This is a genomic window from Rhizobium sp. NZLR8 (assembly GCF_019685025.1).
Taxonomy (GTDB): Bacteria; Pseudomonadota; Alphaproteobacteria; order Rhizobiales; family Rhizobiaceae; genus Rhizobium.
The window spans coordinates 114084-343258 of record NZ_JABDVY010000005.1; the positions used below are offsets into that span (position 1 = coordinate 114084).

Sequence of the window (229175 nt, forward strand, 5' to 3'; positions counted from 1 at the left end):
GGCGCCCCGGAGATGCATTCTGCCGCCGCTGGCGTTTGGGGTGGAATGTCTTGATGAGGCGCTGGAAGGCGGTCTGCCGCTCGATGCAATCACCGAATTCCGCTCGATTTTGTCTCGCGATGCAGGTGCTGCCAGCGGGCTGGCAATGGCTGTCGCAGCGCGGCTGCAGAAGCAGGAAGCGGATGCCGGCAGGCTTTCGCCGTTCCTCTGGATCGGCGATGCTGTCGGCACGCTGGAGGCCGGCCGTCCCTATGCCCCCGGGCTTCTGGATTTCGGGCTGAGCCCGGAGCGGTTTCTCCATGCGGCGCCGCGCAAGCTGGACGAGGCGCTCTGGCTGGTGGAGACGGCGGTGGAAAGCGCTGCTTTTTCGGCCGTCATCTTCGAAGTGCGCGGCAATCCCGCCCATTTCGGTCTGACCGAAAGCCGCAGGCTCAGCCTTCGGGCGCGTGCTGCCCGCCGTCCGCTCTTTATTGTCCGTCAAGCCGGGGCGGAGGAGGCGAGCAGCGCGGCCTTCCGTCTGCATGTCGAGCCGGCCCCGTCCGGTCTGCGGCCATTGCCGGATGGATCGAAGCTTTCCGGCAGCATCGGCAATCCGATTTTCCGTCTGACGCTGGAGAAGAGCCGTAACCCGGCCCCGCTCTCCTTTTTTCTGGAGTGGAACCCCCATGAACGCGAATTTCTCCCTGTCGCCGAACCAAACCTCGTTCGTCCTCCAAGCGAACAGTCAACGGATTCTAGCGCTCAGCTTCCCGCATCTGCCAACGGACCGAATCGCCCGCAGGCGGTGGGGGCTCTCCTGGCGTTCGAAAGGGCGTCCTGAGACGCCGCCTATCGTCTGTTCCGGCAAGCTCAACAATGCGATGCGGCTGACGGCTCTGGACGAGTTGGCCGAGAGGCTGGGCCTGAAGAAGGAGCAGGGCGTTGCCGAAGCGCGCGCCATGTACCCATTGCTCGAGGTCGCGGAAGAGGATCCGGAGGCCGACCGCCGGTTGCTGGAGGCCATTGCCGACTGGTGCGACCGCTATACGCCGCTGGTGGCGTTCGACGGCAAGGACGGCCTGTTTCTGGATATTAGCGGCTGCGCCCATCTCTTCGGCGGGGAAAAGACGCTTCTCAAAGATGTGCTGTCGCGGCTTTTTCATATGGGGTTCGATGCGCGCGGGGCGATCTCGTCGTCGCCAGGCCTTTCCTGGGCCGCGTCGCGCTTCGGGCAAGGCGGCGTGATCGAGGACGAGGAAACGGAGCATGTGCTGCTGCCCTTGCCGGTCGCGGCCTTGCGGCTGGAAGGACGAACCGTCGATGCCCTGAAGAAGCTCGGTCTGAAATATGTCGGCGACGTCATCGATGCACCGCGGGCGCCGCTGACCCGCCGGTTCGGCCCGGGGCTGCTTCTGCGTCTCGATCAGGCGCTCGGACGTGAAGAGGAGCCGGTCTCGCCCCGGCGTCCGGTTGCCAGTCTCTCGGCCGAAAGCCGCCTGATCGAGCCGATCGGGACGGAAGAACAGATCCTTGCCGTCACCAGGCAGGTCGCCATGTCGCTGCAGCCGTCGCTGGAGGCGCGAGGCGCCGGCGGGCGGGTGTTCGAACTGGTGCTGTTCCGGGTCGACGGCAGGGTCTTTCGTATCTCCGTCGGCGCTTCGCAGCCGCTTCGCGAACCAAAGTTCATTGCCGGGCTTTTTTCCGAGCGATTGCAGGCGGTCTATGACGATCTCGATGCCGGCTATGGTTTCGAAATCCTGCGGTTGAATGTGTTGCGGCATGATCCCTTCAACGAGGCACAGGCTGATTTCGAGGGCGACCGCCAGGGAGAAATCTCGCTTTCGGCCTTCGTCGATCGGGTCTCGGCCCGGCTTGGCGCGGATTGCCTGCAAAGCTTCCAGCTCCGCGAGAGCCATGTGCCGGAACGCGCCGTCATCACGGTTCCTGTGATGGATAGTCTTCCCAGGCGGAAAGCGGCGCAGGACATCCAACTTCCTTTCCGCCAAGAGCGTCCGCTACGGCTCTTTGCCACGCCGGAGCCGGTCGAAATCATGCTTGCCGAAGTGCCCGATGGCCCGCCGCAGGTTTTCCGCTGGCGGCGCATGCAGCATCAGGTGGCAAGAAGCGAAGGGCCGGAACGGATCGCCATGGAGTGGTGGATCGACGGGGATGACGCCGAGGCGCGTGACTATTTCCGTATCGAGGACGAGACCGGACATCGCTTCTGGATCTATCGTCGCGGTTTCTACGGCCGGGAACTTGATCCCCGCTGGTTCATGCACGGTGTGTTTGCATGAAGAGCGGGTTCGCATTTTTCGAGATCGGCGTGAGAACGAATTTTTCGTTTCTCGAAGGCGCCGCCAGTCCGGAAGAGATGGTCGTGCAGGCCGCTCATCTCCGGCTCGGCGGTCTCGGGATTGCGGACCGGAATTCGGTTGCCGGCGTAGTCAGGGCGCATGCGCAGGCGGAGCAGCTCGAGGAGAGATACAAGAACCGCGATGCGATTATGGCCCAGGCGGAGAAGCAAGGGAAAAAAGAAACGATTCTCCATCCGATCCGGGTTCAGCCGGGCGCCCGCCTCGTCTTTTCCGATGACACGCCTGATATCCTCGCCTACCCACGCAATCGGCGGGGCTGGGCAAATCTCTGCCGTCTTCTCAGCGCCGGCAATCTGAAGGAAGAAGCGGTCAAGGGAAGCTGCATTCTCACGGAAGCGGAGCTGATGGAATGGGGGGACGAGATGATGCTTGCGCTCGTTCCCGATCGCACCCTTATCGATCATCAGGCGGGTCAGTCGACGCTGGAAGATTATCTGGAACGATTTCGCAGACGGTTCCGCAAGGCTTTTTTTATGGCGCTGGCGCCAGCCTATGACGGCCGCGACAGGCAGGTCTTTGCGGTGCTTGCCATGCTTGCGGCACAAAATCGCGTGCCGCTGATTGCGACCAACCAGCCGCTTTATCATCATCCTGAACGCCGGCCGCTTTCGGATGTGGTGATCGCGATCCGGGAGCATATACAGATAGCGCAAGCCGGATTCCTGCTGGCGCCGAATGCCGAGCGCTACCTCAAGGATTCACGTGAAATGGTCCGGATCTTCCGGGACTATCCTGGTGCGATCGAAAATAGCCAGGCCTTCTTCGGCAAGCTGAGCTTTTCGCTGAAGGAATTGGAGCATAATTATCCACCTGAAAACGATCCCGGCGAAACACCGCAGCAGACGCTCGAGAGGCTGACGAGGGCAGGAGCCGCAAGGCGCTATCCCGAGGGTGTTCCGCTCAAGGTGGCGACGCAGATCGATTACGAGTTAAAACTCATCGGCGACAAGAACTACGCTTCCTACTTCCTGACGGTTCACAGGATCATCCAGCACGCCCGTTATGACCTCAAGGTCTTGTGCCAAGGACGCGGATCGGCGGCAAATTCGGTCATCTGCTATTGTCTCGAAATTACGGAAGTCGATCCTCAAAAGAGCACGCTGCTGTTCGACCGTTTCATTTCGATGGATCGCGACGAACCGCCGGATATCGATGTCGATTTCGAGCATGATCGGCGCGAAGAGGTCATCCAGTTCATCTACAGAACCTACAAAAGAGAACATGCCGGGCTGACGGCGGGGGTGACCACCTACCGTACCCGTTCGGCCGGCCGCGAGGTCGCCAAGGCCTTCGGGCTGTCGGAGGATGTCCAGTCGGCGATCAGCAGCCTCATCTGGGGCTGGTCGGAGGATAATCTTTCCGAGAGGGATGCAAAGGCGGCTGGTCTCGATATCAAGGATCCGGTCACCAGGAACGTGCTGAAATATGCCTCCGAGCTTCTCGGCTTTCCGCGCCACCTCACCCAGCATGTCGGCGGCTTCGTCATCACGCGGGACCGGCTCGATGAAGTGGTGCCGATCATGAAGACGGCAATGCCGGATCGCTACATGATCGAATGGGACAAGGACGATCTCGACAATGTCAAGATCCTCAAGGTGGATGTGCTGGCGCTCGGCATGCTGACCTGCTTGCGGAAGGGTTTTTCGCTGCTTGAACTGCATTACGACGTGAAGAAGACGCTCGCAGATCTCGGCAACAGGGAGCATGGAGACGAAGGCAGGCCGGTTTACGAGATGATGGGCCGGGCCGATACGCTTGGCGTCTTCCAGATCGAGAGCCGGGCGCAGATGAGCATGCTGCCGCGTCTTAAGCCGAAGGTATTCTACGACCTCGTCATCGAGGTGGCGATCGTCCGGCCAGGACCGATCCAGGGCGATATGGTACATCCCTATCTGAAGCGCCGGGAGCAGCGGGCCAAGAATATCCCGATCGAATATCCGAGTAAGGAGCTGGAAGCGGTTCTGGAAAGAACCCTCGGCGTGCCGTTGTTCCAGGAACAGGCGATGCAGATCGCCATCACAGCTGCAGGCTTTGCGCCTGGAGAAGCCGACAAGCTTCGCAGAGCGATGGCGACATTCAAGCGAACCGGCACGATCGGCAATTTCGAGAAGCGGTTCCTCGAGGGAATGGTCTCAAAGGATTATGCCCCGGAATTTGCACAGCAGTGTTTCAACCAGATCAAAGGCTTCGGTGAATATGGTTTCCCTGAAAGCCATGCCGCCTCCTTTGCACTGCTGGTCTATGCCTCCTCATGGCTCAAGGCCTATTATCCCGACGTCTTCTGCGCGGCGATGCTGAATTCCCAGCCCATGGGGTTTTATGCGCCGGCGCAGCTGGTGCGGGATGCACGCGAGCACGGGGTAAAAATCCTGCCGGTCGACATCAACGAATCCGACTGGGACTGCGGTCTGGAAGCGGCCGCTTTCGATCCGAATGCCATCGATTTTCGCCACCATGAGATGCGCGGGGTCATCAAGGCACGGCACGCGGTGCGGCTCGGCTTTCGGCAGATCAAGGGCGTTTCGGATAAAGAGATGGAGCTGCTCATCAGAAATCGAGGCAAAGGCTACAGCTCCGTTCGGGATCTCTGGCTGCGGTCTGGCCTGCAGAAATCCGTCATCGAGCGACTGGCGGATGCGGATGCGTTCCAATCCCTCAAACTATCACGACGCGACGCGCTCTGGGCTGTGCGGGCGCTGGATGTGAAGAGCGCCGCCGAGGAGCTGCCGCTTTTCGAGCAGGCCCGTCATCTCGACCTCCAGATCGAGCCTGCAACGAAGCTGCCTGAAATGCTGCCGGGAGAGCAGGTCATCGAGGATTATCGTTATCTCTCGCTGTCGCTGAAGGCGCATCCGGTCTCCTTCCTGCGCGAGGAATTGCGCAAGGTGGGCGTGACGCGCAATGTCGATCTTTTAAAGGTCGCAAACGGGCATCGGGTGACGATCGCAGGCCTCGTGCTGGTGCGCCAGCGGCCGGGTTCGGCCAAGGGCGTGATCTTCATGACGCTTGAGGACGAGACCGGGGTGGCCAATGCAATCGTCTGGAACAAGATATTCGACACATACCGTTCGGTTGTGATGGGCGCCCGGCTGGTGAAAATCCGCGGCAGGCTGCAAAGCCAGAGCGGTGTGATCCATACCGTCGTCGAGCATATCGAAGACATGACGCCGACGCTCGGTATCCTGCAACGCGAGGCCCGGCGTTTCGGGGTCTGCGAGCGAGCAGACGAAGTGCTGAGACCGGGAGTCGATCAGCGGCAGAAAAAGCTTGCACAAGAGAGGGCGGAGCTGGAAAAACGGATGGCTGCCACAGACAGCAATTCCGGCGCAGCGGAAACCGCTGTGGTGATGCCGCGCGGCCGCAACTTCCATTAATAAATATCGCACCGATCAGGGCCATGCGGTGCGCCTTCATCTGCTTTCTGGCTGCATCCCCCTGGAACCGCTACATAATCACCAGCGATATGCCTGTGGCCCGATTCGGACGCCGCTGTTCTCTGATGCGGGGCTCGAATTTTTTCTTGACAGCCACCATCTTCTTTAGCAGAAAACACGATAGTCAGTGTCATGTTTGGAATGAAGACGTGCTTGTCTGCAGCTGCAATTATATAACCGACAAGGAAATCCGGGAGGTTATCACCAACCTTCTCGACGAAGACTGTTGGCAGCTTATCGTGCCGGCGAAGGTCTATCACGCCATGGAAAAACGCGGTCGTTGCTGTGGCTGCTTTCCAAACGTCGTCGACATCATTGTGCAGACAACCGAGGAGTATCATGCCCGTCGCCACTCGACGGAGGCCGAGATATTTGATTTCATGTCCCGCTTGAAGCAATTCCATGAGGAAAACAGGAGAGCGGACATTGAAAGGCGACAAAAAGGTCATCGAGCGGCTTAACGAGGCGTTGTTCCTCGAGCTCGGGGCGGTCAATCAATATTGGGTTCACTATCGTCTGCTTGAGGACTGGGGCTACACCAAGCTCGCCAAAAAGGAGCGCGCCGAATCCATCGAAGAGATGCATCATGCCGACCGGCTTGTTGCCCGCATCATTTTCCTCGAAGGCCATCCCAATCTGCAGACCCTTGCGCCTCTGCGCATCGGCCAGAACGTCAAGGAAGTGCTGGAAGCCGATCTCGCCGGCGAATACGACGCCCGCGCGGCCTACAAGAAATCGCGCGATATCTGTCACGAGGCCGGTGATTACGTTTCGATGAAGCTCTTCGAAGAGCTGCTGATGGATGAGGAAGGCCATATCGACTTCCTCGAAACGCAGCTCGATCTGCTCGGGAAAATCGGCGAGAGCAAATACGGCCAGCTCAACGCCGATTCCGCCAACGAAGCCGAATAGTATTCGATGACAAGCCGGCCGCCTGGGCGGCCGGTTCCGCATCTGACGGTATCAGCTGCCGACCCGTCCGATCATCCGGTATCGATCAGTCTTCCGACTGCAATGCTGCCAGATGCTGGAATTCGGCCACCACCTGGTCGTAGACGCTGCGCTTGAAGGAAACGATCAGCCCCGGCAATTCCTGCATCGGCTTCCATTCCCAGGAATCGAATTCCGGCTCGTGGCCGCCTGGCGGCGGGTTGATGGCGATCTCGCTGTCGTCGCCGTCGAAGCGGAAGGCGAACCAGCGCTGCGTCTGGCCGCGGAACTTTCCCCTTAGCCCGATACCGATCAGTGCCGGCGGCAGATCATAGTTGATCCAGTCTCTCGCTTCGGCAAGCAAGGTCACCGTCTTGATGCCGGTCTCCTCGTAGAGTTCGCGGTAGGCGGCGTCCAATGGATCCTCGCCCTCGTCGATGCCCCCTTGAGGCATCTGCCAGAGCTGCGGCGAGCCGTCATACTCCGAATTGCCGTCGGGAATGCGTCGTCCAGCCCAGACAAGGCCAGCGCGGTTCAGGATCATTACGCCGACGCAAGGGCGGTAGGGCAGATCCTCGGCTTTCACGGTCGCCTGGCTCATCTTCTTCTCCGTTCAAGGATTTTCTCGGGGATTTCAGGGGTTACGAGGATCGGTGGAAAGGGCGGCGACGCCGACGATCTCGATGCCGCGCATCGCAGCCTCCTCGCTCCATTTGGCGATGGCGTCAACACTCTCATCGAAAGCCGAAGCGACGCCGATTGCCTGGCCGTTCTTGCGGGCAATGCGCTCGAGCTCGTCGAGCTTCTTCAGGACGGCGTTTATATCGAGCTGGCCATCGAGCTGCAGATCGGCGAAGGCATAGGGCAGTTCGGTTCCCTTGGCGACCGCCGCCGTCTTCGACTGCGCCGACGTGCCGTCGTCGAGGAACAGCAGGCCGCGCTTGCCGATATCGCGCATGACAGGTTCCATGGCGGTGGAATCGGACAGGAAACGTCCGCCGAGATAATTCATGACGCCGGTATAATTGGTGATCTCGCCCATCGCCTTGTGCAGGTTCTCGATATTGCGGGCGGGCGGTTTCGTGGTCAGCAGCGTTTCCGGACCGGGATCATTCGTCGGGTAATCAAACGGCTCGAGCGGCACTTGCAGAAGAATTTCGTGGCCGCCGCGGCGGGCTTCCTGCATCCAGCGCTGCAGGCTGTTGCCGCTTGCGGCAAAGGCAAAGGTGATTTCCTCCGGCAATTCAGCGATGGCGCGCTGCGTTCCGGTCTGGCTGAGCCCGAGGCCGCTGACGACGATGGCGATGCGGACACCGCGCGCGCCGGACGCGGGACGGGCATATTGATCCATCGGCCGCCGGCCATCGGGACCGACGATCGGAAGCCTGCCAAACGGGGTTTGTTCGAGCAGTGCTTCATTCGGCTGGGCCGCCATGCGCGGATCCTGGCCGATCTGCATGGCATCCACCAGCACCGGCCCGCTGCCATCGCGCGGGCGGGGGCTGTATTTGGTGACGACGGAGCCGTCGCCGGTGACCATCTGTTCGACAGTGGCGCCTGAGCGCGGTTCGGCGCGCGGCATGCCGTCCGGCGTCTTTGTGGCGGTTGTCGTCGGTGGCGGAGGCGTATTGGGGGGCGTTGCGGCTCGTTCTGCCGCTGGTGGTTTGGTGCGTTCGAGCCCATCGCCGCGAAACGCCGTATAGAGGGAAAAGCCGCCTATCGCGAAAAGACAAAGACTGGCGGCGATGCGGCCCAGGCGCAAAACACCCGGCCGCCGGCTGCCGGTTTTGCGGTTGCCGCCCAAAGGCGCATGCAGGTCCGTTCCCAATTTTTCGCCCGCTCCAAAACCGGGAAACAGCAGAAAGGGTCAAGGCCGGGCAACTCGCCCGGCCTTGAGGTGATCATTACTTGGCGACGACGGCTTTGTCAGGGTTCGGCGGGAAGGCCGGATCGGTCTTCTTGCCGCGCAGCAGATCGAGCGCGTAGTTCAGCTGAACGTCGTCCTTCGGGTCCGGCGGCACATAGGCAACCGAGCCCGAACCTTCGTCCGTCTCGCTCTGGCCCTTGATATGGCCGCGCAGACTGGATTCGCCTTCGGTCACCATCTTGCCCTGCAGTTCCTGCGGCAGCGGCTCCTCGACCTTGATGTCGGGGGTGATGCCGGTGCCTTGGATCGAGCGGCCCGACGGCGTGTAATAGAGCGCCGTGGTCAGGCGCAGCGCGCCGTTTTCGCCGAGCGGGATGATCGTCTGGACGGAGCCCTTGCCGAAAGAGCGTGTGCCGAGAACGGTGGCGCGGCGCAGATCCTGAAGAGCGCCGGCGACGATTTCCGATGCGGAAGCCGAACCGCCGTTGATCAGCACGATAACCGGCTTGCCATCCGTCAGGTCGCCCGGACCGGCATTGAAGCGGCGGGTTTCATCGGGATTGCGGCCGCGCGTCGAAACGACTTCGCCACGCTCCAGCAGGGCATCGGAGACATTGATCGCCTGGTCGAGCAGGCCGCCCGGATTGAGCCGCAGGTCGAGGACATAACCTTTCAGCTTGTCGGCCGGAACGGTGTCCTTGATCTTCTTGATCGCCTTTTCCATATCAGGATAGGTCTTCTCGGTGAAGGAGATGATGCGGAGATAACCGACATCGTCCTCGACACGCGACTTGACGGCCTGGACGGCGACGACGTCACGGACGATCGTCAGCTCGATCGGCTTGTCGGCGCCCTTGCGGATCAGCGTCAGCTTGATCGGTGTGTTGACGGCGCCGCGCATCTTCTCAACGGCGTCTTCCAGCTTCAGGCCGCGCACGGACTGGCCGTCGATCTCGGAGATATAATCGCCGGCGAGAACACCGGCCTTGGCGGCGGGCGTATCGTCGATCGGGGTGATGACCTTGACGAGGTCGTCTTCCATGGTGACTTCGATGCCGAGGCCGCCGAACTCACCCTTCGTCTGGGTGCGCATGTCCTCGGCGTCCTTCGCATTCATATAGCTCGAATGCGGATCCAGCGAGGAGAGCATGCCGTTGATGGCGTTCTCGATCAGCTTGTCTTCGGCCGGCGGCGTCACGTATTGGGCGCGCACTCGCTCGAAGACATCGCCGAACACCGAGAGTTCCTTGTACGTCGAGGATCCGGCCGCTTCTGCCGGCGCACCCGCCGAGTAAATGACGCTCATTGCGGTCGCACCCATCAATGCGCCGACCAGAACAAAAGAAGCCCTACGAATCATTGCGTGCCTTTCCAGTGTCTTTGGCGGTCCACCATGGTCGGGAATCGACCGGTTTACCGTCCTTTCGAAATTCAATGTAAAGCGTTGGCCGGTCCGTTGCCAGCGCCAATGCAGTTGCGCTTGCCACTCTTTTCGCACCCATCACGGCGAGCGGCTCGCCGGAGAAAACGAACTTTCCCTGACGGGTATTGATCGTATCCATTCCCGAGAGAACCAAGTGGTACCCATCGCCGGTGTCGAGGATGATCATCTGGCCGTAACTGCGGAAAGCGCCGGCGAAAACCACCAGCCCATCCGCAGGCGCCGTCACCACCGTCTCCGGATTGGTGGCGACCGTCATTCCCATGGCCTCGTGCCCGGTGCCGTCGGCATCGCCGAACTGGCGCAGGATATCGCCCGCGACGGGCACCTCCAATTTCGCCTTCAATTCTCCGAAGGGATATGCGGGCGCAATGCGGTTTTTATCGGGCACGCCGCTGTCGGCCAAGGCCTTGGCCTGGGCGCGCTGCTCGTCCGTCATCAGCTTGCGGTTCTCCTCCGCCTGGCGGGCAGCGGCAGCAGCGTCGCGCACCGAAGCGATCTCGGATTCCATAGAGGCGACAAGGCCTTCAAGGCTGGTCGCCTTGCCCGCCAGCTCCTCGGAGCGTTTTCTCTCGGCGGTGAGTTCGGTGGCATTGCTGCGGCTGAGCTTGTCGTTTTCGGCAAGCAGCAGGTCCATGCGCCGCTCTTCCTCGATACCGTTCGTCATCGTCGCGGTCAGGCCGGCCTTCTCGGCGGTACTTGCGGTCTGCAATGCGGCGAGGCTTGCAAGGTCTCCGGCAAGCTTGTCAGTCTCCTTGCGGATACCGGGCACGACGGCGCCGAGCAGGATGGCGCTGCGCACCGAGGCGAGCGCGTCATCAGGGGTGACGAGCAAAGCGGGCGGTGGGTTGCGGCCCATGCGCTGGAGGGCTGCCAGCACCTCGGCCAGGAGGCCGCGGCGCTCGTGCAGGGAGCGGCGGATGCCATCCTCCTTGACGCCGAGATCGGCAAGCTTCTTCTCGCTTGCCAGGATCTGCTTGTCGAGCGCCTTGCGGCGGGCCGCGGACTCGATCAGTGCCTGGCGGATGCTTTGCGTGCTCTTTTCCAGATCGGCGATGCTCTGTTTAAGCGCACTCACCTTGTCGGAGGAGAGGCTGATCGTTTTCGACAGGGTTTCGAGTTCGGTACGGGTCTGATCCCGTTTGGCGGCCAGTTCGGCGGCCGGATCGGGAGGCGCCGGCTCACCTGCCGGCTGCGGTGCCGATTGTGCTGCCTCGGGGGCGGCATCTTGCGCCAGGACGATGAAGGGATTTGCCGACACGGCAATCACCGCCACGCCGACCCCGGCTGCGATAGCCGGCAGGATCATGCGGTATCGCCTGGTTGCTTCTCTCGTCATGCGTGTTGGGGCACTTTCTCAAAACGCGTGCAGACTAAGCTGATTTGGCACGCTTTGCCAGAAAGTTTGAAGCATAACAGCCGGCTGACAGAACACGGCTGCGTGACAATGCGAATTGCCGAGCGGCGGGGAATCAGACGCGGTGATAGGGGTGGCCGGACAGGATGGTCACGGCGCGATAAAGCTGTTCGGCGATCAGCGTGCGCACGAGTTGATGCGGCCAGGTCATCTTGCCCAGGCAAAGCGTGGTGTCGGCACGGTCGTAGAGGGATGGATCGAGGCCGTCGGCGCCGCCGATGGCAATGGTCAGCTCGCGTTTGCCCTGGTCGCGATAGGAGCCGAGCAGGTTTGCGAAGGCTTCGCTGTCAAGCGCCTTGCCGCGTTCGTCGAGAAGGATGAGGATGCTGCCATCGGCAAGCGATTTCAACAGCAGCGCCGCTTCCTCGCGCTTGCGGGTTTCCCCGTTGGAAGCACGGCTTTCGGCAACTTCGGCAATACGGGACAGTTCGAGGCCGACGGCAGGGCCGGCCTTGGCGAAACGGTCGAAATAACGGGCCGCAAGATCCTTTTCGGGGCCGGATTTCAGCCGTCCCACCGCAAAAAGACCAACTCGCATTCATCCGCTCCTGCTGATGCGGCACATCTTGCGCACAAGGCGTCACCGGCCGGCTTCTGATGTTTTCCGGCCAGTCAATGCCACGTTTCAGGCGTCGGGCAGAATGCCGGACCGCCTGTCAGTGCCGTGTTTCTTCATCCATATCCGGAGCCGCCCACATCTTTTCGATGTTGTAGAATTCGCGGATTTCGGGACGGAACACGTGCACGATAATGTCACCGGTGTCGATCAGGACCCAATCGCCGCCTTCCTGACCTTCGACGCGGGCCGTACCGAGGCCGTCGTCCTTCAGGTCGGTGAGCAGATGATCCGAGATCGCCATGACATGCCTGCTCGAGCGGCCGGAGACGACGATCATGTAGTCTCCCAGCGCCGATTTTCCGGCAATGTCGATGGTGACGATATCTTCAGCTTTGGAGTCCTCGAGGCTGGCGAGGACGGTTTCTAGGGCGCGGGCGGCGGCATCGGCGCCACGTTCCGCACTCTTCGGGATAACGGCGAACGTTTTTCCCTTGGCGTGTACTGTTGTCAGTGCTTTCCCTTTCCTGGAATGACAAACCATGCACAACACAGATCCGATCGAGACCGGACCATGGTTAAGATAGGCATCAAACCACTAATGTTTCAAGACGCGCTAAGATACAGAACGGTCGAAAATCCGATCTGGCGTCCGAATTGAAGAATATTGCCGCTCGGGCTGCTTGTGCGGCCGGTGTACAGTTTCCGTACCACGGCGTAAAGTGCGGCAAATTTCACGATTTCACGATTCGATGACCGATCCAGCCGCAAAAACCCTCGTGCCCGTCCTGCGAATCAGCTTCCCGGATGAGGATCGGCTCGGCCATGGGAAGATGGAGCTGCTGGAGCATATCCGCCAGACCGGATCGATCTCGGCGGCGGGGCGGGCGATGGACATGTCCTATCGCCGCGCATGGCTGCTGGTCAGCGAGATGAACCGGATGTTCTGCGAGCAGGTGGTGGAGCCGCAGCGCGGCGGGCAGAAGGGCGGTGGCGCAGCGCTGACGCCGTTCGGCGAGGAATTGCTCGAGCGTTTCCGCCGGATGGAAAAAACGATGCGCACGAGCCTTGCCGGCGATCTCGCCTGGCTCGAGGCCAAGCGCAACCTGCAGCAGCGACACGGCTGATCAGGCCTCCAGGGCCACGGTCTTGACGACGGCGAAGACGACACTTCCCGGTTGGAGATCGAGACGCTCGCAGGAGAGTGTGGTGATGCGGGAAAGAATGATATCGCCGCCGCAATCAAGCCGGATTTCCACCGTTCCGTCCTCGTCCGACGATATCGCCGCGATCCTGCCTTCGAGAATGTTCAGCGCGCTGAGGCCCTCGGGTCTGGTGGTCGCCAGCATGACGTCGCGGGACGGAATGCGGATGCGCACCGGTCTGCCTGAAGTAAGGGCCCCACTGGGGATATGCAGCCGGCAGGATTTCAGGGCGACCACCGACAGGCGGTGCAGCGCATCGAAGCTTTCGACCGTGCCTTCCAGCAGCGCACCCGCCTCGCGCCGGTCGGAGGCGGTGGAAAAGCGGCTCAATATGTCGACGGCCGGGCCGGTCGCTTCCACCTTGCCGTCGCGCATGACGACGACCTGGTTTGCCAGCCGCGCCACCTCGGCGATCGAATGGCTGACATAGACGATCGGGATTTCCGTCTCGTCGCGCAGCCGCTCCAGATAGGGCAGGATCTCGGCCTTGCGCGCCTCGTCGAGGGCGGCGAGCGGCTCATCCATGAGAAGCAGGCGGGGCGCGGAGAGAAGGGCGCGGCCGATGGCGACACGCTGCTTCTCACCGCCGGAAAGTTTTGCGGGGCTGCGTTCCAGCAGCGGCTCGATACCGAGCAGGTCGACGATGTGATCGAAGCTTTCACCGCGTGCCGTTCGGGCCGCGAACCAGTGGCCATAGGCGAGATTGGCCCGAACGCTGAGATGCGGGAAAAGCCGGGCCTCCTGGAAGACATAACCGAAGCGGCGGCGATGTTTCGGGACGAAGATGCCGGTTGCTGTTTCGGTCAGGGGCTCGCCGTCGAGGACGACGCGGCCTTCGTCCGGGCGGGCGAGGCCGGCGATGATGCGGATCATCGAGGTCTTGCCGGAGCCGGAGCGGCCGAACAGCGCGGTGACGCCGCGTTCGGAGGTGAAGGCGGCGTCGAGCGAAAAGGTGCCGAGCCTCTGTTTTGCCTCGACGATCAGCGTCATTCCGGGTCGATCCTTTGGCCGGCGAGACGGGCGAGGAATTCGGAGGCGAGCAGCGCGGCCATGGAAATGACGATGGCGACGATTGTCAGGCGCAGTGCGCCGGCATCGCCGCCCGGCACCTGGGTGAAGGTGTATATCGCTGCCGACAGCGTCTGGGTTTCGCCCGGGATGTTGGAAACGAAAGTGATCGTCGCGCCGAATTCACCCATTGCCTTGGCGAAGGAAAGGATCATGCCGGTGATGATGCCGGGCAAGGTCAGCGGCAGGGTGATCGTTAAAAACACCCAGGCGGGACCGGCGCCGAGCGTTCCGGCCGCTTCTTCGAGCTTGCGGTCGACCGCCTCGATCGACAGGCGGATGCTGCGCACCATCAGCGGAAAGGCCATGATGGCGCAGGCGAGCGCCGCACCCGTCCAGCGGAAAGAAAAGACGATGCCGAAATACTGGTCGAGCAGGCTGCCGATCGGACCACGGCGGCCGAACAGGATGAGGAGAAGGAAACCGGTGACGACAGGGGGCAGGATCAGCGGCAGGTGAACGATGCCGTTCAACACCGACTTGCCCCAGAAGCGACCGCGAGCAAGCAGCAGGGCGACGAGGATGCCGAAGGGCAGGCTCGCCAGCATGGCGACAATAGAGACACGCAGGCTGAGCAGGATCGCCGTCCATTCCTCATTGCTCAGGCCCAATATATTCAAATGCAGCTATCTCCAAGATCGAAGGCTCGCTCAGGCGAGCCTCAGTTTGACGACAAATCTCGCTCCTTCTCCGACGTCATCCTCGGCCTTGTGCCGGGCAGATGCTCGGGACAAGCCCGAGCATGACGAAAGAGGAGTTGCCGACTTTGAACCTATGTGAGCCTTCACGCTAAGCTGTCACTGTTGATTCCGCAATCAATTCAGCCCATCATTTCAGGACAGTAAAACCCTGCGCCGTGAAGAAGGCGGCTGTCTTGTCGGATTTCAGGAAGTCGAGATAGGCTGTTGCGTCCGGATTCTTGCTCTCGGCAAGTATGGCGATCGGGTAGATGATCGGCGGATGCGAATCGGCCGGGAAGGTGCCGACGATGGCCACACCCTTATCGGCCGCGGCGTCCGTCTGGTAGACGATGCCGTAAGGCGCTTCGCCGCGGGAGACGAGGGCGAGAGCAGCACGGACGCTTTCGGCGCCGGCGACCTTGGTTTCCACCGATTTCCAGACGCCGAGTTTTTCCAGCGCGGCCATGGCGTATTTGCCGGCCGGAACCGATTTCGGCTCACCCATGGCAAGCTTGTCGTCGCCCAGGAGCCCGGCAAGATCGAAGCCCTGCTTGATCTCGACCGGTTTTGCCTTGTCCTTTTCGGCAACGAGCACGATGCTGTTGCCGAGCAGGTTGGAACGGGTGTCGACCTTGATGAGGTTTTTCTTGGCGACGTAGTCCATCCAGTCGAGGTCGGCCGAGATGAAGATATCGGCGGGAGCGGCGTTTTCGATCTGCTTGGCGAGCGCCCCGCTTGCCGCATAGGAGGCAACGGCCTCCTTGCCGCTCTCCTTGGTCCAGGCGGCATTGACGGCGTCGAGCGCATCCTTGAGGCTCGCCGCCGCAAAGACGGTGAGCTTTTCGGCCGCGCCGGCGGGCGCTGGAAGCGCTGCTGCGCCAAACCAAAGCGCGGCGAGCGCGACGGTTGCAAGTTTCATCCATCGGCGGCGGTCTTGCATAAATCATTCTCCAAGGTTCGAAATATTGCGACGAATATAACGGGTAGCGCGCCTTGGCTAGGGATATATCCGGAAAAATATAGCGCACCGGCCGTCTCGTTCGTAGGAACCCAATGCTTCAAACATTCGGCGAGTGCATGGCTTGGACGCAAAATGGGATCTATAGAGCCGGAATATCCAGGCTGCACTTTTGTAAACTTCAAGAATTCTCCGGCGGCAGAACCATGCTCCGTTGATTCCGCCGATAAAAACGGCAGCGCCAAAGCGGCCTATTCGGACAGGATTGCAGTTGGTGCATTGCTGCAATGCACCAATCGATATTCACCTTCGTGCGGAATATGATAAAACACGAGCATCGAAGCGGCGACCTCCTCCTCCCATAGCCGCTCGATAGGGTCGACAACACTCCTCCTCCCAGTTGTCGATCGAGTTTATAAGCCCGACGGATCCTCCCCCGTCGGGCTTTCTCGTTTTCGAACCTTCCTTGAAATTTATTCGGCTTGGCCGTGCGACGAGCCGTTGCGGATTGCCGTCGAGCTCAGGCCGGAGCGCGGCCCGTGGATGAAGGTCCAGGCCGGGGCCTGCTTCTTCCAGAGAATACGGGCATCATCTTCGTCGACACGGGCGAAATCGAAGGTCCGCGTCATTTTCGAGGAGAGGTAGGAGAGCGTCGCGCCCGGCCGGTCGATCACGGCGATCGGGAAGGTGCGGACAATTTCCTGCCATTTCTGCCATTTGTGAAAGGTCTGCAGGCCGTCGGCGCCCATGACCCAGATGAAATGCACATGCGGATTGCGGGCCTTGACGCGGGCGAGCGTATTGGCGGTGTAGCTGACGCCGAGTGTCTGTTCGAAGGCGGTGACCTTGACGCGCGGATCGGCGGCAACACGTTCACTTTCGGCAATACGCTCGGTAAGCGGTGCCAGCTGGTTGCGGCTCTTCAGCGGATTTCCGGGGGTAACCATCCACCAGAGCTGGTCGAGGCCGAGCCGCTTGATGGCGATCTCGGCAACGAGCGCGTGGCCCTGGTGCGGCGGATTGAACGAACCGCCGAACAGACCGACGACCATGCCGCGCTCGCTGTGCGGCATGCGGAGATAATGCCGGTCCAAACTCTCCGCCGTCACGTCAGGGCCGCGTCTGTCCGGCGCCGTGCACCCGATATTTGAAGGAGGTGAGCTGTTCGACACCGACGGGGCCGCGAGCGTGCATCTTGCCGGTGGCAATGCCGATCTCCGCACCCATGCCGAACTCGCCGCCATCGGCAAACTGGGTCGAGGCATTGTGCAGCAGGATCGCCGAATCGACTTCGGTGAAGAAACGCGCGACGACGTGGGGATCCTCGGCGATCACCGCCTCGGTGTGGTTCGAGGAATAGGTCTGGATATGGGCGATCGCGCCCGATATGCCGTCGACGACGGCAACCGAAATGATCGCGTCGAGATATTCGGTCGACCAGTCCTCTTCCGTTGCGGGCTTCAGGCCGGGGGCGACCTTCAGCACGGTTGGCGAAGCGCGGACCTCGCAGCCGGCATCGATGAGAACCTCGAGCAGCGGCGTCAGATGCGTGCCGATCGCCGCACCGTCGACGAGCAGGGTTTCGGCCGCGCCGCAGATACCGGTGCGGCGCATCTTGGCATTGACGACGATCTTCTTCGCCATCTCGATATCGGCCGAGCCATCGACATAGATATGGCAGAGGCCTTCGAGATGGGCAAAAACCGGCACCCGGGCCTCGTTCTGCACGCGGGCGACCAGGCTCTTGCCGCCGCGCGGCACGATGACGTCGATTGCCCCGTCCAAACCGCGCAACATGGCGCCGACGGCGGCGCGGTCGGTGACCGGGACGAGTTGGATAGCATGCTCTGGAAGTCCTGCCGCCTTCAGACCTTCGACAAGGCAGGCATGGATCGCCTGCGATGAACGGCGCGAATCCGAGCCACAGCGCAGGATGACTGAATTGCCCGCCTTGAGGCAGAGGGCGCCGGCATCAGCCGTGACGTTCGGCCGGCTTTCGAAGATGACGCCGATGACGCCGAGCGGCGTGCGGACGCGCTCGATCTGCAGGCCGTTCGGCCGGTCCCAGGCGGCGATGACTTCGCCGACCGGGTCGGCAAGGGCGGCGATGGCGCGGAGCCCCTCGGCCATCTCGGCGACGCGTTTGTTGTTCAGCGTCAGCCGGTCGACGAAGGAGGCAAGCGTCTCGGTGCCTTCGATGTCCTGCAAATCCTTGACGTTCTCGGCAAGAATCTCAGCCTTGTTGGCCAGGATTGCATCGGCCATGGCGTTCAGCGCCCTGTTCTTCGCCTCGGCGGACGCAAAGCTCAGCGGTCGTGCGGCAGCCTTTGCCTTGCGGCCGATGTCATTCATCAGCGCGTCAATGTCAGGGCTTGGCGCAACGGTATCAAGCATAGCTCGCGTCCTTCTTCTGCCTTTCCGATTTCGAACCGACCTGTGCGGTCATCACCATGTCGTCACGATGGACCATGGCCGCGCGGCCGGGATAACCGAGAATGGCCTCGATCTCCGCCGACTTGCGGCCGGCAATCCGGCGGGCGTCCTCGGCATCGTAGCTGACCAGGCCGCGGGCGATCTCGCGGCCGGCGGGGCCGATGATCGCCACCGGATCGCCGCGGCTGAACAGGCCGGTAACGCTGCGCACGCCGGCGGGAAGCAGGCTCTTGCCGGCCCCGAGTGCGGTGACGGCGCCGTCATCGACATGCAGTTCGCCGGCCGGCTGCAGCTGTCCGGCGATCCAGGTCTTGCGGGCGGTCACCGGTGTGCCGGACGGCGCGAACCAGGAGGAACGCGCGCCGTTTTCGATCGCCGACAGCGGGCTGTCGGTCTTGCCGGAGGCGATGATCATGGCGCAGCCCGATGTCGTCGCTATCTTGCCGGCATCGATCTTGGTGCGCATGCCGCCACGCGAGAGCTCGGAGGCTGCGCCGCCGGCCATCGCCTCGATCTCCGGGGTGATTTCGGAAATCGTCTCCAGGAAGGTGGCGTTCGGGTCGAGATGCGGCGGCGCGGTATAGAGGCCGTCAATATCGGAAAGAAGGATGAGCAGGTCGGCGCCGGTCATCGTCGCGACGCGGGCGGCCAGGCGGTCGTTGTCGCCATAGCGGATTTCGCTGGTGGCGACCGTGTCGTTTTCGTTGATGATCGGCACGGCGCCGATTTTCAGAAGCTGATTGATGGTAGCCCGCGCATTGAGATAGCGGCGGCGCTCCTCGGTATCGCCAAGCGTCAGCAGGATCTGGCCGGCGACGATCTCGCCGCGCGACAGGCTCTCCGACCAGGCGCGCGCCAAGGCGATCTGGCCGACGGCGGCAGCGGCCTGGCTTTCCTCCAGTTTCAGCGCACCCGAGGGCAGGTCGAGCACCGAGCGGCCGAGCGCGATTGCGCCTGATGACACGACGAGCACATCGATGCCTTTGGCCTTCAGGCCTGAGATATCGGCGCACATGGCGTCGAGCCAGGCCTTCTTCAGCCCGGCCTTTCGGTCGACGAGCAGGGCCGAGCCGATCTTGATGACGACGCGGCGATAGCGGCCAAGCGGCTTACGGCTGGTCATCGGCTCCATCCTCGCCAACGTCCTCAGCCTCATCGGTGACAACAATGTCGCGATGGCGCTGCTTCAGCACCTTGGCCGGCTTTTCCTCGGCATTTTCCTCGACGATGATGTCGCGCAGCGCGCGCAGCACCTCGGTCATGCCCTTGCCGGTGACGGCCGAAATCTGGAACGGCGTCTTGCCGCAGGCCTTGGCCAATTCCTTGGTCTTCTTCTTCAGTTCGGCCTCGTCGAGCACGTCGATCTGCGACAGCGCCACGATCTCCGGCTTGTCCGTCAACTCGTTGCCATAGGCTTCGAGCTCGTGCTTCACCGTCTTATACGCCTTGCCGACCTTTTCCTCCTGGGCGGAGACGAGGTGCAGCAGCACGCGGGTGCGCTCGACATGGCCGAGGAACCGGTCGCCGATGCCGACACCCTCATGGGCGCCTTCGATCAGGCCCGGAATGTCGGCCAGAATGAATTCCCGTTCGTCGATGGTGGCGACGCCGAGATTGGGATGCAGCGTGGTGAAGGGGTAGTTGGCGATCTTCGGCCTGGCGCGAGTGACGGATGCAAGGAAGGTCGACTTGCCGGCATTTGGCATGCCGACGAGGCCGGCATCGGCAATCAGCTTCAGCCGCAGCCAGAGGGTCTTTTCCTCGCCGGGCAGGCCGGGATTGGCCCAATCCGGCGCCTGGTTGGTCGAGGTCTTGAAATGAGCGTTTCCGAAGCCGCCATTGCCGCCATGGGCGAGGCAATAACGCTGGCCTTCGACGGTGAGATCGCAGATCAGCGTTTCCCGGTCTTCCTCGAAGATCTGGGTTCCCACGGGAACCTTCAGCGTCACGTCGCTGCCATTGGCGCCGGTGCGGTTTCTGCCCATGCCATGGGTACCGATCGTCGCCTTGAAATGCTGCTGAAAGCGGAAATCGATCAGCGTGTTGAGGCCGTTGACGGTCTCGACCCAGACATCGCCGCCACGTCCGCCATCGCCGCCATCCGGGCCGCCGAACTCGATGAATTTCTCGCGCCGGAAGGAAACACTGCCCCCGCCGCCGTCTCCGGATCGAATATAGACCTTTGCTTCGTCGAGAAATTTCATTTTACTTCCAGTATCCGGTGGCAGTTGGACGGCCCGTCTTGGCCCATTCGATATAGGCGGTTCCGACGGAGGTCAAAGATTATCGTGAATTTTGCGAGCTATAACATACAGTACGGCTTTGGTCTCGACGGCAGGTACGATCTCACGCGCATTGCCCGGAGCCTTGAGGGCGCCGATGTCATTGCGCTGCAGGAGGTGACCCGCGGCTTCTCGCGCAACGGTTTTGCCGACACGGTGGCCGACATTGCAGCCGTGTTTCCCGACCATTTCTGGGTGTATGGACCGGCCTGCGACATGTTTGTCGAGGTTGATGAAGGCAGGCGCCAGCGGGTGCCGGGCACGCGCTTCCAGTTCGGCAACATGGTTTTGTCGCGCTGGCCGATCGTCTCGACCCGAACGCTGCTTCTGCCGCGCAGCCGGACGGTCGGCAAGATCAACCTGCAGCGCGGCGCAACCGAGGCGCTGATCGCGGCAGCCGGCGGGGCGATCCGCGTCTATTCCGTGCATCTCGACCATGTCTCTCCAGACGAGCGCATCCGCCAGCTGCAATTCTTGAATGCGCGTATCAACGCTTTCGTTCAGGAGGGTGGATCGCTGACCGGGGGCGGTGAATTCGATCTGCCGGAGCCGCCGCTGCCGGAGGATTACGTCATCATGGGCGATTTCAACATGGAGCCGGAATCGCCGGAATATTGCGCCTTTGCCGGTGCCGGCGGCGGATATTACGGCCGTATCGCCAGGATCGGCACGCCGGTCGACGCCTTTGCGGCGCTCAAGGCCTACCGCCCGGAGAGCTACAGCTGGATGAATCCCGAGGATCACGGCGAACGTATGCATCTCGATTATTGCTTCGTCAGTTGCGGCCTCGAGGGCCGGTTGAAATCCGCCCGGATCGATACGCAATCCGTCGGCTCCGATCATTTCCCGCTATGGGTCGAGATCGGCAGTTGACGGAGACGCCGCCGCGGGGCGGCGACATCTCCCCTTTCGGTATGAGCATGATGTTGTCCGAAAACCGCTCACACTTTTCGGCATCATGCTCCGTTAAGCCACCTTGCGCGGCGGCAGCATGCCCGGCTGCAGCACGGTCTCGATGTGCGAGACCATGGTGTTGCGGGCGAAACAATAGATTTCGCCGCAGCCCGTCATGCGGAAACCGAGCTTCTCCTGCAAGCGCAGCGAGGCCGTGTTGTCGGCGAAGACGCCGGAATGGATCGGCGTCTCCGGCATGCGGCGCGAAAAGCGCTCGATGATCGCCGCCACCGCCTCGCTCATATAACCGCGCCGCCAGTAGTAGCGGTTCAGCCAGTAGCCGAGGTGCCAGCGGCCGTGGCGCAGTTCGATGGCGACGTTACCGATATGGACATCGTCCTTGCCGGTGATCGCCAGCGGCCAGTCCGGCAAGGCGCCTGACGTCACCGGGACCAGCCAATCCAGCGCATCCTGCCGGTCGAACGGCGCGGGTACGCGGGACAGCATGCGCGTGACGGCGAAATCGGAAAGCGATTCCGCAATCGATGGCGCATCGCTCAGCCTGTGAGGGCGGAGCGTCAGCCGGGCGGTCGAGATGACAGGCGCGGGGCCTGGCATCATCGGCTTGGTCTCCGGCCTTTGCAGCGCGGTCGTGCTCATGCGATGTTCCCCCAGCTTCTGAGGGACATCCAGGTCTTGCGGTCGAGCCTGTACCATTCCACAGGCACGTTGCTGCCGAGCGCCAGCGAGGCGGCGAGCCCCGAACCCTGGAACTGGAAGCCGCACTTCTGAATGACGCGGCGCGAGGCGACGTTCATCACCCGGCAACGGGCGTCGATCTGATCGACGTCCTGACGGGTCCTGAACACCATATCGACCAGGGCATGGCAGGCCTCGGTGGTATAACCCTTGTTCCAATAGGGCTCGCCCAGCCAGTAGCCGATCTCGACGGTCCTGCCATCGGCATGCGGCTCGACGCCGCAGCAGCCGACAAAGGCGCCGTTTTCGGCTTTGGTGATCGCATAGACGCACTTGCCAATTTCGCCATTTTTCGTGCGACGCACGAAGTCAGCAGCATCATCGGCGGTATAAGGGTGCGGCATACGCGATACCATGGTGGCGACTTTGGCGTTATTGGCGAGATGGGCAAGGGCGTCGATGTCTTCTTCGTGGGGCGCGCGCATGACGAGCCTTTCCGATAACAAGACAGGGCAATCGGTCCTTAACCGTTCCGGCCTCAGCCGTTCTTCGGAAGACACCTGGTCTTCCCGGGGCGACCGTGATTGGTCTGCCCTTAACAATTCGCCTTGCATGGTTCAGTCCTCCTGTTTGGACAAAGAAAAAGGGGAGATGGCGCCCCATCTCCCCTGTTTTCTAGACTGAACCTGATACGGACAGCCGGGTCGATGAGACGCCGGCTGTTTTTGAGCGCTACCGGCTTATTCCGCTGCTTCCGCTTTCGGCATGACAGACACGTAGACGCGACCGTTGGCCTTGGTTCGGTAGTTCACATTGCCGGCGGTAAGCGCAAAAATCGTGTGATCCTTGCCGAGGCCGACGTTGGAACCCGGATGCCACTCAGTACCGCGCTGACGCACGATGATGTTGCCTGCGATGACGGCTTCGCCGCCGAACTTCTTCACGCCAAGGCGCTTGGACTGAGAATCGCGACCGTTGCGCGATGAACCGCCAGCTTTTTTGTGTGCCATTGGAGTTCTCCTTTAAACCCTGTCCCGTTGATCTTACTTGGCAGCCACGATGTCCGTGATACGGACGACCGTGTGATGCTGACGATGGCCGCGCGAACGCTTCGAATTCTGACGGCGGCGCTTCTTGAAGGCGATGACCTTCTTGCCGCGGTTCTGTTCGACGACTTCTGCCTTGACAGAGGCGCCGGTTACGAAGGGCGCACCGATCGCAGCGTCGGCGCCTTCGCCGATCACGAGCACTTCGGTGAATTCAATGGAATCGCCAGCGGTGGCTTCCAGCTTTTCGATGGTCAGCACGTCGTTGGCTGCCACACGGTACTGTTTACCGCCGGTCTTGATGACTGCGAACATTTTTTATCCTTTCATGTTCGTTCCAGCTCTCCCCGCTGCTTCAGCAGGGTGGCCGTCTTTTTATCAGTCGAAGTTAAGCAGGGATTTCAGAGGCTAATCCTCGAATTCGTCCTGCCGGTGAAGCCCCGCGCGAGCGCGGGACGGCCGAGGCACGGATTACTCCACACCTAGTGCGCAGCCGAGATACGCGAGTGACAAAAAGGTGTCAAGGCAAAAGGATGGAATGCTTCGACTTTTCGGCTTGCCAACCTGTCATAGGCCCGTTATGAGAACGCCCGCGCCGAACAAGCGCCGACCAGACCGCGGAGAGGTGGCAGAGTGGTCGAATGCACCGCACTCGAAATGCGGCATACCTGCAAGGGTATCGTGGGTTCAAATCCCACCCTCTCCGCCATAAGCTCCCGGGCGTCAACGTCAGCAATTTTTGAACGTCGGCATAGCTGGTGTCACTGGCCCAGCACCTTCTTCACCCAGGTGTCGACTTCATCGCCGCTGCTCATGTCCGCCTGCACCAACCCATCGATCATGAAGGTCGGCGAGACGTGGATGCCGTTTTGCCGGGCGTATTTGCAGTGCCATTTGATCTCCCGGTCGAGATTCGGGGTTGCGAAGGCGTCCTTCAGCCTGACGCCGCTGTAGCCTTCCAGGCGCTCGATGATCTGGTTCGGCGTCACGTCCATGTTCGCGCCGCCGGCGTGATGGTCGAACTCGAATTCCTCGCGATGCGCGGCGATGGCGGCCATCACCTTCCTGGCGGTGTCCTTGCCGCCTTCCAGCGTCGAGGCGGCGATGATGCAGCGGACGAGGACGCCGGAATACATGTGCCAGGGCTGTGACTGCAGGCGGATTTTGACGGTGACCTTGTCTTCGCCAGCCTGGCTGAGCAGCGCATCGAGCTTGTTGAAGGCTCTGACCGAATAGGGGCAGGTCGGCTCCAGGAAGATTTCGAAGATATGCGGTCCGGTTCCCCAGGTGAGCGGGTCGGCCTGCCATTGGGCGCCTGTCATGGAATTCCTCTCCGAAAGATAAGCTATCCCGAGCGACTTAGGTCAGCAGGCTCCAGAAGCCATGTTTCTTGCCGTGCCGACGCTTCAGGTCTGTGACATAGGCGTCATGGGATTTGGCGTTGCCGAAATTGTCGATATGAGGGGCAAAGGATGCGCAGTCGGCAAGATGCCTCGCCGCGTATTTATAGCGGCTGGACCGGCCGCTATCGAGAGTGAAATCGATCATGGAGCGCAAGACGAAGGTTGCCGCGAGCGGATGTTTCTCCGCCAGAACCTCGGCAGCCGGCGGCATCAGCTCATAGAGATCGCCGTCCAGTTCCGCCTTTCGCCTGATCACCAGTTTCGCTGCCTCGGCAGGTGCCGGCCAATTCAGGAAAAACGCCAGCGCCCGGTGGATATCCGGGAAAGCCTGGGCATGGGCGAATGCCTTTTCCTCGGCCTCGAGATCGTCGAAATCCGGCAGTCGCTTGAGGAAGGCCTTGAGATGCTGGTGATGCAGCGATTGCTCGAAACACGTCCATCGATAGGCCTGCGCCTCCTCTGCGCGCCCCAGGGCCTCAAGCGTCGCGACGTGAGCAAGCTGCCATTCGAGCGGGATATCGGCCAAGCTTCTCGTATCGACCTCACCCAACACCGCAAGCGCTTCTTTCGCCCGCCCGGCGGTGAGCAGACGATCGGCGATTTCGGCCGCTACAATCGGCGTGCTGCGTGTTTCCGCGGGTTGCTGAGCGATGTAGGCATCGACATCCCCCTGGGCATCGGCAATCTCCTGCAGGGCAATGCGCACCGTCAATTCCCGGCTCGTGGCGTAGATCTCATCCTCGTAAACCGAGCCTGCGCTGCCCCAGCCGATGACCTCGCGCTTGTCCTCCGCCGGTTTGTCTTCCGGTTCCTTGGCCCATTGGACAAGAAGATCTTTCAAGCGATCGAGGCCATCATGACCGAGGGCTGGCGTCATCGCTGCAATCAGGTTTTCGTACAGACCGTAGCCATCGTCCTGCACGGCTCTGAACACCTTGTCGGCCAGGACGTCGATCTCGATCTTTGCGGATGCCGCGATGGCGCCGGCATCCTCGCAAGCCTGCCGAAAGCTTTGGATGAGCGACTCGCTGCCGGCGTTGGATCTCTCGAAAATCGAATCCGCCAGGGCGAGGAACTGCCAGATCAGCTCGAAGGCCTCCTCGGGATTATCGGCGGCAACGCTCTCCGTGATCGTCTTGCGCTGGGTTTCCAGGTCGCTCTTCAGCGCCTTCACTTTGTGCCAGTTGATGAAGGTGCGAGCCCGGGCAATGCTGGCAAGCCGCTTTCGCACCTCCCGTGCGATCTCGACGCTGCCGTGATTGCCGGCAAGCTCCATTCGAAGCCGTCGCTTGTGGGCGGCGCTGCCCGTACTGATTTCGATCAGCAGTTCGGCAAGGCGCTGCGCGCCGAGAGGTTCGAGATTCTTCGCATTGAGTGTTGTCTTGGCTGCCATCGGTCATCGCTGTCGTTTCTGCGATGACCCTATCCCGGAGGCGATGCGAGGCCAAGGTCTGGAAGTGTGTGCAAGGGGATAATCCCTTGGTACCTAGGTATTATCTAAAAACTAACGCTGCCTCGTAACGACTCCTAAAGCCGGTTTTGGCACCTTGTTGGCTGTCGAATATTGCTTCCAAATTTTCCGCTGGGGTTAATCATGAGTCATAATAGAGACGCCTGGGTCAGCCAGCGCGCTTATTCATTGTGGGAAGCAGAAGGCAGGCCGGATGGGCGTGGGGAAAGTCATTGGGCGCAGGCGCTGAGGGAGTTCGAGCAGCTGGAGCTGACGAAGGCCTCGCCGGATGGAAACGATCTCATCGAGAAGCTGAAGGCAGCTGGGCGGCTGATGCGGATCTTTGACGAGGCGGATCCCGCCGTCGACAACGATCGGCAGCTGAAAGCGGTCCGTTAGGCCGTATTACAATTTCCCGGGTTGCCGAAATATTCAGCGGCATTCCAGGCGGACGATCGGTCAGACGTCTTGCCACTTCAATGAAGCCGGCATCGAGGAATACCGAAAGCGTTGCCGAGATCGGCCACCCTCAAGGCGTGGACTTGGTTGACATCGCCCGTCACCATCCGTGACGCGCGACCCTTCCCAAATCTACTGGCGGGCGGCCCAGCCGAGGCCGCGGCGCAGGATGAGGGGCATATAGGGATGGTCGAATTCGGCGGCGACATGGCCGAGAGCGGAATAGAAGATGCGGCCGGCGCCGAAATGGCGCTTGAAGACGACGGGCATCACGACATTGCGGGCTGCCGGATCGTATGCGCCGGTGAAGGTGGTGGTCGCCAGGATTTCGACTGTCGGATCATAGTGCAGATAATATTGCTCCGAACGGTAGTCGAAATCGGGAATGCCCTCCATGACCGGATCGTCCTGGCGGGTGACCGCAACGCGGAAGTCGATGATATTGCCGGGATGGGCGACCCAAGTGACGCCGGAGACATAGCGGAAAGGGGCGCTTTCCTTGAAGGATGTGGCGAGCGCGCCGTGATGGCCGGCAAGCCCGAGCCCGCCGCGCACCGCCTCGACCAAGGCGCTCGCATGGGTTTTTTCGAGCGTTTCGCCGGTGATGATCGGCACCAGCAGATCGAGCTTCGCCAGCGTCGGAGACCCGAATATGCCGAGATCGCCGGTGACCTCGATCGCAAAATCGTCCTCGCGCAGCAGGTCGGCGACGATATGAGCGCATTGCTCCGGCTCATGGCCCTGCCAGCCGCCCCAAACGACCAATGCCTTCCTCATTCGCGCTCTCCCTGGCTGATGGCCCCGGACGTTGATCATCACATGGCGGTGCAAGCCCCTTAGATCGGGCACTTATGCAAATCACGCGAATAATTCTGAATGCCGCCGGTCTGGCGCAAATCGCACGGGTCGCGCCGGCTTCGGCATTTGACGTATTGTTCGTTCACGCTTATCGCAATTCCTTCTTTTTATTGACGTCTATCTCGTCTAGGCTTCTTTCGTCTTTTTCTAATAATAAGGGTGGTGCATGGCAGGGGAAACGGTTCTTGTCGTCGGCGGCGCCGGCTATATCGGCTCGCATACGTGCCTCGATCTGGCGAACAAGGGCTATAAGCCTGTCGTCTTCGATAATTTTTCGAACGGCCACCGCGAGTTCGTCAAATGGGGGCCGGCCGAGGAAGGCGATATTCGCGATCGCGCCCGGCTGGATGAGGTGCTGGCCAAGCACAAGCCGGCGGCGATCCTGCATTTTGCGGCGCTGATCGAGGTCGGCGAATCGGTGAAAGATCCGGTCTCCTTCTACGAAAACAATGTGGTCGGCACTTTGACGCTGTTGTCGGCGGCGCAGGCGGCCGGCATCAACGCCTTCGTCTTCTCCTCCACCTGCGCGACCTACGGTCTGCCACAGAGCGTGCCGCTCGACGAAACCCACCGGCAGGTGCCGATCAATCCCTACGGGCGGACGAAATATATCGTCGAGCAGGCGCTTGCCGACTACGATCAATACAGAAGCCTGCGCTCGGTGGTGCTGCGCTATTTCAATGCGGCCGGTGCCGATTTCGAAGGCCGGATCGGCGAGTGGCACCAGCCTGAGACGCATGCGATACCGCTGGCGATCGACGCGGCACTTGGCCGCCGCCAGGGCTTCAAGGTGTTCGGCAGCGATTACGAGACCCGCGACGGCACCTGCGTGCGCGACTATATCCACGTGCTGGATCTTGCCGATGCGCATGTGCGCGCCGTCGAATATTTGCTGAAGGGCGGCCAATCCGTTGCGCTCAACCTCGGCACCGGCACCGGAACGACGGTCAGGGAATTGCTCGGCGCGATCGAGGACGTGTCGAACAGGCCTTTCCCTGTCGAGTATATCGGCCGGCGCGAAGGCGATTCGCATACGCTGGTCGCCAACAACGACAAGGCGCGCGACGTGCTCGGCTGGGTGCCGCAGTATGATCTCAGTCAGATCATCCGCTCCGCCTGGAACTGGCATGCAAAAACCAACCAGCATTGAGCCCAGAATTGAGAAGGTTCGCCGGCCGAACATCCTGCTGATCACCGCGGACCAGTGGCGCGGCGATTGCCTGTCGGCCGTCGGTCACCCTTGCGTGAAAACGCCCAATGTCGATGCGCTGGCACGCGAAGGCACGCTCTTCCGGCGGCACTATGCCGGGGCAGCGCCCTGCTCGCCGGCCCGGGCCACGCTCTATACCGGCCTCTACCAGATGAACCATCGCGTCTGCCGCAATGGTTCGCCGCTCGATGCCCGCTTCGACAATCTGGCGCTGGCCGCCCGGCGGGCGGGATACGATCCGACGCTGTTCGGCTATACCGACACGGCGCCGGATCCGCGCGGCATGGATGCTCATGATCCGCATCTGACGAGTTATGAAGGCGTGCTGCCGGGCTTTACCTCACGCCAGCTTCTGCCCGAGCATGAAAGACAATGGCTCTCCTGGCTCAGGTCCCGCGCCCATGCGAATGCCGTCAGCCGCGACATCCATATTCCCGTCGGTGCGCGAGCCGGCGACATTTCCGATGCGGCGCCAGCCTATTCCAGCGGAGAGACTCAGACCGCCTTCCTGGCCGGCGAGTTCGTTCGCTGGCTGGGTGAACAGGATCGGCCATGGTTTGCGCATATCTCGTTCCTCCGTCCGCACCCACCCTTTTCCGTGCCGGAGCCGTTCAACCGAATGTTCAAGCCGGGCGAGGGGCCGGCTTTTGCGCGCGCCGTCAATCGCGAAGCGGAAGAGACAAGTCATCCCTACCTCGCCTATGCCATGCCGCGCACCGGCAAGGGCAATTTCATCCACGGCGCAACGGGGCCGCTCAGCGGCTGGAGCGGCGAGGATTTTGCCGCAATCCGGGCGATCTATTACGGCATGATAGCTGAGGTCGATGCTCAGCTCGGCCGGATCTGGCAGGCCCTGACGGATGCGGGCGCCTGGGACGATACGCTTATTGTCTTCACCTCGGATCATGCCGAGATGGCGGGCGATCACTGGACGCTGGGGAAGGGCGGTTTCTTCGACGGCAGCTACCATATTCCGCTTGTGATCCGCGATCCCGCAAGCAGTGCCGCGGGCGGGGTCGTCGACAATTTCACCACTGCTGCGGATATTTTTCCGACACTTTGCCAAAGGCTTGGCATCGACGCAAAGAACGGGCTCGACGGTCGGTCGCTGATGCCGTTCGTCAACGGCGGGAGCGGGTCGGGTTGGCGGGACGCGGCATTCTGGGAATTCGATTTCCGCGATATCGCCGAGGGCGAGGCGGAGCGGCATTTCGGGCTCAAGCCGAACGAATGCAATCTCGCGGTGATCCGCGATGCGCAGTTCAAATATGTGCATTTTGCCGCCTTGCCGCCGCTACTCTTCAATCTTCGCGACGATCCGATGGAGCTCGACAATATCGCCGGCGATCCCGCCTATGCGGCGATCCGGCTTGAGTACGCCGAAAAGCTGTTGTCGCTGAGGGCGCGGCATCTGGATCAGACACTTGCCTATACCGAGCTGACGGAAAAAGGGCCGGTGACGCGCCGGCCCTGGCTCTAACGCTTTGAAGTGGCACATAATCCTTTCCGAAAATCGATTCCGATTTCGGGGTTATGTGCTTTACCCGAGATAATCGCGCTTGCCGATCGGCGCACCCTGGTTGCGCAGGATGGCGTGGGCGGTGGTGACGTGGAAATAGAAATTCGGGAGGGCGAAGGCGGTGACATATTCATCGCCCGGAAGCACGATGCCGCTCTTGCCCGGCAGGGTGATTTCACGCGTTTCCGTGCCCTCCAGCGCCTCCTGGGAGAAGCTGGCGAGATAGGCTTCGGTCTTTGCCAGCCGTTCGCGCAGCTCATCGAACGTCTTCTCATTGTCCTCGAACTTCGGGGCGTCTGTGGCGGTCAGCCGGGCGAGGGTGAATTTGGCGCTGTCGCTGGCGCGCTGATACTGGCCGGAGAGCGGCAGCATATCGGGCGCAAGGCGCGCGGCGACCAAGATGGCGGGATCGATTTTCTTTTCCTCTGCGTAGGCTTCGGCCTTGTCGAGATAGGTTTTCAGGCTGGCGAGGCCGCGCTGGAACATCGGAACGGTGAGGCGATAGATCGAAATGGACATTTGTCCTGTCTCCAAAATCTTTAAATGACCGGCCGCGTCGAGGATATCGAAGACGCCTGCGGCCGCGGTCTTGTCTTCGAGCCTTCCATAGATGGAGGCGGCGTTGGTCTTTCACAACAGAGGCAATGCGGGCGCTGATGGTGACGTCCGCGGCATTGCGCCTTCATCTATATCTCGTCGCCGCGAAAGAGGCTTGACGTCGTTCCCAGAAAATGGAATGAATATTCCGAAGAGCAAATTTTACGGTTTGTTTGTTCCGTTTTACACGGGACACCGCGGGAGAGGCGGCGAGAAAATTGCGGCTCCAGGGCAATGCCCGGAGCTCCGGCGTGAGGAGGGTGCAGCCGGGCACCGCTTTGTGGAGGAAGTGAAAATGAAAAAGTTTATCCTGGGCACTGCGATGGCGCTCGTCATGTCGACGGCGGTCCACGCAGAAACCGTCGGCGTTTCGATGGCGAAATTCGACGACAACTTTCTGACCGTTCTGCGCAACGGCATGACCGATTATGCAAAGACGCTGAGCGGTGTGACGCTGCAGGTCGAAGACGCGCAGAACGACGTTTCCAAGCAGCAGAGCCAGATCCAGAATTTCATCGCCTCCAAGGTCGATGCAATCATCGTCAACCCTGTCGATACCGATGCGACCACGGCGATGTCGAAGCTCGCCGCCGATGCCGGCATCCCGCTGGTTTACGTCAACCGCCAGCCGGTCAATGTCGATACGCTGCCGGAAAAGCAGGCCTTCGTCGCCTCGAACGAGCAGGAATCCGGCACGCTGGAAACCAAGGAAGTCTGCCGCATTCTCGGCGGCAAGGGCAAGGCCATCGTCATGATGGGCGAGCTTTCCAACCAGGCTGCGCGCATGCGCACCCAGGACGTCCATGACGTCATCAAGACCGATGAATGCAAGGGTCTGGTGATCGTCGAAGAGCAGACCGCGAACTGGGATCGCACCCAGGGCGCCGACCTGATGGCCAACTGGCTCTCCAGCGGCATCGAATTCGACGCCGTCATCTCCAACAACGATGAAATGGCGATCGGCGCCATCCAGGCGCTGAAGGCGGCCGGCAAGGACATGACCAAGGTCGTCGTCGGCGGCGTTGACGCCACGCAGGACGCGCTTGCCGCCATGCAGGCAGGTGATCTCGACGTCACCGTGTTCCAGGATGCCGCCGGCCAGGGCAAGGGCTCGCTCGATGCGGCGCTGAAGCTCGCCAAGGGCGAAAAGATCGACAAGAAGGTCTATATTCCCTTCCAGCTCGTCACGCCTGCCAACGTCAAGGACTTCGTCACCAAGAACTGAGACGAGTGCCAACAGGATGCGGGCAAAGCCCGCATCCTTTCCGCCTGTCCGTATCCGGAGGAGATGATATGGCCGTCAGCCCGACAACCATGGCCGCCGTGCGTGCGAGCGGTGCAGTTCCCAATGCGGAATATCTCTTGAGCGCCGAGGGCGTTCGCAAGGAATTTCCGGGTGTCGTCGCCCTCGACGACGTGCAGTTCCGGCTGAAGCGCGCTTCCGTGCATGCGCTGATGGGCGAAAACGGCGCCGGAAAATCGACGCTGATGAAGATCCTCGCCGGCATCTACATACCCGACAAAGGCGATATCCGGCTGAAAGGGATCGAGATCCAGCTGAAATCTCCGCTCGACGCGCTGGAGAATGGCATTGCCATGATCCATCAGGAACTGAACCTGATGCCGTTCATGACGGTCGCAGAAAATATCTGGATCCGCCGCGAACCGAAGAACCGCTTCGGCTTCATCGATCACGGCGTGATGCATCGCATGACCGAAGAGCTGTTTACCCGGCTCAATATCGCGATCGATCCCGATATCGAGGTCCGGCACCTCTCGGTCGCCAACCGGCAGATGGTCGAGATCGCCAAGGCGGTTTCCTATAATTCCGACGTGCTGATCATGGACGAGCCGACCTCGGCGCTGACCGAGCGCGAGGTCGAGCATCTTTTCCGCATCATCCGCGACCTCAGGGCCCAGGGCATCGGCATCGTCTACATCACCCACAAGATGAACGAGCTTTTCGAGATCGCCGACGAGTTCTCCGTTTTCCGTGACGGCCGATATATCGGCACGCATGCCTCGACCGATGTTACCCGCGACGACATCATCCGCATGATGGTCGGGCGCGAGATCACCCAGATGTTTCCCAAGGAAGAGGTGCCGATCGGCGAGGTCATGCTCTCCGTCAAGGATCTCTGTCTCAAGGGGGTGTTTCGCGACGTCTCCTTCGATGTGAGAGCGGGCGAGATTCTCGGTGTGGCCGGCCTTGTCGGCTCCGGGCGGTCGAATGTCGCCGAAACGCTGTTCGGGGTAACGCCGGCAAGCTCCGGCTCGATTGAACTTTACGGCAAGCCGGTGACGATTTCTTCGCCGACCGAGGCCATCCGTCACCAGATGGCGTTCCTGACCGAGGATCGCAAGGATACCGGCTGTCTGCTGATCCTCGATATTCTCGAAAACATGCAGATCGCCGTTCTTCAGGACAGATACGTCAAGGGCGGTTTCGTACAGCAGGGGGCGCTCGAGGCAACCTGCGAAGACATGGCAAAAAAGCTGCGGGTGAAAACGCCCAATCTTTACGAGCGGGTGGAAAATCTTTCGGGCGGCAATCAGCAGAAAGTGCTGATCGGGCGCTGGTTGCTCACCAATCCGCGGATCTTGATCCTCGATGAGCCGACCCGCGGCATCGATGTCGGCGCCAAGGCGGAGATCCACCGGCTGGTCACGGAAATGGCGCGAAACGGCGTGGCAGTCATCATGATTTCGTCCGAGATGCCCGAGGTTCTCGGGATGAGCGACCGCATCATGGTCATGCATGAGGGGCGCGTGACCGGTTTCCTCAATCGCGATGAAGCAACGCAGATCAAGGTGATGGAGCTGGCCGCGCAGTGATGCGTGGCCTGCGATCGCCCAAGGGAGGTTTGACATGACTACCAAGGCAGCAGAGGGAGCGGCTCCGCTCGCAACCCGGCAAAGGCGGCGGCGTTTACCGACCGAGCTGAGCATTTTCCTCGTGCTCGTCGGCATCGCGCTCATCTATGAAGCGCTCGGCTGGATGTTCATCGGCCAAAGCTTCCTGATGAATTCGCAGCGCCTGACGATCATGATCCTGCAGGTCTCCGTCATCGGCATCATCGCCGTCGGCGTCACGCAGGTCATCATCACCGGCGGCATCGATCTTTCCTCGGGCTCGGTCGTCGGCATGACGGCGATGATCGCGACAAGTTTCGCCCAGTCGTCGACCTGGGGGCGGGCCGTCTTCCCCTCGCTGACTGACCTTCCTGCTGTCGTGCCCATCCTCGTCGGCCTGCTGATCGGGGCGACCGCCGGTCTGGCGAACGGTGCGCTCATTGCCTACACGAAAATTCCGCCGTTCATCGCAACGCTCGGCATGTTCGTTTCGGCCAGAGGTGTCGCGAAGTGGTATACGAAGGGACAGCCGGTTTCCGGGATCACCGAGCAGTTTCACTTCATCGGCACCAAAGCCTGGCCGGTCGTCGTCTTCCTGGTCGTTGCGCTGATCTTCCACATTGCGCTGCGCTACACCCGTTATGGCAAGTTCACCTATGCCATCGGCGCCAACCCGCAGGCTGCACGCGTTTCCGGCATCAACATCGAGGCGCATCTCGTCAAGGTCTATGTGATTGCCGGATTGCTTGCCGGCCTTGCCGGTATCGTCACGGCGGCACGCGCGGAAACCGCGCAGGCAAGCATGGGCGTCGGATATGAACTCGATGCGATCGCCGCGACCGTCATCGGCGGCACCTCGCTCACCGGCGGCGTCGGGCGCATCACCGGCACGGTCATCGGCACCATCATCCTCGGCGTCATGACCTCCGGCTTCACCTTCCTCAGGATCGACGCCTATTACCAGGAGATCGTCAAGGGTCTGATCATCGTCGCGGCTGTGGTCATCGACGTCTACAGACAGAAGAAGCGCCGCAAGCACTGATCTCAGATGATGCGATCCGATGGTTTTTGCGGGGGCTTCGGCCCCCGTTCCGTTTTTGGCGCGTGAAGACGGAATTTATAAAAAAGAGGTGGCGAATTCCGTCAGCTTTTCTATTCTGGTCTTCATTCTCGCCCGATCGGGCAGCGCAGGAAGATAGATGCAATTCGTATTTGACGGTCACAACGACGTTCTCCTTCGACTTTGGACACATTCAAAAGACGGTAGCGACCCGATTGCGGAATTCGCAGACGGCACGACCGTCGGCCATATCGATGCGCACCGGGCCAAAAAGGGCGGACTTTCGGGCGGTCTCTGCGCCATCTATATTCCCTCGGGCGATCTCGTCTTCGCCGATCCTGATGCCGATGGCCGTTACATCACGCCGATGGCGGCCCCTCTTGATCCGCTGCCTTCCCTTGCCATTGCCAATGAAATGGCGGCGATCGCGCTGCGGCTCGACCAGGCGGGTGCTTGGCGGCTCTGCCGGACGGTGAAGGATATCCGCGGCGCCATGGTCGACGATATTTTCGCCGCCGTCCTACACATGGAAGGCTGCGAGGCGATCGGCGCCGATCTTTCGGCGCTTGAAGTGTTTTATGCGGCGGGGCTGCGGTCGCTCGGGCCAGTCTGGAGCCGGCACAATGTCTTCGGCTACGGCGTGCCCTTCGCCTTTCCGATGTCGCCGGACACGGCACCCGGCCTGACCGACGCCGGTTTCGCTTTGGTGAGGGAATGCAATCGCCTCGGTATCCTGATTGATCTTGCCCATATCACGGAGAAGGGGTTCTGGGACATAGCGAAGACGACGGACCAGCCGCTGGTCGCCAGCCATTCCAACGCCCATGCGCTGACGCCGGTCGCGCGCAATCTGACGGACAGGCAGCTCGATGCAATCCGCGAAAGCCGCGGGCTCGTCGGCATCAACTATGCCACCGCCATGCTGCGTCCCGATGGGCGTTCGGACGGCGATACGCCGCTTGCCGACATGATCCGCCACATCGACTATCTGGTGAACCGCATCGGCATCGACTGCGTGGGCCTCGGATCGGACTTCGACGGCGCCACTATTCCTGAGGAAATCGGCGATGCAGCGGGCAATCAGAAGCTGATTGCCGCTCTCAGGGAGGTTGGTTATGCTGAGGCTGACCTGACCAAACTCGCCCGTGAAAACTGGCTTCGCATTCTGGCAAAGGCTTGGCGGGAAGACCGTGCCTAAGCCTTTCGTATCCAATCAAAAAACAAGGGGAACGGACCATGATGATCACCAAGCTCAGCCGCAATTTCCGACTGCTTTCCGCGGGAGCGGCACTTTCGCTGCTGATGATGGCAGCACCCGCCGCCTTCGCCGAGACGCCCAAGGATACGCTGGTCGAGGGTTTCGCCATCGATGACATCATCACGATGGATCCGGGCGAGGCGTTCGAGCTCTCGACCGCCGAAGTTACCACCAACAGCTACAGCCTGCTCGTCCGTCTCGATATGGACGACACGTCCAAGGTGAAGGGCGATCTGGCCGACAGCTGGAATGTTTCCGATGACGGTCTGACCTATACGTTCAAGCTGAAATCGGGGCTGAAATTTGCCTCTGGCAATCCGATCACCGCCGAAGACGTCGCCTGGTCGTTCGAGCGCGCCGTCAAGCTCGACAAAAGCCCGGCCTTCATCCTCACGCAATTCGGCTTGACCGGCGACAATGTCACGGAAAAAGCCAAGGCGGCCGATGCCGGCACCTTCGTCTTCACCGTCGACAAGGCCTATGCGCCGAGCTTCGTGCTCAACTGCCTGACGGCAACGGTCGCTTCCGTCGTCGACAAGAAGCTGGTGATGGAGCATGTGAAGGCGGTGACGCCCGATGCCGAGCACAAATACGACAGCGATTTCGGCAATGAGTGGCTGAAGACCGGCTATGCCGGCTCCGGCGCCTATAAGCTGCGCGAATGGCGCGCCAATGAAGTGGTCGTTCTGGAACGCAACGACAATTATTACGGCGACAAGGCAAAGCTCAACCGCGTCATCTACCGCTATATGAAGGAAAGCGCTGCGCAGCGGCTGGCGCTCGAAGCCGGCGACATCGATATCGCCCGCAACCTCGAGCCTGGCGACATCGACGCCGTTTCGAAGAATGCCGACCTCGCAACGACGAGTGCGCCGAAGGGCACGATCTATTATGTCAGCCTGAACAACAAGAACGAGAATCTGAAGAAGCCGGAAGTCCAGGAAGCCTTCAAGTATCTGGTCGACTATGATGCGATCGGCGCAACCTTGATCAAGGGAATCGGCGAAATCCATCAGACCTTCCTGCCGAAGGGCCAGCTCGGCGCGCTCGACGAAAATCCCTACAAGCTCGATGTCGCCAAGGCCAAGGAACTGCTCGCCAAGGCAGGCGTACCGGACGGTTTCTCGATCACCATGGACGTGCGCAACACTCAGCCGGTGACCGGTATCGCCGAATCCATGCAGCAGACGCTGGCGCAGGCCGGCGTGAAGATGGAAATCATTCCGGGCGACGGCAAGCAGACGCTGACCAAATACCGCGCCCGCACTCACGACATGTATATCGGCCAATGGGGGTCGGACTATTTCGACCCGAATTCCAATGCCGATACCTTTACCGGCAATCCCGACAATTCCGATGCCGGCACGGTGAAGACGCTCGCATGGCGCAATACCTGGGAAGCGCCGGAACTCGACAAGCAAGCCAAGGCAGCGCTTCTGGAACGCGACGCTGCAAAGCGCGCCGCCATATATCAGGATATCCAGAAGAAATATCTTGAAAACAGCCCCTTTGTCTTCATCTTCCAGCAGACCGAGGTGGCCGGCTACCGCAAAAGCGTGAAGGACTTCAAGCTGGGTCCGAGCTTCGACACCAATTTCGTCGGTCCGATCGCCAAGGAATAGTCCGGCAGGATTGGCCGCTTGAGCACCGTCGAAACGACACAGGCGGCGCGGCCCCGAAAGGGCCGTGCCGGCGCCTTCGCAAAGGCGCTGGGGCGGTTCCTGTTTGCCGCCGTCACCACCTATTTCGGCCTTCTGGCCGTCACCTTCTTCATCGGCCGCGTTGTGCCGATCGATCCCGTGCTCGCCATTCTCGGCGATCGCGCCCCCGCCCATGTCGTCGAGCGCGTGCGCGAGGAGATGGGCTTCAACCTGCCGCTCTATCAGCAGTTTTTCATCTATATCAAAGGCATACTGTCCGGCGATTTCGGTAATTCGGTGCTGACGACCAATCCGGTCATGGTCGATATCCGCCGTGTCCTGCCGGCAACCATCGAGCTCGCGACACTCGGAACGCTCATCGGTGCTTTCGTCGGCGTGCCGCTCGGCGTTCTCGCCGCCGTGCGGCGCGGCAGCATCGCCGACCAGGTCGTGCGCGTCGTCGGCCTGATCGGTTATTCGGTGCCGATCTTCTGGCTGGCGCTGATTTCGCTCGTCATCTTCTATGCGCGGCTGCGCTGGGTGGCGTTTCCCGGCCGCATCGACATCGTCTTCGAATACACGTTCACGCCGATCACAGGCTTGTATCTGCTGGACAGTGCCTGGCAGGGGCAATGGGATGTGTTTTACGATGTCTTCCGCCACATCATCCTGCCTGCATCGCTGCTCGGCTATTTCTCGCTCGCCTATATCAGCCGCATGACGCGCAGCTTCATGCTGAACGAGCTTTCCCAGGAATATATCGTTGCCGCGCGTGCCAAGGGGCTTTCGGAAACGCGGGTGATCTGGGGCCATGCGCTGCGTAATGCCGCCGTGCCGTTGGTCACCGTCATCGCGCTTTCCTATGCCGGCCTGCTCGAAGGATCGGTGCTGACCGAGACCGTCTTTTCCTGGCCGGGCATCGGGCTCTACATCACCAATTCGCTGCAGAACGCCGACATGAATGCCGTGCTCGGCGGGACGATCGTCATCGGCACGGTCTTCATCGGCATCAACCTTCTGTCCGATCTTCTCTACCGGACACTCGACCCGAGGACGCGAAACCGATGACGGTTCCCGCCAGCCCATCCCAGCCGATGAGCCGCCGCGAATGGCTGCTTTCCGACCGGCCGCAATCGCGCATGCAGGCACGGCTCGGCCGCGCCTACATCACCTGGCGGCAGTTCACGGCCAACCGGCTCGCCGTCGTCGGCCTGCTGATCATCATCGCGCTGCTTTTCATCGCCGCTTTTGCCGATTTGCTCGCCACGCACAATCCCGTCGTTGGCGATCTGCGCAACGCCCGTCTGCTGCCGCCCGGAACGGGGGAATTCCTGCTCGGCACTGATGACCAGGGCCGCGACATCTATTCGCGGCTGATTTATGGATCGCGATTGACGCTGTTCGTCATCGTGCTCGTCGCGGTCATCTCGGCGCCGATCGGTCTGATCGTCGGCACGGTATCGGGTTATGCCGGAGGCTGGGTCGATGCGACGCTGATGCGCATCACCGATATTTTCCTTGCCTTTCCGAAGCTGGTGCTGGCGCTCGCCTTCGTTGCCGCGCTCGGTCCCGGCATCCAGAACGCGATCATCGCCATCGCCATCACATCCTGGCCGCCCTATGCCCGCATCGCCCGCGCCGAGACGCTGACGGTCCGGCGGTCCGATTATATCTCGGCGGTGAAGCTGATGGGCGCCTCGCCGTTCCGCATCATCCTGCGCCATGTCATGCCGCTCTGCATTTCCTCGCTGATCGTGCGCGTGACGCTCGACATGGCGGGCATCATCCTGACCGCCGCCGGTCTCGGTTTTCTCGGCCTCGGGGCGCAGCCGCCGCTGCCGGAATGGGGGGCGATGATTGCCTCGGGACGGCGCTTCATCCTCGATCAATGGTGGGTCGCGGCGATGCCCGGCATCGCCATCCTCATCGTCAGCCTCGGCTTCAATCTGCTTGGCGACGGCCTGCGCGACGCGCTCGATCCGAAGGAAAGCGGCCAATGACGACACTTCTGACGGTTGATAAGCTCAAGGTCAGCTACCCCACGCGCACCGGCGTGATCGAGGCCGTGCGCGGCGTCTCCTTCACGCTCGGCAAGGAAAGACTCGGCATCGTCGGCGAATCCGGTTCCGGCAAATCGCAGACCGGCAGGGCGATCATGGGGCTGACGCCGAAACATGCTATCGTCACGGCCGACCGGCTGGATTTCAACGGCATCGACCTGATCGAGGCTTCCGCCGGCGAAAGACGCAGGCTGCGCGGCAAGCGCATCGCCATGATCCTGCAGGATCCGAAATATTCGCTCGATCCGGTCATGACCATCGGGCGGCAGATCTGCGAAACGCTGCGTACTCATGAGAGGGTCGGCAAGGCGGAGGCGCGCGAGCGCGCGCTCGCCATGCTGGAAGCGGTGCAGATCCGCGATCCGAAACGTGTCTTCGACCTGCATCCGCACGAGGTTTCGGGCGGCATGGGGCAGCGGGCGATGATCGCCATGATGCTGATTGCCGGGCCTGAATTGCTGATTGCCGATGAGCCGACCTCGGCGCTCGACGTGACGGTGCAGCTCGACGTGCTGAGAATCATGGATAGGCTGGTATCGGAGCGGGGCATGGGGCTGATCTTCGTTTCCCACGATCTGAGGCTGGTCTCCTCCTTCTGCGACCGGATCATCGTCATGTATGCCGGAAAGGTCGTCGACGAGCTCGCGGCCGCCGATCTCAAGCATGCGCAGCATCCCTATACGAAAGGATTGCTGAATTGCATGCCCGAGATCGGCCAGAACCGTCATCCGCTGCCGGTGCTCGATCGCAGGCCGGAGTGGGCGGCATGAGCGCCGCTCTTGAGGCCGATAATCTCAGCGTCGTCTACGATCAATTTCACGCGCTGAAGGATGTCAGCATCACGGTCGAGCGTGGCGAATCCTTTGGCCTTGTCGGCGAGTCCGGCTCGGGGAAATCGACTTTGCTGCGGGCAGTCGCCGGGCTGGCGCCGATCAGCGGCGGCGCGATCAACATCGATGGCGAAGCGCTGAAAGGTTCAAAACGCAGCAAAATCTTCTATCGGCGCGTGCAGATGGTCTTCCAGGACCCGTATGGTTCGCTGCATCCGCGCCAGACGATCGACCGGCTCCTGCTCGAACCACTGGCGATTCACGGCATCGACGACGGCGAGAAGCGCATCGCTCGCGCGCTCGACGAGGTCGGCCTCGGCAACGGCTTCCGTTTCCGTTATCCGCACCAGCTCTCCGGCGGCCAGCGGCAGCGCGTGGCGATCGCCCGGGCATTGATCGTCGAACCGTCGATTCTGCTGCTCGACGAGCCGACTTCGGCGCTCGACGCCTCGGTGCAGGCCGAGGTTCTGAACCTCTTGGAGCAGATCCGGCGCGACCGCAAGTTGACGTTCGTGATGGTGAGCCACGATCTCGGCGTCATCACCCATATGTGCGAAAGGTTGGCCGTGATGCGCAACGGCGCTGTCGTCGAGCGGTTGAGTTCGGAAGAACTGGCAAGCGGCGCGGTTCGGGAGGACTACACGAAAAATTTGATGATCGCCAGCAAGGGGTTTGTCAAAGCCTGAAAGGCAATCTTTTCAACCCGTTGAAAAGAAGGGGTCAGGGTCGGCGTTAAGGATAAGACTTCCCTAAAAGACGACCATTCAACTAGACTATTGACAGCTGCCTTGCTTCTGTCATGATCCTGTTAACGATTGTTAGCTTTCGTGATCGATGGAGGTTGAGGCATGTTCTTTCTCGGCGGGATGACCATGGGCTATCTAGATCCTCCGGTCAAAGCCGATCGCAGGGAACAGATTTCGGTATCCCTTCCCGCGGAAAAGGACCGCCGGCTGATCGACACGTCTTCCAATTCGCCGCAAAGCGAGAACGCCGTCGAGCGCTCGTTGATCTGGGCATGGCGCGTACTCTGCTAAAATGGCGGGCTGCTAAAAGGACTGGTTGAATTTTCTCCTCCGTTCGCTCTGGACGGAATTTTATCTCTACCTACTTGATAGAGAAAATACGAATATCAACGCGAGCCGCACAACCGGCCGCAGGAAACAACGGAGGCGACATATGGCAGATCTGGGTATTTCGCATGCTCACGTGAACCAGTATGGTTCCATCCCGGCCAAGAAGGTGCTCACCACGCGCCATAGGCTTCAGACGCTGCTTCATGGAGCGATCTTCACCGCGGCATTCCTGTTCGTCGTCGCCATGGTTTGCGGGGTCGTCGGGTAATCGGCAAATGGCAGGCGCCGGTGATGCCGGCAGCTGCGGGCGGTTTTTGCCCTTATTGAATTCCGGAACATCTCATTCGGCGTTCTCCCGACACTCGAATGTCAAAGGCGAGTTGCCATAAGGGGGCATCTTGCTCTGGTTGATCGAAGCCGATCCCATCATCATTCTTCCGTCCTTCTTTCATTCATCGAAAACGGCCGCATCGACCTTGTTGGTGCGACCGGAATCGATGAGTTCCTGCCTGCCGGCACCTTAGTGCCGGCATTTTTGTGCCTACCGCCCAGATCAGCTCGCTGAGGGTGGCCCGTGCTTTTTGACTTGAATTATTTCGATACTGTCCAAATTTTCGACATGGCTTTCGCGGAGAGGTATCGATGGTCCCAATACCCGTCGGGCCGCGTCCTTTGCCAGAGCTCAGCCCGTTGCATAGCTTGGCCCAAGTGTCGTTCACCCCGGCTTCATCGATCTTTGAAGAATGGGGCTCCGTTCATGTAGCAGTCATGATAAGCAGTGCAAAAGGCTGCGCAAAACAGCCATAACTTCGTTTGGATCCAGAACCGAACCCATGTCTATTTCCAATCTTTCTCCGAGCCTTCCGCGCGAACCCGAGATTAAGCAGATCGATCATAACGATTCGATCCGCTCGACCTATCTTGCCATCGAGGACATCAAGGCGATGGGCGATGCGGTCGCCCGCAACGGCGTCGACCAGCTGCCGGCTTTCGCCCCATTCGATTTCTTCGCGCGCCATAAGGAAAACGAGAAGGAAATTCTGCGCGTCTACCGGACCACGGCGACCGACGTCGAAGCAGGCGAGACGATCACGCCGGCGGCAGAATGGTTGCTGGACAATCATTATATCGTCGAAGAGGCGATCCAGGAGGTGCGGCGCGACTTCCCCCGCCGCTTCTATCGCGAATTGCCGACCATGGTCGTCGGCGGTGTCGAGGTGCCGCGCACCCTCGTGCTTGCCTGGCTCTACGTCGCCCATACCCATAGCACGATCTCGCAGGAAAGCCTGACGGCGCTGGTCGACGGTTTTCAGGCCAGCGAGACGCTGAGGATCGGCGAACTCTGGGCATTGCCTTCGCTCGTGCGCTACGTGCTCGTGGAAAACCTTCGCCGCATTTCCAGCCGCGTCGAAGCCAGCCGCCGCCTGCGCCGCCGCGCCAACGAGGCGGCCGACGAATTGGTGCGGCTGACCGATCCGGCCGGGGCGGCGGCCTACCTGAAGACGCTGGAACCGCTTGCCGAGGACAATACTTTCTCGACACAGTTCCTCTATCGCCTTCGTGACGGCTCGCAGACGTCGAGTCTCGCCATCACCTGGCTCGACGAGCGGCTGGAAGAACTCGGCCGCAACAGCGAAGAGACGACGACGGCCGAACACAGCCGCCTTTCTTCCGGCAACGTGACGATGGGCAACATCATCCGCAGCCTTCGCGAGATCGACGATGCCGAATGGTCGGTCTGGGTCGAGCAGGTAAGCCATGTCGACAAACTGCTCTGGGAGCATTCCGATTACGGCATCCTCGATTCCGGCTCGCGCAACAAATATCGCAAACAGATCGAAAAGCTGGCCAAACGCTCGCCGCTGACGGAAATGGAAATCGCTCAGCTGGCGCTCGACATGACGGCTGCTGCCAAGGCCTCCGACGAGCCGCAGCCGCATGAACCGAATGTCGGCGGTTTCCTGTCCGGCGCGCAGCGGCCGAAGCTGGAGGCGCGGGCGAATTATCGCCCGACGATCATCCAGCATTTCGTGCGCGCCGTGCGTCGGTTCAACTGGCTGGCAATTGCCGTGCCCGTCATGCTGCTGACGATCATCGCCATGGCGATCGTCGGCCGGTTCATGGCGAATGCCGGCATGGGGGCGATCGAAATCGCCCTGCTGCTGATCATGTTCTCAGTGCCGGCGTCGGAAGGGGCGACGGGTCTCTTCAACACCGTGCTGTCCTTCTTCGTGACGCCGGCGCGCCTTGTCGGATACGAGTTCAAGGAAGGCATTCCGGAGGATGCGCGCACATTGCTCGTCGTGCCCTGCCTGATCTCGAACCGTGACAGCGTCGATGACCACGTGCGCAATCTCGAGGTTCATTATCTTGCCAATCCGCGCGGTGAGCTCTATTTCGCGCTGCTCAGCGATTGGCCGGACAGCGAGGCCGAGGAAACGCCCGCCGATCTCGAGGTTCTCGACTATGCCCGGCGCGAGATCGCCAATCTTTCCGCCCGCTATGCCTATGACGGCAAGACGCGTTTCTATCTGTTGCATCGCCGCCGTCTCTACAATCCCTCCGAAGGCGTCTGGATGGGTTGGGAGCGCAAACGCGGCAAGCTGCACGAGCTGAACATGCTGCTGCGCGGCGACCGCGACACGACCTATCTGCCGGGCGCCAACACCGTGCCGGCCAAGGTGCAATATGTGATGACGCTCGATGCCGATACGCGCCTGATGCGCGATGCCGTCACCAAGCTCGTCGGCAAGCTCTATCATCCGATCAACCGGCCGGTCATCAATCCGAAAACCGGCCGTGTCGAAAGCGGCTATGGCGTGCTGCAGCCGCGCGTCACCCCGTCGCTGACGACGGGCAAGGACGCATCGGTTTTCCAGCGCGTCTTTTCGATCAACCGCGGCCTCGATCCTTACGTTTTCACCGTTTCCGACGTCTATCAGGATCTGGCCGGCGAGGGCACCTTCACCGGCAAGGGCCTTTATCATGTCGATGCCTTCGAAGCGTCGCTGAAGGGTCGGATCGACGAGAACTCCGTGCTCAGCCACGATCTTCTCGAAGGCTCGATGGCGCGTTGCGCGCTCGTCACCGATCTCGAACTGGTTGAGGATTTCCCGATCCGTTACGAGGTCGAGACCTCGCGTCAGCATCGCTGGGCGCGTGGCGACTGGCAGCTGCTGCCCTATATGTTCAATCCGAAATACGGCGTCACGGCACTCGGCCGCTGGAAGATGTTCGACAATCTGCGCCGCTCGCTGACGCCGATCGCCTGGTTTTTCGCCTCCGTGCTCGGCTGGTATTTCATGAGCCCGCTCGGCGCACTGATCTGGCAGATTCTGCTGATCTTCTGCCTCTTCGTCGCGCCGACGCTGTCGCTGATCAACGGCATCATTCCGCGCACCAGCGATATCATCGCCCGCGCCCATCTCTATACGGTCTGGTCCGATATCACGGCCGCCAATGCGCAGGTTGCACTGCGGATCGTCTTCATCGCCGATTCGGCCGCCATGATGGCCGATGCGATCGGCCGCTCGCTCTACCGCCTCTTGGTCAGCCGCAAGCTGATGCTGCAGTGGCGGACCGCCGCCAGCGTTCACGCCAGCGGCCAGGGAACGCTGATCTCCTATTACAAAGGGATGTGGCACGCACCGGCGCTGGCGCTGCTGGCGCTTGGGTTTGCAGCCCTCCCCGGCGGCAGCGCCTTCGTCGTCGGCATTCCCTTCGCTCTGTTGTGGATCCTGTCGCCTGTCGTCGCCTGGTATGTCAGCCAGTCGGCAGAGACCGAGGACCGGCTCGAGGTCGCCGATTCGGTGTCGAGCGAACTGCGCAAGATCGCCCGACGCACCTGGCGTTATTTCGAGACCTTCACCACGGCCGAGCAGAACTATCTGCCGCCGGACAATATCCAGGAAACGCCGCATGTGATTGTTGCGGCGCGCACCTCGCCGACCAATATCGGCGTCTATCTGCTCTCGGTCGTTTCCGGCCGGCAATTCGGCTGGTTCTCCTTCGAGGAGACGCTCGAGCGGCTAGAGCAGACGATTTCGACGATCGACAGAATGGAGAAATTCCGCGGCCATCTGTTCAACTGGTATCACACCGATACGCTGCAGACGCTTGGGCCGCGTTATGTCTCGGCCGTCGACAGCGGCAATCTCGCCGGCCATCTGATCGCCATTTCGTCGGCCTGCCGCAACTGGGCCGAGGCGCCGTCCGCTCATATGCAGGGCAACCTCGACGGCGTCGGCGACACAGCCGGCATTCTCGGTGAAGTGCTGGCCGACCTGCCCGACGACCGCAAGACCGTGCGGCCGCTGCGCCGGCGCCTGGAGGAACGCATCGTCGGCTTCCAGAATGCGCTTGCCGCCGTCAAGCGCGAGCATGAATTCGCCTCGATCCGCATCATCAATCTCGCCGTTCTCGCCCGCGACATCGAGAAGCTCGCCGCCAATCTCGACCATGAGGTCAAGTCGAAGCAGAGCGAAGAGGTCACCCAATGGGCGGCCTCCCTGGTGAAGGTCTGTGAGGCGCATATTTCCGACAGCACCTTCGACCTTTCCAAAGTCGATGCGCTGAGGCCGCGCCTGGTGGCACTGCGCGACAAAGCCCGAGATCTGGCGTTCTCGATGGATTTCGGCTTCCTGTTCCGGCCCGAGCGGCGCCTGCTGTCGATCGGCTACCGCGTCGAAAGCGGTGAACTCGACCAGGCCTGCTACGATCTTCTCGCCTCGGAATGTCGCCTGACCAGCCTGTTCGGCATTGCCAAGGGCGATCTGCCAACGGAGCACTGGTATCGCCTCGGCCGCCAGGTCGTTCCTGTGGGGTCGCGCGGCGCGCTGGTCTCCTGGTCCGGCTCGATGTTCGAGTATCTGATGCCGCCGCTGGTCATGCAGGAGCGCGGCGGAGGGATTCTCAACCAGACCAACAATCTGGTCGTCGTCGAACAGATGAATTACGCCCGCAAGCTCGGAATTCCGTGGGGCATCTCGGAAGCGGCCTTCAATGCCCGCGACCATAATCTCAATTATCAGTACACGAATTTCGGCGTGCCGACGCTCGGCCTGAAGCGCGGCCTCGGCCACAATGCCGTCATTGCGCCTTATGCATCGCTGCTCGCCAGCCAGTACGACCCGCCGGCCGCGCTCGAAAATCTGCAGAGGCTGCGCAAGGTCGGTGCGCTCGGCAAGTTCGGCTTCCACGATGCCGTCGACTTCACGCCGACGCGCGTGCCGGAAGGCAAAAAATGCGCTGTGGTCTATAATTATTATGCCCACCATCACGGCATGTCGATCGCCGCCGTCGCCAACGTCGCCTTCAATGGTCATCTGCGCGAGCTCTTCCACGCCGATCCGGTCATCGAGGCAGCGGAGCTTTTGCTGCAGGAAAAGGCGCCGCGCGACATTCCGGTGATGAGCGGCAAGCATGAATCCGACACGCCGGCCAGCATCCAGGACGACCTGCTGCGGCCGGAGATCAGGAAGATCAGCGATCCGGCTTCGCGTGATCGCGAACTCGTGTTCTTGTCGAACGGCCATTATTCGCTGATGCTGACGGCTACGGGCGCCGGTTATTCCCGCTGGAACGGCCTCTCCGTTTCCCGCTGGAAAGCCGATCCGACCGAAGACCGCTGGGGCAGCTTCATCTTCCTGCGCGATACGGCCACGAATGAATGGTGGTCGACGACCTCGGAGCCGAAGGGCGTCGAAGGCGAAAAGATCAAGGTCGAATTCGCCGACGAGAAGGCGCAGTTCACCAAGACGGTCGGCGACCTCACAAGCGAGGTAGAGTGCATTATTGCGACCGAGCATGATGCCGAGGCCCGCCGCGTCACCCTGCTCAACATGGGTGGGGAAGACCGTTTCATCGAAGTCACCTCCTATCTCGAACCGGTGATCACCTCCGACGATACCGACAATGCGCATCCGGCATTTGCCCGGATGTTCGTCAAGACCGAGATCGGCAAGCGCGGCGACGTCATCCGCGCCGAACGCAACAAGCGCGATCCGAACGAACCGAACATCAGCATCGCCCACTTGATCGTCGACAATGCCGGCGACACCCGCCACACGGAATTCGAGACCGACCGGCGCAAATTCATCGGCCGTGGCCGCAGCCTTGCCGATGCGGCAGCCTTCGATCCGGGCGCTACGCTTTCCGGCAGCGACGGCTTCATGCTCGATGCGGTGATGTCGCTGCGTCGCACCGTCCGCGTGCCGGCCGGCAAGAAAGTCAGCGTGATCTTCTGGACGATCGCTGCGCCAAACCGCGACGAAGTCGACAAGGCGGTCAATCGCTACCGTCATCCCGACGCTTTCAACCACGAGTTGGTGCAAGCCTGGACGCGCACGCAGGTGCAGATGCGCCATGTCGGCGTTACCTCGCAGCAGGCAGCGGCCTTCCAGCATCTCGGACGCTACCTCGTCTATCCCGACATGCAGCTGCGCAAGGACGAGGCGACCGTCGAGGCCGGCCTGCAGTCGCAATCGGCGCTTTGGCCGCTGGCGATCTCCGGCGACTTCCCGATCTTCACGCTGCGCATCAACGACGACATGGATCTCGAGATCGCCCGCGAGGCGCTGCTGGCGCAGGAATATCTGCGTTCGCGCGGCGTCACCGCCGATCTCGTCATCATGAACGAACGCGCCTCTTCCTACGCGCAGGATATGCAGCACGCGCTCGACGCAATGTGCGAAAACGTGCGCCGCATGGGCCAGGCCGACGGCTTGCGCCAGCATATCTTTGCTGTTCGCAAGGACCTGATGGAGGAGAGCACCTATCACGCGCTGATTGCGGCTTCCCGCGTCACGCTGCATACGAAGAACGGCAAGGTGGTCGACCAGATCGGCCGCGCCGTGGCGCTGTTTGCGCCCTCCAAGGAGGAGCTGCAGGAGATGGAACGGGCCGAGCGCAACAAGGCCCCGGTCAAGCGTGTTGCGCCGGTGCCGCCGCCTGTCGTGCCCGCCGTCGTCATCGAGGAGGAAGGCGATCTCGACTTCTGGAACGGTATTGGCGGTTTTGCCCGCGATGGACGCGAATATGTCGTTCGGCTGCCCGGAGGTCACGCGACGCCGCAGCCGTGGATCAATGTCATCTCCAATGACAGGTTCGGCTTCCACGTGTCGGCTGAGGGCTCCGGCTTCACCTGGAGCGCCAATTCGCGCGACTATCAGCTGACCTCCTGGTCGAACGATGCGGTGGTCAACCGTTCCGGCGAGGCGTTCTATTTGACCGATCTCGAGAGCGGTGCCGTCATGACGCCGTTCGCAGCGCTTTCCGGCCGGCCGGACATCCGCTTCGAAACCCGTCACGGGCTCGGCTATTCGGTCTTTTCCAGCATTCAGAACGATATCGCTCTCGAGCTGACGCAGACGATCGACCGCGAAAGGCCGGTTAAACTGCAGCGCCTGCGCTTGCGCAACACCGGTTCGACCAGCCGCAAGCTGCGTCTCTACGGTTATGTCGAATGGATCCTCGGCAGCAATGCGGCACGCACGGCACCGTTCATCCTGTCTAGATATGACGAGGAGACTGGGGCGCTGTTTGCCACCAATCCCTACAGCATCGATTATTCCAGCCGCACCGCCTTCTTCGCGGCGAGCGAGGCCCTTTCGAGCTTCTCGGCAAGCCGGCGCGAATTTGTCGGCAAGGCGGGAACGATCCACGCGCCGCAGGCCGTTACCTCCGCCGCCGCCCTTTCCAGCACGGCCGACCTCGACGGTGATCCGGCCGCAGCGCTTGCCATCGACATCGAGCTCGGCGCCGGTGAGGAGCGCGACTTCACCTTCTTCCTCGGCGATACGCCGACGGAGGAAGAAGCGCGCAGAGTCATCGCCGAGATCCGCAAGGCCTCGTTCGACGATGCCGTCGAGGCGAACCGAACCTTCTGGCGGGATTTTACCGGCAGGCTGCAGATATCGACGCCAGATCGTGGAATGAATAATCTCGTCAACACCTGGTTGCCCTATCAGAGCCTCGGCTGCCGCATCATGGCCCGCACGGCCTTCTACCAGGCAAGCGGCGCCTTCGGCTTCCGCGATCAGCTGCAGGACACGCTGGCCTTCGTGCTGCACGAACCCTCCCTCGCCCGCGGGCAGATCCTCAATGCCGCGTCACGCCAATTCCGCGAAGGCGACGTGCAGCATTGGTGGCTGCCCGGAACGGGTGCGGGCGTGCGCACGTTGATCTCGGACGACGTCGTCTGGCTCGCTTACGCGATCCATCATTATTGCAGCGTCACCGGCGATAGGAGCGTGCTCGACGAGCAGATCGCCTTCCTGGAAGGGCCGGCTCTGCTCGAAGGCCAGCACGACTCCTTCTACAGGCCGGAGATTTCCGAGGACAAGGCGAGCGTCTACGAGCACGCGGCGCTGGCGCTCGATCTCGCCATCGCCCGCAAGGGGGCAAACGGCCTGCCGCTGTTCCTTGGCGGCGACTGGAACGACGGGATGAACCGCGTCGGCGTCGGCGGGCGCGGCACCAGCGTCTGGCTCGGCTGGTTCCTGGCGGGCGCATTGCGCTCCTTTATTCCCTATGCCGAAGAGCGCGGCGACACGGCCCGCATAGAGCGCTGGTCGGCGCATCTGATCGAGCTGAAGAAGGGGCTCGAAACTGCGGCCTGGGATGGCGGCTACTATCGCCGCGGCACATTCGACGACGGTGCGCTGCTCGGCTCCAGGGAAAGCCCGGAATGCCGGATCGATTCGATTGCGCAGTCATGGAGCGTGCTGTCGGGCGAGGGTGATCCGGCCCGCGCCGTCACAGCGATGGACGCTGTGCTCGACCAGCTGGTCGACGAGGATGCCCGGATCATCCGGCTGTTCACGCCGCCTTTTGTCAATTCTGCCAGGGATCCCGGCTATATCAAAGCCTATCCGCCGGGGGTGCGCGAAAACGGCGGACAATATACCCACGCCGCAACCTGGGTGGTGATGGCGTTGGCGGAGCTGAAGCGGGGCGATGATGCGTTCCGTTGCTTCCAGATCCTCAACCCGATCACCCATGCGCTCGACAAGGCTTCGGCGGAGCAATACCGCGTCGAACCCTATGTCGTGGCTGCCGACGTCTACGGCCATGAGCCCTATACGTCGCGCGGCGGCTGGACCTGGTATACCGGCTCCGCCGGCTGGCTCTACCGCGCCGCCGTCGAAGGCATCCTCGGCATCCGGCTGAAGGGCGGCCGGCTCTATGTGCGACCGTCGCTCCCGTCGGAATGGGACGGTTTTGCGGCAGAGGTGGAGCAGGGCGGCGGCAAATACCGCATTTCGGTCTCAAAAGCGTCCAATGACAGCGGCTACACTCTGACGATCAACGGCTGCGAAGTCACCGATCCCGAAGAGGGATATCCGCTCGGATAACAGCGTTCTCCACGCTGAAAAACACGGCGATTCGCGGCGGCCAAAAGGGAACCCTTTTGGCCGCCGTCGCGTTTGCAAATCGGATGACAAGGAGACACCCATGGCTAGCACGCCGACCCAAGCCATCGTCACTGGGCGCAGTTCCCTATCCGCCGCCGCGCCAATACGTGATACAAGGCTCGACGTCTTGCGCGGCGTGGCGCTGATCATGATCTTCATCAACCATGTTCCCGGACAGATCTTCGAATATCTGACGACGAAGAATTTCGGTTTTTCCGATGCTGCAGAAGCCTTCGTGCTGATCTCGGGCATTGCCGTCGGCCTTGCCTACGGTTCCGGGTTCCGGCCGGGCAACCGGCTGACGATGGCGATCAAGGCGGTGAAGCGCGCCTTCACGCTCTATCTCGCCCACATGATCACCACCTTCATGACGCTGGCGCTGTTTATCTGCGGCGCGTGGCTGTTTCACCGGCCGGGCTTGCTGGTCGAAATCAACATCCTGGCGGTGCTGATGAACCTGAAGGAAGGCCTTCCGGCGCTGCTGCTGCTCGGCCACCAGATCGGCTATAACAATATCCTGCCGATGTACGGCGCGTTGATGTTGATGGTGCCGATCATCCTGCTTTTGAATGCCCGGAGCCCGTTGCTGGCGCTCGGCGTTTCCGGCACGGTTTGGCTGCTTGCGGGCATCTACCAAGTGGCGCCGCACAACATGCTGATCGAAAGCTACTGGTTCCTCAATCCGCTTTCATGGCAGTTCCTGTTTTCGATCGGCATCGTTTCGATGCTGCATATCAAGCGCGGCGGCACCATCCCCCGGCATCGGCTGCTGCTTGCGGCCGCTGCCGGTTACGTTGCGCTGTCCTTTGTCTGGGTGACCGGCCAGCTCTGGGTCTTCGGCAATTCGCTGGCCGCACTTGGCCTGCCGACGGTCATCACCGGTTTCGACAAGACCTTCCTGTCGCTGCCGCGTCTGTTGCACGTGCTGGCACTGACCTATCTGGTCATCAGCATTCCGGCGCTCTCGCGCATTCTGCGCCGTCCTGCGGACCATCCGCTGGCGATCCTCGGCCGCCATTCGCTGAACATTTTCGTCGCCGGCACGATCCTCGCCATGATTGGCCAGGTAGTGCTCTATATTACCAATAAGGATCCGCTGGTCGGTCCGCTCTTCGTGATCGTTGGTATCGCGACGCAATTCGCCTATGCCTATTATCTCGAACGCAAGCGCCAGCAGGGCAAGGTCAAGGCGAAACTGGTCACGGAGCTCGCCAGCGTCCCGGTGCCCGTCCGCATTGGCGGAACGGCCAACGTCTATCGCCGCAACGATCGGAAATAGGCTTTGGATATGCCTGTGAGATGAAGGGAGCCGGCGGCCGATGGCCGCCGGCTTAGTTTTTGTGAACAAGGATGTTCACCAGCTTGCCCAGAGGATCGCGCACATAGAAGCGCCTGACGCCCCAGGGCTCATCGGCCGGGCCGTATTCGATGGGAAAGCCAGCTGCCGACACTGCCTTAAACACGGCGTCGAGGTCGTCGACCTCGATCGAGAGATCCGGTACCGGCGTTCCGGAGCCACCTTCGCTGGCCACGCTGAGTTGAACGGTCATCGAGCGCGGGGCGCCGAACGTCGCGATCCATCCGTGATCCATGATGACGTCAAGACCGAGGATATCCTGATAGAACCGCCGGGCCATGGTGATGTCAGGTGCCTGGACATTGGCAACGATGCGCAGGACCTTCATGGTTTTTCCCTTCGGTAGTCGGTAACAAACCGGAAATTAGGAAGATCGGTAGGGTGGTCAATCGGTTTGGCTTGGAATCGAGACGTTGCTGCGTGTGAGCCCCTTCTGCCCTGCCGGGCATCTCCCCCACAGATGGGGAGATCGGCCAGTGGTTGGCCCTGAATTCCTCTCTACTGCCGTGCGGGACATCAGTTGGTCATTGTTTGGGGAAACCATCGCGCCCAGCCGATCTCCCTCCTTGTGGGGGAGATGCCCGCCAGGGCAGAGGGGATATCCACACGGCACAGTGCCAATGCATATCGTCCATAGCGGTATTCGGATAAAGCAAAGTCTGAAAGCGTGTCGTAGGAATGCCGTTCGATGCAGCCTCTTAACCCAGCCCAACAAAAAAGGCCGAAGGGGGTTACCCCTCCGGCCTTTGTTTGAAACCCAAGCCGATCAGGCGGCTTCGGTGGTATGGGCCTTGCGGACCTCTTCGTCCGTCAGGATACCGCTGGCGCGCAGCAGGGCGGCGAAGCGGCCGTTGCTGTGGCTGAGTTCGTCGAAGCTACCCTGTTCGACCACGCGGCCGTCGTCGAGGAAGAGCACCATATCGGCTTCGCGGACCGTCGACAGGCGGTGGGCGATGATGAAGGTGGTGCGGTTCTGGCGCAGGTTGTCGATTGCGGCCTTGACGCGGTTTTCAGTCTCGACGTCGAGCGCCGAGGTCGCCTCGTCGAGCACCAGGATCGGCGCGTCCTTGAGGATAGCGCGGGCGATGGCGATGCGCTGACGCTCGCCGCCAGAGAGCTTGTTGCCGCGTTCGCCGACATGCGTATCGTAGCGATCCTCACGGGTCTCGATAAAGTCGGCGGCAGCGGCGGCTTCGGCCGCACGGCGCATGTCCTCTTCGCTGGCGCCTTCACGGCCGAGGCGGATATTGTCGCTGATCGAACGGTTCAGCAGGCCCGCATCCTGGAAGACGGTGGCGATGTGACGACGCAGCGACTTGCGGGTCACCTTCGTGATATCGGTGCCGTCGACAAGGATCTGGCCGCCCTGGGCGTCGTAAACACGCTGCAGCAGGTTGACCAGCGTCGTCTTGCCGGCACCGGTCGGGCCGACGATCGCGACCGTCTGGCCTGCCTTCACCGAGAAGGAGACATTGTGCAGGCCCTGCGAGCTGTTGCCGAAGCCGAAGGAGACGTCGCGGAATTCGATCGCACCCTTGACGTCCTTGATCTCGCCATTGCCGGCCGGTTCTTCGCGTTCACGCACCGAGTCTTCGAGCGCATAGAATTCCTCGAGCTTGGAACGGGCTTCGAAAATCTGCGTGGCGAACTGGCGCATCAGGTCGAGGCGGCCGATCAGCAGGTTGGCAAAGCCGATGAAGGCGATGACGTCGCCGACGCGCAGCTGGCCGGCCTGAACAAGCATGGTGCCGATGATCAGGACCACCATCATTGCAATGGTCGACGCCATGCGGTTCAACGCGCTGGCGATCGCCCACCAGTCGAGCACCGGATACTGGGCTTCGAGCAGGCGGTCGGCAAAGGATTTCAGCGCCTTGGTTTCAGCCTCGATGCGGTTGTAGCTGTGCAGGACAGACACGTTGCTGATCGAGTCGCTGACATGCGAAAAGACGGTGTGATAATGGTTTTCGACCGAAGCCTGGCCGTCTTTGGTGCGGCTCATGACGACGCGACCGATCATCCAGTAGGCGACGGCGAGCACCATGAGCACGGCGGAAAGGCGCAGGTCCATCGCCATTGCCGTCGGTATCAGAAGGGCAAGCGCGATAACCGTCGACAGGTGGTTGCGCATGAATTCCAGCCAGAGACCGAACAGCGTCTCGCAGGCGCGCAGCAATGTATGCAGCGCGTTTGAGGTGCCGCGCTGATGGTGCCAGCCAAGCGGCATGGAGATGATCCGGCCGAAGGCTTCCGTCAACAGCGTCGCGCGCCGGCCATGGGCCAGCCTGTCGGCCTCGCGGGCGACCAGGACGAAGGCAACCGTGTTGAAAACGGCGAAGGTCGCCCACATGAAAAGGATGGGCTTGACCTCACCCTTGCCCGAAATCGCATCGATAATGCGACCGAACAGGATCGGCTCCGCGATGGTAATTGTCGCCAGAACGATGTTTGCGACCACGACCAGGGATACGCGCAGCTTGTAGGCGCTGAGATAGCGCAGAGCTCTTGCATAGACCTTGAATAGCGTCACGTCGAACCTCTTATGCATCTGCGAAACTGGATGATGCGATGCTACAAAAGGTTACCTGAACCGGCGATTAACGGAGTATTCAGGGTCCATCGAGGCGACGAGTAACCCGATCGCATTATCGTGGGATTCGACGAGATGACTATGGCGCTGAATTTTCTGCTCGGTTATATCCCTGCAACAATTTGCGCTTGCATTTTAATAAATATTTAGCGCAGCATTAAATTAGAGACTGCATTTTTTGAAGAAGACCGTTTCGCGACCAATTTGAAAAGCCGCCGACGGCCTCGATGCGGGCATCCGTCCGGGCAAGGGGCATTTTGTGAATATTAATTTGTTAATTCAATTGCTTATCATTCTGGAAGAAACGTCAAATCCTCAGGCCGTGGTTACCGAGCTGGAGCAGGTCATCCAAGATTGCGGCTTCGAATATTACGGCCTACGGCGCCATTTGCCGCAGAATCCGGCGCAGCAGAATCTGGAACCTTGGGCTGCGGCGCTTGCCGGCCGCTGGCCGCAACAATGGCCGCAAATCTATACCGCGAAAAAATATGTGCTGATCGATCCGATGGTGCGCTACCTCGCTCATGCGCAGCGGCCTTTCCGCTGGCGGGAAAGCCTGGCAGCATTCCGCAAGGATGCGCAGAAGCGTCGGATGGAGCAGATGATGGTCGATGCTTTCGGTCACGGACTGGAAGACGGTTATATCTTTCCGATCCACGGACGGAACGGCATTCTCGGCAACCTCAGTCTCGCCGGCAAGCCGATCGAGCTGTCGCCGGTGGAGATCGCCCTTTTCGAGGCCGTGGCACGCAAAAGCTTCTGGCGATTGCTCGAGCTGAAGGATGAGGCTGAGGCGCTGGAAACCGTGCTACCGGCCGACACGCCGCTGACGCGACGCGAAATGGAGATCCTGCATTATCTCGCCGAAGGCATGACCTCGATGGAAATCAGCAAGATGCTGAAGATCTCAAACCACACCGTCGACTGGTATATGAACGGCTTGCAAAACAAGCTAAAGGCGAAAAACCGGCAGCAGGCGGTGGCGCTTGCCTTCCGTCACCGCCTGATAAGCTAGAGCATGATGCCGAAAGGATGAGCGGTTTTCATGCTATGCCTTTGATTTTGATGAGAAATATGATTTAGGCCGATCCGGCCTGACATCATCAGCATTCAGAATGGCGAGAAATTACATTTCGCAGTCGCAAGAGAAATTGAACTTCCTGTAACAAGAAGTTAAGAATTTCCTTCGCGGGTGCAGCATGCCCGCGTCTGAACGCCTGAGGAGACCGTTTTGCCCATTTCCAAGATACTCGTTGCCAATCGCTCCGAAATTGCCATTCGCGTGTTTCGCGCGGCCAACGAGCTTGGAATAAAAACCGTGGCGATCTGGGCGGAGGAAGACAAACTGGCGCTGCACCGTTTCAAAGCGGACGAAAGCTATCAGGTCGGCCGCGGCCCGCATCTTGCCAAGGACATGGGCCCGATCGAAAGTTATTTGTCGATCGAGGAAGTGATCCGCGTCGCCAAGCTCTCAGGCGCCGATGCCATTCATCCAGGTTATGGCCTGTTGTCGGAAAGTCCCGAATTCGTCGATGCCTGCAACAAGGCCGGCATCATCTTCATCGGCCCGAAGGCCGATACGATGCGCCAGCTCGGCAACAAGGTCGCGGCGCGCAACCTGGCGATCTCGGTCGGCGTGCCTGTGGTGCCGGCAACGGGGCCGTTGCCGGAGGATATGGCCGAAGTGGCGAAGATGGCCGAGGAGATCGGCTATCCCGTCATGCTGAAGGCCTCCTGGGGCGGCGGCGGTCGCGGCATGCGCGCCATCCGCGATCCGAAGGATCTGGCCCGTGAAGTGACCGAGGCCAAACGTGAGGCGATGGCCGCCTTCGGCAAGGACGAGGTCTATCTGGAAAAGCTCGTCGAACGCGCCCGCCACGTCGAAAGCCAGGTTCTCGGCGATACACACGGCAATGTCGTTCATTTGTTTGAACGTGACTGCTCGATCCAGCGCCGTAACCAGAAGGTCGTCGAGCGCGCGCCTGCGCCCTACCTCTCGGAAGCGCAACGCCAGGAGCTTGCCGCTTATTCGATGAAGATCGCCTCGGCGACCAATTATGTCGGCGCCGGCACCGTCGAATATCTGATGGATAGCGATACCGGCAAATTCTACTTCATCGAGGTCAATCCGCGTATCCAGGTCGAGCATACGGTGACCGAAGTCGTCACCGGCATCGACATCGTCAAGGCGCAGATCCACATTCTCGACGGCTTTGCGATCGGCACGCCGGAATCGGGCGTTCCCGCTCAAGCTGACATCCGCCTGAACGGTCATGCGCTGCAGTGCCGCATCACCACCGAGGATCCGGAGCACAATTTCATTCCGGATTACGGCCGCATCACCGCCTATCGCTCGGCGTCGGGTTTCGGCATCCGTCTCGACGGCGGCACCTCCTATTCGGGCGCTATCATCACCCGCTATTATGATCCGCTGCTCGTCAAGGTCACGGCCTGGGCGCCGAACCCGTCCGAAGCGATCAGCCGCATGGACCGGGCGCTGCGCGAGTTCCGTATTCGCGGCGTCGCTACCAACCTGACCTTCCTCGAAGCGATCATCGGCCATCCGAAGTTCCGCGACAACAGCTACACGACACGTTTCATCGACACGACGCCGGAACTCTTCCAGCAGGTCAAGCGCCAGGACCGCGCGACGAAGCTCTTGACCTATCTGGCCGACGTCACCGTCAACGGTCATCCCGAGGCCAAGGACAGGCCAAGGCCGCTTGATAACGCTGCCCAGCCGGTGGTTCCCTACGCCAATGGCAACACGGTCAAGGATGGAACGAAGCAACTGCTCGACACGCTCGGTCCGAAGAAATTCGGCGAATGGATGCGCAATGAAAAACGCGTGCTTCTGACCGACACGACGATGCGCGACGGCCACCAGTCATTGCTCGCCACCCGCATGCGCACCTATGACATCGCCCGCATCGCCGGCACCTATGCGCATGCACTGCCGAACCTTTTGTCGCTCGAATGCTGGGGTGGCGCCACCTTCGACGTCTCGATGCGCTTTCTGACGGAGGATCCGTGGGAACGCCTGGCGCTGATCCGCGAGGGCGCGCCGAACCTTCTGTTGCAGATGCTTTTGCGCGGCGCCAACGGCGTCGGCTACACCAACTATCCCGACAATGTCGTCAAATACTTCGTCCGCCAGGCAGCCAAGGGCGGCATCGATCTCTTCCGCGTCTTCGATTGCCTGAACTGGGTCGAGAACATGCGGGTGTCGATGGATGCCATTGCCGAGGAGAACAAGCTCTGCGAGGCGGCGATCTGCTATACCGGCGATATCCTGAACTCGGCCCGTCCGAAATACGATCTGAAATACTATACCGACCTTGCGGTCGAGCTTGAAAAGGCCGGCGCGCATATCATCGCGCTCAAGGATATGGCCGGCCTCCTCAAGCCTGCGGCTGCGAAGGTTCTGTTCAAGGCACTGCGTGAAGCGACCAGCCTGCCGATCCATTTCCATACGCATGATACATCAGGTATTGCGGCCGCGACCGTGCTTGCCGCCGTCGATGCCGGCGTCGATGCGGTCGATGCGGCGATGGATGCGCTATCCGGCAACACCTCGCAGCCCTGTCTCGGCTCGATCGTCGAGGCGCTGCGCGGTACGGAGCGCGATCCGGGCCTCGATCCGGAGTGGATCCGCCGCGTCTCCTTCTATTGGGAAGCGGCGCGTAACCAGTATGCCGCCTTCGAAAGCGACCTCAAAGGCCCGGCCTCGGAAGTCTATCTACATGAAATGCCGGGCGGCCAGTTCACCAACCTCAAGGAACAGGCCCGCTCACTCGGCCTCGAGACCCGCTGGCATCTGGTGGCGCAGGCCTATGCCGATGCCAACCAGATGTTCGGCGATATCGTCAAGGTGACGCCGTCCTCCAAGGTGGTCGGCGACATGGCGCTGATGATGGTCTCCCAGGACCTGACAGTTGCCGATGTCGTCAGCGCCGACAAGGAAGTCTCCTTCCCGGAATCGGTGGTGTCGATGCTGAAGGGTGATCTCGGTCAGCCACCCTCAGGCTGGCCGAAAACGCTGCAGAAGAAGGCCCTGAAGGGCGACAAGCCCTATACCGTGCGGCCCGGCTCCTTGCTCAAGGAGGCCGACCTCGATGCTGAGCGCAAGGTCATCGAGACGAAGCTGGAACGTGAGGTCAGCGATTTCGAATTCGTCTCCTACCTGATGTACCCGAAAGTGTTCACCGACTTCGCGCTTGCCTCCGATACCTACGGCCCGGTTTCGGTGCTGCCGACGCCGGCCTATTTCTACGGGCTCGGAGATGGCGAGGAACTGTTTGCCGATATCGAACGCGGCAAGACGCTGGTCATCGTCAACCAGGCGATGAGCGCGACTGACAGCCAGGGCATGGTGACCATCTTCTTCGAACTCAACGGCCAGCCGCGCCGCATCAAGGTGCCGGACCGGGCCCATGGGGCAACAGGTGCAGCCGTCCGCCGCAAGGCGGAACCGGGCAATGCCGTCCATGTCGGTGCGCCGATGCCGGGCGTCATCAGCCGTGTCTTCGTCTCTCCAGGTCAGGCGGTCAGTGCCGGCGACGTGCTCGTCTCCATCGAGGCGATGAAGATGGAAACGGCGCTGCATGCGGAAAAGGACGGGACGATCTCGGAGGTGCTGGTGCGGGCCGGCGATCAGATCGACGCCAAGGACCTGCTCGTCGTCTATGGCGCTTGAGCAACGGGCGGGCGATCGTCGCCGAGAGGCTTCGTTCTGCTGTCCAACGACTGCGGCCAATCACCCGATTGTGTATGATCGGGCGGTGAAAAGCTGATTTTTCGGAAAGTTGGCAGTCTCCTTGCCTTGCCCGGCGAGGAGACTTTCTCATAGACTTGCGCTCCCACCATCCGCCCCCAAGACCCATCAGGAAATCATCTCCATGAGCAAGTTGAAGATTGCCGTCATTGTCGGCAGCACGCGTATTGGCCGTTTCGCCGAACATCCGGCCAAGTGGATTGCCGAGCTGGTCGGCCAGCGCTCCGATCTGGAAGTCGAAGTTCTCGATCTTATCGACTATCCCATGCATTTCTTCGGCGATGCGCGCGCCACCACAGCGGAAAGCGACTCCGCTGAGCGCTGGAAGAAGAAGCTGCGCGAATTCGACGGCTTCATCTTCACCGCCGCCGAATACAATCATGCTCCGACGGCCGTTCTGAAAAACGCGATCGATCTCGGCGAATTCATCCAGAAGCCGGTCGGTTTTGTCGGTTACGGCGGCGTCGGCGGCGCACGTGCGGTCGAGCAACTGCGTTTGATCTTCGTGGAAATGGGCGCCGCTTCCGTCAAGACCGGTGTCCACATCGCATTCAGCGAATATCTTGCCGTTCTCAAGGAAGGCAAGAGCCTTGGCGATTACGCCCATCTCAACGAGGCTGCCAAGAACCTGCTCGATCAGATCACATGGTGGGGCAATGCGCTGAAGGCTGCGCGCGCCGTCGTCACGGCCTCCTGATTGGAGTTCCAGCAATGCCGGGATGGCCGCATCCCGGCATTGCTTCAAATGTCGTAGGTATGCGCCGCGTTGATCGTCGAGATGAAGCGCTTGGTGCGTTCGCGCTCCGGCGCAGTGAAGATCGCCCTGGCGCTACCCGTTTCCACCACGCTTCCGGCTTCCAGAAAGACGACGTCATTGGCGATCTTCGAGGCAAGCCTGAGATCATGAGTCGCCATCACCATGGTCGTGCCTTCGCGGGCAAGCTGACCCAGCACATCGACCACTTCTGCCGAGAGTTCCGGATCGAGCGCCGAGGTCGGTTCGTCACAGAGAAGCACGCGCGGCGACGGCGCCAAGGCGCGAGCGATCGCCACACGCTGCTGCTGACCGCCCGAGAGCGTCGAAGGCCATGCATCGGCCTTGTGGGTCATGCCGACCTTGGTCAGCAACTCCATCGCCCGCTCGCGCGCCCTTTCCCTCGGCCATTTCAGGACTGTCACCAGGCCCTCCATAACATTCTCAATCGCGGTCTGATGCGGGAAGAGCTGGAAGTTCTGGAAGACCATGCCGGTCTGGCGGCGGATCTTCTGGATCGCCTGCCAGCTCGTTCGTTTGCCCGGCGCAAAGGCCAGCGTTTCCTCTCCGAGGCGGATGGAACCGGCGGTCGGAATTTCGAGCAGGTTGATGCAGCGCAGCAGCGTGCTCTTGCCGCCGCCCGAAGGCCCGACCAGGGCGGTGACGCTGCCTTCGGGAATGCGGATGCTGATATCCTTGAGGATGACGGCGTCGCCGAAGCGCTTTTCGATGTTGGAAAGCTCGATCATGCATTTGCCTCCAGCATGCCGCCATAACGCGCGAAGCGGCGTTCCAGCCGCACCTGCAGCTGCGAGAGGACGGAGCTTAGGGCAAGATAGATCAGCGCCGCCTCGATATAGAGGATCAGCGGCTCATAGGTGGTGGCCACGATGCGCTGCGCCGCCTGGAAGAGCTCCGGCACGGTGATTGCGGCGGCAAGCGAGGTGTCCTTGACCAGCGAAATGAAGGTGTTCGACAGAGGCGGCACGGCGACGCGGGCGGCCTGCGGCAGGATGGTGCGGCTCATCGCCTGGCGCCAGCTCATGCCGATCGAATAGGCGGCTTCCCACTGGCCCTTCGGCACCGAGGAAATGACGGCGCGGATGATCTCGGAACTATAGGCGCCGATATTCAGCGTGAAGCCGATCAGGGCGGCTGGAAAGGCGTCAAGCAGGATGCCGAGGCTCGGCAAGCCGTAGAAGATGACGAAGAGCTGAACGAGCAGCGGCGTGCCGCGGATGACCCATACATAGAAACGAGCGACGGCGGAAAGCGGCGCCGGCCCGAAGAGTCGGGCGATTGCGGTGGCGAGCCCGAGGGCCAGGCCGAAGACGAAGGACAGCAGCGTCAGCGGAATGGTGAAGATCAGCCCCGCCCAGAGGAGCGAGGGCAGCGAATCCGCCATGAGTTGGAGCCAGTGCGGCAAGGGGCGTTCCCTCTCGTCAGTTGGGTGGTGATATCTCGAATACCCCTCCCCAACCCCTCCCCACAAGGGGGAGGGGCCATTCTTGAGTGGGACTTACTTCGAAACGTCCTGGCCGAAATACTTGTCGGCGATTTTCTTGTAAGTGCCGTCGGCCTTGATGTCGGCAAGCGCCTTGTTGATTTCGGCAAGAAGCTCCGGCTCGTTCTTGCGGATGATGATGCCGGAGTAATCGGCATTTTCCTGCTCTGCGGCGATCTTCACCGGCGCGTCCGGCTTGTGCTTCTTGAAATCGAGGAAGGAGAGGCTGTCGTTGATCGTGGCGTCGGCGCGCTTGGTCAGCACGAGCTGGATCGATTGATCGAAACCGTCGGTGCCGACGAGTTCGGCACCGGCTTCGGTTGCGATCTTGCCGAAATTGCTGGTCAGCGATTGGGCGGATTTCTTGCCCTTCAGATCGGTGAAGGTCTTGATGCTGTCGTCGCCGTCGCGGATGATCAGCACGGCCTTGGAAGCGATATAGGGTTCGGAGAAATCATATTTCTGTTTGCGGGCTTCGGTGATGCCGACCTGGTTGATGACGGTGTCGTAGCGCTTGGCGTCGAGGCCGGCGATCAGGCCATCCCACTTGCCCTCGACGAACTCGGCCTTGACGCCGAGTTTGGCAGCGATCGCTTCGCCGATCTCGACGTCGAAGCCGACGAGCTTGCCGCTTTCGTCATGAAAGGTGAAGGGCGCGTAAGTGCCTTCGGTGCCGATCTTGAAAACGCCGGCCGATTTGATGGCGGCGAGGTTCTCGCCGGCATGGGCAGGCAGGAGGGCAGCAGCATGAATGAGGGCAGCGGCGGCGACGGTTTTCAACCAGTTCATTGTTTTATCCATCCTTGGGAGGTTGTCATCGGATGAGCGATAGTTCGCAGAAAATTAGGGCGTCGGAAGCGTAAAAAACTGCGAATAAAAGCAGCAACTGCAAATATTTTTCTCAAGCGGCCGGTTAAACCGTGAATCCTGTAGAAACCGGCTCCATCCGCCAACCAGGCTGTCCGGATTCCACTCTGGTCGTAGAGCTTTGTTTCAGACCGTCAGGAAACGTGTGTTTATGCATGTTGTGCGCATGATCATAAGTGTTTATGCACGTTTCTGGTTCCAATGATTTCGACCCGGTAAAAACATGCAGGATTTCCTATTGCGCGAGCGCCAAGGCGTGATTTCCGACAGGCTGCGGATCAACGGCCGCGTGCTGGCGACGGAACTTGCCCTCGAATTCGGCGTCTCCGAGGATACGGTGCGCCGCGATCTGCGGGAGATGGCCGCTGCAGGGCTCTGCGAGCGGGTCTATGGCGGCGCACTGCCGGTCTCGCCGGCGCACGGGAACCTGACGCAGCGGATGGGTTTTGCGGCTGACCGGAAACAGGCATTGGCGCGCGCTGCGGCACAGCAGATTGCCGCCGGTTCGACTGTGTTTTTCGATGCCGGCAGCACCAATCTGGCGATTGCCAACGCATTGCCGGCCGAACTGGCGCTGACGGCTGCGACGAATGCGCCGGCGATTGCCGCCGCGCTGATCGATAAGCCTGCCGTCAACGTCATCCTTATCGGCGGAATGGTGGACCGGCAGACGGGCGGTTCGCTCGGCGCCAAAGCCTTGCGGGATATGGAACAGCTTGCGCCCGATCTCTGTATTCTTGGTGCCTGCGGCGTCGATCTTGAGGCCGGCATCACGGTGTTCGGTTTCGAAGATGCCGAGTTCAAGCGGTATGCGGCGTCGAGAAGCAGAAAAGTGCTGGTGGCGGCAACTTCGGAGAAGTTCGGCACGGCTGCCCCGCACAGCATCCTGCCGGTTGCTCATTGTGACTGCCTGGTCGTCGAGCACGATGCCGATCCGGCCATACTCGCCGGTTATCGCGAGCGCGGATGCAGAACTGTTATCGCCGAGAAAACGAACTAGGCGGTTGTCATAGAGTTTAGGGAAACCGGGCGCGTATAAGCCCGGCAATGAGGAAGACCGAGAAATGGATAGTCATGTGAATGCGTCGCCGGGAGCGCGGAGCGGCTTCGTTACCAAAAGCAGGGCGGCGGTTTCCCTGCTTTTTCTGATGAACGGCTTCGTCGTCGGCTGCTGGGCGCCGAAGATCCCGGATTTTGCCGAGCGCCTGGCGCTCTCCAAGTTCGAACTTGGGCTGATGATCCTGGTCTTCGGCGTCGGCTCGCTGGTGATGATGCCGATCGCCGGGGCGCAGATTGCCAAACACGGCTCGCGTGTCGTCGTTCAGGTCCTGGCTGTCTGCGTGCTGCCATTGCTGCTGGCATTGACGCTGGCGCCAAATGTCGTCACCGCGGCAATTTCGCTCTTCCTGTTCGGCGGCTTCATCGGTGCCATGGATGTGGCGATGAACGCCAATGCGGTGTCGGTGGAGAAATCCATGCGCCGCTCCATCATGTCGTCCTGCCACGCTTTCTGGAGCCTTGGCGGGCTGATCGGCTCAGGCCTCGGCGGCATCGCGATCTCCAAGCTCGGCATTCTCGGTCATGCCGAACTGGCGACGGTGCTGGCGGCGATCTTCCTGGCTATCTCCTGGCCTATGATCCTTGCTGATCCGCCGCATCCCGACACAAGGAAGGAAAAGACAAGACTGCCGATGGTGCCGCTGCCGTGGCTGCTCGGTTTGATGGCCTTGTTCAGCATGGTGCCGGAAGGCGCGGTACTGGACTGGGGTGCGCTCTATCTCCGGCAGGAAATGGATGCATCCGTGGCGCTTTCCGGCCTTGGTTTCGCAGCCTTTTCGGCGACGATGGCGATTATGCGCTTTGCCGGCGACCTGGTGCGCGACCGCCTGGGCGGCGTCAAGACGCTGCGGATCTGCACCTTGTTTGCCATCGTCGGCATGCTGTTTGCAGGCCTGGCACCCAACGCCGAGATCGCCATTCTGGGCTTTGCCTTTTGCGGCATCGGCATTTCCAACATGGTGCCGATCGCTTTCTCGGCGGCGGGCAACATTCCCGGCCTCAAGCCCGGCATCGGCATCTCTGTCGTGACCACCATGGGCTATTCCGGCATGCTGGTTGCGCCGTCCTTGATCGGCTTCGTCGCCGAGCATATCGGTTTCGCCATCGTTTTCATGGCGCTGCCGGTGCTGCTCCTTGTTGTTCTCCTGCTTTCTAACCTGGCCCATTATGCCGATGGAGTCTCCGGAAGCGGCCACTAGACCAGAATGATTTTAGGTCGGGACGGCCTAAAATCTGAATCCTGTTCTGAGCCGCCTCCCAACAAAAGTGATATCAGGGGCGGTTGACAAGAAAGCGGTCATGATCCACCTGAAAGACACTGTTTCTAAAGCGCGTCGCAATCTCTCGGATTCGCTTCTTGCGCTTTAGGTTCTTATTTTTACGCATGTCGTTATCGCAAAACCGCTGCACACTTTTGCGCGACATGCTTTAGGGGTGCAAAAACTCTTCATGTCCTCAGCCGCCGATTTTGATCCGAAACCGCGCCGCGCTTCTATTGCCGTCGATGTCGGCGGCATCATCGTCGGCGGCGGGGCGCCGGTCGTCGTGCAATCGATGACGAACACCGATACGGCCGATATCGATTCGACCGTTGCCCAGGTCGCTGCCCTCCACCGGGCGGGCTCGGAACTGGTGCGCATCACCGTCGACCGTGACGAGAGTGCGGCCGCCGTGCCGAAGATCCGCGAGCGGCTGTTGCGGCTTGGCATGGACGTGCCGTTGATCGGCGACTTCCATTATATCGGCCACAAACTGCTTGCCGATCATCCTGATTGTGCCGAGGCGCTGGCGAAATACCGCATCAACCCCGGCAATGTCGGCTTCAAGGACAAGAAGGACAAGCAATTCGCCGAGATCATCGAGATGGCGATCCGCTACGACAAGCCGGTGCGCATCGGCGTCAACTGGGGCTCGCTCGATCAGGATCTCTTGACGGCGCTGATGGACAGGAATGCCGAAGCCGGTTCGCCGCTTTCGGCCCGGCAGGTGACGCGCGAGGCGATCGTACAATCGGCGCTGCTTTCGGCAGCCCTTGCCGAAGAGATCGGCCTGCCCCGCAACCGCATCATCCTGTCGGCCAAGGTCAGCCAGGTCCAGGACCTGATTGCCGTCAATTCCATGCTCGCCGAACGCTCCAATCATGCTTTGCATCTCGGTCTGACCGAGGCCGGCATGGGCACCAAGGGTATCGTCGCCTCGTCGGCGGCGATGGGCTTCGTACTGCAGCACGGCATCGGCGATACGATCCGCGTGTCGCTGACGCCGGAGCCGAACGGCGACCGCACGCGGGAAGTCCAGGTGGCGCAGGAGATCCTGCAGGTCATGGGCTTCCGCCAGTTCATTCCTGTCGTTGCCGCCTGTCCCGGCTGTGGACGCACGACGTCGACGGTGTTCCAGGAGCTTGCCCAGAACATCCAGAACGACATCCGCAAGAACATGCCGATCTGGCGCGAGAAATATCCTGGCGTCGAGGCGCTGAACGTCGCCGTCATGGGCTGCATCGTCAACGGTCCCGGCGAAAGCAAACATGCCGATATCGGCATTTCGCTTCCGGGCACCGGCGAGACGCCAGCGGCGCCCGTCTTCATCGACGGCCGGAAGGCTCTGACGCTGCGTGGCCCCCATATCGCTGCCGATTTCGAGGCGCTTGTCGTCGACTATATCGAGAAGCGTTTCGGTCAGCGGACGGCGGCGGAATGAGCGACCGCAAGTTCGGATGAGCCGGTACTGGTCGCCAATCGTCAGCAAGCTGCAGCCCTACGTCGCGGGGGAGCAGCCCCGTATTCCCGGACTGGTCAAGCTCAACACCAATGAAAATCCCTATGGGCCGTCTCCAACGGCGCTCGAGGCGATCCGGCAAGCTGCGGACGATCGTCTGCGGCTCTATCCGGACCCCGCCGCCACGGAATTGCGCCAGACGATCGCCGCCCGTCACGGTTTGACGGCGGAAGAAGTCTTCGTCGGCAACGGTTCCGACGAGGTTCTCGCCCACGCGTTTCAGGCGCTGTTGAAACACGAGCGGCCGCTTCTCTATCCAGATGTGACCTACAGCTTCTATCCGACCTATAGCCTGCTATACGGCGTCGAGACGGTCGAAGTGTCTGTCGATGACAGGTTTCAGATCCGGCTGGCAGATTACGACAGGCCGTGCGGTGCGATCATCATCGCCAATCCGAACGCGCCGACCGGCATCGGCCTGCCGCTTGCCGACATAGAGGCGCTTATCGCCGCCCATCCGGATGCGGTCGTCGTGATAGACGAGGCCTATATCGATTTCGGCGGTGACAGCGCTATCCCGCTCATTTGCAAATATCCCAATCTGCTTGTCGTTCAGACCTTGTCCAAATCGCGCTCGCTTGCGGGTCTGCGCGTCGGCTTTGCGCTGGGGCAGCGGGAACTGATCGAGGCGCTGGAGCGCGTCAAGGACAGCTTCAATTCCTATCCGCTCGATCGCCTGGCGCAGGTTGCCGCGACGGCGGCAATCAAGGACGAGGCGTGGTTCGAGACATGCCGAAAGATGCTCATTGCCAGCCGGGACGGTCTCGTCCGGGAACTCGAAGCGCTGGATTTCGAAGTGCTGCCGTCTCAAGCAAATTTCGTTTTTGCAAAGCATGAGAGCCAGTCGGGTGCAGCGCTTCAAGCGGCTCTGCGGGAGCGTGGTGTTCTCGTCCGGCATTTCGCCAAACCGCGTATTTCGGAGTTTCTGCGCATCAGCATCGGCACGGACGAGGAATGCGCGCGCCTGGTTTCGGCTTTCAAGGAAATATTGTCGGCGTGATCCGACGATTCAGCTCTTCCGGTCGGCGATGAAATGCGCGGTGGCGATGAGGGTCGAGGCGCGGGCACCGTAGGGGGCAAGCAGTGTCTCGGCATCGCGGACATGCTGATGGAGTTGGGCTTCGGCCCATTCCATGCCGCGTAGCGCTACAAGCGTTCCCTTGCCGCGGGCTGCATCTTTGCCGGTCGCCTTGCCCATGGTTGCAGTGTCCGAGGTCAGGTCGAGGATGTCGTCAGCCAGTTGGAATGCAAGTCCGATCTTTTCGCCGAAGGCGCGCAGGCGGCGGCGATCTTCCGGCGGGCTGGCCGAGATGAGGGCGCCGGCTTCGCAGGCAAAGCGGATCAGCGCGCCTGTTTTCATCGCCTGCAGGCGGATGATGCCGGCCTCGTCAGGCGCTTGTCTTTCTGCCGCGAGATCGAGCGCCTGGCCACCGGCCATGCCGCCGAGACCGGCGGCGCGAGCAAGAGCCAGTACCAGCGATGCCTTGCTCGTTTCGGGAAGGGCTGTTTCCGGCGTGGCGATAATGTCGAAGGCGTAGGTCAGCAGGCTGTCACCTGCGAGGATCGCGGTGGCTTCGTCGAATTTTTTGTGTACCGTCGGTTTGCCGCGGCGGAGATCATCATCGTCCATGGCCGGCAGGTCGTCATGCACGAGCGAATAGCAGTGAACGCATTCGAGTGCAGCGCCGACGCGAAGCGCCGCCGCGGCGTCACCGCCGAGAAGGGCGGCACTTTCGACGACGAGAAATGGGCGCAGTCGCTTGCCACCGTTCAACACGGCATAATGCATGGCGTCGCGCAGCGTCTCAGGTCTGACGATTTCATCGGAGAGAGGGCTCGGTGACAGCAATGCGTCGAGCAACGCCTCGATCTCGCGGGCGTTGTTCCTCAGCCTCGTTTCGAAAGTGTCCCGGTTCGCGTCCATGGGCGCTGTTTGGCATGAGCGCCCCGGGGCTTGCAACGGAATTGTCGATGGCGCAGCAAGATTTGCCACGCACTCTGGCATAAGCTCCGTACAGGCGCTATGACAACGACAGGGGCGAAATCGGACTGGGGAACATTGGATATAGCGCCGGAGAGAGAGGACAGCGTCGACATGCCGGCTCGTCGGCAATGGTTCGGAGACCGGCGTCTATTGAAACGCATTGTTCTTTCCGTGCTGATCGTGCTGATCCTTCCCTATGCCCTGATCTTTTTCTATCTGCTGCCGTTCATTCACCCGGTCTCGACGTTGATGCTGCGCGATCTCGTGCTGCTGCGCGGTTACGATAGGCAATGGGTGTCGCTTGATGACGTCGCCCCGGCTCTGGTGCAGTCGGTGATGATGTCAGAGGACGGGCAATATTGCTTTCACGGCGGCGTCGACTGGGCGGAAATGCGGATGCTGGTCGGGGATACGCTGAAAGGTCAGGCGACGCGCGGCGGCAGCACCATCCCGATGCAGACGGCTAAGAACCTCTTTCTCTGGAACGGCCGCTCCTTCGTGCGCAAGGCGATGGAGCTTCCGCTCGCTGTCTCCACGGATTTCGTCCTGTCGAAACGGCGGCTGATGGAAATCTATCTGAACATCGCCGAATGGGGTCCCGGCATTTACGGCATCGAGGCTGCGGCCCAGCATCATTTCAAGGTGCCGGCGTCGAAACTGACGCGACGCCAGGCATCGCTGCTTGCCGTTTCATTGCCGAACCCGATCGACCGCAATGCCGGCAAACCAGGACGAGGCCTTCGTCGGCTTGCCGGCGTGATCGAGAGGCGCGCACAGGGCTCGGCCGATTACATCAAGTGCATCTATAGGTGAGATCGGAGCTTATGGTTACAGCGCCGCGCGTCCTTCAGACGCGTACAAGGGCGCTTTAAAGCCTTGAATTGCTGCATAAGATTGTCCTTGAATCGATCACGCTTTAAGGAATTATGCAGGAGAAGGACCAAACGTCATCTGACATTCTTGGTTCTGCCATATGGGCGAATGCAGTCCAACTGGAGCCCCTGAGTCGCCCATGACCATTACGACGCTTTCGCAAGAGCTTCTCTGTTACTCGAAGACACGCAATCCGAACCCGCCTGCGCACCTCGGCAGCCGCTATCGCAAGGTCGGCGGTTTTCTGCCGGAAGCCGGCAATACCATCGTCTGCCATCTCGACACGGGCTCGCAGACGCAGGCGGCGTTGATCGAGGCGCGTGAGAGATATCTGGCGATGCCCGAAGCGTCACAGTTCCTGTTCACGCCGATCTCCAGCCTTCACATGACGCTGTTCGAAGGCATCATCGAGACCAGGCGCCGGCAGGATTGCTGGCCGGGCGATCTCCCTCTCGAGACGCCGATAGACGACATGACGGAACTGCTGGCTGCCAGGCTTGAGGGTTTTTCGATGGCCGAGCCCTTCAAGGTGGAGATCGTCGAAGCTCGCCCGTCGGGCCTGCTCGTCGACGGGGTGACGGAGAACGACCGCAAGGTCATGCGCGCCTGGCGCAACGCGTTTGCTGATCTTCTGGGCTACCGCCAGCCGAACCAGGAGGACTACAAGTTCCACGTGACCTTCGCCTATGCGATCGAACGGCTGGAGGATGAAGCCTTGCCGCGCTGGCAGGCAATGCTCGACGAGGTCGCCGACGATATCCGCCGCAAGGCCCCTGTTTTAGAACTGGCACCGCCGGCATTCTGCGTGTTCGAAGACATGAACCATTTCCACGAATTGCTGATTTTCGATTTCGACGCCTGAACGGGAGAGGCCCATGGCTAGACCGACGCTCTACATCGCCAACAAGAATTATTCCTCCTGGTCGTTCCGACCCTGGATGGCGCTGACGGGCGTCGGCATCGATTTCGAGGAGGTGCTGATCCCTTTCGACGACGCGGGCGGCAATCCGAATATCAAGGCGGTCTCTCCGACCGGGCGCGTGCCGCTTCTGCAGCATGGCGCATTGAAGGTCTGGGAATCGCTGGCGATCATCGAATATGCCGCCGAGCTTTATCCGGACGCCGGTCTTCTGCCCGCGGATCGTGCCCAGCGGGCGCTCGCCCGTTCGGTTTCGATGGAAATGCTCTCAAGCTTCCGGGCTCTGCGCGGCGCCTGCCCGATGAATATCCGCCGGCCGAAGGCCAGGATCGCGCTGCCGGATGGGGTCGAGGCCGACATCAGCCGCATCGAGACGATCTGGCGGGATCTGTTGCAGCAATCCGGCGGGCCGTTTCTCTTCGGCGCGTTCGGGGCCGCGGATGCGATGTTTGCGCCTGTCGTCAACCGGTTCGAGATCTATGACCTGGTCAGCGGGGACGACACGCTGGCCTATATGGCGACCATGAAGGCGCATCCGGCCTGGCGCAAATGGGAAGAGGCAGCCCGCGCCGAGGCTTGGATCGTGCCGGAAGACGAAGTCTGATACGGAATCATCGGCTTCGCAAAAAATACGCATGGGGACTGGTCAAGGCCACCCCTTGCATGTATAAGCGCGCGAAATTCCGAAATCGCGACATGTCCGTTTCGGCCGCCGGTGTGGCCGTGGGAATGTTTTGCCCGCAAGTGGAGTAAGAGAAATGGCTGTACCGAAGAGAAAAACAAGCCCGTCCAAGCGCGGTATGCGCCGTTCGGCAGACGCCCTTAAGGCTCCGACCTACGTCGAAGACAAGAACTCCGGCGAACTGCGCCGCCCGCACCATATCGACCTGAAGACCGGCATGTATCGCGGCCGCCAGGTTCTGACGCCGAAGGAAAGCGCATAATTTCCGATCCGGCTTGTCCGATCGAAGTTGCAAGGCCGGCCTCAAGCCGGCCTTTTGCTTTTCGGCGATATGATATTTGCAATGACTTGCAGTGTGGCAGCGGTTTGCGGCAGTATTCTTCCAGCCCGCTACAGCGCCGTGCGTCTTTTCAGGCGCGCAAAGGACGCTGTAGCACTTTGAATCGACGCAATATGCTTTGCGAAAATCGAATCTGATTTGCGCAAAGCATATTGCGCTGGGAGATTGCCGATGATCGCCGCCATGCCTCTGATGATTATCCCGTTTATTCTCTACAATCTGGCGATGCTGGGCCTGATGGGCGATGGCGGCATTCCGGCCCTGCAGCATGATATCATCGTGCTGTCGATGATCTCGGGCGCGATATGGAGCATGGCGCTCGGCGATCTCATTATCGTCATAGCGCTTGTCGTGCTGTTCTTCGAAATCCTGAAGGCAACCAGAACCGGGCCTGGCAACCTTATCAACCACATGCTGTCGATGCTGGTTTTCATCGCCTTCCTGGTCGAGTTTCTACTCGTCCGGGACGCTGCGACGCAGGTATTCTTCATTTTGATGACGATCGCTTTGATCGATGTGATCGGCGGCTTTGCCGTCTCGATCCGGAGCGCCGGGCGAGATGTTTCTATCGGCTTATAGGTTGTCGAGCTTGTTCTGAAGGGCGCGGAGCTGTTCCTTCAGCTCATCGATATCCTTAGCCTCGGCCTTGCGGCTTTCCTTGGCGGGTGGCGTCATGAAGGGCGAGAACATCTGCATGGCCTGCTGAAACAGCTCGGTGTTGCGGCGAACCTGGTCCTCGACCATCTGCATCGGCAGTTGCAGGTTCTTGCCGAGAGGTGTTTCGCCCAAGGCGCGGTTCACCTGCTCGCGCATCTGAGACTGCTGTTCGGCGAAGGCGCGCATCGAATGTTCGAGAAAGCTCGGCACGACCATCTGCATCTGGTCGCCGTAATAGGTGATGAGCTGGCGCAGGAAGGAGATCGGGAGCAAGGTGTTGCCGGTCTTCGATTCCTGTTCGAAGATGATCTGGGTCAGCACCGAATGGGTGATGTCATCTCCGCTTTTTGCATCCTGGACGGTAAAATCTTCGCCCTTCTTCACCATCTCCGCCAGGTCTTCCAGCGTGACGTAAGTGCTGGTGCCCGTATTGTATAGCCGGCGATTGGCGTATTTCTTGATTACGATCTGACCCTCATGCTTCGCCATATCAGTCTCCTGGACCCCCGTCTGAATTATGGATATTCCTCCACTTCAGACTGTAAACGCAAAAGAAGGCCGGTGACAATCTCTTTGTGCGATGCGGCAAACCTTTAACAGAGCAGATGAATCGGGCTTTCGCAGGCTCTGCCGAAAAATGACCGCAGCCGGTCTTCGCGTTTGACTTGCGCTCCAAGCTTTGCCAGTTTCCTCTTATGTAAGTGAGACGAAAACGAGGAGCGTCCCCATGAGCAATTCATCCATCGTCATCGCCAGCGCAGGTCGAACAGCAGTCGGCTCGTTCAACGGCGCTTTCGCAACGGTTCCCGCGCATGAGCTCGGGGCGGCCGTCATCAAGGGTGCGCTCGCGCGCGCCGGCGTCGATGCCGGCGAAGTGGATGAGGTGATCCTCGGCCAGGTTCTCGCTGCCGGGGAGGGCCAGAACCCGGCTCGCCAGGCGGCGATTAAGGCCGGAATTCCGAATGAAGCGACGGCCTGGGGCGTCAATCAGCTCTGCGGTTCGGGTCTGCGCGCCGTCGCGCTCGGCATGCAACAGATCGCCAACGGCGACGCCAAGATCATCGTTGCCGGCGGCCAGGAATCCATGTCGATGGCGCCGCATGCCATGCATTTGCGCGGCGGCGTCAAGATGGGCGACGCGAAGATGATCGACACGATGATCAAGGACGGCCTGACCGATGCCTTCCATGGCTACCACATGGGGATCACCGCCGAAAATGTCGCGCGTCAGTGGCAGCTTTCGCGCGACGAGCAGGATCGGTTCGCCGTCGCCTCGCAGAACAAGGCGGAGGCGGCGCAGAAGGCCGGCCGCTTTGCCGACGAGATCATCCCCTACATCATCCAGACGCGTAAGGGCGACGTTACGGTCGATGCCGACGAATATATCCGCCACGGCGCTACGCTGGAGGCGATGGGCAAGCTGCGCCCGGCCTTCGATAAGGAGGGCACCGTTACGGCCGCGAATGCGTCCGGCCTCAATGACGGTGCGGCCGCAGCGGTGCTGATGAGCGAAGCGGAGGCGGTCCGGCGCGGCATCCAGCCGCTCGCCCGCATCGTTTCCTGGGCAACGGCGGGCGTCGATCCGCAGATCATGGGCACTGGCCCGATCCCGGCTTCCCGCAAGGCGCTCGAAAAGGCCGGCTGGTCGGTCGGCGATCTCGATCTCGTCGAGGCCAATGAGGCTTTTGCAGCGCAAGCCTGCGCCGTCACCAAGGATCTCGGATGGGATCCTGCGATCGTCAACGTCAACGGCGGGGCGATCGCCATCGGCCATCCGATCGGCGCTTCCGGCGCGCGCGTTCTCAATACGCTGTTGTTCGAAATGAAGCGCCGCGGCGCCAAGAAGGGCCTTGCAACTCTTTGCATCGGCGGCGGCATGGGCGTCGCCATGTGCTTCGAAGCGCTTTAAAGTAGCATACGATCCGTCATTGATTGAAAATCTCGCCACAAGGCGGGGCAAAAACAAAAAGGGAGCGGAACATGAGCAGAGTGGCTGTGGTCACCGGGGGTACGCGTGGAATCGGCGCGGCCATATCCATGGCGTTGAAAAATGCCGGATACAGGGTTGCTGCCAATTATGCCGGCAACGACGAGAAGGCCAAAGCCTTCCATGACGTTACCGGCGTCCCGGTGTTCAAATGGGATGTTTCGGATTACCTCGCTTGCGGCGAGGGGATTGCCAGGATCGAAAGCGAGATCGGGCCGGTCGAAATCCTCGTCAACAATGCCGGCATTACCCGTGACGCGATGTTCCACAAGATGACGCCGCAGCAATGGCACGAGGTGATCAATACCAACCTCACCGGTCTGTTCAACATGACGCATCAGGTCTGGACCGGCATGCGCGACCGCAGCTTCGGCCGGATCGTCAACATCTCCTCGATCAACGGCCAGAAAGGCCAGATGGGTCAGGTGAATTATTCGGCAGCCAAGGCGGGCGATCTTGGCTTCACCAAGGCGCTGGCCCAGGAAGGCGCGGCCAAGAACATCACCGTCAACGCCATCTGTCCCGGTTATATCGGAACGGAAATGGTGCTTGCCGTGCCGGAAAAGGTGCTGAACGAACGCATCATCCCGCAGATCCCCGTCGGCCGTCTCGGCGAGCCGGAAGAGATCGCGCGATGCGTCACCTTCCTCGCCTCCGACGATGCCGGCTTCATCACAGGTTCGACGCTGACGGCCAATGGCGGGCAGTTCTTCGCCTAAAGTACATCTCGCAAAACTGTATTGTCGTTTGCGATTACGACATGCGTGACTTTCCGAGTAGATCAGCGGTGGATTGAAGCAAGAGCGCGTCCCGTCGGATGCGCTCTTGCTTATTTCATGCCCCATGCCCGCGCGAGCAGCAAAGAAAAACGGGCGCCGAAGCGCCCGTTGGGAGTCCGATATGCTTTTTGCCGATCAGCAACGGGCCTCGTAGCGGCGGCCGTAACGGTCGCGATAGACGCAGTAGCCGCGGCGTTCGACCGAGTGGCCGATGAGAGCGCCGGTCAGACCGCCGGCAACGGCGCCGACCGCAGCACCACCCCAGCTGTTGGTGACAACACCGCCGATGACCGCACCGGTGCCGGCGCCGATCGCGGTACCTTGCTCGGTCGCTGTGCAGGATGCCAGAGCGCCAACGAGCGCACCAATAAGAACAATCTTCTTCATCATGTCGTAACTCCCCAGGTTTGTTGGCCTTTAGACGCGGCCCATGAGTACAAGAATAATGATAATCACGAGAACTAGCCCCAAACCGCCGGAAGGTCCATAGCCCCAGCCACGGCTATAACCCCAATTCGGCAAGGCTCCGATCAAGAGCAGAATGAGGATAACAAGAAGTATTGTGCCAAGCATGGTGTGTTTCCTTCATTTCATCGGCAATTTGAATGGACGAGAAACACGTATTGGCGATTTTTGTTCCCGGTTAAGCCAGGAAATGTCATGCGTCCTGACCTCCGCCTATCGGAAATTTGCTCGTATGGTTAAAAAGGCGTTTAAATACAATATGTTGCGGTGAACAAAGCGAGAAAGTCCCGATGTCGCCGATTCGTCAGCGATTCGTTCCGTTTTTGATCGGTGCGCCGCCATTGACCATCCCGAGTTAACCGCATCTGAATCCGCCTTGCTAAAGCTTAACGCCAACACGACGAGGCGGAACGGGACATCCGCTACCGATCCGCATCTAGCGCGCCGATTGAAATCCGGCCACCAGATATTGCCGTGAACAGAAGGCGAAACCAATACAGTCGGCGATTCGTCGCCGATTTGTTCGGGCTTTGGTCGACAGGTTAATTACGGGCGCAATTTTCGATTGTTCGTCGCAGGACAGACTCGTCTTCTACGACAGCGAAATACAAAAGGGGAGGGAGTCCAGCGATTCAGCATCTAGTGGGAAAAACTGATTCAAAATCAATACTTAGCCGTGAACAAAAGCTGAATCAGCGCGAGTCAGCGATTCGTCGCTGATTCGTTCTCACGCTGTTCCGAATCGGAAATTCGGGTGTTCCGCAAGACTCGCAAAGGTCGTAATCCCAGAAGCAATTTGAAATCTGCCCTTGCGTTTGCGGTGACAGCTGTCCATGTGTTCTCTAGCTTCCATGAGAAGCCGAGATTTTCCTGGGGGCGCCCGCCCTCATTTGCATGGACCCATGATTCTGACTTCGCAGCCGACTATTCTGAGTGGACGCGGTGTGACCGCGGTGCTCGGGCCGACCAATACCGGCAAGACCCATTATGCCATCGAGCGCATGGTCGCGCATGGGAGCGGCGTGATCGGCCTGCCGCTCAGGCTGCTGGCGCGCGAGGTCTATACGCGGGTGGTGGAGAAGGTCGGCGTCCAGAATGTGGCGCTGGTTACCGGCGAGGAAAAGATTTCGCCGCCCAATGCGCGTTTTTCGGTCTGCACCGTTGAGGCGATGCCGCGCGAGACCAAGGCCGCCTTCGTCGCGATCGACGAGGTGCAGCTCGCCGGCGATCTCGAACGCGGCCATATCTTCACCGACCGCATCCTGCATCTTCGCGGCCGTGAGGAAACGCTGCTGCTCGGCGCGGCGACGATGCGGCCGATCCTGCTGCAGCTTCTGCCCGGCATCAATATCGTCGAGCGGCCGCGGCTTTCGCATCTTTTTTACGCCGGGCAGAAGAAAATCACTCGGTTGCCGCAGCGCTCGGCCATCGTTGCCTTCTCGGCCGACGAGGTCTATGCCATCGCCGAGCTCATACGCCGGCAGCGCGGCGGTGCGGCCGTCGTGCTTGGCGCGCTCAGCCCGCGCACCCGCAACGCGCAGGTGGCACTTTATCAGGCGGGCGATGTCGAATATCTGGTGGCGACCGATGCGATCGGCATGGGCCTCAACCTCGATGTCGATCACGTTGCCTTCGCCCAGGACCGGAAATTCGACGGCTACCAGTTCCGCAATCTCAATCCGGGTGAACTCGGTCAGGTCGCTGGGCGCGCCGGGCGGCACGTGCGAGACGGTACCTTCGGCGTCACCGGACAGGTTTCGCCGTTCGACGAAGAGCTGGTGCAGCGCATCGAGGGGCATGAATTCGACAACGTCAAGGTTTTGCAGTGGCGGACGACCGAGATGGACTTCTCCTCGATTCCATCGCTGCGCGCCAGCCTCGAGGCAGGGCCGCGCGTGCCGGGGCTGACGCGGGCGCTGCCTGCGGTCGACCAGCAGGCGCTCGAACAGCTTTCGCGCTACCCCGAGATCGTCGGTCTTGCCGACAGGCCTGCCCGCGTCGAAAAACTCTGGGAGGCTTGCGCGCTTCCCGACTATAGGCGTATCACCCCGGCACAACATGCCGATCTTATCTCGACCCTCTTTTCCGATCTCGTCCGCTATGGCACGGTGAACGAGCAGTTTCTCGCGGAGCAGGTTCATCGCTCCGATCGGACAGATGGGGAAATTGACACGCTTTCGGCGCGAATCGCGCAGATAAGAACCTGGACCTATGTTTCGAATCGGCCGGGTTGGCTTGCCGATCCGACACACTGGCAGGAAAAGACGCGGGAAATCGAAGATCGATTGTCCGACGCGTTACATGAAAGGTTGACGAAACGCTTTGTTGATCGCAGGACATCTGTGCTCATGAAGCGCCTGAGAGAGAATGCGATGCTGGAAGCTGAAATCAGTGTGAATGGCGATGTCTTCGTTGAAGGACATCATGTAGGGCAATTGAGCGGATTCCGTTTCACGCCGGTGACGGGAACGGACGGGCCGGACGCCAAGGCGGTTCAGGCTGCGTCGCAGAAAGCGCTCGCGCTCGAATTCGAGGCCCGTGCGGCTCGAATCCATGCCGCGGGCAACAGCGACCTAGCGATCGGCTCGGATGGGTTGATCCGTTGGATCGGCGACCCGGTGGCGCGGCTTTCGGGCAGCGATCACATCATGCGTCCGCGCGTGATTCTGTTGGCCGACGAGCAGTTGACGGGCAATGCCCGCGATCATGTCGCCGCCCGGATCGAGCGCTTCGTCAATCATCATATTAGCACGGTGCTGAAGCCGCTCGATGATCTGTCGCGCGCCGAGGACCTGCAGGGTCTTGCCAAGGGGCTGGCCTTCCAGCTCGTGGAGAATCTCGGCGTGCTGTTCCGCCGCGACGTGACCGAGGAAGTGAAGTCACTCGACCAGGAGGCGCGAGCCTCCATGCGCCGTTACGGCGTGCGTTTCGGGGCTTATCATATTTTCGTTCCGGCACTTCTGAAGCCGGCGCCGGCCGAGCTCATCACCCTGCTCTGGGCGCTGAAGAACGACGGTTTGGACAAACCGGGCTACGGCGATCTCATTCCGGTGCTTGCCGCCGGCCGTACCTCCGTCGTCACCGATCCGAGTTTCGAGCGGATGTTCTACAAGCTTGCCGGCTTCCGGTTCCTCGGCAAGCGTGCCGTGCGCATCGACATCCTCGAACGGCTTGCCGATATCATCCGTCCGCTGCTCCAGTGGAAGCCGGGTCAGAACAACCGTCCGGAAGGCGCCTATGACGGCCGCCGCTTCACGACGACGACAGCCATGCTGTCGATCCTCGGTGCGACGCTCGAAGACATGGAAGAAATCCTCAAGGGCCTCGGTTATCGCGCCGATGCCGTGAAGGCGGAAGAGGCATCGGCACATCTTGCGACGCAGGATGCGGTTTCGGCACCGGCTGCCGCCGCCGAAACGCCCGCGGACGAGGCGGAAAAGGCCGATCACGACGACGCCGACGGGGCAGCGGACGAGATTGCCGCCGAGCCATCGGCAACCGAGGCGGTTTCGGCTGACGTCGACACGGCTGTGGCAGAAGCGGTCGAAACCCCCGCTCCTGATGAAGCGATCGAGACGTCCGCTCTGGCGGAAGCCTCCGTTCCCACAGATGCGGCTTCCGCGTCTGTGGAAGCGGTATTGACTCCCGAGGAAGCGGCATCCGCTTCCGGGGAAGCCGGCGAGCCGGCGGAACCGAAGCCGGTTCTTCTGTGGCGCCTCGGCGGCCGCAACGACAATCAGCGCCAGGCGCGCGGCGGGCATGGCGAACGCCGTGGCGGCCAGGGCCAGGAGCGCGGTCAGAACCAGGAGCGCGGCGACCGCAATCGCCGGCCGGGCGGTGGTGAAGGCGGCGAAAGCCGCGACAACAATCGTCAAAACCGCGGCAAGGACGGCGGCAATCGCGATGGCGGCCGGCCGCAGCAGGCAAGAGGCGATCGCAACCAACCACGGGGCGACCAGCCGCGCAGCGACCGGCAGGACCGCAAGGATCGCGGCGAGCGAAATGACCGCAACGATCGCAACAACAATCGCGGCGGTTCGCAGCCGTTGCGCTTCGAGGCCAAGCCGCCGCGCAAGGAAAAGCCGATCGATCCGGATTCACCTTTCGCCAAGCTCGCGGCTCTCAAGGAGCAGATGAAGAAGTAGTCATGAGCGGGGAGACCCAGCCGACAAGCGGTTCGCGCCAGCGCATCGATAAGTGGCTGTTCTTCGCGCGCATGGCGAAGTCGCGCTCGCTGGCGCAGAGCCACATCCAATCGGGCCACGTGCGCATCAACGGCGAGCGCTGCAAGCATCCGAGCCAGATGGTCAAGCCGGGCGACCGTATCGAGATGACGCTGGAGCGGCGCGATCTCGTTCTTCTCGTGCGCCTCGCCGGCGAGCGGCGAGGGCCCTACGAGGAGGCACGACTGCTTTACGAAGACCTGTCGCCGCCGCCCGATGAGGCAAAACGTCTCACGCCCTACGAGCAGGCGATCCGGGCGACCGGCACCGGCCGTCCGACCAAAAAGGAAAGACGGGCAATCGACAGGCTGATGTCGGACGAGGATTAGAAAACTCTGTCTGCGGCGGCGGCTTCTGCAGGTCGTTTATCCTTGAAATCCGGCGTTAAAGCCGATACGTCACTGACAACCTGCCGGAAGCGTGCTTGCCTCCCAAGCCTGCCCACGATTTTCCTCCGGCACGGGGATAGGCGCGACGTTCCAGGTTGCCCGGCCCCATTCGCATGGAATCCTGGAGTTCTTCATGACCTATGTCGTGACCGACAATTGCATCAAGTGCAAATACACCGATTGCGTGGAAGTCTGCCCTGTCGACTGCTTCTACGAGGGCGAGAATTTCCTCGTCATCCATCCTGACGAATGCATCGATTGCGGCGTCTGCGAGCCTGAATGTCCCGCCGAGGCAATCAAGCCCGACACCGAGCCGGGCCTCGACAAATGGCTGAAGATCAATACCGAATATGCCACCATCTGGCCGAACATCACGGTCAAGAAGGACCCATTGCCCGAGGCCAAGGACATGGATGGCGAGACCGGAAAGTTCGAGAAATATTTCTCCGAGAAACCCGGTTCCGGCGATTGAGACGGCGGCCATATTCGGTCGCCGGATTCGGGCGGCCGCGGGGCGAAACGTTTTAAAAGCTGCGGGAGGCATATGGGTGACATGTGTTGCCCGCATGACTCAAGCGAAGCAAATTATTGATTTCCTCATATTTTTATGATAGGTTTTGGCTACTGTTCCATTTGTGGCATGACGCATGCCCAAAACCATCACGAAAGCAAAACCAATCCGCACGCGGTTTCCGTGACATATCAACGCTTTGAGCGCCGGGTCCCAAGATCGTGCGCAAGAAGTTCTTTGCTTTTGCCCGATGGGACCAGAGTGAAGTCACCCGACGGATACTACCGTCTCACCCGGGCCTGACTGACCCGGCTCCGGCCGCCGCCGGGAGCGTAACAGGGAGTTTTTGAATAGAATGACGACTCAGCAGAAAAAGCCTTCCATCGCACGCCATGGCTTCAAGACCGGTGAATCGATCGTCTACCCCGCTCACGGCGTCGGTACCATCACCGCTATCGAAGAGCAAGAAGTTGCCGGCATGAAGCTCGAACTTTTCGTTATCGATTTCGAAAAGGACAAGATGCGGCTGAAGGTTCCGGTCGCCAAGGCGATGAGCATCGGCATGCGCAAGCTTTCGGAAACGGATTTCGTCGAGCGTGCATTGAAGGTCGTGCAGGGTAAAGCGCGCGTCAAGCGCACCATGTGGTCGCGCCGTGCCCAGGAATATGATGCCAAGATCAATTCCGGCGACCTGATTTCCATCGCTGAAGTCGTGCGCGATCTCTATCGTGCCGAAAACCAGCCCGAACAGTCCTATTCCGAGCGTCAGCTTTATGAGGCTGCGCTCGACCGCATGGCGCGCGAAATCGCCGCCGTCAACAAGATGTCGGAAACTGAAGCCGTCCGCCTGGTCGAGACCAATCTCAACAAGGGTCCGAAACGCGGCAAGGCGATAGAAGAAGACGACTCACAGGACGAAGCCGCATAAGGCGACCCTGTTTTTCCCCTATCAAAAAACCCGGCTTGCGCCGGGTTTTTTTTGGAACTTTTTTTCGACTGCCGCGTTTAACACACGTAATTGCGGACTGCTCGCAGGGCAATGGGCCTCGACGGGCGAACTGTCATTCCGTCAATGTTCGATGAGGAGCGGATCATGCCTTTTCAATATTGCCCATCCGGCAACGTGAAGAAACAGGTCCGGCCCGGCCGTCTTAACGGTACATGATGAGAAATAGGGCCTCCCCCTGAAAAGTCCAGGGGCGAGGCCTTCATGTATTCAGAACCCCATTCAGTCCGGACAGCGATGTTCCGCAAGGTGCGTTTTATTGTTCATTTAGGGCGAGAGGCCTGTTTCAGGAGATCGAAATGAAGAACATGTCTGCAGATCGGCGCATGATCAAAATCGCGATGGCCGCCCCCTATCTCGCCCGTCAGGAAGAGCACGATCTCGCCATTCGTTGGAAGGATCACGATGATCGCGGCGCGCGCAACCAGATCGCCATGGCCCATATGCGCCTCGTCATATCCATGGCGGGTAAGTTCCGCAATTTCGGCCTGCCGATGAGCGATCTCGTGCAGGAGGGCTATGTCGGCCTTCTGGAGGCTGCCGCTCGCTTCGAGCCGGAACGCGACGTACGTTTTTCCACTTATGCGAGCTGGTGGATCAGGGCTTCGATCCAGGATTATATCCTGCGCAACTGGTCGATCGTGCGCGGCGGCACGAGTTCGGCACAGAAGGCGCTTTTCTTCAATCTGCGTCGTCTGCGCGCCAAGCTCGCCAAGGGTGACACGCAGCTGACTCTGCAATCCATTCACCAGGAAATCGCCGCGGCGCTCGGCGTCAGCCTCTCCGATGTGCAGACCATGGACGCCAGGCTTTCCGGCAATGATGCCTCGCTGCAGGCGCCTTCGGTCTCCGGCGATGCCGAGAGTGCGGAGAAGATGGACTTCCTCGTCAGCGATGATCCCCTACCGGACGAGCAGGTTTCCAACATGATCGACGGAGAGCGGCGCCGCGTCTGGCTCGCCTCGGCGCTGACACATCTCAACGAACGCGAAATGAAGATCATCAGCGCCCGGCGTCTGGCGGAAGACGGTGCCACGCTCGAAGAACTCGGCGCCGATCTCGGCATTTCCAAGGAACGTGTGCGGCAGATCGAAAGCCGGGCGATGGAGAAGCTCCGCAGCGCGCTTGTCAGCGCCGATCCGCATATGGCGGCTTACGCCTGAACCGAAACTATTCCCTGCAGCAGCACAGACTGGCCCGGCGCAAGCCGGGCTATTTTTTTACTCGGCGATGATCTTGACGCGATCGCCTGGTGAAACGGCTGCACCCGTGGGCAGGGCGTTGATGAGTTTGAAGAGATCGAGCTTGCGGTCGGTACCCATCATGCGGGCGGCGAGCGTCGAGATGTTTTCACCCAGACGGACGGTGACGACGCGGATGCGCAGCGGCTTGAGCGAGGCTGCCTCTGCCGGCGTCATGCGTCGGAAACTCGCACGCAGGACATTGGCCGTTGGCTCAAGGGCGTCGCTGCCTTTCGGCACGGCGGTGAGGAAGCGGAAGATCTGCGAATTGTTGCGGATCACGGTGACATCGAAATCCCAGCGGTCGGCGCTTGCCCGCGCTGTGGCTGCTTCCATTCCGTTGATGGTGACCGGCTGGATGGTCGACGGGTCGAGGCCGGTCACCCAGCCGCTGGAGATATAGTTGGTGAGGCTCTGGTTCTGATTGTCGGCGACGCCGTCGAAGCGGACGGCGATGTCGTTCGGGCCGGTGGCCATTACGGCTTCGACCTTGTTGTCGATGTGGAAGTCCGGCGGCACGTCGAAGCGGATGCCGAGGCCGCCGTGCAGGAAGGTCTGGCCGCGCACGTAGCCTTCCTCAGGGCTGTCGCCATAGAGCAGGCCGTCGATGCCGTCGAGATAATAGTCGCGGCCCTTGTCCCCGACCGAACCCTCCTGGCCGAAGGCCCGGGCATGGGTGCGGGCAAGCTCGATGCGCTGCGCCGAATTCGGATGGCTCGACAGGAAGTCTAGGCTCTGGTCGGCTTCGGGATCGACCGACATGAAGCGACTGTAAGCCGCCATGGAATCGAGGAAACGCGCAGCGGAATAGGGGTCGTAGCCGGCTTCGCCAAGCATGCGCACGCCGATGACATCGGCCTGCAGTTCCTGCTGGCGTGAGAAGGCGGCGAGCCGCAGCTTGCCGCGGGCCAGCGCCTGCTTGCCGGCGATATCGCTGGAGAGAACCTCGGCGACGACGCGGCTGGCGATGACCTCAGCCTCCTCGCGCTTCTGCCGCTCGATGCCGTGGTTCGCCGTCACGTGGCCCATCTCGTGCGATAGCACGGCGGCAACTTCCGAAGCGTCGTTGGCAAGGGCAAGCAGGCCGCGGGTGACGTAGAGATAACCGCCGGGCAGCGCAAACGCGTTGATCGCCGGCGAATTCAGGATGGTAATGCGGTAGGATTGGCTCGGATTTTCCGACACCGCCGTCAGCGCGCCGGCGATGCGGGCGACGAGGCGCTCGGTCTTGGCGTCCTTGTATTCGCCGCCGTAGCTTGCGACGATGCGTGGATGCTCACGGGCGCCCATCGCCGCGCGCGGATCGTTCTTCTGCACCTCGTCGACGATCTGCGGATTGGAAGAAGGCGAGACGCTCGGCTGGTAGGATTGGTCGATCAGCGTTTGACAGCCATTCAGCGCCATTGCGACGGCCGAAAGCAGCATCAGGCGACGCGCGAAACGCCGCGGCGCGGAGATGGCATCACTGGAAAGCGCGGGCGATTTCCACGTCGTCAAGCTGTCCAGTCTGGTTCTCCGCATCATGTCGCTGTCTTGCCGGTTTGCCGCAGATTGGCACCGACCGTGGCAAGGGGAATTCAACAGGTGCGCACCCCTGATCTCGCGCTGCACAATCGGCCGATACAAGTCCTTGCTGTAGCTGATTTATGCATCGGTTGCATAGCGAGACTCTGTTTAAATGTGGCGCCGTTGCATTTTAGCCAGCCTCGATCGTGAGGCCTTCCCTTCGCTCGGATGAAATTATGGCGAAAGTTCCGTCACAACGCGGAGATTCGTCGGTGGCGAAGAAAAAGAACGGGCCGATTGAAGTAACCGAGCTGATAGCGACAGCGATGCGAGAAAATTGCAACCACCGATAATATCATCGCGGAAGGAACTCCTCCCGATGAGGTATTCTGCGGGGTCGATCCGGTTACTCCGCCGCATTCGCCGTCGTCGGTTGCGGCATCTTCGCTTCACCGGCGCGGGGCAGCTGCACAGGTTTCAGCATGATGGCCGCCACAAGGCCGATCAGGGCAATAGCACAGGAGGTCATGAAGAGCGGCGAGAACGCGGCGGCATAGACATCGGCGACAGCCTGGCGGCTTGCTTCGGGAAGGGCGGCCATCATCTTCGGCGTCAGCTGCTCGATATCGATAACACCGGGAATGGAGACGCCGACCTTGTCGAGCTGAGAGGCGATGATGGCGCCATAGATGGAAATGGCGATCGATGCACCTCCCATGCGCGACAGCGTCACCGAACCGGTGGCGGCGCCGACATCGCGGGCCGGCGCTGCATTCTGTACGCCGATGATGGGAACCTGCTGGGCAAGGCCGATGCCGATGCCATGCAGCATCATGATCGCCCCGATGAAGGCGATCGGCGTTCCCGCGTGGATCTGCGACATCAGCGCAAAGGCGATGGCGCTGCAGGTCAGGCTTGCGATGGCAAAGGGCTTGTAACGCCCCGTTTTTGAGATGATGCGGCCTGCGGACAGCGATCCGCAGACGAGGCCGCCCGTCAGAAGAATGAAGAGCGCGCCGGCGGCAGAGGGCGAAAGGCCGGTGGTGGTCTGCAGGAAGAGGGCGAGATAGTTGACCATGCCGATGGCGATGGCGCCGCCCATGATCGACATCACCAGGAGCAGGCTGAATGTCGAATTGCGAAAGAGCTGTAGGGGAACGATCGGTTCCGGCGCGCGGCGTTCGACGAGCACCCAGGCGACGGCGCAAACGATACCGAAGGCGATGATGACGATGCTCTGTGGCGAGACCAATGCGCCGAAGAGTTCGCTGCTGTCGGTGGCAAGCACGATGCTGGTCGTCGTCAGGGCGAGAAGCAGCGCACCGGCATAATCGATCTTGGGCCGGCGATGCGGTTTGCGATAGGGCAGCATCACGGCAAGGCCGGCAAGTGCGATTAAGCCGATCGGCACGTTGACGAGGAAAATCGAGCGCCAGCCGAAAAGGTCGCTCATCGTGCCGCCAAGCACCGGTCCGATCGCACCTGACGCCATCAACACGAGGCTGGAATAGCTTTGGTAGCGGGCCCGCTCGCGCGGCTCGAACAGATCGGCATTGACGGAGAAGATCGACACCATGATGCCGCCGCCGCCAAGGCCCTGTAGCACGCGGGCGGCGATCAGCGTGTTCATGGAGACCGCAAGGCCGCAGACCGCCGAGCCGACAGTGAAGATCATGATCGCCGTCATCATCACGTATTTGCGCCCGAAGAGATCGCCAAGCTTGCCATAAACCGGCATGACGGCGCTCAGCGACAGCAGATAGGCCGAGCCGATCCAGCCGAAGCGCTCCAGATGGCCGAACTCGCCGACGATCGTTGGCAGCGCCGTGGAAACGATCTGATTATCTAGTGTCGCCATGAACATGGCCGTCATCAGGAAGAAGAAGAGGATGAGCCGGCGACGAGGATCCGTCACGAGCGGCGCAGGCGCGAGTTGCATATCCATGGAGCATCATTCCGGGTTGGGTAGATTTTTATGTGCTAACAGCATGTATTTGTCAATGGCACATTAATGACATCGGCATATTCAAATTCCGCCGCGGCTCTGTTATGGTCCCGGCATGAACGAAGTGCTGACCAAGACCATTTCCACCGAGCCAGAGCCGGTTGAGGAAAACGTGCCTCGCATCGGCCGGAGCATGGGGCGCATGCGGTTGATGACCGGGCGGCGATTGATCGGCCGGCTGGCGATCCAGAGTGCTGCACCGGGCCTTGAACTTTCGCATCTCGACGTGCTCGATGCGGTGCGGAGGGCAAAGCCTGCCGGCGAGGTCACCGTCGGCATGATCGCGGAGATGCTGCGCATCGATCCGTCACGGGCTAGCCGGGTGGTGGCCGACATGGTCGGGCGGAACGTGCTGCGCCGCGAAGCTTCGCAGGCCGATGCGCGACGGATTGTCGTTGTCATGACCGAGGTCGGCCAGAATCTGCTGGCCGAGATCGTCGCGCAGAAACTCGCGATCATCTCCGAGATCGTCTCCGACTGGCCTGAGCAGGATGTCGCTCGTTTCGCAATGCTTTTCGAGCGTTTCATCGGCGGTTACGAGGCGGTCTTCCGGTCGCGCGACAAGGATACGCCGGGCTAGAGCATGATGCCGAAAAGTGTGTGCGGTTTTCGGGCGACATCCTGTTCTAGTGGCGCTCGAAGGGAAATGGCGCCGATCCGCCGGCGCCCCTTCCCCTCGACCCCCGGTTTGCGCTAAGGGCAATGCCCATGAGCCCATCCACCTTCACCATTCTCCTCGGCGGCGAACTCAGCCTGACGGAGCGCCTGCGCCAAGCCATCGGCGGCAGCCGTTCCATCGCGGCCGATGGCGGCATGCGGCATGCGGTGGCACTCGGTATCGAGCCGGAGCTCTGGGTCGGCGATTTCGATTCGACGCCTGATGATCTCGAGGGTGCCTTTCCCGATGTGCCGAAACAGCCCTATCCCGCGGCAAAGGCGGCGACGGATGGCGAAATCGCCGTGTCGGAAGCGATCGCGCGGGGTGCGCGGCGGCTGATTCTGGCCGGTGCTCTTGGCGGCGAACGCTCGGACCACGCGCTTCAGCATCTGCTGTCGGCCGTCAGTCTGGCGGAGGAGGGTTTCGACGTGCTGCTGACCTCGGGCAAGGAAGAGGCAGTGCCGCTGCTTGCCGGGACGGTCGAGCTGGATCTTCCCAAGGGGAGCCTGTTTTCCGTGCTCGGGTTCAGCGAGCTGACCGGGCTTTCCATCGAGAATGCGCGTTATCCGCTGGCCGATTTCCATCTGCCTTTCGGCTCGTCGCGCACCATTTCCAATGTTGCGGAAAGCAAGATTCGCTTTTCGCTCCGCAGCGGCCGGGCGATCGTGCTCGCCAGGCCCTATGATCTTTCCGGAGTCTGATTTTTGGCCCCTCCCATTCTGAAACTCGACGATATCTTCCTGAGCTTCGGCGGCGCACCGCTGCTGGCTGGTGCTAGCCTGCAGATCGAGCCCGGGGACAAAATCTGCTTGGTCGGGCGCAACGGCTCGGGAAAATCGACGCTGCTGAAGATCGCCGCCGGCCTGGTCGAGGCGCAGTCTGGCGAAGTCTTCCGTCATCCTTCCTCGACGGTGCGCTATCTCGAACAGGCGCCGGATTTTGCCGGCTTCAACACCGTCCATGCCTATGCCGAAGCCGGTCTCGGGCCGGGCGACGACCCTTATCGCGTCACCTATCTGCTGTCGCATCTCGGGCTGACCGGCGAGGAACATCCGAGCATGCTGTCCGGCGGCGAATCGCGTCGGGCCGCCCTTGCCCGCGTGTTGGCGCCGGAGCCCGATATTCTCCTGCTCGACGAGCCGACCAACCATCTCGACCTGCCGACCATCGAATGGCTGGAAGGCGAGTTGCAGAAGACGCGCAGCGCCCTGGTGCTGATCTCGCACGACCGACGTTTTCTCGAAAAGGTCTCGACGGCAACCGTCTGGCTCGACCGCGGCACCTCGCGCCGGCTCGACAGGGGATTTTCGCATTTCGAGGCCTGGCGCGACCAGGTGCTGGAGGCCGAGGAGCTGGAGCAGCATAAACTCGGCAAGGCGATCGAGCGCGAGGAGCACTGGCTGCGTTATGGAGTCACGGCGCGGCGCAAGCGCAACATGCGCCGCCTCGGCGAGTTGCAGACGATGCGCTCGAATTATCGCGGCCATAAGGGGCCGCAGGGCTCGGTGCAGGCGACGGCTTCGGACGCGCAGGAATCCGGCAAGCTGGTGATCGAAGCTCACAAGATCACCAAAAGCTTCGGCGACCGGGCAATCGTCACGCCCTTCTCGATCCGCGTGCACCGCGGCGATTGCATCGGTCTGGTTGGGCCGAATGGTGCCGGCAAGACGACGCTCTTGAAGATGTTGACCGGTCAGCTTTCCCCGGATAGCGGCACGATCAAGCTCGGCACCAATCTGGAGATCGCCACACTCGACCAGAAACGCGAGGATCTCGATCCCGAGGATACGCTCGCCAACTACCTGACGGATGGGCGCGGCGAAAACCTGCTCGTCAACGGCGAACAGCGTCATGTCACCGGCTACATGAAGGAGTTCCTGTTCCAGCCGGAACAGGCGCGGACGCCGATCAGAAGCCTTTCCGGCGGCGAGCGCGCCCGGCTGATGCTGGCGCGGATTCTCTCGCGCCCTACGAACCTGTTGATCCTCGACGAACCGACCAACGATCTCGATATCGAGACGCTCGACCTGCTGCAGGAAATCGTCGCTGGCTTTCCCGGCACCGTCATTCTCGTCAGCCATGACCGCGATTTCCTCGACCGCACCGTGACCTCGACGATCGCACCTGCCATGGCGGACGCACCTGACGGCCGCTGGATCGAATATGCCGGCGGCTATTCGGACATGCTTGCGCAGCGCAAGGGCGCGATCGAGGAGCGCAAGCGGGCCGAGAAGGCGGCGGAGAGGCCGAAGACCCAGGAGGCAGCGTCTTCTGCTGGAAGTTCGAGGGGCAAGCTTTCCTTCAAGCAGAAATTCGCGCTGGAAAATCTGCCGAAGGACATGGCGAAAGCCGAAGCCGAGATCGCCAAGCGCGAACAGGTGATGGCCGATCCCAATCTTTTCACGCGCGATCCCGTAGCTTTCAACCGGCTTGCCGTCGAGATGGAAAAACTACGCGCCGGCCTGATGAAAATGGAGGAGGAGTGGCTGGAGCTCGAAATGCTGCGCGAAGAGCTGGAAGGCTGAGGCTTCGCAAACTCGCAGTCTCACCTTTCCTTGATTGGCCAGTGTATCGACGCGCGGCATAGAGTGTCGCCCGGCAGCTGGGGATAGCGCCGATAGCAATGGCGACAAGGAAAAGTCATATGTCTCGCAAGGCCTATTCCAAGATTTTCACAGCACTTGCCGGCGGCGGTCTTGTCGCGATTGCGCTCTCGCAGGCCGCACAGGCGCGGGATGGCAACCGCGTTCGCGTTCGTGGCACCATCGAAAGCCTCAGTGGCGATAGTCTCGTCGTCAAGACGCGCGAAGGCAGCGATGCGATAATTACGCTGAAAGCCGGCTGGAAAGTCGGCGGCATCAAAAAAGCCTCGGTCGAGGATATCAAGCCCGGCGATTTCGTCGGGGTCGCCTCGCTTCCGAAAGGCGCCGGCCCTGACGGGGCGATCGAGGTATTAATCTTTCCGGCGTCGATGAAGGGGACCGGCGAGGGCAACCGTCCCTGGGATGCTCAGCCGAACAGCCAGATGACCAATGCGACCGTCAGCAATGCCGTCAAATCCGTCGACGGCCACACGATCACGCTGACCTATCAAAGCAAGGAAAAAACCATCACGATTGCCGACGGCACGCCGATCGTGACCTTGGCGCCGGCGACCAAGGACGATCTGAAGGCCGGCGCCAGCGTCATCGTCACCGGCGAGAAGGCGGCAGACGGCAGCATCTCGGCCAGCCAGGTGGCCGTCGGCCTGAATGGCATCACGCCGCCGATGTGACCAGCGTGAAATTCAAAGTGATATAGTGTCTATCGGACGCACGGCGCTCTACAGCGCCGGCGCGGGCATGGCGGCAGCGCCTGTACTGGCGCTGGTGCCGGTCTGAGCGACTTGCTGTTGCTGCTGCGGTTCCTCAGATCTTGCCGGCAGCGCCTGCAGATGCAGTACGCGCGGCTTGAGCGCCTCGAGATAGGCCTCGGAGCGGCCGATGTAAATCATGCCGCTTTCCGGCATGGAGGTCAGCAGTTTGGCCATCATCTCCTGCCATTCCGGCTCCATGCCTTCCAGCACTTCGTCGAAGATGATCCAGCGCGGGCGCACAAGAAGCAGACGGGCAAAGCCGATCGCCTTCTGTTCATCGCTGTCGAGCAGCTTGTCCCAACGGGCGCGGGTATCGAGCCTTGCGATCAGCGAATGCAGGCCGGCTCTGTCGAGGGCCGTCTCGACAGCGGCTCGCTCGTAGGCATCAGGACTTGCGGGAAAGGCCAGCGCCTCGCGCAGCGTGCCGCCGGGAACATAAGCGATCTGCGGGACGAACAGCATGTCGTCGATCGGCGGCAGGCCCATCGTGCCGCTGCCGCACGGCCAGAGGCCGGCCATCGCCTGGAAGAGTAGCTTGCGGTTGACGCTGTGATCGCCGTTGATCATGATTTTTTCGCCGGCCTTGATCACGACATCGGTTTCACGCAGGCGGAAACCGCCGCATTCGTCGATCTCTTCACCGATCTTGGCAACGATCACCACATCCTTCAACGTCAGCGTGTCGGGCGCAGTGTTTTCATAGGCGATGCCGTCCTTCTGGGCGAATTCCTCCTCCATGTCGAGCAGCGCCTGGCGGAAATCGGTGACGCGCATCAGTGTCGCGCGCCATTCGGCGATCGGGCCAAAGTTGGCGACATACCAGCGCAGCGCCGTGTTGACCTGATTGAAGGCGCCGACCGACATCATCAGCTGGCCGAGGGTGAGGCCGCCGGAGAAATAGGCGGGGGCGGCGACGATGATCGGGATGACGATCACCAGCCAGCCGTAGCCGGCCGAAACCCAGGTGAGGTTGGTATTGGCCATGGCGAGCCGCTTGACGACCCTCAGTACCGAGCTGATGTCGGTGTTGATGCGCCGGCGCTCATTCTCCTCGCCGCGGGCGACGGTGATCGCCGGCATGTTCTCGTTGGCGTGCATCAACGTGAAGCGAAGCTCGGCCTCCTTCGAGAAGCGGTCGGCATTCAGCTTGACCAGTTTGCGGCCGACGACCTGGCTCAGCACCGAGGCGGAGGCGGCGTAGAAAATCGCCGCCCAGACCATGTAGCCGGGAATGGAGAAGCTGTGGCCGCTGATGTGGAAGATGAAGCCGCTGGAAAGCTCCCAGAGCACGCCGATGAAGCTCACCAGAAGAATGGTCGACTGCAGCAGGCCGAGAACGAGCCCTGTCGTGCTTTCGGCGAGGTTGCGGGAATCCTCATGCAGGCGCTGGTCCGGATTGACGCCGATCAGACCGCTCGAAGCAAGCCGCAGTGCCCGCTTGCGCTTCAGCCACTGATCGACGAGGTCGCGCGACAGGCCCTCGCGCATATAGAGCGCGGTCATCTGATTCAGCCATGCCTGCAGCACGTTGAGCAGCAGCAGCGTGCCGGCGATCATCGCGAAGATTTCGAGCTGGTGGAAGAATTCACCGAGATCGCGGCGCTCCAGCGAGTCGTAGAAGGGAGCATTCCACTGATTGAGGATGACCTGGCCGTAGGACGTCAACAGGATGACGAGGATCAGCACGGTCGCCAGAAACAGCACCTTGCCACGCACTTGCGAATTCCAGAATGCGGAGAACATAACCCCGAGGCGATTCGTCAGGCTGAGATCATACCCCACCCTGTCGTGCCTTCGGATGCCCGGCCTCCCCTCGATCTTATCTGCCATTACGCTTTTCCAACATCGCCCATGCTTACCATTATTAACATGGTGGCGTTACCGGTCTATCAACAGATTCTATCAGTCATTAAACTGTGATGATGCTTGCATGCATCGCTCCTGCGTGCATTCGGCAGTTGATTCGCGGTCCGACTGGGGCTAATTAAAGCTCCGTGGTGATTTGGCCGGCCGGCTTGCAGCCACGTTAAAAAAGTCGCTAAAGGGCCGCGTGCGGACCGGTAGCGATTTTTTTCGCCGCCGGTTTTTTGTTTTTTTGATCGAGTGACCGCAATGCCCATCAAGATCCCCGATACGCTGCCCGCCTTCGAAACCCTGGTTCAAGAGGGTGTGCGGGTGATGACCGAGACGTTGGCGATCCGTCAGGATATCCGACCGCTGCAGATCGGGCTGCTCAACCTTATGCCGAACAAGATCAAGACCGAACTACAGATGGCCCGACTCGTCGGCGCCTCGCCACTGCAGGTCGAGCTGTCGCTGATCCGCATCGGCGGCCACAAGGCGAAGAACACGTCCGAAGATCATCTGCTCGCCTTCTACCAGACCTGGGAGGAAGTGAAGCACCGCAAGTTCGACGGTTTCATCATCACCGGGGCGCCGATCGAGCTTTTGCCCTATGAAGACGTCACCTATTGGCCGGAAATGCAGCAGATTCTCGACTGGACGGAAACGAACGTGCATTCGACGATGAACGTCTGCTGGGGCGCGATGGCGGCGATCTATCATTTCCACGGTGTTCCGAAATACGAGTTGAAAGAAAAGGCCTTCGGCATCTACCGCCACCGGAACCTGAAGCCATCCTCCATCTATCTCAACGGCTTTTCCGACAATTTCGAGGTGCCAGTGTCGCGTTGGACCGAGGTGCGCCGCGCCGATATCGAGCCATCCGAAAGCCTGGAGATCCTGATGGAATCAGGCGAGATGGGTGTCTGCCTCGTGCACGAAAGGAGGGGGCGGCGGCTCTACATGTTCAATCATGTCGAATATGATTCCACATCGCTTTCCGACGAGTATTTCCGCGACGTCAACGCCGGCGTGCCGATCAAGATGCCGCACAACTACTTCCCGCATAATGATCCGGCGCTGACGCCGCAGAACCGCTGGCGCAGCCATGCGCATCTCCTGTTCGGCAACTGGATCAACGAGATCTACCAGACGACCCCCTTTGATGTGGAGGAGATCGGCACGGACCTCTGAAGCGTCGGACTGCGCCTCGGCCGATGCCGGGGCGTTTCTTCTGATCCGACCGGTTGCGGTTTGGAGCAAATGCGGGCAGGTTCCGCTCCTGAAACCGAAAGCGTTGTGGGTCTTTGTGACGCACAACGCTGAAAAACTTTGAATGAGAATGGACGGTCGATCATGTCGGATAAGTTGGAGCGGGAAGTTTTCGGGCAGACGAAGGCAGGCGAGACCGTCTATCGCGTCGAGATCAAGGGCGGCGGGCTGACGGCCAAGATCATCACCTGGGGCGCGGTCATCCAGGATCTGCGTCTTAACGGACATGAGGCCCCACTGCAGCTCGGTTTCGACGATTTTGACAGCTACCCGCTCCATTCGGCCTATTTTGGCGCGACGCCGGGCCGCTGCGCCAACCGTGTCGGTGGCGGCGCCTTCACGCTCGACGGCAAGGACTGCCAGCTCGAGCTGAACGAAAATGGCGTCACCCATCTGCATGGCGGCAGCGACAATATCGCCAAACGCAACTGGACGGTCGTCGAGCATGAGGTCGACCGGGTGGTGCTGAAGATTGTCGATCCCGATGGCCGCGCCGGCTATCCCGGCAATTGCACCATCCAGGCAACCTTCTGGGTGCACGGCAACGGCGAACTGTCGGTGATCTATGAATCGACCAGCGACCAGCCGACGCTCGCCAATGTCTGCCAGCACGCCTATTTCAATCTCGACGGCCGTGAAGATGCGCTTGGCCACGACATCATGATCGCTGCCGACCACTATCTGCCGACCGACGAGAAACAGGTGCCGACCGGCGAGATCCGTTCCGTCGAGGGCACGGAATTCGATTTCCGCGAGATGGCGCCGATGAAGCGTTTCGTCGGCAGCGAACAGGCCTTGTACGACCATAATTTTTGCCTGTCCGGCGAGCGCACCGCCAAGCGCAGCGTCGCGCTTGCCCGCAGCCTGTATTCCGGTGTGTCGCTGGAAGTGCGCAGCACCGAGCCGGGCGTGCAGTTCTATGCCGGTTTCAAACTGGATACCGGCGCTCCCGGCATCGGCGGGCGCAAGTACGGCCCGTTTGCTGGCTTCTGCCTGGAGACGCAGGTCTGGCCGGATGCCGTCAATCACCAAGGTTTCCCGAATGCGGTGCTGCGCCCCGGCGAAGTGTTGCGCCAGGAGACGGACTATATCTTCACCAAGAGCTGACGTCTTTTTCAGACGCACGGCTCTATGGACGCACGGTTGTCAAATTCTAAAGCGCGTCGCATCAAATTTGATTCATGCGACGCGCTTTAGTCCTTTGTTTTTATGCATGTCGTTATCCCGGAATCGCTGCGCCCTTCTGGGCGACATGCATCAGCGCTATGAACCTCTCCGGTCTCCGGGGAGGTTTTTTCTTGGCCGGGTGCGATTCCGCCTTGTGGATTGGTTCTAGATAGGTTCTATTGTATGCTTATGGATAGAACCAGTCTGATAGCGGAACTGAACAACCGCGGCCTGCGTGACGAGGCGTTGTCCGGCCCGCTCTATAAGCGGCTGGCGCAGGCGCTGACCGGCCTTATTCAGGAAGGCCTGCTGAAGCCTGGCACGGCGCTGCCAGGGGAGCGCGACCTTGCCGAGGCCTTGAAGCTCGGCCGTGTCACCGTGCGCACCGCCTATCGCGATCTGATGGCTTCAGGTGCACTGGAATCGCGCCACGGAAGCGGTACCTTCGTATCGAGCAGAGTGGAGCGTATGGAGCAGTCGCTCTGGCGGCTTTCCTCCTTCTCCGCCGACATGCGTTCGCGTGGGCGTCTGCCAGCCGCGCGGATCTTGTCGCGGGCGGTCAATACGCCGTCGCCGGAGGAATCCTTCCTGCTGGGCCTTGGCGGCGACGAGCCGGTGTTGAGGCTTGACCGGCTGCGTCTCGCCGACGGCCTGCCGCTTGCGATCGAACGCGCCGTGGTGCCGATCAAATTCTTAGGCGGCGATCCCGGCGGCGAGGGGTCGCTCTATGATGCGCTGGCGGCCAACGGTCACAAGCCCGTACGTGCGCTGCAGCGGCTGACCGCAGTTACGCTCGATCCGTCCTCAGCGGCGATCCTGAACGTCAAATCAGGCGCGCCGGCGCTGCTGATCGAACGCGTCTCGCGCCTGGAAGACCAGCGCGTCGTTGAGTACACCCGCTCGCACTATCGCGGCGATGCCTATGATTTCGTTGCCGAATTGAGAATCGGAGATGACCTATGAATGAGAACCAGTCGTTGATGCTGCAGGAAGCCGGCCAATCCCCAGAGGTGGTGGCCACGCTTCTCGAAAAGGAAAAGCCGGCCTTTGCCGAGATCGCCCGGCTGTTTTCGTCCTCCCGCCCGAGCGTGGTAACGACGGCGGCGCGTGGCTCCTCGGACCATGCCGCCACCTTCTTCAAATACCTCTTCGAGATCACCTGCGGCGTCCCGGTCGCCTCGGTCGGCCCGTCGATCGCTTCGGTCTACGGTGCCGCGCTGCATCTGAAGGGGGGTGTGCATTTCACCGTCTCGCAGTCGGGTGCAAGCCCCGACATCATCGCATTGCAGGATGCGGCCAAAAGGGGCGGGGCGACGACGATTGCCGTTGTCAACGTCGCCGACAGTCCGCTTGCCAAGCAAGCCGATATCGTTCTCGGGCTTAATGCCGGCGCGGAAAAGAGCGTCGCGGCGACCAAATCCTTTATCGCTTCCGTCGCCGCCCTTGCCGGCGTGACCGTTGCGGTCGGCGGCGCGTCCGACCTACAGGCTGCGCTTGGCAGGCTGCCGGAGGCGCTTTCGGCAACCGCCGGGATCGACACGGCGGCAGCCGAGGAGGTGCTTTTCAATGCGACCTCGCTCTATATGGCCGGCCGCGGCCCGGCCTTTGCAATCGGGCTCGAAGCGGCGCTGAAGGCCAAGGAAACCTCCGGCCTGCATGCCGAGGCCTTCTCGCTGGCGGAACTGATGCACGGCCCGATGCGCCTGGTGCAGCCGGGCTTTCCGATCATCGCCTTTGCGCCCGACGATGCGGCCTTCGTCAACAACGTTCAAGCGCTGGAGCGCCTGCAGAAGCTCGGCGCCACCACCGTCGGTTTCTCCACGCAGCCGCTTTCCGGGGTCAATCTGCGCGTGCCGACGACGGGCAATGGCCTTATCGATCCGCTGGTGTCGCTGCTCGTCTATTACCGGCTGATCGAGTCGGTGACGCGCCGCAAGGGCTTCGATCCCGACAAGCCGGCGAACCTGCTCAAGGTGACGGAGACGGTCTGATGGTCCGCAAGATCTTCATCGGCGCCCGCATCTTCGATGGCGAGCGCTTCCATGACGAGAAAGCACTCATCGTTGCCGACGGCCGCGTCGAGGCGATCGCTGCTGGAAACGATCTGCCGGACGGCGAGACGGTGACGCTTGCCGGCGGGGTTCTGTCGGCCGGCTTCATCGATGCGCAGGTCAATGGCGGCGCCGGGCGGATGCTGAACGACGAGCCTTCCGTCACCTCGATGGAGATCATCGCTGCTGGACACCGGCCCTATGGCACGACATCGCTCTTGCCGACGCTGATCACCGACACGTCCGAGGCATCCATTGCCGCAATCGAGGCCGCCAAGGAGGCGGTGAAGGCGAACCGTGGCGTCGCCGGCTTGCATCTCGAAGGCCCGCATCTGGCGCCTGCGCGCAAGGGTGCGCATCTGGCCGAACTGATGCGGCCGGTCGAGGATCGAGACGTCAAGGCCTTCATCCGGGCACGCGAGGCGATCGGCACGCTGCTCGTCACCATGGCTGCCGAGCAGGTGACGGTTGCCCAGGTGCGTGAGCTTGCCGAAGCCGGCGTCACCGTCAGTATCGGTCATTCCGATTGTTCGAGCGAGGCAGCGGAACAACGTTTCGATGCCGGAGCGCGCGGCGTCACGCACCTCTTCAACGCCATGAGCCAGCTCGGACACCGTACCCCCGGTCTCGTCGGCGCGGCGATCGATCATCCCTCGATCTGGTGCGGCGTCATTGCCGATGGTCACCATGTCGATCCGAAGGCTTTGCGCACGGCGCTGCGTGCCAAACGCGGCGAAGGCAGACTGTTTTTCGTCACCGATGCGATGTCGCTCGTCGGGTCGGAGAAGGATTCGTTCACGCTGAACGGGCGCGCCGTCCGGCGCGAACGGGGCGGGTTCTGCTCGAAGCTGGTACTATCCGACGGCACGCTGGCCGGTTCCGACGTCGACATGATCTCGACGATTCGCTACGGCGTCACCTATCTCGATCTGACGCTGGCCGAGGCTTTGCGCATGGCAACGCTTTATCCCGCCCGCTTTCTCAGACTGGGCGATCGCGGCCATCTCGCACCAGGCGCGCGCGCCGATCTCGTGCATCTCACCGATGCGCTCTCGGTCACCGCCACCTGGCTCAGCGGCGAAGCGGCTTGACTCAAGGAGAAGTGGGATGACTGACATCACGGATGCCTATTTCTCCAACCTGATCGGCCGGCTGGAAGAATTGAAGCAGACGCTTGCCGAGCCGATGGCGCAGGCGGCGGCGGTTATCCTCGATGCTGCCCACGGCGACAAGCGCGTCTATGTCTTCGGCACTGGCCATTCGCATATGCTGGCGGAAGAGGTGCACTATCGTGCCGGCGGGCTCGCCTTCACCGTGCCGGTGCTCGTCGGCTCGGCGATGCTGCATGAGGGTGCGGTCATCAGTTCGGTCTATGAACGCACGCAGGGCCTGGTTCGGCCCATGTTGGAGCGTTACGGCATGCAGCCGGGCGATGTCATCATCATCGCCTCCAATTCGGGCGTCAATGCCGCGCCGATCGAAGCCGCCGACTACGCGCGAGAAATCGGCGCAAAGGTGATTGCCATCACTTCGATCGCCTATTCCTCAGCGATCGCCAATGGCCGCCGGCGGCTCGCCGACGCGGCCGATGTGGTGCTCGACAATGGGCTGCCACCGGGTGACGCCGTTCTCGACCTCGAAGGCACGGGGCTTCGGGTCGGGCCGGTCTCGACGGCGGTCGGGGTGACGGTCATCAATGCGATCTTCGCCGAGGTCGCCTCCGAGCTTTCGAAATCCGGCGATGCGCCGGTTTATCTCAGCGCCAACATGCCGGGTGCAGCCGAGATCAACCAGAAGCTTGTCCAGAAATACCGGCCGCGCAACCCGCATCTCTGATCAGCATTGTTGGCGGCGGACACAAAAAAGGCCGGTCGGAACCGGCCTTTTGTATGGAATGAACCAGGGATCAGTCCTTGGCGCGTTCGACGTAGGAATTGTCTTCCGTCGCGATGACGACGCGAGTGCCGGCATTGATGTGCGGCGGCACCATGGCGCGCACGCCGTTCGACAGGATGGCCGGCTTGTAGGAGGACGATGCCGTCTGGCCCTTGACGACCGGTTCCGTCTCGGTGATCTCAAGCGTGACGTGGCGAGGCAGCTCGAGTGCCAGCGGAAGGCCTTCATAGATCGAGAGGATGCAGGACATGCCTTCCTGCAGATAGACCTTCTGATCGCCCATAGTGTCGACATCAACCACGACCTGATCGTAGTTGCTCGGGTTCATGAAGTGGAAGCCTTCGCCGTCTTGATAGAGGTACTGGAAGGACACGTCCTCGACGAAGGCGCGCTCGACCTGTTCGGTGGTGCGCCAACGCTCAGCAACCTTCACGCCGTCAACGATGCGGCGCATGTCGACCTGGGTGACCGGCGTACCCTTGCCCGGATGAAAGTTCTGAGCGGTGAGAACGACGTAAAGCTTGCCGTCGACGTCGAGAACGTTGCCCTTGCGGACCGAAGAGGCGATGACCTTGACCATAAGACTTCCTTGTAACTCGGCTTTCGGCGTCGTAGAGAACTGCCGAGACGCCTCGAAGACGCAAATATTTTTCTTTGGGGGCGCAACTAACCTAAAATCCGGGAAATAGCCATCCCCATACCGGCTTCTCCGGCGAAGAAAGCTTGGAATGAACTCTTCGGCGAAAGTGTCCCCCTGGTGGAACCCGTCCGTACACGCCGATCGCCGTCCGTTCCTGATCGGGCGCAATGCGATCCAGGCGGCGTTGCGCGGGTTTTTCGCGCGCGAGGATTTCATCGAGGTGGATACGGCGGTGCTGCAGATCTCCCCGGGCAACGAGGCGCATCTGCATGCCTTCGCCACCGAAGCACTGACGACGGACGGGCAAAAGGCGCCATTCTATCTGCACACCTCGCCGGAATTCGCCTGCAAGAAGTTGCTTGCGGCGGGTGAGGAGCGCATCTCGTGTTTTGCCCATGTCTATCGCAATCGCGAGCGCGGGCCGCTGCACCATCCTGAATTCACCATGCTTGAATGGTATCGGGCCGGCGAAAGCTACGAGAGCCTGATGATGGATTGTGTGCGGATCCTGGCGCTCGCGGCCGAAACGGTAAAGACTGAAAAACTTGCCTATCGCGGTGGCGAAAGCGATCCCTTCGCCGGTCCGGAGCGGATTGGCGTTGCCGAAGCATTCGAGCGTCATGCCGGCATCGATCTTCTCGCCTCGGTCGCCGCCGACGGGTCGACCGATCGCGATCATCTGGCGGCAGAGATGAAGCGCGCCGGCATGCGTGTTGCCGATGACGATGGCTGGGCCGATCTGTTCAGCCGGGTGCTGGTCGAAAAGATCGAGCCGCATCTCGGCTTCGGCCGCATCACCATCCTCGACGAATATCCGATCTCGGAGGCTGCACTTGCGCGTCCCTCGCCACGCGATCCCAGGGTTGCCGAGCGGTTCGAACTCTACGCCTGCGGCGTCGAGCTTGCGAACGGCTTCGGCGAGCTCACCAATGCTGCCGAACAGCGCCGGCGGTTCGAGATCGAAATGGCCGAGAAGGCGCGTGTCTACGACGAAACCTATCCGATTGACGAGGACTTCCTTGCCGCAGTTTCGCTGATGCGTGAGGCAAGCGGCATCGCGCTCGGCTTCGACCGGCTGGTGATGCTGGCGACGGGAGCATCGCGCATCGATCAGGTGCTCTGGGCGCCGGTTGCGGAGTACGGAAGATGAATGCCGTCAAACCGCTCAAAAGCGTCGACGATCTGGTGATGGCAGGGCTGGTCGCGCCCGCCGATCGCGCAACGCTCGAGCAGGTTGCGGCGCGTTACGCGATCGCGCTGACACCTGTGATCAGCGAGCTCATCGACCTCACCGATCCTGATGATCCGATCGCACGGCAATTCGTGCCTGACATAGCCGAACTCACGATCGCCCGAGAAGAACGCGCCGATCCGATCGGCGATCATGCCCATAGCCCCGTCGAAGGCATCGTTCACCGCTATCCCGATCGTGTGTTGCTCAAGGCCGTGCATGTCTGCCCGGTTTATTGCCGCTTCTGCTTCCGGCGCGAAATGGTCGGGCCGCAGGGCCTCGGCACGCTCGATGCGGCGGCGATGCGGGCAGCCTTCGATTACATCAGAGATCACGAGGAGATTTGGGAGGTCATCCTCACCGGTGGCGATCCGCTGGTGCTTTCTCCACGCCGCCTCCATGACATCATGGAGGCGCTTGCCGGGATCGCCCATGTGAAGATCGTGCGATTCCACACTCGTGTTCCTGTTGTCGATCCCGGGAAGATCGATGCGGCAATGATCGCCGCGCTGAAGGCGAGCGGCAAAACGGTCTATGTGGCGCTGCATGCCAACCATGTCAGAGAACTGACGGCGGAAGCGCGTGCTGCCTGCGCCCGCCTCGTCGATGCCGGTATCGCCATGGTCAGCCAGTCGGTGCTGCTCAAGGGCGTCAACGACGATCCCGACGTGCTTGCGGCGCTGATGAAGGCCTTCGTCGAAATCCGCGTCAAACCCTATTACCTGCATCATCTTGATCTGGCGCCCGGCACCGGCCATTTCAGAGTGACGATCGAAGAGGGACAGAGGATCGTCGCCGCGTTGCGTGGGCAGATTTCCGGTCTCTGCCAGCCGGCCTACATCCTCGATATACCGGGTGGTCACGGCAAGGCCGTTGTTAGTGGAAGCGCCATCCGGGCTAGCGGTGACGGGTGTTATTCCGTCTCGGATTATCGCGGCGGCGAACATTCCTATCCGCCCGCGGATTGACGCAAACGGGTGCTTTTCGTGTCATTTCTGTACTCGCTGCGCTCCAAACTGCGGCGTCCGTCGCGCTCGAAACGAGTTTAAACGACTGATATAAAACTATTATTGCCGCTTGCATCGAAATGGTCGCTAAAATTCTAACTGTGAGCGCTAATCAAATTTAACCCAATAAATTAGCGGAATTTTCTGTTTTCCGCACTAAAAGAACGCTCATGACAAGGCGATGAACGCCGGTTCGGGATCATGAGAATCTTGGAGTGATGGGATGCATAAGACAATCCGCGACCTCGTAGCCAAATACGGCAAACTTCCTGCGTCGATCGACCAGGTCGCCGACGATGCCGATCTTTATGCGGCCGGTCTGACATCCTTTGCTTCGGTGCAGCTGATGCTCGGCATCGAAGAGGCGTTCGACATCGAATTTCCCGACAATCTCCTGAACCGCAAATCCTTCGCGAGCATCTCGGCCATCGCCAGGACCGTCGATCTCATCCGGGACAGCCGGAAGGTCGCCTGATGAACTTCCCCGTCAAGATCATGCAGGACGGTCTTGTCGCTCGGGTCGCACGCGTCGCCGAAATCGCAGCGAAACACGCCGATGCGGTCGACGTCGAAGCCCGCTTCCCTAGCGAAGCCGTGGATGCGATGAAGGCCGAAAGGCTGCTCGGCATCCAGGTGCCGCGCCAATTCGGCGGCGAATCCGCCTCGATCACCGAGATCGCCGAATTGTGCTCGATGCTCGGCCAAGCCTGTGCGGCAAGCGCCATGGTCTTCGCCATGCATCACATCAAGCTGTCGAGTCTCGTTGAACACGGCGCCGACAGCGAATGGCACCGCGGCTTCATGCGCCGCATTGCCGCCGAGCAGTTGCTGATCGCATCGGCCACCACCGAAGGTGGTATCGGCGGAAACCTTCGCAACAGCATTTGCGCGGTCGAGGTCGATGGTGACACCTGCCGCCTCGAAAAGGATGCGACCGTCATTTCCTACGGTTCACATGCCGACGCCATTCTCATCACCTCGCGTGCCCATGCGCAGGCGGCTTCCTCCGATCAGGTGCTGACGGCCTTCCTCAAGGACCAGTACACGCTCGAGAAAACGCATGTCTGGAATACGCTCGGCATGCGCGGCACCTGCTCCGACGGATTCCTCTTCAAGGGGCAAGCGTCGGCGCATCAGATCCTGCCGAAGCCTTTCGCGGAGATCGCCGCGCAATCCATGCTCGCCTCCTCGCATCTGTTGTGGAGCGGCGTCTGGTACGGCATCGCGGTCGACGCCGTCGTCCGCGCCCAGGCTTTCGTGCGCGCTGCCGCCCGCAAGGCGCCGGATGCGCAGCCGCCGGGCGCGCTGCGCCTGGCCGAGGTTTCGAACCTGCTGCAGATGGTGAAATCCAATGTGGTTGCCGGCCTCAAGGCCTATGAGGATGCCAAGGTCGATGTCGACCGGCTGTCTTCGATGGGATTTGCGGTGGCGATGAACAACGTCAAGATCGCCTCGTCCGAGACGATCCTGGAGATCGTCAACCACGCCATGCTGATCTGCGGCATCATGGGCTACAAGAATGGCACGCCCTTCAGCCTTGGACGCCATCTGCGCGACGCGCACTCCGCACAGCTGATGATTTCGAACGACCGCATCCTCGGCAATACGTCGAGCATGCTTCTTGTCCATAAGCAGGACACTAGCCTACTGGGGTGACAGTCATGGATATGCAGACCTCGTTTCTGGACCGGCTTTTCGAAGCCGGGCTGCTGATCGATACCGGCATCGATGGGCTCTATGGCCGCAGCGGCCAGTTCGAAGAGGTGATCGCTGCCTTCGAGCGCCTAATCGACACGTTCGGCGGCGCCGACGGCGCGGAGGCCATGCGCTTTCCGCCCGGCATGAACCGCGCCTTCTTCGAGACGAGCGGCTACATGAAGAGTTTTCCGCAGCTCGCCGGCACGGTGCACAGCTTCTGCGGCAGCGAACTGGATCATGTCAGTCTGCTGCAATGCATGGAGGTCGGCGAGGACTGGACCAAGGGGCAGGAGGCGACCGACATCGTGTTGACGCCGGCCGCCTGTTATCCACTCTATCCAACGATCGCCAAGCGCGGCAACCTGCCGAAGACGGGCGGCCTCTTCGACCTGCAATCCTATTGCTTCCGCCACGAACCGTCGAAGGATCCGGCCCGCCAGCAGCTGTTTCGCATGCGCGAATATGTCTGCATGGGCACCGAAGAGCACGTTACCGATTTCCGCCAGCGCTGGATGGATCGCGGTGTCGAGATGATGAAGGCCGTCGGCCTCGAGGTGACGATCGATATCGCCAACGATCCGTTCTTCGGCCGCGCCGGCAAGATGCTCGCCAACAACCAGCGCGACCAGAACCTGAAATTCGAACTGCTGATCCCGATCACCTCGACCGCCAATCCGACCGCCTGCATGAGCTTCAACTACCATCAGGATGCCTTCGGGACGAAATGGGGTCTCAATCTTGAAGACGGCAGTGTCGCCCACACCGCCTGCGTCGGCTTCGGACTGGAGCGCATCGCGCTGGCTCTCTTCCATCATCACGGGCTCGATGTGAAGGAATGGCCGGCCAGCGTACGGAAAGCGCTGTGGGGTTGAGCCGGTCGATGACATCGGTATTTTCGGGAATCGACCCGGAGACCTATCGTCAGCACGCGCTGCATTCCGGCGAGCGTACCTGGCCGGAAACCAATTGCTATGTCGATCTCTGGATCGAGGTGCTGGCGACCTCAGGCGTTGCGCCCGAGGCGATGCTCGGTTTCACCCTGACGCAGGATTTCGAGGGCGACCAGTTCACCTTCTTCAAGGTGCCGCTCGAAGATCTCGAAGCGCTCTACGGCATTCGCGCGACCGAGCTTGCCATTTACGACCGCGTCGAACGCCATGTCGAAGTTCAGATCGCGCGGGGCCGTCTCTGCCTGATCGAGATGGATTCCTTCTACATGCCGGATACGCGCGGGACCGCCTACCTGTTGGAGCACGGCAAGACGACGGTGGCCATCAACCGGCTGGATGTTGCCGCCAAGCGTGTCGATTATTTCCACAATGCCGGCTATTTCCGCCTCGAAGGCGAGGATTTCAACGGGCTGTTCCAGCTGCAGCTGACGGAGAATGAGCCGCCGTTCCTGCCCTATGCGGAATTTGCCCGGTTCCCGGAAAAGCCCGCTGATGAAAAGTATCTGCGCGCGACCGCCCGGCGGCTTGCCGGCGTTCATTTCAACAGGCGTCCCAGCGAAAATCCGATCCGTGCATTTGCAAGCGTTTTTCCGCAGCAGGTCGAAGCGGTGGCGGAGCGGCCGTTCGGCTTCTTCCACAAATATGCCTTCAATACGCTTCGCCAGGTGGGCGCCAATTTCGAGCTGGCGGCCGATTATCTGGTCTGGCTTTCTGCTGATGAATTCGCCGCGGCCGCCGAGCATGCCCGGCGCATTTCGGATACGGCGAAATCCGTGCAGTTCCAGCTTGCCCGTGCCATCGCTCGCCGGAAGTTCGAACCGCTGCAGGCAGCCCTTGATCCGGCTGCCGATGCATGGGATTCCATGATGGCGTCGCTTGCGGGGCGAATCTGAGGCCGGAGATCTGACCATGCGGGGGCGTTTGGCAAGCATCGGTGCCGAGGAAAGTCTGCTTTCCGAAGGCTGGAACCTGATCCTGACGGAGCCGGGCGCCTGCGCCGTGCCGCACGATATCCCGCTCTCCGCGCGGCTCATCCCAGCGCCCGTTCCCGGAACCGTCGCCGCAGCGCTGGAAAAGGCCGGGCTGTTCGATCGGGAAAATCCCGAACCGTTGAACACCAGGGACGCCTGGTATCTCTGCCGACTCTTCGATGCCGAGCCCGGCGAGGCAATCCTGCGTTTTGCAGGGCTCGCGACGCTTTGCCATGTCTTCCTGAACGGCCAAGAAATCCTGTTTTCCGAGAGCATGTTCACGGCGCACGAGATTCCGGTGACGCTTTCGGGCGGCGACGAACTGGCGCTATGCTTCCGGGCGCTCGGCCCCCGGCTGTCGGAGCCGGGCCCGCGCGCACGCTGGCGGCCGCAGATGATCACGCCGGCGGGGCTGAAGAATTTCCGCACGACGCTGCTCGGTCATATGCCGGGTTGGTGCCCCGATATCCATGCCGTCGGGCCATGGCGGCCGATTTCGATGGTGCGGCGCAATCCCGTCTCGATCGACAATGTCTCCATCCGCGCGGTGTTGGAGGAAAGCGGCGTCGGCCGCCTCAGCGTTTCCCTGCATAGCAATGCCGAGCATCCCGCGATGCTGCTGCACTGCGGCGGGATGGAGCAGCCCTTCGAGAAGATCGGCGACAATCATTACTCGGCTATCCTCAAGCTTTCCGACATCGAGCCCTGGTGGCCGCATACGCATGGCGCTCCGCGCCTCTACGAGCTGACGCTGATTTCCGACGGCGTTGAATATCCGCTGGGCAGGACCGGCTTCCGGCGGATCGACGTTGACCACGGCGAAGACGGCGACGACTTCGCGCTCACCGTCAACGGCGAACGCATCTTCTGCCGCGGCGCGGTCTGGACGACAGCCGATATCGCGCGTCTGCCGGGCGGGCGGGCGGATTATGAGCCGTTCCTGCGGCTTGCCGCTGGCGCCGGCATGAACATGATCCGCATCGGCGGCACCATGGTCTACGAGACGCCCGATTTCTTTACGCTCTGCGACGAGCTCGGCCTGCTGGTGTGGCAGGATTTCATGTTCGCCAATTTCGACTATCCGCGCAACGACAAGGCTTTTCTCGGCCATGTGCATGCCGAGGTCGAGGAATTCCTGCACGGCGTCCAGGCGTCGCCTTCCCTCGCAGTGCTCTGCGGCGGCAGCGAAATCCACCAGCAGGCGGCGATGCTGGGTCTGCCCATGGAATTCTGGAGCGGGCCGGTCACAGATGAGATCATCCCGGCCATCGCTACGCGCATGCGTCCCGACGTGCCCTATGTCCCGAACTCGCCCCATGGTGGAGCGATGCCGTTTTCGCCCAATGCCGGTATTGCCCATTATTACGGCGTCGGCGCCTATATGCTGCCGATTGCCGACGCGCGTCGCGCCAACGTGCGTTTTGCCTCCGAGAGCCTCGCCTTCGCGCATGTGCCGCAGCAAAGGACGCTGCAACGGCATCTCGATGTGCCGGCTGTGCACAGCCCGCTCTGGAAGGCGCGTGTGCCACGCGACCGCAGCGCATCTTGGGATTTCGAGGATGTTCGCGATTTCTATCTGCAGCTTCTCTACGGCTTCGATCCGGCCCAGCTGCGCCGCGAAGATCCGGGGCATTATCTCGATCTCTCCCGCGCCGTCACCGGCGAAGTGATCGAAGAGACCTTTGCCGAATGGCGGCGCAAGGGCTCCTCCTGTAACGGCGCCCTCGTCTGGACGTTGCAGGATCTGCTGCCCGGTCCCGGCTGGGGGGTGATCGATTCCACCGGAGAGCCGAAGCCGGCCTGGTATGCGATGCGCCGTGCATTCCGGCCGGTTCAGGTGGTTTTCACCGACGAGGGAACCAACGGTCTCGACGTGCACATCATCAACGAGACGGATGCCGCTCTCGATGTGGAACTCGAAGTCATCTGCCTGCGGGACGGAAAACAGCAGGTGCTCAGCGGTAGCAGGGCTTTCAAGCTGGCCGCAAGGGACACGGAGCGTATTGCCTGCACCGCGCTGTTCGGCGCCTTTTTCGATACGACCTATGCCTTCCGTTTCGGGCCGCCGTCGCATGATGCGAGTGTTGCGCGCCTGCGTTCGCTGGCAGATGGCGCCATCCTCGCGGAAAGCTTCCACTTCCCGTGCGGACGGGGGAAGGCGTTGCATGATGCCGGCATCGAAGCATCACTCGGCAGGGACGGCGACGACTGGTTCGTCGATCTGAGGACCGACCGGCTGGCGCAATCGGTGCATATCGACGTCGAAGGCTACCGGGCCGACGACGACTGGTTCCACCTCGCCCCCGGTGCGATGCGGCGCGTGACGCTCTCGGCGCTGCCCGGCACCGAAAGCGATATCGCGCCTGCAGGCGAGATTAGAAGTCTGGGAAGTTCGCATCGTGTCGCCCTCTCGGGCTGAATCTCGCGAAAAACGATGCCGATCCATTGAGAAAGACCGCGATTTGAGAACGACATACCGCTTTTTGCGTGCCCATGTGCTGCAGCGGCTGATCCCGCGATCGCGGCTTGCCTTCAATCCGCGCAAGCCGGTGGAAATCGTCGGCTATCTCTCGATGGCTGTCGGCGTCGGCGAATCGGCAAGGCTTTGCGCCGGCGCTCTGTCGGAGGCGGGAAGGGCGATTTCGCTTTCCGACGTCAGCACGCATCCCGACGAAGAGTCCTTCGCCGGATGGACACCGTCGCCTCTCTCGATCGAGGCGCCGGGAAGCCGTATCTGGCATCTCAATCCGCCGATGCTGCCGCGCGCCATTCTGAAGAAGGGCGTTGCGAATTTCACCCGCGCCTTCAATATCGGGTATTTCGCCTGGGAGCTCGAAGTCGTACCGGCCGAGTGGCGCAACGCTATGCACTATATGAATGCCGTCTTCGTGCCGTCGGAATTCACCCGGCGGGCGATTGCGCCGCTCACCAAGGCACCCGTTATCGTCGTTCCGCATCCCGTCACCGCGGCGCCGGCAACGGAAGGCATGCGGGAGAAGTTCGGCATCGAGAAGGCCGCCTTTCTCGTCAGCTTCATTTTCAGCGCTGGCTCCTCGATCAACCGGAAAAATCCGCAGGCGGTGATCGAAGCCTTCAAGATATTCGCCGCCGAGGCCCCAAGCGCTTTCCTGTTGATGAAGGCCAGCGGCGATGTGAACAAGGACAAAGGCCTGCGCGCACTGGTCGCTTCGGTCGCGGGTGACGCCCGGATCAGAATCGTCACTGACAGGCTGTCGAACGCCGAGATCAATGGCCTCATCCGCTCTTCCGACGCCTATCTTTCGCTGCATCGTTCCGAGGGGTTCGGGCTGACGGTTGCCGAGGCGATCATGCAGCGCACGCCGGTTATCTCAACCGCCTGGTCGGGCACGGCGGATTTCTGCGATCCGGACAATACATGGCTGGTCGACTCTCCCCTCATTCCGGTCGTCGATACCCATCCGGACTTTGCCGGGCTCGAGGGCGCGATCTGGGCAGATCCTTCTCCGGAAGCCGCGGCCGCGCGCCTCGGGGATATCTTCCGCGCGCCCGAGCTTGCGAGAGAGAAGGCTGAAAAGGCGCGGGCCTTCCTGCTGCGCTACCTCGCTGAGAACAGCTATGAGAAAGCGCTTCAGAAGCTATCGGCGATGCAGGCAAGCTAAGGTGAGGTCGCCACTCCGCTTTATTTTAACATTTTTGCATTAGAGGTGGCGGGTATCCGGCTTTAGAGCATGTCGCGCAAAGGTATGCAGCGGTTTTGCGATAACGGCATGCGTAAAAACAAAGGCCCAAAGCGCGAGGAGCGAATCTGAAAGATCGCGACGCGTTTTAGGCCGATCCTGGCGGATGGACAGATGTCGAAGGGTATTATCGCAAATTCGATGATGAATGCGGCGGCAGGCATGTTGCTCTTGCTGACGGGCTTCATTTCATCGATCATAACGGCGCGGCTGCTCGGACCGGAAGCCAACGGCATCGTCGCCTTCTCGCTCTGGCTGGTGGTCACGGGCGCCTCGATCGCCGAACTCGGCTCCAGCATCACGCTGTTGAAGACCCTACCGCAACTTTCTGCGGAAGGATACGACGCGCGCCGCCGGCGCGGTTTTGCCGCCATCCTCGTCAGCTTCATGATGTTCTCGACCGTCGTGCTGCTGGCGCTCTACGCTCTGTTTTTCCTGACCTCCGAGGAGATGCACTGGGCCGATACCGCGCCGTCCGTCGCCCTGGTTACCGGCGTGCTGTTCTTCGTCCAGGCGATCGGATCCTTCGTCAAATTTTACCTGATTGGCGAAAAAAAGCTTGGTGCCTTCTTCCGGCTGACGGTCGCAGTCTCGATTGTGCAGCTCGCCGGTGTTGCCGTCGGCGCCGTTTTCTATGGCGTCGAGGGTGTTCTCGTCGGTTATGCGCTCGGCCAGCTCGTGCTGTTTTTCGCTACGCTGCCGATCCTTCTTTCGCGGCGTGACTGGTGCGGGGTTTCGCTGAAATCTCTCGCTTCCTCCTCCGTTATCCTGTCGATCCAGTTCATCATCGATTCCATCTTCCTCAATCGGCTCGAACTGCTCTTCCTGCAGCAGTTCTGGTCGGTGGAGATGGTCGGCTACTACGCCGTCGGACTGTCGATCGCCAATATCGCCCTTCAACTGCCGATCCAGATGACCGGCAGCCTGCTGCCCTATTATTCCGAGCGGCGTCACAACAGCGACGATTCGACCTTGCCGGTCGAGGTCTTCGCAGCCGTTACCCGCAGCATGGCCTATATCGTGTTGCCGATGAGCCTCGGGCTGGCAGCGATCTCCAGCGAGCTGGTGCTTGTGGTGTTCGGCGAGGCGTTCCGCCGCAGCGGCACGGTGGTGGCGCTGCTGGCGCTCGTCGCGCCCGCCTATACCTTCATGCAGATCCTCAGCCTCTATCTGTTGTCGATGGACCGGGCCCGCTCCCGCCTGAACATCAGTGTGATAGGTGGCCTTCTCATGGTAGCGGGTTGTTTACTGATCGTACCTAGGCTTGCAGCCGAGGGTGCCGCACTCGTGCGCATCCTCGTTTTCGTTGCGATGTCGGTGATGATGATCAGACAGACAGGATTCGGATCCCAGCTTTCGGGTCTCTACGCAAGCCTGACGAAGGTGACACTCGCCTCCGTGCTCTGCGCTTGCGCGGCGATTTCCGTGCTGGAATTCCTCCATGGCCCGGTCGGACTGGTCGCTGCAATCGTCGCCGGTACAGTCTGCTATTTCGCGGCGCTCCGCGTGCTGCGCGCCGTGCCGGGCGAGGATGTCGACGTCATGCGCTCCATTCTCGACAAGATGCCGTCGCTGTTGCGCCGGCCTGTGGAGCACGCAATCAATTTCATTGCACCGCGGCTTCCCGGCGATCCCGATCGTGCCAAGGTCGCGCCCGGCGAATTCTCGCTCGATCCGGCTGCGGGTGCCGGACGCAGCGCTGCCCTGCCTGTCGTATTCGACGGCACGGTCGGGTTGTTCATGCCCGAGAATCCTCTAGTGAAGAAACGTTCGGCGGCTGTGCTTTTTGTCAGCCCGTGGGGTTTCGAGGAGATGTGCAGCCGCAAATTCTTCCGCGTTGCGGCCGAGCATTTTTCCGATATCGGCGTACCGAGCCTGCGCTTCGACTATCGCGGCACCGGCGATGCGCTCGATTTCGGCGCGCTGCCGGCAAGGCTGGAGACCTGGGAAAATTCGATCCGTGCGGCCGCCGCCAAGCTGAAGTCGCTGGGCGGCTGCGACCGCGTCATCCTCATCGCACAGGGCCTTGGGGCAACACTTTCCCAGCGCATCGGCTCCTCGATCGACGGTGTCGACAGCCTGGTCATGCTGGCCCCGGTGCTGAGCGGCCGGGCCTATCTGCGTGAACTCAACATGTGGTCCAGGATTATCGATGCCGATCTCGGCCTCGGCAAGGAGCACGTCCAGACGGCAAAGGTGCAGATCGCCGGGTTGGTCATGCCCGAGGAGATCGCTGCCGAGCTCGGCAAGCTCAGCATCGCTTCACCGCAGGGGCTTGCAGCCCCGCGCTATCTGATCCTCGAACGTCCTGCGAAGGCCGAGGATACCGGCTTTGCCGATGCGCTGAGGGCGCTTGGCGCCGATGTCGAGCAGAGGGCTTTCGAGGGCTATGACGAGCTCGCCACCAATCCGCTGTTTGCCAAGACGCCGATTGATGTCATCGCGCTGTTGACGACGTGGCTGGAGGCAAGGACGACGGAGACGTCCGCAGCCCATTCATCGGCAGCGATCGAGAACCCGCCGCTTGCAGGTGACGGCTTTACGGAAATGCCGGTGCGTTTCGGAAGCCATGATCACCTGGTCGGCGTCGTCAGCCGGCCGCTGGGCGAGATCAAGGGCAATGCCGTGCTGTTCCTGTCGACGGCCTATGACCGGCATGCCGGCTGGGGACGGACGACGGTTGATATGGCCCGCGAGCTCGCGCGGCAAGGCGTCGTTTCGCTGCGCTTCGATTCCGCTAATGTCGGCGACAGCCCGCCGCGGCCGGATGCACCGGAACAGGTGCTTTACTCCGATACGCAGACCGCGGACGCGGTCGCCTCGCTCGATCTGCTCGAAAGCATCGTCACCGGTCCGGTCATGGTCGCCGGCCGATGCAGTGGCGGTTATCTCGCCTTCCGCGCAGGGGTCGCCGATGAGCGTTTGAAGGCCGTCGTGTCGATCAATCCCTTCGTCTACTACTGGGATCCGAAGATCCCGGTGCGCAAAGAGCATGTCGTTTCCGTTCCCCGCAGCCTGGATGACTACGGCCAGCGCCTGGCGCGGCTCGATACGCTGAAGCGGCTGCTGCGCGGCCAGGTGGATGTGGTTTCGGCGCTGCAGAATGTCGTCATCGCCGCCGGCCGCCGGTTGTCGCCGTGGATCGCGCCGCTGCTCGAGCTGCTTCCCGACCGACGCCATATCGCCCGCGAGGTCAGGCATTCCTTCGCGCTGTTCGGCAAACGCAAGGTGCCGCTGACGCTGATTTACAGCGAAGGCGATGTTGGGCTCGATCATGTCTATTTCCATTTCGGGCCGCGCGGCGCAAGGCTTTCCCGCTATCCGAACGTCCGGCTGCTGATGCTGCCGGATGCCGACCACAATCTGACGCCGCCGCAGTCGCGCAAATTCGTGCTGGACGAGATCATTCGTCTCGCAAGAGCGTGACGGGAATTTCAGCAAACAGGATCAGATGTTTTCGACGGCGACGATATCCAACGATCTGTAGAGATCGATATAGCGTCCGGCGACGATATCCCAGGAATAGCCGCGCGTAGCGTCGAGAAGCCCAGCGCGAATGGTCTCAGGTTGGCGCGAAAGACCTTCATAGGCCGCTTCGATTGCGGTGGCGGCGGCCCCAGGATCGGTGAAATCGGCAAGCATGATAGCAGGATGCCGGCCGGCAAGTGTCGCGAAGGCATCGTTGGCGTTCAGCACCGGCAGCAGGCCGGCGCTCATCGCCTCCAGCGCCACCAGACCGAAACCTTCATATTCAGAGGCGGAGGCAAAGAGCGAGGCATCCGTGATGATCCGTCGGATGGCGCCGTTGTCGGGTGAGACGTGCAGGGTGGCCAGGCCGGAGAGGTTACGGCTTTCGATCGCGGCTTCGACATCCGCCCGGTTCAGGTCGGATTCGGCGCCGACGATATCGAGATGCCATTCCGCATCACGGGTCGTCAGCATGACCATCGCATCGAGGAGATGGTCCAGCCGCTTGTTCACCGAGAACCGGCCGATGGTGACGATGCGGCGCTTTGCCCGGCGCGAAGCGGTGTCGGCGAACTTGCCGATATCGGCGCCGTTTTCGATCAGCAGGCTGTCGGGCACGATTTCCGAAAACTGCTTGAGGTCGGACGCGCTGCAGCAGACGACCCTGCGATAGGCCAGTGCCGAGGCGCGGGTCAACGTCCGGAACCAGATCTTCTTGATCGCCGCGTATTTTCGCGTGTGGAAGAAGCCGCCATGGGTGGTGACGATCATCGGCTTACGATGCAGCAGCCGGCCCCAGGCGAGCGCGTCGAAGAAAAAGTCGATGGCATGGACATGCACGAGATCGGCATCGGCGAGATGACGGAAAACCTTAGGCGCCAGCGGATAACGGCTGCTGCCGGACCAGGGAATGCGCACCACCTCGATGCCGTCGATGTTTTCGCGCGGCTGCAGTTTGTCCTCAGGCGCGGTGAACAATGAATCGAGCGTGACCACGCGGACGCGATAACCGCGCCGGACAGTCTGGCGGGCGAGATTGGCGACCACGTCTTCCAGGCCGCCGCGGTTGGGCAGGAACTGGCGCACGACATGGACGATCAGCGGCGCCGTTTCCGGCTGCGCCTTCTCGCGCACCCTATCTGCCTCGACGATCGCCATTTTCCACCTATAGCTGCGCACGTTGCCCCGAGTTGAGGCGGGACTCTTATAGCAACGACCAGATCTCTCCGGCGTTAAGCCGCGGTTTAAGCGGCGTCCCGAAAGGCGATTCTTCGCGAAAAAGGTTAACCGCGTCTGATTGATTCAGAGCATCTTTGTTTTTACGCAATTCCGGACGTAAAACCGCAGCACACTTTTGTTGGAATTGCTTCAGAAGGCCTTGAAAGTCAGGGTCGTCAGCGAGCGGACGATGCCGGGAATATTGGCGATGTTGTCGTTGATGAACTTGCCGATATCCTGGCCTTCTTCGATGTAGACCTTCAGCAGCAGGTCGTAGTCGCCGCTGGTGGAATAGAGCTCCGAGACCAGTTCGGTCTGGTAGATGGCATCGGCGACCTCATAGGTCTTGCCGGGGGCGCATTGGAGCTGGACGAAGATCGGCTTCATGGGGATTTCCTGCAAAGGGTTGGTTGGTGGCATAATGGTCGAAAGCGCCATGCCGATGCAAGCCGTTCGTCACGCGGCCGGATCGGCGGCCGCTTCCGAGACGATCCAATCGCGAAAAGCGGCAAGCGGCGCATAGTCGGCCCGCTCGGGCGGAAAGGCGAGATAATAGCGTTCGCGGCTTTCCATTTCACGGTCGACAGCGGCGACGAGATCGCCGCGGCTGATCTCCTCTTGCATCAGAAATGTCGGCAGGAGGGCGATGCCGAGGCCGGCGATCGCCGCTTGGGCGGCGGTGGCGAACTGGTCGAAGAGCATGCCGTGCACGCTTTCGAAGGAAACGCCGTTGCCGGCGAACCATTGCTCCCAGGCATCGGGCCGCGTCGTCAGGTGCAGCAGCGGAACCGAAAGCAGATCCTGTGGTCCGGAGATTGCGTAGCGCTTCAGAAACTCAGGGCTGCAGGCCGGCACCGTGCGCTCCGACATCAGAAAAGCCAGTTCGGCGCCCGGCCAGTGCGGGTGGCCGAAATGGATGGCGGCGTCGATCGAATCGAGGCGGAAATCGAAGGGCGAAAGCCGGGTCACCAGATTGATGGTGACGCCGGGATTGGCGGCGAGGAAACGCCCCAGGCGCGGCGCCAGCCAGCGCGTGCCGAAGGTCGGCAGGATGGCAAGATTGAGCGTGCCGCCATACGGATTTGCGCGCAGGTTCAGCGAGGCGCTGGATATGCGCCGCAGCGCCTCGCGGATTTCACGGGCATAACTGTCACCGGCAAGCGTCAGCCGCATGGTCTGGCGTTCGCGCCGGAAGAGTTCGACGCCAAGCTGCTGCTCCAGCGCGCTCACCTGACGGCTGACGGCGCTCTGGGTCAGATCGAGTTCGCGCGCGGCTGCCGTCACGCTGCCGGTGCGGGCGACCGCCTCAAAGGCGGCGAGATGCGAAATCGATGGCAAAAATCGTCTTGAAGCAAACATGATCATTCCGCTTCAGAATGAGCTATTTCCAAAATGTCGATATTTCTGGGTTTGTTACGCTTGTAAAGAGGTTCATCCTGCAAAAGCGGAATGAGCCTGAGTCCCCGATGCCGAAAGCCTTCGTTTCCACAGACCGTATCCGTTCGCTCTTTACCGAGGCGATGTCGCAGATGTACCGGGCAGAGGTGCCGCAATACGGCACGCTGATCGAACTGGTGGCGGATGTGAATGCCGGCTGCCTCGAAAACGACCCCGAACTGCGGGAGCGACTGGCCCGCGCCGGCGAACTGGAGCGCATCGATGTCGAGCGCCACGGCGCCATCCGGCTCGGCACGGCAGAAGAACTTTTCACCATTCGACGGCTGTTTGCGGTCATGGGAATGCAGGCCGTCGGCTATTACGATCTTTCGGTTGCCGGCGTGCCTGTTCATTCCACCAGCTTCCGGCCGGTCGACGAGGCTGCGCTCAACGTTAATCCATTCCGCGTCTTTACCTCGCTGTTACGGCTGGAGCTGATCGAAGACGAGGGGCTGCGCGGCGAAGCGGCGGCCATTCTGGCGGCACGGCGCATCTATACGCCGCGCGCCATCGCGCTGATCGAGCGTCATGAGCGGGACGGCGGCCTGACCGGGCCGGAAGCAGTGGAATTCGTCGCCGAGGCGCTCGAAACCTTCCGCTGGCACGGTGAGGCGACAATCAGCGCCAAGACTTACAAGCGCCTGCACGATGCGCACCGGTTGATCGCCGACGTCGTCAGCTTCAAGGGGCCGCATATTAACCACCTGACGCCGCGCACGCTGGATATCGACGCAGTCCAGGCCCGCATGCCGGAACGCGGCATCACGCCGAAGGCCGTCATCGAAGGACCACCGCGCCGTCATTGCGATATCCTCTTGCGGCAGACGAGTTTCAAGGCGCTGGAGGAAAGGATCGGCTTTTCCGATGACGACGGTGCGATCCGGGGTACGCATACTGCCCGCTTCGGCGAGATCGAACAGCGCGGTGTGGCGCTGACGGCCAAGGGCCGAGCGCTCTACGACCGGCTGCTCGCCTCGGTTCGCGGCGAGGTCCAGGTCGTCGCCGGCGGCGCCGAGGCCGGCGCCTACGACAGCGAACTTGCCGAGCGTTTCAAGGCGCTGCCGGACAGCTGGGAAGAGCTGCGCAGGCAGGGTCTGGCCTTCTTCCGTTATTCCGCCACACCTGCTGGCATTGCCGCCGCCGTCCGCGGCACGCTGCCCGACGATCCGGAAGCGTTGATCACCAACGGTTACCTCGCCTTCGCCCCGATCGTCTATGAAGACTTCCTGCCGGTCAGCGCAGCCGGCATCTTTCAGTCGAACCTCGGCGCCGACCAGCAGCAGAATTATGCGACCCGCTCGAACCGCGACGCCTTCGAGGCAGCACTTGGCGGGACCGTCCAGGACGAGCTGGCGCTTTATGCCGAACGCCAGACGGCATCGCTGGATGCGGCGATGGAGGCGCTCGGTCTTGCGGGCCTGCAACTGAAGACCGTCGCGTAAAATGGTGGCTTCAACCCTTCATCATATGCGTTAGAGTACCGCGATTTCGCTCCGATCGGACTGAGCCATGCTGAATGATCCGCGCTCCCACGGCCTCTGGGAAAAGACCGCAGCCGAACCACCGGCCACCTCGCCGCTTGCAGGCGCGGTGTCGGCCGATGTCGTCATCGTCGGCGGCGGTTACACCGGCCTGTCGTCTGCCCTGCATCTTGCCGAAGCCGGGTCGAAGGTGGTGCTGCTGGAAGCCAAGGAGATCGGCTTCGGCGGGGCGGGGCGCAATGTCGGCCTGATCAATGCCGGCATGTGGGTGATGCCCGACGATCTGCCCGGCGTGCTCGGCCCGGTGCATGGCGAACGTCTGCTCGAGCTGCTCGGCAATGCGCCAAAGCTGGTCATGGAACTGATCGACAGGCACGGGGTTGCCTGTGAACTCGAACGCAACGGCACGCTGCATTGCGCTGTCGGTGCGGACGGGCTGAAGGAGATCGAAGAACGCGCGGCGCAATGGTCCGCCCGCGGCGCCGCCGTAACGCTGCTCGATGCGGCGGAGACGGCCAGACGCATCGGCAGCGATGCCTATACCGGTTCGCTGCTCGACATGCGCGCCGGAACGCTGCAACCGCTGGCCTATGCGCGCGGTCTTGCCCATGCCGCCGTCAAATCAGGCGTCGTCATTCACACATCCAGTCCGGTCGTTGCAACGGAGCGTCACGGCAGCCGCTGGAAGGTGAAGACCGAAAGCGGCGAAGTCAGCGCGGAATGGATCATCGTCGCGACGGACGCCTACAGCACCGGACCGTGGGAGCAGGTGCGCAGCGAACAGGTGCATCTGCCCTATTTCAATTTCGCCACCGTGCCGCTCGGCCACAATCTGCGTCAGTCGATCCTGGCGGGCCGGGAAGGCGCGTGGGATACCAAGGAAATCCTCTCCTCCTTCCGGATGGATCAGGCTGGACGTCTGGTGTTCGGCAGTGTCGGGGCGTTGCGCAATACCGGGCTCACCGTGCATAAGGGTTGGGCCAAGCGCGCCCTGAAGCGGCTGTTTCCGGTTATCGGCGATGTCGAATTCGAGTGCGAATGGTATGGCCAGATCGGCATGACCGACAATGCGCTGCCGCGCTTTCACAAATTCGCGCCAAATGTCGTCGGCTTTTCGGGTTACAATGGCCGCGGCATTGCGCCCGGCACGGTCTTCGGCCGGACGCTGGCAGAGCATATCCTCGGCCGGCTTGCCGAAGCCGACCTGCCGCTGCCGCTGACGTCGCCGACCGAACCGAGGCTCCGTGCGCTGAAGGAACTATGGTACGAAGCGGGCGCTCAAGTCGCCCATTTCGCCGATGCCCGCTTTTGAGAACCGGTAAACGCTTCCGGGAAGCGAAACTCGCTTCTGAGAATAATAAGATTGGAACCACGACAATGAATATCGCCGTCCTCGATCTCGCCACCGAAACCGCCAAGCTGCTTGCCGAACTCGGCGTCGATGCCGGCCGCTATCACGGCGGCACCCTGTCGGTCAGCTCGCCGGTCACCGGCAAGGAAATCGGCAAACTCAGAGAGCATTCGGTTGCCGAGGCGAATGCGGCGATCGAAGAGGCGCATAAGGCCTTCCTCGAATGGCGTGCCGTACCGGCACCGAAGCGCGGCGAACTGGTCCGCCTGCTCGGCGAGGAACTGCGCGCCGCCAAGGCAGCACTCGGCCGTCTCGTCTCGATCGAAGTCGGCAAGATCACATCCGAAGGCCTCGGCGAAGTGCAGGAGATGATCGATATCTGCGATTTCGCGGTCGGCCTTTCCCGTCAGCTCTACGGCCTGACGATCGCCACCGAGCGCTCCGAACACCGGATGATGGAAAGCTGGCATCCGCTCGGTGTGATCGGTATCATCTCCGCCTTCAACTTCCCTGTTGCTGTCTGGTCGTGGAATGCGGCGCTGGCGATGGTCTGCGGCAATTCCACCGTCTGGAAGCCCTCGGAAAAGACACCTTTGACCGCCCTTGCCGTGCAGGCACTGTTCGAGAAGGCGCTGAAGCGCTTCATCGCCGAGGGCGGCACGGCTCCGGCCAATCTATCGACTTTGATCATCGGCGGCCGTGAAGTCGGCGAAGTGCTGGTCGACCATCCGAAGATCCCACTCGTTTCCGCCACCGGTTCGACGGCCATGGGCCGCGCCGTCGGTCCGCGGCTGTCGCAGCGTTTTGCCCGCGCCATTCTCGAACTCGGCGGCAACAATGCGGCGATCGTCTGCCCAAGCGCCGATCTCGACCTGACGTTGCGCGGCGTTGCCTTCTCCGCCATGGGCACGGCCGGCCAGCGCTGCACGACGCTGCGTCGTCTCTTCGTGCATGACAGCGTCTACGACCAATTGGTGCCGCGCCTGCAGAAGGCCTATGGCTCCGTCACCATCGGCAATCCGCTCGAAACCGGCACGCTGGTGGGACCACTGATCGACGGCAAGGCTTTCGAGAAGATGCAGGCAGCACTTGGCGAAGCGAAATCGGCCGGCGGCAAGGTGACCGGCGGCGACCGCGTCGACAATGGTTCGACTGACGCCTTTTACGTTCGCCCGGCGCTGGTCGAAATGCCTGATCAGACCGGCCCGGTCGAGCACGAGACCTTCGCGCCGATCCTCTATGTGATCAAATATAGCGATTTCGACGCGGTGCTGGCGCTGCACAATGCCGTGCCGCAGGGACTGTCGTCGTCGATCTTCACCAACGACATGCGCGAGGCCGAAACCTTCGTCTCCGCCCGCGGCTCGGATTGCGGCATCGCCAATGTCAATCTCGGGCCATCGGGCGCCGAAATCGGCGGCGCCTTCGGTGGCGAGAAGGAAACCGGCGGTGGCCGCGAATCCGGCTCGGATGCCTGGAAGGCCTATATGCGGCGCTCCACCAACACGATCAATTACGGCAGGACGCTGCCGCTTGCGCAGGGCGTCAAGTTCGACGTCGAATAAGCCGGCTGCAACGGGCGGCATTCCCTAAAGCGCGTCGCATGCAATTGATTCATGCGACGCGCGTTAGCTCTTTGTTTTGAAGTGTGTCGCTATCCGGAACCACTGCACACTTCCGGGCGACATGCAGGGGGCGTCGCCTTTTTGGCCAATCGCGATTTATTCCACTATAACACGAAACATTTAGTCAAGATATTGTGATGGCTTTTTCGGGCAAGCCAAACTTGAAATCCTCAGTCAGGAAAAATATACGCCTCTCATCACCCGTGGAGACCTCGGGTGACATCGCCACGGAGGCCATCATGAACATTGCTCTTAGCCGTTTTTCCCTCGCGCTTGCCGCTTCGCTTCTCGCCGCCACCGCGCTCGCCGGTAGCGCCAATGCGCAGGACGAAAGTCTCGTCGTCTACAATGCCCAGCATGAAAGCCTGGGCCGCGAATGGATCGATGCCTTCACCAAGGAGACCGGCATCAAGGTCACCATGCGGCAGGGCGGCGACATGCAGTTCGCCAACCAGATCATTCAGGAAGGCGACGCCTCTCCGGCCGACGTGTTCCTGACCGAGAATTCGCCGGCGATGACGCTGGTCGATGGCGCGGGCCTCTTTGCCCCCATCGAAAAGGACACGCTGGACCAGGTTCCCGATCAATATCGCCCGGCTGACGGCATGTGGACCGGCATTGCCGCCCGCACCACCGTTTTTGCCTATGACAAGACGAAGCTCACCGAAGACAAGCTGCCGAAGTCGATGCTCGACCTTGCTGATCCGGCCTGGAAGGGTCGCTGGGGTGCGTCACCTGCCGGCGCCGATTTCCAGGCCATCGTCGCTGCGCTGCTGCAGCTCAAGGGTGAGCAGGCGACCGCCGACTGGCTGAAGGCTCTCAAGGAAAACGCCACGCCCTACAAGGGCAACAGCGTCGCCATGAAGGCCGTCAATGCAGGCGAAGTCGAGGGTGCGATCATCTATCACTATTATTGGTTCGGCGATCAGGCGAAGACCGGCGAGAACAGCAAGAATGTCGGCCTGCACTACTTCAAGAACCAGGATCCCGGCGCCTTCGTCAGCGTTTCGGGCGGCGGCATCCTGAAGTCAACGCAACACATGAAGGAAGCCCAGGCTTTCCTGAAGTTCCTCACCAGCAAGGCCGGCCAGGCGGTTCTCAAGGATGGTGACTCCTACGAATATGCCGTCGGCAAGGACGCGCCCTCCAACGACAAGCTCGCTCCGCTCGCCGATCTCGACGCGCCGAAAGTCGAAGCTTCGACGCTCGACAGCAAGAAGGTTGTGGAGCTGATGACGGCCGCCGGCCTGATCTGACCTTCTGCCGCAGGCGACTTCCGCCAAAACTATTGCTTTTGGCTCAAGAAAACCTTAGGGCATGACGAAATCCGGCAACCGCTCCTCAAAAGCGGTTGCCTTCCTTTTTCAGCGTGTAAAGGCATCGGCCTTGCTGCAGGACAACAGATTGCTCGCATCCGGTAACGCGGGGCCGGTCGCGCCTGGGGGGCGGATGGGTTTGCCGCGCGCGCCCATGCCGCACGCTTCCGTGGTGCTGCTGGCAACCATCGTCGCGATCTTCAGCCTGGTGCCGCTCGGCTTCATCGGCTGGGTCACCTATGATGTCGGCTGGGAAACGGTAAACGCCCTGGTCTTTCGGCCGCGCGTCGGCGAATTGCTCGTCAACACGGTTCTGCTGGAATCGCTCACCATTCCACTATCGATCGCGCTTGCGGTGACGCTTGCCTGGCTGACCGAGCGGACCGACATTCCTTTCGCGCGGCTCTGCGCCTGGCTTGCGATTGCTCCGCTCGCCGTGCCTGCCTTCGTACACAGCTATGCCTGGGTCAGCCTCGTCCCCGGCATGCACGGCCTGCAGAGCGGTGTCTTCGTCTCGGTGATCGCCTATTATCCTTTTCTCTACCTGCCGGTCGCCGCGGCGTTGCGCCGTCTCGATCCGGCGATCGAGGATGCCGCGGCCTCGCTGGGTCTCAATCCCTGGCGGGTCTTCTTCCGGGCGGTGCTGCCGCAGCTCCGACTCGCCATTTGCGGCGGCTCGCTGCTGATCGGGCTGCATCTGCTTTCGGAGTACGGCCTGTTTGTGATGATCCGGTTCGACACTTTCGCGACGGCGATTGTCGATCAGTTCCAGTCCTCCTACAACAGTCCCGCCTCCAACATGCTCGGCGGCGTGCTCGTCGCCTGCTGTCTTTTTCTGCTCGGCTTCGAGGTGCTGGTGCGCGGCAACGAACGGTATGCACGCGTCGGCTCCGGCTCGCCGCGTCCGACAGATCGCCGCCGGCTCGGCTGGTTCGTGGTGCCGGCCGTTTTTCTGCCTGTCGTCCTGGCGGTGCTGACCCTCGGCGTGCCGCTGGTGACGCTTGGCCGCTGGCTCTATCTCGGCGGCACCGAGATCTGGCGCATCGAAGTCGGCAGCGCTTTCCTGCAGACGATCGTGCTTGCCATTGTCGGCGGCGTGCTGGCGACGATTGCCGCAGCACCGATGGCCTGGCTTTCCGTGCGTGCGCCCGGCCGTTTGCAGCGCGTGCTCGAAGCCTGCCATTACTATGTCGGCTCGCTGCCGGGTGTCGTCGTGGCGCTGGCGCTGGTGACGATCACCGTGCGTCTCGTGCTGCCCCTCTACCAGACCTTTGCAACGCTGCTCGTCGCCTATGTGATGCTTTTCCTGCCCCGCGCCATGGTGGGGCTGCGCGCCAGCATCGCCCAGGCACCGGTGGAGCTGGAGCGCGCCGCGATGGGCCTCGGCCGCACCCCAGGGCAGGCGGTACGGCAGATCACCATGCGGCTTGCCGCACCCGGAGCGGCGGCCAGCGTCGCGCTCGCCGCCCTCGGCATTACCAATGAACTGACGGCGACCCTGATGCTGTCGCCCAACGGCGTCGATACGCTGGCGACGAAATTCTGGTCGCTGACCAGCGAGATCGATTATGTTTCGGCTGCGCCCTATGCCTTCATGATGATCGTGCTGTCGCTGCCGCTCACGCTGATGCTCTATACCCAATCGAAACGGACTGCCGGCCAATGACGCTGCTTACGATCGAAAACATCAGCAAGCGCTACGGGCCTGTGCAGGCGCTGAAGGATATTTCGCTCGATGTCCAGGCGGGCAGCCGCACCGCCGTCGTTGGCCCGTCCGGTTCGGGCAAGACGACACTGCTGCGCATCATTGCCGGCTTCGAGCAGCCCGACGTCGGGAGAGTGACGCTCGATGGCGAGGTGCTTGCCGACGGCCCCGCGACGGTGCCGGCTCACAAGCGCGGCATCGGCATCGTTTCGCAGGACGGCGCGCTGTTTCCGCACTTAAGCGTCGCCGAAAATATCGGCTTCGGCTTCGAGCGGGGTGCGGCCGACCGTGAGAAGCGTATCGTCGAGCTGCTCGATATGGTCGAGCTCGACCGCGGCATGCTGGTGCGGCGCCCGCATCAGCTTTCCGGCGGCCAGCAGCAGCGCGTGGCGCTTGCCCGCGCGCTCGGCCGCAAGCCGCGGCTGATGCTGCTCGACGAACCTTTCTCGGCACTCGACACCGGGTTGCGCGAGAACATGCGCAAGGCGGTTGCGCGCGTTCTCAAGGCGGCCGGCATTACCACCATTCTGGTTACGCATGATCAGGAAGAGGCGCTGACCTTTGCCGATCAGGTCGCGGTGCTCAGAGAAGGACGGCTGGTTCAGGCCGGGTCGCCGCAATCATTGTATCTGCATCCCAGGGATCGTGAGACAGCACTGTTCCTCGGCGATGCCGTGCTGCTTCCCGCGATCATTCGGAACGGTCTGGCCGACTGCGCGCTTGGCCGCGTCGCCGTCGAAGGCAGTCGTCAGGGCAAAGCGGAGATCATGCTGCGGCCGGAGCAGATCCGCGTCGTTGCCGATGAAAGCGATCGCAACCATGGCGGACGTGTCGTCGAGGTGGAGTTCGGCGGCGCGGTCTGCACCGTTGCCGTTTCGCTCGACGGTGTTGCCCTGCCGCCGATCCTGATCAAGACCTCGAGCGTTGCGCTGCCGGCGCGAGGCGATCTCGTTCGCCTCGATATCGCCGGCAAGGCGCATGTTTTCGAGAGCTGAGTGAAAACGCTCAGAACCCCCATAACTTCTTGTTTGAACGCAATTCCGGACGGAAAACCGCTTCGCACTTTTCCTGTAATTGCTTTAGCCGAACTTGCGCACCACTTCTTGCGGCTCGATGCCTTCAAGCCAGCCGCCGGTAAAGCCGGCGCGCTCGAGCCCGAGCCGGATGGCCGGCGATTGCCTCATCAGCTTCCAGATGAAGTCGGAGCGCTCGTTCTCGACGGTCATGACGAGAAGACCCTGATCAATGCCGACGGTGCGGTCGTCGACCCAGCCTTCCGGCCGCGTGGTCTTGACCGTCGGGTTGAAGCCGCCGGGAAAGCCGCCTTCCAAGAGCAGGTTCGGATAGCTGGTCAAAAGTGCCTTGGTGCCATCCAAAGCCGCCTGCCGGTCATAGGGCAGGCAGGCGAGGGCTGCCCAGGGTGCGATCGTGCCGTCATCCGGGCCGAGCGGGGCGCCGCGGGCGGCATAACCCAGAACCTTCGGCTGGCGGCCGCCGCGCATGCGCCGCGTCGGCGGCGGGCCGTCGCAGGCGGAGAAACCCCAGATATTCTTGTTATAGCCGACGAACTGGCCGGGATTGCGCTCGGCATAATCACGCTGGACGTTGATGACCGCCTGCGTGTTGCGGAAATAATCCCAGTTCCGCTCCGCCATCGGCTTGTCCTGAATGCCGCGGAAATCGATCCAGGCATGAGAGAACAGGTGGATGAACAGCGGCCCGGCATAGAGATAGGACTGTTCGCCGTGCAGCATCCAGGAATAGCTTGACGTAAAGGCGTCGTAGCAAGACTGCGGGATGGGGTGCGTCGGCGATGCGAGCGCCAGTGCGTAAAGGATGATCGCCTCGTCGAAGCCGTGATAGCGCCAACGCAGGAAGCCGGAAGAGGGCTTCCAACCCATGGCAATGGTGTCGCCCTTGTTCAACGCCCAGCGCCAATCGACGCGCTCGTAGATGAAGGTCGCGAGCTCACGGATTTCCGTTTCCGTCTCGTCGTCTTCGCGGTTGAAATACTGCGCTGATGTCAGGATGCCGGCGACCAGCAGCGCCGTATCGATGGTCGACAGCTCGCTGTTCCAGGCGCGGTGGCCGGTATCCATATGCAGAAAGTGGTAGAAGAAGCCGCGGTGGCCGGTGGCGTGGCGTTCCTCGCCCTGACGCGCCCCGGCGAAAAACCGCAGCGTATTGACCGTGCGTTCGGCTGCTTCCGCGCGGTTGATCCAGCAACGCTCGACACCGACGGGATAGGAGGAAAGGGCAAAGCCGACGGCTGCGATACTTGCCGGCACGCCGCCGATCGAGGTATCGGCCACCAGGCCATTTTCGGGATTGGAATATTTCAGGAAGTACTTGAATGCCGAATGCTGCAGCCTGTCGACAAGCGCTGCATCAATATCTTCAATCCGTTGCAGCATAGGCTCCTACCCAACTGTTGCATCGCCCCATGCTTGAACATGGCGGCCGTCCCCCGGCAAATCAAACCTTTTTGATTCGCAGGGATAAGAGAACACAAATGGGCAGAAGTGGTCGTTAATAATTATCCGTGAAATAATATCTAGCAGAAGTCATATAAGCGGTGCAGCAAAAGCAGCGGTTACGCGCCGGTCCGCAGCCGTTGTTTCCTGCGATATTTGGTTCCTCCGATCTTCCGCGGAACGGGTGACAGTCGCTCAATCGTATAGGCTGGTATGAGGCGTCGGAGTCTCAACTGCGCGCATCTACCCCTTGGCATCGCGCCGCGAGGCAGTGAAGATGAAACACGCCTCTCGCCGATCGGTCGTCTCAAGTCCCCGCCGAACGCGCCGACAGGAAGACCTGCGGCTCGAAGGCAAAATCCTTGTCGAAGGGATAGGTCGGATGCTGCTTGCGCAGCCGTGGCAGGCGCTCGACGAACTGATCGACGACACCGGTCGAGAGCGCCATCAGGCTGGGATTTGCAATCGGCGCCAGCTCGGGAGAGAGATAACCCGATTTGACGACAATGATCCTCGCCTTGTGCGGATCGAGGCCGAGCCGGGTGAAATCGGCGATGTTGTGATAGGGCCGGCGTTTAGCGGACAGTACGAGATCGATGCCATCGATCGAAACCACCGCCTGGCGGTCGGCGGGTTCGGCGGTTTCATGGAGGAACTTGACGATGAAACGGGCATTGACCGGCTTGCTGCCCTCGCTGTCGAGTGAGGCGCCAACGCTGAGGTCCAGCTCGGCGCCCACGCCTGCGGCATAGCAGGCCTCGGTTGCCGCCTTGTCGGCGATGCCGGCGAAGACGACGCCGGCAGCACCCCTGCCGATCAGCTCGGCCAGCACGTCGGCTCGGTCCCCGACGCCGCCGCCGGTCGGGTTGTCGCCGGATTCGGCGAGCACAACGGGGACCGTCGGGCTTGCAATGGCTCTCGCGACGCATTCCTCCAACGAGCCGGTCTCGCAGCCGAAGACAAAGTCTTCGCGCGCATCCCAATAGGCCTTGGCGAGACGTCTGGCCTCGCGCTCCATTACCGCGCAGTCGGTGCCGGTGATGATGGCGGCGGCCGTGGCGCGCGGTTCGTCGGCCCAGACATAACCAACCATCAGTGATGCATCCCAGACACCATCAATCGCATCGATTTCGGGCAGCCTCTCATAGAGGCTTTTCGCCGGCTCATCGACGGTGCTGGTGCGCTCGCCGGGCAGCACGACCGGGACCGGCGCCCAGAGAACAACCGGCCGCACACCTGATTTCAGGCTCTTCACCAGCATGGAGACCGAGCGGCGCATCGTCTCCTCGACATCGATATGCGGCGCAGTGCGATAGGTTGAATAAATATCGAGCGCATCGATGATGCGCTGGGTGACGTTGCCATGCAGGTCGTAGCTTGCCGACACCGTGCAGGCCTCGCCGACGAGCGCGCGGGCCGCACAAATCCAGTCGCCTTCGGCATCCTCCATGCCCTCGACATACATGGCGCCATGCATGGCGAGGTAGAGACCGTCGAGCGGCAGCATCGGCTTCAGCCGCTCGAGGAATTCGCCCTTGAAGGCCTCGTAGGTGGCGCGTGAAACCGGGCCGCCGGCAATGGCGCGGGCATGGATCGTCGGTAGGAATTCGGCGTCGTAATCCCTGAGGAAGCCAAAGTAGGGTGATGCCAGCAGTGCGTCCCCGCGCAGCACGCGAAAATCCTTCTCCTCGTTCAGGACGGGATTGTATGTGCTGCATTCGATATGAATGCCACCAACGGCGATGCGCATGGGAAACCTCAGTTGATATTGGGAGCAATCAGGAAGGTAGGGCCGCAATGCCGGCAGCGCCCTGGACCTCGAGGCCGGTACCGTCGTCAAGAATTTCTCCGGTCATCTGACACCAAGTGCGGGATTGTCGCAAGCGGTGCGGCCCATCTCATTGAGTGCGCCAACTGCTCCTGCCGATGCCGATGATCAGAACATCATCTTATGGGTCGAGGCCAAGCAGGGTGGCGTTGCTATGCGGCGAGTCATTGGATGCTTGCGAGATCGCGTCAAACTCAGCAGTTTACGCGCCCCGGCCGCGAGGAGCACACGCCCCTTATTCGCCGATCAGAGAGCTCGCGGATCGACAAACATTCAGAACAGGCACCCTGCACGGCAAAGGTGCGCTAAGGCTTTGAAATTTTGAGAAACTGGAGCGGGCGAAGGGATTCGAACCCTCGACCCCAACCTTGGCAAGGTTGTGCTCTACCCCTGAGCTACACCCGCTCAATCCACATCGGTCCGGGGTAGTTGTTGGACCGTGGGCGCCGCCTCGCGGCGACCGGCGCTATATGGCCTAACGGGTTTTCAAATGCAACAGGGAAATGACGGAGAGGTGAAGAAAAATTCTCCTGCTCGCGCGGGCCGGGCGGAAAGGCCGCAAATGCGGGGCAAAGCGTCGGCCGCAAAGATTGCCAAACGATGTCGACGGACTTAATCAGGACGCCTTGTCTTTTTCCCTTCCTATCCAATGGATTGCCCAATGTCCGAAAATGTCCCGAAGACCAGAGAAGAATTGTTTGCCTTTCTCGATGGGCTCGGCATTGCCCATAAGACGGTTGACCATGCGCCGGTTTTCACCGTGGCGGAATCGGTTGCGCTGCGCGACGAGATCCCCGGCGGCCACACCAAGAACCTGTTCGTCAAGGACAAGAAGGACAGGTATTTTCTGCTGACCGTCGAGGAAAACGCTGCCGTCGATCTCAAGCAGGTGCATAATGCCATCGGCGGGTCCGGCAGGGTCTCCTTCGGCAGGCCCGAGAAGTTGATGGAATATCTCGCCGTCATTCCCGGCGCGGTCACTGCATTCGGCGCGATCAACGATACTGCGGCGAATGTCACCTTCGTGCTCGATACCGATCTGATGCGCGAGGAGATCATCAACTGCCATCCGCTGTCCAACGATGCGACGACATCGATTGCGAGCGCCGATCTCATCCGTTTCATGGAAGCGACCGGGCATAAGCCGCTTGTCTTGAAAGTGACGTCCTGACATACGATTTTAGCGCTAAAGCGCGTCGCGGACTTTCAGTTTCGCTTGCGGCGCTTTAGGCCTTTGGTTTTGTGCATGTCTTGATCGCAAAACCGCTACACTTTTGCGCGACATGCTTTAGCAAAGACGCCGGCAAGATCGGCGCGGCGGGAGATACCTATGAGCGGCAGCGACAACCCCTATAACAGTTCCTTCGGAAATCAGATGACGGCGACGACAAGCTTCGGCGCCACCCCAGAACCCGTGGCTGCAGCCGGCAGCTACATCACCGACACGACGACCGCGAATTTCGGCAAGGACGTCATCGAGGAATCGCGCAATCAACCGGTGCTGGTGGATTTCTGGGCGCCCTGGTGCGGGCCGTGCAAGCAGCTGACGCCGGTGTTGGAGAAGGTTGTCAACGAAGCCAAGGGCCGCGTCCGGCTGGTCAAGATGAACATCGACGACCATCCCTCGATCGCCGGCCAGCTCGGCATCCAGTCGATCCCCGCCGTGATCGCCTTCGTTAACGGCCGCCCCGCCGACGGCTTCATGGGTGCAGTGCCGGAAAGCCAGATTCAGCAGTTCATCGACCGCATCGCCGGCCCGGCCGGCGCCGATGAGGCGGCCGAGATCGAAGCCGTGGTTACGGAAGCAGCAGAACTGCTGGCCGCCGGCAACATCAATGAGGCCGCTCAGCTCTACGCCGCGGTGATGCAGGCCGATCCCGAAAATGCCAAGGCGATTGCCGGCATGGCCGAGTGCATGATCGCCGCAAACCAGCATGAGCGAGCGCGCGAAACTCTGACTGATCTGCCGGAAGAGTTGGCGAAGGACGCCGGTATCCAGGCCGCAGTGAAAAAGCTCGAACAGATCGAGGAAGCCCGCAAGCTCGGCGATCCTGTTGCGCTCGAACGCGACCTTGCCGTCAACCCCGACGACCATGAGGCGCGGCTGAAGCTCGCCAAGATCCTCAATGTCGAAGGCCGGCGCGACGAAGCGGCCGAGCACCTGCTGCTGATCATGCGCAAGGACCGCGCCTTTGACGATGACGGCGCCCGTCGCCAGCTGCTGCAGTTCTTCGAGGTCTGGGGCTTCAAGGATCCGGCGACGATTTCGGCTCGGCGCAAGCTTTCGGCGATGCTGTTCTCGTAAAGCGCCGCGGGTCCGACAGGGCGGCAAGGCGCTGTATTGCTTTGTATCCCTGTCTGATCCTGTTGAAAGGCGATTCGGATTTTCGGAGGTAGGCGCTAAGTTTCGAGCAACTGCCCTTGCGTTTTCGGACGGGGGCACCACATTCTCGTGAGGACGGGCATGCCCGTTACAAGAATGCGGGACGGTTTCATGCAAGTCGGGAATGCCAGATACCTGAAGCCGGGCGATCTGCCTGATACAATCGCCGTCTTTCCCCTGACCGGTGCCCTCCTTCTGCCGGCCGGGCAGCTTCCGCTCAACATTTTCGAGCCGCGTTATCTGGCGATGCTGGATGCTGTACTGACGGGAAACCGGCTGATCGGCATGGTGCAGCCGGCGCTCGGCGAACACGAAGACAAGGGCGGCGATCCCAATCTTGCCGCCGTCGGCTGCCTTGGCCGCATCACCTCCTTCGCCGAAACTGGCGACGGCCGCTATATCGTCTCGCTGACCGGCGTCTGCCGCTTTCGGTTGCTTGAGGAGAAAGCAACCAGCGATCCGTTCCGCACCTTCCGTATCGCGCCGTTCATCGCCGATCTCTCGGCCGCGAACGAGGAGGAGGCGGTCGACCGCGCAGCGCTTCTGACTGCCTTCAAGGCCTATCTCGATGCCAACAAGCTGGAAGCGGACTGGGAGAGCGTCGAGCGGGCGAGCAATCTGACGCTTGTCAATTCGCTGGCGATGATGTCGCCGTTCGGACCGGCTGAAAAGCAGGCACTGCTGGAAGCGCCCGATCTGAAGACGCGGGCCGAAACGCTGATCGCCATTACCGAGATCGTGTTGGCGCGGGTCTTCGGTGACTCCGACACGGTTCTGCAGTAGACTTCAGCCATGGATGAAAAACTCAGCCGCGTCGATCCAAAGCTGCTCGATCTGCTGGTCTGCCCGCTCTCCAAGGGCCGGCTTTCCTATGATCGCGAACACAATGAGCTAGTCTCGGAAAAGGCGCGGCTTGCCTATCCGATCCGCGACGGCATTCCGATCATGCTGGTGTCCGAAGCCCGTCGCCTCGACGAATAGGCGTCTTTAAATCACTATCAAATGACTTGGCCTGCCAGCAGCCGCGGATTGTCCTTTGCCGTCGTTCCAGCCGCCTGGCCGATGAAGAAAGATTTGAGGCGCGGCAGCCGGTCGACGATGCCGAGGCCGACGTCGCGGGCGATGCGGATCGGTGTTGCGTCGTTGGAGAACAGCCGGTTCAGCACGTCCGTCGTCACGCCCATACGGAAGGTGTCGAAGCGGCGCCAGGTCTGGTAGCGTTCGAGAATGTTGATCGATCCGATATCGAGGCCGAGCCGATCAGCCTCCACGATCGTTTCGGCAAGTGCCGCTACATCCTTGAAGCCGAGATTGAGGCCCTGGCCTGAGATCGGGTGAATGCCGTGGGCGGCGTCGCCGGCCAGCGCGAAACGCGGTGCGACGAAGGCGCGTGCCAGCGTCAGGCCGAGCGGGAAGGCGCGTTTGTCGCCGATGATTTTCAGCGCCCCAAGCTTGTGGCCGAAGCGGCGTTCGAGCTCTTCCTCGAAGACCAGGTCGTCGGCGGCGACCAGCCGATCGGCATCATGTGTCCGCTCCGTCCAGACGAGCGAGGAGCGATTGTTCTTGAGCGGCAGGATGGCGAAGGGACCGGCCGGCAGGAAATGCTCCTCGGCGCAGCCATCATGCGGCCGCTCATGTTCGACCGTGGCAACGATGCCCGACTGGCCGTAGTTCCAGGTGACGGTCTTGATGCCGGCGAGATCGCGCAGCGTCGAGCGCACGCCGTCGCAGGCAACCAACAGCCGGCTCTCCAGCGCGCTGCCATCCGAAAGCGTGACGGTTATGTGGCTGTCGTGCGTCTTCAGCTCCGTGGCGCCGAGCCCGTGACGGATGTCGATGCTGAGCCGCTCGCAGACGCCCCGCAGCGCTGCGACCATGGCGACATTCGGGATCATGTGGGCGAAAGGCCGGCCTTCCGCCGCTTCGCCGTCGAAGGTGAGAAAAACCGGGCGCACCGGATCAGAGGTCTTGGAGTCGGTAACGATCATTTTGGTGATCGGCTGGGCTTCCGGCTCGATCTCATTCCAGATGCCGAAGACCTCGAGCATCTTCGACGCCGCCGCGATGACGGCGGAAGCGCGCGTGTCGTTTTTCCAGACATGCTCCGGGGCCGCCTCGACGACGACGACATTCAGATGGGGGGCTGCCTGTTTGACCGCGACAGCGGCGGAAAGGCCGACATAACCCCCGCCCACAACCAGCATGTCCAGCATCGCGCCGCTCCCGTACCTTGTGCCTCAGATGTGACCTATATAGATCATCGCAACTTCACTTCCTACCGCCGGGAGACATACAAAATGACGCGCGAGACGACCGGGTCTTCGGCAATGGAGACACTGCTTTCGACGCTCGACCTGGAGCCGATCGAGGTCGATATCTTCCGTGGACGCAGCCCGCAGGCCGGCTGGCAGCGCGTCTTCGGCGGCCAGGTGATCGGCCAGGCGCTGATGGCGGCGCAGCGCACCATCGAGGGCGAGCGTTTCGTCCATTCGCTGCATGCTTATTTCATGCGGCCCGGCGATCCCTCGGTGCCGATCATCTACCAGGCGGAGCGCATCCGCGATGGATCGAGCTTCAATACCAGGCGCGTCGTCGCGATCCAGCACGGCAAGGCGATCTTCACGCTGTCGGCCTCCTTCCAGGTGGAGGAGCCGGGCTTCGATCACCAGATCGTCATGCCTGAGGTGACAATGCCCGAAGCGCTGCTTGGCGAACAGCAGATCAAGGAGCAATATCTCGCGCATGCGCCGGAGGCGATCCGAAAATACTGGCAGCGCGAGCGGCCGATCGAGATCCGTCCCGTCTCGCTGACGCATTATTTTTCTGACAAGAAGCTCGATCCCAAACAAGACGTTTGGGTGCGCGCCACCGGCCCGGTTCCCGACGACCGGCTCTATCAGGCGGCCGTGCTTGCCTATCTCTCGGACATGACCCTGCTCGATACGTCGCTTTATGCACACGGCACCTCCATCTTCGATCAGAGCCTGCAGGTGGCAAGTCTCGATCATTCGATGTGGTTTCACAGGCCCTGCAAGCTCGACGACTGGTTGCTTTATACGCAGGACAGCCCGTCGGCGTCGGGTGCCAGAGGGCTGACCCGGGGTAGCCTGTTTACCCGATCGGGTGAGCTGATTGCCTCTGTCGCACAGGAGGGTTTGATTCGGAAAAAGGCAAATGAATAAAAAATACGCATCTTTTTAAAATTGCGCATTATTTGTGCGATTGATGGCCGGTCATTTGCCGATCATTTGCCTGTTTATTGGCGCCCGGTATTATAATCGTTATTTTTCAATAAGTTATTCCATGCCTCGAATCTGGCACGTCCCTTGAATGTATATCGCCGGTCGCTGTTCAGGAACGTCAGCGGCAAGGAGAGTCGGCTCCGCGCCGAGGATAACGAAGGATGGGAAACCAGATGAAAATTGTGATGGCTATTATCAAGCCGTTCAAGCTCGATGAGGTCCGCGAAGCTCTTACGGCGATCGGCATTCAAGGGCTGACCGTGACCGAAGTGAAGGGCTACGGGCGCCAGAAGGGGCATACCGAAATCTATCGCGGCACCGAATATGCGGTCAGCTTCCTGCCGAAGCTCAAGATCGAAATCGCGGTTGCATCGGAACTCGTCGACAGGGCGGTCGAGGCCATCGCGGCATCGGCCAAGACCGGTCAGATCGGCGACGGCAAGATTTTCGTCTATTCGATCGACCATGCCGTGCGCATCCGTACGGGCGAAACCGATTCAGAAGCGCTGTAAGCGGCAGATCAAGGAGCTTTTTCCAATGTCAATTTCGAAGTTTTCTTCCACCTTTGCGCGGATTTGCGCAGCTTCGGCAGCGCTTCTCGCGCCGGCCGTCGCTTTCGCGCAGGAAGCTGCACCGGCTGCGGCTGCAGCACCGGTGCCGGACAAGGGCGATACTGCCTTCATGTTCATTTCCACGATCCTTGTGCTGTTCATGCTGGTGCCCGGCCTAGCACTCTTCTATGGCGGTCTCGTTCGCGCCAAGAACATGCTCTCCGTTTTGATGCAGTGCACGATGATCGGCGCGGTGGTTATGCTGATCTGGGTGATTTACGGCTATTCCTTCGCTTTCGGCGGTTCGGACAGCCCCTATTGGGGCGGCACGGCCAAGATGTTCCTTTCCGGCGTTTCCACGGCAACCACGGCTGCAACCTTCTCCAAGGGCGTCGTCATTCCGGAATTCATCTTCATGTTATTCCAGATGACCTTCGCAGCGATCACACCTGCCCTGATCATCGGGGCTTTCGCCGAGCGCATCAAATTTTCGGCTGCAGTTCTCTTCTGCGCACTTTGGGCGACTTTCGTCTACTTTCCGATCGCGCACATGGTCTGGGATTCGAACGGCATGCTCTTCAAGATGGGCGCGCTTGACTTCGCAGGGGGTACGGTCGTCCACATCAATGCCGGTATCGCTGGTATCATTGGCGCTCTTCTGGTCGGTAAGCGCACCGGCTACGGCAAGGACATGATGGCACCGCATTCGATGACGCTGACCATGGTCGGCGCCTCGATGCTCTGGGTCGGCTGGTTTGGCTTCAACGCGGGCTCCAACCTCGAAGCCTCCGGCGGTGCGATGCTTGCAACGGTCAACACCTTCATCGCGACCGCAGCTGCCATCGTTTCCTGGACGCTCGTCGAAACCCTTGCTCGTGGCAAGGCGTCTATGCTCGGCGGTGCTTCCGGCATGGTTGCGGGTCTCGTTGCCATCACGCCGGCTGCTGGAATCGCCGGTCCGATGGGCGCGATTGTCATGGGCCTAGCCGTTTCGCCGCTTTGCTACTTCTTCGTATCCGTCGTGAAGAACAAGTTCGGCTATGACGACACCGCAGACGTCTTCGGCGTGCACTGCGTGGGCGGCATATTCGGCGCTATCGCAACGGGCGTCTTCGCCAGCGCGTCGCTCGGCGGCGTCGGCTATGTCGAAGGTGTGACGATGGGAAGCCAGGTCGTTGTTCAGCTCATTGCCGTTCTCACTACCATCATATGGTGCGGCGTCGGTTCGGCGATCCTCTACAAGATCGTCGATGTCGTCATCGGGCTGCGCGTCAGCGTCGAAGCCGAGCGCGAAGGTCTCGACCTCGCGACCCACGGCGAAGCCGCCTACCACTCGTAAATCAGCTTTGCGGCGCCTGGCTTAAGGGCGCCGCTCCACGGCCCGTCGCGGCCTATCTAATCATAGACCGCATTTGGCCCGGACCTCTCAAGGTTCGGGCTTTTTTTATTTCCCTGTCGCGAATGCACGTCCAGGCGTGCATGGTTAACATCGCTTTAACCCGGCTCTGATTAGGTGGAGCGGACGCATTTTGGCATGGCGAAGCTTCGGTGATTCGCCTGCCCTCAGGCATTGGACGGGTTAGACACATGGCAAGAAGCACGTCGCCGGCGATGGATGGCCGTCCGGATCGGTTCTCCCTCTCGGCATTCATGCTGCGGCAGATCCAGGCCCTCATCGGCTTTGCGATCTTTCTGCTATTGGCGCTCTGCGTCGCGGCGCTGGCGACATGGAACGTTGCCGATCCGAGCTATTCCTATGCCACTGCCAATCTGCCGACCAATATCCTCGGTTATAGCGGCGCTGCCTTTGCCGATATCGTCATGCAGTTTCTCGGCCTTGCCAGCGTCATTTCGATGCTGCCGATCGTCGCCTGGGCGCTGACGCTGATCTCGGGCCGCCGCTTCAGCCGTATCCCCGCCCGAGCCGGCGCCTGGCTTGCCGGTACGGTGCTTTCCTGCGCCGTGATCGGCTGCTTCCCGCCGCCGCTCACTTGGCCGATCCCGAACGGGATCGGTGGCGTCATCGGCGACATGATCCTGCGTTTTCCCGCACTCTTCGTCGGCGCTTATCCCACCGGCACCTTCGCCATGGTCGTCGGCTGCATCTTTGCCGCGCCGACCGCCTGGATGATGCTATTTGCGTCGGGCCTCGTCGGCCGCAGCGACTCCGAGGAGGAGATCGAGGAAGATTGCGTCGGGACAACAAGCAAGGTCCGCGTCGTCGGAGACGAGGACGAGGACGACGAGTCGCGCTGGGTCGCTCTTAGCGGTGCGATGACCCATGCTTGGTACATGAGCCAAGGGCGGCTGCGCCGGCTCTTCGGCATGGGGCCGCGCAAGCGCCGCCAGGGCGATTTCGAATCACCCTATGATTTCAACGATGACGAGTTCGGCACCCTGAACGAACCCGTCCGCGCCAAGGCGCCCACCGTCCGCGGCGAGCGCATGGAGCCGTCGATGGAGGCACGCGCAGCATCGCCGCGGCGTATCGTCTCTGCACCGTCGCTTTCCGTCGATGACGACGATGATGACGACGATCTGCCCTTCGATGCCGACATGCCGCCGCGCCCGGCCGATATTCTGCCCGATGATGACGACGACGACTGGATGATCCGCGCACCGGCAAAGGCCGCCGGCAAGCCGGAACCGCGCGTCGTGCCTTTGGTCTCGCGTCCGAAGCCCAGCGCCCGCATCGAGCGGGAGGCGCAGGGCTCGTTCATCCGTCCGGAGGGTTTCCAGCTGCCCTCGATGCATCTGCTTGCCGAACCGAAGAATGTCGTGCGCGACTCGACGCTATCAGCCGATGCGCTGGAGCAGAACGCCCGCATGCTCGAAGGCGTGCTTGAGGATTTCGGCGTCAAGGGCGAGATCATCCATGTCCGCCCCGGCCCGGTCGTCACGCTCTATGAACTGGAGCCGGCGCCCGGCATCAAGTCGTCGCGCGTCATCGGCCTTGCCGACGATATCGCCCGCTCGATGAGCGCCATTGCCGCCCGCGTCGCCGTCGTGCCCGGCCGCAACGCGATCGGCATCGAATTGCCGAACCAGACGCGCGAGACCGTCTATCTGCGTGAACTTATCGCCTCCAGGGATTTCGAAGGCAGCAAGGCTAAGCTCGCCATGGCGCTCGGCAAGACGATCGGCGGCGAAGCCGTCATCGCCGACCTCGCCAAGATGCCGCATCTGCTCGTCGCCGGCACCACCGGCTCCGGCAAGTCGGTCGCCATCAACACGATGATCCTGTCGCTGCTTTACCGCATGACGCCGGAACAATGCCGGCTGATCATGATCGACCCGAAGATGCTCGAACTTTCGGTCTATGACGGCATCCCGCATCTGCTTTCGCCCGTCGTCACCGATCCGAAGAAGGCTGTCGTCGCGCTCAAATGGACCGTGCGCGAGATGGAAGAGCGCTACAAGAAGATGTCGAAGATCGGTGTGCGCAACATCGACGGCTTCAACACCCGCGTCGAGCAGGCCTTGTCGAAGGGCGAGGCGATCTCGCGCACGGTGCAGACCGGCTTCGACCGTCACACCGGCGAGGCAATGTACGAGACCGAAGAATTCGACCTCAGGCCGATGCCCTATATCGTCGTCATCATCGACGAAATGGCCGACCTGATGATGGTCGCCGGCAAGGATATCGAAGGCGCCGTGCAACGGTTGGCGCAAATGGCGCGCGCGGCCGGCATCCACGTGATCATGGCGACACAGCGGCCATCGGTCGACGTCATCACCGGCACCATCAAGGCGAACTTCCCGACCCGAATCTCCTTCCAGGTCACCTCGAAGATCGACAGCCGCACTATCCTTGGCGAACAGGGCGCCGAACAGCTTCTTGGCATGGGCGACATGCTCTACATGGCGGGCGGCGGACGTATCCAGCGCGTGCATGGTCCGTTCGTCTCGGATGTCGAGGTGGAAGAGATCGTCTCCTACCTGAAGACCCAGGGCTCGCCGCAGTATCTCGATGCGATCACCGCCGACGACGACGAAGATGGTGATTACGGCGGCGGTAGCCCGGCCGGTACGTCCAACCTCTCGGATTCGGAAGATCCTTACGATCAGGCCGTCGCCATCGTGCTGCGTGATGGCAAGGCCTCGACCTCCTACGTCCAGCGCCGGCTCGGCATCGGCTACAACCGGGCCGCCTCGCTCATCGAGCGGATGGAGAAGGAAGGCATCATCGGGCCGGCCAATCATGCCGGCAAACGCGAGATTCTTGTTCCGACCGAAGGCGACATCCTCGACCGCTGAAATAATCGGCATATATTTCCAATAGGGCCGGTTTTGCGGAAACCTGACAGCGTCGAAGCCGTTACCTCTCGCGGGCCGATCGCAACGCCTTGAAGACGCCGCCTTTCGGCAGCATGCAGATCGCATAAAGGAGATTTAGATGAGTAACTCCGACCCCTTCCTCTCCGGCCTGACGGTAACGCGCCGCGATCTTCTCGGCGCCTTTGCCGTTGCTGCGATGGTGAGCGCCGTTCCCTTCGGTGCTTATGCGCAGGCGGCAGCTCCCGCCTCCGGCACCGCGCAGGCGATCGCCGACCACTTCTCCGGTGTCACGACGATGCAGGGCGAATTCGTGCAGTTCGGTCCGCGCGGCGAGCAGACCGGCGGCAAGTTTTTCATCCAGCGGCCCGGCAAACTGCGCTTCAATTATGACGACCCGTCGCCGATGCGGGTGATCGCCGACGGCAAAAACGTCGCCATCGGCAATACCAAGCTGAAAACCTGGGACCTCTATCCGCTCTCGAAGACGCCGCTCAGCCTGCTCCTGGCGCAGCACATCGACCTCTCGGCCGGCATGGTGAAGCGCGTGAAGGAAGAGTCGGATCTGACGACGATTGCGCTCGGCAACAACACGGTATTCGGCAGCTCGACCATCACCATGATGTTCGACCCGAAGACCTACGACCTGCGTCAGTGGACGATCACCGACAACCAGGGCAAGGACACGTCGGTGATGATCTTCAACGTCAAGACAGGCATGCAGTTCGACGATCGCGTGTTCCGCGTGCCCTATGAGACCATTCCGGGCACGCCTCAGTCCCGCGACTGACGCCTTTTTGGTTGACTGTCCCCTGTTTTGCACGCGGGCGGTTCCCTCCCATCCGCCTTTGTTCTAAAGCCCTTTCATGAAAGCATGAAAGGGCTGGGAATATGGGCTTTTCGATCACCACCTGGAACATCAACTCGGTGCGGCTGCGCATGCCGATCGTCGAGCAGCTCGTTCTCAAGCACAGGCCTGACATTCTCTGCCTGCAGGAAACCAAGGTGGCGAACGAGCTCTTTCCGGCCGCACCGCTGCGGGCGATGGGCTACGATCACATCATCATCCACGGCCAGAAAGGCTATCACGGCGTGGCGATCGCCTCGCGCATTCCGCTGACGGAGGATCACCGGCAGGATTATTGCGGGGTCGGCGATGCCAGACACATTTCGGCGATTTTCGAGCGCGGCAATCGCCGTGTCCGGCTGCACAATTTCTACGTTCCGGCCGGCGGCGACGAACCCGACCGTACCGTCAATCCGAAATTCGGCCACAAGCTCGATTTCATCGAGGAGATGAAGCGGCTGAAAGCCAATGGTGAGAGCAACACCTCCGCCATCCTGGTCGGCGACCTGAACGTCGCGCCGCTGGAGCACGATGTCTGGTCGCACAAGCAGCTCCTGAAGATCGTCAGCCATACGCCTGTCGAGACCGACGGGCTGCTTGAGGTGATGAAGCGCGGCGGTTGGCTCGATCTCATGCGCCAGCATGTGCCGGAGAACGAGAAGCTCTATACCTGGTGGAGCTACCGCGCCAAGGACTGGGAGGCGGCCGATCGCGGCCGCCGTCTCGACCATATCTGGTCGTCATCGGATCTCGGGCCGCATCTCCGGCGCATCGAGATCCTGAAGGAGGCGCGCGGCTGGGACCGGCCCTCGGACCATGTGCCGGTCACGGCGCATTTCGATCTTTAGAGCGGTGTGGTGGTTCAGCTTTTCGTGGAAGCGCAGAACCGCTCCAGCAGGCCTCAGCTGAAGCGGTAGAACTGGCTTGCGGCCTTTGCCGCAAGTTCGGCGAGATTGTCGCGGATGCGGTTCTGGATCAGCAGGGCTGCGTCCGGATATTCCTCGATCAGTCGGTAGAAGAGGGCGCGGGTGATGCGGATGATGCCGGTGTCCTCGCGCGCCACCGCGGTGAACTTGCGCTCCACCAGCGTGACCAGCGCCAGTTCGGAAATCATCGTTCCGGGGCCGGCGACCCCCTCCGTCTTCTGCATGCCGTCGCTGCTTGCAGCGCTCAGCTCCAGGCTGCCGCTGAGGACGACATAGGCACTCTCGGCGGGCGAGCCCTGGCGAAACAGCATCTGGCCGGCCGCGATCATGCGCCGATCGGCGCCGAAGGCGATCAGCCGCAGCTGATCCTCGTTCATATCCCTGAACAAAGGAAGCTGCGCGAGCATGTGGATGTCGTCGGTCAGCGCCATGCGGGCTTTTCGCCTAAGAGCAATTCCATCAAAAGCGCGTAGCGGCTTTGCGTCCGGAATTGCGTGAAAACAGAGAGATAGAGCATTTCCGTGATTCGGAGAAAAATGAAAATGCTCTAGGGTATGATCTTGTAGCCGCCGTTTTCGGTGACCAGGATTTCGGCATTGGAGGGATCGCGCTCGATCTTCTGGCGCAGCCGGTAAACGTGGGTTTCCAGCGTATGCGTCGTCACGCCGGAATTATAGCCCCAGACCTCTTCGAGAAGAACGTCGCGGGTCACGACCTTCTGTTCGGCACGATAGAGATAGCGGATGATCGCCGCCTCCTTTTCCGTCAGCCGGATCTTCTGGCCGTTATCGGTGGTGAGCAGTTTCTGGCTCGGCTTGAAGAGGTAGGGGCCGACGGTGAAGGTGGCGTCCTCGCTCTGCTCGTGCTGGCGCAGTTGCACGCGAATGCGCGCGAGCAGCACGGCGAAACGGAAGGGCTTGGTGACATAGTCGTTGGCGCCGGCTTCGAGGCCAAGGATCGTGTCGGAATCGGTATCGTGGCCGGTCAGCATGATGATTGGCGCCTTGAAGCCGCCCTTGCGCAGCAGTTTCACCGCCTCGCGGCCGTCCATATCGGGCAGGCCGACATCCATGATCAGCAGATCGACCGGTGTCGAGCGGGCGGTCGCAACACCCTTGCCGGCGTTGGCTTCCTGCAGAACCGAAAACTCCTCATACAGCGACAATTGCTCCGTCAGCGTCTGACGAAGGTCGTCGTCGTCATCCACCAGAAGAATGGTGCGTGCGGTCATGCCGTCTTGTCCTCGTGTTATCTTCCCTAGTCCTACGCCAAATTCCTGGTTTGGCAAGGATCGGGCGGCGGGCTGTTGCCGCACAGGTTTTCATATGATTTCAATGGGAGCCCCAGACAATGCAAGACATGCGAGAAAAATGGAAAAAACAAGGCGGAAGCCGGGGATGAAGCCGTCGACGATCGTGGTGCGGCCGGCGCCGGGCCAGAAAAGCCGGGCGATCGTCCGGTTCGGCGCCATCACCGTCCCTGCCGCGATCGGCCGCTCCGGACGAACCGCAATGAAACGAGAGGGCGACGGCGCCACACCGATCGCCTCGATGAGGCTGATATCAGGCTTCCGGCGTGGTGAGCGAAACGGCCGGCTCGCCACTTCTCTTCCCATCCGCCGCATCCGCGCCGACATGCTCTGGTGCGATCAGCCCGACAACGCCAGCTATAATCGCCTCGTCAGGGGGCCGTTCGGCCCGAGCCATGAGGAGATGCGGCGTGGCGACGGGCTCTACGATATCTGTCTGGTGATGGACTGGAACATCTCCTCGCGGGCGCGCAATCGCGGCTCGGCGATCTTCTTCCATCTCATCCGGCCGGGCTACGAGCCGACGGCCGGCTGCGTGGCGGTCAGCCTCAGCGACATGCGCCGGCTTCTGCCGCATCTTCGGAAAGGGACGATTGTCCGGGTCCTCTGATTGTCTTCCGGATACGGCCGCCTATATGTTTTCGGTGACCGAGCGCTCAGGCTGAAATGCGTTCCGGGACGCCTAAAAGTGTGGGCGCAATTCATGCCTCGTCCAATTCTCAAACTCCCGGAGATATATTGTGACCGCTCAACCCATCATTACTTTCCATGACGGACATTCCGTTCCCCAGGTCGGTCTCGGCGTCTGGCAGACGCCGCAGGACATTGCCGCCCCGACGGTGCGTACCGCAATTGCCGCCGGCTATCGCCATATCGATACGGCGTCCGGCTACGACAACGAAGAGGGCGTCGGTGAAGGCATCCGCTCTTCCGGCCTCGACCGCAAGGATATCTTCGTCACCACCAAGCTTAGGAATACCGACCAGGGTTACGACAATGCGCTCAGCGCCTTCGACGGCAGCCTGAAGAAACTCGGCTCCGACTATGTCGATCTCTATCTCATTCACTGGCCGTCGCCGCATCGCGGCCTCTACACCGAGACCTGGAAGGCTTTCGTGCGCATCCGCGAAGAGGGCCGCGCCCGCTCGATCGGCGTGTCGAATTTCTTTCCCGAACATCTGGAGCGCATCATCGGCGAAACCGGTGTCGTTCCGGTCATCAACCAGATCGAACTGCATCCCGACTTCCAGCAGAAGGCGGCGCAGGAGGCGCACAAGAAGCTGAATACCGCCACCGAATCCTGGAGCCCTCTCGGCCAGGGCAAATTCATTTCGAACCCGGTTATCGGTGAGATCGCCGGCAAGCATCGGAAGACGCCGGCCCAGGTCATCATCCGCTGGCATATCGACACCGGCCTCGTCGTCATCCCGAAGTCGGTGACGCCGTCGCGTATCGAGGAGAACTTCCAGGTATTCGATTTCAAGCTTGATGCCGATGACATGGCGGCGATCGCCAGACTCGACCGCGCCAGCGCCCGCATGGGACCGGACCCGATGACGGCAACCTTCTGATCGTCGTTTCGATCACGACCCAACCCATCAAAGGCCGCCTCTGAAGAAAAGATCGCCGCGGCGGCGGCCACATGGCACAGGTCACGCAGCCTTCACGTCAGTAATTGCAATTGGACGATCCGTTGGTCGGGGCAAAGCCGTAGTTGCAGGTATTGCCCAGGTTCGTCGGCCGTCTAATCGAGCCGGTATAATCGTCGAAGGCGCGCGAGGGATACCAATAACCGTTCGAGCTCTTGATATAACCGGGTCGGGCCTTGCTGGAGCCGCGATATCCGTTGACTGACGGTACTCTGTTCTGCGCCACCTGCAGCAGTTGGCTCGACGAGACCTGCGTGAGCGGCGGTAGGGTTGGATGCATCGATACGGCGCCCACGGCGTCGATCGATGCCAGCGATGCAAATACGGTCAGGATGGCATGCGCGAGACTCTTTGCCATTTTCCGCCTCATGACGACACTCCCCAAGGCGCAGTGTTCGCCGAAGCCGTCCGTAGCAGGCTGACGGTCTGTCGCGTGTCGCGCCTGATATCGATGAGGCCACAGGAATTTATCGATGTCGATTGCCCGAAAGGATGAAATGGGAATTGCCGGCGACGCACAAATGGGCTCGCCCGCAAGGGCATAGTCAAATCGCAAACGATCTAAGTTTTCATGCAAAACCTTAAGACGCTGCAGATCTTTGTGCGCTTGGGCGGCGCGCCGTGCTGCAAGCCGCAACAGCCTCGCACCGAAGCGACAGGGTCATGAAAGGCGAAGCCGCCCGATGTGCTCTGCAGGCATCGGGCGGCTTTCATTCTCTCCGTCGGACGGATCAGTTCCAGTCGCGGATATCGACGAAGTGACCGGCGATCGCGGCGGCAGCGGCCATTGCCGGCGAGACGAGATGCGTGCGGCCCTTGAAGCCCTGACGGCCTTCGAAGTTGCGGTTCGAGGTCGAGGCGCAACGCTCGCCCGGCTTCAGGCGGTCGTCATTCATGGCCAGGCACATCGAGCAGCCCGGCTCGCGCCAGTCGAAGCCGGCTGCCTTGAAGATTTTGTCCAGGCCTTCGGCTTCCGCCTGTTCCTTGACGAGGCCGGAGCCCGGAACGATCATCGCGTCGACGGTGGCGGCAACCGTCTTGCCTTCGACCACCTTGGCGACTTCGCGCAGATCCTCGATGCGGCCGTTGGTGCAGGAACCGATGAAGACGCGATCGAGGGTAATGTCGGTCATCTTCGTGCCCGGCTTCAGACCCATATAGTCGAGGGCGCGCCACTTGGAGGTGCGTTTGGTCTCGTCCTGGATATCGTCGGGATTCGGGACGATGCCCTGGACGGAGATGACGTCCTCGGGTGAGGAGCCCCAGGAGACGATCGGCGGCAGGCTGGCGGCATCGAGCACGACGACGCGGTCATAGTGAGCGCCTTCGTCGGTCTCCAATGTCTTCCAGTAGGCGATTGCCTGTTGCAGCGCCTCGCCCTTCGGTGCGCGCGGCTTGCCCTTGATGTATTCGAAGGTCTTTTCGTCAGGTGCGATCAGGCCGGCGCGGGCGCCGCCTTCGATCGTCATGTTGCAGATGGTCATGCGGCCTTCCATCGACAGCGAGCGGATCGCTTCGCCGGCAAATTCGATGACGTGGCCGGTGCCGCCGGCGGTGCCGATTTCGCCGATGATGGCGAGGATGATGTCCTTGGCGGTAACGTGCGGCGGAAGCAGGCCGTCGACCCGCACCAGCATGTTCTTCGCCTTCTTCTGGATCAGCGTCTGGGTCGCCAGCACATGCTCGACTTCGGAGGTGCCGATGCCGTGCGCCAGCGCGCCGAAGGCGCCGTGCGTCGAAGTGTGGCTGTCACCGCAGACGATGGTCATGCCAGGCAGGGTGAAACCCTGTTCCGGGCCGACGATGTGGACGATGCCCTGGCGCTTGTCGCTTGCCGAATAATATTCGACGCCGAATTCGGCGGCGTTGGTGGCCAGCGCTTCCACCTGGATGCGGCTTTCCTCGTTTTTGATGCCGAGATGGCGATCGGGCGAGGTCGGAACGTTATGGTCGACGACGGCGAGCGTCTTTTCCGGGGCGCGAACCTTGCGGCCGGTCATGCGCAGGCCTTCGAACGCCTGCGGCGACGTGACTTCATGGACCAGATGGCGGTCGATGTAGAGAAGACAGGTGCCGTCCGGCTGTTGATCGACCAGGTGATCGTCCCAGATCTTGTCGTAGAGAGTACGCGGTGCGCTCATGGCGTTAAGTCCGTTTTTTGGATGCTTTGGGAAATCGAGAAAAAAGCGGATCAGGCTCCGCCGGCCGTCATTCGATCAACGAAGTCGGCTGCTGAGCGCACCGGACACGCATGCAAAGAACCGCGCCGGCAGGCGATAGTGGTCCTGCAGCACGAAAATATGCGCACCTGTGCATCTGAACTTGGATTCCATCGCCTGCATATAACGATTTTTCGCGGCGGCTTCAATTTGAATCATCAAAGGGCGTCCGCGGTCCCTTCAGCCGTGTCACGGCTATCGATCGTTCACCGCGACTTCATCCACTTCTCCGTCCGCCGCAGCGCCAGCGACAGGCCGATCGTCAGGATCAGGTAGATATAGGTGACGATCGAATAGGTTTCGAAGAAGCGGAAGGAGCCGGCGGCATAGACCTTGCCCATCTGAGTGATGTCGGCGACGCCGAGCACGGAGACGAGCGAGCTGTCCTTCACCATCGAGACGAAATCGTTGGAGAGCGGCGGGAAGATCACCCGGATCGCCTGCGGGAAGACGACGGAACGGAAGCGCCGGTAGCGGGAAAGGCCGAGTGCCTTGGCAGCCTCGATCTGGCCGAGATCGACCGACTGGAAACCGGCCCGGAAGATCTCGGCAATGAAGGAAGAGTAACCGATCGTCAGCGCGATGATCGCTCGCCACATCAACGAGAGATCGCGCACCAGGATGGGCTCGGCCATGCCTGATGTCACCAGCGGCGAAATCAGGACGTTATAGGAAGCAACCAGAGCCGGTGCACCGACGAAGGCGACGTAGAACAGTAGCACGAGGATCGGGATGCCGCGGATGATCTCAATGTAGAATCGCGCGATCTGGCGCAACACCTGGCTGTCGGCCATGCCGAGCAGGCAGATGCCAAGGCCGAGCACGGTGGCGAGCACGAAGGCGACCAGCGTGACGAAGACGGTGATGCCGACACCGTTGACGACGGTGCGGAAAACCTGAGCGTAGATATCGTTGGCGACGATGACGGCAGCAAGGGCGATGCCGATCACGACAAGCGCGATCAGCCACCAGGGATAGTCGTCCTTGACGTGCCTGTCGGGAGATGGTCGCAAAGCCATCAGCAATTGCTCGGCGTCATTCGCCCATCTTGTAGTCGAGGAACCACTTCTTGTTCAGCGCATCCAGCGTGCCGTCGGCCTTGAGAGCGGCGATGGCGGCATTGACCGGGGCGACGAGATCGGAGCCCTTCGGGAAAATGAAGCCGAAATCCTCGGTGCCGAGCGGCTCGCCGATCAGTTTCAGGGCGCCGCCCGAGGCATCGACATAACCCTTGCCGGCAGTGCCGTCTGTCAACACGACGTCGACGTCGCCGGCCTTCAGGGCCTGGACGGTGGCGCCGAAGGTTTCGAACAGCTTGATGCGCGGGTTCTGTTCGTTGCCGTCGAGCACTTCATAGACAGCGGTATAGAAAGGCGTCGTGCCGGGTTGCGCGCCGACCAGGCCGTCCTTGAATGCGCCGAAGGACTTGGCCTCGGTGAAACGCTTCTCGTCGCCGCGCACCAGCATGAACTGCTGCGAGCGCATATAGGGGTCGGAGAAATCGACCTTCTGCTTCCGGTCTTCCTTGATGGTAATGCCGGTCATGCCGATATTGTACTGGCCGTCGGAAACCGCCTGGATCATCGCGTCCCAGCTGGTGTTCTGATACTCGACCTTGAAATTCAGGCGCTTGGCGATCTCGTTCATCGCATCATATTCCCAGCCGATCGGCTTGCCGGATTTCGGATCCACGAATTGCAGCGGCGGATAGGCGTTCTCGGTAACGACGACGACGCTCTTGCCGCCTAGATCGGGCAGCGCAGCGGCCATTGCGGCGAGCGGCAGAAGACTAAGGGCGGCGAAGCTCGCAAGAACGGTGCGGCGAAACAACATTGATCGGTTCCCTAAAATTGAACGGCAAAAACTGTCATGGAAGATAGGTCCGAGGCAAGGCCGCCTGCTGCACGCCGAAGCAAAAAATAGAAAAGGCGACCCGAAGGCCGCCTTTTCAAGCAAAGAATTTTGCTTCAAGCAAAGACTGCGTCACGCAGATGTTATTCTGCTGCCGGTTCCGCGGCGGCAGCGGCTGCTGCTTCAGCAGCGGCCTTGGCTTCCGCTGCTTCTGCTGCCTTCTCGGCAGCGAGCGCCTGGGCTGCGGCAACCTTTTCAGCTTCGATGCGTGCCTTTTCCTCGGCAATGGCGGCGCGCTCGGCGTCGTTGAGCTTACGGGCGCGGACGCCGGTGTCTTCAACAATACGGGCAGACTTGCCGCGACGGTCGCGCAGGTAATAAAGCTTGGCGCGACGGACCTTACCACGGCGAACGACGTCGACGCTTTCGATCATCGGCGAGTAAACCGGGAATACGCGCTCGACGCCTTCGCCGTAGGAGATCTTGCGGACCGTGAAGTTTTCCTGCAGGCCGCCGCCGGAGCGGGCGATGCAGACGCCTTCATAGGCCTGAACGCGGGTACGGGTGCCTTCCGTGACCTTCACGTTGACGCGGAGGGTGTCGCCCGGGGAAAATTCTGGAAGCGTGCGCTTGGCTTCGATCTTGGCGACCTGTTCGGCCTCAAGCTGCTGAATGATGTTCATCGTCTTAACCTTTGGTTCTTCTGAAACAGCCAGAGCGCTCGACACTGATCCTTTGGAACTGGCCTCGGGACTTTGCCCTTTCGGGCGGGAGCGGGTTCGCCATTCTTTGTTTGCTGGCAGACGGGGATAAACCCCATTTCCGCGTGCGCCAATACACCAAAGCCCAGGGCTTGTCATCCCTCGCACGACATTTTTGTGAAAAAGGCCGCGAAATCAGCCGTTTTTGTCACTCTCAGCTTTTTCGAGCAGGTCCGGCCGTCGCTCCCGCGTCAGCCGCACCGCCTCCTGATGCCGCCATTTTTCGATGGCGCCGTGGTTGCCCGAGGTGAGAATGGCGGGGATTTCCCGGCCTTCCCAAGCCTGCGGCCGGGTATAGTGGGGATGTTCCAGCAGGCCGCCTTCGAAGCTTTCGTGCAGGCCGGAAAGATCGTTGCCCATGACACCGGGCAGGATGCGGATGATCGCGTCGAGCACGATCAGCGCCGCCGGCTCGCCGCCTGATAGCACGTAGTCGCCGATCGAGACCTCTTCCAGTCCGCGCGCCTCGATCACTCGCTGGTCGACGCCCTCAAAGCGGCCGCAGACGATGATGACGCCGTTGCCGGCCGCAAGCTCGCGTACGCGCTCCTGCGTCAGCGGCCGGCCGCGCGGGCTCATCAGCAGGCGCGGGCGGGTATCATTTTCCGCGGTGCTGTCGATCGCACGGGCGAGAACATCGGGTTTCAGCACCATGCCGGCGCCGCCGCCAGCCGGAGTGTCGTCGACGGTGCGGTGCCTGTCGGTGGCGAAGTCGCGGATTTGCACTGCATCCAGCGACCATTGCCCTCGCTCCATCGCCTTGCCGGCGAGCGAGAAGCCCAGATGCCCCGGAAACATTTCCGGATAGAGTGTCAGCACGCTCGCCCGGAAGGCCATGGCGTTACTTCTTCTTTTTCGGCTTGTCCGCGGTGAATTTCGAAAGCTCTTCGGAATCGTCGACCAGCCCTGCCGCCAGTGGATCGATCAGCAGCGTGCCGGCCTCGAGATCGATCTCCAGCACCGAGGCTTCGGAGAAGGGGATTAGCACCGGGCGTTTGCCCGGGCCCTTGAGTTCCAGCAGGTCGCCGCCGCCGAAATCGAAGACGCCGGTGACCGTGCCATAGCTGACGCCCTTGTCGTCGCGTGCTTCGAGACCTTCGAGATCGGCATAGTAGAACTCGTCGTCCTCCAGCTCTTCGTCCGGCAGGTTGTCGCGCTCGATATAGAGCTCAAGCCCGTTCAGCGCCTCGGCGGCATTGCGGTCGTTGACGCCGCGGAAACGGACGACGACGATATTCTTCGTCTCGCGGATTTCCAGCACTTCGAAGCTGCGGCCGTCCATGCTGTGCAGGTGGCCGTAGTCGCCAAGTGAGCTCGGATCGGCTGTGTAGGCCTTGGCACGCACCTCTCCCCGGAGGCCTTGCGCGCCACCGATCGTTGCCATCAGAACGGGGTTTTCAAGCTTTGTCATGGGTTCCTTCATGTGAAGCCGAAAGTCAGTTTCTCATAAACGAAGTGCGGACGATTGGAAACGAAAACGGGCGGCATGTCGCCATGCCGCCCGTTCGATAAGGGACTGTCCCGATTATTCCGCGGCGTCGGCGGCAGCAGCGGCGGCGTCAGCAACCTTCTGAGCCTTTTCGGCGGCGCGTTCCTGGGCGCGCTTGCCAGGCTTTGCCTTGACCGGGTTGTTCTTGATTTCGCGCTTGGCAACGCCGGCTTCATCGAGGAAGCGCAGAACGCGATCGGTCGGCTGGGCGCCTTGTTCGATCCAATGCTTGATACGCTCGGCGTTCAGCTGAACGCGCTTCTCATCGTCCTTGGCAAGCATCGGGTTCCAGGAACCGAGGCTTTCGAGGAAGCGGCCGTCACGCGGGCTGCGCGCATCGGCGAGAACGACGTGGTAGTACGGGCGCTTCTTGGAGCCACCGCGGGCGAGACGAATTTTCAGTGCCATGTTCTTTACTCCTTAGGCTTTTCTTGATCGCCTGATTAGGCGGGGTTATCGGGCTGCGGCGCTCTGCTCAGCGTGATCCGCAGCGATCTGCTCATGATGCCGGATGACTTCCTTGATGACGAAGTTCAGGAACTTCTCGGCGAAATCCGGGTCCAGATTGGCAGCCTTCGCCAGCTGGCGAAGGCGTTCGATCTGGTATTCCTCGCGCGCCGGGTCGGCCGGCGGCAGATTGTATTTGGCCTTCAGCACGCCGACCTCTTTGGTGCAGCGGAAGCGTTCGGCCAGCATGTGCACGAGAGCGGCATCGATGTTGTCGATCGACTGACGATAGCTCGCGAGCTGGGCTTTGACGTTTGGATCAATCATGGGGCAAGCGATCCTTTCACTTCTTCTTCGGCAATCCGGGCAATCCCGGGAAACCACCGCCAAGGCCCGGCAGCTTGGCGCCGCCGAGGCCCGACAAACCACCCGGCAGACCGCCGAGACCGGGCATACCCCCACCCGGCTTTCCAAGTCCCGCCGCTTCTGCCTGCTTCTGCAAGGCTTCGAGCTGCCGGGGATCGATATTCGAGAGATCGGGCATACCGCCACCCATACCGCCCATGCCACCGCCAAGCCCCATCTTGCCGGCAAGGCCGCCCATCATCTGCTTCATCATGCCGCCTTTGCCCTTGCCGCCCATCATCTTCATCATGTCCGCCATCTGGCGGTGCATCTTCAGAAGTTTGTTGATGGCGGCGGCATCGGTGCCGGAGCCGGCGGCGATGCGCTTCTTGCGCGAATGCTTGAGCAGGTCGGGATTGGTGCGCTCGGCCTTGGTCATCGACTGGATGATGGCGATCTGACGGCCGAAAAGCCGGTCGTCGAGGCCGGCTGCGGCCATCTTGTCCTTCATGCCCGACATGCCGGGCATCATCCCCATAATGCCGCCCATACCGCCCATCTTCTGCATCTGGCGCAGCTGGTCGGCGAGGTCGTCAAGGTCGAATTTGCCCTTGGCCATCTTGGCGGCCATGGCGGCCGCCTTCTCGGCGTCGATATTCTCGGCCGCGCGCTCGACGAGCGAAACGATGTCGCCCATGCCGAGGATGCGGTCAGCGATGCGGCGGGGATGGAACTCCTCGAGCTCGCTCATCTTCTCGCCGACGCCGATCAGCTTGATCGGCTTGCCGGTGACGGCGCGCATCGAAAGGGCAGCACCGCCGCGACCGTCGCCGTCCATGCGGGTCAGCACCAGGCCGGTGATGCCGACGCGCTCGTCGAAACTGCGGGCGAGGTTGACGGCGTCCTGACCGGTGAGGCTGTCGGCGACCAGCAGGATTTCATGCGGGTTCGAGCGCTTCTTGATGTCGGCCATCTCGGCCATCAAGGGCTCGTCGATATGGGTGCGGCCGGCGGTATCGAGGATGACGACGTCATGGCCGCCGAGCTTGGCCGCCTGGACGGCGCGGGCGGCGATATCGGTCGGCGACTGGCCTGATATGACAGGCAGCGTGTCGATATTGGCCTGGGCGCCGAGCTGGCGAAGTTGCTCCTGGGCTGCCGGACGGCGCGTGTCGAGCGACGCCATCAGCACTTTCTTCTTATCGCGCGTCGACAGGCGGTGGGCGATCTTGGCCGTCGTCGTCGTCTTGCCGGAGCCCTGCAGGCCGACCATCATGACGACGACGGGGGCCGCCGCATGCAGGTCGATGCCGACACCTTCGCCGCCCAGCATCTCGATCAGTTCGTCATGGACGATCTTGACGACCATCTGGCCGGGCTTGATCGACTTCAGGATCTCGGCGCCGACGGCCTTTTCACGCACGCGGTCGGTAAAGGAGCGCACGACGTCGAGAGCGACGTCCGCCTCCAGCAAAGCACGGCGAACCTCGCGCAGCGCTGCGGAAACATCGGCTTCCGAAAGCGCGCCACGGCCTGTCAGTCCATTCAGAATGGATCCAAGACGGTCCTGGAGGTTTTCAAACATCGGCTCTTCCTTGATACGTTTCGGGCGGGGGGTCGGATATGCCCGGAAACGTCGTGCTTTTCCTTGACGAAAACAAGACGCAAAGCCAAAAAGCACCCGAGGGCGCATCGCGCTGTCGGGTGTTGACCTCCGGGATCTCAGGTCCCGGTCGGCGGCTCGGAGTCATGCGGCTCGTCGCGGATTGGGCGGGATAAACAGGAAACGCGCGGGAAAGTCAAGGCAGATGGGGCAACGGCTCGTCGCGATTTTTCAGAAGTCGCGTGATGTCGGCGTGCGCGACGGTGCCGTCCTGAAGAAACAACGCAGTCGATCGTCGATTGAACCGATGTATTGGACTTGCGATTCTGCCGGCGAATTCTGCCGGTTTTCAGATTTTACCGCTCAAAATTCCGCTCAGTCGTTCGAATTCGCTGTAGCGGCCAGTTGCAAATTATTCCGCTTGTGATTCTACTTTCTACTTAAGTGCGTCCTGTAAAATGATTCGTGAATATCCTTGATGCCGATGAATCGGCGGAGATATCGAATGTTAAATCCTGATATTGAGAGCTGGGCGCTGGCGCGGGCCCATCATATTGTTTTGAACGAAGGCCTGAACCTTGCAAAGGCGGCACAGGATCTGGATCGCAAGCGGTCCCGCTCGCTGGTCTACGAGCTGAGAAAGGTCATCACCGCAGCTATTGTCGAGGCGCATGCCGCGTCCTTCGATCCAGACGGCGCCGAGCGGTAAAGCCGAACCGGCTTGAAGGGTCGGCGGGCCACAGCGTCTGCCCGGCACTCATCCCACTGGTAATTCTTTCGCATTTCCGCCATATACACCGGAAAGACGGACGGATGATATCATGAGCGCAACGGTCGAATTCGCGAGGATGAACGGGCTTGGCAACAAGATCCTGGTTGTCGACATGCGCGGCCGGCCGGACAAGGTGACGCCTGCGGCGGCGGTTGCGCTCAATGTCGATCCGCAGACCGAGTTCGACCAGATCATGGCGATCCATGATCCGAAGGCCGAGGGCACCGACGCCTTCATCGATATCTTGAATTCCGACGGTTCGAAGGCGCAGGCTTGCGGCAACGGCACGCGCTGCGTCGTGCAGGCGCTGGCCGCCGAGACCGGCCGGAAGGCCTTCACCTTCCAGACGGTCGCCGGCATCCTCAACGCCGTCGAGCACGAGGACGGGACGGTCTCGGTAGATATGGGCCGGCCGGTGTTCGATTGGAACAGGATCCCGCTCGCCGAAGAATTCCACGATACCAGCCGCATCGAACTACAGATCGGACCGATCGACAATCCGGTGCTGCATTCGCCCTCGGTGATGTCGATGGGCAATCCGCATGCGATCTTCTGGGTGGATCGGGACGTGATGTCCCACGATCTCGCCCGCTTCGGACCGCTGCTGGAAAACCATCCGATGTTTCCCGAGCGCGCCAATATCACGCTGGCGCAGGTGACCTCGCCGACATCGATCACGACGCGCACCTGGGAGCGCGGCGCCGGGCTGACGCTCGCCTGCGGCTCGGCGGCCTGTTCCGCCGCTGTCAGCGCCGCACGCACCGGCCGCACCGGCCGCAAGGTGACGGTCAACGTCGCAAGCGCCAAGCCGCCGGCCACGCTTTCGATCGAATGGCGCGAGCGCGACGACCATGTCATCATGACCGGCCCAGCCGAATGGGAATGGTCGGGCAGGGTCGATCCTTCGACCGGTCTCTGGTCACGCGATGGTACCCCAGAGGCGGAGGCACAGTGAGCGGCATCGAGGTCATTACCTTCGGCTGCCGCCTCAACACATATGAATCGGAAGTGATGAAGGCGCAGGCTGAGAAGGCCGGGCTCAACAACGCCGTCCTGGTCAATACCTGTGCGGTCACCGGTGAGGCTGTGCGCCAGGCCCGCCAGGCGATCCGCCGGGTGCGACGCGACAATCCGCATGCCCGCATCATCGTCACCGGCTGCGCCGCACAGACTGAGAAAGAGACCTTCGCCGCGATGGCAGAGGTCGATGCCGTGCTCGGCAACGAGGAGAAGCTTTCGAGCGGCTCCTATCGCAGCCTGCCGGACTTCGGCGTTTCGGCCGAAGAGAAACTCCGTGTCAACGATATCATGAGCGTCAAGGCGACGGCGCCGCAGATGGTCAGGCATATCGACGGCCATGTGCGCGCCTTTATCCAGGTGCAGAATGGCTGCGACCACCGCTGCACCTTCTGCATCATCCCCTATGGCCGCGGCAATTCCCGCTCCGTGCCGATGGGAGCGGTCGTCGACCAGGCCCGCAAGCTCGTCGACAGCGGGTATCGCGAGATCGTGCTGACCGGCGTCGACGCCACAAGTTATGGCGGCGATCTGCCGGGGGCGCCGACGCTCGGATTTCTGGCGAAGACGCTGCTGAAACAGCTTCCGGATATTCGCCGCCTGCGGCTTTCCTCGATCGACAGCATCGAGGCCGATGCCCACCTGATGGATCTCATCGCCGACGAGTCCCGCTTCATGCCGCACCTGCATCTGTCGCTGCAGCATGGCGACGACATGATCCTGAAGCGGATGAAGCGCCGGCATTTGCGCGCCGATGCGCTGCGTTTCATCGAGGAGGCGCGCCGCCTTCGCCCCAATATGAGCTTCGGCGCCGACATGATCGCCGGCTTTCCCACCGAAACCGAAGAGATGTTCGAAAATGCCGTGCGGCTGGCCGAAGAGGCCGACATCGCGCATCTGCACGTCTTCCCCTACAGCCCCCGTCCCGGCACGCCGGCAGCCCGCATGCCGCAGCTCGACCGGTCGCAGGTCAAGGAGCGCGCCGCCAGGCTGCGTGCCACTGGACATAGGCTCCATCAAGCCCATCTCGACGGCATGATCGGCAGCCGGCAATGGCTGCTTGTCGAAAACAGCGGCCTGGCGCATACGGAAAACTTCACGCTTGCCGCGGCACCCGGCCTTCGTCCCGGCGAACTTGTGCCGGCCACGATCACCGGCCACAATGGCAAGCATCTCGACATGCAATTGACGGCCGCAGAGGCGGCCTGACTTCTCACGGAATCCCCATGGCGCTCAGTTTTATCAAAAAGGTCTTCACCTTCGGCAAGGACAAGCCGGCGGAGACAGATACGGTAGAGACTGCCGACGTAAAGGCGCTGCAAGCAGAACTTGAGCCGCATTCGCGCGAAGAGCATCTGCCGCTTGCCGATGATCCGGTTCTCGCCGAGGAAATGGATACGGCTGGCGGCCCGGCTGCCGATGTCGGACAGGGCGGGGCGGAGGAGCCTGCCGGCGAGGATGATGCCGAACCCGCTATCCTGCCCCCTGCTGACCAGTTGAGCGACATGGGTGTGGTGCCGCTTTCGCTGCTGGAGGCCGAGGCCACCGCAGAAGCGGAGACGGAAACCCAGCCGACCAACGGCAACGCTGCGGAAGCACCCCCCTCTGTCCCTTCGGGACATCTCCCCCACAAGGGGGGAGATCGTTCGGAGGCTGACGCGCCGGCTTCGGTCGAAGGGACAGCGGAAGTCGCAGAAGCGCTCTCAGAGGAAATTTCTGCTGAGATCAATGTAGAAGAAGACATTTCCGTTCAGCCGATCTCCCCCCTTGTGGGTGAGATGTCCGGCAGGGCAGAGGGGGGTATCACATCCACCGAGCCTTCCGAGACGATCGCCGAACAGCCGAAGCCGGAATCTCCCAGTCTTCCCAAAGGCTTTGCCACCGGGCCGGCAATCGTCGCGCCGGAACCCATTCTCCCGCAGCCGAAACTCAGCTGGTTCCAGCGCCTGCGCAACGGCCTTGCACGCACCTCCTCGCAGCTGACCGGCCAGATCACCGCGCTCTTTACCAAGCGCAAGCTTGATGACGAGACGCTGCAGGATCTGGAAGACCTGCTGATCCAGGCCGATCTTGGCGTCGAGACCGCCATGCGGGTCACCGATACCCTGGCTTCCGAGCGTTATGGCAAGGATGTCACCGGCGAGGACGTCAGCCGGATCATGGCGTCCGAAATCGCCAAGGTTCTGAAGCCGGTCGCCAAGCCGCTGCAACTCGACCTGTCGCACAAGCCGCATGTCATCCTCGTCGTCGGCGTCAACGGCACCGGCAAGACGACGACGATCGGCAAACTCGCGGCGAAGCTCTCCGGCGCCGGGCTGAAGGTGATGCTGGCTGCCGGCGACACCTTTCGCGCCGCGGCAATCGAGCAGCTGAAAATCTGGGCCGACCGGACGAAATCCGAATTCATCGGCACCAAACTCGGCGCCGATGCCGCCGGCCTTGCCTATGACGCCTTCGAACTGGCGAAAGCAAAAAAATGCGACGTGCTGATCGTCGATACCGCCGGCCGGCTGCAGAACAAGGCCGAGCTGATGGCCGAGCTCGAGAAGATCGTCCGCGTGCTTGGCAAGCTCGATCCCGATGCTCCGCACACCGTGCTGCAGACGCTCGACGCCACCACCGGGCAGAATGCGCTCAGCCAGGTCGAGATCTTCCGCAACGTCGCCGGCGTCAATGGGCTGATCATGACCAAGCTCGACGGCACGGCGCGCGGCGGCATTCTCGTTGCCATTTCCGCCAAGCATAAGCTGCCGGTCTATTTCATCGGGATCGGCGAGGGCGTCGAGGATCTGGAACCGTTCGAGGCTGAGGATTTCGCTCATGCCATTGCCGGACTTCCCCAATGATGCCACAGATATGCCGCCGAAAGCGTGCAAGGCACGGCCGGCAATCAGGTTTTCAGGAATAGCAGGTTTGAAGGACGCATGAGCACCGAAAGCGATATTACCCCGACCGCGGCCGACCGGCATCACCCGTTGCTGAAACTGGCACTGGAACTCGGGCCGCTGCTGATCTTCTTCTTCGCCAATCTGCGCGGCCAGTGGCTGGTGGAACGGTTTCCTGCTCTTTCGGAGCTGGGTGGTCCGCTGTTCGTCGCAACCGGGCTTTTCATGGCGGCGACGGCGATTTCGCTGATCGTTTCGAAGATTGTGCTCGGCCATCTGCCGATCATGCCGTTCGTCTCCGGCATCGTGGTGCTGATCTTCGGGGCGCTCGGCATCTACCTGCAGAACGAGACATTCATCAAGATGAAGCCGACCATCGTCAACGCGCTCTTCGGGGTGGCGCTGCTTGGTGGGCTTGCCTTCGGCAGGTCGCTGCTCGGCTACGTCTTCAATGCCGCCTTTCAGCTCGATCCGGAGGGCTGGCGCAAGCTCACCATTCGCTGGGGCATCTTCTTCCTGTTTCTCGCCGTGCTGAACGAGGTCGTCTGGCGCAATTTCTCCGACGGTACCTGGGTCGCCTTCAAGGTCTGGGGCACGATGCCGATCACCATCATCTTCACGCTGGCGCAGATGCCGCTGGTGCTCAAACATAGCATCAACCTGGAAACGGACGGCGAGAAGTGAGCGCGGCAGACGTCGAATATCGGGCCAGACACCAGACCTTCTGGTTTGTCGCCTGCCTTGCTGTGCTGGTCGCACAGATCGTCGCCGAATATATGATGGGCCGCGTGCCGATCTGCGCCTGCGGCTACGTCAAGTTGTGGGAGGGCGGGGTCAATACCAGCGGCAATTCGCAGCACCTGTCGGATTGGTACACGCCGTCGCATATCATCCACGGCTTCCTGTTCTACGGGCTCGGGCATCTGATCCTGCGCCGCAAACCGCTGGCAGCGAGGCTGCTGCTGGCGCTGTTCATCGAATCCGGCTGGGAACTGCTGGAGAATTCGCCTCTGATCATCGACCGCTACCGTACGGCGACGATCGCGCTCGACTATTACGGCGACAGCATCCTGAATTCGGCGATGGATACCGTCTTCATGTGCGTCGGTTTCTTCTTCGCAGCGCGTGCGCCAGTGGCGCTCACGGTTGCGATCGCCATCTTCTTCGAGATTTTCACCGGCTACATGATCCGCGACAACCTGACCCTCAACGTGGTGATGCTGATCTGGCCGGTGGAGGCGATCAAGGTCTGGCAGGGCGGCGGCGCGTAAGCTCTTACGAAACCGGCTTCCCCAATGCCTTTTCCATCGCTGGAAACAGCCCTTCCTTCAGGCTGATATCGTCGAAGGGGCCGACGCGTTTATAGAGGATCGTGCCGTCGGGGCCGACGAGGTAACTTTCCGGAATGCCGTAGACACCCCAGTCGATCGCTGCCTTGCCGTTCGGATCGATGCCGATCGCCTGATAGGGGTTGCCAAGCTCACCGAGGAAACGCACGGCGTTGTCGCTCTTATCCTTGTAGTTGATGGCGACGATGTTCAGCCGTCGGTCTTTCGCCAGCTCTTTCAAAACAGGATGTTCGTCCCGGCAGGGGATGCACCACGAGGCGAAGACGTTGACGAGGGTCAGCTTGCCGTTGACGGCGGCATCGGTCAGCGCCGGCAGGTTGGCGCCAGCGAGCGGCGGCAGGTTCAGCGCCGGCGCCTTGGTGCCGATCAGGGCGGAGGGGATTTCGGCGATGTTCTTGCCGTGGAAATCCTGGTCGTAGAGCATCTTTGCTGCCGTTGCGGCAATGCCGCCGAAGACGATCAGCGGCAGAAGCGCCAGCGCGTAGCGGCCAAGTCCGCGCGGTTTGGCGGTGGTGGTTTCAGGCGTCTCGCTCATTCGCCGTCCTTTGCGCGCGCCGAGCGGCGGCGAATGCCCGCGGCTTCGAGCGCTGCGAGTTCACGGCGGCGGGCTAGACCGTCGGCCCAGGTCCATAGCGTTACGACGACCGTCAGGAGCGCCGCAAAGCCATAGGAAGCGTAGACGTAGAAGGCATGCGTCACCGGCTATTCCTCCCGGCTCGCAAGGCGGGCGGCAAGACGGCGCTGGGCGGCAATGCGGCGGCGCCAGATCTCGTTGCGCATCGCCATGATATGCAGCGTGAAAAAAAGCAGGGTAAAGGCGATCGCCATGACGAAGAGCGGACGCAGGAATTCCGGATCGATCGCCGGGCCATCGAGGCGCATCACGCTTGCCGATTGATGCAGCGTATTCCACCACTCGACCGAGAACTTGATGATCGGGATGTTGACGAAGCCGACGAGGATGAGCACGGCGCTGACACGTGCGGCTCTCGACGGATCGTCAATGGCGCGGCTGAGCGCAATCAGGCCGAGATACATCAGGAAGAGAACGAAAACCGAGGTCAATCGCGCATCCCAAACCCACCAGGTGCCCCACATCGGCTTGCCCCAGAGCGAGCCGGTGACAAGCGCAAGCAGGGTAAAGGCGGCGCCGAGCGGCGCTGCGGCCTTGGCGGCAACGTCGGCGAGCGGATGGCGCCAGACCAGCGTGCCGATCGCCGAGATGCTCATGACCGTGTAGCACATCATCGCAAGCCAGGCCGCGGGCACATGGATGTACATGATGCGCACGGTTTCGCCCTGCTGGTAATCACCTTCTGTGGAGAAGCTGAGATAGAGGCCGATCGCGAAACAGAGGGCGGTAATGCCGGCCAGCCAGGGAATGACGCGCGCCGCCAGCGCCAAGAACCGGGTCGGGTTGGCGAGGTCGCTGAATTTGCTGATGGCAAGGCTGGTTTGGCTCATGTTCGCTTCCTTACCGTGATCCGACTTTTCCCGCAATCGGATGCCAATCAATCCGCCGTGTTTCGCAGCGCAAGGGCCGCGGCAGCCGGGCCGATGACCGCGAAGAACAGCGTCAGCGCGATGAGGATGAGAAAGGGCGGCAGGAACGGGGCGGGATCCTCGACGGCGGCATAGGTGGCGCTGACACCGAAGATCAGCACCGGGATGGTCAGCGGCAACACGAGGATCGAGACCAGCAGACCGCCGCGGGGCAATGCCACGGCGACGGCGGCGCCGACAGCGCCGATGAAGGTGATGGCGGGCGAGCCGACAAGCAGCGTCAGCGCGGTCGCGCCGATCGCCCTCTCGTCCATGTTCATGAAGAGGCCGAGCAGCGGCGAGGCGATGACCAGCGGCAGGCTGGTGGCGGTCCAGTGGGCGAAGCATTTGACCAGGACGGTCAGGACGAGCGGTGTTTCCTGCATCAGCATCAGGTCGAGCGATCCGTCATCGCGCTCGGCCTGGAACAGGCGGTCTAGGCCAAGAAGGGCGGCGAGCAGCGCGCCGATCCAGACGATGGCGGGGCCAATGCGCGAAAGCAGCTTGAGGTCCGGACCGACCCCGAAGGGGATGACGGCGACAATGGTCAGGAAGAACAGCACGCCAATCAGCGCGCCGCCGCCGGCGCGGATGGAGAGTTTGAGGTCGCGAAGGAAGAGGGCGGTCATGCGGGGCGGCTCTTTGCATGAGTTGTGGTCGGGGCGGCACCCCCCTCTGCACTGCCGGGCATCTCCCCCACAAGGGGGGAGATCGGCACGATGCATGGGCTTCGAGAAATCTTAATCGCGCGCCAAGCGGCCGCGTCCATCTGCAGCGTTTGACTGGGGCAAGAGGCCGCCCCTGGCCGATCTCCCCCCTTGTGGGGGAGATGCCCGGCAGGGCAGAGGGGGGGTGCAACGCCTCGAACCATCATCCCCACACTCCCTGATCCACACCGGCAAAGCCGGTCATCTTCAACTCGTGCGCATTCTTCAGCCCCAGCGGCTGATGCGTCGCCGCCAGCACGATGCCGCCTTTGGCCAGATGCGCTTCGATCAATTCGGCCAGCAGCTGGTCGGCGCGGGCATCCAGTGCGGCTGTCGGTTCATCGAGGATCCATAAGGGGCGATGGGCGACGAGCAGCTTGGCGAAGGCGAATCGACGCTGCTGGCCGGCGGAGAGGTAACCGAAGGGAAGGTGGGTGATCCCCGAAAGGCCGACGGCGTCAGCGGCGTCCTCGACGGAGAGACCGGCAGAGCCTCCTATACCGCCAAAAAAGCTGCGCCAGAAATCGAGGTTTTCTGCAACTGTAAGTTCATTCTTCATCGCATTTCGATGGCCAAGGTAGTGGCTGACCTCGGAAGAACGGCGGTCGTCTCCGCCCTCTCCGTCATGGAAGATGACGGCGCCTTTTTCCGGACTCAGGAGGCCGGCGACAACCCGCAGCAAAGTGGACTTTCCCGATCCATTTCTTCCCCTCAGCACAAGCGCCTCGCCGGCTGCCAAGTGAAAGGAAATGTTAACGAAAATGAGATCCTCACCGCGCCTGGCAGCCAGATTTTCGGCGGTGAGATGCATGCGTCGGCTCTTTCTTCGTTTCGGGTCGCGGCGGGGTCAAAAAATCTCCGATTTTGACCGCGCTCGGGTATGGCAAGTTTTTAGGAAATTATCTATAAGAGCCGCAACCACGCCAGCGGTCGGCGTGAATTTCATCCTTGCGCCGAACTTGGAGCATCTGTTCCACGTGCGGACAGCGGAAATGGCCGTACCCGCATCCTGATGTGCATTAAGTGCATAGGCGTTCGCACGACTGTGTTGGCTATCAGAACGGGGTCTCTCGTGTCTAAATCTCTTGACAGCTTCAATTGTCGTTCCACCCTTTCCGTTGGTGGAAAGGACTATGTCTATTACAGCCTGCCCAAGGCTGAGGCAAACGGTCTGGCCGGCGTCTCGAAGCTTCCCTATTCGATGAAGGTGCTGCTCGAAAACCTGCTGCGCTTCGAAGACGGCCAGTCGGTCACCAAGGAGCATATCCTCGCTGTTGCCGAATGGCTGAATAATAAGGGTGCGGTCGAAAACGAAATCGCCTACCGCCCGGCGCGCGTGCTGATGCAGGACTTCACCGGCGTTCCCGCCGTCGTCGATCTTGCCGCGATGCGCGACGCGATGGTGTCGCTCGGCGGCGATCCCGAGAAGATCAACCCGCTCGTTCCCGTCGATCTCGTCATCGACCACTCGGTCATCGTCGACGAATTCGGCACGCCGCAGGCTTTCGCCAGGAATGTCGAGCTGGAATACCAGCGCAACGGCGAGCGCTACCGCTTTCTGAAATGGGGCCAGCAGGCCTTCAAGAATTTCCGCGTCGTGCCTCCCGGCACCGGCATCTGTCATCAGGTCAATCTCGAATATCTCGGCCAGACCGTCTGGACCAAGGAAGAGGACGGCGAGACGATCGCCTATCCGGATACTTGCGTCGGCACCGACAGCCACACGACGATGATCAACGGTCTCGGCGTGCTCGGCTGGGGTGTGGGTGGTATCGAAGCTGAGGCGGCGATGCTCGGCCAGCCGGTCTCGATGCTGTTGCCCGAAGTCATCGGCTTCAAGCTGATCGGCAAGCTCAAGGAAGGCGTCACGGCGACCGACCTCGTCCTCACCGTCGTGCAGATGCTGCGCAAGAAGGGCGTCGTTTCGAAGTTCGTCGAATTCTTCGGCCCCGGCATGGACAATATGCCGCTCGCCGACCGCGCAACGATCGGCAATATGGGTCCGGAATACGGCGCCACCTGCGGCTTCTTCCCGGTCGATGGCGAGACTATCAACTACCTCACCGTGTCCGGCCGCACGCATGACCGGATCGCTCTCGTCGAGGCCTATTCGAAGGCCCAGGGCATGTGGCGTGATGGCGACGGTTCAGATCTCGTCTTCACCGATACGCTGGAACTCGATCTTGGCGACGTGGTGCCGTCGATGGCCGGCCCGAAGCGTCCGGAAGGCCGCATCTCGCTCGAGAACATCGCGACCGGCTTTGCCGGCTCGATGGATGCCGATTACAAGAAGCCGGGCCAGCTCAACAACCGCTACGCCGTCGAAGGCACGGATTTCGATCTCGGCCATGGCGACGTGGCGATCGCTGCCATCACCTCGTGCACCAACACTTCCAATCCGTCGGTACTGATCGCTGCCGGGCTTCTGGCTCGCAACGCCGTAGCCAAGGGCCTGAAGACGAAGCCCTGGGTGAAGACCTCGCTGGCACCGGGATCGCAAGTCGTCGGCGAATATCTTGCCACGTCAGGCCTGCAAGCCGATCTCGACAAGCTCGGCTTCAACCTCGTCGGCTTCGGCTGCACCACCTGCATCGGCAATTCCGGCCCGCTGCCGGCGCCGATCTCGAAGACGATCAACGACAAGGGCCTGATCGTTTCCGGCGTCCTTTCCGGCAACCGCAACTTCGAAGGCCGCATTTCGCCCGACGTGCAGGCGAACTACCTGGCTTCGCCGCCGCTCGTCGTCGCCTATGCGCTCGCCGGTACGGTGCAGATGGATCTGACCAAGGAGCCGATCGGCGAAGACCAGAACGGCAATCCGGTTTATCTCAAGGATATCTGGCCGACCTCGCACGAGGTGCAGGAGTTCATCCAGAAATACGTGACCCGCGAACTTTACGAAAGCAAGTATGCCGACGTCTTCAAGGGCGACGTCAACTGGCAGGCAGTTCAGGTTCCTCCGGGCCAGACCTATGCCTGGGACGACGATTCGACCTATGTCCAGAACCCGCCCTACTTCGTCGGCATGGGCAAGAAGGGCACCGGCATCGCCGATATCAAGGGCGCCCGCGTCCTTGGCCTGTTCGGCGACAAGATCACCACCGACCACATTTCGCCGGCCGGTTCGATCAAAGCGGCATCCCCTGCAGGTGCCTATCTGCTCGGCCATGAGGTCGCCGTTGCCGACTTCAACCAGTACGGCACACGCCGCGGCAACCATGAAGTGATGATGCGCGGCACCTTCGCCAATATCCGCATCCGCAACCATATGCTCGGCCCGAACGGCAAGGAAGGTGGCTACACCATCCACTACCCGTCGAAGGAAGAGACCTCGATCTACGACGCGGCGATGCAGTACAAGGCCGAAGGCGTGCCGCTCGTCATCTTCGCCGGTGTCGAATATGGCAACGGCTCCTCGCGCGACTGGGCTGCCAAGGGCACCAATTTGCTCGGCGTCAAGGCTGTCGTCGCCCAGTCCTTCGAGCGTATCCATCGCTCGAACCTGGTCGGCATGGGCATCATTCCTTTCGTCTTCGAAGAGGGTACGACCTGGCAGAGCCTCGGCCTGAAGGGCGACGAGCTCGTCACCATCGAGGGCTTGGAAAAGATCAAGCCGCGCGAGAAGAAGATCGCCAAGATCACCTATGGCGACGGCACTGTGAAGGAAGTTCCGCTGCTGTCGCGCGTCGATACGCTCGACGAGGTGGTCTACCTCAACAATGGCGGCATCCTGCAGACGGTTCTGCGCGATCTCGCTGCCTGATTGTTAAGAGCTTCATAATATGATGATGGCCGCCGGAGAGCATTTTCCGGCGGCTTTTCTTTGCGGCGACGGTATTTGAGGGACCTCACGATGATTTGTTTTATGCGGGTTCCGGTTGCGCTGCGTCTCACCCGTTCGTGACTTTTCGTTTGGATCCGGAAGGATTATTCGTACGTTCATATGTCAGGGCCTCCGGTCGAACACGCCGTCGGCGCTGAAAAAGAGGTGCAGGTGAATGTCCCCCCGTTTTCTGATTCCGCTGATCGCCGGCGTTGTTCTCTCAGGCCCGCTTCAGGCCGAAGACGGCACGCCGAAAGGTGTCGTCGAACTGTTTACGGCGCAGGGCTGCTCCTCCTGTCCTCCCGCGGATGCTGCTTTCCGTAAGCTGGTGAGCCAGGGCGATGTCATCGCGCTCGCCTATCATGTCGATTACTGGAACTATCTCGGCTGGGCCGATACGCTGAGCTCGAAGGAAAACACCGAGCGGCAATATGGCTATGCGAGGACAATGGGCCGCAGCAACGTCTACACGCCGCAGGCCATCGTCAACGGGCGCGGTCATCTGGCCGGCGCCGATCTCAACGGTATCAACGGCAAGCTCGATACCTATAGCGGCGAAGGCAACGGGCTGACCGTCCCCATCAGCGCGTCGATGCGCGGCGACGAGCTGGAGATCAAGATCGGCGCGGGACAGGGCAAAGCCAATGTCGTGATGGTGTATTTCGACAAGGAAAAGACCATCGACGTCGAAAAGGGCGAGAACAGCGGAAAGAAGATTTCCTATCTGCACAGCGTCACCAATGTCGAAACCGTCGGCATGTGGGACGGCAAGGCGACCAGTCTGACGCTGCCAGCCAGTGTCCTGCAGCGGCCGCAGCTCGAGGGCTGCGCGATCCTGCTGCAATCGGCGACCGACAACGGCGATCCGGCTGCGATCCTTGGGGCGACCGTGGTGATGGCTGGAAAAAACATCTGAGATTTCATCCGCTTGCGGATGAAGTACCGGGCGGCCCGGCTGAGCGTATTCGGGGCTGGGGTTAAGGTCGATACGCTCCGCCGGGCCCTTTGGCGCGCTGGCGCCAAACCGGGATTCATAATTCTCCTGCAAATGAGGCGCTGTTTTGACTGAAATGCGGCGCTACCGAGAAAGCGACAACGCTATTATGCGCATCGGACGATGCGCCGATTCAAAGTGCTACGGCATCCTTGCGCGTCCAACGCGCGGCGCTGGAGTGCGGCCGAATGTGACGGCCGGCACTCTTGCAATTTGCGGCGGCTCGGGCACACTGTCACTCTCCTGTCACATGCAGAGGCCTCGGAGACTGAATGACAGATCAGCCGGATTTGCGACACGGCGAAAGCCGTTCCGTCGACAATAGTTCCTCAGTCGTCGTCGATCTCAGGGAATACAAGCAAAGCAAAGATCCACTTCCGGTGACCTTTCATCGGCGCGAACTGGATGCGATCCTCTGGATCTACGGCCGTATGGTCGGTGACGGCGAATGGCGCGACTACGCCATCGATCATCTGAAAGACAGGGCGGTATTTTCCGTCTTCAAACGCTCCGGTGAAATGCCGCTCTTCCGCGTCGAGAAAAATCCCAAGCTTGCCGCCAAGCAGGGCGCCTATTCGGTGATCAACGTCCACGGCACCATTCTGAAGCGCGGTCACGAGTTGAACCAGGTGTTGAAGGTGTTCGACAAGGCGCTGAAGCTGGTCGATAAGTAAGCCGAAACACTTTTTCTGCATGTCGTTATCCCGGAACCGCTGCACACTTCCGGGCGACATGCATCAGCCGGCAAACAGCGTGCCGGGATAGATGGACGGATCCGGATCGGTCGTCATACCCTCGCCGAGGACGCGCTGCATGAGCATCGTATCCAGCCAGCGGCCATGCTTGTAGCCGGCCCCCCGCATCAGGCCGACCTCCACGAAGCCCGCCTTGAGATGAAGCGCGATCGAGGCGGGGCTGGCGCCGCCGATGACCGCGATCATCTGACGAAAACCGAGACCGGTGCAGCGGTCGATCAGCTCGGTCATCAATGCTTTGCCGATGCCGCGGCCGCGGGCTTCGGGCGCCAGATAGATCGAATCCTCGACTATCCAGCGATAGGCCGGGCGGACGCGAAAGGCCGAGGCATAGGCGTAGCCGAGCAGGTTTCCGTCAGCATCGGCTGCGGCGATATAGGGATATTGCTGGCCGACGATCGCCGCAAACCGCTGCGCCATCTCAGCCTCGGACGGCGGCGTGATCTCATAGCTCGACGTGCCGTTCAGGACGGATTCGCGATAGATTTCGGCGATGGCGGGGATATCGGCTTCGGAAGCATTGCGCAGGAGGAAGGACATTTCGGCGGCAGGTCCATCGGAGGGCAAGGTCTCTCCTAAACCATTCCGCGAAAGCCGGCGCAACAAAAAAGGCGGCCGAAGCCGCCTTTTCGATCTCAGTCTGTCCTGCTTATTTACGGTTGCCCATGAACTGGAGCAGGAACATGAAGAGGTTGATGAAGTCGAGATAGAGCGTCAGCGCACCCATGATCGCCTTGCGGCCGGCCACGGCGACGTCATCGGCTTCCAGGTACAATTCCTTGATCCGCTGCGTGTCGTAGGCGGTAAGGCCTGCGAAGATCAGGACGCCGATCGCGGAGATCGCGAACTGCAGCGCGGACGACGCCAGGAAGATGTTGACGATTGAAGCGATGATCAGGCCAAAAAGACCCATGATCAGGAACGAGCCCATCGCCGACAGGTTACGCTTCGTGGTGTAGCCGTAAAGCGACAGCGCGCCGAAGGAGGCGGCGGTGACGAAGAAGGTCTGAACGACGCTCTGGCCGGTGTAGACCAGGAAGATCGACGAGAGCGACAGGCCGACAAGTGCGGCATAGACCCAGAAAGTCGTCTGGGCGGCGGCCACGCTCATGCTGTTAATGCGGAAGCTCAGGAAGAAGACGGCCGCAAGAGGCGCAAGGATGACGACCCAGCGCAAAGGCGACTGGAACAGCAGCACGCCGAACTGGGTGAGCTGGCCGTCCTGAACAGCGAAGTTGAATCCGAGATATGCGGCCACGCCGGTGATCGCCAGACCCAGCGCCATCAGGTTGTAAACCTTGAGCATATAAGTGCGCAGGCCTTGATCAATCATCTCGCCGGTCTGCGCGCGGCTTTGATAGTTACGAAGGTCAGCCATAGTTTCCTCTTACAAGCTCCGATGGAAATACGGTGTCGGGTTTTCGACCCGGGCGCCGCTGCGGAGCTCCAGCATGCCTGCAGACAATATGAGGCTTTCGCCGATCGCAAACAAGAGGCTTGCAAAGGCTCGGTCGGTTAAATCGCCGTAAGGTGAAGGGTTTGGGCGTCGCTATCCGGTCAGAGTTCGCGCAGGACGGGCGCCGCCTTCTGTCCGAGGATCCGCCAGGTGCCGATGAGGCCGATGCCGACGGTGAGGACGAGCGCGGTCACCAGCGTCAGCCCCGCCACATCGGGCAGGAAGGTCGAGGGCAGGCGCATGATGCGGGCGACGATGAACCAGGCGGCAACGCCGCCGGCGATCAACGCGAAGATTGCGGTTGCCAGCCCGAGGATCAGATATTCGTAGCTGAAGGCGCGGATCAGCATGGCGCGGGTGGCGCCAAGCGTCTTCAGCACCACCGCGTCGTGGGTGCGCGCCCGGTTTCCGGCGGCAAGCGCGCCGGCCAAGACGAGGATCGAGGCGATGAGAGCAACGGAGGCGGCGGCGCGAATTGCGGTCGCAAGCTCGCCGACCAGCTGGTTGACGATATCGATCGCGTCCTTGACGCGGACGCTGGTGATCGTCGGATAGGTGTTGGTGACGGATTTCAGGATCGCCGCATCTTCGGCCGGTGTCGAGGAGCGATCAGTGAGGGTCGCCAGCCAGGCATGCGGGGCGCCGCGGAAGGTGTTCGGCGAGAAAACCATGACGAAGTTGATCGACAGCGATTCCCATTGGACGCGGCGCAGATTGGCGATTTTCGCGGTAATATTGCGGCCGAGCACGTTGACGGTGATCTTATCGCCGATCTTCAGGCCGAGTTCATGCGCCTCTTCCGACGAGAAGGAGACGAGCGGCTCGCCGCTGTAATCCTTGCCCCACCAGTTACCTTCCGTGAGGGCGGCATTCTCCGGCAGGGTGTCGGCATAGGTGATGCCGCGATCGCCGTTCAGCACCCAGCGGCCGGCGGCCGGCACGTCCAACTTGGTGACATCTTCGCCGTTGAAGGCGACGATCCGGCCGCGCAGCATCGGCACTTCAACGAGCTTGCCCTGCGGCGCCTGCGCCTTGACGAGATCGCGGAAGGCGTCGACCTCGGCGCTCTGGATATCGACGAAAAAGAAGTTCGGCGCGCCTTCGTTCATGCGGCCGGTCAGCTGCCGACGCAGGTTGCCGTCGATCAAGGTCAGCGTCACCAGCAAAGCCAGGCCGAGGCCGAGCGAGAGCACGACCGAGGGCGTCAGCGCGCCGGGGCGATGGATGTTGCCGATTGCCAGCCGCAATGCCGGCGAGTTGACGCGCGGGCTGCGGCGCGCAAGCCAGGCGATCAGCGCGGCGACAAGGCGAAGGGCGACGAAGGCAAAGACGATCGCGCCGACGAAGACGACGGCGATGAAGCGGTCATAGGCGGTGACGATGGCAAGGCCGGCAAGGGCGGCCATGAACAGCGCGGCCAGCAGGATGTAGGGCCAGGAGGGCAGGCGGCGGGCCTCGAAACCCTGCTCGCGGAAGAGTGCCGTCGCAGGCACTTCGCGGGCGTGGCCGAGCGGCAGGATGGCGAAGGCGAGTGTCGTCAGGATGCCGAAGAGCGTGGCAAGCAGCAGGGCGCCGGGATAAAGGGTCGGCGCAGTCGAGACCGGCAGGAACTGCGCCAGGAACTGCGCGGCGAAGATCGGCGACAGGGCGCCGATGACGAGGCCGATCAGGATGCCGCCAAGCGCGATGATGGCGATCTGGAAGAGATAGATCAACACGACGACCTGCGCCGGCGCACCCAGACATTTGAAGGTGGCGATGGTGGTGCGTTTGGAATCGAGAAAGGCGCGCACGGCATTGGCGACACCGACGCCGCCGACGATCAGCGCGGTCAGGCCGACCAGCGTCAGGAACTGCGAGAAACGGGTGATGTTTTCGGTGAGCGAGGGTGCGGCGCGGTCGCTGGTGCGAACAGCCCAGCCGGCGGAGGGGAATTCCTTGGTGGCGCGCGCCTGAATGCCCGACATCGCGCCCTTGTCTTCCAGCCGGATCTTGTAGGCATGTTCGACTAGGCTTCCCGTCTGGATCAGCCCGGAGGCTGCGAGCGCCCGGCGGCTGACGAGCAGGCGCGGCGCAAAGCCAAAACCCTCCGACAATGCATCCGGCTCGGTTTTCACCGTGCCGGTGATGCTGAGCTTGACGGTGCCGAGCAGCAATTCGTCGCCGACCGCAAGCCCGAGCCGATCGAGAAGCAGCGGGGCTGCGACCGCACCATAGGTGCCGCCTTGGCCTGAAAGCAGGGCTGCGAGCGGATAGTCCGGCTCGGCCACGAAGCGGCCGTAGAGCGGGTAGGCGTCATCGACGGCCTTGACCTCGACCAGCGCCTGATCGGAACCGTCAGGCTTGCGGGCCATCGAGCGCAGGCCCGTCGAGACCGAAACGGTGCCGAGGCCGTCGAGGAAGCCCATTTCCTCGGGCGTCGCCTCGCGATTGTTGAGCTCGAAACGCACGTCGCCGGCCAGCAGCTCCTGCCCCTGCGAAGCGATCGTGTCGGTGATCGACTGCGACACGGAATTGACCGCGGCGATCGCACCCGTGCCGAGGGCGATACAGGCGAGGAAGATGTAGAAGCCGCGAATGCCGCCGCGCAGCTCGCGGAGCGCCAGGCGAAAAGCGAGCGAGACGCGCGGCGTGATGATGCTCATGCGATCGCCGCCTCGTTGTGGCGGGCGGCGCTGTCGCCTTCGATCCTGCCGGAGCGGACGCGGATCTGGCGCGAGCAGCGGTTTGCGAGCGAGACGTCATGGGTGACGAGCAACAGGGTCATGCCGCGTTCGGCCTGCTTGGAGAACAGCAGGTCGGCGATCTGGCGACCGGTCTCGGTGTCGAGATTGCCTGTGGGTTCATCGGCGATCAGCAGGGCCGGAGAGGGGGCAAGCGCCCTGGCGATCGCCACGCGCTGCTGTTCGCCGCCGGAAAGCTGGCCGGGATAATGGTTCAGCCGTTCACCGAGGCCGACCGATTTCAGCTCGCGATGGGCGATCTCGAAAGCGTTGCCGACATTGGCGAGTTCCAGCGGCACGGCAACGTTTTCCAGCGCCGTCATGTTGGCGATCAGGTGGAAGGACTGGAAGACGATACCGATGTTGCGGCCGCGGAAATCGGCGACCTGATCCTCGCTCAGCGTATGAAGCGGCGTGTCGTTGATGTTGATTTCGCCGCTGTCGAGTTTCTCCAGCCCGGCAAGCACCATCAGCAGGGTCGATTTGCCGGAACCGGACGGGCCGACGATGCCGACGGATTCGCCGGCAGAGACATCGAGATCGATGCCCTTCAGCACATGCACGGAGGCGGCTGCACTGCCGAGGGTCAGATCGGCGCCCTTCAACTCGATGATGGTTTTTGCCAACAGAAATCGCCCTATATAAATCCATAATTGAATGGCCGCATAACAGCACTTCGCCAATCTAGGGAAGCCAGAATGAGATTTAAAGTTGCCGCGCTTCAATTCACCGTCATTGCCGTCTCGCTGATCTTTGCCGTTGCAGCGGATGCCCGAACGATCAATCTCGTTGGTTTCGGGGACAGTTTGATGGCGGGCTACCAGCTGCCGCCCGGCGACGGCTTTCCGGAAAAGCTGCAGGCGGCCCTGAAGGCGAAGGGGCTCGACGTCGCCGTTGCCAATGCCGGGGTCTCCGGTGACACGACGTCAGGGGGGCTTGCTCGCATCGACTGGTCGATACCTGACGGCACCGATGGCGTCATATTGGAGCTTGGCGCCAATGATGCGTTGCGCGGCATCCCGCCTGAAGAAAGCGAGAAGAATCTCGATCAGATGATTGCTCGGCTAAAGGATCGCGGGATTGCCGTTTTGCTTGCCGGCATAATGGCGCCGCCGAACATGGGGGCGGATTATGCGGCGCGGTTCAATCCGATTTACCAGAGGCTTTCGGAAAAACACGGACTTCCGCTCTACGCGTTCTTTCTCGACGGTGTCGCGCTGGATCCAGGGCTTAAACTCGAAGACGGCATGCATCCGAATACGAGAGGTGTCGAGATCATGGTCGGGAAGATGGAGCCGGCCGTCACAAATTTCGTCGAAGCGATTTCTTCTGTGAAGAAATAGGGGCTTGCGCGGTCGTTGATTGCGTGATTCCGTGTGAGCATCTGCAAAAGATTCGGGGAGTGCTCGTTATGCCGAGACTTTTTACCGCCCTCGAAATTCCGCGCAATGCGGCGATGAGCCTTTCATTGCTGCGCGGTGGCCTCCCCGGAGCACGATGGATCGATGTGGAGAATTACCACATCACCCTGCGCTTCATCGGTGATGTCGACGGCCGCACGGCTGATGAAATCGTAGAACGACTCGACCGGATCGACCGGCCGGAATTCCAGTTCCGGCTCGAAGGCATCGGTTCCTTCGGTTCGAAGAAACCGCATTCGGTCTGGGCCGGTGTTTCGCAATCGCCTGAAATGCATGCGCTGCAGGGTGAGATCGAGCGCATCTGCCAGCGTATCGGCCTGCCGCCGGATCCGCGCAAATTCATGCCGCATGTGACGCTGGCGCGGCTTAAATCGTCGCGGCTCGACGATGTCGTGCAATATCTGGCGGGACGCGGCAACTTCCACACCGCAAGTTTCACCGCGCCGCGCTTCGTGCTGCTTTCGTCGCGCGAATCGGTCGGCGGGGGGCCCTACCTCACCGAGGAAGTGTTCCCGCTGCACGAGGCGCGCTCGACGCCCAGCGTTTCGAGCAGGCTGCTGCAGCCGGTCAAGAGCCTGGTATAGACCAGCTCGAAACCTGCCGGGCCGCCATAATAGGGATCGGGAATATCCTCTCCCGTTCCAAGCGCGGTATCGCCGAAAAGACGGATGGTTGCCTCAGGCGGCGCGATCTTTTCGAGCGCCGCCACATTATCGCGGTCCATGGCCAGGATCAGATCGAAATCCCTGAAATCGCTGGAGCGGATTCGGCGGGCGCGTTGCCCGGATATGTCGATCCCGTGGCTTTTCGCCGTGGCGATCGACCGCAGGTCAGGCAGCTCGCCTTCATGCCAGCCGCCGGTTCCGGCGGAATCGATCGTGAAGCGGCCACTCAAATCCGCCTCGGCGGCGACGTGGCTGAAAATTCCCTCCGCCAGAGCATGATGCCGAAAAGTGTAAGCGGTTTTCGGACGACATCATGCTCTAACTCTTTAATGTAGAACAGGATTCAGATTTTAGGCCGACCCGGCCTAAAATCATCCTGTTCTAGCGGAGAACGGCATATATTGCCCATGCAAACGAAGAGGATGCTGATGCGTTTCATCGGTAGACCTGTCGGACACACAGGAGGAGCATGGCATGAAAATGGAAAGACTGGAACGGACGGCGGTCGAGGCGCAACTGGCGGGGCTTGCGGGCTGGGCGCTCAATGATGCGGCCTCTTCGATATCGAAGAGCTTCAAGTTTGCAAATTTTATCGAGGCTTTCGGCTTCATGACGGAGACGGCGATCACGGCCGAGAAGCTCAACCACCATCCTGAATGGTTCAACGTCTATTCCAGGGTGGATGTGACGCTGAACACGCATGATGCCGGCGGACTGACGGAGCTGGATTTCAAGCTCGCCAAGGCGATGGAGAAGGTTGCGTCGCGACGCGGCGTTTGAAAGCGGGGCCGATTGAAAGGGGTCGATTGAAAGAGTGGGCGCCATCACCATATGTTCGCTTGGACGAAAGGAGGCAGGGATGAACGACGTCAAATTCGGGGAAATCCTGTTGCCAGGCGACGAGGACACCCAGAGCCGACGGGAAAAGACCGTACGGCAGAAATTCTGGCCGACTTTCCGGCGGGCTGTGCGGCAAATTCCGTTCTCACGCGATGTCGTCGCCGGTTTCTACTGCGCGCTCGATCCGCAGACGCCGACGAAGGTGCGCGGCGTGCTGCTCGCAGCGCTTGCCTATTTCGTCATGCCGATCGACATAATCCCGGATGTTTTCGCCGTCATCGGCTTTTCCGACGACATCGCCGTGCTCTCGGCGGCCTTCGCCATGGTGCGTGGCCATATCCGCCCGGGCCACTACGAGGCGGCCGACCGCGTTCTGGCCGACCGGACCGAAGAAACGATGAAGACGATCTAAGCCATCTCGCGTTCCAGCACCTTGCGGAGCTTGCCGAAGGCAAGCCGGATTCGCGACTTCACCGTGCCGAGCGGCAGCCCGGTCGCTTCGGCGATTTCCGAGTGCGATTGACCGAGGAAGAAGGCGGCGCGCAGCATATCGCGCTGCTCCTCCGGCAATTGGCCGACGGCGGCGCGTATCCTGGCGTCGCGATCGTCGTTGGCGACGATTTCCTCCGCGCCGATTTCGGCCGGCGGCTGCAGAGTCGGATCGGTTTCATCGAAGATGCGGGTATTGACGCGGCGCTGCATGTCGATGCGGCGATTGCGGGCAATGCGGAAAAGCCAGGTCGAGAGCGAAGATCGCGTGGCATCGTAGAGATCTGCCTTGTGCCAGAGCACGATCATGGTCTCCTGAACCAGTTCCTCGGCCTCGCCTGAGGTCATCTTCTGGCGCATCAGCCAGGCTTTCAGCCGGGGTGCGAAATAGTCGAACAGGATGGAAAAGGCCTGCTGGTCGCGATCTCTGGCGACGGCCTTTGCGAGGGCAGCGAAACGCTGTCTTTCCTCGGCATCCATTTCCCCTCACCAGCCCCCTGCGCAATAAATTCGTATCGGATTTCCAAGTCTTAATGAGGTACAACGGATTTGGGAAAGGTCAAACTCTTGCCTGAATCTTTGTGTCTTAAATTCAGCGGAACGGACGGCCAGTACCATCGGGACACGGTGTTGCAGCCGATACCGTCAAAGGGTCGAAAATTGACACTCGAGCTGAAATGACACAGGCACATACAAATCGCGGCTATTGTTGACCATTTGGTAACCTGAATTAAGTCAAAATAAAGCAGATCGTGATTATGCGGCGCCCGCTATGATCGCTTCGGGCCTTGATCGCAAGAACCGGCAGGAATCCATGTTTGTAAAAAGTATCGTATCCGCTCTCGCACTCACCCTTGTTATGGCCGGAGTTGCGGCAGCGCAACAGGCCGCCGCGCCGAACCGCATCCAGCAGTTCCAGGCATGGGGCGCCTACTCCTACAAGTCGGGCAATAGCACCGTGTGCTATGTGCTGTCCGTTCCGACGGCAAAGCAGCCGGCAAGCGTTGACCACGGCGACAACTTCTTCATCGTCTCGCAGCGTCCGGGCCAGAACATCTCCTACGAACCGCAGGCGATGATGGGCTACACGGTGAAGGAAAATTCGAAGATCAACGTCGTCATCGACAACAAGACCTTCGTGATGTTCACCAAGGACAAGGCCGGCTGGGTCGAGAATGCGGCGCAGGAGCCAGCCCTCGTCGCGGCGATGAAGACCGGTCATTCGATGACGGTGAATGCCGTTTCGCGCAAGGGCACCGGCACCTCCTACAGCTATTCGCTCTCCGGCATCTCGGCTGCGCTGAAGCAGATCGAAAGCTGCAAGTAAGCAGCCTTTCCCACCGCAGAATTTCGAGAGGGGCCGGCCTTGCGCCGGCCCCTCTCGATTCCATCTAAAGCGCAGCGGGATCTTTCAGATTCGCTTTCCACGCTTTAGGTCTTTGGTTTCCACATGTCGTTGTCGCAAAACCGCCGCACAGTTTTGCGCGACACGCTATGTAGTGACGGGCGGGCAAAATGATGCTAAAGCCGGCCCAACAGCGGATAGATCGCGATCAGTCGCCGTTCCGCCATTCAATTTTTGCCGATCTGCCGTCATGCGTCCGCAAGTCTTCCGGTTCACCCTGAAGCATGCGGGCTCGCAGGGGCAGGACATGTTTGAATTCGGGATGAATGCTTATGTCCGTCATGGATGCGATCGTTGTTAGCAAGCCGCAGGCGCACACCTCCGCCAGCCTCGAAAAGCCGTCTCTGATCGGGCTGTCGCGCGAGGAGATGGGGGCGGTACTCCGGGAAACGGGAGTGGCTGAGAAGCAGATCAAGATGCGCGTCGCGCAGCTCTGGAACTGGATCTATGTGCGCGGCGTCTCCGATTTCGACCATATGACGAATGTCGCCAAGGATATGCGGGAGATGCTGAAGCAGCATTTCACTATCGAACGTCCGGAGATCGTCGAGGAACAGGTCTCGAACGACGGCACGCGCAAATGGCTGCTGCGTTTTCCCCCGCGGGGCGCGGGGCGCCCCGTCGAGATCGAAGCCGTCTATATTCCGGAAGAGGGCCGCGGCACGCTCTGTCTTTCCAGCCAGGTCGGCTGCACGCTTACCTGTTCCTTCTGTCATACCGGGACACAGCGGCTGGTGCGGAACCTGACGGCAGAGGAAATTCTGTCACAGCTGCTGCTTGCCCGTGACCGGCTCGGCGACTTCCCGGATCGTCAAGCGCCGCAGGGAACGATCATGCCTGCCGAGGGCCGCAAGGTCAGCAACATCGTGATGATGGGCATGGGTGAGCCGCTCTACAACTTCGACGCCGTCAAACAGGCATTGCTGATCGCCACGGATGGCGACGGCCTGTCGCTGTCCAGGCGCCGAGTGACGCTTTCCACCTCCGGTGTCGTGCCGGAGATCTTCCGCACCGGCGATGAGATCGGCGTCATGCTGGCGATCTCGCTGCATGCGGTGCGCGACGATTTGCGCGACATTCTCGTGCCGATCAACAAGAAGTACCCGCTGAAGGAGCTGATCGAAGCCTGCCGAACCTATCCGGGCCTTTCGAACGCACGGCGGATCACCTTCGAATATGTGATGCTGAAGGATGTCAACGACAGCCTGGAAGATGCCAAGGGGCTGATCAAGCTCTTGAAAGGCGTGCCGGCGAAGATCAACCTCATTCCGTTCAATCCCTGGCCCGGCACCAATTACCAGTGTTCCGACTGGGAACAGATCGAGAAGTTCGCCGATTTCATCAATTCGGCGGGTTACGCCTCGCCGATCCGCACGCCGCGCGGCCGCGACATTCTTGCCGCCTGCGGCCAGCTGAAATCGGACTCCGAACGTATGCGCAAGACCGAGCGCCTGGCCTTCGAGGCGATGATGATTGCCAATCACGGCGCCGACGACTGATCAGCAAGTTTGATCCTTGCTACAATTCTCCGCGATTGATTTCAGGGCGCCCCTTTCCTAAAACTGGCGCCAAAATCAATCAGGAGGATACAAATGCGCTCGATTTTACTCGCTCTTGCCGCCAGTTTGGCCCTTTCCCTGCCCGCAAAGGCTGACAATGTGACCGTTGCCGTGACGGCGATCGTCGAACATCCGGCGCTGGATGCAGCCCGGAAGGGTGTTCTCGATGCGCTGACGGCCGCCGGCTACAAAGAGGGCGAGAACCTGAAATTCGTCTTCGAGTCGGCGCAGGGCAATCCGGCGACGGCAGCCCAGATTGCCCGCCAGTTCGCCGGCGACGAGCCGAATGTCATCGTGCCGATCTCCACGCCATCGGCCCAGGCGGTCGTCTCCTCGACGCGCGATATCCCGGTGGTCTTCACGGCCGTGTCGGATCCGCTCGGCGCCCAGCTCGTCAAGAATATGGACAAGCCCGGCGGCAACGTCACCGGCCTTTCCGACATGTCGCCGGTCGCCGAGCACATCGCGCTGATCAAGGAAATCCTGCCTGATGTGAAAACCATCGGCTATCTCTACAATTCCGGCGAGGCGAACTCCGTTTCGCTGCTGGCGGTGCTGAAGACCGAAGCCGAAAAGGCCGGCCTGAAGGTTGTGGAATCGGCCGCCACCAAGTCGGCAGAGGTTCAGGGTGCGGCACGCGCGCTCGTCGGCCGCGCCGATGTGATCTACATCCCAACCGACAACACCATCATCTCGGCGCTCGAAGGCGCCGTCGCGGTTGCCGAGGAGAGCAAGCTGCCGCTCTTCACCGCCGATACGGATTCGGTTTCGCGCGGGTCGATCGCCGCCCTCGGCTTCAACTATTACGATGTCGGCAAGCAGACGGGCGAAATCGTCGTGCGGGTGCTGAAGGGCGAAAACCCCGGTGATATTGCGGTCAAGACCGCCGCCGGCAGCGATCTCGTCGTCAACAAGGCTGCTGCGGCCAAGATGGGCGTCACCCTGCCGCAGAGCGTGCTTTCCCGCGCCACTAAAGTCATCGAATAAGCAACGCGGCTACTGCCATCGGTCAAGTTTTACAGCCGCTCTCGTTCCACACGAGAGTGGCTGATGCTATTGGAAGCTTGAATGTTTCGCACGCATGCGAAACGGAAACGGAAGAAAAGGGGCGGAAGCCTTGAGCCAAATCGCATTCTGGGGGGCCGTCGAGCTCGGCCTGGTCTATTCCTTCGTCGCTCTCGGCGTCTATCTCGCTTTCCGTGTTCTGGACTTTCCCGACCTGACGGTCGACGGCTCCTTTCCGCTCGGCGCGGCGGTGACGGCGGTGCTGATCATCGCTGGTGTCAACGCCTGGCTCGCGGCCTTGGTCGCGATGGCGGCCGGCGCGGGTGCGGGCATGGTAACGGCGCTGCTCAACGTGCGCTTCAAGATCCTCAACCTGCTTGCCTCGATCCTGACGATGATTGCGCTGTTTTCCGTCAATCTGCGCGTGATGGGCAAACCCAATGTCGCCCTCATCAATGCCGACACGATGATCAGCCCATTCTTCGGCCATGGTCTTCGCGATTTCTACGTGCGGCCGCTGTTCGTCGGCGTTCTCGTCGTCATCGCGCTCATCGTGGTCTGGCGCTTCCTGGAAAGCGATGCCGGGCTGGCGATGCGGGCGACCGGCGCCAATGCGCGGATGGCGCGGGCGCAGGGCGTAGATACCAGCCGGCAGATCTATCTCGGCATGGCGATCTCGAATGCGCTGGTGGCGCTCGGCGGCGCATTGTTTGCCCAGACGAACGGTTTTGCCGACGTCACTTCGGGCGTCGGCACAATCGTCGTCGGTCTCGCCGCGGTCATCATCGGTGAGACGCTGCTCGGGCGGCGCGGGCTGCTGATCGCGTTGATCGGCTGCGTGCTCGGCTCGATCCTCTATCGCATCGCGATCCAGCTGGCGCTATCCAGCGACGTCATCGGCCTGCAGGCATCCGACCTCAATTTCGTGACGGCAGTATTGGTGACCGTGGCGCTCATCCTGCCCCGTCTTCGCGGAGGTGCCGCATCGTGATCAGCGTCAAGGACGTCAAGGTTGTTTTCGGGCGCGGCACGCCGCTACAGAAGCAGGCGCTGAACGGCGTCAGCCTGACCATAGAACAAGGCTCCTTCGTCACCGTCATCGGCTCCAACGGCGCCGGCAAATCGACTTTGCTCGGCGTGCTCGCCGGCGATGTCCTGCCGAGCGAGGGGCAGGTGCTGATCGGCAAAAACGAGGTGACGCGCAAGTCGACGGCATCACGCGCCGGTCTGGTTGCGCGTGTGTTCCAGGATCCGCTGACGGGAAGCTGTGGCGCTTTGTCGATCGAGGAAAATCTCGCTTTGGCTGCCAGTCGGGGCAAGAAACGTGGGCTTGCACCGGCGCTCGGCGGTAGCAGGCGCGACTATTTCCGGGAGCGGATCGCCGAACTCAATCTCGGGCTCGAAAACCGGCTGAAGGACCGCATGGATCTGCTCTCCGGCGGGCAGCGCCAGGCCGTTTCGCTCGTCATGGCGACGCTTGCAGGCTCGGAAGTGCTGCTGCTCGACGAACACACGGCAGCGCTCGATCCCGGGATGGCGGAGTTCGTGATGAACCTCACCCAGAAGATCGTTACCGAGCGCAAGCTGACGACGATGATGGTGACGCATTCGATGCGTCAGGCGCTGGACTACGGCCACCGCACGATCATGCTGCATGGCGGCGAGATCGTTCTCGACGTGGCGGGCGACAACAGAAAGAACCTGCAGGTCGAGGATCTGATCGCGATGTTCCGCAAGATGCGCGGCCAGACGCTCGATGACGATGCTTTGCTGATCGGATAAACCGACAGCGTGCTGATCGGCTAGCGCCGACGGCGTGCTGATCGGCTAAGGCGACGGCGTGATCGGCTAAGGCCGACCGTGAGCGGATCGTTTCGCGACCGCGAATTGGCTGATCATCTGGCTTGGGTGAGCAGGATCTTCGCCGCGAAGATCGAGAAGACGCCGGCGAAAGTGTAGTCCATGCCGCGCAACACCTTCTTGTTGGTTTGCAGCCAGGAGGCCAGCCAGTCGGCAGCAAAGACGACGCTGGCATTGACCGGCATGCCGATCAGGATGAAGCAAAGGCCGAGGAAAAGCAGCTTCTGCGTGACGGCTGGATCGCCGGCGCTGACGAATTGCGGCAGGAAGGTCATGAAGAAGATAATGACCTTGGGGTTCAGAAGATTGACCCAGAAACCCGACGAGATGTTCGAAAGCGCCGTGCCTTTCTGCTCCTCGACCCTAGCGACGGTGAGCTTCGCGCCAAAGCGGATCGCCTGCACGGCCAGCCAGAGCAGATAGGCGGCACCGCCGGTCTTCAGGATCAGGAAGGCGGTCGGCGAGGCGGTGATCAGCGCCGAAATGCCGAAGGCGACCAGCATGGTGTGAACGACGATGCCAAGGCTGGTGCCGACGACGACGAAGAGAGCCGCCTTCTTGCCCTGGGCCAGCGAACGGCTGATCGACAGCGTCATGTCTGGGCCCGGGGTCGCCGCGAGCAACAGCGTCGCGGCGGCAAAGGCGAGAAGGGTCGACAGGCTGGGCAGGAAATCCATGGCACACTCTGTAAGCCGGAAAGATCCGACGATTTCTTACTCGGCTTCCAGAAAATTACCAATCAAACCTTGGAATAGTATCGATCACTTCTGTTCCAGGAACGCTTTGAATTTGTCGCCGTAGTCCTTGTGCCAGCGCGACAGTGGCGGGCGGTTCTCGACGATGTCGCCGGCAGCCCAGAGCATGCGACGCTCATCGACCGTGCGTGCCACGTCATTGTCAGGGCAGAGGATATAGAAGTCGCCGCGCTCGAGGCTCTCGACCATGAAATCGACGGTCTGCTCCGGTGTCCAGGCGGCAGGCGGTTTTTCGATGTGGCTGCCCTGGGTCAAGCCGGTGAAGACGAAGCCGGGGATGAGAAGGTGCGCGGAGATCTTTCCGCCGTCGATGTTGCGAAGTTCGTGTTCGAGCGCTTCGGTAAAAACTTTCACGCCAGCCTTGGAAATGTTGTAGGCGGGGTTGCCGGGCGGCGTCGTGATGCCCTGCTTCGAGCCGGTGTTGATGATCAGGCCTGGCTCGCCATGCGACAGCATCTTCGGGCCGAAGGTGCGCGTGCCGTTGATGACACCCATCAGGTTGACGGCGAAGATATTGTCCCAGTTCGCCTGCGGGCTGAAGATCGAAGTTTCCGGGCCGATGCCGGCATTGTTCATCAGCACGTGCACGCGGCCGAAACGCTGGAGCACGGCGCGTTCGAGCGCCTCCAGCGAGTCCTTGGCCGCGACGTCGGTCTCGACCGCCATCACATTTTCCTCGCCGGCGATGGCCTTGAGTTCGTCGGCGGAGTTGGCCAGCCGATCACCGCCGAGATCGGCGATGACGACGCTCATGCCGCGTCCGGCGAAATATTTCGCTGCCGCCAGGCCGATGCCGGAAGCGCCGCCGGTGATGACGGCAACATTGGACTTCTTGAAAATGTCTTGAATATTCGTCACGGCTCAGTCTCTCCAGGAGCGTTGTTCGGACGCAGGCGAATATGGGCTCCGCTTTCGCGCTGTCAAACGCTATCGCCGCCGGTGGCGCCGCACTTGCCCTTGCGTCACGCGCCAATCTCGCTAAAAGTGCCGCGACACCGGGTTTTCGCCGGCCTTTTATGCAACGGACCTCATCATCATGGCATCGTACAAAGACGTGAAGAAAGTCGTTCTCGCCTATTCCGGCGGCCTCGACACCTCGATCATCCTGAAGTGGCTGCAGACCGAGCTCGGCGCCGAAGTCGTCACCTTCACCGCCGATCTCGGCCAGGGCGAAGAGCTGGAGCCGGCGCGCAAGAAGGCCGAGATGCTCGGCATCAAGGAGATCTACATCGAGGATGTGCGCGAGGAATTCGTGCGCGATTTCGTCTTCCCGATGTTCCGCGCCAATGCCGTCTATGAGGGCGTTTACCTGCTCGGCACGTCGATTGCCCGGCCGTTGATTTCCAAACATCTGATCGATATCGCCAAGAAGACCGGCGCCGATGCGATCGCCCACGGCGCGACCGGCAAGGGCAACGACCAGGTCCGTTTCGAACTCTCCGCCTATGCCCTGAACCCCGACATCAAGATCATCGCGCCGTGGCGCGACTGGGCGTTTAAGAGTCGCACCGACCTGCTGGCCTTTGCCGAACAGCATCAGATCCCGGTTGCCAAGGACAAGATGGGCGAGGCGCCGTTCTCCGTCGACGCAAACCTGCTGCATTCCTCTTCCGAGGGCAAGGTTCTCGAGGACCCCTCCCAGGAGGCGCCTGAATATGTGCATATGCGCACCATTTCGCCTGAGGCCGCACCCGACAAGGCAACGACCATCAAGGTCGGCTTCGAAAAGGGTGATGCGGTTTCGATCAATGGCGTGCGCATGAGCCCGGCGACGCTCTTGGCTGCGCTCAACAATTATGGCCGCGACAACGGTATCGGCCGTCTCGACCTCGTCGAGAACCGCTTCGTCGGCATGAAGTCGCGCGGCGTCTACGAGACCCCCGGCGGCACGATCCTGCTTACGGCGCATCGCGCCATCGAATCGATCACGCTCGACCGCGGTGCCGCCCATCTCAAGGACGACATCATGCCGCGCTACGCCGAGCTGATCTACTACGGCTTCTGGTTCTCGCCGGAACGCGAGATGCTGCAGGCGCTGATCGACAAGAGCCAGGAGCATGTCGACGGCGAAGTAACGCTGAAGCTCTACAAGGGCAATGTCATGGTCATCGGCCGCGAAAGCGAAAAGTCGCTCTATTCCGACAAGCTCGTCACTTTCGAAGATGACCAGGGCGCCTACGACCAGAAGGATGCGGCCGGCTTCATCAAGCTCAACGCGCTGCGCCTGCGCACGCTCGCCAAGCGCAATCTCGTGAAGTAATCACGGGTTCCCTTCGAACCGAATATCAGCCCGCCGGCATTGCCGCGCGGGCTTTTTCGCGGAATGAGGTAGCAAACCAGCAACTCTTAGAGCGTCTGGATGACCGGATTTGCGCAAGGAGCAGTAGTTGGCCCGGGGTGAGGGAATGACCGTTACGGGGCCGACTGCCGACCGTCCGCTGTTAGCATACCCGACGAGAAAACGGACATTCGGGCACTCCGCGCCAAGGTCTGGGAATGGCCCAAAGCCGTCGCTAATCATTGCTCTGCAGGCAATAATTTTGGATGTAAGCCTGTCGGTTGAGCGCCTGCTGTGTTCACTGAGCCTCCAGCATTTCAGCAGCCTTTGTGTATCCGCCGCCCATTCCGTCGAGGAAATGAAGATGAGAGCCCTTGTTGCCGGAAGGTACCAGGCAAGTCATGAGCGCGTGGGACTGCCGGTGTAGCCCAAACCTGATGTCACCACGATTTCTGGCGCGGACAAGCAGAGCTTCGACCACTCCGATCTGTTCGGCCGTGCAATCCAGCGTCAAACGTAGAACGTCGTCGTATCTGCGATAGTCCGAATTCGCGACGACATCGGCCCATGCTGCGCCGCTGAGATAGTCTTCGACGTCCTGCGTGATGACGATGTCGTTAGGTACCGGGTGGGAATGTCGCTCTCCTGTGTCGAAAACCGCCACGATTTGCTTGGCAAGCTTCGCGAACATCGTGGACCTCGAATGGTCGCAGGGTTCCACGAGGAGGGAAAGTATTTCGCCGCTCCGGCTGTGGATCGGTGCCCATTCGCAAGTCAGGCCGCTCAGGTTCGCGGAGGTGTCCGTGACGTTGTCGGCGATCCCATACTTTCCGGATTTGATCTGCCGATCAGCCCAGTTAAGTCCGCCGCCAGCAAACATCGAATAGATAGCAGTTTCGGATGCTGAGAATCGAGCAGTACGGACATCTTTACCCCCTGCACGGATTTCTCTCACCGAGACCAGGCCAGCCCGGAGATCAAGCTGGAAGACGTCGCGGACGTGTCCAACGGTCTGCCGGAGCGCCGCCGTCGCTGTTTCCAGTCTGTCGGGATGGAAGGCGAACGCGGCACCGTCGCCTCGAAACACGAATGGGAAATCGAAGCTGTTCCAGGCGTTCCCCAATGCCGCGATGGCCGATGCGCCCGCGTAATTAACGTCCTTGTAGCGTCCCGCATTCACCGCAGAAGTGGAGTTCACGACATCCGTAATCCCGACAAGCCATTCGTCAGGCAATGGCTGGTAGATCGTCGTGTCAAGCAACTCGGCAAAATCATGATAGGCGTGACGTTTAGTGCTGAATCTGAACATTGCATTTCCTCCAGACATTTCGACGTCGCTGTTTGTGCGGATGGCTTGACAGCTCGATGATTGTTGGGTCTGCCCGTTAAACCGGACAGACCCAAAAGGTCGCGCTTAGATGAGATTGGTGACGACGTCGATATTGCCGTGCGTTGCCTTCGAATAGGGGCAAATGCCGTGGGCGGCATCGAGCAGCTCGCGAGCAATCACCGGGTCGATGCCGGGGACGCTGACATTGAGGCGGGCACTGAGGAAAAAGTTGCCATCGTCATTGTTCAGATCGATTTCAGCGTCGACTGATATCCCGGCAGGGAGCTTGATCTGTTTTCTGGAGGCCACCAGTTCGATGGCTCCCATGTAGCAGGCGGACCAGGCGGCTCCGAACAGGTTTTCGGCGGCAGGATGCGGCTGCTTCATCTTGATGTCCAGAAAGCCATCGGCGCTGCGAGCACCGCCATCGCGGCCATTGGTGTTGTGTGTCTTACCAGTGAAGAGAACCTTGGAGGTCATGGCGAAATTCCTTTTGGTAGCTGTTGATGATTGAGCGTCTGCACCGCTGTGCTGACCAAAGACCTACCTCGCCGAGTCCGGGATCGCACGTTATGCGTTGCTAGCTGTTAATAGCTGCATTAACGGCACACGAGCACCGCATAAGCGAAGCCCGTCCACACGGGGGGCTCGCAGGCCAACGGATGCTGCTTCCGATAAGCATCGGGCCGTTATCAAGATCTCACAACACCTAACGTGTGAACTCCACGTCCCCAGCGTACCCCTTGAAGCAGCACAGTCGTGCAGACGTTCAACCTGTTTCCAAGGAGAATGATCATGACCGCTATCAAGACTGACGTTATCGACGAGGATCGCCGTCGCCTTCTGGCTGCTGCAGCGTCCGGCATTGCTGCCCTGGGCATCGCAAGTTTGCTTCCCGCGGGTTCGACTGCCGCAACGGAATCCGATGCCATCCGCCCGTTCCGGGTGAACGTTCCAGAGGCTGATCTCGCCGACCTTCGCTATCGCCTTGCTCACACCCGCCTCCCCGAAAAGGAGACAGTCAGCGATTTCTCCCAGGGTGTACCGCTCAAAACCACCAAGCAGTTGCTCGATCACTGGCAGAACAAATACGACTGGCGCAAGGTCGAAGCCCGGATCAATGCCGTGCCGAATTTCATCACCGAGATCGATGGGCTGGACATCCATTTCATCCATGTTCGTTCCAAGCACGAGAACGCGCTTCCTCTGATCGTGACCCACGGATGGCCGGGCTCGATCATTGAGCAATTGAAGATCATCGGGCCGCTCACCGACCCGACAGCCTACGGTGGCAGTGCCTCGGATGCATTTCACATCGTCATCCCGTCGATGCCAGGATATGGCTTTTCCGGAAAGCCTGATGCGACCGGCTGGGGACCAGAACGGATAGCGACGGCATGGATCACTCTGATGCGGCGTCTGGGCTACAAGCAATTCGTTGCGCAAGGCGGCGATTGGGGCGCAGTCGTGACCGATATGATCGGTGTGCAGGCTCCTCCGGAATTGCTCGGCATCCATACCAACATGCCAGGAGCGATCCCCAACGACATCAACAACGCATCCTTTGTCGGAGCCCCTGCTCCAGCAGGGCTGTCGGACGAAGAAAAAGCCTCCTACGACCAGCTCGTCTCCTTCTACAAGAATGTCTACTACGCATTTCTGATGGGCACGCGTCCCCAGACCCTCACGGGCTTGTCGGACTCACCCATCGCACTCGCGACCTATATGCTCGATCATGACAGGGCGAGCCTGGCGATGATCGCACGATCATTCGACGGCCAGGATGAGGGTGTGAGCCCTGACGATGTCCTCGACAACGTGACGCTGTTTTGGCTGACAAATACCGGCGTATCCGCCGCGCGGCTCTATTGGGAGAACAAGCTCGTATTCTTCGCTCCGAAGGGCGTCAAGGTGCCGGTCGCAGTCAGCGTCTTCCCAGACGAACTCTACCAGACGCCCCGCGCCTGGGCCGAGAAGGCTTATCCAAACCTGGTTCACTACAACAAGCTTCCGAAGGGTGGACACTTTGCAGCATGGGAGCAGCCGAAGCTCTTCACAGACGAGGTCCGTGTCGGCTTTCGCAGCCTGCGGAAGTCCGGCTGATCTTATCAGGCGAGCGCCCCAACCGGCGCTCGCCGCTCAAGGGATATGTCCATGAACAACACCATGCATCTGATCTACACGGCAATCACCGAAACGACAGGCGGGCGTCAGAACGGGATCGCCCGCAGCACCGACGGCGTGCTCGACATCAGGCTTTCAGAACCCGGTTCGGCCCGAATCGGCACCAATCCCGAACAGCTCATGGCTGCCGCCTGGTCGGCGAGCTTCGCAAGCTCCATGGCGAAGGTCGCCAGAGAGACCGGAGTGAACCTTCCCGCCAACGTCAAAATTCATGCCGAAGTCGATCTGTCATCGGACGACGATCAATCAATCCTCGGCGTTCGGCTCGCCATTCAACTTCCCGGTTTGGAAAGAGACGTCGCTTCCTCTTTGATCGAAGAGTCGCGGCGGATATGTCCTTTTTCCAGGGCTACACGGGGCAATGTCGAGGTCGTATTCAGGATCGGGTGAGCGCGCGCTGCGGCAGTATTCGTCCTCAATAGCCTCAGCAGTGCGATTGGAGTATAAGGAGCCAGTGGGGACGGCTGGGGCAAAGCCATGAACATAGGCGGCGACGTTAAAGCGGAGGAGTTATCCTTCGGTCCGTTCCGTTTGAGTGTCGGCCAACGGCTTCTCGCGAAGGACGGGGTTCCGATAAACCTCGGGGCGCGTGCACTGGACTTGCTGGTCGCTCTCACCCTCGCTCCCAATGTCATCGTCAGCAAGCAAGACCTGATATCCCGCGTCTGGCCTGATGTCATCGTCGATGAAGGCAGCCTGCGTTTCCACATGACAGGCCTGAGGAAGGCGCTGGGCGACGGTCACGATGGAGCACGGTACATCACCACTATTGCCGGACGGGGCTATTGTTTCGTCGCGCCAATCTCACGATCCGGTCTCCTTCGACAAGTCTCCGCCGAACTCGATTTCCGTTACGCTATTCTGCCGGGCCGACCGGATCGCATGGTCGGCCGAGAGCAGGATGTTCTCGCGCTGACCGAAAAGCTGATGGCCTCGCGAATGGTCACCATTGTCGGCGTCGGCGGTGTCGGAAAGACGACCGTCGCCACGGCAGTTGCGCATCACCTCGCTCCCACATTCAAGGGAGCAGTCCTGTTTGCCGATTATGGCATGGTGAGCGATCCGGCTCTAGTCGCGGCCGGGATCGCCTCGATGCTTGGTTTGTCCGTCAGCTCCAGCGATGTACGTCCCAGTTTGATTGCCTACCTCCGCGACAAGCAAATCATGTTGATACTCGATACCTGCGAGCATCTGATTGATGCCATTGCTGATCTCGTGGCCGCCATTGTCGAAGCCGCCCCTCAGGTCTTTCTGCTGGCAACAAGTCGCGAGGCGTTAAGGATCGAGGCCGAAAGCGTCTACCGGCTAGATACCCTCGCTTTCCCCCCGGATGACCTGGAACTTACGACCGACACGATACTTGCCTTTCCAGCGACTCGGCTGTTCGTCGAACGGGCTGCGGCGAGCGGTGCCAATCTCAATCTCAGCGACCAGGATGCCCGCGTCGTCGCGAGTATTTGCCGAAAACTCGATGGTATGGCGCTTGCGTTAGAACTCGCCGCCAGACGCGTCGAGAGCTATGGCCTCCTTCAGACCGCCAAGCTGCTCGATCAGCATCTGACATTGGGGTGGGCGGGATCGCGAAACGCACCGCCGCGACAAAGGACCCTACAGGCGACGCTCGACTGGAGCTTTGGACTTCTAACAGACCTGGAGCGCACGGTGCTCCGGCGGCTTGCCGTTTTTGTCGGCGACTTCACCCTCGACGCCGCGCTGGAGGTCATTTCCACAGCGGACATGGCGCCCTCGGCCATATTCGAGGCACTGGACAATCTGGTCGCCAAGTCTCTGCTCGCAACGCGGCCGGCAGGGGCGACGATGCGCTACCGCTTGCTGGATACGACACGTGCCTACGCGCTCCATGCGCAGACGGACGAGGACCGCGCCGGATTGAATGCGCGTCACGCGACCTATTGTCAGCGTTGGCTGGAGCAATTCGGACCGGATTGGCCGACGCTTTCTACGGGGCCTGAGCGATTGCCGTATTTCGTGAGCATCAACAACGTGCGGGCGGCACTGGAATGGGCGTTCGGGGAGCATGGCGATATCGACGTCGGCATCAGGCTTGCGGCTGCTGCTGTACCTGTGTTCCAGGTGATGTCACTTTTCCCGGAGTGCCAGCGATGGTCGGAACGGGCGGTTCTTGCACTGGATGAGGCGTTCAGGGGAGGCGTCGAGGAAATGCACCTACAAGCCGGTCTGGGAATTTCCCGGATGTATCTGCAGGGAGGCCGCGAGACACCGCAGATCGCTCTTGGTCGCGCCCTCCATATTGCCGAGGACCGGGGGAACACGCTCGACCAGTTGCGCATACTAGGTCCGTTGCACATGTTCAGCCTTCGGATAGGAGATTTTAACGCCGCTCTTGATTATGCCCGGCGGTGTTCGGCAATCGCCGCCACTCTTGATGACGCCGCCACTGTCGAACTGGCGCACTTCTTCCTCGGCAATTCGCTGCACTTTACCGGTGATCTTCGCCACGCCCGCACCGAACTCGAAGCGGCTACAAGAAGCGAACATCAGCCACAACGAACACCTGCAAGCTACGTCGGCTTCGAGGGAAAGCATCTCGCTGGCGGAATTCTTGCACGGAACCTTTGGCTACAAGGCTACCCGGAGCAGGCCGACGTCCAAGCGCGACAGGCGATCAGCGATGCCGCTAAGTTGGATCACTCGCTGACACTCTGCATCGCACTGCTTGGAGGCATTGCAGTCTTCCTATGGCGGGGCGACGTGCCGAGTGCCGAGGAACACATTGAATGGCTGGTCTCCCGTGCGGGGCTACACAACCTGTCTCCCTACGTGTCGGTGGCTCGGGGCTTCGAAGGCGAACTGGCCATCCGTCGGGGACAGGTGAAGCTGGGGATCGAGACACTCAGACGATGCATCGAGAAGCTTCATGCATCCACCTACGAGGTGTTCACGACGATGCTGGAGCTGTCCCTTGCAAAAGGACTGGCACTGATCGGAGAGCGCGAGGAAGGGATGGCCCGGATCAACAAGACCATCGAACTTGTCGAGAGGAACGGCGACCTTTGCTATATGCCGGAGCTGCTGCGCGTGAAGGCAGGTTTGCTGTCGATCAATTCCGCAACCGACGCCGAGGCTTGCTTGGTCTCGTCTTTGGAAAGAAGTGCCAGCATGGGTGCACATGCCTGGGAGCTGCGGGCAGCAACCGATCTGGCCGCACTGATGGCCAGCGACGGTAGGTTACGCGAGGCTCGGGTACTGCTGACGCCAGTGTGTGAGAGATTTGAAGAGGGTATGGACACGACAGACGTGATGGCCGCAGACACACTACTACAAAACCTGTCATAACCTCGCGAGTAACTGAAGTGGCTGCTTTTGGTGCACAGGGGGACGGAGACCGTGCCCAAGACGATGTCCGCTTTCAGGAAGCTGCGAAGCCGCCCTCTATGGTCGACATGGGCGCGCAAAGCGGCCTTATCCTTCTAAAGCGAAAAAGTTCGCTTAGGGCCGAAAGCCGCTCCGCTTTTCGTGCTAATGCAACCACCCTTGACGAATGCCTGCGATTGCCTAGTCTGCAACATCATCCTCCGGAGCATTTCCATGACGCAGTCTTTGCTCTTCGGCGCCTTTCTGGCGGCGCTCTTCTACGTGCTCATTCCGGGACCCGCCTTCCTGCAGCTGCTCGGCATCGGCGCCGGGCAGGGCCGCAAGGCCGGCGCCTTCTTCATGATGGGGCATCTGGTCGGGGATCTCATATGGTCGTCGCTGGCGCTGATCGCCATCGTCGGCGCAAAGACGATCGGAACCTTCGTCTTCGACCTGCTCGGCCTTGCCTGCGGTTTCTACCTCGCCTGGATCGGCTGGAGCGCTGTCAATGCCAAGCCGAAAGCGGAAGGGCAGGCGCTTGTTGTGGTCGAGCGGCCGTTTCGCCGCGGTCTGATTTTCGGCGTCACCAATCCGAAGGGTTATCCGGTGGCGCTCGCCACCTTCACTGCACTGGTTGCCGGCTCGGCCGGCGCGCTCGATTTCGAGGCGTTGCCGGTGCTGCTCGGCGTGTCGTTCGTCGGTTTCGTGACTGCCGACATCATCCTGATCGGCATCATCGGCGCCGGTACGGTACGGCGCTTCTATCGCGCCCATGAGCGATTGATCGTGCGCTGCTCCGGCGTGCTTTTTATGGGATTTGCCGCCCAGGCGCTCTGGCACGCAACGCCCGGCCTGCTCGGTTGGCGCAAGGCTTAAACGCAATCAGGCATTCAGGAAATTGACGATCGATTTCAGTGTCTGGACCTCGCCAGAATCGCCGATCGACATGGCGATCTGCAGCTGGTTCTTGTAATAATCGAGGAAATTGAAGCTGGTGCCGTCGGTGACGCTGGAGAGATCGACGATGTTGCCGAGTGGATCGATCGCATGCATTGGCAGCGGCTCGGAAATCGCGGCGTAGGTGTTCTGGTCGATCAGGCCGCTATCGAAACTCTGGCGTGCGTAATTGCGCAACTCGCCAGCGCTGACCGCGGTGAAATCGGGGCCCTCGTCAAGATTGTCTTCGATCTGGAACGAGGCCGGGGCGGGAGCTCTGGTCTCGATTTCAATATCACTGGTCTTCGAAGTTTTTGCGTTGTTGGGATTGTTTTTAAACAGCAAACTCTGAGAAGACCGCACAGAAAAAATTTCCATGGCGCATGTCCCCTTACAGGAAGATCACATGGAAATTAGCGCTCGTGCGTGATTCGCGTCAATCGTTAACGATCGGTTAATTCTCGCGCGTCAACTTTTGTCCACCAGATTTTGCAGGCGAGGCAAAAGGTCCTTCCCGCATACCAATTCTACGGCAGCTCTCCTATATTGACGAACCCGTGCATGCCAAAAAGGAATTTTTCGATGCCTTCTCCCCATGATTTCAATCCGGCGCTGGTGACTTGGGACGGCCTTCACGGCCTGCCGCGTTTCGATGCCGTTGATGACGGCGATTTCGCTGCCGCCTTCGAGGCGGCCCTTGCCGCGCATGAACGGGAGATCGACGTGATCGCCGGAAATGGCGAGGCGCCGACATTCGACAATACGGTCACGGCACTGGAGATCGCCGGCGATGCGCTGTCGCGCGTTTCGGCGCTGTTCTGGAACAAGGCCGGCGCGCATACCAACGATGTCATTCAGGCACTGGAGCGGGAGATCTCGCCGAAGATGTCGCGCCACTACTCGAAGATCGGCATGAATGCAGCACTTTTCGCGCGCATCGACGCGCTTTGGGAGAAACGCGAGGGCCTCGGCCTGACGCTCGAACAGGCCCGCGTGCTGGAACGCCACTGGAAGGGCTTCGTCAAGTCGGGCGCCAAGCTTGAAAAGGCCGAGCAGGAGAAACTCGCGGCGATCAATGAAAAGCTCGCCGGTCTCGGCACGCAATTCGGCCAGAACGTGCTGGCCGACGAGAAGGCCTGGGCACTGGTGCTTGTCGATGGAGCCGAACTCGACGGGCTGCCGGATTTCCTGCGCGACGCAATGGCGGCGGCTGCGCGCGAACGGGGCGAGGAGGGCAAGTATGCGGTGACGCTGTCGCGCTCGATCATCGAGCCGTTCCTGACCTTCTCGGAGCGCCGCGATCTGCGCGAGCAGGCGTTCAAGGCTTGGGTGGCGCGCGGCGAAAATGACGGCGAGACGGACAATCGCGCCGTCATCAAGGAAACGCTGGCGTTGCGCCATCAGGTGGCGACGCTGCTTGGTTACGGCAATTTCGCCGAGCTGAAGCTCGACAACACGATGGCGAAGACGGCGGGTGCGGTGAATGACCTGCTCAAGGCCGTCTGGGCAAGGGCGGTGAAACGTGCCGGCGAAGAGGAGGTCGATATCGCCGCGCTGATCGCCGAGGAGGGGCGAAACCATGAGGTGATGCCCTGGGACTGGCGCCACTACGCCGAAAAGATCCGGGCGCGAAAGTTCGATTTCTCCGAGGCTGAGCTCAAGCCCTATCTGCAGCTCGAGAAGATCGTCGAGGCCTGCTTCGAGGTGGCCGGCCGGCTGTTCGGTATCCGCGCCGTCGAGAAGAAAGACGTGGCCGCCTATCACCCGGATGTCAGGGTGTTTGAAATCAGGGATCGCGAAGACCGGCTGGTCGCCCTGTTCCTCGGCGATTATTTTGCCCGCGGCTCGAAACGATCCGGCGCCTGGATGAGCTCGCTGCAATCGCAGCACAGGCTGGAGCTGAAGAACGGCCGCCATGGCGAGCTGCCGATCATCTACAATGTCTGCAATTTCGCCAAGCCTGCCGAGGGCAAGCCGGCGCTGTTGTCGCTCGACGATGCGCGCACGCTGTTCCACGAATTCGGCCACGCGCTGCACGGCATGCTTTCGAACGTCACCTACCCCTCCGTCTCCGGCACCGGCGTTTCGCGCGATTTCGTCGAGCTGCCGTCGCAGCTCTACGAGCACTGGCTGACGGTGCCTGATATCCTGAAGCGCTACGCTGTGCATGTCGAAACCGGCGAGCCGATGCCGCAGGCTCTGCTCGACAAGGTGCTTGCCGCCCGCACCTTCAATGCCGGCTTCAACACCGTCGAATTCACCTCGTCGGCGCTGGTCGATATGGCGTTTCACACGCGTGAGGCGGTTGTGGATCCGATGGCGGTGCAGGCGGAGGTGCTTGCCGAGATTGGTATGCCGAAATCGATCGTCATGCGCCATGCCACGCCGCACTTCCAGCACATCTTTTCCGGCGGTTATTCGGCCGGCTATTACTCCTATATGTGGTCGGAGGTGCTCGATGCCGACGCGTTTGCTGCCTTCGAGGAGACGGGAGACGCCTTCAACGGCGAGATGGCGAAGAAGCTTAAGGAAAACATCTATTCCGTCGGCGGTTCGATCGATCCGGAGGACGCCTACAAGGCCTTCCGCGGCAAGCTGCCGAGCCCGGATGCGATGCTTCTGAAAAAGGGACTTTCGACCTTCGAGGAATTGACAGGCAGCGACGCCTAAGACAATTTGATGACACGCCATGATGCGGCAGGGCGACAGCCATGCCGCAGCTTTTGCGCGTTCCCCTCTTTCGCAAACGCAAAAAAAACTGTATGGACGCCCCAAACCAATAGGCGCGTCCTCAAGAGCGTGCGCCGCAGCCTCAGAGATTTCACATATGGCACTTCGCAATATCGCGATCATCGCGCACGTTGACCATGGCAAAACGACCCTGGTGGATGAGCTTCTCAAGCAGTCCGGTTCGTTCCGCGAAAATCAGCGTGTCGCTGAACGCGTGATGGACTCGAACGATCTCGAAAAAGAACGCGGCATCACCATTCTCGCCAAGGCGACCTCGGTCGAGTGGAAGGGTGTCCGTATCAACATCGTCGACACCCCCGGCCACGCCGACTTTGGCGGTGAAGTCGAGCGCATTCTCTCGATGGTGGATGGCGCGATCGTTCTCGTCGATGCCTCCGAAGGCCCGATGCCACAGACCAAGTTCGTCGTCGGCAAGGCGCTGAAGGTCGGCCTTCGCCCGATCGTCGCGATCAACAAGATCGACCGTCCGGACGGCCGCCACGAAGAAGTCATCAACGAAGTCTTCGACCTTTTCGCCAATCTCGACGCGACCGACGAGCAGCTCGATTTCCCGATCCTCTACGGTTCCGGCCGCGACGGCTGGATGAACGTCAATCCGGAAGGCCCGAAGGACCAGGGTCTCGCACCTCTGCTCGACCTCGTGCTCAAGCATGTGCCGGAGCCGACCGTTCACGAAGGCCCGTTCACGATGATCGGCACGATCCTCGAAGCCAACCCCTTCCTCGGCCGCATCATCACCGGCCGCATCAATTCCGGTTCCATCAAGCCGAACCAGGCGGTGAAGGTTCTTCACGCCGACGGCAAGACGATCGAAACCGGCCGTATTTCCAAGATCCTCGCCTTCCGCGGCATCGAGCGCACGGCGATCGACGAAGCGCATCAAGGCGATATCGTTGCGATCGCCGGCCTCTCCAAGGGCACGGTCGCCGACACTTTCTGCGATCCCTCGATCACCGTGCCGCTGCAGGCGCAGCCGATCGATCCGCCGACTGTCACCATGTCCTTCATCGTGAACGATAGCCCGCTCGCGGGCACCGAGGGCGACAAGGTTACCTCCCGCGTCATCCGCGACCGTCTGCTCAAGGAAGCAGAAGGCAACGTCGCCCTGAAGATCGAAGAAGCCGAAGGCAAGGATTCGTTCTACGTGTCCGGCCGCGGCGAACTTCAGCTCGCCGTTCTCATCGAAACCATGCGTCGCGAAGGTTTTGAGCTTGCCGTGTCGCGTCCGCGCGTCGTGATGCACAAGGATGAAAACGGCCAGCTTCTGGAGCCGATCGAGGAAGTCGTCGTCGACGTCGACGAAGAACATTCCGGTGTCGTCGTGCAGAAGATGTCCGAGCGCAAGGCCGAAATGGTCGAGCTGCGTCCTTCGGGTGGCAACCGTCTTCGCCTGCGTTTCTACGCACCGACCCGTGGCCTGATCGGCTACCAGTCGGAGCTGCTGACGGATACGCGCGGAACGGCGATCATGAACCGCCTGTTCCACGACTACCAGCCCTACAAGGGCGTGATCGGTGGCCGCGTCAACGGCGTGCTGCTCGCCAACGCTCCCGGCGAAGCCGTCGCTTATGCGATGTTCAACCTGGAAGACCGCGGCCCGATGATCATCGATCCGGGCGAAAAGGTCTATGCCGGCATGATCATCGGCATTCATACGCGCGATAACGACCTTGAAGTGAACGTCCTGAAGGGCAAGCAGCTCACCAACATCCGCGCCGCCGGCAAGGACGAAGCCGTCAAGCTGACGCCGCCAATCCGCATGACGCTTGATCGCGCTCTTTCCTGGATCCAGGAAGACGAACTGATGGAAGTGACACCGAAGAATATTCGTCTGCGCAAGATGTATCTCGACGCAAACGATCGCAAGCGCTTCGAAAAGTCCAAAGCGGCTCTCTGAGAGCGTAATGCATGTCGCCCGGAAGTGTGAAGCGGTTCCGGGATAACGACATGCATAAATAAAGAGCTTTAAAAACAACGTTTGAAACCCCGGCCTTCGTGCCGGGGTTTTTTGTTGTGCGCCGCGTTGATTCCGACTTGTGACAATCGTTAAAAAAGCGTTAAATTTTAGCTGTCGTCCACATATCAAGTCTGTGGGCAATCGATCACGATGCGCTGGGCGCATATGGTTAATTGCCCTTGGCGGGACCAGAGTAAACGTTATGAAGACGTTGTCGATCGATGTTCGGCGGGCCGAACCCAACGATGCCCGAGCCATATCGGAAACCCACAGGCTCGCCTGGCAGCACACTTATGCAGGCATTATTCCGCATCGCGCGCTGACGCAGATGATCGAGCGGCGCGGTGAAAACTGGTGGCGCAAGGCAACGCGTGGACCGGCGACGTTGCTGGTTCTCGATGTCGCCGGAACCGTTGCCGGCTACGCGACGCTCGGCCTCAACCGCGCCCGGGCGCTGCCGCAGGAAGGCGAGATTTACGAGCTTTACCTTCGTCCGGAATATCAGGGCATCGGTCTCGGCCGGATGCTGTTCGGCGAGGCGCGCCGGCTGCTGAAGTCGCTCGGCTGCAACGGGCTGGTCGTCTGGTGCCTTGAGGAAAACGAGACCGCCGGCCGCTTCTATCGTCATCACGGCGGTGTCGATTTCTGCGAAGGCATGGAAAATTTCGACCACAGGCAGTTGAAGAAGATCGGCTTCATCTGGAACTGACGGGGTTGGTTGCGACCGCCTGTTTTCCCATTCGAAAGTTTGAGCATTTTGCGCCGGTGCCATCACGCATCGGTGATCTCAAATGTTGCGTTGCCACATGAAACTGATTATCTGGCTGCGATCAATTCAACCTCGCGGGAGTTTCCTATGCGCATCGACGCCATTTCAATCGGTAATAATCCACCTGAGGACGTCAACGTTATCGTCGAGGTTCCGGTCGGTGGCCATCCCATCAAGTATGAGATGGACAAGGAAGCCGGCACGCTGGTCGTCGATCGTTTCCTCTACACGCCGATGACTTATCCGGGCAATTATGGTTTCGTGCCGCATACGCTGTCTGAGGACGGCGACCCGATCGACGTGCTGATCGCCAGCACCCGCCCGCTGGTTCCCGGCTGTGTCATCAATGTGCGTCCGATCGGGGTCCTGAAGATGGAAGATAATTCCGGCAAGGACGAGAAGATCATCGCCGTGCCGTCGCCGAAGCTGACGCTGCGTTATGAGAAGGTGAAGGACTACACCGATCTTCCCGAGATCACGCTGAAGCAGATCGAGCACTTCTTCGAGCACTACAAGGATCTGGAGCCCGGCAAGTGGGTGAAGATCTTCGGTTGGGGCGATTCCAAGGAAGCCGGCGAACTCATCCTCGAAGCCGTCGAGCGCGCCAAGAAGAAGGGCTGATCGCTCAGCGCATAGAGCGTCCTTAGCGCATCCAGCGGATGCGCGGCGTTCTAACTGAAAAGCACTTCTAGTTTTTTTGCCAAATCCTCCGGGTCGCCTTCGATCCGGAGGATTTTTTTGCGCGCGGTGTCGCCGGAGATGAGGCTGACGCTGGTTTTGGGGATGCGCAGCGATCCGGCGACCAGACGGATGAGGGCCTTGTTGGCCTTGCCTTTTTCCGGCACGGCAGTGACGCGCGCCTTCAGATGGGTTTCGCCGCCCTTGCCATCCGCCTCGATGCCATCGATCGCATCACGCCCGCCATTCGGCGTCAGCCGGACGGCGAGGCGCAGATGATCATTGAAAAGACTCCAGGGACGGCTCAAGCGACCAGCGGGTAGACCGTGGTCCAAAGCAAGGTGCGCAGGAAGAAGATGATCAGCAGCAGGATGATCGGCGAAATGTCGATGCCGCCAAGGTTCGGCAAAAAGCGGCGGATCGGCTTCAGCACCGGTTCGGTGACATTATAGAGGAATGTGCCGACCGAATTGACGAACTGATTGCTGGAGTTGATGACGTTGAAGGCATAGAGCCAGGAAAAAACGGCACTGCCAATCAGGATCCAGGTGTAAATATTCAAAGCCAAATCAATGGTTTGAAACAGCGCAAACATCGTCGTCTCCAATTCGTTGTTGACAGACATGTAGACATTGGCGACTAAACGAGCAAGTGCCGTGTGGAAACACGCGGTGAATCATGTTTAACGGGCTGCCTTGCCGCAATTCCGGCGCGCCCGTCTCCTCGGAAAACACCCATGTCGTTTTCGCCTACCGGAGACCGTTTTGCCGCGTTCCGGCATTCGTCCTACACGCGGTTCTTCTTCGCGCGGTTCCTGCTTTCCTTCTCGCAGCAGATCGTCAGCGTCGCCGTCGGCTGGCAGATGTACGACCAGACGGGCAGCGCCATCTATCTCGGCCTGATTGGCCTTGTGCAGTTCCTGCCGTCGCTGCTGCTCATGCTCGTCACCGGTTCGGTGGCCGACCGGTACAATCGCCGGGCGATTGCGGCCCTCTGCTCGCTGGTGAGCGCGCTCTGCACGCTGGCGCTGCTTGTCATGACGGCGATGGGAACCTTCACGCCCCTGCCTGTTTTCGCGGTGCTTTTGATCTTCGGCATCGAACGCGCCTTCATGTCGCCGGCGGTGCAGTCGCTGGCTCCCAATCTCGTGCCGGAGCAGGATCTCTCCAATGCGATCGCCTGGAATTCGTCGTCCTGGCAGCTCGCAGCAATCACCGGGCCGGTGCTCGGCGGTCTGCTCTACGGCGTCAGCGCACCGACCGCCTATACGGTGGCGGTGATCTTTTCGGTGCTCGGTGCGGCTCTTCTCTACATGATCCCGAAACCGGTGCAGAAGACGACCGGCGAGACCAAGAGCTGGGCGATGATCCTTGGCGGCTTCAGTTTCATCCGCGCCGAAAGGGTGGTGCTCGGGGCGATCTCGCTCGATCTCTTTGCCGTGCTGCTCGGCGGCGCAACCGCACTGATGCCGATCTTCGCCCGCGATATCCTGACCCTCGGCCCCTGGGGCCTCGGACTGCTGCGCGCCGCACCGGGACTTGGCGCCATCGTCATGGCGATCTTCCTTGCCGCCTATCCGCTCAAGCACCGCGCCGGCATCTACATGTTCATCGGCGTTGCCCTGTTCGGCGTCGGAACGATCATTTTCGGGGTCTCGACCAATACCGAAGTCTCGATCGCGGCGCTGGCGCTGATGGGGGCGGCCGACATGGTGTCGGTCTATGTCCGCGAGAGCCTGATTGCGCTCTGGACGCCGGATCAGCTGCGCGGCCGCGTCAATGCAGTCAACATGGTCTTCGTCGGTGCTTCGAACGAACTCGGAGAATTCCGGGCGGGCACGATGGCATCGATCTTCGGCGCTGTGCCGGCGGTCGTTATCGGCGGGATCGGAACTCTGGCGGTGGCGGCGATCTGGGCTTCGAGTTTCCCGAAATTGCGGCGGATCGATACGCTCGACGCGCCCAGCACGTGAGATAGCGCATGCTGCCGTATATACAGGTCTCTACGCAGGAAGCGTGATCGGGGAGGCGGCCTTTGCCGTCTTGCCTTCGAAGACAATATCGAGGAATTCGTTCAGCCAGGCTTTCAGCGGCGCGTCGAACAGCATGCGGCCTTCGAGGTGTTCGCGGCCCTGCTGGGCGTTCGGCAGAATGAAGCGATGCGCGCCATGCACCACCCAGCGGTGCATCATCACCCGGGTCAATTCGGCGTGGAACTGCAGGCCCCAGGCGTTACCGTCGTAGCGGAAGGCCTGGTTCGGATAAGCATCGCCTTCGGCCAGAAGGTGGGCGCCGTGCGGCAGCTCGAAGCCCTCGCGATGGAAATGATAGACCATCTTCGGCCAGTGCATCAGCAGGCGGCCTTTCTCGGTCGGGCGCAGCGGGTACCAGCCGATCTCCGTCGAGCCGTCGGTATTCGGCTGCACCTTGCCACCGAGATGGTGCACCAGCATCTGCGCGCCGAGACAGATGCCGAGGTAAGGGCGTTTTTCCCGCAGCGGAACGTCGATCCAGCCGATTTCCTTCTTGACGAAGTCATCGGGATCATTGGCGCTCATCGGCCCGCCGAAGACGACGGCGCCGGCATGGTCTTCGAGCGTCGCCGGAAGCGGCTCGCCGAGAACCGGGCGACGGATATCGAGGCGGTAGCCCTTTTCGACAAGCAATTGGCCGACACGGCCGGGGCTCGACCGCTCCTGATGCAGGACAATGAGGATCGGGCGCCGGTCGCGGTTGGGGTTTTGCTCAGTCGGTGTCATCTTGCGCAACCCGGACATCTGTGACCCTGGCGGCGGCCTCCTGCCGCTTCTGGATGCGCTCGCGCGAGGAGACGCCGAGCAGATCGGCGATGCGCCAGATCACATGGTCTTCCATTTCGCTGCGTTCGCCGTCGGCATAGACGATGTCCCAGAGAACGCCGATCAGCTCCAGCCGTTGCTCGGTATTGAGATGGCGTTTCAAGTCGGCGGTGAAGCGATAATAGTCGACGGCGGTGCTTTCGGCCTCAAGGCCGGCGGCGATCAGTGCATCGAGCTGCTTGCCATCGAGTGCATACTGCTCCTTCAACAGCTTGCGCAGCCGCTTCTTCTCGCTGGCTTTGATCTGACCGTCGGCCTCCATGACCTGCATACAGAGTGCCGCCACCGCGATGCGCGGATCATCGGGGGCAAAGCCTTTCTTCGGGTGGTCGGCGGTAAGATTCTGGAAGAATGCCTGAAAGCGTTCGAACATGCGGTTTTCGTTCCATTTCAGAAAAGGCGGAGCCGGGTCTTGGGTTCCTGTTCCACCCTGGGATCGCGAACGCCGGGATCATCCGGCCGGCCGCCAAAGAAAGGTTTTGTCTCGCCCGGTGCGGGCGCTTTTTCGCTGACGGATTCGGCGGGCTTCGGTTTTGCCGGTGCCGGCGTCGGGCGTGCCGCCTCGGCAATCGTCGCGGCGCGTTCCAGTTCGATGATGCGATGGTCGTTGACCGGGCTTTCCGGCCTGACGTCGCGCAGCGGCGGCAGTGTCTTCAAAGCGGTTTCGATCGAGGCGGGCGCCGAGCCGTCCTCGAGCCGACCTTCGACCTGGCCGAACGGCGCCTTCCATTCGAAGGCGTCCAGGCGGCCGGTCACCGGCGATACCGGCAGCCATTTGTCGGATACGAAGCCGTCTGCCACCCAGGCCGGATCGCGCGGTGCCTTGAGCGCCTGGGCCAGCCAATGGCGCACCCGGCCCTGGTCGCCAGTTTCGGCTTCTTCGATGTCGGCCAACAGCAGGAAGGCGGCTTCACGCGGCTGCATGCGCGCTGCCGCTTCCGCCTTGGAGCGAGCCTTGGCGAATTCCCGCGCGTCGAGCGCTGCCTGGGCGACGACGAGAAGGGATTCGACGTTGTTCGGGCGCAGCCCTTCCAGCCGTTCGGCGCGCTTCAGCCGGTCGAGCGTGGAATCACCACTGCGGGCCCTGACATAAGCTTGGCCGATCTCAGGATGCGGTGCCGATTTCCATGCCTGTTCGAGGATCGAGGCGGCCTTGCGCACACCGCCTTCGCGAAACAGCGCCTTGGCGGCAATAAGGGCTGCCGGAATGAAATCGGCGGCGAGCTTCAGTGCCTGCAACGCGTCGTCGCGGGCACCGGTCGGATTGTTTTCGAGCATTTCGCCGGCGCGCGCCGTCAGCAGGACGGCGTGCAGACGGTTGGCTTCGGCCTTTTCGACGACGCGGGCGGCCTTCTGTTGTTCGAGGAGGCCGATGGCATCGTCCCAGCGGCCGGCCTGGCTGCGATACTCGAGAGTCGCCTGTGCGGCCCAGGGCAGATAAGGCGCGTTGTCGGCAGCCTTTTCGGCATATTGGCGGGCGGCCTCGTTGGCCCCGAGACGGCGCGCCTCCAGATAAAGGCCGCGCAGGCCGAGTTCGCGTGTCTCGGGATCGTTGGCCATCGCCTCGAACTTGGCGCGTGCCTCATCATGGCGGCCCTCGATCAGGGCCGCCTGGGCTTCGAGCAGGTTGATCAGCGGCTCCTGGTCGGCGCGGATGAGACCGCGTGAGCGGGCGGCCATCTTGCGGGCAAGCAGCGCATTGCCGGCGCCGGCGGCGATCAGCCCGGTCGACAGCGCCTGATAACCACGGTCGCGCTTGCGGGCGCGGAAATAACGCGTCACCGAATGCGGCGAGGTCCAGACCAGGCGGACGAACCACCAGCCGATCATCACGGCGGCGATCAGAGCGATGATCGCACTGGCAGCGACGATCAGCTTCGTCTGGTAGATCTGGCCCTCCCAGATCAGCGAGAGGTCTCCGGGACGATCGGCGAGCCAGGAGAAGCCATAGGCGAGAAGCAGCACGAAGAGGGCGAAGACGACAAGGCGGATCAGCATGGTCTCATCCCTCCTTGCCGGTGCCGGAAACCGCTTTCGACAGCGCCCCGCCGACCAGTTCCTCGACGCGGATACGCGCGTCGAGAGATTGCTTGAAGGCGGTGGAAGCCTGTTTGCCGGGAGCCGGCAGGTTATTCCATTCGGCAGTAGCGCCCGGCAGGTCGCCGATCTTCACTTTATCCTCCAGGCGGGCGGCGACGGCTTCGACGCTTTCGCCCTCGATATTGCCGACGGGACGGACACTCACCAGCGACTTGGCGCTCGACATCAACCGGTCCGACCAGCTCTCGTTCGGATCCGGCTGGTTGACGGCTTCGACGATCGCGGTGGCGACATCTGGAACCTGACGCACGAGTTCAGCGCGCGAGGGAATGCCGGTCTCGGCAAAGGCGCGCAGGTCAGCGACCGCAGGATCGTCGGGTGCGACACCGGCGAAGGTATCGAGTTCGGCCAGGAACGGCCCACCGCGATCGATCGCCGCCTTGAGGGCGGCAGCTGCGATCGCCCGGGCAACGGCGACATCCTCGCGCGGCGCGTTCAGCTTCTTTTCTGCCTCTTCGAGGCGCTTGGCGATATCGGCGCCGCTCGTCGTCTGCTGCTCGGAAGATTGGGAAAGTGTGGCGCGCAACTGGTCGACCTGACCGGTCAGTTCCGCAATCTTCTGGTTGAGTGACTCGACATTTGCCGAATTGGCCGGTGCGGCGGCTACCGGGGCCTTCGCCGCCGTTTCCAGCGCGGCGACGCGCTGCTCAAGCGCACCATCATCCGTGCTCGCCGGATTGGCGGCAAGGTTGGCGACGGCCTGTTTCAGTCCGTCGATCTCGCCGGAAAGATCGGCAGTCTGCGGCGAGGTCGTCTGCGGCGCGGAAGAGCCGCCCGGGAGGTAACCGGCATATTGGATGGCGCCGGCGCCAAGCAGCGCCACGAGGCCGCCGACGATGCCGGCGGCAATGAGACCGGAGGTGGCGGCGCTCTTCGGCGCGGGCTGTTCGGCAGGCGTGAAGGAAGGTTCCGGGGCTACCGGTTCCTCCTCCGGCGCATCCATCGCCGGTTTCTCTTCATATTCGGCATGCGACCCAGTGTCGGTTTCGGGCGGCGGGCCGACATCGGCGGTGCTGTCGGCATCGCCGGTTTCATGGTCCACCGGTTTTTCGGTATCGGCTGCGGAGGCGAATTCCTGTGCATCGAGGTCGATCGTGACCGGCTCGTCGGCGCTCTTCGAATGGCGTGGCGGGTTTCCCGATACCATGAGGTCCTCTTTATCCTGCATTGCAACGAAACTAGACAGTGATGCCAGTTAAGGGAAGAGGTTAGATCAAATTTGGGCGGCTAAAGCCTTCAAAGCAGCGACAAAAGGCTTTTCTCATCCGTCGTTGGCGAAATCATTACGCTTTTTCTCAGAGCCGCGGGAATCGCTTCCGCTACCGCTTCGCTGAGGCAGATAAGGCGGATTCCGCTGTCCTCCGGCAGAGCCGATCGCAGTTCCGGCACGCGAAAGAAATCCTCGGCCGTCTGCCGGGAATAGAAGAGTATGACCTCCGGCCTCCGGCCTGAGAAAATCGCTCCGATCTCTGCCGGGCCGGGGGCGACCGGCTGCATGCGATAACATTCGGCGACGGAAAAGCGGATGCCGCGTTGGCGCAATCCTGCTTCGAAAGTTTCGGCGCGCGGCAAGCCGGCAAGATAGAGCAATTCGTCCGCTTCCCGCGCCGCGACGAGATCGGCGAGATCGCGGCCGTTGCCCTTGGATGAAGCGACCGATCGGAAGCCGAGCTTGCGCGCTTCTTCCGCCGTCGTCTCGCCGACGGCGAAAAGCGGGCGGGCAAGATGCGGACGAAGCTGCTCTTCGAGAGCGGCAACGACCCTGATAGCTTCGGCGCTGGTCACTGCGATTGCGCCGCTGGTTCTAGCCAACGCGGCCGCGGCTGCCGCGCTGTCGTGCAGGGGCCGACGCAGCGGCAGCAGCAGCGGCTCGTGGCCCATATCGCGCAGACGTTGTGCGGTTTTCGTCGCCGAATGCGCGGGGCGGGTGACGAGCACGCGCATGGCCGCGTCAGTGCCAATCGTCGAAAAAGGCGCTGCCGGCCCTTGCTCGAACGTCCTGGCCGGCGCGGGTGCCGAGGGCTGCCGCATCGCGGCGGTGGCCGTCGGTGGTCACCGCATGCTGGCTGCGGCCGTCAGGCGTGATGATAAGGCCGGAGAAGCGGATCAGGTCGCCTTCGCAGACCGCATAACCGCCGATCGGCGTGCGGCACGAGCCGTCGAGAGCGGCGAGAAAGGCACGTTCGCAGGAGACGGTATCGAAGGTCGGCGCGTCGTTGACCGGTGCCAGCAGATCGTCGATCCTGGTATCACCGATGCGGCTTTCGATGCAGATCGCTCCCTGCGCCGGCGCCGGCGGGAAGGTGTCGGGATCGAGGATATCGGTCAGCACCTCGACCTTGCCAAGGCGCTTCAGGCCGGCAAGCGCCAGCAGGGTCGCATCGACCTGACCCTCTTCGAGCTTGCGCAGGCGCGTTTCCACTAGGCCGCGGAAGGTGATGACATTGATATCCGGCCGCATGCGGCGGATCAGCGCCTGGCGGCGCAGCGACGACGAACCGACGGTGGCGCCATGCGGCAGGTCGATCAGTTTGCGCGCGGTGCGGCCGATGACGGCGTCGCGGATATCTTCGCGCGGCAGATAGGCGGAGAGATAAAGCCCCTCGGGTAGCTTCGTCGCAATATCCTTGGCGGAGTGCACGGCAAAATCCAGCTCGCCGGCAACGAGCTTCTGCTCAATTTCCTCGGTGAAGAGGCCCTTGCCGCCGATCTCGGCCAGCGAGCGGTCGGTGATGCGGTCGCCCTTGGTTGTCAGCACGACGATCTCGAACATGTCCTCGGGTAGATGATGCGCCGCCATCAGCCTGTCGCGGGCCTCATGCGCCTGGGCAAGCGCCAGCGGGCTGCCCCGCGTGCCGATCCGGAAAGGTTTTGTTTGCATCCGCTCTATTCCGTTGTTACCGGAGTTCTCGTAAACGGGTTTCCATCCCATCGCAATCAACGAACAGGCTTCATGGTTCCCTTTCTGCGCATCCTTGGCATCGAAACGAGCTGCGACGAGACCGCCGCCGCCGTCGTCGAGCGCGATGCGGAAGGGCATTCCAACGTGCTGTCGGATGTCGTGCTTTCCCAGCTCGACGAGCATAGCGCTTATGGCGGCGTGGTGCCGGAAATCGCCGCGCGTGCCCATGTCGAGGCACTGGACGAGCTTATCGAGGAAGCGCTGAAGCGCGCCAATGTGTCGCTGGCCGATATCGACGCCATTGCCGCGACGTCGGGACCTGGGCTGATCGGCGGGCTGCTTGTGGGGTTGATGACCGGCAAGGCAATCGCCAGGGCAGCCGGCAAGCCGCTTTATGCGGTCAACCATCTCGAAGGTCATGCGCTGACGGCGCGGCTGACGGACGGGCTCTCCTTTCCCTATCTGATGCTGCTCGTCTCCGGCGGCCATACCCAGCTCATCCTGGTGCGCGGCGTCGGAGAGTATGAGCGCTGGGGCACGACGATCGACGATGCGCTCGGCGAGGCCTTCGACAAGACGGCAAAGCTGCTCGGCTTGCCGTATCCCGGCGGCCCGGCGGTGGAACGGATGGCGCGGAACGGCAATGCCGATCGCTTCGCTTTTCCGCGACCACTGGTCGGCGAGGCACGGCTCGATTTCTCCTTCTCCGGGCTGAAGACGGCGGTGCGGCAGGCGGCGCAGGATATCGCGCCGCTCAGCGATCAGGATGTGGCGGATATCTGCGCGTCGTTTCAGAAGGCGATCTCGCGCACGCTGAAGGACCGCATCGGCCGCGGCCTGCAGCGGTTCAAGACGGAATTTGCGGCGGCATTCCCAGCGACTGGCCCAGCGACTGGCGAGAAGCCGGCACTGGTCGTTGCCGGCGGTGTCGCTGCCAATCTCGAACTGCGCGGCACGCTGCAGGCGCTATGCGACAAGAACGGCTTCCGCTTCATCGCGCCGCCGCTGCACCTCTGCACCGACAATGCGGTGATGATTGCCTGGGCAGGACTGGAGCGGATGGCGACCGGAGCCGCGCCGGATGCGCTCGACGTCCAGCCGCGTTCACGCTGGCCGCTCGATTCCCATGCGCAAACGCTGATCGGTTTCGGCAAGAGAGGGGCCAAGGCATGAGCGAAAACATCGCCGTCGTCGGATCTGGGGCTTTCGGCACGGCGCTCGCCACCGTCATCGCCCTTGCCGGCCGTAGCGCGGTGACGCTCGTCGGGCGTAATCCGTCGCTGATGGCCGATCTGAAGGCAGAACGGCTGCATGATGCGGTGCTGCCCGGTATTCTCCTGCCCGATACGCTGAAATTTGCCGCCGAGGCGGAGGCGATTGCCGACGCCTCCATCGTGCTTTTTGCGATGCCGTCGCAGGCGCAGGCCGATGCGGCGCGGCAATACGGCCCCTATCTTTCCAAGGATGCCGTTGTCGTCACCTGCGCCAAGGGTATCGAGCGGGCAACCGGCAATCTTCTGACCGACATGCTGGAACGGGAATTGCCGGACCATTCCGTCGCCGTGCTTTCCGGTCCGGGTTTTGCCGCCGATATCGCCAAGGGCCTGCCGACGGCGATGGCGATTGCGGCTGAGGATATGGAGGTCGCCGAACGGCTCGCACAGGCGATTTCCGGCCGGACCTTCCGGCTCTATGCCTCCAGCGACCGCGTCGGCGTGCAGCTCGGCGGCGCGTTGAAGAATGTGCTGGCAATTGCCTGCGGCATCGTCGAAGGCGGCGGCATCGGCGATTCCGCGCGTGCGGCGCTGATTGCGCGCGGGCTTGCGGAAATGTCGCGTTTCGTCGTCGCCAAGGGCGGCCAGGCCGATACGGTGCGCGGGCTTTCCGGCCTTGGCGATCTGGTGCTGACGGCAACGAGCCATCAATCGCGCAACCTGCGCTTCGGCATAGCGCTCGGGCGCGGCGAAAAGGCCGATCCGCTGCAGGGCGCGCTGGTAGAAGGTGCGCTTGCCGCCTCCGTCGCCTCGCGGCTTGCCGCAGAGCTTGCGGTCAGCATGCCGATTACAGACGCCGTTTCCGCCATCATCGACGGCAGGCTCAATATATCAGAGGCGATAGAGCAACTGATGACGCGTCCGATCACCACCGAATAGGAGACAGACATGCTTTTCGCCCTTCTTTGCAAGGACAAGCCGGGACATTTGAACGTGCGCATGGAGACGCGTTCGATACATGTCGAGTATCTGAACGGGCTGAACGCCGAGGGAACGCTGAAGATCGCCGGTCCATTTCTCGATGACGAGGGCAAGGCCTGCGGCAGCCTGATCATCGTCGACGCTGAGACGAAAGAGGCAGCGCGGGCGCTTGCCGATGCCGATCCTTATGCCAAGGCCGGACTGTTCGAAAGTGTCGACGTCAAGGCCTACAACTGGGTCTTCAACAAACCGGAGGCGTGAGCATGGCGCACTGGCTCTACAAATCCGAACCCGCCTCCTGGTCGTGGGAGCAACAGAAGGCTGCCGGCGAAAAGGGCACGGAATGGACGGGCGTTCGCAACTATCTGGCGCGCAACAACATGCGGGCGATGCAGATCGGCGACAAGGGCTTTTTCTACCATTCCAATGACGGGCTTGAAGTCGTTGGCATTGTCGAAGTCTCAGCGCTGTCGCAGCCCGATTCCACCGCCAAGGGCGACCCGAAGTGGGATTGCGTCCACATTCGCGCCGTCATGGACATGCCGAAGCCGGTGACGCTGAAGGATGTCAAGGCGAGCGAGAAGCTCGCCATGATGGCGCTCGTCACCTCGATGCGGCTTTCGGTGCAGCCGGTGACGGAAGAGGAATATCTCGAAGTCTGCCGCATGGGCGGACTGGACAATCCGCCGCGTTGAAGACCGATCCGGAAGCCTTCATCCGCGCCAATACCAGCCCGATGGCGCCGCCGCACGTGCCGGAGATTTCACTCCATCTGGCGTGCGAGGCGCATGAGCTCTGGTTAAAGACGGAGGAGGAACTGGAAGCGATCGGCCTGCCGCCGCCCTTTTGGGCTTTTGCCTGGGCGGGCGGCCAAGGACTGGCGCGCTACATTCTCGATCATCCGGAGGTGGTGCGCGGCAAACGGGTGCTGGATTTCGCCAGCGGTTCCGGTCTTGTCGGCATAGCGGCTGCTATGGCCGGTGCCCGGGAGGTCACCGCCAATGATATCGATCCCTGGGCGGAGGCGGCAGTCCGGCTGAATGGCGGGGCTAATGAAGTTTCGCTCGGCTTTAGCGGCGCCGATCTGATCGGGCAGGCCGTCGAGGCGGATATCGTGCTTGCCGGCGATGTCTTCTACGACGGCGCTTTTGCCGATGCACTCGTTCCCTGGTTCGCGAAGCTGGCGGACCAGGGAAAGCCGGTGCTGGTCGGCGATCCCGGACGCAGCTACCTGCCTCGGGATCGGCTGGAATTCTGCGCAGCCTATGAGGTGCCTGTGACGCGGGCGCTGGAGGACAGCGAAATCAAGAAGACGACGGTGTGGCGCTTCGTTTCCTAAGTCGGATCGACATTCAGGATTCGATCATTCGCGATCGCCCGGACAAAAAGACGTCAGCCGGCGATCAAAGCGGCTTCATACACCATCGTCGCGGCGGCAAGATCAGCCAACGCCGTTCCGACTGCCTTGTAGAGAGTGATTTCATCGTTGGACGCCCGCGCTGGACTATCCCGACGACACAGCTCGTCAAGTGTCGCACGCACCGCATCCGTAGAAATGACGCCGGCCCTCATCGGCTGAACCAGATCGCCTGCTTCGTGAAGGGCTTCGTGAGTGTCGATATAGACCGATGAGCGCCGAAGCGCCTCGTCATCGGCCTCGCGCATCGCCGGGGTGAAGCCGCCGATCAGATCGACATGGGTGCCCGGCCGTAGCCATTCGCCCCGGATAAGCGGTGCCGTCGCCAGCGTCGCTGCGCTGACGATATCGGCTTGCCGCGCCGCGGTTTCCAGATTCGTAACGGCAGTGGCCTGGAGCCCCTTTTGCCGGAGGCTCTGCACCAGCCGTTCCGCACTGGCGGGATCGATATCCCAGATATCGACATGCGCGATCGGCCGGACGGCGCGGTAGGCATCGGGTATGAGGCTCGCGACGCGACCTGCGCCGATCACCAGCAGACGGCGTGCGTCCTGTCGGGCAAGATAGTCCGCAGCAAGGGCCGATGCCGCTACCGTGCGGCGCGTGGTGATCGTGTTTCCGTCAAGTAGCGCAAGCTGCATCCCGGTCCGGCCATCATAGAGCATGTAAGTCGAGGTCAAACCGGGAATGCCGCGTACCGTGTTGCCGGGAAAGACGGTAACGGTCTTGATGCCAAGGTAGCGCTCCGACCGGTGCGTTTCATGCCAGGCCGGCATCAGAAGCAGCGTCGCATCCGGCTCGCCGCTATTGGCTATCGTGTGGTGATGCCGTACCGGCACAACACAGCCTTCGGCAAATGCTTGCCGCAGGGTCGCGACCAGCGCGCCGAATGGTAGGAACTCGCCGGTTGTCTGGGCATCGAGAAGACGGATTTGTGTGTCGGTCATTGAAGCGATCTCTCAGTAAGTTTTGACTGCTGGATAAAGCGAGTTCTGTGTGACTGAACGAGAGCAGCGCCTGAGCCGCGTCGCTACTCGCGGCGCGCTATCTTTTCAACCGGGATCGGCTCTTTGGACACTCCGTTGCGATCGGAATGCGGAGCAACTCGGCACCGCTCAGCCAAACGCAGCATTCTTCTCCAGAATTCTGGCGTATTGCGTAAGCGGATAGCACAGGGCGAAGAAGATCAACGCGACGAGACCGTAGACCTTGAAAGGTTCGAAGGTCGCGTTGTTGATGGCGTTCGCGGTTTTCAGCAGTTCTTCGAAGCCGAGGATCGAGGCCAGTGCGGTGCTCTTGATCAACTGGACCAAGAGCCCGACAGTCGGCGCGCGCGTGATCCGGAAAGCCTGCGGCAGGATGACAAGGCGAAGTTCGAGGAGACGATGCAAGCCCAGGCTGGCTGCGGCGTCCCATTGCCCGCGCGGCACCGCCTCGACGCCGCTCCGCCAGATTTCCGCAAGATAAGCGCTAGCATAGAACGTCAGGCCGCAGACGGCGGCGGTCCATGACTCGATCCGGAAGCCGACCATCGGCAGGCCGAAAAACATCAAAAAGAGCTGCATGAGGAGCGGCGTTCCCTGAAACAGGGCAATGTAGCCGGACGCGAAGCTGCGCGACCAGCGCGTTTTCGATATCCGTGCAGACAGGATCGCCAATCCAACGATGGCGCCGCCGGCAAAGGCTGCGAGCGAAAGCAGCAGGGTCCAGCGTGTCGCGAAGACAAGATTGCGCAGAATGTCCCAGAAGGTGAACTCAATCATGCCAGACCGGCTCCCAGAAAACGGCGTTTCCCGGCGAAAAGGAGCCGGCGAAGTGCGGCGGACATCGAAAGGTAGATCAACGTCGCCACCAGATAGGTCTCGAAGGAACGGAAAGTGCGCGACTGAAGCAGATCGGCCTCCTGCGCCAGCTCGCGGACTGATATTTGCGAAACCACCGCCGATTCCAGCATCATGATGATGATCTGGCTCGTCAACGCCGGGAAAATGATGGCAATCGCTTGCGGCATGATGATTTTGAAGAACACCAGCCGGGGCCTCGGGCCGAGTGCCTGCGCAGCCTCCTTCTGGCCTCTCGGTATGGCATCGAGCCCGGCCCCGACCACCTCGATCGTGTAGGCCGCCATATTGAGGGTCATGGCAAGAACTGCGGCAGAGATCGGATCGAGGCGAATGCCGAGGCTGGGCAAGCCAAAGAAGATGAAGAACAGCTGCACCAGGAATGGCGTATTACGCATGACTTCCACATACAGGCCGACGACCTTGCGCAACCATGGATAAGGTCCCCGGCGCGCGGCCGCGCCGAGAATGCTGAGAACGATCCCTAGGACCGATGTGGAGGCCGTCAGTGCAAGCGTCGTGCCTGCGCCATAAGCCAAAGCTCCCATTCCGTCCCAAAGCCAATTGAAATCGAGGCTGTACCGCGATCGTCGTTCAGGTAGGCGATCCTGTTCTGGCCAGTAACGCTCACGAGATTGAGTTTCACGCCGAGGCCGTCGGCGATCTTCTGGGCGACGTCGACGTCATAGCCCTTGATGCTCATATCGGCGCTTGCCGAAGAGAAGGGCGGGAAATCGGAGAAGATGCCGATGTTAATCTCGCCTGCGGCTTTGATATCGGCAAGTTCGTCGGCCTGCGCGGCCGCTGCAAGGATGCCGAACACGGCAATTGCCGCGGTGGCGGTGTAGCGCAATTTCATAAGAGCAGTCATGTCGTTCCCCTTTTTGAGACGTGTTGTGCGGCAGGTGATGGATGGCAGCGGGCACGAGGCACGCTGCCGTTGTGGAGTTGATTCTCAGGTCACCTTTGTCCTGACAGCGGGACTGAACATCGCGAGGCACAGGAGTTCGAACAGGACCTGCGCGGCGATCTGCGCGGTGTTGGTGGTGTTGTCGTATTGCGGCGCGATTTCCACGACGTCGCCGCCGATGAGGTTGATGCCTTTGAAGCCACGCAGTAGGCTCAGAACCTCCCTCGGCTGAAGCCCGCCGACTTCTGGCGTGCCAGTTCCCGGAGCGAAGGCCGGATCGAGGCTGTCCACGTCGAAACTGAGATAGGTTGGACCAGCGCCGACAACCTCGAGAGCCTTTGCGACCACAGCCTTGAGGCCCATCTCCGCCACCTCTTCCGCGTGGACGACGGTCATGCCGGAGGCAAAGGAGAACTCCCAGAGATATTCGCCGCCGCCGCGGATGCCGATCTGGATCGTACGCTTCGGATCGAGCACGCCCGCCAGAACCGCCTCGCGGAAGGGCGCGCCGTGGTGGAACTTAGAGCCCTCATAGGGACCAGCGGTGTCGCAATGAGCGTCGATGTGGATCATGCCTACCGGCTGGCTGGCCGCCAGGCCCTTGAGAATGGCGCCGGAGATCGAATGGTCGCCGCCGACCGACAGCGGGATAACCCCGGTTGCCGCGATCATCCGGTAGCAGGCCTCGATGTCGGCATGGCACTCGGCCAGGTCGAACCGGCTGCGCATCGGCACGTCGCCGACATCGGCGACTGTTAGCCCTCCCATTGGCGCGACTCGCAGAACATGCTCGTAGGGGCCCACACGCTCGATCGCCCGGACGGCCCGCGGCCCCAGCCGCGCGCCGGCGCGATTGGTGACGCCGAGATCCATCGGCACGCCGATCAGAGCTATGTCAAGCGCCTCAAGGACCTCGGGCTGCAAGCCGTTCTCGATGAAACGGGCGTCCAGAAAGGTCGCAGGATCGGCGAAGGGCCATTTGCGGCTGTCGCCGTCCTTGAATACGCTCGCCGCCACGGCGCGGAAGTGCGGATCTTCCATCTCACCGCCTGCAGCGCTGCCGAAGCGCTTTCTCAAGTCTTCCAGAAAATCTCGGTCAATGGTCAAGGCAGGCTCCCGCGGTATTGATGCTGCCATCATCATCGGCGCCACCCGCTTCTCTTGGAACCGCGAAAATTCGAGAGGGGATATAACGATTCTTGATAGCTCGGATCCGCCAAGGCTCCGCGATGCGGGTAGTGCGTTCATCGGGATATTCAGAAAACTTTATAACCCGGCGAGAATTTTCCCACTACCGCGGTTGGCAACCTCCAAGCAGTCTCCGATGCGAACGGTCCAGCAGAGGGCCGACAACAAAGGGGACCTACCATGTTGCACGATATGACACGCCGCCGTTTCCTCGGATCCGCCGCTGCCGCGGGGATTGCCGGCACGATGACCGGGTTTGCGAGATCCGCCGCAGCCGGCAGCGGCAATCTCACCGCCGTTGAATGGGGCGGCGATGTCGTCGAAGCCATGAAGCAGATCGCCGCCGACCAGAATGCGGCGACGTTCAACTGGGTTCTTCATCAGGGCGGCGCGGGCGCGATCCTGCCAAAGATCAAGGCCGTCTGGCCGAATGTCGACTACGACTATGTCGCCGGCTGGGAAGGCTCATTCAACAGTATGGTGAAGGAAGATTGGCTCGAGACCATCAATCCTGCCGATGTTCCCAACCTTGCGAATATTCCCGAGAAAATCATCATTCGTGATGGCAAGGGCAATATCAAAGCGGTCCCACGCGCAGTTGGCGGCATGTATTTTGGATCCCGAACCGACACGGCTCCGATCGCTGTGAAGACCATCGATGATCTGCTCAGCCCCGATCTTAAGGGCGCGATCTGCTGGCCGGGCCCGACACAGAGCATGATGCTCCAGATTGTCGCGCTCGCCCTTCACGCTGGCGGCAGTGAAACGAATATGGAACCCGGGTGGAAGCTCATGAAGGAATTGGCGAAATCCGGCAATATCGGCCGCGTCGCCATCACCGATATCGATTTCACAAATTCGCTGACGTCGGGCGAGACCTCCGTCGGCTTCTTTGCTGAGCCCGGCTGGGCGGCCGTGGCGAAGAACTTCCCGGTTACTCGTTTCACCAAGGACACCAACTTCAGGGCCTTCCTCTACCAGAGCGGTTTCGGCGTACTGAAGAATAGATCGAAGACCAAGGCAACGCTCGATTTCGTCAACTTCGCAATCAGCCCGGACATGAATTCGCTCTACGCCAAGGTGGCGGGCGAAGCGCCGTTGAACAGCAAGGCGCTCACGCCCGACAATCTCAAGCATCTGTCCTTCACGTCGGACGAGTTTTCGAGCTTCGTCTATGTGCCGGACTACAATGTCGTTCTCGAACAGCAGGATGCTGGTCCAAACGCTGGGAACAGGACATCGCCCCGTTGCTCTAAGGCACCTCGCGGCAGGTTATCGAAGGCGCGACGCGGGCTTCGATAACCTCCCTTTCTCGTGGCCCGTAAGGGCGAGGAAAAGGCTGTTCCACCATGACCAAAGCAAAGCGGCAACCCGTTGCCATTTCTATTCCTGATCGCCGAGATGCGGCACTGACGCTCGGGCCAGCCCTCCTGGTGTTCGCATTCGGTTTTCTGTCACCGTTAATCAATCTGGCAATCGAAAGCTTGAAGGAGTTTACGCCGGGGCGCGTCGGCTCCGTTGAAAATGCCGCGGCAACGGTCCAAAACTATTACGAGCTTGCAAACCAGGCGTTTGCGAGTGTCCTGATGACGACCTTCTGGATCGGTGGAGTTGCCGCGATCATCGGTCAGCTTGTGGCATTCCCGCTGGCCTACTTTATCGTGCGGCGCATTTCCCCACGGATGCGCGCGCTCACCCTCGGCTTTTTGATTACGCTTGTTCTATCCAGCGTCCTGATCAAGACATACGCGATCGAACTGACCTTCGGGTCGGTCGGCATCTTCCGACCCCTCCTCCTGACACTTGGCTTTTCGCCCAACAGCCGCGAATATATTAATATCGTCGTTACTGCGGGTCTGGTTCACTCGATTATACCGGTCGCAACGCTCACGCTGATTGGCGCGATGCAATCGATCGATCCGCGTCTGCTCGATGCAGCCCAGTCGCTCGGCGCGCCGGGATGGAAAGCCCATCTGTCGATCACACTTCCCCTGAGTTTCCCGGCTCTGATCTCAAGCACGCTTGTCTCGCTGACTTTCGCGATCAGCGCCTTCGTCATTCCCATGGTGCTCGGGAGGGGCCGGGTGCTTTTCATATCGAACGTCATCTACACCCGGTTCAGCGATATCGCCAACTATCCGAGCGGCGCGGCGATCTCGCTCGTCATGCTTGCCGCAGCCTTGGCGGTCGTCGCTGTCATAACGTTTGCGCAGGCCTGGAAGGTTTCCCGATGAGCAGACAGTCTCTTGCAGCGCGAACCGGAGACCGGATCGGCGTTTCCCTCGCCTACGGTGTCATCGGCCTTGGATTGGCGTTCCTCGCCATCCCGTTGGCGATAACATGCCTCATGGCTTTCGACGCCAGGACCTACCTCGGTCCACTGCCGCCACCTGCCTTGTCGCTTCACTGGTTCGAACGGCTCGTCTCCCAGGCGGATATCCTTACCAGCCTACGCACCAGCCTCATTTTGGCGGTACTCACGACGGTTCTGTCCGTCACGGTCGGAACTGCGGCGGCTGTCGGCCTTGCCCGGGGCAATTTTCCAGGAAAGGCAGCGCTGACTTCGGCCTTTCTCTCGCCACTCATCGTTCCGCCGGTCGTCATTGGATTCGGCCTCCTGCTTTTCCTTTCCAAGGCCGGTATTACAAATGGTATGGCGCGCCTGCTTCTCGGCCACGTGATCGTGACGTTGCCCTATTGCATAAGGACCAGTCTCGCCAGCCTTCTCGGCAGCGACCAACGATTGACGGAAGCCGCAATGGTTCTCGGCGCCACCGAGCGCCAGGCCTTCTGGACCATTACCCTGCCGCTCATGCGGACGGGCGTTGTCACCGGTGCGATCTTCGCCTTCGCAATTTCTATAGATGACGTATCGATCAGTCTCTTTCTGAGCGATCCGTCCGCAACGACCTTGCCTGTTACGCTGGTCAGCAACATGCGCGCGGCTTTCGATCTGACGATCGCTGCGGCGGCCGTGGTCCTGATTGCCGTCACCGCGTTGCTGATCGTTGTGCTGGACCGTGTCGTCGGCTTCGACACTGTCGTCGGCCAGGGTTTGTTTCGTTCATGAGGACAATACGATGATTTCTGCCGTGGAATTTCAAGGGGTCAGCAAGCGCTTCGGCGAAACGGTCGCCCTCGGTAATGTCTCCTTCTCGGTGAACCCAGGTGAAACAATCGCACTGCTTGGACCGAGCGGTTGCGGCAAGACCACCATTCTTCGGCTCATTGCCGGGTTCGAGCGCCCCGACAAAGGCTCGATCTTGATCGACGGCGAGCCGATGGCCGGATTGAAACCCTATGAGCGCAATGTCGGGCTGCTGTTCCAGCACTACGCTCTTTTCCCGCATATGACCGTCGAACAGAACATCGGCTATGGACTTCGCCATCGCAACCACCCGCCGGGGCAAATACCTCGCCGCATTGCCGAGATGCTCGAGCTCGTCCGACTCGTCGGTTTCGGACAGCGGCGGCCGCACCAGTTGAGCGGCGGCCAGCAGCAGCGTGTTGCGCTTGCGCGGGCGCTCGCCACCCATCCAAGCCTTGTTCTTCTGGATGAACCCCTGTCGGCCCTCGACGCCAAACTTCGCCATGAGCTGCGCACCGAATTGAAAGATGTGCTCGCCGCGGTCGGCTCGACCGCGATCGTGGTAACCCACGACCAGGAGGAGGCGATGAGCCTGGGAGAGCGCATATTCGTGATGAACCATGGAGCAATCATGCAATCCGGCAGGCCGGATGATGTGTATTGGCGTCCAGACTCGCGTTTCGTCGCGGATTTCATGGGGCGGACGAATTGGATTCGTGGCTCGATTTCGGCCGCAGGCGGAACGGCTCGCAAGTTTCGTTCCGAATCCGGCTGGGAGTTTCCGGTCGCGTCCGCCGGAAGCCTTTCAGGTGCCGCCGAGATTTGCGTGAGGCCGGAAAACGTCGAGATATCATCCGGTGTCCCGGGTGCCGGGGCGGCCATGCCCGGACGCATTGCCGACGTTGTGACACTCGGTGCCTTCAGGCATATCGTTCTGGACCTCGTCAGTGGCGACCGCATAATCTCGGCTTGCCCGAACCGTCCAGACATAGCCTTCGCGCGAGGGCAGGCGATCAGCGTTTCCATTCTCCCCGAGGCATGCGTTCTCTTCGCGCGATAAACTGTTATTGACGGGGCGCAGCTTGCACTGCGCCCCGGCTAAGGATCGCCAGTTGCCGGAAGAACATGGTTCGTCCAATATCCGCTTATAGGCAGAGAGGCCCTCAGCACTCGAGCGCCCCAAACTATGGAATGCGGCTTCTGATGCTTGATCTTGATTCCTATCTGCTTCGTGCATTTCTGACCGTCGCGGAGATCGGCACCGTCAATGGAGCTGCCGTCAAGCTGAATAGAACGCAGGCGGCCGTAAGCATGCAGATCCGCAAGCTGGAGGAGCTTGTTGGTGTTACGCTGTTTTCGCGTTCGTCAAAAGGCCTCGAGCTCACGAGCCATGGGCAGATCATGCTGGCTTATGCCCGCGAAATGGTCGCCCTCAGCGACGAGGTCGAGAAAAGGCTGACAGGCAGGATGATCGAGGACCGCATTCGCCTCGGCGTCGTTGAGGACTTCGCAGCTGGCCACCTGATCGACATTCTTAGTGACTTCAGAGCCCAGAACCCGAAGGTCGAGATCGACATCATTGTCGAGCCGAATCGCCGCCTCGCCAGCCTGTTTGAAGACAGGAAGCTGGATCTGGTGGTTTGCGACATCACCTGCCTCTCACGAAAACCGAACCTGATCTGGACCGAATATTTGATGTGGACGGTCAGATCCGACTTTGTGGCGGACGCGGAAAAACCGCTTCCCATCATTATGTTCGAGGAGGAGTGTCCCTGGACGCTTCCGACGCTTGCGGCTCTGTCCCAGCGGAACATCAAGTGGAAGACGGCATGCGTCGCATCGACGCTCGTGGCCATGGCGACCGCGGTTCGCGTCGGTATTGGTATCGCGCCAATGATGCTCACGACAAAACCGGAGGGCTGCCGGACACTTGACCGATCGGCGGATCTGCCCGGTCCGGTGCGCATCGAGATCGGTCTGTATGCTCAGTCCGAGACGGCCGAAGGCGCGCGCTACCTTGTGGACTTCATTTCGCGGCATACGGCCATATTGTCCAGCTAGAGCCTTTCCTGGTCAGATTGAAGCATTCTGCCGGAGCAGGTTTTCGTCAGGGCAGAGGCGATTGGCGGGGGGCATACCCCTTGGTACGTCCGAGCCGTTCGCCTCTGATCCAGGCTAGAGATGCCCGGCCCACCAGACGCATCGCTTCAGCCAACAGAATGATTCAATCTGGAAAGGCTCTAGGAGCGTTCAGCTTCCATTATATCGGGTCAATTTAAATCCCTCTACCGGAATGGCGAGCGAAGCCCCACAGTGATCGGAAGGGTCGACGGCCCAATCTCAAGCATTCATGGAAGTCTGCGAATACGATAATGGGGCAAGCCAAAGTTGACGAAACTCTCCTCGCAAATGCCGCCTATCTGCCCGGCCAGGTCGCAAACCTCACGAGGGGAGCGAGCGTGACGGCGCAAACCAACGAAATATTGGAGCGCATCAATGACATGCTGCTACGCGAAGGTACCGACAAGTCAGAGATCATTCTCGCCAACATTTGGCTCAGGGACCTTGCCTCATTCGAGGAAATGAACAGAGCCTGGGATGCTTGGATGCCGGATAGCGGAACGCCACGGCGGGCAACGTTTGAGGACAAGAATCTCCCGCCGATGTGCGCCATACGTATTGACATAGCCGCGTCGCGAAAGAGTGAGGCCGGGCAAATTTGAGCCGCCCGCGTTCGTCATCATGCTTTAAGGTCGGATGACGCAGACATTGGCCTCATAGGCGCAGGGATCGTCCTGCACTGCAATATCGATAACCTTCGCCTTCGGTGCCAGTTGGTCAGGCCGTGCTGTGGGATAGAAACCATAGCCGTCGCCGCCGACATAGGTTCCGCCATCAGCCTGATAGACATAGGAAGAGCCGGCATAGGTGTCGCCGCCGTCATAACCCAGGGGCTCGGGTGAGCCGATGACGAAATTGCTGCGCCCGACGCGATTGGTCGCCGCCGATGAAAACTGCTTCAGGAACGGCATCCTGTCTCTGCCGGCCCGACGGCCATAAGCATGATCGAAACGGATACCGCGATCGCGCCAGTTCACGCGTTCGCCGAGAAACAATCCGCCGTGGAAAGCGTGACGATGGCCGGGAAAGCGATGATCGTTATGCCGGTCGCCGGCCGCGGCCGGGAATGCGGCAAGCGCAGACAGGGCAAGCAGGGTGACTGCGGACAGGTTGCGAAACATGGATGCTGGCCTCCGGAATTCCGATCGTTAACAAATCGTTAACGCCAGATTGCGCCAAAAGCCGAAGCTTGTCCATTCAGGCTGCAGAATCGGCACAAATATTGAGCGGAAAAGACCAGTTTCTTTAGCCTGCAAACTTCCAGGTGACGCGAATCGATTAAATTAAAAGCCGACAGCGATTGTGCTTGTCGTCGGCGTTCCTGGTGATTAAACGTCGCAATTGATGCAACGCACACAGAGAATTTGTCATTCGTGTGGTTGACTGAGCATGCTCCGAAATCCGGGAGCGCAGAAAGCCGCCGCGAGGTTCTGATGGCGAACGTGACAAATAACCGGCCCCTATCGCCGCATCTGCAAATTTACAAACCTATTCCCACCATGGTCATGTCTATCGTCCACCGCATTACCGGTGGCGCGCTCTATGTCGGCACGCTGCTGGTCGCCTGGTGGCTGATCGCAGCGGCAAGCGGCCAGGGTTCCTATGACTGGGCCAACTGGGTGCTCGGCAGCCTTGTCGGCAAGCTCGTGCTGCTCGGCTATACTTGGGCGCTGCTGCACCACATGCTCGGCGGTTTCCGCCACTTCATGTGGGATCTCGGCTACGGCTTCGGGAAAGAATTCTCGACCAAGCTCGCCATCGCCAACATCATCGGGTCGCTCTGTCTGACCGTGCTGGTCTGGGTGATCGGCTTCCTCATTCGCTTCTGAAGGTCCTCTCATGGATATGCGCACCCCCCTCGGCAAGGTTCGCGGGCTCGGCTCCGCCAAGGACGGCACGGACCATTTCTGGCGCCAGCGACTGACGGCCGTCGCCAATGTTCCGCTGATCCTGTTTTTCCTCATCTTCCTGCTCACCTATGCCGGCGCGCCCTATGCTGACGTGGTTCGTGCACTTTCGAACCCTTTCGTCGCGGTCATCATGGGGCTAATGGTGATCTCCGGCGTTATCCATATGAAGCTCGGCATGCAGGTCATCATCGAGGATTACGTGCATGGCGAGTTCGGCAAGATCGCGCTGCTGATGCTGAACACGTTCTTTGCGATCGTGATCGCCGGCCTCTGTCTGTTCGCCATTCTGAAAATCGCATTCGTAGGATAAGCTCGATATGGCACCGACCTCACCCGCCCAGAACGGCAAGGCCTACAAATATATCGATCACTCCTACGACGTGATCGTCGTCGGCGCCGGCGGCGCCGGGCTGCGCGCCACGCTCGGCATGGCCGAGCAGGGGTTCCGCACGGCCTGCATCACCAAGGTATTCCCGACCCGCTCGCATACGGTCGCCGCCCAGGGCGGCATCGCCGCCTCGCTGCGCAACATGACGCCCGATAGCTGGCAGTGGCACCTCTATGACACCGTCAAGGGTTCCGACTGGCTCGGCGACGTCGACGCCATGCAATATCTGACCATGGAAGCGCCGAAGGCGGTCTATGAGCTCGAGCATTACGGCGTGCCGTTCTCGCGCAACGAGGAAGGCAAGATCTATCAGCGCCCGTTCGGCGGCCACATGCAGAATTACGGCGAAGGCCCGCCGGTGCAGCGCACCTGCGCCGTTGCCGACCGTACCGGCCACGCGATCCTGCATACGCTCTACGGTCAGTCGCTGCGCAACAACGCCGAATTCTTCATCGAGTATTTCGCGCTCGACGTGATCATGTCGGAAGACGGCAGCCGCTGCACCGGCGTCGTCGCCTGGTGCCTCGATGACGGCACGATCCATCGTTTCGCCGCCAAGATGGTGGTGCTGGCGACCGGCGGCTACGGCCGCGCCTATTTCTCGGCAACCTCTGCCCATACCTGCACCGGCGACGGCGGTGGCATGGTGGCGCGTGCCGGCCTGCCGCTGCAGGACATGGAATTCGTCCAGTTCCACCCGACCGGCATCTACGGTTCGGGCTGTCTGATCACCGAAGGTGCGCGCGGCGAAGGCGGCTATCTCGTCAACTCCGAGGGCGAGCGCTTCATGGAGCGCTATGCGCCGTCGGCCAAGGACCTCGCCTCGCGCGACGTCGTTTCGCGCTGCATGACGTTGGAAATCCGCGAAGGCCGCGGTGTCGGCAAGAACAAGGACCACATCTTCCTGCATCTCGACCATCTCGATCCGGCCGTGCTGCACGAACGGCTGCCGGGTATTTCCGAGAGCGCCAAGATCTTTGCGGGCGTCGACGTCACGCGCGAGCCGATCCCGGTTCTGCCGACCGTTCACTACAATATGGGCGGCATTCCCACGAACTATTGGGGCGAAGTGTTGAACGCCGACAGTGCCAATCCGGAACGGATCATCCCCGGGCTGATGGCGGTCGGTGAAGCCGGCTGCGCCTCGGTGCACGGCGCCAACCGCCTCGGCTCCAACTCGCTGATCGACCTCGTGGTCTTCGGCCGCGCCGCTGCGATCCGCGCCGGCGAGGTGATTGATCGCGCAGCGCCGATCCCCCATCTCAATGTCGCAGCCTGCGACAAGATCATCGACCGCTTCGACGGCCTGCGTCACGCCAGCGGCGGCACGCCGACGGCGGAACTGCGCGAGAAGATGCAGCGCGCCATGCAGGAAGACGCGGCGGTGTTCCGTACGCAGGAATCGCTGGAATCCGGTTGCCGGCGCATCTCTGCGATCTGGCAGGAAATGCGCGATATCAAGGTCACCGACCGCTCGATGATCTGGAATTCGGATCTGGTCGAGACGCTGGAGCTGCAGAACCTGATGGCCAACGCCATCACGACGATCTACGGCGCCGAGGCCCGCAAGGAGAGCCGCGGTTCGCATGCGCGCGAGGACTATACCGAGGGTGCATTCGCCGGCCGCGACGACGTCAACTGGCGCAAGCACACGCTTGCCTGGGTGAACGAGGCAGGCGCCGTGAAACTCGACTACCGGCCGGTTCACACCGAGCTTATCGCCGAAGGCATCGATCCGCACAAGATCGAGCCGAAGGCTCGCGTGTACTGATCTCAAGAGGAACCGGACATGGTTGAACTCGCTCTCCCCAAGAATTCTCAGATGCGCGAAGGCAAGGTCTGGCCGAAGCCGGCCGGTGCCAAAAACACCCGCGAATTCCGCGTCTACCGCTGGAGCCCGGATGACGGCCAGAACCCGTCGATCGACACTTTCTACATCGATGTCGACGATTGCGGGCCGATGGTGCTCGATGGCCTGCTTTACATCAAGAACAAGATCGATCCGACGCTGACCTTGCGCCGCTCCTGTCGCGAGGGCATCTGCGGATCCTGCGCGATGAATATCGACGGCACCAACACGCTCGCCTGCACCAAGGGCCTCGACGATATCAAGGGCTCGGTGAAGATCTATCCGCTGCCGCATTTGCCCGTCGTCAAGGATCTGGTGCCTGACCTTACCAACTTCTATGCCCAGCATCGTTCGATCGAGCCGTGGCTGAAGACGGTGTCGCCGGCGCCAGCCAAGGAATGGAAGCAGAGCCACGAGGACCGTCAGAAGCTCGACGGTCTCTATGAATGCATCCTCTGTGCCTGCTGCTCGACCTCCTGTCCGAGCTACTGGTGGAACGGCGACCGCTATCTCGGTCCGGCCGTTCTGCTGCAGGCCTATCGCTGGCTGATCGACTCCAGAGACGAGGCGACCGGCGAACGTCTCGACAATCTCGAGGACCCGTTCCGGCTTTATCGCTGCCACACGATCATGAATTGTGCGCAGACCTGCCCAAAGGGTCTCAACCCGGCCAAGGCGATCGCCGAAATCAAGAAGATGATGGTCGAGCGCCGGGTCTGACCAGCATGCATGCCGTTGGCGGATGAGACGCCTTAGATCTCGAAGCCGTCACGAAGATCAGGTCGTGGCTCGCCTTGGTGCGCGCACAGGGTATCCGTATTGGTACCGGTGCGAGCGTTATTCCGAGATATTGCGGGAGTTCGACAGGGATCCGGACAGAGATCAGCGCGCCCAACACCTTGCTGACAAATTCTATGTGCAGGAAGTTTTGCAGCGGGACAGTTGAACTGTATCGTTTTTTGGTTAGTTGTTGTCACGGGCAATTTATGCGGCTCGACTTGATTAACCAAAGCGAATTACGGTAATCGGACTTGTCTCACGCCCGTTTCTCTGCGGCGCTAGCCGAATTCAGGAGTATGATGATGCAGTTGCGATATGCGATGACAGGTCTGGTGGTTACTCTCGCGCTAGCCGGTTGTCAGCGTACGGCATATGATTACAACTCCGGCTCGAATGCCGGGCCGGCGCCGCTGACGGCGCAGCCGATTCCCTCGGTGCAGGGTGGGCAGCTTCCGCCGGTCAACAGTTCGCAGTTTCCAGCTGCGCCGGCGACGACGGCGCCGATGCCGGGCGCGCAGCCCGGCGCAATGGCCGCAAATGCGCTTGATGTCACCAAGGAATCGATGGTCGGAAGCTGGCGCGTCAATGGCAGCTGCGACATGTTCTTGACGCTGACCAATCTCGGCAGCGGTTCGCGCGGCGGTACGCGCGGCTGCGTCGGCGAGTTGACGGCGATGGGCTCCTGGGAGGTTGCCGGCAAGCAGGTGCTGCTCAAGGACCGTTCAGGCAATCAGCTCGGCAGCGTCTACAAGACGGCTGACAACCGCTTCCAGGGACAGACCAGCACGGGCCAGCAGATCAGTCTCAGCCGGTAAAACGAATCGGCGCGGTAGACGAACCGGCGCGGTAAACCACCGGCGGGCCTCCGCCGATGTCTGACAGGCGGATATGCCCTCATGCAGCCAATGCCCGATTATGCGCTCAGCGTCTGCGAACAGCTTAAAGCCCTGACCGCATCGGGCGCGCTGCAGGTCGACTCCGCCCAGATGGACGTGGCAAAGAGCTTGGATCGGGTGCTGGCCGGGCTGAAGCAGCGGCGGCCAGCGGCAAAATCGAGCGCACTTGGCTGGATGTTTGCCGCCAAGAAGAAATCCGCCGACGGCATCAAGGGGCTTTACATCCACGGCAGCGTCGGCCGCGGCAAGACCATGCTGATGGACATGTTCTTCTCGATGGCGCCGTGCAGGAAGAAACGCCGGGCGCATTTCCACGAATTCATGGCGGATGTGCACAATCGGATCGCGGCGCACCGGCTGAAGCTGAAGAACGGCGAGACGAAGCAGGCCGATCCGATGCCGCCGGTCGCCGCAGCCCTCTACGAGGAAGCGGAACTGCTCTGCTTCGACGAATTCACCGTCACCGATATCGCCGATGCGATGATCCTGTCGCGGCTATTCTCCGAGCTTTTCGCGCGCGGATGCGTGCTGGTCGCGACGTCGAACGTCGAGCCCGACAACCTCTACACGGATGGTCTCAATCGCGGCCTCTTCCTGCCCTTCGTCGCCCTTCTCAAGCAGCATGTCGATGTCGTCACCCTGGGTTCGCCGACCGACTACCGCATGGAGAAGCTGAGCAGCCAGCCGGTCTATCTGGTGCCGATCAACGATCATAACGACATGGCGATGGATGCGTCCTGGACGCAGGCGCTGCATGGGCGCAAGGCGCAACCGCTGGACATTCCGATGAAAGGCCGACACATCCATGTGCCGCTCGCCGTCGACCGTATGGCGAGGTTCTCCTTCGCCGATCTTTGCGACAAGCCGCTCGGGGCGGTCGACTTCCTGGCGATCGCCGAGCGTTACGATATGGTCTTCGTCGATCACATTCCCTTGCTCGGGCCGGAAAAGCGGAACCAGATCAAACGCTTCATCATTCTGGTCGATACGTTCTACGATCATGCCGTGCGGCTCTACATTTCCGCAGCGGCGATGCCGGAGGAACTTCTGGTGCATCGCCGGGGCACCGAGGGCTTTGAATTCGACCGCACCGCATCGCGCCTGTTCGAGATGCGCAGCGCTGAATATCTCGCACTGCACCATGAAAAGCGCGCCGCCGAGTAACAATCCGGTGAGATGATATCTTACGTTTACGTAAGAATTTTAGTATCTAAACGATTGAAATTGCTACATCAAAATTAATGAGTTGCCATTTTCGGGCTTTGGGTCTATGCGATTGCGTCATTGGGCTGTGCCTTGCTGCGCATCGCTCGACGAATTTGATCGCAAAGGAAACAGCGAAATGGCGCGTAACAAGATCGCACTCATTGGTTCTGGCATGATTGGTGGCACGCTGGCACACCTCGCCGGCCTGAAGGAACTGGGCGACATCGTCCTCTTCGACATCGCGGACGGCATTCCCCAGGGCAAGGGTCTCGACATCGCACAGTCCTCTCCGGTCGAAGGCTTCGACGTCAACCTGACGGGCGCCAGCGACTATTCCGCGATCGAAGGCGCCGATGTCTGCATTGTCACCGCCGGTGTCGCCCGCAAGCCGGGCATGAGCCGCGACGATCTTCTCGGCATCAACCTCAAGGTCATGGAGCAGGTAGGCGCCGGCATCAAGAAATATGCGCCGAACGCTTTCGTGATCTGCATCACCAACCCGCTCGACGCCATGGTCTGGGCGCTGCAGAAGTTCTCCGGCCTTCCGGCCAACAAGGTCGTCGGCATGGCCGGCGTTCTCGACTCGTCGCGTTTCCGTCTTTTCCTCGCCAAGGAATTCAACGTGTCCGTCCAGGACGTCACCGCTTTCGTGCTCGGCGGCCACGGCGACACGATGGTGCCGCTTGCCCGCTACTCGACGGTCGGCGGCATTCCGCTCACCGACCTCGTCACCATGGGCTGGGTCACCAAGGAACGCCTCGAAGAGATCATCCAGCGCACCCGTGACGGCGGCGCCGAAATCGTCGGCCTACTGAAGACCGGCTCGGCCTACTATGCGCCGGCCGCCTCGGCGATCGAGATGGCCGAATCCTACCTCAAGGACAAGAAGCGCGTTCTGCCCTGCGCTGCCCAGCTGACCGGCCAGTACGGCGTCAAGGACATGTATGTCGGCGTTCCCACCGTCATCGGCGCCGGTGGCGTCGAGCGCATCATCGAGATCGACCTCAACAAGACCGAGAGGGAAGCCTTCGACAAATCCGTCGGTGCCGTTGCCGGTCTCTGCGAAGCCTGCATCAACATCGCGCCTGCCCTCAAGTAGTCGACGCGCTGAAGTCATCAAACAGGGATAAACCCATGAACATTCATGAATATCAGGCCAAGGCTCTGCTGAAGGGCTATGGCGCGCCGGTTGCCGAGGGTGTGGCTATTCTCAAGGTCGAGGAAGCCGAAGCTGCCGCCAAGGCGCTCCCCGGCCCGCTTTACGTGGTCAAGAGCCAGATCCATGCCGGCGGCCGCGGCAAGGGCAAGTTCAAGGAACTGGGCCCGGAAGCCAAGGGCGGCGTGCGTCTCGCCAAGTCGATCGACGAAGTGATCGCCCATGCCAAGGATATGCTCGGCAACACGCTAGTAACGGCGCAGACTGGCGAAGCCGGCAAGCAGGTCAACCGCCTCTACATCGAAGATGGCGCCGACATCGCCCGCGAACTCTATTGCTCGATCCTTGTCGACCGCTCGGTCGGCCGCGTGGCTTTCGTGGTATCGACCGAAGGCGGCATGGACATCGAAGCCGTCGCCCATGACACGCCGGAGAAAATCCACACGATCGCCATCGATCCGGAAGCCGGCGTGACGGCTGCCGACGTTGCCGCGATCTCCAAGGCGCTCGCGCTCGACGGCGCTGCCGCCGAAGATGCGAAGTCGCTCTTCCCGGCGCTCTACAAGGCCTTCAATGAGAAGGACATGGCGCTGCTCGAAGTCAATCCGCTGATCGTCATGAAGGATGGCCGCCTGCGCGTTCTCGACGCGAAGATGTCCTTCGACGGCAATGCGCTTTTCCGTCACGACGACGTCAAGACGCTGCGTGACGAGACTGAAGAAGACGCCAAGGAAATCGAGGCTTCCAAGTGGGACCTCGCCTATGTGGCGCTCGACGGCAACATCGGCTGCATGGTCAACGGCGCAGGTCTTGCCATGGCGACGATGGATATCATCAAGCTCTACGGCAAGGAGCCGGCTAACTTCTGTGACGTCGGCGGCGGCGCCGGCAAGGAGAAGGTTGCTGCGGCTTTCAAGATCATCACCGCAGACCCCAAGGTCGAAGGCATTCTCGTCAACATCTTCGGCGGCATCATGAAGTGCGATGTCATTGCCGAGGGCGTCATTGCCGCGGTCAAGGAAGTCGGCCTCAAGGTTCCGCTCGTCGTGCGCCTTGAAGGCACCAATGTCGAGCTCGGCAAGAAGATCCTGAACGAGTCGGGTCTCGCGATCACAGCGGCTGACGACTTGGACGATGCAGCCAAGAAGATCGTCGCGGCGATCAACGGCTGAGAGCGATCATGACCTTCCAGTCCACGCCATCTGCTGCTCATATCCGTCTCAATGCCTTTGCCGGCGTATGGGAAGGGGAGGAGCGCGTCGCAGGGTCGGCGTGGACGACTGAAGGTAAGGCCAGTGCTAAACTTTCCGGCGAGGCGCTGTTCGGCGGGTTCTTCCTCGAGCAGCGCTATCGCCAGTCGCGCGATGGGGCTGTTTCGTTCGAGGCCCGAAATGTTTTCGGCTTCGATGCTTCGGACCAGACCTACAAGCTCTACCAGTTCGACAGCGCGGGCTTCGCGCCACCGTCGCCAGCTTCCGGCGAATGGAACGGCAAGGAACTCGTGCTGATGAAGGCTTCGCCGCGCGGCAGACAGCGCACCGCATTCACATTTGAAAATGAAGACTGCTACCGGATGGGCGTCAGCTTTTCGCCTGCAGGCAGCGATACTTGGCAGGAGGTCGTCAGCGGCATCTATCGTCGCTCGTCCCCCACGTCTTCCAACCTCTCCTAGACAAAGGCCTCGCATGTCTATTCTCGTCAATAAAGACACCAAGATCCTCGTTCAGGGTCTGACCGGCAAGACCGGAACGTTCCACACCGAACAGGCGCTCGCCTATTACGGCACGCAGATGGTCGGCGGTATCCACCCGAAGAAGGGCGGCGAAACCTGGACCGGCGCAAAGGGCGAGAACCTGCCGATCTTCGCAACCGTTGCCGAGGGCAAGGAAAAGACCGGCGCCGACGCGTCCGTCATCTATGTTCCGCCGGCCGGTGCCGCCGACGCGATCATCGAGGCGATCGATGCCGAGATCCCGTTCATCACCTGCATTACCGAAGGCATCCCGGTCATGGACATGGTTCGCGTCAAGGCTCGCCTCGACCGCTCCAAGTCGCGCCTGCTCGGCCCGAACTGCCCAGGCATCATGACGCCGGAAGAATGCAAGATTGGCATCATGCCGGGCTCCATCTTCCGCAAGGGCTCGGTCGGTATCGTGTCCCGCTCGGGCACGCTGACCTATGAAGCCGTGTTTCAGACCTCCAACGAAGGCCTCGGCCAGACCACGGCCGTCGGCATCGGCGGCGACCCGGTCAAGGGCACCGAATTCATCGACGTCCTGGAAATGTTCCTGGCCGACCAAGCCACCCAGTCGATCATCATGATCGGCGAAATCGGCGGTTCGGCAGAGGAAGATGCTGCGCAGTTCCTCAAGGATGAAGCCAAGAAGGGCCGCAGCAAGCCCATGGCTGGCTTCATTGCCGGCCGCACGGCGCCGAAGGGCCGCACCATGGGCCATGCCGGCGCTGTGGTTTCCGGCGGCAAGGGCGATGCGGAATCGAAGATCGCGGCGATGGAATCGGCAGGCATCAAGGTGTCGCCGTCTCCGGCCCGCCTCGGCAAGACGCTGGTTGAAGTCCTCAAGGGCTAAACCAACTTATACCCGGGCGGAGGAGCGGCATCTGCGCCTTCCGCCCGGTCTTGACGGCACGAGACATGCAGATGCGCCGCGGACAGGCGGCAATCGGAATGCGGCAGCCGGCGAGCAAGCCGGCAAATTCATCAAAGTCAGGAGGCGGGCGGCAGCGTCCGCATATCACCATGGCACGGCAAGAAGCCAACGAGCAGTTTCAGATCACCTCGTTTCTGGATGGCGCCAACGCTGCCTATATCGAGCAGCTGCATGCGCGCTACGAAGAGGACCCCGCGTCGGTCGACGATCAGTGGCGGACCTTCTTCAAGGCGCTGGAGGAGGATCCCAGCGATGTGAAGAGGGCGGCCAAGGGGGCTTCCTGGCGCAGGAAGAACTGGCCGCTGGCGGCCGGCGGCGATCTGGTGTCGGCTCTCGACGGCGACTGGGGTATCGTCGAGAAGGTTATCGAGACCAAGGTCAAGGCCAAGGCCGAAGCCGAGGGCAAGCCTGCCGACAGCACCGACGTGCTGCAGGCGACGCGCGATTCCGTGCGCGCCATCATGATGATCCGCGCCTACCGCATGCGCGGCCACCTGCATGCCAAGCTTGACCCGCTCGGCATCGCCGCTCCCGTCGACGACTATCGCGAGCTGTCGCCGGAGAATTACGGCTTCACGGCCGCCGATTACGACCGCAGGATCTTCATCGACAACGTGCTCGGCTTGGAACACGCGACCATCCGCGAGATGATCGATATCCTCGAGCGCACCTATTGCTCGACGCTCGGCGTCGAATTCATGCATATCTCCAATCCGGAAGAGAAGGCCTGGATCCAGGAGCGTATCGAAGGGCCGGACAAGGGCGTCGCTTTCTCGCCTGAAGGCAAGAAGGCAATCCTCGCCAAGCTCGCCGAAGCCGAAGGCTACGAACAGTTCCTCGACGTCAAGTTCAAGGGCACCAAGCGTTTCGGCCTCGACGGCGGCGAATCGCTGATCCCGGCGCTCGAGCAGATCCTCAAGCGCGGTGGCCATCTCGGCCTCAAGGAAGCCGTGTTCGGAATGGCCCATCGCGGCCGGCTCAACGTGCTCTCGCAGGTCATGGGCAAGCCACACCGGGCGATCTTCCACGAGTTCAAGGGCGGCTCGGCCGCACCCGACGAAGTCGAAGGCTCGGGCGACGTCAAGTATCATCTCGGGGCCTCCTCAGACCGCGAATTCGACGGCAACAAGGTGCATGTCTCGCTGACAGCCAACCCGTCGCATCTTGAAATCGTCGATCCCGTCGTCATGGGCAAGGTCCGCGCCAAGCAGGACATGAATGCTACCGTCTGGGACGGCGACATCATTCCGCTTTCCGAGCGTGCCAAGGTTCTGCCGCTTCTGATCCATGGCGACGCAGCCTTCGCCGGCCAGGGCGTCATTGCCGAAATCCTCGGCCTTTCCGGCCTGCGCGGCCACCGCGTCGCCGGCACCATGCACGTCATCATCAACAACCAGATCGGCTTCACGACGAACCCCGCCTTCTCGCGTTCGTCGCCCTATCCGTCCGACGTCGCCAAGATGATCGAGGCGCCGATCTTCCACGTCAACGGCGACGATCCGGAAGCGGTGGTCTATGCGGCCAAGATCGCGACCGAATTCCGCATGAAGTTCCACAAGCCGGTCGTGCTCGACCTGTTCTGCTATCGCCGCTACGGCCACAATGAAGGCGACGAACCGTCCTTCACGCAGCCGAAGATGTACAAGGTGATCCGCGGCCACAAGACCGTGCTGCAGATCTATGCGGCGCGCCTAGTCGCCGAGGGCCTGCTCACCGAAGGTGAAGTCGAGAAGATGAAGGCCGACTGGCGCGCCCATCTCGAACAGGAGTTCGAGGCCGGCCAGCACTACAAGCCGAACAAGGCCGACTGGCTTGACGGCGAGTGGTCGGGCCTGCGCGCGGCCGACAATGCCGACGAGCAGCGCCGCGGAAAGACCGCCGTGCCGATGAAGACGCTGAAGGATATCGGCCGCAAGCTCTCGGAGATTCCGGCGGGCTTCACTGCACACCGCACGATCCAGCGCTTCATGGAAAACCGCGCCAATATGATCGCCACCGGCGAAGGTATCGACTGGGCGATGGCTGAAGCGCTCTCCTTCGGGGCGCTCTGCGTCGAAGGTAGCAAGATCCGCCTGTCCGGCCAGGATTGCGAACGCGGCACCTTCTCGCAGCGCCACTCGGTTCTCTACGATCAGGAAACCGAGGAACGCTACATCCCGCTCGCCAATCTCTCGCCAACGCAGGGTCGCTACGAAGTCATCAATTCGATGCTTTCGGAAGAGGCCGTGCTCGGTTTCGAATATGGCTACTCGCTTGCCCGCCCGAATGCGTTGACGCTCTGGGAAGCGCAGTTCGGCGATTTTGCCAACGGTGCGCAGGTGGTCTTCGACCAGTTCATCTCGTCGGGCGAACGCAAATGGCTGCGCATGTCGGGCCTCGTCTGCCTCTTGCCGCATGGCTATGAGGGCCAAGGTCCGGAACACTCCTCGGCCCGCCTCGAGCGTTTCCTGCAGCTTTGCGCGGAGGATAACATGCAGGTCGCCAACGTCACGACGCCGGCGAACTACTTCCACATCCTGCGCCGGCAGCTGAAGCGCGACTTCCGCAAGCCGCTGGTCCTGATGACGCCGAAGTCGCTGCTGCGCCACAAGCGGGCAGTCTCGACGCTTGCCGAAATGGCCGGAGAATCCGCCTTCCATCGCCTGCTCTGGGACGATGCCGAAGTGATCAAGGACGGCCCGATCAAGCTGCAGAAGGACAACAAGATCCGCCGTGTCGTCATGTGCTCCGGCAAGGTCTATTACGATCTTCTCGAAGAGCGTGAAAAGCGCGGCATCGACGACATCTATCTCTTGCGTGTCGAACAGCTCTATCCGTTCCCGGCAAAGGCGCTGATCAACGAGCTGTCGCGCTTCCGCAATGCCGAGATGGTCTGGTGCCAGGAAGAGCCGAAGAACATGGGCGCATGGTCGTTCATCGACCCCTTCCTCGAATGGGTGCTTGCCCATATCGATGCAAAGTATCAGCGCGTCCGTTATACCGGCCGTCCGGCCGCCGCCTC

211 protein-coding genes, 2 tRNA genes, 2 pseudogenes and 1 riboswitch (2 of these 216 cut by a window edge) are annotated in these 229175 nt (G+C 61.2%); of the genes and pseudogenes, 131 read left to right on the plus strand and 84 right to left on the minus strand.

Annotated features, from left to right (window positions below; all coding sequences use genetic code 11):
* The 5 genes from HJB89_RS33230 to bfr form a co-directional block, all read left to right on the plus strand.
* A protein-coding gene (locus tag HJB89_RS33230; RefSeq protein ID WP_246762705.1) for an ImuA family protein crosses the window boundary here: on the plus strand, positions 1-820 show its 3' portion. The gene continues 125 nt to the left of window position 1, outside the view; only the last 820 of its 945 coding nucleotides appear in the window; its start codon lies beyond the left edge, outside the window; its stop codon occupies positions 818-820.
* Positions 821-830: 10 nt separating this feature from the next.
* Positions 831-2276: a DNA polymerase Y family protein gene (locus HJB89_RS13600; protein ID WP_311043796.1), complete on the plus strand. Its 1446-nt coding sequence runs from the start codon at positions 831-833 to the stop codon at positions 2274-2276.
* Positions 2273-5731, plus strand: coding sequence for an error-prone DNA polymerase (locus HJB89_RS13605; protein ID WP_221150060.1), 3459 nt, complete (start codon positions 2273-2275; stop codon positions 5729-5731). The genes HJB89_RS13600 and HJB89_RS13605 overlap by 4 nt, the downstream gene beginning before the upstream one ends.
* 122 nt (positions 5732-5853) lie before the next feature.
* Entirely contained in the window at positions 5854-6252 is a 399-nt protein-coding gene (locus HJB89_RS33235; RefSeq protein WP_246762769.1) for a (2Fe-2S)-binding protein, read from the plus strand.
* Positions 6218-6703 (plus strand): bacterioferritin, encoded by a 486-nt coding sequence (bfr, locus tag HJB89_RS13615; RefSeq protein ID WP_003589587.1) that lies wholly within the window; start codon positions 6218-6220, stop codon positions 6701-6703. The genes HJB89_RS33235 and bfr overlap by 35 nt, the downstream gene beginning before the upstream one ends.
* Positions 6704-6788: 85 nt before the next feature.
* Here bfr and HJB89_RS13620 read toward each other — a convergent pair whose 3' ends face one another.
* From HJB89_RS13620 to rsfS, 6 genes are all read right to left on the minus strand, one after another.
* A complete protein-coding gene (locus tag HJB89_RS13620; protein ID WP_221131602.1) occupies positions 6789-7322 on the minus strand; it encodes an RNA pyrophosphohydrolase in 534 nt (177 codons plus the stop codon).
* A gap of 33 nt (positions 7323-7355) precedes the next feature.
* A complete protein-coding gene (locus tag HJB89_RS13625) occupies positions 7356-8549 on the minus strand; it encodes a divergent polysaccharide deacetylase family protein (protein WP_207582275.1) in 1194 nt (397 codons plus the stop codon).
* 76 nt (positions 8550-8625) lie between these two features.
* Positions 8626-9948, minus strand: coding sequence for a S41 family peptidase (locus HJB89_RS13630; RefSeq protein ID WP_207582274.1), 1323 nt, complete (start codon positions 9946-9948; stop codon positions 8626-8628).
* A complete protein-coding gene (locus HJB89_RS13635) occupies positions 9938-11338 on the minus strand; it encodes a murein hydrolase activator EnvC (RefSeq protein WP_207582273.1) in 1401 nt (466 codons plus the stop codon). The genes HJB89_RS13630 and HJB89_RS13635 overlap by 11 nt, the downstream gene beginning before the upstream one ends.
* A gap of 163 nt (positions 11339-11501) precedes the next feature.
* On the minus strand, positions 11502-11984 hold the full coding sequence (rlmH, locus tag HJB89_RS13640; protein WP_207582272.1) for a 23S rRNA (pseudouridine(1915)-N(3))-methyltransferase RlmH: 483 nt from the start codon (positions 11982-11984) through the stop codon (positions 11502-11504).
* Positions 11985-12102: 118 nt separating this feature from the next.
* The gene (gene rsfS, locus HJB89_RS13645; protein WP_007632221.1) at positions 12103-12546 is read right to left on the minus strand and encodes a ribosome silencing factor; all 444 of its coding nucleotides are present in this window, start codon (positions 12544-12546) and stop codon (positions 12103-12105) included.
* Positions 12547-12754: 208 nt separating this feature from the next.
* Between rsfS and HJB89_RS13650 the strand changes: the two genes are divergently transcribed.
* Positions 12755-13129 carry a winged helix-turn-helix domain-containing protein gene (locus HJB89_RS13650; RefSeq protein ID WP_221115405.1) on the plus strand — a complete coding sequence of 125 codons (375 nt, stop codon included), beginning with the start codon at positions 12755-12757 and terminating at the stop codon, positions 13127-13129.
* Here the strand turns inward: HJB89_RS13650 and modC are convergent, their stop codons facing one another.
* From modC to obgE, 7 genes are all read right to left on the minus strand, one after another.
* A complete protein-coding gene (gene modC / locus HJB89_RS13655; RefSeq protein WP_221115406.1) occupies positions 13130-14197 on the minus strand; it encodes a molybdenum ABC transporter ATP-binding protein in 1068 nt (355 codons plus the stop codon). It abuts the gene before it with no gap.
* The gene (gene modB, locus HJB89_RS13660; RefSeq protein ID WP_221131604.1) at positions 14194-14895 is read right to left on the minus strand and encodes a molybdate ABC transporter permease subunit; all 702 of its coding nucleotides are present in this window, start codon (positions 14893-14895) and stop codon (positions 14194-14196) included. The genes modC and modB overlap by 4 nt, the downstream gene beginning before the upstream one ends.
* Before the next feature lie 208 nt (positions 14896-15103).
* Entirely contained in the window at positions 15104-15895 is a 792-nt protein-coding gene (gene modA / locus HJB89_RS13665; RefSeq protein ID WP_221115408.1) for a molybdate ABC transporter substrate-binding protein, read from the minus strand.
* 491 nt (positions 15896-16386) lie between these two features.
* A complete protein-coding gene (locus HJB89_RS13670) occupies positions 16387-16986 on the minus strand; it encodes a nicotinate-nucleotide adenylyltransferase (RefSeq protein WP_246762703.1) in 600 nt (199 codons plus the stop codon).
* Between the two features lie 37 nt (positions 16987-17023).
* Positions 17024-18307, minus strand: coding sequence for a glutamate-5-semialdehyde dehydrogenase (locus tag HJB89_RS13675; RefSeq protein WP_207582266.1), 1284 nt, complete (start codon positions 18305-18307; stop codon positions 17024-17026).
* On the minus strand, positions 18300-19469 hold the full coding sequence (proB, locus tag HJB89_RS13680; protein ID WP_207582265.1) for a glutamate 5-kinase: 1170 nt from the start codon (positions 19467-19469) through the stop codon (positions 18300-18302). The genes HJB89_RS13675 and proB overlap by 8 nt, the downstream gene beginning before the upstream one ends.
* Positions 19456-20550, minus strand: a complete 1095-nt coding sequence (gene obgE / locus HJB89_RS13685; RefSeq protein WP_207582264.1) for a GTPase ObgE — start codon at positions 20548-20550, stop codon at positions 19456-19458. The genes proB and obgE overlap by 14 nt, the downstream gene beginning before the upstream one ends.
* Before the next feature lie 84 nt (positions 20551-20634).
* Between obgE and HJB89_RS13690 the strand changes: the two genes are divergently transcribed.
* Positions 20635-21501, plus strand: coding sequence for an endonuclease/exonuclease/phosphatase family protein (locus HJB89_RS13690; protein ID WP_221150061.1), 867 nt, complete (start codon positions 20635-20637; stop codon positions 21499-21501).
* A gap of 93 nt (positions 21502-21594) precedes the next feature.
* Here the strand turns inward: HJB89_RS13690 and HJB89_RS13695 are convergent, their stop codons facing one another.
* From HJB89_RS13695 to rplU, 4 genes are all read right to left on the minus strand, one after another.
* On the minus strand, positions 21595-22182 hold the full coding sequence (locus tag HJB89_RS13695; RefSeq protein WP_221150063.1) for a GNAT family N-acetyltransferase: 588 nt from the start codon (positions 22180-22182) through the stop codon (positions 21595-21597).
* Positions 22179-22835, minus strand: a complete 657-nt coding sequence (locus tag HJB89_RS13700) for a GNAT family N-acetyltransferase (protein ID WP_221131610.1) — start codon at positions 22833-22835, stop codon at positions 22179-22181. Before HJB89_RS13700 ends, HJB89_RS13695 begins: the two co-directional genes overlap by 4 nt.
* A 126-nt stretch (positions 22836-22961) precedes the next feature.
* Positions 22962-23231 (minus strand): 50S ribosomal protein L27, encoded by a 270-nt coding sequence (gene rpmA, locus HJB89_RS13705; protein ID WP_003543909.1) that lies wholly within the window; start codon positions 23229-23231, stop codon positions 22962-22964.
* Positions 23232-23264: 33 nt separating this feature from the next.
* On the minus strand, positions 23265-23582 hold the full coding sequence (gene rplU / locus HJB89_RS13710; RefSeq protein WP_003543907.1) for a 50S ribosomal protein L21: 318 nt from the start codon (positions 23580-23582) through the stop codon (positions 23265-23267).
* A 304-nt stretch (positions 23583-23886) separates the two neighbouring features.
* Here rplU and HJB89_RS13715 point away from each other — a divergent pair.
* Positions 23887-23976, plus strand: a tRNA-Ser gene (locus HJB89_RS13715).
* Positions 23977-24028: 52 nt separating this feature from the next.
* On the opposite strand, the gene HJB89_RS13720 is transcribed toward HJB89_RS13715, so the two are convergent.
* Together HJB89_RS13720 and HJB89_RS13725 are read right to left on the minus strand one after the other, a co-directional pair.
* Positions 24029-24589 (minus strand): thioredoxin domain-containing protein, encoded by a 561-nt coding sequence (locus tag HJB89_RS13720; RefSeq protein WP_221131611.1) that lies wholly within the window; start codon positions 24587-24589, stop codon positions 24029-24031.
* Positions 24590-24626: 37 nt separating this feature from the next.
* Positions 24627-26063 carry a DUF6880 family protein gene (locus tag HJB89_RS13725; protein ID WP_221150065.1) on the minus strand — a complete coding sequence of 479 codons (1437 nt, stop codon included), beginning with the start codon at positions 26061-26063 and terminating at the stop codon, positions 24627-24629.
* Positions 26064-26264: 201 nt separating this feature from the next.
* On the opposite strand from HJB89_RS13725, the gene HJB89_RS13730 reads away from it, so the two are divergent.
* On the plus strand, positions 26265-26519 hold the full coding sequence (locus HJB89_RS13730) for a DUF2934 domain-containing protein (RefSeq protein WP_207582260.1): 255 nt from the start codon (positions 26265-26267) through the stop codon (positions 26517-26519).
* A gap of 192 nt (positions 26520-26711) precedes the next feature.
* Here the strand turns inward: HJB89_RS13730 and HJB89_RS13735 are convergent, their stop codons facing one another.
* Positions 26712-27356: a ThuA domain-containing protein gene (locus HJB89_RS13735; RefSeq protein ID WP_207582259.1), complete on the minus strand. Its 645-nt coding sequence runs from the start codon at positions 27354-27356 to the stop codon at positions 26712-26714.
* Between the two features lie 247 nt (positions 27357-27603).
* Between HJB89_RS13735 and galE the strand changes: the two genes are divergently transcribed.
* Together galE and HJB89_RS13745 are read left to right on the plus strand one after the other, a co-directional pair.
* Positions 27604-28587, plus strand: coding sequence for a UDP-glucose 4-epimerase GalE (gene galE, locus HJB89_RS13740; RefSeq protein ID WP_207582258.1), 984 nt, complete (start codon positions 27604-27606; stop codon positions 28585-28587).
* A complete protein-coding gene (locus tag HJB89_RS13745; RefSeq protein WP_221150067.1) occupies positions 28565-30127 on the plus strand; it encodes an alkaline phosphatase family protein in 1563 nt (520 codons plus the stop codon). Before galE ends, HJB89_RS13745 begins: the two co-directional genes overlap by 23 nt.
* 60 nt (positions 30128-30187) lie before the next feature.
* On the opposite strand, the gene HJB89_RS13750 is transcribed toward HJB89_RS13745, so the two are convergent.
* Positions 30188-30685: a DUF1993 family protein gene (locus HJB89_RS13750; RefSeq protein WP_221115412.1), complete on the minus strand. Its 498-nt coding sequence runs from the start codon at positions 30683-30685 to the stop codon at positions 30188-30190.
* Between the two features lie 373 nt (positions 30686-31058).
* On the opposite strand from HJB89_RS13750, the gene HJB89_RS13755 reads away from it, so the two are divergent.
* From HJB89_RS13755 to HJB89_RS13815, 13 genes are all read left to right on the plus strand, one after another.
* Positions 31059-31988 carry a sugar ABC transporter substrate-binding protein gene (locus tag HJB89_RS13755; RefSeq protein ID WP_221150070.1) on the plus strand — a complete coding sequence of 310 codons (930 nt, stop codon included), beginning with the start codon at positions 31059-31061 and terminating at the stop codon, positions 31986-31988.
* A gap of 68 nt (positions 31989-32056) precedes the next feature.
* The gene (locus tag HJB89_RS13760) at positions 32057-33598 is read left to right on the plus strand and encodes a sugar ABC transporter ATP-binding protein (protein WP_221115414.1); all 1542 of its coding nucleotides are present in this window, start codon (positions 32057-32059) and stop codon (positions 33596-33598) included.
* Positions 33599-33632: 34 nt separating this feature from the next.
* Positions 33633-34658, plus strand: a complete 1026-nt coding sequence (locus tag HJB89_RS13765) for an ABC transporter permease (RefSeq protein WP_221150071.1) — start codon at positions 33633-33635, stop codon at positions 34656-34658.
* Between the two features lie 157 nt (positions 34659-34815).
* Positions 34816-35874: a dipeptidase gene (locus HJB89_RS13770; protein ID WP_207582252.1), complete on the plus strand. Its 1059-nt coding sequence runs from the start codon at positions 34816-34818 to the stop codon at positions 35872-35874.
* A gap of 38 nt (positions 35875-35912) precedes the next feature.
* Positions 35913-37556: an ABC transporter substrate-binding protein gene (locus HJB89_RS13775; RefSeq protein WP_221131616.1), complete on the plus strand. Its 1644-nt coding sequence runs from the start codon at positions 35913-35915 to the stop codon at positions 37554-37556.
* A gap of 18 nt (positions 37557-37574) precedes the next feature.
* A complete protein-coding gene (locus HJB89_RS13780) occupies positions 37575-38642 on the plus strand; it encodes an ABC transporter permease (RefSeq protein ID WP_221150072.1) in 1068 nt (355 codons plus the stop codon).
* Complete coding sequence (locus HJB89_RS13785) at positions 38639-39574, plus strand: ABC transporter permease (protein WP_221150073.1); 936 nt, start codon at positions 38639-38641, stop codon at positions 39572-39574. The genes HJB89_RS13780 and HJB89_RS13785 overlap by 4 nt, the downstream gene beginning before the upstream one ends.
* Positions 39571-40404, plus strand: coding sequence for an ABC transporter ATP-binding protein (locus HJB89_RS13790; RefSeq protein ID WP_221150074.1), 834 nt, complete (start codon positions 39571-39573; stop codon positions 40402-40404). The genes HJB89_RS13785 and HJB89_RS13790 overlap by 4 nt, the downstream gene beginning before the upstream one ends.
* Positions 40401-41150 (plus strand): ABC transporter ATP-binding protein, encoded by a 750-nt coding sequence (locus tag HJB89_RS13795; RefSeq protein WP_221150075.1) that lies wholly within the window; start codon positions 40401-40403, stop codon positions 41148-41150. Before HJB89_RS13790 ends, HJB89_RS13795 begins: the two co-directional genes overlap by 4 nt.
* A 162-nt stretch (positions 41151-41312) precedes the next feature.
* Positions 41313-41501 (plus strand): hypothetical protein, encoded by a 189-nt coding sequence (locus tag HJB89_RS13800; protein WP_207582246.1) that lies wholly within the window; start codon positions 41313-41315, stop codon positions 41499-41501.
* 142 nt (positions 41502-41643) lie between these two features.
* Entirely contained in the window at positions 41644-41808 is a 165-nt protein-coding gene (locus HJB89_RS13805) for a hypothetical protein (RefSeq protein WP_007632282.1), read from the plus strand.
* Between the two features lie 565 nt (positions 41809-42373).
* Positions 42374-50893, plus strand: coding sequence for a GH36-type glycosyl hydrolase domain-containing protein (locus HJB89_RS13810; RefSeq protein ID WP_221150076.1), 8520 nt, complete (start codon positions 42374-42376; stop codon positions 50891-50893).
* Positions 50894-50993: 100 nt separating this feature from the next.
* The gene (locus HJB89_RS13815) at positions 50994-52232 is read left to right on the plus strand and encodes an OpgC family protein (RefSeq protein WP_221150077.1); all 1239 of its coding nucleotides are present in this window, start codon (positions 50994-50996) and stop codon (positions 52230-52232) included.
* A gap of 52 nt (positions 52233-52284) precedes the next feature.
* Here the strand turns inward: HJB89_RS13815 and HJB89_RS13820 are convergent, their stop codons facing one another.
* Both HJB89_RS13820 and HJB89_RS13825 read right to left on the minus strand, forming a co-directional pair.
* Positions 52285-52638 (minus strand): VOC family protein, encoded by a 354-nt coding sequence (locus tag HJB89_RS13820; protein ID WP_221150078.1) that lies wholly within the window; start codon positions 52636-52638, stop codon positions 52285-52287.
* A gap of 438 nt (positions 52639-53076) precedes the next feature.
* Positions 53077-54840, minus strand: coding sequence for a glucan ABC transporter ATP-binding protein/ permease (locus tag HJB89_RS13825; protein ID WP_207582242.1), 1764 nt, complete (start codon positions 54838-54840; stop codon positions 53077-53079).
* A 319-nt stretch (positions 54841-55159) separates the two neighbouring features.
* Here HJB89_RS13825 and HJB89_RS13830 point away from each other — a divergent pair, with 319 nt between their 5' ends.
* The 3 genes from HJB89_RS13830 (at position 55160) to HJB89_RS13840 (ending at position 60371) form a co-directional block, all read left to right on the plus strand.
* Positions 55160-55915, plus strand: a complete 756-nt coding sequence (locus HJB89_RS13830) for a LuxR family transcriptional regulator (protein ID WP_221141413.1) — start codon at positions 55160-55162, stop codon at positions 55913-55915.
* Positions 55916-56131: 216 nt separating this feature from the next.
* On the plus strand, positions 56132-59596 hold the full coding sequence (pyc, locus tag HJB89_RS13835; RefSeq protein ID WP_221150080.1) for a pyruvate carboxylase: 3465 nt from the start codon (positions 56132-56134) through the stop codon (positions 59594-59596).
* A gap of 202 nt (positions 59597-59798) precedes the next feature.
* Positions 59799-60371: an NADPH-dependent FMN reductase gene (locus HJB89_RS13840; protein WP_221150082.1), complete on the plus strand. Its 573-nt coding sequence runs from the start codon at positions 59799-59801 to the stop codon at positions 60369-60371.
* Between the two features lie 44 nt (positions 60372-60415).
* Here HJB89_RS13840 and HJB89_RS13845 read toward each other — a convergent pair whose 3' ends face one another.
* The 3 genes from HJB89_RS13845 to HJB89_RS13855 form a co-directional block, all read right to left on the minus strand.
* The gene (locus tag HJB89_RS13845; protein ID WP_207582238.1) at positions 60416-61177 is read right to left on the minus strand and encodes an amino acid ABC transporter ATP-binding protein; all 762 of its coding nucleotides are present in this window, start codon (positions 61175-61177) and stop codon (positions 60416-60418) included.
* A complete protein-coding gene (locus tag HJB89_RS13850) occupies positions 61174-61854 on the minus strand; it encodes an amino acid ABC transporter permease (RefSeq protein ID WP_221115421.1) in 681 nt (226 codons plus the stop codon). The genes HJB89_RS13845 and HJB89_RS13850 overlap by 4 nt, the downstream gene beginning before the upstream one ends.
* Positions 61855-61947: 93 nt before the next feature.
* Positions 61948-62721 (minus strand): amino acid ABC transporter substrate-binding protein, encoded by a 774-nt coding sequence (locus HJB89_RS13855; protein WP_207582237.1) that lies wholly within the window; start codon positions 62719-62721, stop codon positions 61948-61950.
* 301 nt (positions 62722-63022) lie between these two features.
* Here HJB89_RS13855 and HJB89_RS13860 point away from each other — a divergent pair, with 301 nt between their 5' ends.
* From HJB89_RS13860 to hisC, 4 genes are all read left to right on the plus strand, one after another.
* Positions 63023-63799, plus strand: coding sequence for a DeoR/GlpR family DNA-binding transcription regulator (locus tag HJB89_RS13860; RefSeq protein WP_221150083.1), 777 nt, complete (start codon positions 63023-63025; stop codon positions 63797-63799).
* Between the two features lie 64 nt (positions 63800-63863).
* Positions 63864-65057: an MFS transporter gene (locus HJB89_RS13865; RefSeq protein WP_207582235.1), complete on the plus strand. Its 1194-nt coding sequence runs from the start codon at positions 63864-63866 to the stop codon at positions 65055-65057.
* A gap of 250 nt (positions 65058-65307) precedes the next feature.
* A complete protein-coding gene (ispG, locus tag HJB89_RS13870; RefSeq protein ID WP_207582234.1) occupies positions 65308-66558 on the plus strand; it encodes a flavodoxin-dependent (E)-4-hydroxy-3-methylbut-2-enyl-diphosphate synthase in 1251 nt (416 codons plus the stop codon).
* A 16-nt stretch (positions 66559-66574) separates the two neighbouring features.
* Complete coding sequence (gene hisC, locus HJB89_RS13875; RefSeq protein WP_221150084.1) at positions 66575-67636, plus strand: histidinol-phosphate transaminase; 1062 nt, start codon at positions 66575-66577, stop codon at positions 67634-67636.
* Positions 67637-67645: 9 nt separating this feature from the next.
* On the opposite strand, the gene HJB89_RS13880 is transcribed toward hisC, so the two are convergent.
* Positions 67646-68560 (minus strand): polyprenyl synthetase family protein, encoded by a 915-nt coding sequence (locus tag HJB89_RS13880; RefSeq protein WP_207582232.1) that lies wholly within the window; start codon positions 68558-68560, stop codon positions 67646-67648.
* 135 nt (positions 68561-68695) lie between these two features.
* On the opposite strand from HJB89_RS13880, the gene mtgA reads away from it, so the two are divergent.
* The 5 genes from mtgA (at position 68696) to HJB89_RS13905 (ending at position 72013) form a co-directional block, all read left to right on the plus strand.
* Positions 68696-69433 carry a monofunctional biosynthetic peptidoglycan transglycosylase gene (gene mtgA / locus HJB89_RS13885; protein ID WP_221150085.1) on the plus strand — a complete coding sequence of 246 codons (738 nt, stop codon included), beginning with the start codon at positions 68696-68698 and terminating at the stop codon, positions 69431-69433.
* 199 nt (positions 69434-69632) lie between these two features.
* Positions 69633-70355 (plus strand): DUF1868 domain-containing protein, encoded by a 723-nt coding sequence (locus tag HJB89_RS13890; RefSeq protein WP_207582230.1) that lies wholly within the window; start codon positions 69633-69635, stop codon positions 70353-70355.
* Positions 70356-70368: 13 nt separating this feature from the next.
* Positions 70369-71016: a glutathione S-transferase family protein gene (locus HJB89_RS13895; protein WP_207582229.1), complete on the plus strand. Its 648-nt coding sequence runs from the start codon at positions 70369-70371 to the stop codon at positions 71014-71016.
* A 154-nt stretch (positions 71017-71170) separates the two neighbouring features.
* Positions 71171-71356, plus strand: coding sequence for a 50S ribosomal protein L32 (gene rpmF / locus HJB89_RS13900; RefSeq protein ID WP_003543812.1), 186 nt, complete (start codon positions 71171-71173; stop codon positions 71354-71356).
* A 249-nt stretch (positions 71357-71605) separates the two neighbouring features.
* Positions 71606-72013, plus strand: coding sequence for a hypothetical protein (locus HJB89_RS13905; RefSeq protein ID WP_164007425.1), 408 nt, complete (start codon positions 71606-71608; stop codon positions 72011-72013).
* Here the strand turns inward: HJB89_RS13905 and phaR are convergent.
* A complete protein-coding gene (gene phaR / locus HJB89_RS13910; RefSeq protein ID WP_007632334.1) occupies positions 72008-72580 on the minus strand; it encodes a polyhydroxyalkanoate synthesis repressor PhaR in 573 nt (190 codons plus the stop codon). The genes HJB89_RS13905 and phaR overlap by 6 nt on opposite strands.
* 238 nt (positions 72581-72818) lie before the next feature.
* On the opposite strand from phaR, the gene HJB89_RS13915 reads away from it, so the two are divergent.
* Entirely contained in the window at positions 72819-74000 is a 1182-nt protein-coding gene (locus HJB89_RS13915) for an acetyl-CoA C-acetyltransferase (RefSeq protein ID WP_207582228.1), read from the plus strand.
* A 71-nt stretch (positions 74001-74071) separates the two neighbouring features.
* Entirely contained in the window at positions 74072-74797 is a 726-nt protein-coding gene (locus tag HJB89_RS13920; RefSeq protein ID WP_164007429.1) for a beta-ketoacyl-ACP reductase, read from the plus strand.
* A gap of 195 nt (positions 74798-74992) precedes the next feature.
* Here the strand turns inward: HJB89_RS13920 and HJB89_RS13925 are convergent, their stop codons facing one another.
* Both HJB89_RS13925 and HJB89_RS13930 read right to left on the minus strand, forming a co-directional pair.
* Entirely contained in the window at positions 74993-75247 is a 255-nt protein-coding gene (locus HJB89_RS13925; RefSeq protein ID WP_018071981.1) for a YMGG-like glycine zipper-containing protein, read from the minus strand.
* A 27-nt stretch (positions 75248-75274) separates the two neighbouring features.
* The gene (locus HJB89_RS13930) at positions 75275-75430 is read right to left on the minus strand and encodes a DUF3309 family protein (RefSeq protein WP_007632343.1); all 156 of its coding nucleotides are present in this window, start codon (positions 75428-75430) and stop codon (positions 75275-75277) included.
* 794 nt (positions 75431-76224) lie between these two features.
* On the opposite strand from HJB89_RS13930, the gene HJB89_RS13935 reads away from it, so the two are divergent.
* The 5 genes from HJB89_RS13935 to HJB89_RS13955 all read left to right on the plus strand — a co-directional run bounded on the left by HJB89_RS13935 (position 76225) and on the right by HJB89_RS13955 (position 82614).
* A complete protein-coding gene (locus HJB89_RS13935; RefSeq protein ID WP_207582226.1) occupies positions 76225-79467 on the plus strand; it encodes a helicase-related protein in 3243 nt (1080 codons plus the stop codon).
* 2 nt (positions 79468-79469) lie between these two features.
* Complete coding sequence (locus tag HJB89_RS13940; RefSeq protein WP_207582225.1) at positions 79470-79874, plus strand: RNA-binding S4 domain-containing protein; 405 nt, start codon at positions 79470-79472, stop codon at positions 79872-79874.
* Positions 79875-80067: 193 nt separating this feature from the next.
* Complete coding sequence (gene fdxA / locus HJB89_RS13945) at positions 80068-80406, plus strand: ferredoxin FdxA (protein ID WP_003543777.1); 339 nt, start codon at positions 80068-80070, stop codon at positions 80404-80406.
* A 394-nt stretch (positions 80407-80800) separates the two neighbouring features.
* Entirely contained in the window at positions 80801-81373 is a 573-nt protein-coding gene (locus HJB89_RS13950; RefSeq protein ID WP_207582224.1) for a CarD family transcriptional regulator, read from the plus strand.
* 377 nt (positions 81374-81750) lie between these two features.
* Entirely contained in the window at positions 81751-82614 is an 864-nt protein-coding gene (locus tag HJB89_RS13955) for an RNA polymerase factor sigma-32 (protein WP_164007435.1), read from the plus strand.
* Between the two features lie 57 nt (positions 82615-82671).
* Here the strand turns inward: HJB89_RS13955 and HJB89_RS13960 are convergent, their stop codons facing one another.
* Positions 82672-84216, minus strand: coding sequence for a M48 family metalloprotease (locus tag HJB89_RS13960; protein WP_207582223.1), 1545 nt, complete (start codon positions 84214-84216; stop codon positions 82672-82674).
* Positions 84217-84604: 388 nt separating this feature from the next.
* The gene (locus HJB89_RS13965) at positions 84605-86143 is read right to left on the minus strand and encodes an MDR family MFS transporter (RefSeq protein WP_207582222.1); all 1539 of its coding nucleotides are present in this window, start codon (positions 86141-86143) and stop codon (positions 84605-84607) included.
* A gap of 115 nt (positions 86144-86258) precedes the next feature.
* On the opposite strand from HJB89_RS13965, the gene HJB89_RS13970 reads away from it, so the two are divergent.
* The 4 genes from HJB89_RS13970 (at position 86259) to HJB89_RS13985 (ending at position 90135) form a co-directional block, all read left to right on the plus strand.
* The gene (locus HJB89_RS13970) at positions 86259-86783 is read left to right on the plus strand and encodes a MarR family winged helix-turn-helix transcriptional regulator (protein ID WP_207582221.1); all 525 of its coding nucleotides are present in this window, start codon (positions 86259-86261) and stop codon (positions 86781-86783) included.
* A 122-nt stretch (positions 86784-86905) separates the two neighbouring features.
* Positions 86906-87562: a thiamine diphosphokinase gene (locus tag HJB89_RS13975; RefSeq protein ID WP_207582220.1), complete on the plus strand. Its 657-nt coding sequence runs from the start codon at positions 86906-86908 to the stop codon at positions 87560-87562.
* 3 nt (positions 87563-87565) lie between these two features.
* Positions 87566-89386: an ABC-F family ATP-binding cassette domain-containing protein gene (locus HJB89_RS13980; protein ID WP_207582219.1), complete on the plus strand. Its 1821-nt coding sequence runs from the start codon at positions 87566-87568 to the stop codon at positions 89384-89386.
* A 119-nt stretch (positions 89387-89505) separates the two neighbouring features.
* The gene (locus tag HJB89_RS13985) at positions 89506-90135 is read left to right on the plus strand and encodes a hypothetical protein (RefSeq protein ID WP_221115432.1); all 630 of its coding nucleotides are present in this window, start codon (positions 89506-89508) and stop codon (positions 90133-90135) included.
* 48 nt (positions 90136-90183) lie between these two features.
* Here HJB89_RS13985 and HJB89_RS13990 read toward each other — a convergent pair whose 3' ends face one another.
* Complete coding sequence (locus HJB89_RS13990) at positions 90184-92046, minus strand: ABC transporter ATP-binding protein/permease (RefSeq protein ID WP_207582217.1); 1863 nt, start codon at positions 92044-92046, stop codon at positions 90184-90186.
* A gap of 154 nt (positions 92047-92200) precedes the next feature.
* A riboswitch (SAM riboswitch) is annotated at positions 92201-92278 on the plus strand.
* Between the two features lie 50 nt (positions 92279-92328).
* On the opposite strand from HJB89_RS13990, the gene metA reads away from it, so the two are divergent.
* The 6 genes from metA (at position 92329) to HJB89_RS14020 (ending at position 98384) form a co-directional block, all read left to right on the plus strand.
* On the plus strand, positions 92329-93252 hold the full coding sequence (gene metA / locus HJB89_RS13995; protein WP_207582216.1) for a homoserine O-succinyltransferase: 924 nt from the start codon (positions 92329-92331) through the stop codon (positions 93250-93252).
* A 162-nt stretch (positions 93253-93414) separates the two neighbouring features.
* Positions 93415-94437: an aldose epimerase family protein gene (locus HJB89_RS14000; RefSeq protein WP_221150086.1), complete on the plus strand. Its 1023-nt coding sequence runs from the start codon at positions 93415-93417 to the stop codon at positions 94435-94437.
* A 249-nt stretch (positions 94438-94686) separates the two neighbouring features.
* Complete coding sequence (locus HJB89_RS14005) at positions 94687-95460, plus strand: GntR family transcriptional regulator (protein ID WP_207582214.1); 774 nt, start codon at positions 94687-94689, stop codon at positions 95458-95460.
* Positions 95457-96488, plus strand: coding sequence for an SIS domain-containing protein (locus tag HJB89_RS14010; protein WP_207582213.1), 1032 nt, complete (start codon positions 95457-95459; stop codon positions 96486-96488). The genes HJB89_RS14005 and HJB89_RS14010 overlap by 4 nt, the downstream gene beginning before the upstream one ends.
* Complete coding sequence (gene nagA, locus HJB89_RS14015) at positions 96488-97639, plus strand: N-acetylglucosamine-6-phosphate deacetylase (protein WP_207582212.1); 1152 nt, start codon at positions 96488-96490, stop codon at positions 97637-97639. The genes HJB89_RS14010 and nagA overlap by 1 nt, the downstream gene beginning before the upstream one ends.
* Positions 97640-97655: 16 nt before the next feature.
* The gene (locus HJB89_RS14020) at positions 97656-98384 is read left to right on the plus strand and encodes an SIS domain-containing protein (RefSeq protein ID WP_207582211.1); all 729 of its coding nucleotides are present in this window, start codon (positions 97656-97658) and stop codon (positions 98382-98384) included.
* 70 nt (positions 98385-98454) lie between these two features.
* On the opposite strand, the gene efp is transcribed toward HJB89_RS14020, so the two are convergent.
* Positions 98455-99024, minus strand: coding sequence for an elongation factor P (gene efp / locus HJB89_RS14025; protein WP_207582210.1), 570 nt, complete (start codon positions 99022-99024; stop codon positions 98455-98457).
* Between the two features lie 148 nt (positions 99025-99172).
* Between efp and epmA the strand changes: the two genes are divergently transcribed.
* The 9 genes from epmA to HJB89_RS14070 all read left to right on the plus strand — a co-directional run bounded on the left by epmA (position 99173) and on the right by HJB89_RS14070 (position 112086).
* Positions 99173-100234: an EF-P lysine aminoacylase EpmA gene (epmA, locus tag HJB89_RS14030; RefSeq protein ID WP_207582209.1), complete on the plus strand. Its 1062-nt coding sequence runs from the start codon at positions 99173-99175 to the stop codon at positions 100232-100234.
* Positions 100231-101283, plus strand: coding sequence for a lysine-2,3-aminomutase-like protein (locus tag HJB89_RS14035; protein WP_221131636.1), 1053 nt, complete (start codon positions 100231-100233; stop codon positions 101281-101283). The genes epmA and HJB89_RS14035 overlap by 4 nt, the downstream gene beginning before the upstream one ends.
* 262 nt (positions 101284-101545) lie before the next feature.
* The gene (locus HJB89_RS14040) at positions 101546-101797 is read left to right on the plus strand and encodes an acyl carrier protein (RefSeq protein ID WP_209880691.1); all 252 of its coding nucleotides are present in this window, start codon (positions 101546-101548) and stop codon (positions 101795-101797) included.
* On the plus strand, positions 101797-102978 hold the full coding sequence (locus HJB89_RS14045) for an acyl-CoA dehydrogenase family protein (RefSeq protein ID WP_221140100.1): 1182 nt from the start codon (positions 101797-101799) through the stop codon (positions 102976-102978). Before HJB89_RS14040 ends, HJB89_RS14045 begins: the two co-directional genes overlap by 1 nt.
* Before the next feature lie 5 nt (positions 102979-102983).
* Positions 102984-103892, plus strand: a complete 909-nt coding sequence (locus HJB89_RS14050) for an amino acid--[acyl-carrier-protein] ligase (RefSeq protein WP_207582206.1) — start codon at positions 102984-102986, stop codon at positions 103890-103892.
* Positions 103883-104863: a DUF1839 family protein gene (locus HJB89_RS14055; protein WP_207584402.1), complete on the plus strand. Its 981-nt coding sequence runs from the start codon at positions 103883-103885 to the stop codon at positions 104861-104863. The genes HJB89_RS14050 and HJB89_RS14055 overlap by 10 nt, the downstream gene beginning before the upstream one ends.
* Positions 104864-104879: 16 nt before the next feature.
* Positions 104880-107360 carry a glycoside hydrolase family 2 protein gene (locus HJB89_RS14060; RefSeq protein ID WP_221150087.1) on the plus strand — a complete coding sequence of 827 codons (2481 nt, stop codon included), beginning with the start codon at positions 104880-104882 and terminating at the stop codon, positions 107358-107360.
* Between the two features lie 43 nt (positions 107361-107403).
* Positions 107404-108582 (plus strand): glycosyltransferase family 4 protein, encoded by a 1179-nt coding sequence (locus HJB89_RS14065; protein ID WP_221150088.1) that lies wholly within the window; start codon positions 107404-107406, stop codon positions 108580-108582.
* Positions 108583-108774: 192 nt separating this feature from the next.
* The gene (locus HJB89_RS14070; protein WP_221150089.1) at positions 108775-112086 is read left to right on the plus strand and encodes an oligosaccharide flippase family protein; all 3312 of its coding nucleotides are present in this window, start codon (positions 108775-108777) and stop codon (positions 112084-112086) included.
* Between the two features lie 21 nt (positions 112087-112107).
* Here HJB89_RS14070 and HJB89_RS14075 read toward each other — a convergent pair whose 3' ends face one another.
* From HJB89_RS14075 to HJB89_RS14085, 3 genes are all read right to left on the minus strand, one after another.
* The gene (locus HJB89_RS14075; protein WP_221131708.1) at positions 112108-113286 is read right to left on the minus strand and encodes a glycosyltransferase family 4 protein; all 1179 of its coding nucleotides are present in this window, start codon (positions 113284-113286) and stop codon (positions 112108-112110) included.
* A gap of 210 nt (positions 113287-113496) precedes the next feature.
* The gene (locus tag HJB89_RS14080) at positions 113497-113733 is read right to left on the minus strand and encodes an Lrp/AsnC ligand binding domain-containing protein (RefSeq protein ID WP_003567502.1); all 237 of its coding nucleotides are present in this window, start codon (positions 113731-113733) and stop codon (positions 113497-113499) included.
* Between the two features lie 69 nt (positions 113734-113802).
* Positions 113803-114711, minus strand: a complete 909-nt coding sequence (locus HJB89_RS14085; protein WP_207582202.1) for a LysR family transcriptional regulator — start codon at positions 114709-114711, stop codon at positions 113803-113805.
* A gap of 101 nt (positions 114712-114812) precedes the next feature.
* On the opposite strand from HJB89_RS14085, the gene HJB89_RS14090 reads away from it, so the two are divergent.
* The 6 genes from HJB89_RS14090 to HJB89_RS14115 all read left to right on the plus strand — a co-directional run bounded on the left by HJB89_RS14090 (position 114813) and on the right by HJB89_RS14115 (position 123256).
* On the plus strand, positions 114813-116225 hold the full coding sequence (locus HJB89_RS14090) for a VOC family protein (protein WP_221150090.1): 1413 nt from the start codon (positions 114813-114815) through the stop codon (positions 116223-116225).
* Positions 116226-116292: 67 nt separating this feature from the next.
* Positions 116293-117576, plus strand: a complete 1284-nt coding sequence (locus tag HJB89_RS14095; protein ID WP_207582200.1) for an FAD-binding oxidoreductase — start codon at positions 116293-116295, stop codon at positions 117574-117576.
* Between the two features lie 65 nt (positions 117577-117641).
* Positions 117642-119180: an aldehyde dehydrogenase family protein gene (locus HJB89_RS14100; protein WP_207582199.1), complete on the plus strand. Its 1539-nt coding sequence runs from the start codon at positions 117642-117644 to the stop codon at positions 119178-119180.
* Positions 119181-119479: 299 nt separating this feature from the next.
* Entirely contained in the window at positions 119480-120496 is a 1017-nt protein-coding gene (locus tag HJB89_RS14105) for an iron ABC transporter substrate-binding protein (protein WP_207582198.1), read from the plus strand.
* A gap of 61 nt (positions 120497-120557) precedes the next feature.
* Positions 120558-122222: an iron ABC transporter permease gene (locus HJB89_RS14110; protein WP_221131643.1), complete on the plus strand. Its 1665-nt coding sequence runs from the start codon at positions 120558-120560 to the stop codon at positions 122220-122222.
* A complete protein-coding gene (locus HJB89_RS14115) occupies positions 122219-123256 on the plus strand; it encodes an ABC transporter ATP-binding protein (protein ID WP_207582196.1) in 1038 nt (345 codons plus the stop codon). The genes HJB89_RS14110 and HJB89_RS14115 overlap by 4 nt, the downstream gene beginning before the upstream one ends.
* Positions 123257-123340: 84 nt before the next feature.
* On the opposite strand, the gene HJB89_RS14120 is transcribed toward HJB89_RS14115, so the two are convergent.
* The 3 genes from HJB89_RS14120 to HJB89_RS14130 all read right to left on the minus strand — a co-directional run bounded on the left by HJB89_RS14120 (position 123341) and on the right by HJB89_RS14130 (position 126968).
* Positions 123341-124675, minus strand: a complete 1335-nt coding sequence (locus tag HJB89_RS14120; protein ID WP_221150092.1) for a glucoamylase family protein — start codon at positions 124673-124675, stop codon at positions 123341-123343.
* Positions 124676-125042: 367 nt separating this feature from the next.
* Complete coding sequence (locus tag HJB89_RS14125; RefSeq protein ID WP_221150093.1) at positions 125043-126485, minus strand: M81 family metallopeptidase; 1443 nt, start codon at positions 126483-126485, stop codon at positions 125043-125045.
* A 408-nt stretch (positions 126486-126893) separates the two neighbouring features.
* A tRNA-Gly gene (locus HJB89_RS14130) sits at positions 126894-126968 on the minus strand.
* Between the two features lie 256 nt (positions 126969-127224).
* Here HJB89_RS14130 and HJB89_RS14135 point away from each other — a divergent pair.
* The 4 genes from HJB89_RS14135 (at position 127225) to HJB89_RS14150 (ending at position 129927) form a co-directional block, all read left to right on the plus strand.
* Positions 127225-127734 carry a prolyl-tRNA synthetase associated domain-containing protein gene (locus HJB89_RS14135; RefSeq protein ID WP_221150094.1) on the plus strand — a complete coding sequence of 170 codons (510 nt, stop codon included), beginning with the start codon at positions 127225-127227 and terminating at the stop codon, positions 127732-127734.
* Between the two features lie 159 nt (positions 127735-127893).
* Complete coding sequence (trxA, locus tag HJB89_RS14140) at positions 127894-128868, plus strand: thioredoxin (protein ID WP_221150095.1); 975 nt, start codon at positions 127894-127896, stop codon at positions 128866-128868.
* Between the two features lie 174 nt (positions 128869-129042).
* A complete protein-coding gene (locus HJB89_RS14145) occupies positions 129043-129729 on the plus strand; it encodes an LON peptidase substrate-binding domain-containing protein (protein WP_207584400.1) in 687 nt (228 codons plus the stop codon).
* 9 nt (positions 129730-129738) lie between these two features.
* Entirely contained in the window at positions 129739-129927 is a 189-nt protein-coding gene (locus HJB89_RS14150) for a Trm112 family protein (protein WP_003589705.1), read from the plus strand.
* A gap of 17 nt (positions 129928-129944) precedes the next feature.
* On the opposite strand, the gene HJB89_RS14155 is transcribed toward HJB89_RS14150, so the two are convergent.
* Positions 129945-131159 carry a ubiquinone biosynthesis hydroxylase gene (locus HJB89_RS14155; RefSeq protein ID WP_221115446.1) on the minus strand — a complete coding sequence of 405 codons (1215 nt, stop codon included), beginning with the start codon at positions 131157-131159 and terminating at the stop codon, positions 129945-129947.
* A gap of 84 nt (positions 131160-131243) precedes the next feature.
* Between HJB89_RS14155 and tesB the strand changes: the two genes are divergently transcribed.
* From tesB to HJB89_RS14185, 6 genes are all read left to right on the plus strand, one after another.
* Entirely contained in the window at positions 131244-132128 is an 885-nt protein-coding gene (tesB, locus tag HJB89_RS14160) for an acyl-CoA thioesterase II (protein WP_207582172.1), read from the plus strand.
* 221 nt (positions 132129-132349) lie between these two features.
* Positions 132350-132700 (plus strand): P-II family nitrogen regulator, encoded by a 351-nt coding sequence (locus HJB89_RS14165; protein WP_003543684.1) that lies wholly within the window; start codon positions 132350-132352, stop codon positions 132698-132700.
* A 25-nt stretch (positions 132701-132725) separates the two neighbouring features.
* Positions 132726-134078 carry an ammonium transporter gene (locus tag HJB89_RS14170; protein ID WP_207582171.1) on the plus strand — a complete coding sequence of 451 codons (1353 nt, stop codon included), beginning with the start codon at positions 132726-132728 and terminating at the stop codon, positions 134076-134078.
* A gap of 248 nt (positions 134079-134326) precedes the next feature.
* Positions 134327-136996 (plus strand): DNA translocase FtsK, encoded by a 2670-nt coding sequence (locus tag HJB89_RS14175; protein WP_221115448.1) that lies wholly within the window; start codon positions 134327-134329, stop codon positions 136994-136996.
* A gap of 139 nt (positions 136997-137135) precedes the next feature.
* A complete protein-coding gene (locus HJB89_RS14180) occupies positions 137136-137804 on the plus strand; it encodes an outer membrane lipoprotein carrier protein LolA (protein WP_207582169.1) in 669 nt (222 codons plus the stop codon).
* A gap of 101 nt (positions 137805-137905) precedes the next feature.
* A complete protein-coding gene (locus tag HJB89_RS14185; protein WP_207582168.1) occupies positions 137906-138709 on the plus strand; it encodes an exodeoxyribonuclease III in 804 nt (267 codons plus the stop codon).
* 53 nt (positions 138710-138762) lie between these two features.
* Here the strand turns inward: HJB89_RS14185 and HJB89_RS14190 are convergent, their stop codons facing one another.
* Together HJB89_RS14190 and HJB89_RS14195 are read right to left on the minus strand one after the other, a co-directional pair.
* A complete protein-coding gene (locus HJB89_RS14190) occupies positions 138763-139218 on the minus strand; it encodes a cyclic nucleotide-binding domain-containing protein (RefSeq protein WP_221150096.1) in 456 nt (151 codons plus the stop codon).
* Positions 139219-139334: 116 nt separating this feature from the next.
* The gene (locus tag HJB89_RS14195) at positions 139335-140018 is read right to left on the minus strand and encodes a response regulator transcription factor (RefSeq protein ID WP_003582964.1); all 684 of its coding nucleotides are present in this window, start codon (positions 140016-140018) and stop codon (positions 139335-139337) included.
* 166 nt (positions 140019-140184) lie between these two features.
* Here HJB89_RS14195 and HJB89_RS14200 point away from each other — a divergent pair, with 166 nt between their 5' ends.
* Both HJB89_RS14200 and HJB89_RS14205 read left to right on the plus strand, forming a co-directional pair.
* The gene (locus HJB89_RS14200) at positions 140185-140706 is read left to right on the plus strand and encodes a L,D-transpeptidase (RefSeq protein WP_207582166.1); all 522 of its coding nucleotides are present in this window, start codon (positions 140185-140187) and stop codon (positions 140704-140706) included.
* Between the two features lie 130 nt (positions 140707-140836).
* Positions 140837-141667, plus strand: a complete 831-nt coding sequence (locus HJB89_RS14205; RefSeq protein ID WP_221150097.1) for an aldo/keto reductase — start codon at positions 140837-140839, stop codon at positions 141665-141667.
* Between the two features lie 97 nt (positions 141668-141764).
* Here the strand turns inward: HJB89_RS14205 and HJB89_RS14210 are convergent, their stop codons facing one another.
* From HJB89_RS14210 to ffh, 11 genes are all read right to left on the minus strand, one after another.
* Positions 141765-142115, minus strand: a complete 351-nt coding sequence (locus tag HJB89_RS14210) for a cell surface protein (protein ID WP_221150146.1) — start codon at positions 142113-142115, stop codon at positions 141765-141767.
* Between the two features lie 361 nt (positions 142116-142476).
* On the minus strand, positions 142477-143886 hold the full coding sequence (gene leuC, locus HJB89_RS14215) for a 3-isopropylmalate dehydratase large subunit (protein WP_221131649.1): 1410 nt from the start codon (positions 143884-143886) through the stop codon (positions 142477-142479).
* 75 nt (positions 143887-143961) lie between these two features.
* Positions 143962-144123, minus strand: coding sequence for a hypothetical protein (locus tag HJB89_RS14220; protein WP_007632413.1), 162 nt, complete (start codon positions 144121-144123; stop codon positions 143962-143964).
* Positions 144124-144170: 47 nt separating this feature from the next.
* Entirely contained in the window at positions 144171-144983 is an 813-nt protein-coding gene (locus HJB89_RS14225) for an amino acid ABC transporter permease (RefSeq protein ID WP_207582163.1), read from the minus strand.
* A gap of 16 nt (positions 144984-144999) precedes the next feature.
* Positions 145000-145797 (minus strand): basic amino acid ABC transporter substrate-binding protein, encoded by a 798-nt coding sequence (locus HJB89_RS14230; RefSeq protein WP_207582162.1) that lies wholly within the window; start codon positions 145795-145797, stop codon positions 145000-145002.
* Positions 145798-145958: 161 nt separating this feature from the next.
* Positions 145959-146498, minus strand: coding sequence for a 50S ribosomal protein L19 (gene rplS / locus HJB89_RS14235; protein ID WP_221150098.1), 540 nt, complete (start codon positions 146496-146498; stop codon positions 145959-145961).
* 213 nt (positions 146499-146711) lie between these two features.
* Entirely contained in the window at positions 146712-147413 is a 702-nt protein-coding gene (trmD, locus tag HJB89_RS14240) for a tRNA (guanosine(37)-N1)-methyltransferase TrmD (RefSeq protein WP_207582160.1), read from the minus strand.
* Between the two features lie 4 nt (positions 147414-147417).
* Positions 147418-147987 (minus strand): ribosome maturation factor RimM, encoded by a 570-nt coding sequence (gene rimM, locus HJB89_RS14245; RefSeq protein WP_007632422.1) that lies wholly within the window; start codon positions 147985-147987, stop codon positions 147418-147420.
* A 114-nt stretch (positions 147988-148101) separates the two neighbouring features.
* Positions 148102-148473, minus strand: a complete 372-nt coding sequence (gene rpsP, locus HJB89_RS14250; protein ID WP_221115450.1) for a 30S ribosomal protein S16 — start codon at positions 148471-148473, stop codon at positions 148102-148104.
* 45 nt (positions 148474-148518) lie between these two features.
* Positions 148519-148839: a chorismate mutase gene (locus HJB89_RS14255; RefSeq protein WP_003543666.1), complete on the minus strand. Its 321-nt coding sequence runs from the start codon at positions 148837-148839 to the stop codon at positions 148519-148521.
* Positions 148840-148855: 16 nt separating this feature from the next.
* Positions 148856-150442 carry a signal recognition particle protein gene (gene ffh / locus HJB89_RS14260; protein ID WP_207582158.1) on the minus strand — a complete coding sequence of 529 codons (1587 nt, stop codon included), beginning with the start codon at positions 150440-150442 and terminating at the stop codon, positions 148856-148858.
* Between the two features lie 223 nt (positions 150443-150665).
* Between ffh and HJB89_RS14265 the strand changes: the two genes are divergently transcribed.
* The 7 genes from HJB89_RS14265 (at position 150666) to HJB89_RS14295 (ending at position 156405) form a co-directional block, all read left to right on the plus strand.
* Positions 150666-150887 (plus strand): hypothetical protein, encoded by a 222-nt coding sequence (locus HJB89_RS14265; protein WP_221131655.1) that lies wholly within the window; start codon positions 150666-150668, stop codon positions 150885-150887.
* 57 nt (positions 150888-150944) lie between these two features.
* Entirely contained in the window at positions 150945-151169 is a 225-nt protein-coding gene (locus HJB89_RS14270; protein ID WP_207584398.1) for a hypothetical protein, read from the plus strand.
* Positions 151170-151281: 112 nt separating this feature from the next.
* Positions 151282-152187 (plus strand): diaminopimelate epimerase, encoded by a 906-nt coding sequence (dapF, locus tag HJB89_RS14275; RefSeq protein WP_207582157.1) that lies wholly within the window; start codon positions 151282-151284, stop codon positions 152185-152187.
* A complete protein-coding gene (mtaB, locus tag HJB89_RS14280) occupies positions 152184-153458 on the plus strand; it encodes a tRNA (N(6)-L-threonylcarbamoyladenosine(37)-C(2))-methylthiotransferase MtaB (RefSeq protein ID WP_221115454.1) in 1275 nt (424 codons plus the stop codon). Before dapF ends, mtaB begins: the two co-directional genes overlap by 4 nt.
* Positions 153459-153475: 17 nt before the next feature.
* Entirely contained in the window at positions 153476-155095 is a 1620-nt protein-coding gene (gene ftsY, locus HJB89_RS14285) for a signal recognition particle-docking protein FtsY (RefSeq protein ID WP_221115455.1), read from the plus strand.
* A gap of 78 nt (positions 155096-155173) precedes the next feature.
* A complete protein-coding gene (locus tag HJB89_RS14290; protein WP_007632438.1) occupies positions 155174-155818 on the plus strand; it encodes a septation protein A in 645 nt (214 codons plus the stop codon).
* Entirely contained in the window at positions 155815-156405 is a 591-nt protein-coding gene (locus HJB89_RS14295) for a DUF2585 domain-containing protein (RefSeq protein ID WP_221115456.1), read from the plus strand. Before HJB89_RS14290 ends, HJB89_RS14295 begins: the two co-directional genes overlap by 4 nt.
* Before the next feature lie 4 nt (positions 156406-156409).
* Here the strand turns inward: HJB89_RS14295 and HJB89_RS14300 are convergent, their stop codons facing one another.
* The 5 genes from HJB89_RS14300 to ccmA form a co-directional block, all read right to left on the minus strand.
* Complete coding sequence (locus tag HJB89_RS14300) at positions 156410-157018, minus strand: DsbE family thiol:disulfide interchange protein (protein WP_207582153.1); 609 nt, start codon at positions 157016-157018, stop codon at positions 156410-156412.
* Positions 157015-157182, minus strand: coding sequence for a heme exporter protein CcmD (gene ccmD / locus HJB89_RS14305; protein WP_207582152.1), 168 nt, complete (start codon positions 157180-157182; stop codon positions 157015-157017). Before ccmD ends, HJB89_RS14300 begins: the two co-directional genes overlap by 4 nt.
* Positions 157183-157185: 3 nt before the next feature.
* On the minus strand, positions 157186-157947 hold the full coding sequence (locus HJB89_RS14310; protein WP_207582151.1) for a heme ABC transporter permease: 762 nt from the start codon (positions 157945-157947) through the stop codon (positions 157186-157188).
* Positions 157948-157994: 47 nt separating this feature from the next.
* A complete protein-coding gene (gene ccmB, locus HJB89_RS14315) occupies positions 157995-158654 on the minus strand; it encodes a heme exporter protein CcmB (RefSeq protein ID WP_207582150.1) in 660 nt (219 codons plus the stop codon).
* 241 nt (positions 158655-158895) lie between these two features.
* Entirely contained in the window at positions 158896-159543 is a 648-nt protein-coding gene (ccmA, locus tag HJB89_RS14320; protein WP_221150099.1) for a heme ABC exporter ATP-binding protein CcmA, read from the minus strand.
* 261 nt (positions 159544-159804) lie between these two features.
* Between ccmA and acnA the strand changes: the two genes are divergently transcribed.
* The 3 genes from acnA to HJB89_RS14335 all read left to right on the plus strand — a co-directional run bounded on the left by acnA (position 159805) and on the right by HJB89_RS14335 (position 164223).
* A complete protein-coding gene (gene acnA, locus HJB89_RS14325) occupies positions 159805-162495 on the plus strand; it encodes an aconitate hydratase AcnA (RefSeq protein WP_207582148.1) in 2691 nt (896 codons plus the stop codon).
* A 235-nt stretch (positions 162496-162730) separates the two neighbouring features.
* Positions 162731-163471, plus strand: a complete 741-nt coding sequence (locus tag HJB89_RS14330; protein ID WP_207582147.1) for a thioredoxin family protein — start codon at positions 162731-162733, stop codon at positions 163469-163471.
* Between the two features lie 350 nt (positions 163472-163821).
* Positions 163822-164223, plus strand: coding sequence for a DUF2794 domain-containing protein (locus HJB89_RS14335; RefSeq protein ID WP_164007576.1), 402 nt, complete (start codon positions 163822-163824; stop codon positions 164221-164223).
* 63 nt (positions 164224-164286) lie between these two features.
* Here HJB89_RS14335 and HJB89_RS14340 read toward each other — a convergent pair whose 3' ends face one another.
* The 4 genes from HJB89_RS14340 to HJB89_RS14355 form a co-directional block, all read right to left on the minus strand.
* Positions 164287-164844, minus strand: coding sequence for a GNAT family N-acetyltransferase (locus HJB89_RS14340; RefSeq protein WP_207584397.1), 558 nt, complete (start codon positions 164842-164844; stop codon positions 164287-164289).
* A 109-nt stretch (positions 164845-164953) separates the two neighbouring features.
* A complete protein-coding gene (locus HJB89_RS14345) occupies positions 164954-165682 on the minus strand; it encodes a Bax inhibitor-1/YccA family protein (protein ID WP_007632456.1) in 729 nt (242 codons plus the stop codon).
* Between the two features lie 179 nt (positions 165683-165861).
* Positions 165862-168405, minus strand: a complete 2544-nt coding sequence (locus tag HJB89_RS14350; RefSeq protein ID WP_221150100.1) for an ABC transporter permease — start codon at positions 168403-168405, stop codon at positions 165862-165864.
* A complete protein-coding gene (locus HJB89_RS14355; RefSeq protein ID WP_221140126.1) occupies positions 168402-169109 on the minus strand; it encodes an ABC transporter ATP-binding protein in 708 nt (235 codons plus the stop codon). Before HJB89_RS14355 ends, HJB89_RS14350 begins: the two co-directional genes overlap by 4 nt.
* 72 nt (positions 169110-169181) lie before the next feature.
* On the opposite strand from HJB89_RS14355, the gene HJB89_RS14360 reads away from it, so the two are divergent.
* Both HJB89_RS14360 and thpR read left to right on the plus strand, forming a co-directional pair.
* Positions 169182-169826, plus strand: a complete 645-nt coding sequence (locus HJB89_RS14360; RefSeq protein ID WP_221140128.1) for an arylesterase — start codon at positions 169182-169184, stop codon at positions 169824-169826.
* 68 nt (positions 169827-169894) lie between these two features.
* Positions 169895-170488: an RNA 2',3'-cyclic phosphodiesterase gene (gene thpR / locus HJB89_RS14365; protein ID WP_207582144.1), complete on the plus strand. Its 594-nt coding sequence runs from the start codon at positions 169895-169897 to the stop codon at positions 170486-170488.
* Here the strand turns inward: thpR and HJB89_RS14370 are convergent.
* Complete coding sequence (locus HJB89_RS14370) at positions 170395-170841, minus strand: low molecular weight protein-tyrosine-phosphatase (RefSeq protein WP_207584396.1); 447 nt, start codon at positions 170839-170841, stop codon at positions 170395-170397. The two genes, thpR and HJB89_RS14370, sit on opposite strands and share 94 nt — an antisense overlap.
* Before the next feature lie 202 nt (positions 170842-171043).
* Here HJB89_RS14370 and HJB89_RS14375 point away from each other — a divergent pair, with 202 nt between their 5' ends.
* The gene (locus HJB89_RS14375) at positions 171044-171349 is read left to right on the plus strand and encodes a 4a-hydroxytetrahydrobiopterin dehydratase (RefSeq protein ID WP_207582143.1); all 306 of its coding nucleotides are present in this window, start codon (positions 171044-171046) and stop codon (positions 171347-171349) included.
* Between the two features lie 79 nt (positions 171350-171428).
* Positions 171429-171821 (plus strand): YkvA family protein, encoded by a 393-nt coding sequence (locus HJB89_RS14380; RefSeq protein ID WP_207582142.1) that lies wholly within the window; start codon positions 171429-171431, stop codon positions 171819-171821.
* Here HJB89_RS14380 and HJB89_RS14385 read toward each other — a convergent pair.
* Positions 171818-172378, minus strand: coding sequence for a sigma-70 family RNA polymerase sigma factor (locus HJB89_RS14385; protein ID WP_221150101.1), 561 nt, complete (start codon positions 172376-172378; stop codon positions 171818-171820). The two genes, HJB89_RS14380 and HJB89_RS14385, sit on opposite strands and share 4 nt — an antisense overlap.
* 334 nt (positions 172379-172712) lie before the next feature.
* On the opposite strand from HJB89_RS14385, the gene HJB89_RS14390 reads away from it, so the two are divergent.
* From HJB89_RS14390 to HJB89_RS14410, 5 genes are all read left to right on the plus strand, one after another.
* Positions 172713-173225 (plus strand): invasion associated locus B family protein, encoded by a 513-nt coding sequence (locus tag HJB89_RS14390; protein ID WP_007632470.1) that lies wholly within the window; start codon positions 172713-172715, stop codon positions 173223-173225.
* Between the two features lie 350 nt (positions 173226-173575).
* Positions 173576-174802 carry a 23S rRNA (adenine(2503)-C(2))-methyltransferase RlmN gene (gene rlmN / locus HJB89_RS14395; RefSeq protein ID WP_207582140.1) on the plus strand — a complete coding sequence of 409 codons (1227 nt, stop codon included), beginning with the start codon at positions 173576-173578 and terminating at the stop codon, positions 174800-174802.
* Between the two features lie 93 nt (positions 174803-174895).
* Positions 174896-175849 carry an ABC transporter substrate-binding protein gene (locus HJB89_RS14400; protein ID WP_207582139.1) on the plus strand — a complete coding sequence of 318 codons (954 nt, stop codon included), beginning with the start codon at positions 174896-174898 and terminating at the stop codon, positions 175847-175849.
* Between the two features lie 130 nt (positions 175850-175979).
* Complete coding sequence (locus HJB89_RS14405; RefSeq protein ID WP_207582138.1) at positions 175980-176858, plus strand: ABC transporter permease; 879 nt, start codon at positions 175980-175982, stop codon at positions 176856-176858.
* Positions 176855-177649: an ABC transporter ATP-binding protein gene (locus HJB89_RS14410; protein WP_221115466.1), complete on the plus strand. Its 795-nt coding sequence runs from the start codon at positions 176855-176857 to the stop codon at positions 177647-177649. The genes HJB89_RS14405 and HJB89_RS14410 overlap by 4 nt, the downstream gene beginning before the upstream one ends.
* 113 nt (positions 177650-177762) lie before the next feature.
* Here the strand turns inward: HJB89_RS14410 and HJB89_RS14415 are convergent, their stop codons facing one another.
* Together HJB89_RS14415 and HJB89_RS14420 are read right to left on the minus strand one after the other, a co-directional pair.
* The gene (locus HJB89_RS14415) at positions 177763-178404 is read right to left on the minus strand and encodes a LysE family translocator (RefSeq protein ID WP_221115467.1); all 642 of its coding nucleotides are present in this window, start codon (positions 178402-178404) and stop codon (positions 177763-177765) included.
* A gap of 84 nt (positions 178405-178488) precedes the next feature.
* A complete protein-coding gene (locus tag HJB89_RS14420; protein WP_221150103.1) occupies positions 178489-179340 on the minus strand; it encodes an SDR family NAD(P)-dependent oxidoreductase in 852 nt (283 codons plus the stop codon).
* A 178-nt stretch (positions 179341-179518) separates the two neighbouring features.
* Between HJB89_RS14420 and HJB89_RS14425 the strand changes: the two genes are divergently transcribed.
* Positions 179519-180742: an argininosuccinate synthase gene (locus HJB89_RS14425; RefSeq protein ID WP_130703467.1), complete on the plus strand. Its 1224-nt coding sequence runs from the start codon at positions 179519-179521 to the stop codon at positions 180740-180742.
* 316 nt (positions 180743-181058) lie between these two features.
* Here the strand turns inward: HJB89_RS14425 and HJB89_RS14430 are convergent, their stop codons facing one another.
* Both HJB89_RS14430 and HJB89_RS14435 read right to left on the minus strand, forming a co-directional pair.
* A complete protein-coding gene (locus tag HJB89_RS14430; RefSeq protein WP_207582134.1) occupies positions 181059-182069 on the minus strand; it encodes a DUF3095 family protein in 1011 nt (336 codons plus the stop codon).
* Between the two features lie 105 nt (positions 182070-182174).
* A complete protein-coding gene (locus HJB89_RS14435) occupies positions 182175-182570 on the minus strand; it encodes an Ohr family peroxiredoxin (protein ID WP_012759338.1) in 396 nt (131 codons plus the stop codon).
* A 315-nt stretch (positions 182571-182885) separates the two neighbouring features.
* Here HJB89_RS14435 and HJB89_RS14440 point away from each other — a divergent pair, with 315 nt between their 5' ends.
* From HJB89_RS14440 to HJB89_RS14455, 4 genes are all read left to right on the plus strand, one after another.
* A complete protein-coding gene (locus tag HJB89_RS14440) occupies positions 182886-184193 on the plus strand; it encodes an epoxide hydrolase family protein (protein ID WP_130707887.1) in 1308 nt (435 codons plus the stop codon).
* Between the two features lie 51 nt (positions 184194-184244).
* Complete coding sequence (locus HJB89_RS14445) at positions 184245-184664, plus strand: Ohr family peroxiredoxin (RefSeq protein WP_012759336.1); 420 nt, start codon at positions 184245-184247, stop codon at positions 184662-184664.
* A gap of 87 nt (positions 184665-184751) precedes the next feature.
* Positions 184752-187592: a winged helix-turn-helix domain-containing protein gene (locus HJB89_RS14450; protein WP_207582133.1), complete on the plus strand. Its 2841-nt coding sequence runs from the start codon at positions 184752-184754 to the stop codon at positions 187590-187592.
* 252 nt (positions 187593-187844) lie between these two features.
* Positions 187845-188486, plus strand: coding sequence for a LysE family translocator (locus HJB89_RS14455; RefSeq protein ID WP_024320406.1), 642 nt, complete (start codon positions 187845-187847; stop codon positions 188484-188486).
* Positions 188487-188492: 6 nt separating this feature from the next.
* Here HJB89_RS14455 and HJB89_RS14460 read toward each other — a convergent pair whose 3' ends face one another.
* Positions 188493-188924, minus strand: coding sequence for a hypothetical protein (locus HJB89_RS14460; protein WP_221150105.1), 432 nt, complete (start codon positions 188922-188924; stop codon positions 188493-188495).
* A gap of 204 nt (positions 188925-189128) precedes the next feature.
* On the opposite strand from HJB89_RS14460, the gene HJB89_RS14465 reads away from it, so the two are divergent.
* The 4 genes from HJB89_RS14465 to ppa all read left to right on the plus strand — a co-directional run bounded on the left by HJB89_RS14465 (position 189129) and on the right by ppa (position 194644).
* Positions 189129-191216 carry a M3 family metallopeptidase gene (locus HJB89_RS14465; protein ID WP_221150107.1) on the plus strand — a complete coding sequence of 696 codons (2088 nt, stop codon included), beginning with the start codon at positions 189129-189131 and terminating at the stop codon, positions 191214-191216.
* 157 nt (positions 191217-191373) lie between these two features.
* Positions 191374-193194 carry a translational GTPase TypA gene (gene typA / locus HJB89_RS14470; protein ID WP_221131662.1) on the plus strand — a complete coding sequence of 607 codons (1821 nt, stop codon included), beginning with the start codon at positions 191374-191376 and terminating at the stop codon, positions 193192-193194.
* 262 nt (positions 193195-193456) lie between these two features.
* Entirely contained in the window at positions 193457-193963 is a 507-nt protein-coding gene (locus tag HJB89_RS14475) for a GNAT family N-acetyltransferase (protein ID WP_207582129.1), read from the plus strand.
* 147 nt (positions 193964-194110) lie between these two features.
* Entirely contained in the window at positions 194111-194644 is a 534-nt protein-coding gene (gene ppa / locus HJB89_RS14480) for an inorganic diphosphatase (protein WP_011653868.1), read from the plus strand.
* A 50-nt stretch (positions 194645-194694) separates the two neighbouring features.
* Here ppa and HJB89_RS14485 read toward each other — a convergent pair whose 3' ends face one another.
* Positions 194695-195009: a DUF167 domain-containing protein gene (locus HJB89_RS14485; RefSeq protein WP_221131710.1), complete on the minus strand. Its 315-nt coding sequence runs from the start codon at positions 195007-195009 to the stop codon at positions 194695-194697.
* Positions 195006-195326, minus strand: a complete 321-nt coding sequence (locus tag HJB89_RS14490; protein ID WP_164007631.1) for a YggT family protein — start codon at positions 195324-195326, stop codon at positions 195006-195008. The genes HJB89_RS14485 and HJB89_RS14490 overlap by 4 nt, the downstream gene beginning before the upstream one ends.
* A gap of 111 nt (positions 195327-195437) precedes the next feature.
* On the opposite strand from HJB89_RS14490, the gene HJB89_RS14495 reads away from it, so the two are divergent.
* Positions 195438-196673 (plus strand): MFS transporter, encoded by a 1236-nt coding sequence (locus HJB89_RS14495; protein WP_221131663.1) that lies wholly within the window; start codon positions 195438-195440, stop codon positions 196671-196673.
* A 30-nt stretch (positions 196674-196703) separates the two neighbouring features.
* On the opposite strand, the gene HJB89_RS14500 is transcribed toward HJB89_RS14495, so the two are convergent.
* The 6 genes from HJB89_RS14500 to hemC all read right to left on the minus strand — a co-directional run bounded on the left by HJB89_RS14500 (position 196704) and on the right by hemC (position 202539).
* Positions 196704-197459 (minus strand): glutamine amidotransferase, encoded by a 756-nt coding sequence (locus HJB89_RS14500; protein WP_259671331.1) that lies wholly within the window; start codon positions 197457-197459, stop codon positions 196704-196706.
* Complete coding sequence (locus HJB89_RS14505; protein ID WP_221150109.1) at positions 197446-197931, minus strand: TerB family tellurite resistance protein; 486 nt, start codon at positions 197929-197931, stop codon at positions 197446-197448. Before HJB89_RS14505 ends, HJB89_RS14500 begins: the two co-directional genes overlap by 14 nt.
* Positions 197932-197948: 17 nt before the next feature.
* Positions 197949-199556, minus strand: coding sequence for a heme biosynthesis protein HemY (locus HJB89_RS14510; RefSeq protein ID WP_221150110.1), 1608 nt, complete (start codon positions 199554-199556; stop codon positions 197949-197951).
* A 4-nt stretch (positions 199557-199560) separates the two neighbouring features.
* The gene (locus HJB89_RS14515; protein ID WP_221140143.1) at positions 199561-200826 is read right to left on the minus strand and encodes a COG4223 family protein; all 1266 of its coding nucleotides are present in this window, start codon (positions 200824-200826) and stop codon (positions 199561-199563) included.
* Between the two features lie 68 nt (positions 200827-200894).
* Positions 200895-201602 (minus strand): uroporphyrinogen-III synthase, encoded by a 708-nt coding sequence (locus HJB89_RS14520; RefSeq protein WP_221140145.1) that lies wholly within the window; start codon positions 201600-201602, stop codon positions 200895-200897.
* A 7-nt stretch (positions 201603-201609) separates the two neighbouring features.
* A complete protein-coding gene (hemC, locus tag HJB89_RS14525) occupies positions 201610-202539 on the minus strand; it encodes a hydroxymethylbilane synthase (protein WP_221115477.1) in 930 nt (309 codons plus the stop codon).
* Positions 202540-202611: 72 nt separating this feature from the next.
* Between hemC and tsaD the strand changes: the two genes are divergently transcribed.
* The 5 genes from tsaD to HJB89_RS14550 are packed head-to-tail and all read left to right on the plus strand — an operon-like array spanning position 202612 to position 206094.
* Positions 202612-203733: a tRNA (adenosine(37)-N6)-threonylcarbamoyltransferase complex transferase subunit TsaD gene (tsaD, locus tag HJB89_RS14530; RefSeq protein WP_221115478.1), complete on the plus strand. Its 1122-nt coding sequence runs from the start codon at positions 202612-202614 to the stop codon at positions 203731-203733.
* Positions 203730-204713 (plus strand): NAD(P)H-dependent glycerol-3-phosphate dehydrogenase, encoded by a 984-nt coding sequence (locus HJB89_RS14535; protein ID WP_221115479.1) that lies wholly within the window; start codon positions 203730-203732, stop codon positions 204711-204713. The genes tsaD and HJB89_RS14535 overlap by 4 nt, the downstream gene beginning before the upstream one ends.
* Positions 204714-204722: 9 nt before the next feature.
* On the plus strand, positions 204723-205016 hold the full coding sequence (locus HJB89_RS14540) for a YciI-like protein (protein ID WP_221115480.1): 294 nt from the start codon (positions 204723-204725) through the stop codon (positions 205014-205016).
* Positions 205017-205018: 2 nt separating this feature from the next.
* Positions 205019-205450, plus strand: a complete 432-nt coding sequence (locus HJB89_RS14545; protein WP_221140147.1) for an EVE domain-containing protein — start codon at positions 205019-205021, stop codon at positions 205448-205450.
* Positions 205447-206094 (plus strand): methyltransferase, encoded by a 648-nt coding sequence (locus tag HJB89_RS14550; protein WP_221115482.1) that lies wholly within the window; start codon positions 205447-205449, stop codon positions 206092-206094. The genes HJB89_RS14545 and HJB89_RS14550 overlap by 4 nt, the downstream gene beginning before the upstream one ends.
* Before the next feature lie 53 nt (positions 206095-206147).
* Here HJB89_RS14550 and HJB89_RS14555 read toward each other — a convergent pair whose 3' ends face one another.
* From HJB89_RS14555 to speB, 5 genes and pseudogenes are all read right to left on the minus strand, one after another.
* Entirely contained in the window at positions 206148-207119 is a 972-nt protein-coding gene (locus HJB89_RS14555; protein WP_221150111.1) for an ornithine cyclodeaminase family protein, read from the minus strand.
* Positions 207120-207287: 168 nt separating this feature from the next.
* A complete protein-coding gene (locus HJB89_RS14560; protein WP_221150113.1) occupies positions 207288-207935 on the minus strand; it encodes an amino acid ABC transporter permease in 648 nt (215 codons plus the stop codon).
* Entirely contained in the window at positions 207932-208561 is a 630-nt protein-coding gene (locus tag HJB89_RS14565) for an amino acid ABC transporter permease (protein ID WP_221150114.1), read from the minus strand. Before HJB89_RS14565 ends, HJB89_RS14560 begins: the two co-directional genes overlap by 4 nt.
* Positions 208561-208884: pseudogene (locus HJB89_RS14570) on the minus strand (transporter substrate-binding domain-containing protein); the annotation flags it as partial. The gene HJB89_RS14565 and the pseudogene HJB89_RS14570, both read right to left, overlap by 1 nt.
* Before the next feature lie 84 nt (positions 208885-208968).
* Positions 208969-210030 carry an agmatinase gene (gene speB, locus HJB89_RS14575; RefSeq protein WP_221150116.1) on the minus strand — a complete coding sequence of 354 codons (1062 nt, stop codon included), beginning with the start codon at positions 210028-210030 and terminating at the stop codon, positions 208969-208971.
* Positions 210031-210291: 261 nt separating this feature from the next.
* On the opposite strand from speB, the pseudogene HJB89_RS14580 reads away from it, so the two are divergent.
* The 6 genes and pseudogenes from HJB89_RS14580 (at position 210292) to HJB89_RS14605 (ending at position 215922) form a co-directional block, all read left to right on the plus strand.
* A pseudogene (locus tag HJB89_RS14580) lies at positions 210292-211367 on the plus strand (extracellular solute-binding protein).
* 93 nt (positions 211368-211460) lie between these two features.
* The gene (locus HJB89_RS14585) at positions 211461-212345 is read left to right on the plus strand and encodes an ABC transporter permease (RefSeq protein WP_207582109.1); all 885 of its coding nucleotides are present in this window, start codon (positions 211461-211463) and stop codon (positions 212343-212345) included.
* On the plus strand, positions 212342-213181 hold the full coding sequence (locus HJB89_RS14590) for an ABC transporter permease (protein WP_221150117.1): 840 nt from the start codon (positions 212342-212344) through the stop codon (positions 213179-213181). The genes HJB89_RS14585 and HJB89_RS14590 overlap by 4 nt, the downstream gene beginning before the upstream one ends.
* Positions 213182-213191: 10 nt before the next feature.
* A complete protein-coding gene (locus HJB89_RS14595; RefSeq protein WP_207582107.1) occupies positions 213192-214259 on the plus strand; it encodes an ABC transporter ATP-binding protein in 1068 nt (355 codons plus the stop codon).
* A gap of 131 nt (positions 214260-214390) precedes the next feature.
* Positions 214391-215260, plus strand: a complete 870-nt coding sequence (locus HJB89_RS14600) for a LysR substrate-binding domain-containing protein (RefSeq protein ID WP_207582106.1) — start codon at positions 214391-214393, stop codon at positions 215258-215260.
* A 308-nt stretch (positions 215261-215568) separates the two neighbouring features.
* A complete protein-coding gene (locus HJB89_RS14605) occupies positions 215569-215922 on the plus strand; it encodes a RidA family protein (protein ID WP_207584395.1) in 354 nt (117 codons plus the stop codon).
* Between the two features lie 24 nt (positions 215923-215946).
* On the opposite strand, the gene HJB89_RS14610 is transcribed toward HJB89_RS14605, so the two are convergent.
* A complete protein-coding gene (locus HJB89_RS14610; RefSeq protein WP_221150118.1) occupies positions 215947-216441 on the minus strand; it encodes a hypothetical protein in 495 nt (164 codons plus the stop codon).
* Positions 216442-216753: 312 nt separating this feature from the next.
* On the opposite strand from HJB89_RS14610, the gene sdhC reads away from it, so the two are divergent.
* The 11 genes from sdhC to HJB89_RS14665 all read left to right on the plus strand — a co-directional run.
* On the plus strand, positions 216754-217149 hold the full coding sequence (gene sdhC / locus HJB89_RS14615; protein ID WP_221115488.1) for a succinate dehydrogenase, cytochrome b556 subunit: 396 nt from the start codon (positions 216754-216756) through the stop codon (positions 217147-217149).
* 10 nt (positions 217150-217159) lie between these two features.
* Positions 217160-217540 (plus strand): succinate dehydrogenase, hydrophobic membrane anchor protein, encoded by a 381-nt coding sequence (gene sdhD / locus HJB89_RS14620; protein ID WP_007632532.1) that lies wholly within the window; start codon positions 217160-217162, stop codon positions 217538-217540.
* Between the two features lie 7 nt (positions 217541-217547).
* Positions 217548-219389 carry a succinate dehydrogenase flavoprotein subunit gene (sdhA, locus tag HJB89_RS14625; RefSeq protein WP_207582103.1) on the plus strand — a complete coding sequence of 614 codons (1842 nt, stop codon included), beginning with the start codon at positions 217548-217550 and terminating at the stop codon, positions 219387-219389.
* Positions 219390-219407: 18 nt separating this feature from the next.
* Entirely contained in the window at positions 219408-220187 is a 780-nt protein-coding gene (locus tag HJB89_RS14630; RefSeq protein ID WP_007632536.1) for a succinate dehydrogenase iron-sulfur subunit, read from the plus strand.
* A gap of 362 nt (positions 220188-220549) precedes the next feature.
* The gene (locus tag HJB89_RS14635) at positions 220550-221062 is read left to right on the plus strand and encodes a protease inhibitor Inh/omp19 family protein (RefSeq protein ID WP_221115490.1); all 513 of its coding nucleotides are present in this window, start codon (positions 220550-220552) and stop codon (positions 221060-221062) included.
* Between the two features lie 81 nt (positions 221063-221143).
* Positions 221144-222307, plus strand: coding sequence for a cell division protein ZapE (zapE, locus tag HJB89_RS14640; protein ID WP_221115491.1), 1164 nt, complete (start codon positions 221144-221146; stop codon positions 222305-222307).
* A gap of 178 nt (positions 222308-222485) precedes the next feature.
* Positions 222486-223448, plus strand: coding sequence for a malate dehydrogenase (mdh, locus tag HJB89_RS14645; RefSeq protein WP_207582100.1), 963 nt, complete (start codon positions 222486-222488; stop codon positions 223446-223448).
* Positions 223449-223483: 35 nt separating this feature from the next.
* Entirely contained in the window at positions 223484-224677 is a 1194-nt protein-coding gene (gene sucC, locus HJB89_RS14650) for an ADP-forming succinate--CoA ligase subunit beta (RefSeq protein WP_207582099.1), read from the plus strand.
* Positions 224678-224685: 8 nt separating this feature from the next.
* A complete protein-coding gene (locus HJB89_RS14655) occupies positions 224686-225177 on the plus strand; it encodes a DUF1579 family protein (protein WP_207582098.1) in 492 nt (163 codons plus the stop codon).
* A 13-nt stretch (positions 225178-225190) separates the two neighbouring features.
* Positions 225191-226093: a succinate--CoA ligase subunit alpha gene (gene sucD / locus HJB89_RS14660; protein WP_207582097.1), complete on the plus strand. Its 903-nt coding sequence runs from the start codon at positions 225191-225193 to the stop codon at positions 226091-226093.
* Between the two features lie 170 nt (positions 226094-226263).
* Positions 226264-229175, plus strand: partial view of a 2-oxoglutarate dehydrogenase E1 component gene (locus tag HJB89_RS14665; protein ID WP_221150119.1) — the 5' portion only. The gene runs 73 nt beyond the window's last position; 2912 of the gene's 2985 nt are visible here — the first part of the coding sequence; the start codon lies at positions 226264-226266; its stop codon lies beyond the right edge, outside the window.

Bases quoted from the DNA above. Each gene is read 5' to 3' on its own strand.
- HJB89_RS13605 (WP_221150060.1), top strand. From the start codon at position 2,273: ATGAAGAGCGGGTTCGCATTTTTCGAGATCGGCGTGAGAACGAATTTT.
- HJB89_RS13620 (WP_221131602.1), bottom strand. From the start codon at position 7,322: ATGAGCCAGGCGACCGTGAAAGCCGAGGATCTGCCCTACCGCCCTTGC.
- HJB89_RS13630 (WP_207582274.1), bottom strand. From the start codon at position 9,948: ATGATTCGTAGGGCTTCTTTTGTTCTGGTCGGCGCATTGATGGGTGCG.
- HJB89_RS13635 (WP_207582273.1), bottom strand. From the start codon at position 11,338: ATGATCCTGCCGGCTATCGCAGCCGGGGTCGGCGTGGCGGTGATTGCC.
- rlmH (WP_207582272.1), bottom strand. From the start codon at position 11,984: ATGCGAGTTGGTCTTTTTGCGGTGGGACGGCTGAAATCCGGCCCCGAA.
- rsfS (WP_007632221.1), bottom strand. From the start codon at position 12,546: ATGGTTTGTCATTCCAGGAAAGGGAAAGCACTGACAACAGTACACGCC.
- HJB89_RS13650 (WP_221115405.1), top strand. From the start codon at position 12,755: ATGACCGATCCAGCCGCAAAAACCCTCGTGCCCGTCCTGCGAATCAGC.
- modC (WP_221115406.1), bottom strand. From the start codon at position 14,197: ATGACGCTGATCGTCGAGGCAAAACAGAGGCTCGGCACCTTTTCGCTC.
- modA (WP_221115408.1), bottom strand. From the start codon at position 15,895: ATGCAAGACCGCCGCCGATGGATGAAACTTGCAACCGTCGCGCTCGCC.
- HJB89_RS13670 (WP_246762703.1), bottom strand. From the start codon at position 16,986: ATGCCGCACAGCGAGCGCGGCATGGTCGTCGGTCTGTTCGGCGGTTCG.
- HJB89_RS13675 (WP_207582266.1), bottom strand. From the start codon at position 18,307: ATGCTTGATACCGTTGCGCCAAGCCCTGACATTGACGCGCTGATGAAT.
- proB (WP_207582265.1), bottom strand. From the start codon at position 19,469: ATGACCAGCCGTAAGCCGCTTGGCCGCTATCGCCGCGTCGTCATCAAG.
- obgE (WP_207582264.1), bottom strand. From the start codon at position 20,550: ATGAAATTTCTCGACGAAGCAAAGGTCTATATTCGATCCGGAGACGGC.
- HJB89_RS13695 (WP_221150063.1), bottom strand. From the start codon at position 22,182: ATGAGCACGACCGCGCTGCAAAGGCCGGAGACCAAGCCGATGATGCCA.
- HJB89_RS13700 (WP_221131610.1), bottom strand. From the start codon at position 22,835: ATGCAAGGCGAATTGTTAAGGGCAGACCAATCACGGTCGCCCCGGGAA.
- rpmA (WP_003543909.1), bottom strand. From the start codon at position 23,231: ATGGCACACAAAAAAGCTGGCGGTTCATCGCGCAACGGTCGCGATTCT.
- rplU (WP_003543907.1), bottom strand. From the start codon at position 23,582: ATGTTCGCAGTCATCAAGACCGGCGGTAAACAGTACCGTGTGGCAGCC.
- HJB89_RS13720 (WP_221131611.1), bottom strand. From the start codon at position 24,589: ATGACAGGCGCCCAATGGCAGGCCGACCCGCTCACCTGGGGAACCGGA.
- HJB89_RS13725 (WP_221150065.1), bottom strand. From the start codon at position 26,063: ATGGCAGCCAAGACAACACTCAATGCGAAGAATCTCGAACCTCTCGGC.
- HJB89_RS13730 (WP_207582260.1), top strand. From the start codon at position 26,265: ATGAGTCATAATAGAGACGCCTGGGTCAGCCAGCGCGCTTATTCATTG.
- HJB89_RS13735 (WP_207582259.1), bottom strand. From the start codon at position 27,356: ATGAGGAAGGCATTGGTCGTTTGGGGCGGCTGGCAGGGCCATGAGCCG.
- galE (WP_207582258.1), top strand. From the start codon at position 27,604: ATGGCAGGGGAAACGGTTCTTGTCGTCGGCGGCGCCGGCTATATCGGC.
- HJB89_RS13745 (WP_221150067.1), top strand. From the start codon at position 28,565: ATGCAAAAACCAACCAGCATTGAGCCCAGAATTGAGAAGGTTCGCCGG.
- HJB89_RS13750 (WP_221115412.1), bottom strand. From the start codon at position 30,685: ATGTCCATTTCGATCTATCGCCTCACCGTTCCGATGTTCCAGCGCGGC.
- HJB89_RS13755 (WP_221150070.1), top strand. From the start codon at position 31,059: ATGAAAAAGTTTATCCTGGGCACTGCGATGGCGCTCGTCATGTCGACG.
- HJB89_RS13760 (WP_221115414.1), top strand. From the start codon at position 32,057: ATGGCCGTCAGCCCGACAACCATGGCCGCCGTGCGTGCGAGCGGTGCA.
- HJB89_RS13765 (WP_221150071.1), top strand. From the start codon at position 33,633: ATGACTACCAAGGCAGCAGAGGGAGCGGCTCCGCTCGCAACCCGGCAA.
- HJB89_RS13770 (WP_207582252.1), top strand. From the start codon at position 34,816: ATGCAATTCGTATTTGACGGTCACAACGACGTTCTCCTTCGACTTTGG.
- HJB89_RS13775 (WP_221131616.1), top strand. From the start codon at position 35,913: ATGATGATCACCAAGCTCAGCCGCAATTTCCGACTGCTTTCCGCGGGA.
- HJB89_RS13785 (WP_221150073.1), top strand. From the start codon at position 38,639: ATGACGGTTCCCGCCAGCCCATCCCAGCCGATGAGCCGCCGCGAATGG.
- HJB89_RS13790 (WP_221150074.1), top strand. From the start codon at position 39,571: ATGACGACACTTCTGACGGTTGATAAGCTCAAGGTCAGCTACCCCACG.
- HJB89_RS13795 (WP_221150075.1), top strand. From the start codon at position 40,401: ATGAGCGCCGCTCTTGAGGCCGATAATCTCAGCGTCGTCTACGATCAA.
- HJB89_RS13800 (WP_207582246.1), top strand. From the start codon at position 41,313: ATGTTCTTTCTCGGCGGGATGACCATGGGCTATCTAGATCCTCCGGTC.
- HJB89_RS13805 (WP_007632282.1), top strand. From the start codon at position 41,644: ATGGCAGATCTGGGTATTTCGCATGCTCACGTGAACCAGTATGGTTCC.
- HJB89_RS13810 (WP_221150076.1), top strand. From the start codon at position 42,374: ATGTCTATTTCCAATCTTTCTCCGAGCCTTCCGCGCGAACCCGAGATT.
- HJB89_RS13815 (WP_221150077.1), top strand. From the start codon at position 50,994: ATGGCTAGCACGCCGACCCAAGCCATCGTCACTGGGCGCAGTTCCCTA.
- HJB89_RS13820 (WP_221150078.1), bottom strand. From the start codon at position 52,638: ATGAAGGTCCTGCGCATCGTTGCCAATGTCCAGGCACCTGACATCACC.
- HJB89_RS13840 (WP_221150082.1), top strand. From the start codon at position 59,799: ATGAGCAAGTTGAAGATTGCCGTCATTGTCGGCAGCACGCGTATTGGC.
- HJB89_RS13845 (WP_207582238.1), bottom strand. From the start codon at position 61,177: ATGATCGAGCTTTCCAACATCGAAAAGCGCTTCGGCGACGCCGTCATC.
- HJB89_RS13855 (WP_207582237.1), bottom strand. From the start codon at position 62,721: ATGAACTGGTTGAAAACCGTCGCCGCCGCTGCCCTCATTCATGCTGCT.
- HJB89_RS13860 (WP_221150083.1), top strand. From the start codon at position 63,023: ATGCAGGATTTCCTATTGCGCGAGCGCCAAGGCGTGATTTCCGACAGG.
- HJB89_RS13865 (WP_207582235.1), top strand. From the start codon at position 63,864: ATGGATAGTCATGTGAATGCGTCGCCGGGAGCGCGGAGCGGCTTCGTT.
- ispG (WP_207582234.1), top strand. From the start codon at position 65,308: ATGTCCTCAGCCGCCGATTTTGATCCGAAACCGCGCCGCGCTTCTATT.
- hisC (WP_221150084.1), top strand. From the start codon at position 66,575: ATGAGCCGGTACTGGTCGCCAATCGTCAGCAAGCTGCAGCCCTACGTC.
- HJB89_RS13880 (WP_207582232.1), bottom strand. From the start codon at position 68,560: ATGGACGCGAACCGGGACACTTTCGAAACGAGGCTGAGGAACAACGCC.
- HJB89_RS13890 (WP_207582230.1), top strand. From the start codon at position 69,633: ATGACCATTACGACGCTTTCGCAAGAGCTTCTCTGTTACTCGAAGACA.
- HJB89_RS13895 (WP_207582229.1), top strand. From the start codon at position 70,369: ATGGCTAGACCGACGCTCTACATCGCCAACAAGAATTATTCCTCCTGG.
- rpmF (WP_003543812.1), top strand. From the start codon at position 71,171: ATGGCTGTACCGAAGAGAAAAACAAGCCCGTCCAAGCGCGGTATGCGC.
- HJB89_RS13905 (WP_164007425.1), top strand. From the start codon at position 71,606: ATGATCGCCGCCATGCCTCTGATGATTATCCCGTTTATTCTCTACAAT.
- phaR (WP_007632334.1), bottom strand. From the start codon at position 72,580: ATGGCGAAGCATGAGGGTCAGATCGTAATCAAGAAATACGCCAATCGC.
- HJB89_RS13915 (WP_207582228.1), top strand. From the start codon at position 72,819: ATGAGCAATTCATCCATCGTCATCGCCAGCGCAGGTCGAACAGCAGTC.
- HJB89_RS13920 (WP_164007429.1), top strand. From the start codon at position 74,072: ATGAGCAGAGTGGCTGTGGTCACCGGGGGTACGCGTGGAATCGGCGCG.
- HJB89_RS13925 (WP_018071981.1), bottom strand. From the start codon at position 75,247: ATGATGAAGAAGATTGTTCTTATTGGTGCGCTCGTTGGCGCTCTGGCA.
- HJB89_RS13930 (WP_007632343.1), bottom strand. From the start codon at position 75,430: ATGCTTGGCACAATACTTCTTGTTATCCTCATTCTGCTCTTGATCGGA.
- HJB89_RS13935 (WP_207582226.1), top strand. From the start codon at position 76,225: ATGATTCTGACTTCGCAGCCGACTATTCTGAGTGGACGCGGTGTGACC.
- HJB89_RS13940 (WP_207582225.1), top strand. From the start codon at position 79,470: ATGAGCGGGGAGACCCAGCCGACAAGCGGTTCGCGCCAGCGCATCGAT.
- fdxA (WP_003543777.1), top strand. From the start codon at position 80,068: ATGACCTATGTCGTGACCGACAATTGCATCAAGTGCAAATACACCGAT.
- HJB89_RS13950 (WP_207582224.1), top strand. From the start codon at position 80,801: ATGACGACTCAGCAGAAAAAGCCTTCCATCGCACGCCATGGCTTCAAG.
- HJB89_RS13955 (WP_164007435.1), top strand. From the start codon at position 81,751: ATGAAGAACATGTCTGCAGATCGGCGCATGATCAAAATCGCGATGGCC.
- HJB89_RS13960 (WP_207582223.1), bottom strand. From the start codon at position 84,216: ATGATGCGGAGAACCAGACTGGACAGCTTGACGACGTGGAAATCGCCC.
- HJB89_RS13965 (WP_207582222.1), bottom strand. From the start codon at position 86,143: ATGGATATGCAACTCGCGCCTGCGCCGCTCGTGACGGATCCTCGTCGC.
- HJB89_RS13970 (WP_207582221.1), top strand. From the start codon at position 86,259: ATGAACGAAGTGCTGACCAAGACCATTTCCACCGAGCCAGAGCCGGTT.
- HJB89_RS13975 (WP_207582220.1), top strand. From the start codon at position 86,906: ATGCCCATGAGCCCATCCACCTTCACCATTCTCCTCGGCGGCGAACTC.
- HJB89_RS13985 (WP_221115432.1), top strand. From the start codon at position 89,506: ATGTCTCGCAAGGCCTATTCCAAGATTTTCACAGCACTTGCCGGCGGC.
- HJB89_RS13990 (WP_207582217.1), bottom strand. From the start codon at position 92,046: ATGGCAGATAAGATCGAGGGGAGGCCGGGCATCCGAAGGCACGACAGG.
- metA (WP_207582216.1), top strand. From the start codon at position 92,329: ATGCCCATCAAGATCCCCGATACGCTGCCCGCCTTCGAAACCCTGGTT.
- HJB89_RS14000 (WP_221150086.1), top strand. From the start codon at position 93,415: ATGTCGGATAAGTTGGAGCGGGAAGTTTTCGGGCAGACGAAGGCAGGC.
- HJB89_RS14005 (WP_207582214.1), top strand. From the start codon at position 94,687: ATGGATAGAACCAGTCTGATAGCGGAACTGAACAACCGCGGCCTGCGT.
- HJB89_RS14010 (WP_207582213.1), top strand. From the start codon at position 95,457: ATGAATGAGAACCAGTCGTTGATGCTGCAGGAAGCCGGCCAATCCCCA.
- nagA (WP_207582212.1), top strand. From the start codon at position 96,488: ATGGTCCGCAAGATCTTCATCGGCGCCCGCATCTTCGATGGCGAGCGC.
- HJB89_RS14020 (WP_207582211.1), top strand. From the start codon at position 97,656: ATGACTGACATCACGGATGCCTATTTCTCCAACCTGATCGGCCGGCTG.
- efp (WP_207582210.1), bottom strand. From the start codon at position 99,024: ATGGTCAAGGTCATCGCCTCTTCGGTCCGCAAGGGCAACGTTCTCGAC.
- epmA (WP_207582209.1), top strand. From the start codon at position 99,173: ATGAACTCTTCGGCGAAAGTGTCCCCCTGGTGGAACCCGTCCGTACAC.
- HJB89_RS14035 (WP_221131636.1), top strand. From the start codon at position 100,231: ATGAATGCCGTCAAACCGCTCAAAAGCGTCGACGATCTGGTGATGGCA.
- HJB89_RS14040 (WP_209880691.1), top strand. From the start codon at position 101,546: ATGCATAAGACAATCCGCGACCTCGTAGCCAAATACGGCAAACTTCCT.
- HJB89_RS14045 (WP_221140100.1), top strand. From the start codon at position 101,797: ATGAACTTCCCCGTCAAGATCATGCAGGACGGTCTTGTCGCTCGGGTC.
- HJB89_RS14050 (WP_207582206.1), top strand. From the start codon at position 102,984: ATGGATATGCAGACCTCGTTTCTGGACCGGCTTTTCGAAGCCGGGCTG.
- HJB89_RS14060 (WP_221150087.1), top strand. From the start codon at position 104,880: ATGCGGGGGCGTTTGGCAAGCATCGGTGCCGAGGAAAGTCTGCTTTCC.
- HJB89_RS14070 (WP_221150089.1), top strand. From the start codon at position 108,775: ATGTCGAAGGGTATTATCGCAAATTCGATGATGAATGCGGCGGCAGGC.
- HJB89_RS14075 (WP_221131708.1), bottom strand. From the start codon at position 113,286: ATGGCGATCGTCGAGGCAGATAGGGTGCGCGAGAAGGCGCAGCCGGAA.
- HJB89_RS14080 (WP_003567502.1), bottom strand. From the start codon at position 113,733: ATGAAGCCGATCTTCGTCCAGCTCCAATGCGCCCCCGGCAAGACCTAT.
- HJB89_RS14085 (WP_207582202.1), bottom strand. From the start codon at position 114,711: ATGATCATGTTTGCTTCAAGACGATTTTTGCCATCGATTTCGCATCTC.
- HJB89_RS14090 (WP_221150090.1), top strand. From the start codon at position 114,813: ATGCCGAAAGCCTTCGTTTCCACAGACCGTATCCGTTCGCTCTTTACC.
- HJB89_RS14095 (WP_207582200.1), top strand. From the start codon at position 116,293: ATGCTGAATGATCCGCGCTCCCACGGCCTCTGGGAAAAGACCGCAGCC.
- HJB89_RS14100 (WP_207582199.1), top strand. From the start codon at position 117,642: ATGAATATCGCCGTCCTCGATCTCGCCACCGAAACCGCCAAGCTGCTT.
- HJB89_RS14105 (WP_207582198.1), top strand. From the start codon at position 119,480: ATGAACATTGCTCTTAGCCGTTTTTCCCTCGCGCTTGCCGCTTCGCTT.
- HJB89_RS14110 (WP_221131643.1), top strand. From the start codon at position 120,558: ATGACGAAATCCGGCAACCGCTCCTCAAAAGCGGTTGCCTTCCTTTTT.
- HJB89_RS14115 (WP_207582196.1), top strand. From the start codon at position 122,219: ATGACGCTGCTTACGATCGAAAACATCAGCAAGCGCTACGGGCCTGTG.
- HJB89_RS14120 (WP_221150092.1), bottom strand. From the start codon at position 124,675: ATGCTGCAACGGATTGAAGATATTGATGCAGCGCTTGTCGACAGGCTG.
- HJB89_RS14125 (WP_221150093.1), bottom strand. From the start codon at position 126,485: ATGCGCATCGCCGTTGGTGGCATTCATATCGAATGCAGCACATACAAT.
- HJB89_RS14135 (WP_221150094.1), top strand. From the start codon at position 127,225: ATGTCCGAAAATGTCCCGAAGACCAGAGAAGAATTGTTTGCCTTTCTC.
- trxA (WP_221150095.1), top strand. From the start codon at position 127,894: ATGAGCGGCAGCGACAACCCCTATAACAGTTCCTTCGGAAATCAGATG.
- HJB89_RS14145 (WP_207584400.1), top strand. From the start codon at position 129,043: ATGCGGGACGGTTTCATGCAAGTCGGGAATGCCAGATACCTGAAGCCG.
- HJB89_RS14150 (WP_003589705.1), top strand. From the start codon at position 129,739: ATGGATGAAAAACTCAGCCGCGTCGATCCAAAGCTGCTCGATCTGCTG.
- HJB89_RS14155 (WP_221115446.1), bottom strand. From the start codon at position 131,159: ATGCTGGACATGCTGGTTGTGGGCGGGGGTTATGTCGGCCTTTCCGCC.
- tesB (WP_207582172.1), top strand. From the start codon at position 131,244: ATGACGCGCGAGACGACCGGGTCTTCGGCAATGGAGACACTGCTTTCG.
- HJB89_RS14165 (WP_003543684.1), top strand. From the start codon at position 132,350: ATGGGAAACCAGATGAAAATTGTGATGGCTATTATCAAGCCGTTCAAG.
- HJB89_RS14170 (WP_207582171.1), top strand. From the start codon at position 132,726: ATGTCAATTTCGAAGTTTTCTTCCACCTTTGCGCGGATTTGCGCAGCT.
- HJB89_RS14175 (WP_221115448.1), top strand. From the start codon at position 134,327: ATGGCAAGAAGCACGTCGCCGGCGATGGATGGCCGTCCGGATCGGTTC.
- HJB89_RS14180 (WP_207582169.1), top strand. From the start codon at position 137,136: ATGAGTAACTCCGACCCCTTCCTCTCCGGCCTGACGGTAACGCGCCGC.
- HJB89_RS14185 (WP_207582168.1), top strand. From the start codon at position 137,906: ATGGGCTTTTCGATCACCACCTGGAACATCAACTCGGTGCGGCTGCGC.
- HJB89_RS14190 (WP_221150096.1), bottom strand. From the start codon at position 139,218: ATGGCGCTGACCGACGACATCCACATGCTCGCGCAGCTTCCTTTGTTC.
- HJB89_RS14195 (WP_003582964.1), bottom strand. From the start codon at position 140,018: ATGACCGCACGCACCATTCTTCTGGTGGATGACGACGACGACCTTCGT.
- HJB89_RS14200 (WP_207582166.1), top strand. From the start codon at position 140,185: ATGAAGCCGTCGACGATCGTGGTGCGGCCGGCGCCGGGCCAGAAAAGC.
- HJB89_RS14210 (WP_221150146.1), bottom strand. From the start codon at position 142,115: ATGAGGCGGAAAATGGCAAAGAGTCTCGCGCATGCCATCCTGACCGTA.
- leuC (WP_221131649.1), bottom strand. From the start codon at position 143,886: ATGAGCGCACCGCGTACTCTCTACGACAAGATCTGGGACGATCACCTG.
- HJB89_RS14220 (WP_007632413.1), bottom strand. From the start codon at position 144,123: ATGATTCAAATTGAAGCCGCCGCGAAAAATCGTTATATGCAGGCGATG.
- HJB89_RS14225 (WP_207582163.1), bottom strand. From the start codon at position 144,983: ATGGCTTTGCGACCATCTCCCGACAGGCACGTCAAGGACGACTATCCC.
- HJB89_RS14230 (WP_207582162.1), bottom strand. From the start codon at position 145,797: ATGTTGTTTCGCCGCACCGTTCTTGCGAGCTTCGCCGCCCTTAGTCTT.
- rplS (WP_221150098.1), bottom strand. From the start codon at position 146,498: ATGAACATCATTCAGCAGCTTGAGGCCGAACAGGTCGCCAAGATCGAA.
- trmD (WP_207582160.1), bottom strand. From the start codon at position 147,413: ATGGCCTTCCGGGCGAGCGTGCTGACACTCTATCCGGAAATGTTTCCG.
- rimM (WP_007632422.1), bottom strand. From the start codon at position 147,987: ATGACAAAGCTTGAAAACCCCGTTCTGATGGCAACGATCGGTGGCGCG.
- rpsP (WP_221115450.1), bottom strand. From the start codon at position 148,473: ATGGCACTGAAAATTCGTCTCGCCCGCGGTGGCTCCAAGAAGCGCCCG.
- HJB89_RS14255 (WP_003543666.1), bottom strand. From the start codon at position 148,839: ATGATTGATCCAAACGTCAAAGCCCAGCTCGCGAGCTATCGTCAGTCG.
- ffh (WP_207582158.1), bottom strand. From the start codon at position 150,442: ATGTTTGAAAACCTCCAGGACCGTCTTGGATCCATTCTGAATGGACTG.
- HJB89_RS14265 (WP_221131655.1), top strand. From the start codon at position 150,666: ATGGGGCAACGGCTCGTCGCGATTTTTCAGAAGTCGCGTGATGTCGGC.
- HJB89_RS14270 (WP_207584398.1), top strand. From the start codon at position 150,945: ATGAATCGGCGGAGATATCGAATGTTAAATCCTGATATTGAGAGCTGG.
- dapF (WP_207582157.1), top strand. From the start codon at position 151,282: ATGAGCGCAACGGTCGAATTCGCGAGGATGAACGGGCTTGGCAACAAG.
- ftsY (WP_221115455.1), top strand. From the start codon at position 153,476: ATGGCGCTCAGTTTTATCAAAAAGGTCTTCACCTTCGGCAAGGACAAG.
- HJB89_RS14290 (WP_007632438.1), top strand. From the start codon at position 155,174: ATGAGCACCGAAAGCGATATTACCCCGACCGCGGCCGACCGGCATCAC.
- HJB89_RS14300 (WP_207582153.1), bottom strand. From the start codon at position 157,018: ATGAGCGAGACGCCTGAAACCACCACCGCCAAACCGCGCGGACTTGGC.
- HJB89_RS14310 (WP_207582151.1), bottom strand. From the start codon at position 157,947: ATGAGCCAAACCAGCCTTGCCATCAGCAAATTCAGCGACCTCGCCAAC.
- ccmB (WP_207582150.1), bottom strand. From the start codon at position 158,654: ATGACCGCCCTCTTCCTTCGCGACCTCAAACTCTCCATCCGCGCCGGC.
- ccmA (WP_221150099.1), bottom strand. From the start codon at position 159,543: ATGCATCTCACCGCCGAAAATCTGGCTGCCAGGCGCGGTGAGGATCTC.
- HJB89_RS14330 (WP_207582147.1), top strand. From the start codon at position 162,731: ATGTCCCCCCGTTTTCTGATTCCGCTGATCGCCGGCGTTGTTCTCTCA.
- HJB89_RS14335 (WP_164007576.1), top strand. From the start codon at position 163,822: ATGACAGATCAGCCGGATTTGCGACACGGCGAAAGCCGTTCCGTCGAC.
- HJB89_RS14340 (WP_207584397.1), bottom strand. From the start codon at position 164,844: ATGTCCTTCCTCCTGCGCAATGCTTCCGAAGCCGATATCCCCGCCATC.
- HJB89_RS14345 (WP_007632456.1), bottom strand. From the start codon at position 165,682: ATGGCTGACCTTCGTAACTATCAAAGCCGCGCGCAGACCGGCGAGATG.
- HJB89_RS14350 (WP_221150100.1), bottom strand. From the start codon at position 168,405: ATGAGCATCATCACGCCGCGCGTCTCGCTCGCTTTTCGCCTGGCGCTC.
- HJB89_RS14360 (WP_221140128.1), top strand. From the start codon at position 169,182: ATGAGATTTAAAGTTGCCGCGCTTCAATTCACCGTCATTGCCGTCTCG.
- thpR (WP_207582144.1), top strand. From the start codon at position 169,895: ATGCCGAGACTTTTTACCGCCCTCGAAATTCCGCGCAATGCGGCGATG.
- HJB89_RS14375 (WP_207582143.1), top strand. From the start codon at position 171,044: ATGAAAATGGAAAGACTGGAACGGACGGCGGTCGAGGCGCAACTGGCG.
- HJB89_RS14380 (WP_207582142.1), top strand. From the start codon at position 171,429: ATGAACGACGTCAAATTCGGGGAAATCCTGTTGCCAGGCGACGAGGAC.
- HJB89_RS14385 (WP_221150101.1), bottom strand. From the start codon at position 172,378: ATGGATGCCGAGGAAAGACAGCGTTTCGCTGCCCTCGCAAAGGCCGTC.
- HJB89_RS14390 (WP_007632470.1), top strand. From the start codon at position 172,713: ATGTTTGTAAAAAGTATCGTATCCGCTCTCGCACTCACCCTTGTTATG.
- rlmN (WP_207582140.1), top strand. From the start codon at position 173,576: ATGTCCGTCATGGATGCGATCGTTGTTAGCAAGCCGCAGGCGCACACC.
- HJB89_RS14400 (WP_207582139.1), top strand. From the start codon at position 174,896: ATGCGCTCGATTTTACTCGCTCTTGCCGCCAGTTTGGCCCTTTCCCTG.
- HJB89_RS14415 (WP_221115467.1), bottom strand. From the start codon at position 178,404: ATGGATTTCCTGCCCAGCCTGTCGACCCTTCTCGCCTTTGCCGCCGCG.
- HJB89_RS14425 (WP_130703467.1), top strand. From the start codon at position 179,519: ATGGCATCGTACAAAGACGTGAAGAAAGTCGTTCTCGCCTATTCCGGC.
- HJB89_RS14430 (WP_207582134.1), bottom strand. From the start codon at position 182,069: ATGTTCAGATTCAGCACTAAACGTCACGCCTATCATGATTTTGCCGAG.
- HJB89_RS14435 (WP_012759338.1), bottom strand. From the start codon at position 182,570: ATGACCTCCAAGGTTCTCTTCACTGGTAAGACACACAACACCAATGGC.
- HJB89_RS14440 (WP_130707887.1), top strand. From the start codon at position 182,886: ATGACCGCTATCAAGACTGACGTTATCGACGAGGATCGCCGTCGCCTT.
- HJB89_RS14445 (WP_012759336.1), top strand. From the start codon at position 184,245: ATGAACAACACCATGCATCTGATCTACACGGCAATCACCGAAACGACA.
- HJB89_RS14450 (WP_207582133.1), top strand. From the start codon at position 184,752: ATGAACATAGGCGGCGACGTTAAAGCGGAGGAGTTATCCTTCGGTCCG.
- HJB89_RS14455 (WP_024320406.1), top strand. From the start codon at position 187,845: ATGACGCAGTCTTTGCTCTTCGGCGCCTTTCTGGCGGCGCTCTTCTAC.
- HJB89_RS14460 (WP_221150105.1), bottom strand. From the start codon at position 188,924: ATGGAAATTTTTTCTGTGCGGTCTTCTCAGAGTTTGCTGTTTAAAAAC.
- HJB89_RS14465 (WP_221150107.1), top strand. From the start codon at position 189,129: ATGCCTTCTCCCCATGATTTCAATCCGGCGCTGGTGACTTGGGACGGC.
- typA (WP_221131662.1), top strand. From the start codon at position 191,374: ATGGCACTTCGCAATATCGCGATCATCGCGCACGTTGACCATGGCAAA.
- HJB89_RS14475 (WP_207582129.1), top strand. From the start codon at position 193,457: ATGAAGACGTTGTCGATCGATGTTCGGCGGGCCGAACCCAACGATGCC.
- ppa (WP_011653868.1), top strand. From the start codon at position 194,111: ATGCGCATCGACGCCATTTCAATCGGTAATAATCCACCTGAGGACGTC.
- HJB89_RS14490 (WP_164007631.1), bottom strand. From the start codon at position 195,326: ATGTCTGTCAACAACGAATTGGAGACGACGATGTTTGCGCTGTTTCAA.
- HJB89_RS14495 (WP_221131663.1), top strand. From the start codon at position 195,438: ATGTCGTTTTCGCCTACCGGAGACCGTTTTGCCGCGTTCCGGCATTCG.
- HJB89_RS14500 (WP_259671331.1), bottom strand. From the start codon at position 197,459: ATGACACCGACTGAGCAAAACCCCAACCGCGACCGGCGCCCGATCCTC.
- HJB89_RS14505 (WP_221150109.1), bottom strand. From the start codon at position 197,931: ATGTTCGAACGCTTTCAGGCATTCTTCCAGAATCTTACCGCCGACCAC.
- HJB89_RS14510 (WP_221150110.1), bottom strand. From the start codon at position 199,556: ATGCTGATCCGCCTTGTCGTCTTCGCCCTCTTCGTGCTGCTTCTCGCC.
- HJB89_RS14515 (WP_221140143.1), bottom strand. From the start codon at position 200,826: ATGCAGGATAAAGAGGACCTCATGGTATCGGGAAACCCGCCACGCCAT.
- HJB89_RS14520 (WP_221140145.1), bottom strand. From the start codon at position 201,602: ATGCGCGTGCTCGTCACCCGCCCCGCGCATTCGGCGACGAAAACCGCA.
- hemC (WP_221115477.1), bottom strand. From the start codon at position 202,539: ATGCAAACAAAACCTTTCCGGATCGGCACGCGGGGCAGCCCGCTGGCG.
- tsaD (WP_221115478.1), top strand. From the start codon at position 202,612: ATGGTTCCCTTTCTGCGCATCCTTGGCATCGAAACGAGCTGCGACGAG.
- HJB89_RS14535 (WP_221115479.1), top strand. From the start codon at position 203,730: ATGAGCGAAAACATCGCCGTCGTCGGATCTGGGGCTTTCGGCACGGCG.
- HJB89_RS14540 (WP_221115480.1), top strand. From the start codon at position 204,723: ATGCTTTTCGCCCTTCTTTGCAAGGACAAGCCGGGACATTTGAACGTG.
- HJB89_RS14545 (WP_221140147.1), top strand. From the start codon at position 205,019: ATGGCGCACTGGCTCTACAAATCCGAACCCGCCTCCTGGTCGTGGGAG.
- HJB89_RS14555 (WP_221150111.1), bottom strand. From the start codon at position 207,119: ATGACCGACACACAAATCCGTCTTCTCGATGCCCAGACAACCGGCGAG.
- HJB89_RS14560 (WP_221150113.1), bottom strand. From the start codon at position 207,935: ATGATTGAGTTCACCTTCTGGGACATTCTGCGCAATCTTGTCTTCGCG.
- HJB89_RS14565 (WP_221150114.1), bottom strand. From the start codon at position 208,561: ATGGGAGCTTTGGCTTATGGCGCAGGCACGACGCTTGCACTGACGGCC.
- HJB89_RS14585 (WP_207582109.1), top strand. From the start codon at position 211,461: ATGACCAAAGCAAAGCGGCAACCCGTTGCCATTTCTATTCCTGATCGC.
- HJB89_RS14590 (WP_221150117.1), top strand. From the start codon at position 212,342: ATGAGCAGACAGTCTCTTGCAGCGCGAACCGGAGACCGGATCGGCGTT.
- HJB89_RS14595 (WP_207582107.1), top strand. From the start codon at position 213,192: ATGATTTCTGCCGTGGAATTTCAAGGGGTCAGCAAGCGCTTCGGCGAA.
- HJB89_RS14600 (WP_207582106.1), top strand. From the start codon at position 214,391: ATGCGGCTTCTGATGCTTGATCTTGATTCCTATCTGCTTCGTGCATTT.
- HJB89_RS14610 (WP_221150118.1), bottom strand. From the start codon at position 216,441: ATGTTTCGCAACCTGTCCGCAGTCACCCTGCTTGCCCTGTCTGCGCTT.
- sdhC (WP_221115488.1), top strand. From the start codon at position 216,754: ATGGCGAACGTGACAAATAACCGGCCCCTATCGCCGCATCTGCAAATT.
- sdhD (WP_007632532.1), top strand. From the start codon at position 217,160: ATGGATATGCGCACCCCCCTCGGCAAGGTTCGCGGGCTCGGCTCCGCC.
- sdhA (WP_207582103.1), top strand. From the start codon at position 217,548: ATGGCACCGACCTCACCCGCCCAGAACGGCAAGGCCTACAAATATATC.
- HJB89_RS14630 (WP_007632536.1), top strand. From the start codon at position 219,408: ATGGTTGAACTCGCTCTCCCCAAGAATTCTCAGATGCGCGAAGGCAAG.
- HJB89_RS14635 (WP_221115490.1), top strand. From the start codon at position 220,550: ATGCAGTTGCGATATGCGATGACAGGTCTGGTGGTTACTCTCGCGCTA.
- zapE (WP_221115491.1), top strand. From the start codon at position 221,144: ATGCAGCCAATGCCCGATTATGCGCTCAGCGTCTGCGAACAGCTTAAA.
- mdh (WP_207582100.1), top strand. From the start codon at position 222,486: ATGGCGCGTAACAAGATCGCACTCATTGGTTCTGGCATGATTGGTGGC.
- sucC (WP_207582099.1), top strand. From the start codon at position 223,484: ATGAACATTCATGAATATCAGGCCAAGGCTCTGCTGAAGGGCTATGGC.
- HJB89_RS14655 (WP_207582098.1), top strand. From the start codon at position 224,686: ATGACCTTCCAGTCCACGCCATCTGCTGCTCATATCCGTCTCAATGCC.
- sucD (WP_207582097.1), top strand. From the start codon at position 225,191: ATGTCTATTCTCGTCAATAAAGACACCAAGATCCTCGTTCAGGGTCTG.